Source organism: Frateuria sp. sgz306004 (assembly GCF_057750885.1).
In genome coordinates this window covers 1-230,686 of record NZ_JBYLFE010000004.1, presented here as the reverse complement: position 1 = coordinate 230,686, position 230,686 = coordinate 1, and the positions used below count along the sequence as shown (strand labels likewise).

Genomic DNA, 230,686 nt, shown 5'->3' with positions numbered 1-230,686 from the left:
GCGATTTGCGCGCCGAGGGCGCGCAGACGCTCCACCAGTATCGGGCCGGAAACGTCCTCGTAGTCACCCCGGCTGGCGCGGTCGCTTAAGGTGATAACGGCGGCAGATACCCCATCCAGTCGCGCCGACGAGCGTGGCTGGAAGCACTCGCGCTCGGCATCGGTCATGCCGTCCGGATGCAACCACAACCCTTTCTTGCCGCCCTCCTTGAACAACAGGCGTACGCCGCCCAGCGTCAAAGCGGGCTGCACGGGCTTGGTGAGGTCGTACAGGGTCAGCAGCGCGGCGTTCACGCCCGCCAACGCTTCCATCTCTACGCCGGTTCGCGCATGGGTGGCCACTTCGCAATACACGCGCACTACGTGGCGCGCTGCCACGCACTCACAGCGAATCTGGATGTACTCCAGCGGCAGCGGGTGACAGAGCGGCATCAGCTGCGAAGCATTCTTGGCACCCTGCAGGCCGGCCACTTCGGCCATGGGGATGGCGTCGCCTTTGGGCAGTTTTCCGTTCGCGATCGCGTCGAACGCGTCACCGGCATGCAGTTCGCCTACGGCCACCGCACGGCGGGCCGTGGCGCGCTTGCGGCGTACATCAGCCATGTGGAAAAGGACGCGCGATTCGCGCTCGGGCATGAATCAACCTCCAGTGGATGCCAAGTGCGGCGTGATACCAGTGCGACCTTGGTGCAAGTGATGCGTCTGCTCCTTGCGCACCAATTGGCCGGTGATGGCGCGCAGCAAGTCGTCGGCTTGATCGTCATGCTGCAACCAAGGGCGCAGTGGTATGCCGAAATCGCCAAACAAACACAGCCGCAGGTCGCCCGTGGCGGTAACGCGCAGGCGATTGCAGCCGTTGCAAAAATCGCGCGAGTACGGCGCGATGATGCCAATGCGCCCCGCGTAATCGGCATGCGTGTATTCGCGAGCGGGACCGGCGTCGACGGCGCGCGGCAGCGAGATCCAGCCGCTATCGCGAAGCTGGTTTTCCAGCCCATCGGCGCGCACATGGCGCTCATGAAAGAAGGCCAGGTTGTCGCCGGTCTGCATCAGTTCGATGAAACGCAGGCTCACCGGCCTATCGCGCAAATAATCCAGCCAGGCTGGCAGTTCGTGGTCATTCACGTCACGCAGCAGCACGGCATTGAGCTTGACCGATGGCAGGCCGGCGGCGAGCGCCTGGTCGATGCCCGAGAGTATGTCATCCAGCCGCTCGTGGCCGGTGATCTGGGCGAAACGCGCGCTGTCGAGACTGTCCACGCTCACGTTGATCGCGTTCAGCCCCGCATCCATCCACTCGCCCAGCCGGCGCGACAGCAGGGTGCCGTTGGTGGTCATGGCCAGCTTGCGCAAGCCCGGCGTGGCAGCGGCCACCCTCAATACGTCGACGAGATCGTGCCGCACCGATGGCTCGCCACCCGTAATGCGCAGCTTGTGCATGCCCAACCGGGCAAACCCGCGCAGCAAGCGCGCGATCTCCGGCAGGCTCAGAACGGGCGCGGCACCCGTGGCGGCGTGGTAGCCCTGCGGCAAGCAATACGTGCAACGAAAATTGCAGGCCGGGATAACGGATAAACGCAGGTACGGAAACTGTCGCCCGTAGCGATCGGTCAGTGGAGACACGGCGCTGCCGCCCCGTACCGGGGATGAAGGAGCGAGCACGTTGTCCCGCTCGTGCGGGTCGCTGCCAACCACGGACACTGCACTCCATTCCTTTCGGGCATGACGTCCCGGCTTGGGCGAAGAAAGCCATGACGCCACGTTAACAATCACCCCTTCACCGGGTGGCGAAGAGGTGGCGGCGCACGAGCCGAAGTATGGGCGCAGCAGCGTCTGGACACCATAGTGTTTTCGCTCGCCTCGTCATAAAGCGGGCCTGTGTGAAGACGAAAATCACAAGCCGCCGGAGTGGCGACATGCCTACGTGCATGCACCGCCGGCGACGATGAGCCATGCACGCCGCCCTACCCCGGAACTATGCTAAGTTTTGTTCAACCAACGGGCCCGTCCCGTGGTCTTCAGGGAGTAGCACGAGTCACGTCCACCCTTGGCCGGGTGGCCTGTCCAGCCAGTTTTCCCGGGAGTACAAGCGATGGCACTCACTCGCCGCGAGTTCATCAAGTTCACAGGATTGGGCTTGGCCGCGTCCAGCCTCGGGGTTTTGGGTTTTGGCGCATCCGGTGAGGCCCAGGCCGCCGCCGTGCGACCCTTCAAACTCACCCATGCCACCGAGACGCGCAACACCTGCACCTATTGCTCGGTTGCCTGCGGCATCCTGATCTACAGCATGGGCGACCGCGCCAAGAACGCGCGCTCGAACATCATCCACATCGAGGGCGACCCGGATCATCCGGTCAATCGCGGCACGCTCTGCCCCAAGGGGGCGGCGCTGCTGGACATCGTGCACGCGCCCACCCGCCTTAAGGCGCCGCGCTATCGCCCGCCCGGCGGCACCGAGTTCAAGGAGGTGTCCTGGGACTTCGCCCTCGATCGCATCGCTAGATTGATGAAGGATGATCGCGACAAGAACTTCATCGCCAAGAATGCGACTGGCACCACGGTCAATCGCTGGACCACCACCGGCATGCTCGCCGCGTCGGCCTCGTCCAACGAAACGGCCTACCTCACGTGGAAGGTGGCCCGCTCACTCGGCATGGTGGTGTTCGACAACCAGGCGCGCGTCTGACACGGACCGACGGTGGCCAGTCTGGCCCCATCATTCGGTCGCGGTGCGATGACCAACACCTGGCAGGACATCAAAAATGCGAACGTCGTCGTGGTGATGGGTGGCAATGCCGCCGAAGCGCACCCGTGCGGGTTCAAGTGGGTTATCGAGGCGAAAATCGAAAACGGCGCCAAGCTGGTCGTGGTCGATCCGCGCTTTACGCGCACGGCGTCGGTCGCCGATTACTACGCCCCTATTCGTCCGGGCACGGATATCGCCTTTCTCAATGGCGTGATCCGCTACCTGCTTGAAAAGGACGCGATCCAGCACGAATACGTGCGTGCCTATACCAACGCCGGCCTGATCGTGAAGGATGGCTTTGCGTTCAACGAGGGCCTGTTCAGCGGCTTCAACGAGGAAACGCACAGCTACGACAAATCCAGCTGGGATTACGAGCTGGATGCCGATGGCTTCGCCAAATCCGACGACACCTGGCAAGACCCGCGCTGCGTCATCAACCTGCTCAAGCAGCACGTGTCTCGCTACACGCCGGAGATGGTGTCGCGTATTTGCGGCACGCCGCAGGACAAGTTCCTGCACATCTGCGACCTTTTCGCCAGCACCTCGGCCCCCGATAAGGCGCTTACCAGCCTGTTCGCGCTTGGCTGGACGCAGCACTCGGTGGGTGCGCAGAACATACGCACCATGGCGATGATCCAATTGCTGCTGGGCAACATCGGTGTGGCGGGCGGCGGCATGAATGCGCTGCGCGGGCACTCCAACATCCAGGGCCTGACCGATATCGGTCTGCTTTCCAACCTGATGCCGGGTTACCTCAACCTGCCCCAGGACAAGGAAGCCAGCTTCGACGATTACATGAAGACGAAGCTGTACAAGCCGCTGCGCCCCGGCCAGACCAGCTATTGGCAGAACTACCGCAAGTTCGTGGTGAGCCTGCAGAAGGCCATCTACGGCGACAACGCCACGGCCGACAACAACTGGGCCTACGACTGGCTGCCCAAGCTCGACGTGCCGCTGTACGACATCATCCGGGCGTTCGAGATGATGAACAACGGGCAGATGAACGGCTACATCTGCCAGGGTTTCAACCCGCTGCAGGCCTTCCCGGACCGCGGCAAGATCCGCCGTGGCCTGAGCAAGCTCAAGTTCCTTGTCACCATGGACCCGCTGGACACGGAAACCTCGCGTTTCTGGCAGGACTTTGGCCCGCAGAATCCTGCCAAGTCTGCCGATATCCAGACCGAGGTGTTCCAGCTTCCGACCACCTGCTTCGCCGAGGAGAATGGCTCGCTGGTCAATTCAGCCCGCTGGTTGCAATGGCACTGGAAGGCGGCGGATGGCCCGGGCCAGGCCCAGTCCGATATCTGGATCATGAGCGGCCTCTTTCACCGCCTGCGCGAGCTGTACCGCAAGGAAGGCGGCGCCTTCCCCGATCCCTTGCTCAACCTCACCTGGAAATACACCGACCCCAAGGCCCCCGACCCCGAGGAACTGGCCAAGGAAATGAACGGCCGCGCGCTCTCCGACCTCACCGACGCCACCACAGGCGCGGTGACCAAGGCAGGCGCGCTGCTGGACGGTTTTGCCCAGTTGCGCGACGACGGCAGCACCGCGTCGGGTTGTTGGATCTTCTCCGGCAGCTTTACCGAAAAGGGCAACCAGATGGCGCGGCGAGACGCGACCGATCCGCGCGAACAAGGCATTGCGCCAAATTGGGCGTGGGCGTGGCCAGCGAATCGCCGCATCCTCTACAACCGCGCCAGCGCTGATCCGGACGGCAAGCCGTGGAACCCGGCCAAGCCACTCATTTCCTGGAACGGTACGCGCTGGGTAGGCATCGACGTGCCCGACTATGGCCCCACCGTGAAACCTTCGGATGGCGTTGGCCCCTTCATCATGAATGCGGAGGGCCTGGGTCGCCTGTTCGCCCGCGACCAGATGGCCGATGGCCCCTTCCCCGAGCACTACGAGCCACTGGAGTCGCCGGTAGCCAACGTGCTGCACCCCAAGGTGAGCGCCAACCCGGTGGCACGCGTGTTCAGCGATGACCGCGCCGCTTTCGGTGATGCCAAGTCGTTCCCGTACGTGGCTACCACCTACCGACTCACCGAGCATTTCCACTACTGGACCAAGCACGCCCTGATCAACGCCATTCTCCAGCCGGAGGAGTTCATCGAGATCGGCGAGGTACTCGCCAAGGAGAAAGGCATCGAGCAAGGCGGCTGGGTCAAGGTGAGCTCCAAGCGCGGCGAGGTGGTGTGCAAGGCCTATGTGACCAAGCGCATCAAACCCTTGTCTGTGGATGGCAAGCCCACGCACGTGATTGGCGTGCCCATCCACTGGGGCTTCACCGGCCAGGCAAGAAAGGGTTACGGCGCCAACACGCTGACTCCATCGGTCGGCGACGCAAACACCCAGACGCCGGAATTCAAGGCGTTTCTCGTCAACGTCGAACGTACGAGCGCACCGGTTGCGTGAGGAATAGTCATGTCAGATCTGCAATCGCAAGACTATGTTCGCCGTTCCGCGTCGACCATGACGCCACCGGCCGCGCGCAGCCACGAAGATCAGGTCGCCAAGCTGATCGACGTGAGCCGATGCATCGGCTGCAAGGCCTGCCAGTCGGCCTGCATGGAGTGGAACGATCTGCGCCCGGAGATCGGTCACTTCGAGGGCGATTACCAGAACCCGGCCGACCTCGGACCCAGCGTGTGGACGCTGATGAAGTTCGCCGAGCATGAAAACGAACAGGGCAATCTGGAGTGGCTGATCCGCAAGGACGGCTGCATGCACTGCGAAGACCCCGGCTGCCTCAAGGCCTGCCCGGCGCCGGGTGCCATCGTGCAGTACGCCAACGGCATCGTGGACTTCATCAGCGACAAGTGCATCGGTTGCGGGTACTGCGTCAAGGGCTGCCCCTTCGACATACCGCGCATCAGCAAGACCGATCACAAATCGTACAAATGCACGCTCTGCTCGGACCGCGTGACGGTGGGCCTGGAGCCCGCCTGCGTCAAAGCCTGCCCTACCGGCGCGATCATGTTCGGCACCAAGGCCGACATGAAGCACTGGGCGGGCGAGCGCGTGGAGGAACTCAAGTCCCGCGGCTTCGACAAGGCCGGTGTCTACGACCCTCAGGAAGTCGGCGGCACGCATGTGATGTACGTGCTGCATCACGCGGACAAGCCTTCGTTGTACTCGGGCCTACCGGACAAGCCGCAGATCAGCCCTGCCGTGCGCGCCTGGAAGGGAGTATTGAAGCCGCTCGCGCTGATCGGCATAGGGCTCGCCGCGCTCGCTGGCTTCTTCCATGCAGTCACCATTGGCCCGAATGAGGTAACCGATGAGGACGAGGCTGAAGGCGAACGCGCCCTGCGCAAGGCCGATTCGGAGAAGTCATCATGAGCCGCCCGAAGAATGCGATCACCCGTTACACGGCGGTGAATCGGGTGAACCACTGGATCACCGCGATTTGCTTTGTGCTGCTGGTGTTGTCCGGCCTGGCGATGTTCCATCCCATGATGTTCTTCCTCTCGGGTCTGTTCGGCGGCGGCCAATGGACGCGCGCGGTGCATCCCTGGATCGGCATCGTGCTGCTGGTGAGCTACCTGGGCTTGATCGTGCAGTTCTGGCGGGAGAATCGCTGGGAGCGCGATGATTCGGCATGGCTCAAGTCTGCCCGTCACGTCCTTGTCAACGACGAGGAACACACGCCTCCCGTCGGGCGCAACAATGCCGGCCAGAAGCTGGTGTTCTGGTCGATGACCTTGCTGGTGCCGGTGCTGTTCTTCAGCGGCCTGGTGATCTGGGAGGTCTACTTCGGCGAGGCCACCTCCATACCCGTACAGCGCGCAGCCGTGCTCATTCACAGCCTGGCGGCGATAGCGGCGATCATCGTGTGGATCGTGCACGTCTACGCCGCGATATGGGTGCGCGGTTCGGTGCGCGCCATGACGCAAGGTTATGTCACGCCTGGTTGGGCCTGGCGCCATCATCGCAAGTGGCTGCTGGAATTGGCCTCCGGGCAGCACAAGCATCAGAACAGGAAGGACTCGTGAAGCAGGCAGGCAGCCCGCCTTCGGGCAAATGGACCGGCCCGGCGCATGCTGGCGTCAAGGCACCCGACCCCATCGTATTGCCCGATCCGTCCAGGCGTTTCGCAGCCACCGCCCAGCGCCTGGAGCAACTGGCCGAGGGGCATCCGCTGGAGCCTTGGCTGCGTTTCATGGCGCAATTGGCGTGGGCGCAACACGCGGCCGTCGTCATGGTCGCTCCCGCCGCGACGATGGAACTTGCCACGTTGCGCCAAGCGGTGGAAGCTCGCCTGCCACCGATGGCCGCCGACGGACATCGCCGCGACGCGTCCTGGCGCGAAGGGCTGGTCCTGCTACTCGATCATGTGGATGGTCACGGCCTGCCGCCAGCCGCGCGCGATGCACAGGAATGGTTGCGCAAAAGCGATGCGAGTACCCGGGAAGCCCTGGCAGATCGCTTCCTTCGCGGCGGCCTGACCTCAGCGGAGGTCGCTGCGGCAGTATACGTGGCGGCGGCGCTGCAGGTCTATTTCACCGCGTCGGCGGCCAGCCTGCCGCTCGCGGAGTTGCGCCTGCTGGAAGAACGCAACCTTTGTCCCTGTTGCGGGTCGCCTTCCGTATCCGGCCTCGTTACCGCCAGCGGCGTCACGCCGGGCACGCGTTATTTGTACTGCTCGATGTGCTCTACGGCATGGAACCACGTGCGCGCCATCTGCATCACCTGCGGTGGCACGCGGCGGCTGTCGCTGCAAGGTATCGAGGGCGACACCGGCCTGGTCCAGGCCGAAACCTGCGATGACTGCCACACCTACGCCAAGCTGCTCTATCAGCTCAAAGACATGCAGGTCGATCCGTATGCCGACGATCTCGCCTCGCTGGGGCTGGATATCCTCGTGGCAGAAGCGGGTTTCGCGCGGCATGCACCGAACCCGCTCTTGCTGATGGGCGAGGACGAGGCGGTGGCGGAGTAGCGGCACCCTGATTTGATCGTCACCGCAGCGAAAGCTGAAGGAGCCTTTCGGCGGCGAAAGAGCGGGTCGTCCAGCGTCCGCAACCCTTTGACCGTTAAGGCACCCGATTCCTGCGCTTGCCCCCTTTTTTAGGGCGCACAGGAATGACCTGCGAAATGTCGTTTAGTCAAACCTTGCCCCGGGCCACGCGGCAGGACTCAATGCAGCCCCAGCCACCACGCCAGGAAACCGCCCGCGACGCCAAAGGCAACCACACCCGTAGCCGTCGCCAGCAGCACCCGCCATGAAAAGCTGCGTGAAAGCATGGCCAGCGAAGGCGCACTCACCGGGGGTAAGGTCATCAACAGCGCCGCCGCCGGCCCGGCCCCGAGGCCAAACGCCAGCAGCGCCTGCACGATAGGCACCTCGCCCGCCGTGGGAATGACGAACAACATGCCCGCCACGGCCATGGCGACGATCCACGCCCACTGATTGCCGATCTCCGGACCTGCGTGCGGAAACAGCCAAGCGCGCACGGCGCCAAGCAACAGCACGATTACCACGTACTCGGGCACGAGTCGCAGCGTCATGCGCACGAACAACCGCGCCCAGCGGCGCAACGCTTCCCCCATGGAGCTTGGTTCGGGCGTCACCGGCAGGGGCTGAATGTCCTGTGCCTGCTTCACCCCACTGATTCGATTGGCCAGATAGCCAAGGCCAAACACCATGGGTATACCCAGCGCCAGGCGCAGCAGGCTCCACGACCAACCGAGCACGAAACCCATGAATATGAGGGTGGCCGGGTTGAGCATGGTGTTGCCCAGCCAGAACGCCATGGCCGCCCCAGGAGCTGCCGAATGCTTGCGCAAGCCATCCACCACCGGCGCCGCACAGCACGTACACATCATGCTGGGCACGGCCAGCAAGCCACCCGCGACGACACTGCCAAAGCGATGACGGCCCAGTACGCGCTGCACCCATGTGGCCGGCAGGAGCGCCTGCACGCCGGAGCCGAGCAATAAGCCCAGCACCATGGCCTGCCAGATCGCCTTGCCATAGGCGAGCGCGTAACTGAGCGCGGCATCCCACGAGGGTGCGGGGGCCTGGGTGGCCTCGCCCATCAGGATCGAGTGCCCGATCGAGTGCTGACTGGCGGCAACCAGGGCGCGCCCGTAATACGGATGCCACTTCACATAGAACAGGCCGGCAACGGCCAGCAAGACAAACACGAGCATGCGCGCGTGGCGCGAGGACTGCGAAACGGTGGCCATTCGTCCCCCGGCGTGTCACGGAGAGGTCATGGCCCTACAGGGCACGATCTTGCCCGCGAGTCGCAGGCGGATGCGCTGCGACGGGGCAAGGCATACAAGGCAACCACAGAGGGTCGCGCGGCAAGCATGCTACGACGCCGTCGGAATGTCACCCGCCGCCCGGCGGTCAATGCCTTGACCCTGCCCCGATGCGCGCCGCAGCATACGAACAACCCTGACTGGCGTGGTTCGCCGCGCCCAGTTGGGCGCATCGGCGGTGCAACTGGACGAACCATGAGCGGAACCGAGGCCTCTTCCCTGCGTCACCTCCCTGCGGTCGCCACGGTGTTGGCCACCACGGAGGCGGCATCGTTACTCGACAGACACGGGCGCATCGCCACTACCCAAGCTATCCGCCGGGTGATCGATGACGCGCGCCACGCCCTGCGCGAGGCGCCTGGCCTTGCACCCACCGCCGACGAGCTGGCGTGCCGGGCGAGGCAGCAGTTGGAGTCCTCGCCGCCTGGCCTGCGCCCGTTGTTCAACCTTACCGGCACGGTGCTCCATACCAATCTGGGGCGCGCCGTACTCGCCGAATCCGCGATTGAGGCGGCCGTGCAAGCCATGCGCCATGCGGTGGCGCTGGAGTACGACCTGGACGAAGGTGAGCGTGGCGAGCGTGACGATCATGTGCGCGCCCTGCTTTGCGAATTGACTGGCGCCGAAGACGCCACCGTAGTCAACAACAACGCCGCTGCGGTGCTGTTGTGCCTCAATACGTTGGCGCTGGGTCGCGAGGCGATCGTCTCGCGCGGTGAGCTCATCGAAATCGGCGGCGCATTCCGCATGCCCGACATCATGGCGCGCGCGGGTGCGCGCATGGTCGAGGTGGGCACTACCAATCGCACCCACGTCAGCGACTACCGCCAAGCGATCCACGCGGATACGGGCGTGCTGCTGAAGGTGCACACCTCCAACTACCGCATCCAGGGCTTTACCGCCGACGTCGCTGCCCGCGAGCTAGCCGACATGGCCGCCGCTACCGGCGTCCCGCTGCTCAACGACCTCGGCTCCGGCACCCTGGTGGACCTTTCGCATTACGGCTTGGTCAAGGAGCCGACCGTGCGGGAGGCCGTGGCCGAGGGTGCCTCGTTGGTCACCTTTTCGGGCGACAAGTTGCTGGGTGGCCCCCAGGCGGGCTTTATCGTGGGGCAACGCGCGCTGATCGAGCAGATCAACCGTAACCCGCTCAAGCGCGCGCTGCGCGTGGACAAGCTGCGCCTGGCTGCCATCGAAGCCACGCTCCATCTTTACCGTGACCCGGATCGACTCGCCGAACGACTGCCCACGCTACGTTTTCTCGCGCGCGACCAGGCGAGCATCCGAGCTCAGGCGCAACGCATGCTACCGGATATTGCCCGATATATGGGTGATGCCTTCGAAGTGAGCGTGGGCGATTGCTTCAGCCAGGTGGGGTCCGGCGCGCTGCCACTGGACACCCTGCCGAGTGCGGCTTTGCTCATTCGGTCGCGCGGCAGCCAGCGCGTACTCGATCGCCTGGCAGGAGCGCTGCGCGCACTGGAGCGCCCCATCATCGGTCGCATCGCCGATGGCGCGCTGCGCCTGGATCTTCGCTGCCTGGACGACGCTGACGAAGCTCCGCTCCTGGCATCGCTCGCGTCGCTCGACGCCAACGGGCTGGCCGCGCCGCACGCATGATCATCGGCACGGCGGGCCATATCGATCACGGCAAGACCGCGCTGATCAAAGCGCTTACGGGCGTGGATGCCGATCGCCTGAAGGAAGAGAAAGCGCGCGGCATCACGATCGACCTGGGCTTTGCCTATCTCCCCCTGCCCGATGGCTCGATCCTCGGCTTTGTCGATGTGCCGGGACATGAGCGCTTTGTGCACACCATGGTCGCTGGAGCCAGTGGCATCGACCTGGCGCTACTGGTTGTCGCCGTCGATGACGGGGTCATGCCGCAAACGCGCGAGCACTTGGCCATTCTCGACCTGCTGCGCATTCGCCGTGGCCTGATCGTCATCACCAAGGCGGACCTCGTCGATGACGCGCGACTGCATGAAGTGCGCGCGCAGTTGCGAGAGATCACACAAGGTACTGTGCTAGATGGCGCCGACATCATGGTGGTTTCATCCATCCAGGGGCTCGGCATCGCCGCACTTCGCGAACGACTGGTGGACGAAGCGCGCGCCATGGGCGTGCACGATGCCAGCGGACGCTTTCGGCTCGCCATCGATCGCGTGTTCGTTCTGCCCGGTGTTGGGGTCACCGTAACGGGCACGGTGCTTTCCGGCACCGTGCAGGTGAAGGATCGCCTGCTGGTTAGCCCGTCCGGCCTCGAAGCGCGCGTTCGCTCGATTCACGCGCAGAACCGCGCGGTGGAGCTGGGTCGCGCAGGCGATCGCTGCGCCTTGAACATCGCGGGCGAGCACATTGCCAAGGATGCCCTGCATCGCGGCGACATGCTGATAGACCCGGCACTGCATTCGCCCACCGACCGTATCGACGCGTACCTGCACCTCTTGCCTAGCGAGGCGCGCGCCATGGGTGCGTGGTTTCCAGCCCGCCTTCATCACGAGGCTGCGGAGGTCGGCGTGCGCGTGGTGCCGCTGGATGGCACGCAGGTGCGACCCGGCGAAAGCGCTTACGTTCAATTGGTGCTCGACCGTCCCTTGGCGGCCGCCACGTTCGACCGCTTTGTGTTGCGTGATGTATCGGCGCAACGAACCATCGGCGGCGGCGAGTTCATCGACCTGCGCGCGCCCTCGCGGCAACGACGCACGCAGGATCGCCGCGAGCAGCGTGCCGCCCTGGGCCAACACAACCCGTTGGTGGCGCTGGCCACCTTGTTGGATACACCGCCGTTCGTGTGGGATGTGCAGGCGTTTGCGCGTGATCGCGCGCTTTCCGCCATCGATCTCGAAGCGCTCGAAGCCGCATTATCCCTACAGGTATTTATCAGCGGCGAAGCCCGTGTCGCATTGAGCGAGGCACACTGGCAAGCATTCGTTATCTCACTCGTGTCGCATCTCGACGCCTTTCATGCGGAGCACCCTGATCTGCAAGGCATGGGCCGCGAGCGGCTACGGCTCGCCGTGCAACCTCGCCTGCCTGCCTTTGCGTTTGCGCTGGCGCTGCAGCACCCCGACTTCGCCGGCAAGGTCGTGCGCGATGGTGCGTTCGTGCGACTTGCCAGCCATAGCCTGCAACTGGGCCCCGAACGCGAGGCTGCGTGGCGAGTGGTAGCGCCGCTGCTGGGCGGAGAAGCGCGCTTTCGGCCCCCGCGCGTGCGCGATGTGGCCGGGGCACTGGGGCGGCCGGAGCTGGAGATTCGCCAGCTACTTAAGTTCATGGCGCGGCTGGGGCGGGTCGACGAGGTGGCGCACGATCACTTCTTCTTGCGCACTACCGTGCAGGAGATGGTGCGGATCGCCGCGGATCTGGCCGAGCACGCCGCCGACGGGCGCTTCACCGCGGCACAGTTTCGCGACCGTCTGGACAACGGTCGTAAAGTCGCCATCCAGATACTAGAATTCTTCGACCGGCAAGGCGTCACGCTTAATCGTGGCACCTTGCGCAAGGTACAGGCGCGGTATCTCGACCTGTTCGAATCCGCCCCGCAGTAGCAGTGCAAGCTTAGGAAGAGAATCGTCTCCGGTGGGGCGTCCGGACTTCAAATCCGGGTAAGGCAGCTCGACTGCCTTGGGTGGGTTCGACTCCCATTCTCTTCCGCCATCCTGCGCTTCGATATCGCAGGATGAGCACCCTATGCACATCGCATTAGCCGCTTAAACAACCTCGATGCCCGGCGCCCCCTCCAGCACCGAGCCGATAATGCTGGCGCGCAGATAACCCGCCTGCTCGATCCGGTGGAGGATCGCCTCCGCCTGTTCCGCCTTGCACGACACCAGCAAGCCGCCAGAGGTTTGCGGATCGGTCAACACATCGCGCTGCCAGTCGGCGATGTCTTGGGGCAAGGTCACGCCACTCCCATAGCTCGCCCAGTTCCGCTTGGAGGCACCAGTGATGTAGCCCGCCCGGGCCAGCGCCTCGGTCTGCGCGAACAAGGGCACGCGACGCTGCTCCACACGCAGGCGAACGCCACTCCCCTTCGCCAACTCCATGCCGTGCCCGAGCAGGCCAAAGCCGGTGACGTCGGTGATGGCGTGTACGGCATCGTCCTGCGCCAGCGCGTGCCCGATGCGATTGAGCTGCGTGGTGGAGGCAATCATCTCCGCGTACGCATCGTCAGGCAGCGCCTGCTTCTTGAACGCCGCCGAATAGATGCCCACGCCCACCGCCTTGGTGAGAATCAGGGCATCGCCCACCCGTGCGCCCGAGTTTCGCCGCACCTGCGCCGGCGTGCACAAGCCAATGGCCGCGAGCCCATAGATGGGCTCGGCCGAATCGATGGAGTGACCACCCGCCACCGGAATGCCGGCATCGGCACACACCGCCTCGCCTCCCGCCAGGATGGCGCGTACCGTGTCGATATCCAGCTTGCCCAGCGGCATACCAAGAATGGCCAGCGCCATGATGGGCCTGCCGCCCATCGCGTACACATCCGAGAGCGCGTTGGTGGCGGCGATGCGGCCAAAATCGTAGGGATCGTCCACCACCGGCATGAAGAAATCGGTGGTGGCGATGACACAGGTGTGCTCATCCACCTGCCACACCGCCGCGTCATCACTGGATTCGGTGCCAACCAACAACTGCGCGAACGGCATGGCCGCCGGCTTGTCGGCCAGCAATTGCTGCAACACCGCGGGGGCGAGCTTGCAGCCGCAGCCGCCACCGTGGGCGAGGTCGGTCAAACGTCCAGAGGTCATGGCGATCCTGCGGGGTCCCGATGGCTCGACGGCCGGTGCCGGGCAGCATAGCGAAAAGCCGACACCAACCAAGCGCATCGGTCGCGCCATGCCTAGCCACGGCCATCACGCCCCGCCTTCTACACTGGCAGGGCTGTGGTCTTCTTCACCGTGCGCAGGGCCAGTGTGGATTGCACGCGGACCACCCCCGGCAGCTGGGTCAGGATCTCGGTATGGATGCGTTCGAAATCCGCGGAATCCGCATAGGCCACGCGCACCATGTAATCGGCGGCGCCGGCCAGCAGGCAGCATTCGGTGACCTCCGGGTGACGCTGAATCGCCGCCTCGAAAGCATCCAGGGCCGCGCGCCCTTGCTGATCCAGCGTGACCAACACGAACGCGGTGCCCGGCAACCCGGCCGCCTTCTCGTCCACCAGCATCACGTAACGGGAAATCAGGCCCCGGTCTTCGAGCAATTTGACCCGCCGCAGGCAGGCTGACGGTGAAAGGTTTATCTGACTTGCCAACTCCAGATTCGTCAGCCGCCCGTCCTGCTGGAGCAGCCGGAGGATGGCGCGATCGCGGTCGTCGAGGGCATGTTCAAGAGTTGGCATAAAATTTCACAAATATGGCAAAAAGCTGACCCGTGATTCGACTTTTAGGGTCCGACCCATAATAAATCAGCGACATATTGCTTGAAAGCTCAATCATACTGCTGCGCCAGCGCAGCCCCGTGGCGCCGCGCCCCACCCCTTGAGAGAGAGTCGAACGATGCGTATCGGTGTGCCGAAAGAAATCAAGAACCACGAATATCGTGTGGGCCTTATCCCTTCCTCTGTGCAGGAATTGGTGCACAACGGCCACCAGGTGATGGTTGAGGCGGGCGCAGGCCTTGGCGCGGGCATTACGGATGCCGATTACATCGCCGCCGGTGCGAACATCGTGGAAGGCGCGGACCAGATCTTTGCCGAAGCCGACATGATCGTGAAGGTGAAGGAGCCGCTGGCCGTAGAGCGCAAGAAGCTCCGCAAGGGCCAGATCCTGTTCACCTACCTGCACCTGGCGCCGGACGCCGAGCAGACCAATGACCTGATCGACTCGGGCGCCGTGTGCATTGCCTATGAAACCGTCACCGCCGCCAACGGCTCGCTGCCGCTGCTGACCCCGATGTCCGAGGTCGCCGGTCGCCTGGCGCCGCAGGTCGGCGCCCACTCGCTCGAGAAGGCCCAGGGTGGCCGCGGCGTGCTGCTGGGCGGCGTGCCGGGCGTGCCGGCCGCTGAAGTGGTGATTCTGGGTGGCGGCGTGTCCGGCACCCACGCGGCAACCATCGCCGTGGGCATGGGCGCCAAGGTCACCGTGGTGGACCGCTCGGCCGACGCCCTCAAGCGCCTGGCGACCCAGTTCGGCACCTCCATCTCCACCGTGTTCTCCACCCGCTCGGCCATCGAGGAACTGGTGCGACGCGCCGACCTGCTGATCGGTACCGTGCTGGTGCCGGGCGCCGCCGCACCCAAGCTGGTGACGCGCGATATGGTGCGCACCATGAAGCCGGGCTCGGTGATCGTGGACGTGGCCATCGACCAGGGCGGCTGCGTGGAAACCTCGCACGCCACCACCCACTCCGACCCCACCTACGTGGTCGACGGCGTGGTGCACTACTGCGTGGCCAACATGCCGGGCGCCGTGGCGCGCACCTCCACCTTCGCGCTGAACAACGTCACCCTGCCCTTCACCCTCGCCCTAGCCAACCTCGGCTGGCAGAAGGCGCTGGCGCAGGACCTGCACCTGCGCAACGGCCTGAACGTGGCCGACGGCAAGATCACCTGCGAGCCGGTGGCCCAGGCGCACAACCTGCCGTACGTGCCGGCGGAATCCCTGCTGGCCCACTAAGGCCGCAGAGGGCGATCGCCGCTCTTGCGAGCGGCGGTTGTCCAACCAAAAAAGGCGGACACCGCGAGGTGGCCGCCTTCTTTGTGTTCCATGGCCATGACGGACGTCGATTCCGGCATGCCATGAGAGGCGTGCATCGCCAACCGCTGGCACAAACGGTCGGACATGGCTGTGGTCTAAAAAAGTCCGCCCTCGACCCGAAGTGGACACCACGAGGCCGCAGAACCAGGGACTATCGGGATGACGCCCGAACAAGAAGCAGCACGAATGAAGCAGATGGTTTCCGCCGCCAAGGCCCTCCTGTCGTTGCAGGTTGGCATCGGCGTCGGCTGCGCTCGCATCAACAAGTTACTTCACTGGCTATCGTTGCAAGATGACCTGCGCTACGGGGTCTTTAGAGAGTTCCTCACGGAAACGATAGGCCTGCCCATTGGAAGTGAGCGCTTGCTTTGGGCACATGCGGCGCTACTTGATTGCGATGCCAAGCTCGCCGCTATAGAAGCAGACTTTCGGCCGAAAATCCTACGTGCCTGCATCGATATCATTGACGCCTACGACCAATGAACACAAACAACGTGGTGAGGTCGAAAGATCCAAGCCAGAGGGCGCCATGAATTCGCAGTGGGACGCTTTTGCAGCCTTGTGCCGGCAAGAATTCGGGAAGTGCGGCTTTCAGCCAGAGCTCATTTTGGCGCGCCGCGGAAACAATGATATTGCCTGGACGACCTACTTCCACCTGAGAGGAGATGCCATTGACTGGCTGCACCGCCCTGTTCCCGTGCTATCTGACCGAACTCCCATCTCACTGATAGAGGGTGGGCAAGGCAATGAGGTGAGGCATTGCCTCTGGGGCTTCCCTTTCTAGGATAGGTCTGACCAGACGACATCTTGCTCGTCGTCCCAGCGAAAGCTGGGATCCAGCGTCTGTCAATCGCAGAACGCGAAGTCACTGGATTCCTGCTTTCGCAGGAATGACGATCAAAATCGGAGCATTCCTGACGTTGAATTGATGGCGACGCGTCTTGACGCACCCCCTCAGTTTCGCGAGAGGCGTGCAACAACAAAGTGGGTGATGCCATCAAACCAGCCACGCTGCGCCAAGATGCCATTGACTTAGCGCTACAGCCCGCAACCTCTCCATCGAGCACGCGTTCTATCAGCCCCCAGTGCCCGCCCCACCCCTCTCGTCCGCATCACTCCGCAACAGCAACAAGTAGCTCGCCGCCGACCAGCTGAAGTTGGGCGACTGATAGCCCTTGCCGGTCAGCGGATCGTAGTTTTCGTACATTGGCGCCTGTTCCGTGAGGCCCTTGGCGTGCAGGACGAGGCGGCGCGCCATGTCGTCGGCTTCGGCCTGGTAACCGTAGCGGCGCAGTGAGGTCACGCCGAAATAGGCCTGGTCCATCCACACGGGGCCGCGCCAGTAGCCCTTGATGGGCGAGAAGTGAGGGTCGTCCTTGGCCAGGGTCGGGAACGGCATGTAGGTGGCGAACTTGTTGGGATCAAGCATCACCTGGGTTACCGCCTTGGCCTGCGCCGGTGTGGCGACGCCCGCCCACAGCGGTGCCCAGCCTTCGGAGCCGTACACGCGAATGCGCTCGTCCTGGCCGAGCTTGGCGTCGAAGAAATAGCCGGCCTTGGCATCGAACATGCGCCGCGCGATCAGCGGCTGCATGTCGGCGGCCTCCTTGAGCCACGCATCATGCTCGGCCGTCTTGCCCAGTGCTGCCGCCAGCTCGGCCAGCTGGAGCTTCTCGCGATACAGGTAGGCGTTGAGATCCACCGACTCCTGATCGATCGACCACGCGCCATCGCCATTCTTGAGCATGCGCGCGTGATCGAAGCGCACGGCGTTATCCATGCCACTTTCCCAGGCCGCGGCGATGCGCGTGCCATCGGTGGCGCCATACTCGGCCAGTCCGTTGCGATCATGGTCGCGCGCGGTGAACCACCAGCGGTGATAGCGCACGAGCTTGTCGTACATCTCCGCCACAAAGGCCTTGTCCTGAGTGGCGCGGTAGATCTCCAGCACCGCCCAGCTGGCCAGCGGTGGCTTGGTGTCGCGCCAGTTGTTCTCGGCCTTGTCCAGATAGATGCAATCGGGAACCATGCCATCGGCGCCCTGGTAGTCGAACATCGCGCGCATCTGGTCGCGGGCAAGGTCCGGCGCAAAGTGCGCCAGCGCGACGGCGTGCTTCCACGAGTCCCACGCCCAAAAGCCGTTGAAGTCCGGGTTGGAATAGGAGGGAATCACACCATCGTGATGAATGTCACCGCGCGCCGCGCGCCAGTTGCCCAGCAGGGTTTCCATGGCCTTGATGTCGATGCGTCTCGTCACGGCATCCGGCACGCCTGCAAGGTGACTGCCCGCCGCGGTATTGAGGTATGCGTCCCATCGTGCACGATTGGCTGCCCAGGCCTGGTCATCGCCCGGCGCCTGCGCCACTTCGCCGCCCGGAAAGACCAGCGCCTGCTCCACCACGAACGAGCGCGTTTCACCGGCCTGCAATGCCCATGCGTCATCCACGGCCATGCGATAGCGCGCACCCGCAACCGTGGAGTGCACCGCCTGGCCCGCTCCGGCGCGCACGCGGGTGGTCAACATCATGTCGCCAGCCAAGGCCTGCACGACCGCGCCGTCCACGCTGCTCGTCAGCGACTTGGCAACGGGCAAGGTGTCGCCTTCAATCGCCAGCGCGAGCTCGCGAGCCGTGGCGGAGGTAACCTCCACGCGTACCAGCATGCGCGTTGCGTCGGCGTAGAAAAGGGTTTCGCGCACCTCCAGGCCATCGCCCGCAGTGAAGCGCCGCACCAGGTAACCCGGGCCCGAATGGCTTTCCGCAGGCGTCAACACCAGCGCCCGCGCTTGCCCAAGGTCCTTCAATGAAAGCACGGCGACGCGCGTGCCTGCCCACAGGCCACCTTGCAGACTGTGCACGAAGGGGCCGGTAAAGCCGGTGCCGCGATCACTCGCCGGCGGCAAGCTGTAGCCGTGCCACGCACCCGCGTCGAAGAAGATATTGAAGCTGCGATCCTTGGGGTTCGCCGGCGAACCATGCAGGTCCAGCAGGTCGAGGTCGTCGCCGGCTACGCTCGCCTGCGTTGTCGCGGCATGCGCCACGCTGCCCAAGGGCATAGTCAGCGCTGCGGCAAGCATCAGCGCCAAACGGCGCGTGGAGAAAAAAGACATCGCTACTGCTCCATGTGGGCCTACCCCGCCACCGGCACTGGCCACGCGGAGCATCGATCGCAAACCGGGCCGGCGCGTCGAATGACGCCCGGCCCGGCCATCGGCAGCCTAACCAAATCCGGCAGCCGCCTCCAGCCAGCTCATCAGAACTGGTACTTCACCTGTACGTTGACTTCGCGACCCTCGATGGAGCGCGCCAGGATCACGCCACCGCCGCTGGCAAAGCCGAACAGTCGTGCGTTGCCTTCGGTGATGCCGATCTGGTTGGTTACGTTGGTGCCGCGCAGTGTCACCACCCAGTTCTTGCCGATGTTGGCGATGGCGCCGACCGCGATGTCGTAGTAGCTGCCCAGCGGCTGCTGTTGCAGCTGGTCGCCGTAACGGTTGCCCACGTACTCGTAGGTGAGCCAGAACTTCAGGCTGCCCCAGCTGGTGGGAATGAGGTAGCCCGGCGTCAGGCGATAGGCGATCTTGGGCTGGCGATCCAGGCGCATGCCGCTGATGCTGCTGCACTGGTTGCTGCCATCCTGCGCCACGTACGGCACGCAACCGTCGTAGTCGGAGTAATGACCGTCCATGTAGTTGCCGCTGAGCGCCAAGGAGAAGTTCTCGAACGGCTTCACCGTCACGGCGGCGTTGAGGCCCTTGGTCACCGAGCCATACACCAGGTTGATCTGTCCGGTGTCCAGCGTGATGGAGTACGGCACGCCGTGGAACACGCGACGATAGGCGCTCACGTCGGCGAAGATCCAGGGCGCCTGGTACTTGAAGCCCACTTCCACGTTGTGGATCTTCTCGATCGGCGGGTTTTCAAGATTCACCACGTCATCGAAACTGGGCAGGAACACACCCTGGTTCACGCGCCCGTAGGCGCTCATGTTGTCGTTGATGGTGTAGTTGGCACCCAGCGTCCACGACGATGCCGTGCGCGAGCTGGACGGATGCTGCTTGCTGTCGATCAGGTACTCGGCGTTGTTGTTGTAGACCGTGTACGGGTTGTTATCCAGGTCACCCGAGGCGGTGTTCTGGAACCAGCCGCCGATGTCGTCATGGTGCACACGCACGCCACCATCGAAACGCCACTGGCCCACCTTCCATTCGTCGGCCAGGTAGAACGCCGTGGTGGTGGCGTGCCACTTTTCGTTGAATGCCATCCAGGACTGTGGCTGGTTGTTCCAGAACAGGCCCTGCGAATCGGTGATCTGATAGTTGTGGGTGCCATCAGACAGCGACACTACGATGGGGTTGGGATTGTTCTTGGCCTGCAGCAGCATGTTCAGGCCGTCTTCCTCAAGGTGGCGCTCGGAGTACACCGCCGTGTAGTTGCCCACGGTGAGCGTGTTGCCCTCGAAGATCTCCTTGCTCAGGCGAAACTCGTTACTCGCCGACTGGATCTTCTTGTGGATGTACTCGGGGTTCTGGACGGTGACGTTTTCATTCATATTGGCCGGCTGGCCGTTGCGATACGTCGCCGTGGTGGTGAGGTTGCTCGGCAAGCCAAAGTCCGAGGCCGCGCCGCTGATGAAATTGGACAGCGTGGTCGGGTTGTCGCCCGTGCTGAAGAATGCGGTGGTGTCCATGTTGCCGGCCACCATCAGGAACTTGTCCGACAACGACCAGCCGTTGTCGAAATCCAGGTCCAGGTTGGCGCCGAGCATGTGCACGTCGCCGCCCTGCCCGTTCGCCATGTCGATGTTCTGGCCCGCCGGCGAACAGCCTGCGGTGTAGCACGGGGCCAGCTGCAGGAACTGGTAGCGGTTGGCGTTGCTGCCGAAGGTGCCGGTCAGCGGGCTGAAGCCCGGGTACGCCGAGAAATTGCCCGAGCTGGGATTGAGAATCGGCGTATCGGTAACGAACTGGTTCTTGTCCTTGAGCGAGCGCGCATAGAACATCAGCGAGCCGTGATCCAGGTCGTGGCTCAGCGTGGCGGTGAGCTGGCCGCCCTTGTCCGCCGGGAACTGCGGATCGCGCACGCCGTCGGACTTGCGCCAGAAACCGCCGATGCTGCCGTACCAGCCGCTGTCCTTGCCGATGGGGAAGCCGTAGAACCCATCCAGGCGCACCATGCCTTCGGAACCATAGGTCACGCCGATGTCGCCCGTCGGCGTGCTGCTGCCTTCGCGCAGGATGAAGTTGGCGATCAGGCCGGGCTGGCCATTGCCGTAAAGCACCGAGGTGCCACCCTGCACCGCTTCCAGGCGGTCGATGGTGTCATCCAGGCGCACCATGGCGTCGGTGAAGTAATCCCACTTGGGGAACAGCGGCGAGCCGTTGAGCTGCAGCGTGACGAAGGGCGCGCCGCTGTCGGAGGGGAAGCCGGCCACTTCGATGTTGGCGCCGGTCTGGCCGCCGGAAGACTCCGGGTAAATGCCCGGCGACACCTTCAGCAGATCGGCCACGCTGACCGGGTTGAGTTCCTTGATCTGCTGCAGCGTGGCGCTGGTGATCGAGTAGCTGGCATCGATCTTCTTGATGCCGCCCGAGGTCGCGTTGCCGGTCACCACCACCTGGTCGAGGCTCTGCACCGTCTTGTTGGCCGTGGTCGCGGAGGACTGGCGGTCTTCGCCGTTCGCCGTCGTCTTGCCCTGCGCGCCTTGCGCCTGGGGCGCCGGCGTCGGCGAGGACGCGTCCTGCGCATGAAGCGCACCGGTCATGAGCACGGCGCTGATGGCCGCGGTCAGCACTCGCTTGTCGATCTGCTTCCAACCTTTCATTGCGAAAGTTCCTCCCCGGAACATTTGAACGTGGTGTTCTTGATGTCGTCGCTGTATTCGCGTCGTTGCGCTGGCGATCGCGGTGCAGGGCCCGCGCCGCCTCCCTGATGCGACTGCCGGATGCCGGTTGCCCGGCATGTGGGGTGGCATCCTAGCGCATATTTTTCTATTTGTCCTACCATAGTACGATACGTCAAAAGTAACGGTATTGGCCCGCCACGACGGGCTTGCGACGCGTCATCGATGGCGCGTCGCACCATGCGGCGCCGCTGGGCTTGGCGAGGGATGACGCACGGCACGAGGTTTGCGAAGGGCCGGCATGGATCGTGGCAAGCCGTGCCGGCAAGCGGTTCCGCGACGCTCTGCGCAAACGTCGGGTGGGGCCTTTGTATGATAAATTGCGTCAAGCGTTGCACCGCAGCATGCGGTGGCGTTTGCGCCAAGTGGCAGGGGCTAGGGGAAGCGCAAGGCGCAACCTCGGCGGGCGCCACGCTCTGTGGAGAAGAGTTGAGCATGAAAGCTTCGGATGCACGCAGCTTGCACGGCCAGGTCGTGCGCGAATTGGGCACCAGGATCGTCGGTGGCGACTTGAAGCCAGGCGATGTGCTGCCGCGCGAGGACACCCTCGCCGAAAGCATGCAGGTGAGCCGCAACGCCCTGCGCGAGGCACTGAAGGTGCTTTCCGCCAAGGGCCTGATTGAATCGCGCCCCAAGACAGGCACGCGCGTACGCCCCATGGATGCCTGGAACCAGCTCGACGCCGACGTGCTGTCCTGGCGCTGCGCCTCCATGCCCACCGATGACTTCATCGAGAAGCTGGTGGAAATGCGCGAACTGATCGAGCCCGCCGCCGCCGCTTCGGCCGCACAGCGGCGCAGCACCACTCAGCTGGCGCGAATCGATGCCGCCTACCGCAAGATGGAAGCCGCCAAGGACACCGGCGAGTGGGCCGTGGCCGACCTGGCGTTCCATAACGCGGTACTGCACGCCACCGGCAACGAACTGATGATCTCGCTGTTCGCGGTGATCGAAAGCGTGCTCGGCGTGTTCTTCGTGTTGTCGGCCCAGACGGCCGGCGACTTCAAGTATTCCCTGCCGCATCACCACAAGGTGCTCGACGCCATCCGCAAGAATCAACCGGAGGTGGCGCGCAAGGCCATGCAGGCGATGATTGTGGATTCGCGGGCGAACCTTGAAAAGCGCCGCAAGAAAGGCGCGCGCAAGGCGCGCTGAGCGCGCCCTGCCCGCACCCGCCAGGCTCAGGCCTGGCGCAACACCTCGTCCAGCTTGCCCAGAAACTCCTCGGCATGGGCCTGGCTGAATACGATAGGCGGCTTGATCTTGAGCACGTTGTCGTCCGGCCCATCGGTGGACAGCAGCACATGGCGCACCTTCATGGCCTCCACGATGGCTTTGGCGCGCTTGCTATCCGGCACCTTGCCGCCACGGTCGCTGACACACTCGGCACCAATGAACAGGCCGCGACCGCGTACGTCGCCGATCAGCTCGTGGCGTGCCTGCAGCTCACGCAGGCCCGCCATCATGAACTCGCCCACGCGCTGCGCGTTTTCCTGAAGACGCTCCTCGGCGATCACGTCGAGTACGGCCAGGCCAATGGCACAGGACACCGGGTTGCCGGCGAAGGTATTGAAGTACTCCATGCCGGTGACGAAGCTCGCGGCGATGGCCGCGGTGGTCACCACCGCGCCCATGGGGTGACCGTTGCCGATGGGCTTGCCCAGCGTGACGATGTCCGGCACCACGCCCTGGCATTGGAAGGCCCAGTATTCGTCGCCCGCGCGTCCAAAGCCCACTTGCACCTCATCGGCCAGGCACACACCACCCGCCGCACGCACCGTGGCGTAGACCTCGGCGAGATAGCCCTCGGGCAGCACGACCTGGCCGCCGCAACCCAGCAGCGACTCGCCATAGAACGCCGCCAGGGATTCGCCGCGCGCACGCAGTTCGTCAATCGCGGATGCAACCATGCGACCGTACTGGCGACCGGCCTCCGCGCCGGGGCCAATGGGGCCGCGGTAGGTGTCGGGCATGGGCACCACGCTGACATGCGGGCTTTGGCCCGGCCCGCCCTTGCCGTTGAACTTGTACGGACTCAACTCGATCATCGACGGCGAATGCCCGTGATACGCATGATCGATCACCACCACGCCCTTGGCGCCCGTATGCGCACGCGCCAGACGCAAGGCGAGATCGTTCGCCTCGGTGCCCGAGTTGGTGAGGAACAGCACGGACAGCGGCGCCGGCAACGTCGCGGTGAGGCGCAGCGCGTACTCCGCGAGGTTGTCGTGCAGGTAGCGCGTATTGGTGTTGAGCAAAGCCATCTGCGCCTGCCCCGCGCGCACCACCTGCGGATGACAGTGACCCACGTGGCACACGTTGTTCACCATGTCCAGGTAAGCATCACCACGTTGATCATAGAGCCACGCGCCCTCGCCGCGGACGATCTTCAACGGCTCGCGATAGGACACGCTCAACGTTGGGTTGAGGTGTTCGCGGCGCAAGCGGAGGATCTCCGCGTTGTCGCGCGACGGCACGCGCAGGTCATGGGCGTCAATCATGGCTCGATTCCAGGAAGGGGCGCACGATGGCATCGTGCTGGGTGGCGGCAAGCTGGCGCAACAGGCGACGCACGCCTTGCTGTGACACCAGCACAAAAGGATTGTCCGGCTGCGCGCGGTGCGAGCGCGTGGCCATCAGGATGCTGTGGCAAAGCCGTGCCAGGATAAACGTGTGCAAGCGCTGCAACTCCGCCGGTAGCAGCGGCTGCTCGGCGAGGTAGCCCGCCACGATGCGCTGCGCGCACGCCACCGGGTCCGGCTCGTGCTGCATGGCATAGGTGCAGGCGATGGCGAGATCCGCAAGCCGAAAGCTGGTGCACATATCGCCAAAGTCGATCACGGCCTCCACCCGCATGCCGTCCGCGCCTTCATTGACGATGACATTGAGGTCATTGGCGTCGTTGTGAAGCACGCTGATCGGCAACTCCTCGCGCCACTGCGGCAGCGTGAGGCAGAACGCCCGCGCATGCGCCTGCACGATGTCGCGCAGGCGATCGTCATGGATATGCGCCAGCTCATCGAGCAGGCTCGGCAGGCGCATCAGGTTCCAGTCGTGCTGACGCTCCGCCGCCGGATGATGGAACCCTTGCAGGCCGCGCGTCAGTCGACCCACTGCGCGCCCCAGGCTTTCATGCAGGCCGGCGCGATCGTCTCCCGCCACCTGCGTCACGGCTTCCGCATAGGTATGACCGGGCACATAGCTCAGCATGCGCACCAGTCTCGAACGGCCGGCCATCTGTAAAGAGAGCAAATGCTGGCCATCGGCCGCCAGTTGCACGCGCGGGCAACCCAGCAGCGGCTCGTGCTCGGCCAACGCCATCATAGCGAGGTTTTCCAGCTCGATATCCGGACGCGACCAATCGGGGTGCGCTACCTTCAGCACGTAGTCGCCCTGTGGCGTACGGATGCGGAAGTTCTGGTCTGCATAGGATGGCAGTGCGCCGATCTCGCCGTGGATATGCCAATGACGTTCGGCCAGCGCCGATGCAGCTTCAGGTGAGAGTTTGTCCATCGCGGGGCTCACGGCTCCAAACATTGCAGACGACCCAATAGTAGTATAATTTGACAATTGAATCGGACCAGAGGCTCACGCATGTTTCGGCCCTTGCTCGCCACCGCCCTTGCCACCGTCATGCTGATGACCAGCAGCTGGGCCAGCGCCGCCGACGCCGCGCACCCGCAAGGTGCGGCCCTGCTGCACCAACGCGAGGCGATGAGCTTTGGCGTGTTCTATTACCCGGAGCAGTGGCCGCGCGATCAATGGCAGCGTGACCTCAACGGCATCGCCAAGCTTGGGTTCGGCTTTACCCACATGGCCGAGTTCAGCTGGACCTACCTTGAGCCGGAGGAAGGCCGCTTCGACTTCACCTGGCTCGACCACGCGATCGACCTTGCCGACAAGGCCGGCTTGCGCGTGATACTCGGCACGCCTTCCGCCGCACCCCCGGCATGGATGGGCGAGCACTACCCCGAGGTGTATCGCGTGGATGAACATGGCCAGCGCCATGAGCACGGCATTCGTGCCGAGGTATCGCTGTCCAATCCACGCTATCAGGCCTTCGTCACTCGCCTGGTCACCGCCATGGCGCAGCACTACGGTCACGACAAGCGCGTGTGGGGCTGGCAGGTGGATAACGAGCCGGGCAGTTTCGCTGACTACAGCGACAGTGCACGCCTGGCCTTCCAGCAATGGCTCAAAGACAAGTACGGCAGCGTCGAGGCCATGAATGCCGCCTGGGGCGGCTCCTTCTGGAGCACGCGCTACACGCGTCTGGACCAGGTGCTGCTGCCCAACGCCACGCTGGCCGCCGAAGACAAGTTGAGCCCACACGCCCTGCTCGACCTGGCGCGCTTCCAGGCCGATACCACCGCGCGCTTCCTCGATGGGCAGGCGACCACCATCAAGAAATATGCGGCGCCCGGGCAATGGGTGACCACCAACTACACCAACGTCACCACCGCCACCGATCCGCGCCGCAGTCATGCGCTGGATTTCACCACGTTCACCCTTTATCCGGTGGCGGGCGCCAACGTGCTCGGCAAGGATAGCTACGCCATCGGCAAGCCCGCCAACCTGATGGAAGCCGCCGCGTATTACCGCCCTATCACCGGCACCTTTGGGGTGATGGAGCTGCAACCGGGCCAGGTCAACTGGGGCGAGATCAACCCGCAGCCCATGCCAGGCGCCGTGGGCATGTGGATATGGCACGCATTTGCGTCCGGCGCGTCGCTGCTCAGCACGTATCGCTACCGGCACCCGCTGCGCGGCAGCGAGATGTATCACGAAGGTATCGTAGGTACCGATGGCGTCACGCCCTCGCGCACCGGTCGCGAGTTCGTCGACACCATGCACGAGATCCAGGCGCTGGAGCCGCAGCTCGACGCGACGGCCAGGCTCCCCGCCGCACTCGCCGCGCGCCAGACCGGCTACCTGTGGAGCCACGACGTGTTCTGGGATCTGGAAATCCAGCCTCAGACCAGCCTGTGGAACAGTTGGTCCTACCGCAACGGCTACACGCTGGCGATCAAGAGCACGGGCGCACCGATGGACTTCATCGCGGAAAGCGATAACTTCGATCGCTATCCGTTCATCGTCGCACCGGCTTATCAGATGGTGAGCGACGCGCTGGTGCAAAAGTGGAAGCGCTATGTGGAACAAGGCGGCCACCTCATCCTCACCAGCCGCAGCGGCCAGAAGAACGCGCTGGGCCATTTCCATGAAGGGCCGTGGGCCGCTCCTATACTCGACCTGATCGGCGATGACGTGGAAGGTTTCGACATGCTCCCGGCCAGCGCGCAGGGCACGGTGAACAGCCAGGGCAAGACGCACGCATGGCGCCGCTGGGCGGACATCCTCGCTCCGCGCCCAGGCACCGAAGTGCTCGCCACCTATGCCGACAACTATTACGCGGGCAAGGCCGCGGCTACCACGCGCAAGCTCGGCAAGGGCACGGTCACCATGATCGGCGTGTCCACCGACGACGGCGAGCTGGAGCGCGAGCTGGTGCGCAGCGTGTACCAACGCGCCGGCGTGGCGATCGAAGACCTGCCCACCGGCGTGTTCCACGAATGGCGTGGCGGCTACTCCTTCCTGATGAACTACAACACCGCGCCCTACCAGCCCCGGTTGCCTGCCGGCGCGCGCATCGTGCATGGCCAGACGCCGTTGGCGCCCGCACAGGCACTGGTGTGGAAGGACAGCGCGCCGTGATCCAGCACGACTCCCGCCACCGCGCCCGCAGGCCTCATCCATGAGCGGACTGATCGCCCTGGACTGGGGCACCACGCGCCTTCGCGCTTATCGCTTCGACGCGCAAGGCGCCGTGGTCGATACGCGAAGCCGCAGCTGGGGCGTGCGCCAGTTGCCGCACGGCGGCTTCGAGGCCGCACTGCGGGACATCTGCGAAGGCTGGCCCGATGCGCCGCGCCTGGCCTGCGGCATGGTCGGCAGTCGCAACGGCTGGATGGAGGTGCCCTATGTGGAGCTGCCGGCCGATATCGATCGCCTGAGCTCCGGTGTGCGCACCATTCGCATGGCGCAGGGCGCCGCCCTGCACATCGTGCCGGGCCTGCACGATGGCCAGGCACCGGACGTCATGCGCGGCGAGGAAACCCAGGTGTTCGGGGCGCTTGGCCAGCAGCCCGAGCGCGCGCCCTTTTCCATCTGGATACTGCCTGGCACGCACAGCAAGTGGGTCAGCGTGCAGGATGGACGCATCACCGCGTTTCGCACCGCCATGACGGGCGAGTTGTATGCGCTTCTACGCGAGCACTCGATACTCGGCGCCGGCATCGGCGAGGCCGTGCAAAGCACCGACGCTTTCGAACGCGGCGTCTGTGCCGCGCGGGACAGCGGCTCACAGGGCGCGCTCAGCCGCCTGTTCGCCACGCGCGCACTGATGCTCGATGGCGCCCTGGCCCCCGGTGAAGTACCGGATTACCTCTCGGGCCTGCTGATCGGCGAAGAATTTCGCGCCAACCTCGCGCTGCTGCGCGAACTGCCGGGCGAATCGCTGCAACTGATCGGCGAGACGGCGCTGTGCGAGCGCTATCGCCAGGCCGCGGCCTGTTTCGATCGCCACCTGATGGTGGGTGCACCCGATGCCGCCGCCCAGGGCCTGTGGCAGGTCGCCTGTCGCATCGGCCTCATCCCCCACCTTCAACGCCACGCTTCTGGGAGTACGCCCTCGTGCTGAACACCTGGCTCAGCCCCTTGCCGCTCATCGCGATCCTGCGCGGCATTCGCCCGCATGAAGCGGCCGCGATCGGCAGCGTGCTTGCGCAAGCGGGCTTCCGCCTGATCGAAGTGCCGCTCAATTCCCCTGAGCCCTACGAGAGCATCCGCATGCTCACCGACACCCTCGGCAGCGGTTACCTGGTGGGTGCCGGCACGGTGATGCAACCGGCGCAGGTTGATCAGGTCGCCGCCGCGGGCGGGCGACTGGTCGTGATGCCGCATGCCGATGTGGCGGTGATTCGCGCCGCCAAACAGGCCGGCATGCTCTGCACGCCGGGCGTCGTGACGCCGTCCGAAGCCTTCGCCGCCATCGCCGCGGGCGCCGATGGACTCAAGCTCTTTCCCGCCGACCAGGTGACACCCGCCGGCCTCAAGGCCTGGCGTGCGGTGCTGCCGCCGTCCTTGCCGGTGCTGCCGGTGGGCGGCATCGGCCCTGCCGACATGGCCACCTGGTACGCCGCTGGTGCGCAAGGATTCGGCATCGGCTCCGCCCTCTATGCGCCAGGCCTGGCCGTCGACGAGGTGGCGCATCGCGCCCATGCCTTCGCCGATGCCTGGGCGGCTCTCTCCAAAGATGCCAAGGAACACCGTGCATGAAGATCACCCGTCTCACCACCTATCTGGTGCCGCCGCGCTGGCTGTTCCTGCGCATCGATACCGATGCCGGCATCTGCGGCTGGGGTGAGCCCATCGTGGAAGGCCGCGCACATACCGTGGCCGCCGCCGTGGAGGAGCTCTCCGATTACCTGATCGGCAAGGACCCGCGCCACGTCGAAGACCTGTGGAACGTGATGTATCGCGGCGGGTTCTATCGCGGCGGCCCGATTCTGATGAGCGCCATCGCCGGCATCGACCAGGCGCTGTGGGACATCAAGGGCAAGCATCTGGGCGTGCCCGTGCACGAGCTGCTGGGCGGCCCGGTTCGCCAGCGCATCCGCGTGTACTCCTGGATCGGCGGCGACCGACCGGCCGACACCGCACGCGCCGCCAAGGCCGCCGTGGAACGCGGCTTTACGGCCGTGAAGATGAACGGCACGGAAGAGATGCACTTCGTCGACAGCCATGCCAAGGTCGAGCGCGTGCTGGAAAACGTGCAGGCGGTGCGCGAGGCCGTGGGTCCCGATATTGGCCTCGGCGTGGATTTCCACGGCCGCGTGCACAAGCCCATGGCCAAGGTGCTGATGCGCGAACTCGCGCCGTACAAACTCATGTTCATCGAAGAGCCGGTGCTTTCCGAGCACCTGGATGCCATCCCTGAATTGGCCAGCATCGCCCCTGCCCCGATCGCGCTGGGCGAACGGCTGTATACCCGCTACGACTTCAAGCGCGTGCTGGGCATCGGCGGCGTGGACATCATCCAGCCCGACCCATCGCATGCCGGCGGCATCACCGAAACCCGCAAGATCGCCGCCATGGCCGAAGCCTATGACGTGGCGTTGGCGCTGCATTGCCCGCTGGGGCCCATCGCACTGGCCGCCAACCTGCAGCTGGATGCGGTGTGCCACAACGCCTTTATCCAGGAGCAAGGCCTGGGTATCCACTACAACACCTCCAACGACCTGCTCGATTACGTATCCGAGCGCAGCGTTTTCTCCTACGACGACGGCTACGTCGCCATCCCGGGCGGCCCGGGCCTCGGTATCGAGATCAACGAGGATTACGTGGCCGAACGCGCACGCGTCGGGCATCGTTGGCGCAATCCGCTGTGGCGCCATGACGATGGCAGCGTGGCAGAGTGGTAAGAAGCTAAGTCACGCGTCACGTTTGGGGGGAGAACCACGATGTCCGCATTTGCCACCTATCCGAGCCTGGAAGGCCGCAGCGTATTGATTACCGGCGGCGCCACCGGCATCGGCGCCGCCTTTGTAGCGCAGTTCGCGCGCCAGGGTGCGCGCGTCGCCTTTCTGGATATCGACGATGCCGCCGCGCATGCACTGTGCGGGGCCTTAGCCGATGCACCGCACGCGCCGGCCTTTGTGCACTGCGACGTCACCGATTTGCCGGCGCTGCAGGCCGCCATCGATCAGGCGCGACAGCACATCGGCCCGATCGCCGTGCTGGTGAACAACGCCGCCAACGATGTCCGCCATGCCCTGGCGGATATCGATGCACTGGCGTTCGAGCGCAACGTCGCCGTGAACCTTCGCCACCAGGTATTCGCCACGCAGGCGGTGGTGCCGGACATGCAGCAGCTTGGTGGCGGTTCCGTCATCTGCCTAGGTTCCACCGGCTGGATGAAGAAGAACGGCGGCTATCCGCTGTACGCCATGGCCAAAGCGGCCGTGCATGGCTTCGTCAATGGCATGGCGCGCGAACTCGGGCGGCACCGCATCCGTATCAACAGCCTGGTGCCCGGCTGGGTGATCACCGAAAAGCAGGCGCGACTGTGGCTGGATGAGGAAGGCCGCCGCGAGATCGAGCGCAACCAGTGCCTGCCCGGCTTGTTGAGCGCCGACGAACTCGCGCGCGCCGCGCTGTTTCTGGCGGCAGACGACAGCCGCATGTGCACGGGCCAGGATTTCATCGTCGATGGTGGCTGGGTATGAGCGGCAGCGAATCCCGGCGCATGCAGGTGGCGCTGGAGAACGCCGATGTACTGGGCGAAGGCGTGGTGTGGTGCGACCGCGCGCAAGCGCTCTACTGGACGGATATCCAGCGCGCCACGCTCTATCGCTGGCACCCGGACAGCAACCATCGCCAACAATGGTCACTGCCCGAGCGCCTGACTTCCTTCGCGCTGTGCCAGCGCGACGGCCGGCTGCTGCTGGCCCTTGCGTCGCGCCTGGCGTTCTTCCGTCTCGATGACGGCACGCTGCAAACCCTGCACGAGGTGGAGCCTGGCCTGCCCACGCGCTGCAACGACGGCGCCTGCGACCGGCAGGGGCGCTTTGTATTCGGCACCCTGCACGAGCCGACCAACGGCCCCAAGCAAGCCATAGGCGGCTTCTGGCGCCTGGACGCCACGCTCCGCCTGGAGCGGTTGCCGCTGCCGGCCGTGGCCATCAGCAACAGCATTGCCTTCAGCCCCGACGGCGGCACGATGTATTTCTGCGACTCGCTCGCGCGCCGTATCGACTGCTGCGACTACGGCGATGAACCGCGCAACGTGCGCCCCTTCGCCCTGCTCGATGACGCGCGCGGCGAGCCCGACGGCTCCTGCGTCGACGCCGATGGCGCGCTGTGGAATGCCCAATGGGGCAGCGCGCGCGTGCTGCGCTACGCGCCCGATGGCGCCGTGTTGCAGGTGCTGGACGTGCCCGCCAGCCAACCCACCCGCCCGGCGCTCGGCGGCCCGGGCCTGGACACGCTGTTCGTCACCAGCGCCAGCGAGGGACTGGACCCCACCCAGCTCGCCGGTGATCCACTCGCGGGCGCCCTGTTCCGCGCGCGCGTCGCTGTGCACGGCCTGCCCGAAAGCCGTTTTGCCGGCGAACCCCGCTAACGCCCACCTTCCGTCGCCATCCACCGCTCGTAGGATCCGCCCGATGAATGCAGTTGCGACAACCCCGCTCAACCTGGCCCGCACCGCCGCGGTATTCACCTGCATCCTCGCGGCGCTGGCCGGGCTGATGTTCGGCCTGGATATCGGCGTGATTTCCGGCGCCACGCCGTTTATCCAGAAGGAGTTCCAGGTTTCCGACCAGGTCATCGAGTGGATCGTCAGCGCCATGATGCTGGGCGCCGCCATCGGTGCGCTCGGCGCCTCGCGCATGTCCGCCATGCTCGGACGCAAGCGCTCGCTGATCCTCGGCGCGGTGCTGTTCGTGGCGGGCTCGCTGCTGTGCGGCGGCGCCACCTCGCCGCAGGTGTTGATTGCCGCGCGCTTCGTGCTCGGGCTCGCCATTGGCATCGCCACCTTCACCGCCCCGCTGTACCTGGCCGAAGTGGCGCCGGAAAAGACCCGCGGCGCGATGATTTCGCTCTACCAGCTGATGATCACCATCGGCATCCTGGTGGCGTTCCTCTCCGACACGGCCTTCAGCTACTCCGGCAACTGGCGCTGGATGCTGGGCGTCATCGCCGTTCCGGGCGCCCTGTTCCTGCTCGGCCTGTTCCTGCTGCCCGATAGCCCGCGCTGGCTGATGATGCGCGGCCGCGCGGAGGAGGCCCGCGAGGTGCTGCGCCGCCTGCGTGGCGATGAGGCCCTGGTCGAGCGCGAGATGACCGACATCGCCGAGCAGCTGGGCACGCCGCAGCGCGGCTGGCACCTGTTCCTGGAGAACCGCAACTTCCGCCGCTCGGTGGCGCTTGGCGTGCTGCTGCAGTTGATGCAGCAATTCACCGGCATGAACGTGGTGATGTATTACGCCCCACGCATTTTCGAGAGCATCGGTTACAACCAGCAGGCCCAGCTGTGGTTCACGGCCGTGGTTGGCCTGACCAACGTGCTGGCCACCTTCATCGCCATCGGCCTGGTGGACCGCCTGGGTCGCAAGCCCATCCTGTATATCGGCTTTGCCGTGATGTCGGTGGGCCTGGGCGTGGTGGGCACCATGATGCATCTGGGCATGCCCACGCATACCGAGCAGTTGTTCACCGTGGTGATGCTGCTGGTGTTCATCGTGGGCTTTGCCATGTCGGCCGGCCCGCTGATCTGGACGCTGTGCTCGGAAGTGCAGCCGCTCAAGGGCCGCGACTTCGGCATCGGCTGCTCCACCTTCACCAACTGGATCGCCAACATGGTGGTGGGCGCCACCTTCCTCACCCTGCTCAACGGTATCGGCAACGCCGCCACGTTCTGGCTCTACGCCGGGCTCAACCTGGTGTTCATTGCGCTTACCGTGTGGCTGGTGCCGGAAACCAAGGGCGTGACGCTGGAGCAGATCGAGCGCAATCTGATGGCCGGCCTGCCGCTGCGTCGCATCGGTACGCCGCCAGCGGGGTCCAACGCTCGCCGCTGAGGTCGTGCATGCCGGCGCGTCGCGCGGTTCGCCCGTGACGCGCGCTTTCAACCGCAGGAATCGTCACCACGCCCGGGGAGCCTCGCCGCATGTCGCACAACGAAACGCATGGCTTGCGACGCGTGCTTGGCACCTGGGACCTGGTGCTGTTCAACATCGCCGCCATCGTGGCACTGCGCTGGTTGTCCATCGCCGCACAGATCGGGCCATCCAGCCTGATGCTGTGGGTGCTGGGCTTGATCGGGTTCTTCATACCGCTGGCCCTGGCGGTACTGGATCTCAGCGCGCGCCTGCCCGGCGAAGGCGGGCTGTACTTGTGGACCAAGGCGGCCTTTGGCGAGATGCACGGCTTCATCGCCGGCTGGACGTACTGGGTCTCCAATCTCGCCTATTTCCCCACCGCGCTGCTGTTCAGCGCGGGCATCTTTCTGCACGTGGGCGGCGTCCAGGCGGAGCATCTGTCCGGAGATACGAGCTACAACCTCGCCTATTGCCTGGTCGTGCTATGGACCGCCACGGTGCTGGGCATCCTGGGCCTGGAGCGCGCCAAGTGGCTGCAGAACATCGGCGGCATCGCGACCTGGAGCGCGGCGGCCATCATCCTGCTGGCGGGCGCCCTGGCCGCCTATCGCTACGGCGGCGCCAGTGCGCTGACCGCGCACAGCTGGATGCCGGACTTCGGCCAGCTCTCCACCTACGCCACGCTGGTCACCATCGCACTGGCCTACCAGGGCTTGGAGCTGGGCCCGATCATGGGCGGCGAAATCCGTGATCCGGCGCGGCAGATCCCCCGCGCCACGCTGATCTCCTGCGTGGTGATCGCCGCCATCTACATCATGGGCACGGCGGCCTTGCTGGTGGCGCTGCCTGCTTCCACCATCGATATCATCAGCGGTATTCCGCAGGCGCTCTCAGCCATCGGAGCGCGCATGGGCCTGCCGTGGTTCGGCAGCCTCACGGCGGCGCTCGTCACCATCGGCACCATCGGCGCTATTGCCGCGTGGGTCACTGGCACCGCCCGCCTGCCCTTTGTGGTGGGCGTGGATCGCTTCCTGCCTTCCGCGCTCGGTCGTTTGCATCCGCGCTTTGGCACGCCCTACGTCGCCTTGCTGGTGCAAGGGGTGCTCACCTCGGTGATGCTGGTGGCGGCGCTGTCGGGGGCAAGCATCCATGAGGCGTACATCATCCTGATCGACATGACCGCCGTGATGTCGCTGCTGCCGCTCACGTACATCCTGCTGGCTTATCCGCTGCTGCGCTGGCGCGCGGAGCGCTCCGCGCGTGGCTGGCGCTACTGGCTGGCGTGGGTCGCGGGCCTCAGTGGCTTCTCGGTAGTGGCGGTGGCCATCATCACGTCGATGATTCCCCCGGCCAACACGCAGCCGGGCCTGTTCCTGCTCAAGGTGGCAGGCGGTTCGGCGCTATTGATCAGCATCGGGCTGGGCTTCTTTCTGCGCGCCCGTCGCTTGCCACGTGCCGCGCCAAGCACCGTGCCCTAGGTGTCGCGCATGCGCTTAGGGAAGACCGGATTCAGTGACATGTTGCTCGTCATTCCCACCCCTATGGGAGCAAGAGCAGGAGGCACGTTTCAACAGCCGACGTGCTGGTGATCCAGTGTCTTTACGCGCGAGGATTTGCAGGCGCTGGATCCCAGCCTTCGCTGGGATGACGAGAAAAAATGAGAGCGTCCTTAGCGCGAAAGCCCACGCCACTGCCATTCGGCGATCTCGGGCATGTCCCGCCCATGCGTGTTGATGTATTGCCGATGCTCGATCAGCTTTTCGGCCAGGCGCTGGCGCAGATAAGTGCCGGGCGCGCCCGTCTGTGGCAGATGGTCGATGGCATCCATCGCCAGGTGAAAGCGATCCAGCTCGTTGAGCACGGTCATATCGAAGGGCGTGGTGATGCTGCCCTCCTCCTTGTAGCCGTGCACATGGAAGTTCGCATGATTGGCACGGCGATAGGTGAGCTTATGGATCAGCGAGGGATAGCCGTGGAACGCGAAGATCACCGGCTTGTCCCGCGTGAACATGGTGTCGAACGCCTGGTCGCTCAGCCCGTGGGCGTGGCGATCGTGCGGCTCCAGGCGCGCCAAGTCCACCACGTTCACCACGCGGATGCGCAGGCCCGGCAGGTACTGGCGAAGCAGCTTCACGGCGGCCAGGGTCTCCAGCGTCGGCACGTCACCCGCGCAGGCCATCACCAGGTCCGGGCTGGCGGATTCCTGGTCGTTGCTGGCCCAGGACCAGATACCGATGCCTTCGCTGCAGTGTTTCACGGCCGCATCCATATTCAGCCACTGCGGCGCCGGGTGCTTGCCCGCCACCACCACGTTCACGTAGTGACGGCTGCGCAGGCAGTGATCCATCACCGACAGCAGGCAATTGGCGTCGGGCGGCAGGTAGACGCGCACCACCTCGGCCTTTTTGTTCATCACATGGTCGATGAACCCCGGGTCCTGGTGCGAGAACCCGTTGTGATCCTGGCGCCACACGTGGGACGACAGCAGATAGTTGAGCGAGGCGATCTTGTGCCGCCAGGGTAGCTGCGCGCTCACCTTCAACCACTTGGCGTGCTGGTTGAACATCGAGTCGACGATGTGGATGAACGCCTCGTAGCAATTGAACACGCCGTGGCGGCCCGTAAGCAGGTAGCCCTCCAGCCAGCCCTGGCACTGATGCTCGCTGAGCATTTCCAGCACACGGCCTTGCCGTGCCAGCGATTCGTCATTGGGCAGGCAGGCGGCATCCCATTGGCGCGCCGTCACGTCAAACACTGCTTGCAGCCCGTTAGAGATGGTTTCATCGGGACCGAAGACACGGAAATTGCGCTGCGCGGCGTTTTCCTTGATCACGTCGCGCAGGAAAGGCCCGAGCACGTGGGTGTCGCCCACTCCGGGGCTGCCGGGCGAAGGCACGGCGCAGGCATAGTCACGAAAATCGGGCATGCGCAGATCGCGCAGAAGCGCGCCGCCATTGGCATGCGGGTTGGCGCTCATGCGGCGTTCGCCGCGCGGCGCCATCTCCTGCAGATCGGGTAGCAGGCGGCCTTGCGCGTCGAACAGCTCCTCCGGCTGATAGCTGCGCAGCCATGCCTCCAATTGATGCAGATGCTCCGGTGGCGCACTGGGCGACACGGCCAGCGGCACCTGATGGGCGTGGAAGGTGCCTTCGTTCGGCTTGCCGTCCACCAGGCGCGGCCCTGTCCATCCCTTGGGGCTGCGCAGCACGATCATCGGCCAGCGCGGACGCGCGGTGTCGCCGCCCACGCGGGCGCGTGTCTGGATGGCGGCGATCTGGTCCATCGCCTCATCAAGCGCTGCCGCCATGGCCTGATGCATGAGCATGGGGTCGTCGCCTTCCACGAACAGCGGCGACCAGCCGTAGCCGCGAAACAGCTGCTCCAGCTCCTCGTGACTGATGCGGGCCAGCACCGTGGGGTTGGCGATCTTGTAGCCGTTGAGGTGCAGAATCGGCAGCACCGCGCCATCGCCCACCGGGTCGAGGAACTTGTTCGAGTGCCACGCCGTGGCCAGCGCACCGGTTTCGGCTTCGCCATCACCCACCACGCAAGCCGCGATAAGGTCGGGGTTGTCCAGTACCGCGCCAAAGGCGTGACTCAGCGAATAGCCCAGCTCGCCACCTTCATGGATGGAACCGGGGCACTCCGGCGAGGCATGGCTGGGGATGCCACCCGGAAAGGAGAACTGCACGAACAGCCGGCGCAGGCCTTCCTCGTCCTGCCCGATATTGGGATAGACCTCGCTGTAGGTGCCTTCCAGATAGGCGTGACTCACCACCGCCGGGCCACCGTGACCGGGCCCGGACAGATAGATCATGTCCAGATCGCGCTCGTTGATCACGCGATTGAGGTGCGTGTAAATGAAGTTCTGCCCGGGCGTGGTGCCCCAATGCCCCAGCAGCATTGGCTTGATGTCGCTCAGCGCGAGCGGACGTCGCAGCAGCGGATTGTCGAACAGATATATCTGACCCACGGAAAGGTAATTGGCCGCCCGCCAGTACGCATCCAGCCGCCTGAGCACATCGGGCGCCAACGGACGACGTGTGGCAGGTGCAGTTACCCCTTCGAGCTCGGGCGCCACATCCACATGTATCGAGATCATGCGGAGCGCCCCCCTTCGCTGGGCGCGCCATGCGCGATACATCCACTCATGGGCTCGATGGTGGTGAGTCGGTCCTTGACCGTCTGCACGCCGGGTACATTCTCCACCAGCACGTACAACGCGGCGCGCACCGCATCATCGGTTACCACACCCTGCAGTTCGGCTACGCCATGGCGCACCACCACGTGGGTTGTCGCCAGGGGCGCCCAGGATTGAAGGGCCAACGCCCGCCCAATGCGTTGCTCGATCGCGCTATCCGTTCCCGCGGCGCTGTCATCGACCTGCGGCAACGCGCGCAGAAAGCTGCGCATGAGGTCGGCCCGACTCAGCATGCCCGCCAGACGACCTTGCCGCAGCACCGGCAGGCGCTTGATGTGATGTTTCTCCATGAGAGCGACGGCATCAGCCAGCGGCGTCTCGGCGTCCACCGACACCACCTCGGCCGTCATCAATTCGCGTACCGTGCGGCCATGCGACGCCACGAACTCCTGCGCAACACGGCCAGGCCCCAGCAGGAACGACAACCAGGGCGACCGACGCCGCTCGGTGCCGGTTTCCGCCCGATGCAGCAGATCGCCCTCGGTGATGATGCCCACCAGCGTGCCTTTCTCGTCGACGACCGGGACGCCGCTGAAACCACCCCGAAGCATGACCTCCATGGCGACGGTCACCGCATCCCCCGGGTGCACCACCTGTACGTGACGACTCATGGCTTCGCGGACTTTCATGGAATGGCCCTCTTTGCGTCCCCGCCAGTATCGGCCGCCGCCACGCCATCGAATTGACGCTGGTCAATCGCCTGCGACCGGCCTGTGCGATACGGAAAACCCCGCCCTCGTTGACCCGCGTCAATGGCCCCGGGCAACAGGTGGTGCTTGATGGGCGCTCCCTCGATGGCCCTTGTTCGATGACGGGAGGCAGCATGAGTCGGGTAGCGATCGTCACAGGTGGTACACGCGGCCTGGGCCGCGCCATGGCAACGGCTTTGCATGACGACGGCCTGCGCGTCGCGGCGGTATACCGGGGCAACTGGCAGGCAGCCGATGCCTTCCGTCGCGAAACCGGCATACCGGTATTTGCCTGGGATGTCGCCCATCTGGCCGAGTGCCAGGAGGGTGTCGCCCTGGTGCAGAGAGAGCTGGGTCCGGTGGACGTCCTGATCAACAACGCCGGCATCACGCGCGATGCGATGTTCCATCGCATGACCGAAGCTCAATGGCTGGATGTGTTGCGCACCAATCTCGGCTCCATGTTCAACATGTGCCACTGCGTCATCGCCGGCATGCGCGAACGCGGCTATGGCCGCATCGTGAACATCAGCTCGATCAATGGACGCAAGGGCCAGCTTGGCCAGACCAACTACGCGGCATCCAAGGCCGGCGTACTGGGCTTTACGCGGGCGCTTGCATTAGAGAGTGCGTGTAAGGGCATCACCGTCAATGCCATTGCCCCCGGCTATTGCGAGACGGAGATGGTGGAGGCGATACCTGCCGACACGCTGAAGAACATCGTCGCGGGCATTCCCGTTGGCCGACTGGGGCGACCGGAGGACGTTGCGCAATTGGTGTCGCTGCTGGTCAGTGAGCAGGCGGGCTTCATCACAGGCGCCACGTTCGACGTGAATGGCGGCCAGTGGATGCCGTGAGCTTGATCGGTATCTCAGCGAAAGCTGGACGAGATATTCAACTGCCGCCGGGCAATTCATGCGGCGCCTGCAGCGCTTGAAACTGCGTGAACAGGATGACTAGCCCTCCGGCTACCAACAGCACCTTCTGCGCTCGCATGAATGACGGCCATGTGTCTTCCGAAAAGCCGCTTCCTAACCACGAAAAATATCGAACGGCTCGATCTTCAGCACGCGGCGTACGCCGATGTAGCTGGAGATGGCGGCAATGATTAGCACCATGACAAAGGCCAGCCCCAGATTGCCGAAGGTGATGACGGCCGCGTAATCGGGCAGGCGCAGCTTGGCCAAGGCGATCAGCACCGCACACAGGCCCACCCCCAGACCATAGCCGGCCAGACTGGTGAAAGTGACCTGGAACAGAATCATCATCACCAGCTCGCGCCCCTTGGCGCCGATGGCCTTGAGCGCGCCGAACTTGTCCAGGTTCTCCAGGATGAAGGTGTAGAACGTCTGCGCCGAGATGGAGAGCCCGACGATGAAGCTGATGATGGTCATGAGCATGATGTTGGTGCCCACGCCGGTCTGGTACTTGTAGAAATTGGCGATGCGCTGATCGAACTCGTCGCGGGTCAGGGCGAGATAGCCAAGCTTGGCCACCGCCTGCTTGATCTGCGGCACATGGGCCGCATCGCGAGGCTCTACCAGAATGTAGGAGAGCGTAAAGCGGCTGTTGGGGATGTCCGCCACCGCGCGGCTGTACGTGGTGTACATGGTCGGCACGCCGAACAAGCCGAACGAGGCGACCTTGGCGATGCCCACGATGACGCCGCGGTGATCGTTGATCTCGAACTCCGTCCCCAGCGCCGGACGTTCCAGCTTGGCGTATTCCGCATCGTCCACCACCACGAAGGCATCGTCAGCGAAGATGTCCTCGATGCGGCCTTGCTCCAACGCCGGCCGGCCGACCAGGGTGGCATCGTCCAGGCCCAGCACGGTAACCGATTGGTAAGTGCCGTCGCGCAACTTCACCAGGCCGCCACCGGAGTACAGCGGCGCGGCATAGCTCACCCCTTCCATGCTGCGCACGGCATCGAGCAGGTAATCGGGCATGGGAATGGAGGCCGAGGCGGTCTGCACCGCCGGATCGATCACCCACATGCTCGCGCCGACATTCGCCACCGTGGCGGAGGAGCGAATCAGGATGCCTGCGAACATCGACGTCATCTGCACCATGAGAAACGCAGCGAACGTAATACCCACGAGCAGCGCGGCAAACTTGCCCTTGTCGTTCACCAGCAGCTTGTAGGCCAGCCGGAGGATACCCGCGTAGCTCATCGCGGCGTCTCCCCCGCTGCAGCCGCGGCACCGTTGGCAGGGGCATTCCACCAGCCACCGCCCAACGCGACGTACAAGGCTACGGTGTCCTGGTAGCGCTGCGCCTGGGCCTGCACATAGCCAAGCCGGGCCTGCTGATACTGCGCATCGGCCGCGAGCACATCGAGGTAGCCGGCAAGCCCCGCACCGTAGTTGGCCTGCACCAGGGTGAGAGCCTCATGGGCGGCGCGCGAGGCTTCGTCCTGCGCCGCCAGCGCCTGGGCGTCGTGCTGCAATGCCTTGAGCGTGTCCGCTACCTGGGCGAAAGCCGCCAGTACGGTTTGGCGATACTGAGCGAGTGCACGCTGGTAGTTGTCGATGGCCGACTTGCGCTGGTACCAGCGCGTGCCGCCCTGAAACACCGGCCAATCGGCCGTCGCGCCCGTGCTCCAGAAGCGGTTCTGCGCTTTGTCCAGGCTGCCGAAGGTAGGCGCCTCGCCGCCCACGCTTCCGCTCAGGCTGAAGGTGGGTAGCAACGCGGCGGTCGCCACGCCAATGCCGGCGCTGGCTTGGTGCAGCTGAGCCTCGGCGATGAGAATGTCGGGGCGCTGCCGCACCAGGCTGGAAGGCAGACTCAGGGGCAGTTCGGTCGGCAGGTGCAGATCGTCCAGCGCAAAGCCCGACGCCACGCCTTGGCTGGTCGATTGGCCCAACAACAGCGACAAAGCGTGATCCGCCTGATCGCGGCGCTGCGCCAGATTGGCAAGCGACGCCTCGGTCGTGGCCAGTGCGCTACGCACGGACGCCACGGCGGAGTAAGGCACGGTGCCCGCATCGGCGCGGGTCTGGGTGATGGTCAGCTGCTCTCGCTGCCGTTGCACCAAGCCCTCTGTCACCGCCACTTGCTCGCCATACGCCTCACGCGCGATGGCGGTGTTGATCACGTTGCCGCTCAGGGCCAGGTCGGTCGCCAGCAAGGTGTCGCGTTGCACATCCACCGAGGCGCGCAGCGCCTCCACCTCGCGGCGCGAGCCGCCGAACACGTCCAATGCATAGTTGATCGTGGCACCCAGCGTGAAGAGATTGAAAATGCCGCCGGCACCCGCCAGGCCAAAGCGCGCGGGCGACTGCCGCTGCCGCGCAGCCGATAGCGCGAGATCGGCCTGCGGAAAGAACACGCCATAGCCTGCTCGCAGATCGTCCTGACTCTGGCGCAGTGCGGCTTGCGCCCCCTGTGCGCCGGGGTTGTCTGTCAAAGCCCGTTCAACGAGTGCATCCAGGTTGTGATTGCCGAACACGCGCCACCAGTCCTGCTCGATGGCCTGTCGCTCATTCAGTTGTTGCTGCTGGCCCAAGGCCGTCATGGCGGCCGGCAGTTCAGCCGACGGCAGATAGCCCGCGTCGCTCGGCGGCTTGGGTCGCACAAAGTCGGGGCCGGCGGCGCAGGCAGTGAGCAAGGCGGCGAACACCGCTGGCAGGAATCTATTTTTCGCCCACATAGACGTCCACCAGCTGGCCCGGGTAGATCGATGCCCCACCCGGGTTGCGGAAGCGGAAGATCACCGGCAGAACGCGCAGGTCCACACGCTCCGTGCGCTGATCGGCCAGTTCGATCTTGGGTGTCACGTAGGGTTGCGTTCGCACGAACTCCAGCGGAAGAGTCAACTGCGTGCCACGCACCTGCATCTGCGCGCGAATATGGTCAGGCGGCGGCAGTCGCGCAAGCAGTATCTCGTCGATGTAACAGCGCACGGCCAGGTAGTCCTGGCGCGCCCCCATCACGACGACGGGGTCGTAGCCCTGGGTGTAGCTGTCATACGCGCCCTGTGGGGAGACGTAATTGCCTGCGGTGGTGTTGATCGCCAGCACCACGCCGTCGATCGTGGCGTTGACCGTGTATTTGCCCAACAAGGCACCCGATGCCCTCGCCTGCTCCTGCAGCGCGTTGTATTGCATTTGCTGGTTGTTGATGTCGTAAACCCACGAACCGGCGCGGGTAAGCTCGTACTGCCGCGTTGCCAATTGTAGGTTTGCCTCAGCGGACTTGAGCGCGTTGGCGGCGCTGTCCAGCGCGTCGCGACTGATCGAGCGCGGGTCGGTGTCGTAGGAACGCTGCTGCTTTGCGTAAGAGTCTGCGGCCGTGCGGCGATTGGCCTGGGCCACATCCATTTGCGCCTTGGCGACAGCCAACGTCTCCTTGCGCGGCATCGCCTTCAATTCATCGAGCAACGCCTGGGCCGCCTTGGCTTGCTGCTCCTGCTGCGCCACGGTGGCGCGCTGCACCGTGTCATCGATGCGCAGCAGCGGCGTGCCCGCGCGGACCTTGTCGCCTTCGTGCACCAGTACGGCTGCCACCCGACCCTGCACCTCGGGGTAGATATCGATGTTCTGGCCACTGGGGAGGTAGCTCTCCACGATGCCGTTGGCGTAGATGCCATGTTCGAACGGATTGCTGGCCGGCTTGAAGGCGGGCGCCAGCGGCTTGTGCGGCACGCTGGCAATGATGGCGCTGCCCAGGGCGAGCAGCACGCCCAGCGCGGCCAGGCCGAACAGGTAGCGCGGCTTCATGCGTGCCCCTCCTCGAAGCCGACCACGCGGCCGTCTTCCATATGCATGATCCGGTCGGCGAACTCGAAGATGCGCTGATCGTGGGTGACGATCAGGATGCATCGTTCTGGCGTGAGCACGCTCTCGCGGATGAATTGAAGGATGCGGCGACCCGTATCGCCATCCAGCGACGCGGTGGGCTCGTCCAGAATGAGGAAGTCAGGTTGCCCCGCCAAGGCGCGCGCAATGGCAACGCGCTGCTGCTCACCGCCGCTCAGCTTCACCGGCGGCAGGTCGGCCCGGTCGGCCAGCCCCACCACCTCCAGGTTGCGGCGCCCTTCGGACACCGATTGGTTCCAGTCGCCATGCCGCAGAATGAGCGGAATGGCGACATTCTCGGCCGTGGTGAGCCGGGGAAACAGGTGGTAGTCCTGAAACACGAAGCCGATGGTATGCAGGCGGAACTCAGCCAGCGCATCCGCATTCAGCGACCACAGATCGGTGCCGTCCACCTCCACCGTGCCGCCCGAGGGCCGCAGAATCCCGGAGATCATGCTGAGCAAGGTGGTCTTGCCGCTGCCGGAGGGCCCGACAATAAAGAGCACCTCACCGAACCGCACCTCGAAACTCACCCCGCTCACGGCAACGGTAGCAGCGGCGCCCTCGCCGAAGGTTTTGGTCAGGTCTCGCGCAATCACGGCCGCCGGGTTCATGCCACGACGTTAACGAGTGTCGTTTCGGGCATATTGACGCCCGTCAACGCGACGGGAACGGCGACTCCTACGCCACCCGGGGCCGTGTGCAAGCCCATGCCGGCCGATGTATCTTGACGGGCATCGACCCGACCCGTGGCCGGGTATGGAACGTACCCATCCCACTTTTCCGGTGACTGCCTGCGCCCATGATCGAGCATGCCAAGACGTCACCCGCGGCTACTCCGCATGTATTGGTCGTCGATGACGACATGGAGGTGGCCGCCCTGGTCAAGCGCTACCTCGGCACCCAGGGGTTTACCGTCAGCTCCGCTGGCAACGGCACGCAATTGCGCGAGTCGCTCAAGACCGGGCCAATCGACCTCATCCTGCTGGATCTCGGCCTGCCGGGCGAAGACGGCCTGGAACTCACCCGCTATCTGCACAGCCACTGGAAGGGGCCGGTGATTATCGTCTCCGGCAGGGGGGAGTCGGTGGATCGCGTGGTGGGCTTGGAACTGGGTGCGGATGACTACGTCACCAAGCCGTTCGAACTGCGCGAACTGCTGGCGCGCATCCGTAGCGTGCTGCGCCGAACCGGCCGCAACGGCGAGCCGACGCCCGCACCGGAGCGCCGCACCACCACCCTGGTGTTCCGTGGTTACCGCATGGACACCGCCGCGCATGTGTTGCGTGACGCGGCCGGCATCGAAGTGCCCCTCACCACGGGCGAGTACGAACTGCTCAAGCTGTTCCTCGAACACCCTAACCGCGTGTTGACGCGCAACGACATCATGGCGCGCATTCACGGACGCGACGCGGGCCCGTTCGACCGCGCCATCGACGTGCAGATTGGCCGGCTCCGCCGCAAGATCGAAACCGACCCCTCCCGCCCCAGCCTGCTCAAGGCCATTCGGGGTTCCGGTTACATCCTTACCGAACAGGTGCACAGGGAATGAGCGAGCCGGCCAACCTCGTGGCGGGAGCGGACCTGTTCCGAGCGCTGTTCGACACCGCGCCGGACGCCATGATCGTGGTCAATCGCGAGGGCTGCATCGTGCTGGCCAATCCGCAGGCCGAGGTGATGTTCGGCTATGGGCGGCACGAACTGCAGGGACAGGCCGTGGAAGTGCTGCTGCCCGAGCGCGTGCGGCTGGCACACCAGTCGCATCGGGCCCAATACATGTCCAGCCCCCGTGTGCGCCCCATGGGCGCGGGTTATGAGTTGACCGGCGTTCGCCGCGACGGCCATCCGTTTCCCGTGGAGATCGGCCTCAGCCCCATCCCCATCGACGACGAAGTGCTGTTCGCCGCCTCCATTCGCGACATTTCCGAAACCCAGCGAGCGCGCCAGGCGCTGGTGCGCGCTCGCTACGACGCTGCCGCCGGCCAGGTGAGTCGACTGCTGCTGGAGTCGCCCAGTTATGAAATGGCGGTGGACAACATGCCATCGCTCATCGCCACCGCGTTGGCCGTTGGCGCCGCCGCGATTCTTTTTCGTGACGTGCACGGCGGCAACTGGCATTGCAGAGCCGCCACCGGCTTGTCGCGCACGCTGCAGAAGACCGTTTGCCGCGACCTTTTGGAAAGCGGCTGGGGAGTGGACGCTCGCCATCTCGAATTCGGGAGCACCGGCATCGAGGGCATGCCGCCCGAGTTCACCCGTACCCGTGCAGCGCTGGCGGAAAGCCTGTTCAAGGACGCTGCCCTGGTGCCCCTGCCCGACCGTCACGAGTCGATGGGCCTGCTATTGGTGCTCGCGCGCGAGCAAGGCAGCTTCGACCACGACAAGATGCATTTTCTGCAATCGGTAGCGAATATGCTGGCCGCCGCTGTGCAGCGCAGCCGTAGCGAAGAACAACTGGCCCACGCCCAGCGATTGGATGCCGTGGGTCAGCTCACCGGCGGCATTGCGCACGACTTCAACAACCTGCTCACCGTGATCTCGGGCAATCTCCAGCTGCTCGACGCCACGCTGCCCGAAGATCCGTTCTCCCGCGAGGCACTGGATAGCGCCGCACGTGCCGCCGACCGCTGCGCCGCGCTCACCAGCAAGCTGCTTTCGTTCGCCAGCCGGCGGCGACTGTCGCCACGCGCCATTCGCCCCGCGCAACTGCTGGCCGAACTGCGCGACATGCTCGGCGGCACGCTGGGCGAACGCATCGTCGTGAGCACCAACTGCCCGGATTCGCTGCCGGCCATCGACGTGGACCCATCGGAGTTCGATGCAGCCCTGGTCAACTTGGCGGTGAATGCCCGCGATGCGATGCCGCGCGGCGGCCGACTGGACATTACCGTGCGCCTGGCCGACCCAGAGGGCGATCACCTGAACGCGCCCGCGGGCGATGCGCAAGTGGTGTTCCGCATTCAGGACACCGGCCTGGGCATGACACCCGAGGTGCTCGCTCACGCCCTGGAACCGTTCTTCACCACCAAAGACGTCGGCAAAGGCAGTGGCCTTGGCCTGAGCATGGTCTACGGTTTCATGAAACAGTCTGGCGGCCACCTGAGCATCGATAGCCAGCTTGGCTATGGCACGGCAGTGGAGCTGTATTTCCCCGCGGCCGTCAGCGAGGCCCCGCAGGCAGCCACAGGATCACCGATGCCGCGCAATGGGCACGAAACCGTGCTGGTGGTGGAAGACGAGCCGGAAGTGCGCGGCATCGCCCTGCGCTTTCTGCGCTCGTTCGGTTACGCCACCTGCGAGGCGGCCGGCGCCGAGGAAGCGCTGCATCTGCTGCGCGAGCGCACAGACATCGACCTATTGTTCTCCGACATCGTGCTGGGCAGCGGCATGACCGGCGTGGAACTGGCCGAATCGGCTCGCCGCCTGCACCCGCGTATGCCTGTATTGCTTACCTCGGGCTACGAAAGGCTTTCTCCCGATGTAAACGGCGCGGCGCTCAAGCGCTTCACCGTGCTACCCAAGCCTTACCGCAAGGAAGACCTGGCCAGCGCCGTGCAACGCGCGCTGGACGCGACCCACCCGCAAGGCTAGCGCGTCGACCTCAAGCAGCCTGACCAGCCAGGGCGCGCAGCGCGCCGTCGTCCAGCAGCTGCACTTCGCGGCGGGCCACATCGATCAGGCGCATCTCGTGCAGCTTGGTCATCACGCGACACACCGTTTCGTTGGTCAGCGCGAGGAAGCTGGCGATATCGGCCCTGCGCATGCGCAACATGAAATGCCGGGGGCTGAAACCCATGCGAGCATAGCGACGCGCCTCTTCCAGCAGGAACGTCGCCACCCGCTGCTCAGCGTTCAAGGTGCCGATGGCCAGCATCCAGGCATGGTCGGCGCGAATCTCGCGGGCCAGCGCGGCGGTGAGGCGAGCCTGCAGCTCAGGCAACTCCCGGCCCGCTTCCAGTACCGCGGGATAAGGCAACTCCCAAGCTTCCCCGCTCTCCAGCGAAATCGCGCCGGAGGCGTGCGTGCTCAGGCCGATCGATTCGATCCCGAGGAAATCGCCCTTGCCGCGAAAACCGGTCACCTGGTCGCGACCATCATCGGACAGTTCCACCAGCTTGATGAAGCCCGCATGCACCAGGAACAGCGACTTGAACGGCTGTCCTACGTGGTAAAGCGGTTGCCCGGCGACAAGTTTGTGCCGAAACACCGGCACGTATCGCTTGAGTTGTTCGATATCCGGCATCTTCACCATCTCCTCGCCCTCGTCCCTGCGGCGGGCGACGGTCGACGGGAAAGCCGTGGTGGATTCCAAGCGCATGTTCATGGCGACACCCCTCTGATCGCGACATCTCGCTGGGTGGTGACGTTAGCGCCCGCCTGTCACATGGCGACGTCCTGGCTGCAACAGTTTGTAACAGTGCGTAACAGCACCCGGAAAGCGTGGAGTTGATGCAACTCAACGCACCGGTCTGTCACCTCGCGATACTCAGGCCATGCCAAGGACGTTGATACGACGCACCATGACCAAGGCCTCACCCTTTATCGATGTCGCCGCAGTGGAGGCGTGGGACGCCTGGTTCCGCTGGCGGCAGCGCGATGACCTGCGCGACCTCTCCATCCAGGACACGTGGGCTCGCGTGTCGCGCACGCTAGCGTGCGGTGACGCCGCACCCGACCTGGAACATCGCCTCGCCGAAGCCCAGGAATCCTGGCGCCTCCTGTTCGATGAACGGCTATTGCGGAGCGCCGGCACAGAAACGCCGGACTGGCCCGATCGCGACCTGGTGGCGAGCATCAACCTGGCCGCCCTGATCACGAACCTCGGCACCGATGAGGCCTGGCTGGACATGGCCGCCCTGGAAACCACCAGCGAGCTAGCCGTGCAGGCCTTGGACAACGCCGCGCAATTGGCACAACGCCAAACCGAACACCCGGGCGCCGAACTACGCATTGGCGTCATCGGGCTGGCCGATGCCCTGCTGCTGATCGGCGTGCGCTACGAAAGCGCGCGCGGCCGAGAGCTGGCCCACGCAGCCGCGCGACACCTCGCCGCCGGCTGCCTGCGTGGCAGCTTGCGTCTGGCGGCGGAACGCGGCGCACGCTGGCAACTCTCCGATCTACCCACCCAAGCCTACAAACTGCGCGAGATCTCCCCCGACCTCGCCGCCGAGGCAGAGCGCACCGGGCTGCGACACACCCGACTGACCGCCATCACATCGCAGCCACGCCTCGCCCTGCTCGCCAACAACGTGACCGATGCAGTCGACCCGTTCTCCAACCGGGACCGCCTGCAAACCATTACCGAAGGGCCAACCACACGCACCGTAGGCTCGCCGGGTTACGCCGTGGAAAAGCTGCGGCGCCTAGGCATGCCGGCAATGCAACTCACCGCGCTGACCGCGAACGCCGAAGCCTCGACCGGGGCGCAAATGGATCTACGCGCCGCCATGCAGATGTGGATCGACCAGCCGATTCTCTATCCGCTCTGCGGCACTGACAACGATAGGGCGACGCAATGGAATGAAGTACCGGGATAGAACTTCAGCTTTAAGGAAACGCTGATTTTGATCGTCATCCCAGCGAACCCCAAAAAGGGGGCGAGAGCTGGGATCCAGTGCCTGCAATTCTCCGATTGTGAAGACACTGGATGACCAGCCCTTCGGCTGTTAGAAAGCATCTCCTGCTTTCGCCCCCTTTTTGGGGTCCGCAGGAATGACGGACAAGAGGTCGCTTAATCAGACCTTCCTTAAGAGCAACCAATTTCAAAGCGAAGGTGCGCACTCATGACTGCCGGCCTTCTATCCAAGCAATTCCCTGTTCCAGCGCACGGCGCAAGCTAGGCATATCCGGGTTAGCGACGTCGTCGATACGCCACTCGCCCGCCTCGTGACGGAGCGTCAACTCGACCGTTTGCGGATGGCCTAGGTTACGGAAGGACACAACCACACGCGTTTGGCCGTTGGCTACATCAGCATCCAGGTGATCGACGGCGCGTATATCAAAATCCTGACAAGCGCATAGGGGATCGGTGCCCAGCACGCCAACTTCGCCGTGCAAAAGCTGCACGTCTCGCTTCACCAGCGCCCGTAAGGAGCATGTAATCCGCTCGGACGCAACATCCCCACCCAGATACATGCCTGGGCCGTCGCCCCGGTAGTGGGCGTAGATGTCATCGATGCGCCTTGGGATATCTGCGGGCTTAGCGGCGACGCAGGCGGCAAGTAGGGGCATGCTCGGGCTGGCGTCGCCGTCGACCCATAAGCCCCCGGCCTACTTAACGGTACAGCTTGCGAACGATCGTTTTGCCGGTTCAGTGCCATCTATGACCTGTGATCATGGCGTTGGACACACACGATCAACCTGCACGCCAGACGCGCCTTCCCTAAGGCAGAAGGCTGCACCCACTGTCCTAGTTGTTTGCTTGGGGCGACCCCCCTCTTCTTCGAAGAAGACTTCCAACAGATAGTTGGTTTGAAAGGACAGATCGGTCAACGCAGCGGGCACGACGACTTGCGTGTCCGGATACGACTTCAGCAGCACCAAATGATCGCCTCGCCAGCCGTGAGTGAACGTGATATCCCATACAGTTTCAAGGCACTGACGGCCTTCGCGGCGACAGAGAAACACGCGACGGATACTCCCATGGCTTGTACCCGCAAGAAGTGCTGCCGTCGATGCCGTCACTCGCCCCGAAGCCCAGCTTATCGGTATCTCGGGAGGAAGTTTTGAGACAGTCTGAGCGCTCAAGGCCACAAGACTCAGTGCAGAACCAGCCATCCACAAACCCATCGATTTCATTTTCATGGATCAATAGCCTTTCGGAAAACTGCCAAGCATCGACCGAAACGAGGCAACACTGGATGTGTCGTTGCGCGTGAGAGCCAAGTAGCAATCTTTGATGATGTCGCCCTGCAGCTCGATGATGTAGCACTACATTGTTCCTCCCGACTCGGGCTTGCACAAATACTGATCACAAACGATGAATTGATTTGTGCGTGCCTTGCCTAAGTACGCGCACTGGCAAGAAGCCAGCGAGGGGAAGGATGCTAGCTAAAAGGCGGTGCACGGAACCAGCGACATATATCGTTTCATTGATGAATGGAGCCATCAGCGTGGCGCAATTACTCGTTCAAAGCATCCCTAGGCCAAACAGTCAAAATAGCCTCGAACCCCAATTCGTTACGCCGCCGACGCCCGGCCGTCACCAACGTCACGCCCCTCTGCCCATCATCGCTAGCGCTAGAACGCTTGCAGGAGCCAAGACTCACTCATCGATGCCTTTCAGCTTCACCTCTTCGATGGCGCCATCCAATCCTAGCGACTGATAAACCAGGGCATCTTCGGAAGAAATGCGGGCGTGGCGCGCACCCTTTGTAACTGACGCCCCATTCTCTCGCAGAACGTGAAGCCACTCGACTTGCCCTGGCGCGCAGATGCCCGCCTCATCACCAGACGTGCAGTAGTAAAGCAGGTAGAAGTAGGTCACTCCTTGATCGGACTTGATGCAAGCCCATCCTTCAATGGCTGCATCTAGGACCTTTCGATTGCCTGCAATCGCCTTACGAACGTAACGCCCATCTGTTTTCAGCTCTACAAGGCGATTCGTCGTTGCATTCCGCAGACTGAGTCGCTGGCTTAAAACTTGACGATCCGCATCGGGAATCTCGAGATAGGCAGTTTCATTCATGAGCACGGCGTCGCCGCAAGTGAGCGACCCCGACACATGCCGAATTTGATTCGATGCCTTGACGAGGTATGGCACCCCCGTCAAGCAAAGCATCGCAGAAACGAAAGTACCTACACCTAGCCTCATGATGATTTTAATCCTCTGTCAGATAGCGATTGAATCGCGCACGTGCGTCTTCCATGGACATCCCCGACTGACTCGCTCCCGGTAGCGATGTCCACTCTTTCCGAAGAAATGGAATGGCCTTCTCAATGTTTCCCGCCTGAACATATTGAAGGGCGCCTCGCGTCTTCAGCTTGTACCGCGCGATTATGTCCTGCGACTCGGGTGAGAAGTCGCTAACTAAGCCACTGTCCTTGGCCTCCTCCCATGTCTTAAAGAGAATCTGGTAAGCGCCCGCAGCAGAGGAGGTCTTCCCCCATTTCGTGACAGGTGTTTTTGGATGCTTGGAGTAACCGCTAAAATGTCCACCTCCGTACATTGTGTGATAGACGCTAACGTCGTCGGACTTGTGTTCTGCAAACCTGACCAAGCGCAGAAACGCACGCACATTCTTTTCTTGACGATCGGGTGTTGTCGTGTTCACAGGCCCATTGCCAACTTGCGCCGTCCATTGCGATGGTTCGCCATACGCAGCCTTTGCCATCGCTGTGTCGCTCATGTCATGCAGCTCGATCTTAGCCACATGCATGGCATCCTTCTGCAGCAACTGCGTAACGCCAGCCGCCGTCGTGACGCCCTTGATGATGTCGCCATTGTTCATGGTGATGCTGTACGGCTGATTGGGCACAGGCCGGACGCCATCTGGCATGGTCACAGTAAAGCGCCGCTGGGTATCGCCCACGTTGAACTCGGGCATCGCCATGGTCTGGCTATCGGCGCCTTGAAAGTCGTAGGCGGCCGCCTTGACGCGGTAGGTGCCGGGGCAGCCCATCTCGATGTCGCCGTTCTTGAGCGTGATATAGGCCCCGTCGCACAGAAAAGTGATGTGCTTCTTGGCTACTGCCAGGATGTGGTCTTCCGTGGCGAAGAACTCCAGGCTTTGCTTGCCTTCGATGCGCACGTTACCCATTTGCGATTGCAACCAGGCATCGCCCTGGTGTGCGATCTGGCGAAGGTCGCCGCCCTGGGCGAATAGGCCAAGGCCCTGACCAGCATTCACCGCCACGGCCTGGCCGGCTGTCAGTTGCATGTTCTTTTGCGCCACGCTGTCGACGTGTTCGCCTGCCGCCAGCGTGATGGACTTCGGTGTGCCAGCCGCGATACCTGCCGGGCTGCTGAGCGCGATAACGGGTTGGCCGCCATTCGCTCCGCTTTGGTCGTTAGCCCCATGACCAAGGTCCCGCACGGCGTGCGCGAGTTGCTCCTGAGGCGCTGCATCGTGCGGCACGCCCTGGTGTTGTCCCGCGTAATCGCCCAGTTGCCTGGCGAGATCCAACGCGGCCTCCAGGCACTGGATCAGTTCTGTACGGCTGAGCTGGCCACCCTGCGCATTGGCTTGGCCATCGGTGGAAAGGAACAAGCCTTTGGCCGCGCGCACGGCGCCATATTCATCCGAGCGCAGCTCGAAACCCTCGCCACGCGGTGCGCCACCTTGGGGGCGCGGGTGCGTGAGGTAACCCAGATGGAGCGCGGTGGCGCCGTGATCGCTCATCAGGGCCGCGCTGATCTGTTGGGTCGTGTCGTCGAGCCGCAGTTCGTTGGCCCGTTTGCCCTTGAGTTCTCGGCTGCGAATGGGGCTTAGCGCGTGGAACTTGGGCAACTCGTACGGCGGCGGGTTGACTGCCGGGTGCGTGCGACCCGTGATCAGCAACTGGTCCGGATCGCCATCCAGGAAGCTAACGACCACTTCCTGGCCGATGCGCGGAATGGCCATATGGCCCCAGTTTTGCCCTGCCCAACTCTGCGATACGCGAACGGGGCACGAGCTGTGTTCGTTCTCCTGACCGTCGCGATCCCATGGAAACTGCACGCGGACACGCCCAAATTCATCACAAAAAACGTCCTCCCCGTCCGGGCCGACCACCGTGGCAATCTGGGGGCCATCGATGCGTGGCTTGGGTATAAGGGGCGGTCGCCACTCGATGCGATCAGGGATGATCTCCGCCTCGTACTGGTAGAAGCTTCCCACCAGGGCATCGGCGCTCTCTTCCTCCTGGCTGGTGCTTTGTGTGCCCCGATGCACCATGCACACGGTACGCCAGCCGGCGTTCCACTCCTCGCGCGGATGATCGACGAGGTCAAAAGCAAAGCCAGGCGCGAGCCGAGCGTCGTCGCCAACGATATGGGCCACCTTGGCATCGCGGCGCAAGGAAAGCAGGCGCGCCTCGGTGAACAGCTTCCCCGCCTCGTCGCGCTTGTAGCGCCCGGGATAGTCGTAGCGCTCGTAGTCGGTGGCCTGATGGTCAAGGCCTCGGGATCGATACGTATGCTGTTGGTTGTAGCGCGGATTCTTGAACGTGTAATCGCGCTGGGTCTGAAGCGCGGTGCGTACCTGCTCGGTGTAGGTGAACTCGGTAATGCACGGCATTGCCTGATCGCCACCTGGGGTGGCGTTGTAAGTCACCGAGCCGCCCTGGGTCACCCCTTGTACGTACGTGTGATCCGAATGCATAACACGGTGGCCGTTCGCATCACTAACGATGGCGTAGTAAAGCCCTTCTTCGCTGCTGATACGTTCGAAGAACTGGAGATCGGTCTCTCCCGGCTGGCAGCAATACTCTCGGGTAAGGTGTTCGCGATGCAGTATCTGCTCGACGCCCACCACGCCCGAACGCTTCAGTACCTCCAGCGCAATGGCGGGCACGGTTTTCTGCTGGAAGATTTTCCAATTCGAACGCAGCGCTGCCCGCGCCAGCAATGGCTCTACCCGTACGCTATAGCGCGTTCTGCGAAACCCAGTGGCGCCTTGCGAGGCGCTCGATATGACGCCGTGGATATATCGCACCGGCTCGCCGTTCTGCCAAATCGTGAACCGCGCCTCGTGCTCCAGCAACGCACCGAAATCCAGCGCCGGGTCGGGGCTCGTTAGCTCAACGTCCAGGCAATACGTTTCGGAAAGGCCCTCGGTCAACTGAAAGCTGACCACGTCGGCGAGCTTTGGTGCACGGTTGCTCGACGGATGGACAAGTTCAAACGTAAAACGCACATCCTTTGGCACGGCGCGATCCTCAATGGGCATAGACCTCGCCACGATGGCGAAGTGACCTACGTTGTGCATGTAGGTCGGCCCTGAAAATCGCGTCGCCCTCGCGCGCAATCCATTCGCCTGCGTATTGACGAAGGTGGATTGCGGGCGTGGGCGCAAGCCTGGCTTGATGAAAGCAAGAAGTTGCCCGCCCGACCAGGCCGCGCCGTCGCCCTTGTCTCCGCTTGCCTGGTAGCGGCGCCGTGCCTTGGAAGTTCGGCTGGACAGCTTCTCCATGTGAGCGCATTCAGCGCACCAACGCCCACTGCGAATGCTCGAAATCGGCGCGTACCAAGCATGGCCCCGATGACAGAGCCAGTGCAGCTTGGCTAACGCCGTTACGTATTCCGTGGAGAGGCATCGGCCACCCCGATCGGCCGCCTCCTTATGCGCCACGTCGATACCGAGCCGCCGCCCGTTGGAGAAACACGCGCGACACCAGCCACCCTCCAGAATACTGGTGCCCGTGGCGGACCACTCGTGACCGCCGCCGCAGCGAAATCGATAGCTGGCGTTCGTGCCACCGTAGGTCGCGTTCAGGCACTCGCCGCCACGCTCACGTGCAGCTGCATGAATGCGCTGCAAACCATCCGACAGCAGCTTTTCTTGCGTCGTACGCGCATAGAAACACGGCGGGCACCATGCCCCATGGTGCAGGATCGTGCTGCCCCTGCTCTCCCACTCATGCCCGTGGTCGCAGCGGAAGCGATAGTACTTGTTCACGCCTTGATAGTCGGTGGATAAGCATTGACCGCCACGCGCCTCGGCGGTGCTCTGTAAACGCTGCAGACCATCGGCCAACCACATCCGACGCCGAGTGGCTTGTGCGCTGCATCCCGGGCAACTCAGGGTGGCCGCATGAATAACACAGCCTTTGCGCATCCACGTATGGCCTGCATCGCAACGAAAACGATGCATGGCGCCATAGCCCAACCAAGCCGTCTCCAGGCACACGCCCCCGGCTTCACGTGCCAGCTCATGCAGCCTCGCCGTGTGGTTCTGCGCCACACAATGCGGGCACTTGGGCAGTCGCCCCATCAACAAGCCTTGCAGATTCCTGGTGAAGGCATGGCCATGCTGGCATTGAAAGCCATAATTGGCCGAGCGCCCGCGCCATAACTGGTCAATACATCGAAAGCCGAGCTTGGCGAGCTTGTCGCGCAGGCCCGCATAGCGATCCACGATGGGGTGGGCGGTGCTGTGCGCACTGTCCTTCGGCACGACCGTGTCCACGGGATTAGGGGTTCAAGCTCGATAGCAACTGAGCACCGCAACTCGTGCGATGGCCGTGCATCGCCACGGCCTGCCCCTGCCATCGATATGTGGCATCGCCTTCCACGATCTGCGTCACGCCGCAGGTGGGACAAGACACCAGGTCGCCCACGATCACCACTACACGTCCGTCGATGGTCCATGGCCGCGACACCGGCAGCACCTTACCGCCGTGCGTCGTGTCGTCGCCCACGCGTATGGGGCGTTTACCGGGAAAATTCATGACTTCGCTCGCTCCTTTTGACGGCCTCGGTACTCAACCGCATGCGGCCGTGGTGATGGCGTTGGCGTGGCGCGCCATCACGGTGACTCCTTTCGCCACGCCTCGGGGTCGACACTCGGCTCACTCGCAAGCCAGTCGTCGAAGATCTTCTTTTCGTGATCAATCTTGGCCTGGTCGAGTGGGCGAATGAACACCTCTTGCTGCCGTTGCTCGGCGCGCCACTCGGCCAAGATGCGCTCGGAGGGTTCCTCACTACTGGCTGTTTGCGGCAACAGGTTCACACCGAACGGATTGCTGCTCGGCTTACGGCCGGGCGTGGGCGACGTGAGCGTGATCACGGTGGCCTGGTCGGCGCGGCGCAGCGGCACGACCACGCTGGTGTCTGCTTGCGTATAGGTGGCCATGGTGGCCAGGGCGATGCCCACAAAGGGCGACGCGGCGCCGGTATCGCCCAGGCGCTGCGTGAGGTCGTAACTCTCGTGCGACTCCAGTAGATCCAGCGGGCTGCCGGCGGCCTTGAGCGCGGGTATTAACTCGGCCAGCGCCTGCCCCGGCTTGCCGCTGTCGAAGAACACGCGCGACGGTGCTTGCGCTACGCCTTGCTGACTTTGGGTCCAGCCGCTGGCCAGGGCCTGCGTCAATGCATCGCCTTTCAAGCGCGCATCCGGTTTGGTGGGGTTCGTGAGCGATACCGTTACCGGGCGGTGCAGCTCGGCCAGAACGGGCAGCGCATCCCATTGCGCGAAGGCGCGGCGGTTCCACGGCAGCGGAATAAACGGCGAGGCCTGAAACGTCCACTTGGGTTGCCGCTCCCAGCCCGCGAAGCGGGGCGAGATGGGATTGGGATTGGGCTTGGTGTACGGCGCAAATGCGCGTAGCCACGCCACGCGTTCGGGGCGGGCCACCACTAGCGCCACCATCGCGTTGACCAGTTCACCGGGTTGGCGTGGGCCACTACCGGCCCCCACCAGCTTTGTTCCCCTGCTCGAAAGTGCGTAAGCGATGTTCAGGCCATCCACCACATACACCAGCAAGGCAGGCATATCCGGATTGGCCTCGAACGTCTTGAAGATGCCCTCGATCACATCCTCTGGCGTGTCGCTGCAGATCTTGCCCTGATCGAGCTGCCGGATCTCGTGCCAATGGAGGCCTGCCGGCTGGCGCAAGTCACTGACCATCGCCGTCAACATTTCCTGCACTCCCTCTGGTGGTATACGCAATCGCTCCGCTCTCGGGTTATAGCCACGCACGACGGTGATCGTGGGGATGGGCCAGGCTTCCAAGAAATCCTTCAGGCCCAGCTCCAGCGCATCGGCCTTGCGCTTGTCCCAGGCCTGATCCTTGGCACTAGCGGTTACTGGGTACTTGGTCGGATCCATCGGCAGAATGGACCCCAAATGCAGGCTGGCCGGCTGGCCGGCGTCCTGCTGCTGCAACTGATTCCACACCTGGCCCTGGCGGTAAACATCCACCACCAAGCCCACGCGCAAAATATCCAGCGTATCCAGGTGCGGCGAGGTGATGGGGGCGCTGTAGAGCGGCGAGGTCGTCATCGAAGGCACATCCGTAGCAGGCGGCGTGGCGACCAGGTGCGTCGTACAACCGATAGCCGCCGGCGCAAAGCTCACCAGCATCGCCGCCCACGTGAGCCACGCCGCACGCACGCCTCTGCTCTGGCCATGCCTACTCATTCCTTGAGCCACGCATCCAGATCGATGCCCGGTGCACTGGCCAGCCACTCATCGAAGATCTGCTTATCGCGATCGATCTTGGCTTGGTCGAGTGGGCGAATGAACACCTCTTGCTGCCGTTGCTCGGCACGCCACTCGGCCAGAATGCGTTCGGAAGGTTCCTCACTGCTGGCTGTTTGCGGCAACAGGTTCACACCGAACGGATTGCTGCTCGGCTTACGGCCGGGCGTGGGCGACGTGAGCGTGATCACGGTGGCTTGGTCGGCGCGGCGCAGTGGCACCACCACGCTGGTGTCTGCTTGCGTATAGGTGGCCATGGTGGCCAAGGCGATACCCACAAAGGGCGAAGCGGCGCCGGTGTCGCCCAGACGCTGGGTGAGGTCGTAGCTCTCGTGCGACTCCAGTAGATCCAGCGGGCTGCCGGCGGCCTTGAGCGCGGGTATCAACTCGGCCAGTGCCTGCCCCGGTTTGCCGCTGTCGAAGAACACGCGCGACGGTGCTTGCGCTACGCCTTGCTGACTTTGGGTCCAGCCGCTGGCCAGAGCCTGCGTCAATGCATCGCCTTTCAAGCGCGCATCCGGCTTGACGGGATTGTTGAGCGATACCGTCACCGGGCGGTGCAACTCGGCTAGAACGGGCAACGCATCCCATTGCGCGAAGGCGCGGCGGTTCCACGGCAGCGGAATAAACGGCGAGGCCTGAAACGTCCACTTGGGTTGCCGCTCCCAGCCCGCGAAGCGGGGCGAGATGGGATTGGGATTGGCCTTGGTGTAAGGCGCAAACGCGCGCAGCCACGCCACGCGTTCGGGGCGGGCCACCACCAGTGCCACGATGGAGTCAGTCAACTCACCGGGTTGGCGTGGCCCGGTGCCCACGCCAATCAGTTTGTCGTTGCGGCTGGAGAGCGCACGGGCCATGTTGTAGCCCTCCACCACATACACCAGCATGGCAGGCATATCCGGGCGTGCCTCGAAGGTCTTGAAGATGTCCTCGACCACGTCCTCTGGTGTGTCGCTACAGATCTCACCTTGCGGTAGCTGCCGGATCTCGTGCCAATGCAGGCCCGCGGGCTGGCGCTGGTCATTCACCATCTCATGCAACATCTCCTGCACACCTTGCGGTGACGTACGCAAGCGCTCCGCCTTGGGGTTATAGCCACGCACGACCGTGATCGTGGGAATAGGCCAGGCTTCCAGGAAATCCTTCAAACCTAGCTCCAAGGCATCCGCCATGCGCTTGTCCCAGGCCTGATCCTTGGCGTCGGCCGTCACCGGGTACTTGGTCGGGTCCATCGGCAGGATGGAGCCCAGATGCAGACTGGCCGGCTGGCCGACGTCCTGCTGCTGCAACTGGTTCCACACCTGGCCCTGGCGATACACATCCACCACCAAGCCCACGCGCAAAATATCCAGCGTATCCAGGTGCGGCGAGGTGGTGGGGGCGCTGTAGAGCGGCGAGGTTGTCATCGAAGGCACATCCGTAGCTGGCGGGGTGGCCTGCGCCGCCCCCGAGAAGGAAACCGAACAGCCACCCACGGCGGTGTCGGCGAGAGCAGTGGCGGACAGGCCCGCCCCGACGAAGGCAAGCAGGGCACTAGCGGCACGTCGCCATTTCCCACGCGACTTAGCGCTCGGCACGGGTTTCACTCCGGACCAGCGTGGGCAACCGTGCCTCGAAGTACTCGCGATACTTCTGCGGCTTGCCGTTGGTGTGGTAGTCAGCCGTGGCGTCGATTAGCTTTTTATGCAATTCCGACTCCGCGCGATACAAAGTCAAAGTATCGACATCGGGACTGTCGCCAGGAATTTGTGCTTCCTCGTCTGTACCAGCTCGACCGCCGCCATAGCCTCTTCTTTCACCCCACCCCAACCGCCAATCCGCCACGCGACACAAGTACGTATAGAACGCCTCATCATCAATGCTCTTGGCCTGCCCAATGGCCAGGTCGTAAGCCACCGCATAACGGCTGTGATCCGGGTTGGCGGGAATGGCCGAATGGAAGGAGAGCGCATCGGCCTTGGTCAGTTGCTCGTCGGGCACCTCCATCAGGCGCTTGCGTGCATCGCTGGGCGACTCGGTGCGGATAACGCGCAGCTTGCTCCCCATCGATGGCAGCACGTCCTTCACCTTGGTGTGATCGAACGGCTCTCGCTGCCGATTGATCGCCGCCTGCACTTGCTCGGGGTCCGTGCCCAGGGCGAAGGCGGGGTCAGCGGTGTCCACGTCGTAGGTTTTGTACACGCCGGGCTTCCACGCGCCATTGGTGATGGCGATGGAGGCATCGATGGGGTCCATGCGCGACTTGACCATGTGGATGCCGTCTTTGGCGCCGGCTTGCACCACCACATTGCCCACGCCGTCAAAGTGGGCACGCAGCGGGCGCGGCAGCTTGGGGGCGTTGACGGTCACGGTTTGCCCCTTATCCAGTTCGGTCTTGGGCAAATTGCCAAACCAGCCTTGGCCGTTGCCGTCCCAGGTGCTTTCACCCTCCAGCCGCATGGTGTAATCGTGAGGATCGGTACCCACCTCCTCCGGCTGGCCGTTGCGCGCGCGCAAGGTAAAGATGCGCTGGTAGAGGCGGCCCCCGCAGGCATCCAGTACCGAACGCGGCACGCCCTGCCAACCGATGCCCTGCACGTTGAGCAGGCCGACGGTTTGGTCCTCGGGCGTGAAATACAACGTCACGTTGCCGCGGTTGTCGCGTTCGTCGAACACGGCTTGCGCCTTGCCGAACGTGGTAGTGCATTGGCTACCTGTCCAACGCAGGCCGCCAATGCAGCCGGCATGGCTTGGGTCGGCCATGTCCGCCAGCGAGGGCGTGGCATGCGGTGTTTCGCCAATGAATGCCACGATGTTGGTCAGAGTATCCAGGCGCGCTTGCGTGGTCTGCTGCCGCCCGTGCATCTGGGTGCGGTCCATGCGGGACTCCACCAAGCTATAGGGCGAGTTCATCAGCACGGCGCCGTCGATGGGGCGCTCGCCGGCATCCTTGAGAAAGGCATTGGCCAGTAACGTAAGCATGGTGCCCTGGCTATGCCCCACCACATTGACGGTATCGTCGGGGTGCTTGGCACGAATGATGGACACCAGCATGGCAAGGCGCTGCGCCGCCAGCACCATGTAGTTGCGCCGCGGCGCCGGCAGCAACGGATGCCCCGGCGTGCCCACGATGGGGTTCATGGGAATAAAGCCGAACAGCATGCCGCTGAACCCGCGCTCCCACATATCCGGCACGGTGGTGGTGGCATTGGCAAAGGCGCCGCCCTCTTTGGTGCCGGCCTTGTCCAGACGGTTGCCGTGGCGATCCAGCCATTCGCCGTGGGGCGTGTCTTTTTGAATGTAATCCTTCTTGGTCTTGGGATCGAAGCCGCTCTCCTCGCGAAAACCCCAATAGAACGGAATGATGACGCTGCGCGAGCCGTGGCCCGGCTTGCCGTTGTTGGCTTGGCGACGGAAATAGACGGCATCCGGATCGGGCGCCAGGTGATCGTCTTCACTGGGCAGCGAGTATGTGGCGGGCACCAGCGCGGCGGTGTTGACCTGGCCGCGTGCATTGGTGAGGTGGTCCAGGCGCTCATTGAGCCCTTCGCACAGGCCTTTTTCGATATCGGCGTACACGCCCGAAATAGGTGGCGACCAGCTACCTATCGCCCAGGTGATCGGCATTCACACATGTGATTGAAATGTGAATTCAGCCCTTTATGCAGGCTCACGACGCCCAGGGACATTCCCCCAAAGGGGCGCGACCTGGCCTGACGATGGCATTCAGGGCATTTCTAAGGAAACTCTGATTTTGATCGTCACCGCTGCAAACCCCAAAAAGGGGGCAAGAGGTCGCGTAATCAGGCCATCCCTAGGAACAAGAGCGATATCGCGTGCCATCTCGACAATTTCGGGCGCGCTGAGCTGCTGCAACGGCGCGGCGGTACGCCGATTGGCTGCTGCTGCGAACGGGGTATTGAGCTGCATCAATACCCTCGCCACGCACGGGCGCACCCTGTTTCTTCGCCGCCGTTTCGCTGGGAGACTGCCATGCAAGATCAGACCCACCTACCCGCTTCGCGCAAGGCGACATCGACCGACGAACCGATCTTTCCCGCTAGCACCATCCAGGCGGGGCTGGGGGCTTTCAGCGCATGGACGCAGGACTTTGCACGCGCGCAGGCCGATTGGCTGCGCTTTCTCAACGAACATGCGAGCCGCGACACTGCGCTGTTCTCCCGGCTGACGCAATGTGCCAGCCCGGGTGGTTACCTCGATTGGCAAAACGCCGTATGGGCGGAATGGGCGGCCGACACCATGGAGCTTCAGCAGCGATGGCTGTCGTTGATGGGTGATGTCACGCAGCGGCAGCTCGATCGCGTGGGCTTTACGCCGGTCGCCGGCACCTAGGGAAGGTTTGATTGAACGACATGTTGCTCGTCATTTCTGCGCCCCGAAAAGGGGCAAGAGCAGGAGGCGCTTTTCAACTGCCGAAGGGTTGGTCATCCGGTGCGTTTACCTTCAAGTGTTTACAGGCACTGGGTCCCAGCTCTCGCCCCCTTTTTGGGGCTCGCTGGGATGACGATCAAAGTCAGAGCACCCCTAGCCTGCGCATCCACGATGCGATCCATGAGGGTTACGCCATGTCCATGCTTAGCCCAACGTTGTTGCAGATTCCCCCGGATGGCTGGCCCGTTCGTCTGCGCGATGGTCAAGCCATGCTGGTGCGCCCGGTTCACGACGAGGATGTCGACCTGGAGCAGGAGTTCCTGGGACAGCTTCCACCCGACGTGATGGCGCAATGTTTCATTGGCTTGATCAAACCAGGCCGGCAGCAAGCCGTGGACGAACTCACCCAGCCGGACCTCGGCCACGAGCTGGGCATTCTGGCGTTGGTGAATCATCACGGCCGCGACAAGGTCATTGGCGTGGCGCGCTACCGCGTCAGCGACGATGGCGCCCGTTGCGATTGTGCCGCCGCCGTCGCGCCGGATTGGCGCAAGCGCGGGGTGGGCAGCGTGCTGATGCACCATTTGATCGGCTTGGCGCGCCTGCGTGGTGTTCAGCGCATGTACGCGGTGGACGCGGCTCGTTGCGCCGGTGCGCACGCCTTGGCGAGCTATCTGGGTTTTCAGAGCTGCCCAGATCCAGACGATCCGGCCGCCGTGACCTATCGACTGGATCTGCGCGACTGAAGGCAGGGGTGACTGCCTGTTGACGCCCGTCAACACGCCGCGCCACCGGATCGATAGCGTGCATGGCGGCCCTTGCGCCTGTTTGTCGTCTTCGCGTGGCTCGCATGGCGTGTGGTAGCCGCCAGGGAACACGGCTTGCGGCGGGCGAAGGCAAACATGCTTTTACGCACGGAAACCGCCATGCCCGTTACGCAGGACACCTCCACGCCAAACCGGCACGCACGATTCCAGCTGTTGATCGATCGGTGTCGCTCGCTGCCCCCGATACGTATGGCCGTGGTGCATCCCTGTGACGAACCGTCGCTACGCGGCGCCCTGGCCGCGCATGCGGAGGGATTGATCGAGCCGCTGCTGGTGGGGCCCACTGCGCGTATTCGCCAGGTTGCCGCGCAATGCGGCTGCGATCTCACTGGCGTCGCCATGCTGGACGCGCCACATAGTCACGCCGCTGCCGAACTTGCCGCCGAGCAGGCGCGCCATGGCGACGTGGATGCCTTGATGAAGGGCGCACTGCATACCGATGAATTGCTACGTGCCCTGCTGCGGCGAGAGGCGGGGCTGCGCAGCGAACGGCGCGCCTCCCATGCCTTCGCCATCGACGTGCCGGGTTATGGCCACCCGCTGCTCGTGGCCGATGCGGTACTGAACATCCAGCCCGATCTGGAGACCAAGCGGGATATTTGCCAGAACACCATCCTGCTGGCCCAGGCCTTGGGTATTGTCGATCCTCGCGTGGCCGTACTTGCCGCCGTGGAAACCGTGCACAGTCAGATGCCCGCCACGGTGGACGCCGCGGCGCTGAGCAAGATGGCCGAGCGCGGGCAACTGCTCGGCGCGCAGGTGGACGGCCCCCTCGCGATGGACAACGCCCTGAGCGAGGCCGCCCGCCATACCAAGAGCATCCATTCCGCGGTGGCGGGCCGCGCCAACGTGCTGTTGGTACCCAACCTGGAGGCGGGCAATATCCTGGTCAAGCAGATGGTGCTGCTGGCGGACGCGATTGCGGCCGGTGTGGTACTGGGGCTGCGGGTGCCGGTGGCGTTGACCAGTCGGGCGGACGACACCCGCGCCCGACTTGCCTCCGCGGCCATTGCCGTATTGCTGTCCCAGCGGCCGGCGAGCGAGCAACTCGCCTCGTGGCGGGCGCAAGCCGGCCCGGACCAGGGAGCCTGAGTCGTGCGCGTGTTGACCCTCAATGCTGGATCGTCTTCGCTTAAGTTCGGATTGTTCGACACGCATCGGTCGGGTGATGTGCGCACGATCTGCGAGGGCGGGGCCGACGCGTTCGGCGAGAGTCGTGCGAGGTTCGTGTTGCGGTGGGCCGATGCATCCCAGGGCATCGACGAATCGTCACCACTGGCGGACCACGCTGCCGCCTGCGCACGCCTCGGCGCCCTGTTCGCGGATGGCACGCTGTTAGCGCCGGATGCGGTGGCGCATCGCATCGTGCATGGCGGCGCAGCCATCCAGCGACACGCCGTGATCGACGATGCGAGCCTGCGCCAGATTCGCGCGGCCATACCCTTGGCGCCGCTGCACTTGCCCGCTGCACTGACTGGCGTGCGCTTTGCGCGGCAACACTTTCCCACGCTGCCGCAGGTGGCGTGTCTGGACACGGCCTTCCATGCGGCTATGCCCGCCGTCGCGCAAACCCTGCCCCTCGCGCAGCATTGGCGAGACGCCGGCATCCGCCGCTACGGCTTTCACGGGCTGTCCTGCGCATCCATCGTGCATCAGCTAGCGCCATCCTTGCCCGCGCGCCTGGTCATCGCGCACTTGGGCAACGGGGCCAGCATCACGGCGGTGAGCGAGGGGCGATCGATCGACAACAGCATGGGCTTTACGCCCGGTGGCGGCGTGATGATGGCCACGCGTAGCGGCGACCTTGACCCCGGTGTACTGATCTACCTCGCACGCGAGCACGGCCTTGCTGCCAACCAGTTGGAAGCGGTCACCGACCACCAGGCGGGCTTGCTGGGTGTGTCGGCACTCAGCGGCGACATGCGCGTGCTGCGCGCCGCCCTACCTGACCATGCGGGCGCGCGACTGGCCACGCAGATGTTTACGTACTCGGTATCGCGCCATATCGCTGCCATGGCGACCTCACTGGAGGGACTGGACATGCTGGTGTTCACCGGCGGCATCGGTGAGCACGATGCGTCTTCGCGCGAAGAGATTTGCGCCCGCCTCGCCTGGATGGGCGTGCGTCTCGACCCTGCCTGCAACCGATCGGGCGATCGGCGCATTGGCGCCCACGACGCAGCCTGCGATGTCTGCGTGTTCCCCTCGCAGGAAGACGAGCAGATGGCCCGCCACGCGCGACAATTGCTCGAACGCTCGACCCAGCCCACGCCGGGTTGACGCGGATCAATCCGCACCGGCGCGGCTGATCTACGCTAACGATGCGCTGATTTTGATCGTGATTCCCGCGAGAGCCGGCGGCGCTTTTCAACAGCCGAAGGGCTGGTTATCCAGTGCCTTTACGCGCAGCGATTTACAGGCGCGGGGCCCCAGTTCTTGCCCCCTTTTTTGGGGTTTGCTGGGATGTCGAGCAGCCTGTCGTTTATTCAGACCTTCCTTAAGCGTAACCATCCATCGCCGGGAGTGCGCACCATGTCTCCGGGAATGCTCTACCCCAAGGCCAAGCCACCCAAGCGCTTCGCGTTTTCCATGCTGTCGTCCCTGCTGGTAGTGCTGGCATCGGCCAGTGCATTGGCTCTGGTGCACGACTGGGGCAAGGAAGCCATCGCCACCATCGAATGGCTGTGCGGCATCAGCGCGGTGTTGCTGGTGATCAGCATGATCGTGGACTGGCGACGCTCCTGACCACTCACCCAACCGCGAGGGTCACCCATGTTTCATCACATCATGCTGGCCACGGACGGATCGGAACCCGCCGCGAGCGCCGCGCGGTGCGGCGTTCTACTGGCCAAGAGCCTGGGTGCGCGCGTACTGGGTTTCCACGTGGCGCCGCCCTTCTCTTCGTTGTCCTATCTCGTCGAGGTGCTGGGTACGCCGCAGCGCGACTTTGAAGCGGCCATGGCGGCCCATGCCCAACGCTATCTGGCCGATATCGCGCACATGGCGGAGATGGCGGGCGTGCCCTGCGCCACCGAGTACTGCTTTGCCCCGCACACCCACCAGGCCATCGTAGACGTGGCTTGCGCTCGTGAGTGCGACCTGATCGTGCTGGGCGCACGCGGGCGGCATATCGGGAGCCTGCGTCTGCTCGGCAGTGTCGCTCACCGGGTGCTGCTGCACGCGCCCATGCCCGTACTGGTTTGCCCCTGACGCGCCCACCACGCTCCATGACCCATGCTCATGGCATGCCAGCATCGGACGCCCCTTCATCGGCATGGGCCATGGTCATCGACGCGCCCGGCAGCGCGTTGCGCCGCGTATCGCGCGCTATGCCGGCGCCTGCACCCGGTGAGGTGTTGATTCGCGTCGAAGCATGCGGCGTCTGCCGCACCGACCTGCACCTGCTCGACGGCGAACTGCCGCAAGCGCGCTACCCCATCGTGCCGGGGCACGAAGTGGTCGGCGTGGTGGTGCAACGGGGTGAGTACGTCACCGGGCTGGCCCTCGGCGAGCGTGTCGGCGTGCCATGGCTGGGCGGCAGTTGCGGCGTGTGCGCGTATTGCGCCAGTCAACGCGAGAATCTCTGCGACACCCCTGAATTCACCGGCTGCACGCGCGACGGCGGCTATGCCACCCATATGTTGGCCCGCGCGGATTATTGCCTGCGCTTGCCCCTGGTGGACTACCCCGACCCTGTGGCGGCCGCACCCTTGCTCTGCGCCGGCTTGATCGGCGGTCGTGCGTTGCGCCTGGCCGGCGAGGCGCAGGACATAGGCCTATACGGATTCGGCGCCGCCGCGCATCTGTTGGTGCAACTGTTAACGCACCAGGGGCGCCGCACCTATGCGTTCACGCGTCCAGGCGACCACGCCGCGCAGCGCTTTGCTTACGAACTCGGCGCCACCTGGGCCGGCGACTCCGATGGCATGCCGCCTCGCCCGCTCGATGCGGCCATCATCTTCGCCGCCGTGGGCGAACTGGTACCCCTGGCCTTGCAGGCCGTGCGCAAGGGCGGCAGCGTGGTATGCGGCGGTATTCATATGTCCGACATTCCTCGCTTTCCTTACCGGCTTCTATGGGAAGAGCGGCGCCTGCTGTCCGTGGCCAATCTCACTCGCGCCGATGGCCATGCCTTTCTCGCAGCGGCCGCCAAGGCACGCATCGTTACCCATGTCACGCCCTACCCACTGAGCGAGGCCAATCGCGCGCTCGCCGATCTACGCGACGGCCGCCTCCAAGGCGCTGCCGTACTGGTACCTCAGGATTGACGTCGGTAATGGGCTGGGGTGATCCGACGTTGATCGTCAACCCAGCAAGAGCTGGAAGCGCCCTTCAACAGCCTGAGGAACCGCCATCCGGCGTATGTCGATGCTTGAGCGCAAGAGCACTGGATAGCCAGCCTTTCGACAGTTGAAAAGCGCCTCCTACCTTCGCAGGAATGACGAGCAGAATGCTGCTTATGTTGACTTGGCTCAACGGCTACGTGTGCGCGACGCCTAAGCTGTAGTCATACATCTTCGCAGGAATGCCGCCGTGCGAGCCATCGACATCGCCACTTCGCGGGTCGTCGTGATCGGGCCAGAGCAATCGCTCCGCGCCGCAGCACGACTGATGGATCACCACATGGCCGGCTGCCTCGTGGTGGTGCGCAACAACGAATGCGAGATGCTGCCCATCGGCATGATCACCGATCGCGACATCAGCCGCGTCGCCGTCGCCGATGCCATCGACCCCACGACAACCACGGTGAGCGCGGTGATGTCCTGCCCGCCGGTGCTTTGCGCCCACGACGCCACCTTGGCTGAGATCGTGGACATCATGCATGGCAGTGGTCTTCGCCGATTGCCGGTCGTGGACCCTTCCGGACGACTGGTCGGTATCGTGACCGCCGACGACGCGCTGGTGGCGCTCACGCAATTGCTGCAGCAGCTTACCGAAGTGCTGATGGTGGAGCCGTCGCTCAAGGATCGACTCGTCGCCATGCAAAGTGTCCGCGAAGCCTGTGACAACGGTGCGGCATGAACGCATCCGCACCCGAGACGGTCACGCGTCCATCGGGTGCCGTGATGGGCACCGACGATGGCACCCTATCGAGTTGCCGCCTGCGTCGCCTGGGCATCGATACGGGCGACGAGCGTGTGGTGTTCCTCCCCAGTGACGCCCTGGTGTGTCGTAGCGAGGGTTTCAGCGCGCGCAGCCGCGTGCAACTGCAATTGGGCGAACAGCGCTTGGTGGCCTTGCTCGATGTGGCCCACGGCGAACTGCTCGCGCCCGATGAGGCCGGCCTTTCCGAATCGGCATGGCAGGCGCTGCAACCCGGCCCTGGCGACCGCGCACTGCTGTCGCATCCGCCCACCGTGGAGTCCCTCGCCCTGATGCGGCGAAAAATCTACGGCCAGCCGCTGGACGATGCGCAGTGGCGACAAGTGGTAGCCGATATCGCGGCACGCCGGTATTCGGGCGTGGAGTTGGCGGCGTTCATCGCCGCCTGCGCGGGGCACCGTATGAGCGAGCGGGAAATCGCGGGACTCACCGGCGCCATGGTCGACACCGGCAGCGCCGTGCGCTGGCCCTGCGACGTGGTCATGGACAAACACTGCATCGGCGGCCTGCCCGGCAATCGCACCACGCCCATCGTGGTTTCCATCGTCACGGCGCTGGGCCTGTTGATGCCCAAAACCTCCTCGCGCGCTATCACCTCGCCCGCCGGCACTGCCGACACCATGGAGGTGCTGGCACCGGTCGCGCTGGATCTGCCGACCATGCGTCGCGTGGTCGAGCGCACTGGCGGCTGCATCGTATGGGGCGGCAGCGTGAACTTCGCGCCGGCGGACGATGTGCTGATCCGCATCGAACGCGCGCTGGACGTCGATGGCGAGGGCCAATTAGTTGCCTCCGTGCTGTCCAAAAAGATCGCCGCCGGCGCCAACCGGGTGCTTATCGACATCCCCGTGGGCGCCACCGCCAAGGTGCGCACGCCGGAGGAGGCCACCTCGCTGGCGACACTGATCGAAGAGGTGGGCCGCAGCTTCGGCCTGCAGGTACGCACCCTTCTGACCGATGGCGCCGCCCCCGTAGGGCGCGGCATCGGCCCCGCCCTGGAGGCGCGCGACGTGCTCGCCGTGCTGCGCACGGAGCCGCACGCGCCGAGGGATCTCCGCGATCGGGCCTTGCAGCTGGCCGCGCATCTGTTGTCTCTGGGCGGCTTGGGCACGGATCTGCCGCGCGCCCTCACACTCGCCACGCAGTGCCTGGATAGCGGTGCCGCGTGGCGTCAATTTCAGGCCATTTGCGAGGCCCAAGGCGGCCTGCGCACGCCAGGGGAAGCGCCCTATCGCCACCCGGTGCATGCGCAGCGCGGCGGGCGCATCGGCACCGTCGACAACCGGCGCCTGGCCAAGGCCGCCAAGTTAGCCGGCGCGCCCCGCTCGCCACTGGCGGGCATGACCATCGACGCACGCCCGGGCGATACCGTCGCTACAGGTGACCCCTTGTTCACCCTGCACGCCCAGACGCGCGGCGAGTTGGCCTACGCATTGGCCTATGTCGCGCGACACCCGAACATCATGGAGGTGCGTGCATCATGAGCGCCCTGGTTTATGCCTTGCCTGGCAACGAAGACTTTGCCGATCTGCTCGCCCTTCGTGGCGCCTGGGAGCGGCGACCGCTCACCGTGCATCACTTTCCCGACGGCGAATCCTTGGTGACTGTGGCCGAGCCGAATGCCGGCGCGCAAATTCTGCTGGTGTGCACCCTGGACCATCCCGACGCCAGGCTGGCGCCCTTATTGATGGCGGTGCACACGCTGCGGGAACTCGGCGCTGGCCGCATCATCCTGGTGGCGCCCTATCTGGCCTACATGCGGCAGGATCGTCGGTTTCACCCGGGCGAGGCGGTATCCGCCTGCATCTTCGGCACGCTGCTGGAAGCGCATTTCGACGCTGTTGTTACGGTAGACCCCCACCTGCATCGGCTCGCGTCGCTGGCGGAAGCGGGCCTGCTCCATGGCTGCGCCGTATCCGCCGCGCCGGCCGTGGCCGAATGGCTGCGCACGCACGTGCGCGAGCCGCTGATCGTCGGGCCCGATAGCGAAAGCGAGCAATGGGCGGGCCAGATTGCCCAGCTTGCGGGCGCCCCCCTGGTGGTTGCCCGCAAGACCCGGCACGACGATACGCACGTTACCGTGGAGTTGCCGCAGGATCTCCAGGACGACTATCGCCACCGCACACCCGTGCTGGTCGATGACATCGTCTCCAGCGGCTACACCATGACCGAATGCATTCATCAACTGGCCCGCCAGGGACTGCATCCACCCGTGTGCGTGGCGGTGCACGGCCTGTTCGGGGCGCCGGCCCGCGAGCGCATTCTCGCGGCAGGCGCATCGCGCATCGTCACCACCAACAGCATCGACTGCCCCTACGCGCGCATCGACATCAGTGGCTGCGTGGCCGATGCCATCGCCGGCATGAAGCACGCACCGCTACTGAAAGGCTTCCCCGCACCGGATGCGTCCAACGCAAGGTTGACCCGCATCAATCGGCCCGCCAAGGGATAGGCACACCATACAACGGCACTCCACGGAGTCCGTGCCATGTTCAAGCACATTCTCGTACCCGTCGACGATTCAGACCTGTCCCGCCACGCGGCCCAGGTAGCCATCGACATGGCGCGCGCCTGCAACGCCAGCGTGACCGCGCTGTCGGTCGAACTACCCGAGCGCGCCGAGCCCTATATCTGGTCCAGCCGTGGTCGCCGCGCGGGTGAAGGCAGCGCGAACATCGATCGCTGCCTCACTGGCATTCAGGAGGCCGCCGACGTGGTCGGCGTGCCGTGCACGTGCAGCCGCATGCAAGCTGGCGAGCCATGGGATGCCATCGTGCAGGCGGCGCGCGAGAAGGACTGCGACCTGATCGTGATGGGCTCCCATGGTCGGCGTGGCGTGACGCGCTTGCTGCTGGGCAGCGAAACCCAGGCGGTGCTGTCGCACACCGGCATCCCGGTGCTGGTGTGTCCCGCTTGAGGCCCCGGGCTTGTTGATCGGGGTCAACACGCCAAGGACGGCACGGGAGTGAAATGCCTCGCCAGGGGGCGTTACCGGGATTCAAGAGAGAGGCCGCCATGACCACCCATACTTCCACCACCGCCGCCAGCAAGGCGTTTGCGGCATTCCCCGATGTGCTCGCCGGCGATCACTGGATCGAGCCTTTGCGCGACGGCACGCCGGTACTTATCCGCCCGCTGCACGAAGCCGATCGCGAGCGGGAACTGATTTTCATCAACCGGCTTTCCCGCCGTTCGCGTCGCTATCGCTTCCTGGGCGACTTCAAGCAGGTCAGCCAGGCGCAGATCGATCAGCTGATGAATGTGGATTACCAGCACCGCATGGCCTTTATCGCGCTGGTACACGACAACGGCGAGCTGCGCGAGGTCGGCGTGAGTCGCTACAGTGCCACCACCGACGAGAAGCAATGCGAGTGCGCCGTCACCGTGGCGGACGACTGGCAGAACCGTGGCCTGGGCGTGTTGCTCATGCAGCACCTGATCGACTACGCGCGCCGACAGGGCTTCAAGCGCATGGTGTCGATCGATGCCATGGACAATGAAGGCATGCGTGATCTCGCCAGTTACCTGGGCTTCCACCGTACGCTAGACCCGGCCGACAGCTCCCAGGTTGTCCATACGCTCGACCTCTGATCGGCGGTACGGCCATGAACATCCCCAGCACGGACACCCAGCGCACGTCGACTCCGCGACCTGGCGAACTCCCCCATGAGCGCGTGTTGCCGCCACCACGCATGCACGGCGGCATGGCGCTAACCGAAGCGCTGAGCTTGCGACGCTCCACGCGGGAGTACGCCGCGAGCGCCCTGCCCATTCAGCAACTCTCCAACCTATTGTGGGCCGCGTATGGCATCAACCGCGTCGACAGTGGCGAGCGCACCGCGCCTTACTGGCGTCACATCATGGTGCTGGAGATGTACGTTGCCATGGCAGATGGCGTATGGCGCTATTCGCCGGAGCGCCATCAACTGCTGCCGTATCTACCCGACGATATTCGCGACTGCACCGGCTTGCAGGATTTCGTCGCCACCGCGCCGGTGGAGCTGATTTACGTGGCGCACGGCGACCGCATGCACGAGCTGAACATGACGGACCGTCGCCTGTATGCCTCGGTGGATGCGGCCTTCATCGGACAAAACGTCTACCTCTATTGCGCCGCGAATGGTTTGGGCAGTGTGTTTCGCGGCGCACTGGACTACCCGCGCCTGACCTACGCCTTGCGACTGGCGGCGGAGGATTTCGTGACGTTCGCGCAAACCGTCGGCTATCCACGCAACCCCATCGCGTATTGAACGCGCGGCAACGGGAGCAGGCTCGTGAACGATATTCTTGCCTATGGCGAAAGCTTCAAGCACTGGAGCGCGAGCATCGACTATGCATGCCGCCTCGCCGCTCTTACCGATGCGAAGCTCACTGGTATTTGCGTATGCCCGGCGCCAACGGCGATGTTGGCGCCCTACGAGACGCCCGAGCTAATCATGGAATTGCTCGAAGTGGCCGAGCAGTTGAAGGTCGAGGCCTACCAGGCCGCGCCGGCTTTCGAGGCGTTTGCTCGCGAGCGCGGCGCCACGCATGCCAGCTGGCAGGTCGCTCAAGACGAAGTGCCCAGGGCGCTTGCACTCGCTGGCGACTGGCACGACCTGTTGATTCTGGGTCGCACGGGACACAGTCCTTGGGGCTCCGTATCCGCAGTAGGCAATCTAGTGCTGGGCTCGGGAATGCCCTGCATCGTCACGCCCAAGGAACCCGTCACCACGGTGGACGCGCAACGTTTCGCCATTGCCTGGAACGGTTCGCGCGAAGCGATCCGCGCCGTGCATGCCGCCTTGTCCTTACTCAAGCGCGCGCGGCAGGTCACCATTCTGCATGGCACGCAGCGTCCACCTACTGGGCTCGATACGTGGAAGCCGCCCTTTGACCTTTCCAGCTACCTCTCGCAGCACGGCATCGCCAACGAGACCTTGCTGCTTCCCGATACGGGCAGCGCCGCCGGCCCCATGCTGCTGGATGCCGCGCGCGACGCGCGTGCCGATATGCTGGTGATGGGTGCCTATGGGCATACCCGTTTCAGCGAGTGGGTGCTGGGTGGAGCGACCCGCGGCGTCTTGGAGGCCGCCACGCTGCCGCTCTTCATGCGCCACTGAACGCCCGGCTCGCCAACGCCCGAGATCAAAAAAAACGCCTCCCGGCCGACCGCCGGGAGGCGTCCGTCATGTCTGACCATACTCAACTCACGGTGAGCTTGCGCGCATTGCCAGCCTGCTTCTTGGGCAGGGTGAGATGCAGCACGCCGTTCTCGTAATGCGCCTGCGCCTTATCCCGCTCCACTTCCTCGGGCAAGGTGAATGAACGGTACACCTGTCCATAGGTGCGCTCGGTCACGATCTCCCGCTCGCCCTCTTTCTGCTTGGTCTCGCGCTTGACTTCGGCGCTGATGGAAATCTGACGATCACTGATGGACACGTCGATATCGTCCTTGTTCACGCCGGGGATATCGGCCTTGACCTTATAGGCTCCATCGCTCTCGCTCACGTCGATACGCACGTCGGGCGCCAGATCCAGACCATTCCATGAAGGACGCGCCGCCGTGCCGCGCAGAAAGTCGTCCAGATCGCCAAACGGATCGATCCGGGTCAACGTCTTGAAGGGATTCCAGCGTGTCATGGTGTTCATGATGCACTCTCTCCGTACAGGGGAAGGATGGGTCATCCCGTCTGCGTCGACACTGCATCGAGCGGAGCGAGATGCCACTGGAAACCATAGGCGAACACGCCTGGCGCGCCATTGATCGGCATCAAGAACACAGCGCGTGAGACAGCGCTTCCAGCCCCACCCAAGGGGCATGCGAAAACGCGCGCCATTGACCGCGATCAATGCCGCATTTGCGCATCTTTCTACGCTAGGGCAAAGCGTGACCTCGGCAACTACGCGCCCGTGGAGGTGCTCTCATGACAACCAACTGGATCCTGGTGTGCGACGCTGCGCGTGCGCGGCTCTTCGAGGCAAGCGGCCAGGACAGCGCGCTTACCGAGGTCGCCTGCTACAGCAATCCCGAACTGCGCGGCAGCGCACAACCCAACGGCAACGACGAGGCCCTGCCGCGCACCCACGAAAGCCAAGGTGCGGCACGCCACGCCATCGAACCGCACACCACGCAACGCGAGAAATACGAGCACCAGTTTGCCCATGGCTTGGCCGAGATGCTTGTCGACGCACACGCGCAGCAGCAGTTCGAGCAACTCTTCCTGGTTGCGCCGCCCCGTTTCATGGGCGTGCTGCGCGAAGCCATCGGCACCCCGGAAGCGACTGGCGTAGCCGGCGAGATCGTGCATGACTTCGTGACACTCTCGCCCACCGAGTTGCACGAGCACTTGTATCGCTCGTTCCCCCACACCTTCCACGCCCGCCCGGCCCGGCGCGCCTCTTAACCTGGGCATCCTGTGCTGGTACGCGAGCGCACCGGCAAACCGACCCCGTCAGGAGGCGCGCGCGCCTCGACGGACACGGAACGTACGACTCAACCCCGTGCGCGCCCCGTCGCAAGCCAACAGCAGGCGGCCAGCCTGAGGGCCTTGGCCGCCTGCGACGAAGCTACCGCCCTTGAGCGACTGGGTAGTGCGCTGGAAGGTCTCGATGAGGCCGAGGCACAGCGACGACTTGGCGAGACCGGGCCGAATGCGATCACTCGGGGCCACCGCATCAGCGCGCCGATGCGTGCGCTGCGCAAACTGTGCAACCCCCTGAATGGCCTGCTCCTGCTGATGGCGGGGCTATCCATCCTGGTGGGCAATGCGATCTCTGCCGTCATCATCGCCGTGATGGTCGTGCTGAGCGTCACGCTCTCTTTCGTGCAGGAGCATCGCTCCGCCCGTGCTGCCGAAGCACTGCGCCGCATGGTGCATGTGCAGGTGACCGTCACCCGACGAGATGGCGCCGCCGCTCAGGGCGCGGTGAAGGGCGACACGCTGGCCGGCACGCAGGACATTCCGCTGGAGCAGTTGGTGCCGGGCGACATCGTGCACCTGACCGCCGGCGACATGTTGCCGGCGGATGTACGCCTGCTCTCGGCGCGAGGGCTATTCGTCAACCAGGCGCCGCTCACCGGCGAAGCGATGCCGGTGGAAAAGCACGCAGGCGCTGTTCGCCAACCGGATGACGCACTGACGCAACTGGAGAATATCGGCTTTCTCGGCACCACGGTGGTCAGCGGCACGGCCACAGCCGTGGTCGTGCACACGGGCCCGCGCGCGATTTTCGGCGACATTGTTCGCGCCATGGCCGGCGAGCGCCCGCCGACCAGCTTCGACCGCGGCATCACGCGCTATACGTGGCTCATGGTCACGCTCATCGCGTTGATGGCGCCCACCGTGTTCCTCATCAATGGCTTCACCAAAGGCAACTGGCTGGAGGCGCTGCTGTTCGCCACGGCGGTGGCGGTGGGCCTCACACCGGAGATGCTGCCCAGCGAGGTGACCATCAACCTGGCCAAGGGTGCCATGGCCATGTCGCGCAAGCGGGTGATCGTGAAGAGCCTCGACGCGATCCAGAACTTTGGCGCCATGGACGTGCTCTGCACCGACAAGACGGGCACGCTCACCCAGGATAGGGTGATCCTTGAGCAACATGTCGACCTGGATGGCAACGAGAGCGAAAAAGTGCTCGCGTACGCCTACCTCAACAGCTTCTACCAGTCGGGGTTGAAGAACCTGCTGGACATTGCGGTGCTCAAGTACACCGAGGTGCACCGACAACTGCACGCCGAGGGCGGCTACCGAAAAATCGACGAGATTCCTTTCGATTTCGAGCGGCGCCGCATGTCGGTGGTGGTCGATGGCCCGGAAGGCCGCCTGCTGATCTGCAAGGGCGCAATCGAGGAGGTTTACAGCGTCTGCACGCACGGCGAAACGCAGCAGCAGGTGTTCGAGCTGGACGACAGCCATTGGCACCAACTCCGGGAGCAGAGCCACGCACTGAACGAGGACGGCTTGCGCCTGATTGCCCTTGCGTACGCTCGCGTTGCTCCCGACAAGACCGATTTCGGCACCAACGACGAGCGCGACCTGACCTTGCTCGGTTATATCGCCTTCCTCGACCCGCCCAAGGACAGCGCACGCGATGCGCTCGCCGCACTAACTGCGCACGGCGTGGCAGTGAAGATCCTCACCGGCGACAACGAGGTGGTCGCCCGCAAGATCTGCCGCGAAGTGGGCCTGCCCGTGAGCGGGGTGCTGCTGGGCAGCGATATGGAGCAACTCAACGAGGCGCAACTGGAAGAACGCGCAGGCAGTTGCCAGTTGTTCGCCCGACTCGGCCCCATGCAGAAGTCGGCCTTGATCGCCGCCCTGCGCCGCCGCGGGCACGTGGTGGGCTATCTCGGCGATGGCATCAACGACGGCCCGGCGTTCAAGGCGGCGGATGTGGGCGTGTCGGTGGACTCGGCCGTGGATATTGCGCGCGAATCAGCCGACATCATCCTGCTCGAAAAGAGTTTGTTGATTCTCGATGACGGCGTGATCGAAGGGCGCAAGGTGTTCGCCAACATCCTCAAGTACATCCGCATGGGGGCCAGCTCCAACTTCGGCAACATGTTCAGCGTGCTTGGCGCGAGTGCGTGGCTGCCGTTTCTGCCGATGGCGCCGCTGCAGGTGCTTACCAACAACCTGCTCTACGATTTTTCGCAAACCACCATACCCACCGACAACGTGGACCCGGAGTTCCTCGCTGAGCCGCGCCGCTGGAACATCGACGACATCGCGCGCTACATCGTCTGCATCGGCCCGATCAGCTCGGTCTTCGACTATGCGACTTACGCGATGATGTTCTACCTGTTCGCGGCCAACACACCGGCCCAGGCGGCCTTGTTCCAAAGCGGGTGGTTTGTGGAGTCCCTGCTTTCGCAGACGCTAATCATTTACATCATCCGCACATCGCGCATTCCCTTTCTGCAGAGCCGACCGAGTCTGCCGCTGGTCGTCACCAGCGCTGCCATCTGCCTGATCGGCCTGTGGCTGCCCCAGGCCACCCTGGGCAAATGGCTGGGTTTCGTGCCGCTTCCGGCCATGTACTGGCCGATGCTTGCCGCCCTGCTGGCCACGTACATGGTGCTGACCTTTGGGGTCAAACAGTGGCTACAGCGCCGATTCGGCATTCGTTAGCGGGCGCAGGAAACTGCCGAGACAACAACCGCCTTGCACCGCAGGCACTGAAAGAAATCTGCAACCCCTATCTAAGTTTCGTGAAAGCAATCGCCGCCATACTCCAGCAGCCTGCGGGGGGCCTGATGCCAGCGTTCTTAAGAATGCGTTAGCACGGGGGCGCAGGGTCCATTCGATGCCAGCTCGCTGGCCTTGCGGTGCCTCTTGAACGAAACCATGGTGATACCAGGGCTGGAGCCCGTACCACGAAAGGGAATTTATCGAATCCTCGTATGCCGGCCGAATCATCGGTTGGGCAATACGATTCTGTTGACGCCACTGATCAGTGAGCTGGAACGTCTATTCCGCGGTGCGGAGATCGACATCATTTCCGAAGGCGACATCGCCGAGGAAGTGTTCGAGAGCTTCTTCAGCGTCAAGAATGTCTATTGCCTGCCCAAGCGCGGGTTCAAGCATCCGGTGTCGTTTCTCGGGATGCTGTTCAAGATTCGCAAGACCACTTACGACCTGATTGTCGACCCATGCCTCGGCTCGGGCTTCAGCCGCACGCTCACGCGTTTTCTCAAGGGGCGCTACAAGCTGGGCTTCAGCGACGAGCCGGAGCGTTCGGGGCTGACGCATCCCGCACCCTGCGCCGTGGCGCAGCACCATATGGCCCAGCGGCCGATCAACTTGCTGCGTTGGGCTGTGCGCGCGGGCGCCGCGGGAAACAACGATTATCCCTCGCTCGACATTCGCCTGACCGACAGCGAGTGCGCTCATGGCCGCGCCGCGATCGCCAACCTGCTCTCGGCCTCGCAGCAATCGGTGTCGCCGCCGGTGGTGGGCATCTTCGCCAATGCGACGGGCGCCAAGCGTTACTCGGCCAGTTGGTGGAGCGAGTTCATCGATGCCTTCGCCTCGATGAGCCCGGCGTCGAGTTTGATCGAACTGATTCCCATGCATGGCCATTCGATGCTGGGCGAGGAATGGCCGGGCTACTACTCCTCGGACATCCGCCGCATGGGCGCGGTCATGGCCGGCATGGACCTGGTGATCAGTGCCGATTGCGGCGTGATGCATCTGTCGGTGGCCTCCAAGGTGCCCACGGTGGGCCTGTTCTGCGTCACCGATTCGTCCGTGTACGCCCCTTACGGCAAGGGCAGCCTCGCACTGTCCACCTGCGGGCAATCCCCGGCGGAGGTGGCGGCGGCGGTCGTGCGCAGCTTCCCGGAACTGCTCGGCAAAACCGGCCTTGCACTGAACCCGGTGCCTGTCGCGGCAGCCAACGGTACTATCGCCACTGAGCCGCCACCGGGCGGCATACCCCAGATGAGGTTGTCGTACTGATGGCGATAGCGTGTCGTGACTGAGGCCAGGATGGCGGAAGCTTTATCGAACAACCCCGCGCCGCAACGGCAGGCCCTGGAACGATGGCTGTTGATGCTCGGCGCGCTGCTGTTGCTGGCCGCCGGCATCGGCCTGCGCACGCCCACGCCCTCCGACGAGCCACGCTTTGCCCTGGTGGCCCACCAGATGGTGGCCTCGGGCAACTGGCTCATTCCGCATCGCGGTACGGATTGGTACTCGGACAAGCCGCCCGCCTTCATGGCGATGCAGTCCCTCTCCTATGTGCTCACCGGGCACTGGCAGGTGGCGTTTCTGCTGCCGTCGCTGTTGTTTTCGCTGGGCACGCTGTGGCTGGTCTATGACCTGGGGCGGCGCTTGTGGGGCCATCGCGCGGGCCTGTGGTCCGCGCTGGCGCTGCTGTGCACGGTGCAGTTCGTGTTCCAGGCCAAGCGCGGGCAGATCGACCCGACCGTCACGTTTTTTCTCACCCTGGCGAATGTGGGGCTGCTCCGGCACTTCTTGCTCGGCCCGGATCGCCGCGCCCTGTGGCTCGGCTGCTTTGCGGCGGGCCTTGGCGTCATCACCAAAGGGGTGGGCGTACTCGCCTTTCTGATGCTGCTGCCCTGGCTTGCCGCGCGCCGCTGGCAATGGCAAGGCGTGTCGCGCGATGCCGGTGGCCTGGGCACGTGGATCGGTGCCGGGCTCGCCTTTTTGGCGGCGCTGGCGCTGTGGCTGGTACCGCTGCTGCTGTACGTGCACCAACACGACACGCCGCAGGCGCGCGAGTACCTGAGCGACATTTTCCTCAATCAGACGGTGCACCGTTACGTGCACCCCTGGAACAGCCTGCAGCCGCCGTGGTTCTACCTCGAGGTGATCTTCACCTCCTGGTTGCCGCTGAGCCTCGCCCTGCCCGGCCTGTTGCCGGCATGGCGCGCACGCTGGCGCGAGCGTGATGCCCGCTTTCTGTTGCCGCTGGCTTGGGCGGTGCTGGTGTTGGTGTTCTTCTCCATCACCCGGGCCAAGCGCGACGTCTACATCATGCCCGCGCTTCCACTGCTGGCGCTGTGTGCCGGCCCGTTCCTGCGCGACATCCTCACGCGCCGCTGGGCGCAATGGCTAGGCACCGCGTTCCTGCTGGCACTGGCCTTGCCGACGCTGGGCTTTGGCTTGCTGGGCTGGCTGCATCCCACGCCGGCCATCCAGCGCTTCGTCACGGCGCGCCAACTGGGTGAACTGGCCACGTCGCTGTGGTGGATGTTCATCGTCATGGGCGGCTGGATCCTGCTTTGCGTGGCTGTGTTCCGGTTGCGACGCGCGGGTCTCGCGGTGCTTGCCGCCATGAGCGGCGTGTGGCTGCTGTGGGGCTTGTGGGCTGCGCCCTTGCTGGCGCGCGCCAGTTCGCAACAGCCGCTGGTGCAGCGCGTGGAGCAAACCATTGGCCCGCACGCGGAGCTGGCCCTGGTCGCCTGGAAGGAAGAACTGCCGCTGGCGTTCGATCGCAAGGTGGTGGATTTCGGCTTCGTCGCGCCCTGGCACGAACAACTCGCCGCGTCGATTCGCTGGCAGGAGCAGGCGCCCGAACAGCGCTGGGTGCTCGTGCTGGCCGATGTCATGGCGCCGTGCGTGAATCGCGCGGCCAGCCTGGACATGGGCGTCACCAGCGGCCGCGAATGGCGCCTGTATCGACTGGACGCCGTGGCGGCCGCTTGCGGTGGCGGCAAGGTGCCCGTGGGCGAGGTCGAAGACTGGGGCGGCATCGACCGTGGACGCTGAGCGAACTCATCCAACTGCCATGCCGACAATATCCCCCTCTACTCCCTGGCCCCGCCGACTGACCCAGGCCCTGGCCGACAAGCCATGGCTGTGGTGCTGGCTGGCCGCCGCGCTGTTCGCGATCTTCCAGCACGGGCCCATGCCCATGTATTCCACGCGCACCTTGTCGGTCGCCTGGGAAATGTGGATACGCCACAGCTTCGCCGTGCCCTATCTCAACGGACAGCCTTACAGCGACAAGCCGCCGCTGCTGCTATGGCTGATCCATCTGGGCTGGTTCGTCGGTGGCGTGGGCGATGTATGGCCGCGTCTGCTCGAAGTGATCCTGGGCGCCACGCAACTGCTGCTGGTGGCGCGTCTGGCCGCGCAGCTGTTTCCGGACCAGCCGCGCGTGGCGCGCACGGCCCCCTGGATTGCCGCCGCGCTGAGCTTCGGTTTCCTGTTCGGCTTGCAGGTGATGTACGAGGTGCTGCTCGCCAACTGCGTGCTGGCGGCATTGGTTTGCCTTGCACCCAGCACCAGGCGCGACTCGCCACACTGGGTCGGCTTTGCGCTGGCCCTGGGCCTGGGCCTGCTCAGCAAGGGGCCGGTGATGTGGCTGCATATCGCCTTTCCCTGGTTGCTCGGCCCCTGGTGGAACGCCTGGGCGCGCCGCGAACGTGGCCGCTGGTATGGCGCAGGCGCTGCCGCCATGGTCGCCGGCAGCCTGATGCTGGCTGCCTGGGTGGGCCTGGCCACCTGGGCCGGCGGCGACAGTTACCGCCAGAAGCTGGTGGTGCACCAAACGGCCGGTCGCGTGGTGGATGCGTTCGCGCATGCTGCGCCGTTCTGGTGGTACGTACCGCTGCTGCCGATGCTCCTTCTGCCGTTTGCCCTGTGGCCGCGTGCGTGGGTGGCCGTGGCCGCCTTGCGTCAGCCGCTGGATCAGGGCCTGCGCTTCCTGTGCGCCTGGCTGTTGCCGGTATTTGTCGCGTTTTCGCTGATCAGCGGCAAACAGCCCTATTACCTGCTGCCGGAGTTCGGCGGCTTCGCCGTGTTGATCGCTGCCGCCTTGGCGCGCTTTGAGCCTCACGCCTGGAATCGCCAGCGTTGGCTTGGGCCGTGGCCGTTGGCGCTGGCACTCGCCCTGGGCGGCGTGGCGTTGATTGCGCTGGAGTTCCTTGCGCGCGCCGGCAAGATCGCCGACCGCGAGTTCGCCACGCTCGGCACCTGGGGCGTGCCGTTCGGCATCGGGTTCCTGGTGTTGGCTGGCCTGTCGCAGGTCAGGCGCTGGCCGGAACTGCCGCGCGTCGCGCTCACGGGTCTCGTCGCCACGGTCGCCGCGCATGCGCTGTTCACGGTTACGCTGTGGCCCGCCTACGACTTCACGCCCATCGCTCACCGCTTGGCGCAGGCCGAGGCCGGCGGCAGCCCCATCGCCAACCTCGAATCCAACGACGGCCAATACACCTTCCTCGGTCGTCTGCAGGAACCGGTGACGCAATTGCGCGGACTCACCGCAGTGCGCGAATGGTCCATCGAGCACCCCGACGGTCTGGTGATCACCTACCCGCGTCGACTCTCGCCAGCCGACCAGGCACATGCCGTTTATATCCAGCCGTTCCGCGGCATCTGGGTGGCGATATGGCCGGTGGCGGACTACGTCAAGGCGCGCGATCAACACACTCTGAGTGACTAAGCCTGTACTCAGGGTTCAGCGCGCTTGGTCAGGCGCCGACGGATGCGCGCAATGAAGTCCTCCATCGAATCGGCCTGCTCGATGCCATAGCGCGCCACCGTGGCGTCCACGTTGCCCTTGCGCCAGAAGCCCTCGGGACAGAACACGATGAGCTTGCCCGAGCGCGCGTGCAGGCCCAGCTCCAACAAGCTCACCGGACTCTGTGAGCCCGGCGCCAGGTACATGGCGATCACGTCGGCGCGATCCAGCGCCGCGAGCTCCCAATTCACCTGCTCGGCAAAATGAGCGTCAGTCAGCTCGGGCTTCCATGCGCTGTTCCAGTCGGTGCGACGCGGATTGAGGACCACCACGTCGCTGGACGAGAGCCCCGCGATCACCTGCTGCTGCCAATCGCCGGCCTTACCCATGTCGATGCTACCCGCCAGAAACAAGGTAGGCCGCGCGTCATGCGCGATCGCCTGCGGCGACACCACTACCGTCACCGAAGAAGCCAGCGCGCAAGGGCTGGCGAGGCAGGCGGCCAGCAGTAGCCGGCGGACAAACGTGTGCATGCGAACCGGCCCCCGGGAACAAGCTTTCGATCATGCCATAGCGCCAGCTTCAACCTTGGGTTAAAGATGCTTTTCCCATTCGTACACGCTGCTGTGCCTTGCCTGCCGTCAACATAGACCCATTCAGCTCCTCTCCGACACACATCGAGGTTTTCATGGAATACCGGCATTTGGGCGCATCGGGCTTCAAGGTACCGGTGCTCAGCTTTGGCACGGGCACGTTCGGCGGCAAGGGTGAGTTCTTCGGCGCCTGGGGCAACACCGATGTCGCCGAGGCCAAGCGCCTGGTGGACATCTGCCTTGAGGCAGGGCTCACCATGTTCGACAGCGCCGACATCTACTCCGACGGCGCCGCCGAGTCCGTGCTTGGCGAGGCGATCAAGGGGCGGCGCGACCGCGTGCTCATCTCCACCAAGTCCACCTTCCGCGCCGGCGACGACGCCAATGCCGTGGGCTCTTCGCGCTACCACCTGCTCAACTCGGTGGACGCGGCACTCAAGCGCCTGGGCACCGACTACATCGACCTGTTCCAGTTGCACGGCTTTGACGCCATGACGCCCGTGGAAGAAACGCTTTCCACGCTGGACGACCTGGTGCGCGCAGGCAAGATCCGCTACGTGGGCGTGTCCAACTTCTCCGGCTGGCACTTGATGAAGTCGCTGGCCGCGGCCGATCGCTACGGCTACCCGCGCTATGTCGCCAACCAGACCTATTACTCCCTGATTGGCCGCGACTACGAATGGGAGCTGATGCCGTTGGGCCAGGATCAGGGCGTGGGCGCCGTGGTATGGAGCCCGCTGGGCTGGGGGCGCCTCACCGGCAAACTGCGTCGCGGCGCACCGCTGCCCGCGCAAAGCCGCCTGCACGCCACCGCCGACAAGGGGCCGCCGATCGAGAACGAATACCTCTATCGCGTCGTCGACGCACTCGACGAAGTGGCCGCCGAAACCGGCAAGAGCGTGCCGCAGGTCGCGCTCAACTGGCTGCTGCAACGCCCCACCGTCTCCACCGTGGTGATCGGCGCGCGCAACGAGGAACAACTGCGCCAGAACCTCGGTGCCGTAGGCTGGAACCTCACCAAGGAACACGTCGCCAAGCTCGACGCCGCCAGCGCCCTGCCGCCTGCCTATCCATACTGGCATCAGCGCGGCTTCGCCGAACGCAATCCGCCGCCGGTTTGACGTTCAACGCACCACAAAAAAGGGCTGCCCTGAGGCAGCCCTTTTTTCTTTAGGCACGCCGCGCGAACGCGACGAAATCAGCCCGCGCTGAGCGCGCTATCCACCATCGCTTGCGCTTCCTCCAGCAACTGGCGCAGGTGCGCTTCGTCTTTGAAGCTTTCGGCGTAGATCTTGTAGATGTCTTCGGTACCGGAGGGGCGCGCAGCGAACCATCCGTTGGCCGAGGCCACTTTGATGCCGCCGATGGCGGCGTTATTGCCTGGTGCGCGATCGAGCACGTGCTCGATCTTCTCGCCCGCCAGCTGGGTGCTCTTGACCTGTTCGGGCGAAAGCTTGGAGAGGCGCGCTTTCTGCTCCGCATTGGCCGGTGCGTCCACGCGCTCGGACACCGGGCGGCCCAGTTCGTCGGTCATGCGGCGATACAGCTCGCCCGGGTCGCGGCCGGTGCGCGCGGTGATCTCGGCGGACATCAGCGCGGCGGCGATGCCGTCCTTGTCGGTGCTCCACACGCCGCCATCGCGACGCAGGAACGACGCGCCCGCGCTCTCCTCGCCACCGAAGCCCAGCGAGCCGTCGAACAAGCCATCGACAAACCACTTGAAGCCGACCGGCACTTCGTACAGGCGGCGACCCTGGCGCTTGGCCACGCGGTCGATCAATGCGCTGCTCACCAGGGTTTTGCCCACGGCGGCGTCGCTGCGCCACTGCGGTCGATGACTGAACAGGTAGTCCACCATCACCGACAGATAGTGATTGGGCAGCAACAAACCGCTGCTGCGCGTGACAATGCCGTGGCGGTCGTGATCGGTATCGCAGGCGAAGGCCACGTCGTACTGATCGCGCAGTTCGATCAGGCGCTGCATGGCATGCGCGGAGGAAGGATCCATGCGGATCTTGCCGTCCCAATCCACGCTCATGAAGCCGAAGGTGTGATCCACCTCGTCGCTCACTACGGTGAGGTCGATGCCGTAGCGCTCGGCAATGGGCGCCCAGTAATGCACACCCGACCCACCCAGCGGATCAACGCCCAGGTGCACGCCGCTGCCGCGAATGGCATCGAAGTCGATCACGTTGCCCAGGTCGCCCACGTAGGCGGCGATGAAATCGTGTTCGTGCGTGGTGGACGCGCGCAGCGCCTGCGCGAACGGTACACGACGCACCTCGCGCAAGCCGCCTTCGATCAAGGCGTTGGCGCGCTTCTGGATCCAGCCCGTCACATCGGTGTCGGCCGGGCCGCCATTGGGCGGGTTGTATTTGAAGCCGCCACCATCCGGCGGGTTATGCGACGGCGTCACCACGATGCCGTCGGCAAGGCCCGTGCTGCGCCCACGGTTGTAGGTGAGAATGGCGTGCGAGATCGCGGGCGTGGGCGTGTATTGGCCGCCTTTGGCGATCAGAGTCTGCACACCGTTAGCGGCCAACACCTCCAGCGCGCTTTCGAAGGCCGGTTGCGAGAGTGCATGGGTGTCGATGCCGATATACAACGGGCCATCGATGCCTTGCGCCGCGCGGTACTCGCAGATGGCTTGCGTGATGGCCAGCACGTGCCATTCGTTGAAGCTGCGCTCGAACGAACTGCCGCGATGGCCGGACGTACCGAACGCCACGCGCTGCGACGGCACGGCCGTATCCGGGCGAAGATCCGCATAAGCCGCACGCAGGCTGCCCACGTCCACCCGCATTGAGGCCGGGGCTTGCTTGCCCGCCAAGGGGCTAAGGCGCGCGCTCACTGGAACACCCCGCGACAACGATGGGAACGGAAACGGGTTGCGGTCTTCATGCGCGGGCGAGCTCCACTACGGCGAAAGTCGTCTATTGACCCTCGCGCCTCGTGGCAGTGTCAAGAGCGCACGTTCCAAGCCGATGCACCGCGACAAGCGAGCGTTCACGTGCCCGCGTCAGCGCAACTGGCTGTCCTTGCTGCCACGCCGGTTGTAGCCGCTGAAAGCGGCTTCTTCCTGGTCATGCGCCGTCTGGCATGCGATACACAGGCGCACGCCAGGCACCGCGTCGCGGCGAGCCTGCGGAATGGCCGCGTCGCATTCCTCGCAATGCTCGAGCCCGGGGCCCTTTTGCAGGCGACTGCGCGCCCGCTTCACCGCGTCGTCCACGGTGGCATCGATCTGGTCTTGTACGGCGCCGTCGCCGGCCCAGCCGGTGGCCATGGTTACCTCCCGATCCGCGTTGGCGCGCCCCGAGGGCGTCGCTTTTACTGGGGCGGATGCCGCCCAGCTTGCCAGAGATGGGGGCGGCCTGTCGGGTTTTCACGCCGGCCGGGTGGGCGCGTCACAGCGGCGGTTAGGTGAGCGCTCAGAAGCGCTTGTGCAGGAAATAGCGCGCGCTACCCAGGGGGTGGTCGGTGATTTCGCCAAATACGCGATAACCGAGCTTTTCGTAGAAACCGCGCGCCTGGAACGCGAACGTATCCAGCCAGGCACCCACGCAGCCGCGCGAGCGGGCAATGTCTTCGGCGCGAAACAGCAAGGCGCTACCCACATCCTGCCCGCGCATGGATTCAGGCACGGCGAGCAGGTCGATATGCAGCCAGTCCAGCGCCGTCTCGCCCCACAGGCCGCCCACGGTTTCGCCGGTTTCGTTGCGCAGTGCCAGCACCAGCGGCTGGATATCCAGCGAGGGGACCCGGCTCAGGTCGTAGCTGCGCAAAGGCGCGGCGATGGCCTCGCGATCGGCCCGGGTGGGCTCGGCCACTTCAGCCAAATGGAAGGAGCGGACCCTGCTGTCCATTACTGCGTCCCGTGCTTGTCCGTCGAGGCCTGCTTGTTGTCGTCGGCATGGATTTGCGCGACATCGCTGCTGCCATCGAATCCGCCGCCCAGCGCCTCGACGAGACGCACAGAGATATCGGCCTGCTGACTTTCGAGCAAGGCCAGGCGCTGCTGCGCCGCGAGCAGTGCCTGACGGCTGGTGAGCGGCGTGAGCGGCCCCTTGAGGCCGCCCTTATAGGCCTTCATGGCGTCGTCCCAACTCTTTTGGGCATCGTCCACCGCGCGCTTTTCCAGCGCGATCTGCTCGCGCACGGAGGCCAGCGCGGACACCTGATCCGCCACCTCGTTCAAGGCGCCGATCAGCAGCCCGTTATAGCGCGCCACCAGGGCGTCGTAGTCGGCGTCGGCGATAGCCAGGTGCGCGCGGCGACGACCGCCATCGAAGATCGGCAGGCTCAGCGCCGGGCCGAACGCGTAGGTACGCGCCGGCAGTTGCAGCACGTTGGTGCTGCCACCCACAGCAATCACGCCTGCCATGGCACTCAGGCTGAGATTGGGCAGGAACTCGGTCTTGGCAGCCTTGATGTCCTTGTTGGCGGCTTCGATTTCCCAACGCGCGGCAACCAGGTCGGCACGACGACCGATCAGGCCCACCGACAGTTTGTCGGGCAACACGGCCGGGCCACGGTCCGCCAGATGCGGGCGCTCGATCGAGAGGCCACGATCCGGCCCCTGCCCCAGCAAGACCGACAAGCTGCTGCGCGCAGCATCGATAGCACGATCGGCGGCGACCTTCTGCTGCTCGGCGCTGGCGACCTGCGAGTCGGCCAGGTGCTGCTGCTGAGGCGTGCCCAGGCCACCTTCGACCAGACGACGGGTGACGTCCAGCGACTGCGAGGCGCGCTTGAGCTCGGCCTCGGCCACATCCTGTTGGGCAAAGGCATAGCTCAGGCGTACATAGGCACGCGCCACATTCACCGACAACTCGATGCGGGCGGCGTGGGCATCGATCTGCGCGGCGCGGCTGCGGCCGAGCGCGGCTTCCCACGCATCGCGCTTGCCGCCCCACAGGTCGATATCCCAGGAGAAGCCTGCCGTCAGCGACTTGCTCCAGGCGAAGCTACCGAGCGCGTACTCCGGATAGATGGGGTCCTTGCTGGACAAACGCGCGCCGGTGATCGAGGCATCGAGCTGGGCTACCGGTTGGCGCCCCGCGTTGAGGCTATCCGCCACGGACTGCGCCTGGCGTGCGCGCGCCTGCGCCTGGTCCAGGCTGGGGTTGTTCTTGAGCGCCTCGTCGATCAGCGCGGTGAGCTGCGGGTCGCCGTAACCCACCCACCAATCCTGCGTGGGCCATGCCGTGGGGCTCAGCGCCACATCGGCCAGGCTGCGCTCGGACTTGAGCTGGGCCGCATCGGTCAGCTTGCCCGTGGTGTGCAAGCCACGACTGGTGGCGCAACCAGCCAGGGCGGTACTGAGGGCAACGGCAACGAACAGTGCGGTGGAGCGCATGGCGGGATCATCCGGGCGAAAGCGTCAGGCAACGACGGTAGGCGGCGTGGCGTCGAGGCCGAGTAGTGAGCGCAAGGCGCTGTGCTTGGCGGGGCGTCGTCGCCTGGCCCGGGGCGGCCTGGCTGGGAAACGGGAGATTACAGATATGTATTATAGCCTCGGCAAGTTTTTTTCGCATCGCGGGTAGGCACCCGTCCAGCCGCAGACATCTCAGACCTTGGTCGGATACCGCCTCTCCCGATGCCCTTCCACGTACGGCCCAGCCCCTGCCCCGTGCTTTCGAACGGACGGCGCCCTATCCACGGCGGTTGAAAAATGCGGCCTGCTCACGCGAAATGGGGCGCGTTACCCAGTGCCAGCCGCCCACTTCCAACTCTCGCGCAACGGAGTGTCGATCCATGTCCCGTGTGTCCTTTGCCAGCGTGGTTTCCACCGACGCCAACTTCCTGCACCACATCCACGCCGGGCACTTCCCCATGGATACGGACGAACCGGCCAAGCTCGGCGGGCAAGGCGCCGGACCGGCGCCGTTCGACTATTACCTGGCCTCGCTCGCGGCCTGCACGGCCATCACGCTGCGCATGTATGCCCAGCACAAGGGCTGGGACCTGGGGGAATTCAGGGCCGAGCTGGAACTCACGCGTGACGACGACGGCGCCCTGCACGTGCACCGCACCCTGCATGCCAGCGCGGACCTGAGCGATGAACAGTGGCAGCGCCTGCTGGAAGTCGTGGCCAATACGCCTGTGACCAAGGCCATGCGGGAGGGCGTGGACATTTCCAGCGTTCGCGGCACCCTGGCGCCCACCGGCTGAGTGCCAGGATGGCGCGCTCAGTACGCCGGCACGCCACCCAGCGCGCCCGCAAGGGCGCGATGCCCACGGGAGGCTTCAGCCATTTCGTCCATTTGCCGGCGGGCCTCGCGTATCTGCAATTCGCCGGCCGGATGCCGGCGCAACTGGGCACGAAGCAGTTCGATTTCCTGCTGCAGCAGCGAGTTCTGTTCCAGCAACTCATCGCATGCGCGGGTAAGCAGATCGTTTTCGCGTTCCCATTCCATGACACCGCCGCCTTATCGCCGGTGAAGGGCTATCCAAGCTGCCTTGGGCACCGTTAAGCCACCGTGACCCTTTGGCTAAGGATTTCGCCGCGCATTCATGGAAACGGAACCCGGGGCCACCCGCCTCGGGGAGACATGCGACTCAATGGCACACCAGCACGGGTACATCGCAGCTCAGCATGACCTTATGGGTCACGCTGCCAATCAGTAACCGCTCCATGCCGTGATGCCCCTGCGAGGACATCACGATCAAGTCGCAATGATGCTTGGCGGCCGCGGCCACGATGGCAACATAAGGGCGCAAGTCGAACACGTACTCCGTTTCGCAGGGCACACCGGCGACGCGGGCGCGCTCGGAAACCTCGCCCAGGTAGCTCGCCGCGCGCTCCTTCGCCATGTCGCTATAGCAACCCTTGGCCTGTATCAACTCCGATACAAAGGACACCGCGGGCAGCGGCGGCATGACGTGCACCGCATAAACCCGTGCCTTGAGCTTTTGCGCCAGCTCAATGCCCGTATCGACGGCCCTGAGGGCCTGTTCTGACCCATCAACCGGTAGAAGAATGCGCTCGAACATGGCTTGGCCTCCCATGGCGGAACCCGCCTCCCGTGGTGCTCGCGGCAGCTCGCGCGACGCACCGACATGATGGCGAACGCCATGTCGCGGTTTATTGATCCAAGCCAGTAAACCGCATGCCCCCGGCGCTACCTTGGATGCGAGCGAGGCGTCTCATGACAACCGTTGCACACGGGATGCGCCAGGCTCGGAAACGCGGGCCGTTCGCCCGCGCTGACGACACCCACAAGGAAGCGTATGTACAAGCACATCCTCCTCCCCATCGATGGCTCCGAGCTCTCCATGCGTGCGGCACAGTCGGGCATGGAGCTGGCCAAGCTGAGCCAGGCCAAGGTATCGGCCATCCATGTGATCTCGCCCTTTCACAACATCGCCTACATGGGCTCCATCCTGGCCGCCTCCGAAATCGTCTACAACAAAGAGGCGCAGGAGAACGCCGAACGCTACCTCGCCCAGGTCAAGGCGCTGGCCGAGGCCGCGGGCGTGACCTTCGAAGGCGAGGCCGTGTTCGGCGAACAACCGTTCGAGGTGATCGTGCAGGCCATCAAGGACAAGCAGTGCGACCTGGTGGTGATGGGCTCTCACGGCTGGCGCGGCATGACGCGACTGCTGCTGGGCAGCGAAACGCAAAAGGTGTTGTTGCGCAGCGATGTGCCCGTGCTGGTCTGTCATTGAGAGACATTCACCATGGCCAGCATACCTGCGCACACCAGCCACTCCCCCGGAGCCCCCGCGACCATGAACGCCTCTTCCGGTGCACCATCCGACATACTGGCCCTGGTCACTTCTGTCACGCCCTGGAGCCCGGCGGCGCAGGTGGCGACGTCCTTGGCCGCGACCTTCGGCGCCAACCTTAGCGGCTGCTATGTCGACAGCTCGCTGCGCATGCTGCACGGCGGCGAAGCCGAACCATCGGTGCTTGCCTTGCTACTGGACGTGCCTGAGGAAAACGACGACGACCGCGACGCCTTTGCCGCGTACGGCCGCCAGGCTGGCGTACCGCACGCACACTGGATGGTGACGCGCGCCGGCATCGCCCCCACCCTGCGCCAACTCAGCGCCTGGCACGATTTGGTGGTGGTCGAGCGCGACATGGTGGAGGAGAGCATCCTTTTCGAGGTATTGGGCGAAGCGCTACTGATGTGTCGCGCACCGAGCCTGCTGCTGCCGAGCCACTGGCATGGGGGTGTCGCCTTCAAGCGCGTCGCCATTGCCTGGAACGGTTCGCTGGAATCGGTGCGCGCGATCCATTCCGCACTGCCCTTCCTCCTTCGCGCCGACGATGTGCTGCTGATCGATGGCGAAGCCCCGGCGTACGAGGATGACCAAGAGCGCGCCCCGCATTTCGATCCCGTGATTTACCTTGGCAATCACGGCGTGCATGTGCACACCCACCGCCTGCAGGTGACACCACGCGAGGCCGGTGCCGCACTACTGCGCGACGTCGAGCAGGCCAAGGCGGAACTTTTGGTCATGGGCGCTTACGGTCACTCGCGCGTTCGCGAGCGCGTGCTGGGCGGCGCCACCCGTTACGTGCTTCAGCATGCGCAGTTGCCCATCCTGATGCAGCACTGAACCAAGAACCACGCCAAGGACCGAGCATGCGCCCCAGCATGATGTATAGCGCCCACGGAGCGGCCAAGCAGGTCACCGGATCGTGTCACCTCGTGCAATGCGGCGAGCGACGGGTGCTGATCGATTGCGGCATGTTCCAGGGCCGCCGCGAAGAGGAACAGGCCAACACCGAACCGTTCGGCTTCGACCCCAAGACCGTCGATGCCTTGCTGTTGACCCATGCTCACCTGGATCACTGCGGACGCATTCCACGGCTGGTGCGCGCGGGCTTTCGCGGGCCGATCATCTGCACGTCCGCCACGCGCGAGCTCGCCCGCATCGTGTTGCTGGATGCCGCCCGCCTCCAGGAAGAAGAAGCGATCCGCAACGAGCGCAGCGGTCGGCGACGCGGCGAAGCCGTGCCGGAACCCATCTCCACGCTGGACGATGCCTTTCGCGCACTGGACCAGTTCACCACACCGGTCGATTACGGCAAGACCACCCAGGTAACCACCGGCATCACCGCCGAATTCATCGACGCCGGCCATATCCTCGGCTCGGCCAGCATCCTGTTGCGACTGGACGACGGTAGCCAGCAACGCAGCATCGTGTTCTCCGGCGACCTGGGCAGCTCGGGTCGTCCGATCCTGCGCGATCCCACGCCGGCGCCGCCGGCCGACTATGTGGTGATGGAAACCACTTATGGCGACCGCGATCACCGCACCCTGCCCGACTCCATCGACGAACTCTTCGACGCGGTGAGCCATACGCTCGGTCGCGGCGGCAGCGTGATCATCCCCACCTTTGCGCTGGAACGTGCGCAAGAGGTCTTGTACTACCTGCACCAAGGTTTGCAGCAAGGCCGCATTCCCGCCGGCACGCCGGTATTCCTCGACTCGCCCATGGCCATCTCCGCCACCGAAGTATTCCGCCGGCACCCAGAATGCTTCGACAAGGAGTTCGCCGAGCAATTGCTCAAGGAAGATCCGTTCTCCATGCCGAACCTGCGCTTTTCGCGCGAGACGGGCGACTCCATGGCGATCAATCGCATCGAAGGCGGCGCGATCATCATGGCCGGTTCGGGCATGTGCAATGGCGGACGTGTGCGACACCACCTGCGACACAACCTGTGGCGCGACAAGAGCGGCATCGTGTTCGTCGGCTACGCTGCCGTGGGCACGCTGGCCCGGCGCATCATCGATGGCGCTCGGCGCGTGTCGATCTTCGGTGAAGATATCGCCGTCAACGCACGCATCTGGACCATCAACGGCTTCAGCGCCCACGCCGGTCGCGAGGAACTGCTCGACTGGCTCGGCCCTTACCCGCGCCGCGGCGTGCTGCTGGTGCACGGCGAATACGAGCACGGTATGAAAGCCATGGAGGAATGCCTAGCCGCGCGCGGCGTCACCACGCGCCTGCCAGGCATGCACGAGCCCATCCTGCTGGACTGATCGACCGTCGTCGGCCACAAGATCAATGGAAGTCGCGCGAGCGGCTATCGAGCGAACCCAGCAGCTCGCTCAAGTCCATCAGACGGTGTGCGATCAGATGGCTCACGCCATCCACCTGCTCCCATTTGCCATCCACGGCCAGCAGGCGCGACTCCAGGAAGATGCGACGCTGGCGCTCGGCCACATGACTCCACACCACTACGTTGATGGGGCCGAACTCATCCTCGATGGTGATAAAGGTGACACCGCTGGCTGTTTGCGGACGTTGCCGCTGCGTGACCAGGCCGGCCGCACGCACCAGGCTGGCATGCGGCCTGGCGTTTAGCGTGCGCGAATCCTCGCAGCGCGCGGCGCGCAGGCGAGCACGAATCTGTTGCAGGGGATGCGGCCCCAGCGTGAGGCCCGTGCGCGCGTAATCGGCCAGGGTGTTTTCCGCTTGCGATGGCGGCGGCAAGGCCACCTCTTCCTCCACCGGGCTGGTGTGCCCGAACAAGGGCAGTTGCGGCTCGATGCCGGCAATGGCCCAGCGCGCGCGATGGCGATGCCCCGCCAGGCCACGCAGTGCATCCGCCTCGGCAAGGGCTTCCTGCTGGTGTCGATTCAATTGCGCCCGAGCGCACAGGTCGGCCACGTCGACAAAGGCAAAGCGGGCGCGTTCGGCGGTGATGCGCAACGCCACCTCTTCGCGGCAGCCGCGCACCTGACGAAACCCCAGCCGCAGCGCAAAGCCGCCGCGCGAAGCGGTATCCGGCTCCAGGGTGTTGTCCCAGTGACTATGCCGCACGTCCACCGGGCGCACCTTGATGCCATGGCGCTGCGCGTCCTGCACGATCTGGCTGGGGCCGTAGAAACCCATGGGCTGCGCATTGAGCAAGGCGCACAGAAAGGTGGCGCGGTAGTGGCACTTGAGCCAGCAGCTGGCGTACACCAACAAGGCAAAGCTGGCCGCATGGCTTTCGGGAAACCCATAGGAGCCAAACCCCTTGATCTGCTCGAACAGGCGCGCGGCAAACTCCTGGGTAAAGCCGTTCTTGAGCATGCCGTCCATCAGGCGGCGGCGATGGATTTCCATATCGCCGTTGCGGCGCCATGCCGCCATCGAGCGGCGCAACTGGTCCGCTTCGCCCGGCGTGTAATCGGCCGCCTCGATGGCGAGCTTCATCACCTGCTCCTGGAACAGCGGCACGCCCAGGGTTCGCTCGAACACGCTGCGCAACTTTTCCGAGGGATACGTCACCGCCTCCTCGCCACGCTTGCGGCGCAGATAGGGGTGCACCATGTCGCCCTGGATGGGGCCCGGACGCACGATCGCCACCTGGATCACCAGGTCGTAGAAATTCTCCGGGCGATGCCTCGGCAACATCGCCATCTGCGCGCGCGATTCGATCTGGAACACGCCCACGGTATCGGCGCGCTGGATCAGCTGGTAAGTGGCCAGGTCTTCCGGCGGAATGCTCGCCAACGTCAGGTCGCGACCGTGATGCGTGCGCAACATGTCCAGGCATTTGCGGATGCAGGTGAGCATGCCCAGCGCCAGGCAATCCACCTTGAGCAGGCGCATGGTGTCCAGGTCGTCCTTGTCCCACTGGATGATGGTGCGGTCGGGCATGGCCGCGTTTTCCACCGGCACCAGGTGCGACAGGGGCTGATCGGAGATCACGAAGCCGCCCACGTGCTGGGAGAGATGGCGCGGAAAATTCTGCAGCTCCGCCGTCAGCACCAATACGCGCCGCAGCAGCGGGCTGTCCGGGTCGAAACCGCGCTCGCGCAGGCGCTCTTCCACCGGGTCGTCACCGTCCTGCCAGGCGAACGTGCGCGAGAGCAGGTCGATCTGGTCCGCCGGCAGGCCCAGCGCGCGGGCCACGTCGCGCACGGCGCTGCGACCGCGATAGCAAATGACGGTGGCGGCCAGCGCGGCGCGTTCGCGCCCATATTTTTCGTAGATGTGCTGGATCACCTCCTCGCGCCGCTCGTGCTCGAAATCGATGTCGATATCGGGCGGCTCGTCGCGCTCGGCGGAGATGAAGCGCTCCACCAGCAGGACGGTCTTGTCCGGGTCCACCGCGGTCACGCCCAGGGCGTAGCAGACCGCCGAATTGGCCGCCGAACCGCGCCCCTGGCAGAGAATGCCCCGGCTGCGCGCGAAGTTGACGATCTCCTGCACGGTGAGGAAATACGACTCGTACTTGAGCTGTGCAATCAAAGCCAGCTCGTGCTCCACCTGCGCGCGCACCTTGCTCGGCGTGCCTTGCGGCCAGCGTGTGCGCAGCCCTTCTTCGGTCAGCTGGCGCAGCCACTCGGTGGCGGAGTAGCCCTCGGGCACCAGCTCCGCGGGGTAGCGGTATTGCAGGTCGGTCATGGCGAAGCGGCAGCGCTCGGCTATGCGCACACTCTCGGCCATCAACGCGGGCGGGTAGATCGCCGACAAGGCCTCGCGCGTGCGCAGGTGTCGCTCGCCGTTGGGAAACAGCACGCCGCCGGCCTCCGCCACGGTGCAGTGATGGCGCAGCGCGGTCATCACGTCCTGTAGCGCACGGCGGCGACGCACGTGCATGTGCACATCACCCGCCGCCACCATGGGCAAGGCCAGGGCCTGCGCAAGGGCTTCCAGCGTCGCGAGGCGGCGCGCGTCGTCCGGGCCATGATGCAGCTCCACGGCCAGCCACAGACGCGCTTCGAAACGCTGACGCAGCCAGGCGCCGTGTTCTTCCAGCGGCGCTGCCTCCGGCAGCCACAAGGCCAGCGTGCCCGGCAGGCCATCGGCGAAATCCGCACGCGTCACCCGATAGACGCCCTTCTCCGCACTGCGCCGTCCGCGCGTGATCAGCGCGCACAGCGCGGTGTAGCCGGCCAGGTTTTCGCACAGCAACACCAGCTTGGGCCCCTGCTCCACCTGGAACTCGGCGCCCACGATCAACGCCACGCCGGTATCGCGCGATGCCTCGTAGGCACGCACGATACCGGCCAGGGAGCACTCGTCGGTGATCGCCAGCGCGCGATAGCCGCATGCCTTGGCCCGCTCGAACAATTCCTGCGCGCTGGATGCGCCGCGCTGAAAGGAAAAATTCGACAGGCAATGCAGCTCGGCGTAATCGTTCATGCGAACCACCCGTGCAACATCCAGGCACCGTGTTCGCCCGGCACGCAATACACCCACGCGCACTGGCCATGCGCACTGCGCGCCACGTAGTAATCGCGACGCAGGTCACCGCCATCCCACCAGCCGCTTTCGATGCGCTCGGGGCCCGCCAGCAATTCCGGCGGCGGACCACGCCAGGGGCGCGGCGCATCGAGCAACCAGGTGGGGCGCGGCAGGTTCGGCAGTTGCGATGGCCGCTCGCCCGGCTCGGTGGTCTGCGCGCATTCCGGGCGCGGATCGACCGTGCGCCGCCAATGCTGGATCGCGCCTTCGCCCAGGCGCGCGCGCAGGCGTTCGCGCAATTGCTCCAGCGGCATGGCGTGGGCGGGTCGGGTGTCGAACAGGTCGCGACCGGCGGGCACGAACGGCGGTAGCTCCCTCGCCACCAGGCGCATGGCCAGCACGGGCTGGGTCAGGGTTTGCCGCTCCAGCCGCCCGCGCGCGCAATCGAACAAGAAGGTGGCATCGCGTGCGGCCGCCAGCATGCCCACGCTCACGCAGGTGGGCGGGCCGTGTCGATGCTCCAGTTCCAGCTCGAAACGCTGCACGCCGCCGTCGCGTCCGGCGAGGTAGGTCGCCAGGTCCGAGGTCAGGCGGCGCAAGGGAAACACCAGCGCCTCGACGTGCTCGATCTCGTGCGTCCACTCCATGCGCTGGGCGAAGCTGTCGGGTGGTCGGTAGCTTTCCATCGGGGTGGGCTCGTCGCCGATGAGGCGGTCGAGCAAGGCCAGCAATTCGCCGCCGAAGCGTCGCTGCAAGCCGGCACGCGGCAGGCGCAGCAACTGCCCCAGCGTGCGCACGCCCATCGCCGGCAGCGCCTGCGCCACCTCCACCGGCAAACGCGCCTGCCCGATTGCCACCGGCGCCAGGGCTTCGGGCAAGGCATCGGGCGCGGTCACAGCCAGGCCATCCTGCACGCCGGCCAGCACATAGGCGGCATGCGGCGTGGGCGCCAGCGCGATGCGATGGCGAAAACCCAGCTCCTGCAGATCCGCGCGCAGTTGCGACTCGAAGCGCGGCCACGGGCCGAACAGGTTCAGGCTGCGGCTCACCTCCAGCACCACGGCGTGCGCGAACAGGCCCACTTCGCCGCTGTAGCGGTAAGCCCAGGCGGCCAGCAAGTGATGCCAGCGCCACTCATCCTCGCGCTCGTACTCGACCATGGTGAACTGGCTGAGCAAGGCCTGCGCGGCCACCAGCTTCTGCCCACGATAGATACCCGCCGCGCGCGCCGGCGGATTGGCCGCGTGCACGATGCGAGCCTGCGCGGGCCCGCTTACCAATACCAAGGGTTCGTGCGCACCCTCGCGATGCCGGAGGACACCGTCCAGCGCCAGTTGCGGCAGCAATACACAAGCCCACAGCATGATGCGCGCCTCACGACCAGCCGGCGGCCAACGGCACCGCACTCATGGGCGGGTTGCCGCCACGGCATTTGCGCACGCGCACCTGCAGCGAGGCGCCCGCCTCCAATTCCAGACGCAGCGCGGCCGGCGACGCCTGCACGGCATGGCGACGGTCGCGGAACACGAACGCCAAGGCCTTGCCGGTATCGGCCGCCACCTGCAGGCGACGCAGGGAGCGGTCGTCGGCCTCGTGCGGCCACGCCAGCACCGCCGCGCAACTGCCCGAGCGCAGGCATTGTTCGGCAGCCCACAGCACGTCGCGCTCAGCGGCCTGCACGATATCCACCTGCGCCATGCGCACGCCGCGCGCCTCCCAGCCCGCCACGTAGGGCCGATACGGCGGCGAAATCACCATCACCGGCCGCGATGCGGCCGTGAGCCGCGCCAGCGTGGGCAGCAGCAATTGCAGTTCGCCCACGCCATCGGCCGGCAGCAGGATCTCGGTCAGCGCATGCTCGGGCCAGCCGCCACTGGGCAGCACATCGTCCAACCCCGGCCAGCCGGTGGGCTGGGTGCTGTCCGGCGTGGGCACGGCGCGGCCGTGCCAAACCTGGCGGGCGTGGATCAATGCATCGAGCGCAAGGACCTGGCCCATGCGTCACCACCCTCAGCGCAGGGTGCGCAGGCAACGCGTGACGACACCCCAGATCGACAGGGTTTCGCCGTCACGAAAAACGATCGGCTTGAAGTGCGCGTTCTCCGGCAGCAGCGCCACATGGCCATCCACCTTGCCCAGGCGCTTGATGGTCAATTCGTTGTTGACCACCGCCACCACGATGTCGCCCTGGCGCGGCGCGAGCGCGCGATCCACCAGCACCTCGTCGCGATCGAAAATGCCCGCGCCGATCATCGACCAGCCGGACACGCGAATGATGAAGGTGCTTGGCTCATGCCCCGGCAACACCAGGTGCTCGTTGAGATCGACCACCTCGTCCACGTCGTCCTCGGCCATCGACGGCACGCCGGCCGGCACGCGGCTGAGAAAGGCCGTGAGCCCCACGGTGCTGGGCGTGAGCGACAGCGGACGCGGCGCCTCCAGCGAGGCGCCCGTGCGATAGGCATCCAGATAGGCCAGCACGGTCGGCACCTGGCTCTCCGGCACGCGGATGCGCTGGCTGGGCTCGCCGGCCGGACGACCGGCGCCGGGGCGGCTTCCACCGTGATCTGAGGGAGACATGCGTGGCATCTTGATTACCGGGACAGGAATCAAGATACCACCATCCCCATCTCATGGCGTGAGATACATCGCGCCTTGTCGGCGCACAACGCCAAGCCGTGGTTGACGCTCCCAGCATTTCAAATGAGAATTGTTCTCATTGTTTGCCTGGCATGGCCAAGGCCAAGGAATTCTCCCCTCGTGACCGCCCTTAGTGCCCTCCTGCTGATCATGGCAGGCGCCACCCTGATCTATCTCGCCAGCGCACGACAAGGCCTGCGCCCCCAAGCGCTACCCGCCGCTGCGCGCGTGATTGGCTGGGCCGTCGTCGCCGTGGGCACCGCGCTATGGCTGCACGCGGACGGTACGGGCGCAGGTATCACGGCGGCCTTGAGCACGCTGATGTGCACCTGGGTGCTGCTGCCCTATGCCGCGTGGTGGCGCACGACGCGCAAGGAAACCCCAGCGCCATGATGGCCCGCTGCCTTGCCGGCACCCTGCTTGGCTTTCCCCTTGCCGCCGCCCTGCTGGCGCTCGCCTTGCATTGGCTGCCCGATCACGGGGCGGCGTACGTCATTCCCGCGCTGATCCTGTTCTTTCCACTGTGGACGGCCGTGATGGCCGCCAGCTACCTGTTCCGCAGCGGCGCGCGCGCCTGGCTGTTGCTGGGCCTGGGCAACGCCGCCGTGTATCTCGCGCTGTGGGCCAGCCGAGGCATGGGGGCCTGAGTACAAGGATGTCACGATGAAATCCGCCACCCTCCGCACCTACCAGACGGTGCACACCTGGACGGGCCTGCTGGCCGGGTTCTTTCTCTTCGTGGCGTTCTATGCGGGCGCGCTCACGGTCTTCCACGACGACATCGCTGCCTGGCAGAACCCACCGTGGCGTAGCGCCGTCGATGCCGACGTTCCCGTGGATACGCTGATCACTCGCTTGCTCGAACGGCACCCGGCGGCGCGTGAGGATTTCGGCATCGTCCTGCCCACCGACAGTGCCCATGCCGCCTATGCGTACTGGCAGGAAAATGGCGACGCCCGCTTCGCCACTGCCAGCCAGCTCGATGCACCGCGCAGCGAGGCATCGGCGAACGCGCTGGCCGATTTCGTCTACGCGCTGCACGACTCGCTGGGCTTGCCGGTGGTCGGCCTGTACCTGATGGGCATCGTCAGCGTGCTCTACGGGCTGGCCCTGGTGTCAGGCATCCTGATTCACCTGCCGCAGCTGGTTGGCGACTTTTTTGCCATGCGCCCGGGCCGCAATCTCAAGCGCCTGTGGCAGGACGCCCACAACGCCATTGGCGTGATCAGCCTGCCGTTCCATGTGATCTTTGCGGTAACGGGTGCCATCTTCTGCCTGTTCACCATCACCCTGATGGCACTCAACACCGTGGCCTTCGATGGCAAGCTGTTCGACGCCTTCGCCAAGGCCACCCAGACCACGCCGATGGTGGCCGCCGCAGGCCAGCCCGCGGCCATGCTGCCGGTGGAATCGCTTATCGCGCAGGCGCGCCGCGAAGCCCTCGCCAGCGGCGTCAGCAGCTTCGAGCCCGATTACCTGCACTTTTTGCATTACGGCGACCACAACGCCGTCGCCGAGGTGCGCGGGCTCTCGCAACACACGCTGGGCACCTTCGGCACCGTGGCGATGCAGGCGCGCGATGGCACAGTGCTGGCGCGTCACGTCGGCAACCGCTACAGCCTCAACGGCATCAGCTATGCCGCCCTGTTCGGCCTGCACTTTGGCAGCTTTGGCGGCCGCGCCGTGCAGTGGCTGTATTTCGCGCTGGGGCTGGCGGGCGCCTTCCTGTTCTATTCGGGCAACCTGCTGTGGATCGAATCCCGCCGCAAGCGTCGCCACCTGGATCAGCCTCGCCGCACGCAGGTGATGGCGCGCGCCACGGTGGGCGTTTGTATCGGCTCGTGCCTGGGCATCTCCGCCGCGTTCGCCGCCACCTGGGTGGCTGAGCGCCTGGGCGTGGATGCCGGCCTGCCGCAGCACGTGGCCTGCTATGGCGTGTTCCTCGCCGCCTGCCTCTACGCCTGCGTGCGACCCGTGGCTCGCGCCACGACCGAACTGCTGTGGGCGACGGCGTTGCTCACGGCCTTAGTGGTCTCCGTGGATCTGGTCACCAACTTGGGTGATATCGTGCGCGCGTGGACGCCAGCCAGTCGCGGCATCCTGGGTGTGGACGTGACCGGTCTGGCGCTCGCCGCGGCGTTTGCCCGCCTCGCCATCGCCAGCGCACGACGCGCCCGTCACGGCGATGCCAACAGCGTCTGGGCCATGCGACCTGCCAGCCCTCAGTAAGCCATGCGCACCGAGTTNGCCTCGCCATCGCCAGCGCACGACGCGCCCGTCACGGCGATGCCAACAGCGTCTGGGCCATGCGACCTGCCAGCCCTCAGTAAGCCATGCGCACCGAGTTTTTGCCCGCCTCGCCATCGCCAGCGCACGACGCGCCCGTCACGGCGATGCCAACAGCGTCTGGGCCATGCGACCTGCCAGCCCTCAGTAAGCCATGCGCACCGAGTTCAGGCGCGCCGCCACCGGCGCGTCGCCCATCAGGGCAATCTCGTCCCACACGGCATCTTCTTCGCCATCGGCCAGTAACTGATAGGCAGTGCGGCCGCTGAAGGCGTTCTGGTGCCGGCACATCCAGCGCACCGCGCGCGAGCGGTCGCCCAGGCTTTGCACCAGCATGGCGGCCAGCGTGGGGTGGCGCTGCTCCAGGGCAACGAAGGCCCGCTCCATCAGGTCGTCCCGCAGGGCGTTGATGTTGGCCAATTCCGAGGCGACGTCCTGAAACTTGATCGTCATCTTGCGCATACGTGTGCTCCAAGGTTCGACACGAATCGCTCACTCAGTCCACGACGCCTTCCCCGCCCCGGTCAGGGTGGCGCGCAAAACCCGCCGCGTCCCTGCCTGCGCATCAACGATATTCGTAAAACCGCCAACCCCTGGGCTGCCTGCGCGACTCGATCATGCGCAAGCAAATGCTGATGCCGCGTGAATTCAAGCAGAGTAAAAGCTAAGACTTTTGGAGAGTGACCAAAGGCCATAGCGGCGATGTGCGAACGCGTTACCCAACGCAGCAAGCGCTCGACAGCACGTTGCCGAAAACGTGCATGCTCATGCCGCCATCACGCGTGTGACGGACTGCACCCGAGCACCCACCACTTCGCGATGACCAGGTTCGGCGTCCAGCAAGACCAGGAGATCGCTGCCTCGCTCGGCTCGAACGGCTCGAACGGCAGGCAGGCCATCTGGCTCATCGAGATAGAGATGCTCGGCGTCACCGCAGCCAAGGTGAGTGCATAGCTTCGGATCATTCCGTGCCTGGTGCCTGCCATGTGCCCCGTGCGCGCATGCGGAAGCGCGGTGCGCATGCCGCCAATCTACCGCACGCCGACTACCCTGGCCTCAAAGCAGGCTTTCGATGGGCAGCAGGCCGCCCATGTTCACCTTGAAGCGGCGCCACCAACGGGTTTCCGGCGCATGGTCGTAACGCATCATCCGCCCATCCGAACCCAGGGCCTGCCAATACACCGCGCCCTTGTCGTCCAGAAGCACCTGATAGCTGTGCGTGGGTTTGATGGCATCGGCAAAGATCACCCGCAAGGCGTTTGCCAGCGCAGGCGATTCGACAATCACGCCATCCTCGGTGTTGATGTCGATGGAGCGCGGATCGAGGTTCATCGAACCCACGAAGACATGCGAGTCATCCACCACGATGGCCTTGGCGTGCAAGCTATTGCTGCCCGACGATGAACCGAAAAAGTGGCTGCCGCCGCGACTGTGGCGCGCGTCCGGCTTCAACTCGTAAAGCTGCACGCCCGCCTTGAGCAAAGGCGGGCGATAAGACGCATAGGCCACGTACACATCGCCCGCATCGGTCGACGCCAGCGAGTTGGTAAGCACCTCCACCGCCACGCCGCGTTCACGCATACCCTGCAAATAGGCTACGCCCTTGGTGCCTGGCACGAAGTAAGGCGAGATCAGGGTGAGCCGATGCTGCGCGCTATCGGTCCAGGCACGAATGGCCGGCGCCATGTGCAGGTCTTTGTTGTTCGTCTCCGGGTTGCCCTTGTCCGGATCATCCGCCAGGTACGTGGCCTGGCCCCAGGCCCAGCCACCGGAGGGTACCTCGCGGGATTCGTCGCCCACGCGACTCACCAGGTTCTGCGCGTAGTTGCTTTCGCTGAACTTGCGCGCATGGGCCACCATGGCTTTGCGCAACTCGTCCAACTGCGCCGGTGTGGTGCCATGACGATGAAAAGCGCCAATGGGATACGACTGCTCGCTGTTCCAATAACGATCGAAAGCTTGGCCCACTTCGGCCAGCACCGGCCCCATCACCAGCACGTCGAGGTCGCGGAAATTGAGATCGCTGTTGGCGTCGAAATACTCGTCACCAATATTGCGTCCCCCCACGATGGCCATGGCGCCATCAGCAATGAACGCCTTGTTGTGCATGCGCCGGTTGAGCCGCGAAAAGTCGCCGGCAAACTGCTTGCCCATGCCCCACAGCGAACCGTCGCGCTCCAGGAACGGGTTGAACAGGCGTATTTCGATATTGCGATGGCCATCGAGAATACGCAGCACGTCGTCGTTGCCCGCCACGTGCAAGTCGTCCAGCAGCAGGCGCACGCGCACGCCGCGATCAGCGGCGGCGAGCAGGCGCTGGGCCAGCAGTTCGCCCGTGGCGTCGCTGTGGAACATGTAGTACTGCAGATCCAGCGACTGCTTGGCTCGATCGGCCAGCGCAATACGTGCGAGCAACGCATCGCCGGAGTCGCTGATCAGGCGCACGCCCGAATCGGTGCCGCCATGTTGCGCGGTCATGCGTCGCGCGTAGTCCACCAAGGGGGCGTCGGCACGCACCGGCAACATGGTGCTCGGGGTGCGCGGATAGTCGGGACGCAGGTCCGAGTGGGTGCAGGCAGCGAGCGCCAGCAAGCCCAGACAGGCAAGGCGGCGAAACAATGAGCCAATCATGCGTCCCTCCTTGGAAGCGCACTGTGTCCGAGCCTGCGTTGGCAGGCAAGCCCGGGCCAGTCATGGGACGAGGCGCCCGGCACGGGCGCCCAGGCATCGAGCATCAACGCCCGAAGGTGATTTCCTTGCCTTCGTGGTCGCGATCCCAGCCGCGCAGCTCGTCGCGGATGTGCGCCACACGCTGGCGACCGAGCGCATTGCGCTCTTCGTCCAGCACCTGACCATCCAGCAGCTCGGCCAGTCGCTGTGCGGTGGGCAGCATGGTGTCCCATGCATCCAGGGCGGGAATGGGCGCCGGCAAGGTCATGAAGAAGCTCAGGCCCGGCGTGCGCAGGGCATCCAGTCGGCTCAGGTCGAAATTGCCCGGCTTGAGCATGTTGGCCACGCTGAACACCGGCCCCAGCTCGCGCTTGCCATCCACCAGGCGGTGATAGATGCCCATGTCGCCATATTCCAGGCCGGCCTTTTCCGCCGCCACGATCAGGTCGGCGCCATTGAACACGCTACCCTCGCGGGCCACCACGAACAGGGTGACGATGCGCTCCACCGGCAACTGCTCCGGGCGACGTCCGACTTCCGAGCGCACGGGCGTACGCGGTGTTTCTGATGCGGATGCGGATGCGGGCGCGTGTACGGGCGCCGGCACCGGGGCGGGCTCCACCGGCGCCCGTGCAGTTACGTGTTCGGGCTGGGTGGCCTGCGCCAAGCTCTCTTCGAAACGCTCCGGCGGTGCGCGCAGCGCATCCACGATGGAGGCAGCGATACCCTGCGGCTTGTTCACCGGGGCCGGCTCAACCTTGTCCTTGCCCGAAAGCGTGGCACCCAGGCGTTCCAGCTCTTCGCGCAGGCCCATATCCAGTTCGCCCTGCTGGGGCGCGTGATGGCCCGGCGGGTCCAGCTCGAAATCGTCACGGGCGCTGAAGGAGGGTTCGTCCATCGCCTCGCCCTCGCCTGCACCGCCAAAGGTCGGCTCGCGCCGCTCGCCGCCGGTGTTGGGCACCACGCGCCGCTTGCCCTGCTCTTTCTTGGGCTGACCGAACAGCCAGATCAAGGCGAGCACGATCAGGCCAACGACCAACATCGGAAAACCCACGGAGGGGTTCCAGGCAAAAGCGAGTACGGGTTGCGCGGTCATATCCTATTCCTCAAGCTGCGCCCGCAAGTTTAGCTGCTTCTGCAAGATCCACCTGCACCAGTCGCGACACGCCCGCTTCGCGCATGGTCACGCCGCACAACTGCGAGGCGGCCTCCATGGTGGCCTTGTTGTGGCTCACGAAAATGAACTGCACCTTCTCGCTCATCTCCTTCACCATGTTGGAGAAGCGACCCACGTTGGCCTCGTCCAGCGGCGCGTCCACCTCGTCCAGCAAGCAGAACGGCGCGGGGTTGAGGCCGAAGATGGCGAACACCAGCGACACCGCGGTAAGCGCCTTCTCGCCACCGGAGAGCAGCGTGATGTTGGACACGCGCTTGCCCGGCGGACGCGCCATGATGGCCACGCCGGTATCGAGCAGATCGTCGCCGGTAAGTTCCAGGTAAGCATGGCCGCCACCGAACAGGCGCGGAAACAGCTCCTGCACGCCGGCGTTGACGCGGTCGAAGGTTTCCTTGAAGCGCTGGCGCGTTTCGCGGTCGATCTTCTTGATCGCCGCCTCCAGCGTTTCCATGGCGCTGACCAGATCGGTCAGCTGGTTGTCCAGGTACGTTTTGCGCTCGCTCTGTTCGGCGTGCTCCTGGATGGCCGCCAGATTCACCGGCTCCAGGCGCGTGATCTTCTGACCAATATCGGTGAGCTGACTGCGCCACTGGCTGGCGTCGGCATTCTCGGGCAGCTCGGCCAACAGTGGCTCCAGCTCCAGGCCGGAGGCCACGATGGCTTCGGCCAATTGCTCGGCGCGCAATTGCAGCGCCTGCGCGGCCAATCGCTTCTGCGACAGGCTCTCGCGTAGCGTCTGCAAGCCCTGCTCGATGCGCTGGCGCTCCTGTTCCAGGCGGCGGAACTCGCCGTCGCAATCTTCTACCGCGCGGCGCGCGTCGACCAATTGCTTGTCTACCAGCAGGCGCTGGTCGAGGTAGGTCTGACGCTCGGCCTCCAACTCGGCAATCGGGTCGGAACCCGCCGCCAATTGCTCGGCGATCTCGGTGCGGCGCGCGTCGATCTGGCGAAGCTGGGTTTCCATGCGCGCCAGCGCTTGCTCCAGCGACGTGAGCGCCGAGCGCTTGGACTCCATGGACAGCGCCAGCGCATGCGCCTGGTCGGCTGCCTCGCGGGCGTTCATGCGGGCTTCTTCGCGCGTTTCCAGCAGGGCGCGGCGCTCGTTTTCCAGCTCGCGGCGCAGGTCTTCCAGGTCACCCATGTGACCCACCGACTCGTCCAGGCGCGCACGCGCCTCGCGGGTCTGCGTTTGCAGTTCGTCGAGCTGCTGGATCAGATCGCTAAGTTCGCCGGCCACCTTTTCGGCACGGGCGCGCGCTGTTTCCATCTTGCCGCGCTGGCTCTGCAACTGACCGGCCAATTCGGACTGGCGGCGGTGCGCGTTGTACAACTCGCGCTGCGCGTCGTCGCGCGCGCGCTCGGTTTCGAACTTGCCGGTGCGCAGGTCTTCCAGGGTGTTGGTGGCTTCCTCGATGCGCTCTTCCAGCGCCAAGATCTGCTCAGCCAGCGTGCGCATTTCGCGCTCGCGCGCCAGCACGCCCACCTGGTTGCCCTGCGCCCGGCGCACGCGCGCCCAGCCCGGCCCCAGCCACTCGCCCTGGCGCGTCATCACCGACTGATACGGCGCCAGCGCCGAGAGGCCGGTAACCAACTGGTGCGCGTGCTCGATGGAATCGGCGGTGAGCACATGATTGAGAATGGTCACGGCCGCCGCCGGGCCACGCACATGCGCGGCGAGCGTGCCGGCGGTCTGCGCGCCGCCTTCGGCGCCATCGACCAGCGCCACGTCGGCGTTCTCCAGCGAGGCGAACTCGGCAGCCAGCCCGTGTGCGCCATCCACCAGCACGGCGTCCAGATAGCCGGCCAGCGCGGTTTCCACGGCCGTTTCCCAGCCCGCTTCCACCTGTAGCGATTCGCCCAGGCGACGCGACTTGTCCAGGCCAAGACGCGCCAGCCAAGCACTGGCGGCGCTTTCGTCCTGGCCCAGCGCGGCATGCTGCAAGGCTTCCAGGGAGGCCTGGCGACCGCGCGCCGTCTGCAACTGCTGGCGCGCTTCGTTGAGCGCAGACTGCACCTGTCGCTCTTCGTCCAGCACCTTTTCGTAGGCCAGCTTGTGCTGGTCGAGCAGGCTACCCAACGACTCGACGCGCTCGCGCTGCGTGTCGTGCTCCAGTTCCAGTTGTTCGGCCGCCGCATCCAATGCCGCTACGTCGGTGGCCTTCTGCTCGGCTTCCAGTGTTTCGCGGCGGCGGGCGAGGTCCACGGCCTGGCGGTCGAGGTAATTGAGCTTGGTGCGCTCCACCTCGGCAGCGCGGCTGGATTCGCCGGCGGTGCGAGTGTGCGTGTCCCAGCGTTGCTGCCAGTCGGCCAGCTTGATTTCGCTGTCGCGCAAGGCCTCGCTGGTGTCGTCCTGCATCTGCTGCAGGGCTTCGAGCTTGGGTTCGCCTTCGGCCAGTGCCATGCGCAGGCTTTCCACCTGCGCTCGGTCATTGGCGATGTGCTCGGCCAGCTCGGCGTGTTCGCGCTCGGTATCGATCTGGGCGCGCTGCAAGCGGTCGGCGGTTTCGCGGTTAAAGCGCACCTGCTGTTCCACGCGGGCGATTTCCGCGCCCACCTTGTACACCTCGGCCTGTACCGCGTTGAGGTGCTCGGTGGCGCCCACGTGGCGTTCGCGCACGCTTTCCAGTTGCGCCTCCACATGGCGCTGGCCGGCTACCTGCTTTTCGATTTCGATTTCGGCGGCGCTGAGCCCGGAGCCTTCGTTGTCGTGCTGACCCTTGAGTGCGCGGTATTCCAGGGCGCGCAGCTCGGCCTCCTTGCGTACCTGCTCTTCCTTCAAGGCTTTCCAGCGCTCGGCGGCGCGGGCCTGGCGATTGAGGTGTTCGAGCTGCTTGTCCACCTCGTCGCGCACGTCACGCACGCGGTCGAGGTTTTCGCGGGTGGACTTGATGCGGCTCTCGGTCTCCTTGCGGCGCTCCTTGTACTTGGAGATGCCGGCGGCCTCTTCCAGATGGGTGCGCAGCTCTTCCGGCGCAGCCTCCACGATCTGGCTGATCATGCCCTGCTCGATAATCGAGTAGCTGCGCGGCCCCAGGCCCGTACCGAGGAACAAGTCCGTGATGTCGCGACGGCGGCAACGCGCACCGTTGAGGAAGTAAGCCGACTGACCGTCGCGCGTCACCTGGCGCTTGACCGAGATTTCCGCGTACTGGCCGTACTCGCCCTGGATAGTGCCGTCGGAGTTGTCGAAGATCAGCTCCACCGTCGCCTGGCCCACCGGTTTGCGGGCATTGGAGCCGGAGAAGATCACGTCAGTGAGCGAGTCGCCGCGCAGACGACTGGCCGCGCTTTCGCCCATCACCCAGCGGATGGCGTCGATGATGTTGGACTTGCCGCAACCGTTGGGCCCCACCACGCCGGTCATATTGGTCGGCAGATGCAAGGTGGTGGGGTCCACGAAGGACTTGAAGCCGGCGAGTTTGATCGTGGTCAGGCGCATGCGGGCATCAGCGGCAAAGGAAGGAGGCCCGGCTGCCCGGGCGATGGGTCACTGTGCCAAACGCGGGCCCCAGCCGCAATGCGCATGGCAGATAGGTTTCACTTTAACACTGAAACCCAAGTTGATGTTACAAAAGCATTTATTCTTCGAGGCATCGTGGAGCACCTGGCCGGCGCCATCACATGCCGATCCGGAACGGGCGCGAGGGAACGGGCGCGGGGCGGCGGCCGCTGGCCGGCTGCTGAGCCCCTGCCTTTCTCGCACCCAGGGAATCGCTTGCGGATACGCGGCCCAGGCACCCCTTGGACGGCACCCAGGCGAGCCTCCGGCTATTCGGTAGGCGCCTTGGCGTCGATGGACAGCGCGTGGATACCGTTATCCATCAGCCCTTGCAGCGCCGCATAGATCATCCGGTGCCGCTTGATCGGCAACTGCCCCGCAAAGGCCGCGCTCACGATACGTACGTGGAAATGGCCCTTGCCCGCATTGGCGTGACCGGCGTGCTTGTGACCCTCGTCCAGCACGTCCAGCTCCACCGGGGCAAGCGCCTGCTGCAGGCGCTCGCGAATCTGCTCCACCATGGTCGCGCTCATGCCGGCGGCAGCGCCTTGCGGAACGGCTTGATGCTGACGTTGGCGTACACGCCAGCGGCCACGTACGGGTCGTCCTTGGCCCAGGCTTCCGCCTCGGCCTGCGAGGCGAACTGCGCCAGGATCAGGCTACCCGTAAAGCCCGCCGGGCCCGGATCCTCCGACTCGATCGCCGGGAACGCACCCGCCACCAGCAGGCGGCCTTCGTCCATGAGCTTTTCCAGGCGCGCGATATGCGCGGGGCGCGCGGCCTTGCGCTTTTCCAGCGAGTCCGGCACGTCCGTACCGACGATGGCATACCACATGGGACAACTCCTGATGAGTGAGCTGCGCATTCTAACGCGGTCAGCCCCATCGCCCTATCGGCCACAGGTCAGTGCGCGAGCGCACGATGGCTATTCGATGGGCTGGAAATCGCCGTCGGCCAGGTCCAGCGCATCGGTACTGAGTTGACCGCTGGCGCGATCCAGCTTGAACGAGAACAGACGAGGCGACGTTTCCGGGTCGCCGCCACACCGCGTGTCGTGCTTTTCGTGCACGTCGATGTCGACGGTGGCGCCGTCGGAATCGTCGACCATGTAATCCAGACAGGTATCCGCCAGGGTGGTCAGGTGATGCTTGCGTATCACGGCGTCCACACGCTGGATCACCGCGCTATCGCCATCGCCCTCGGCGGAGGCAGCTTCATCGCTCTTGGCAGGCTCTTGCGCCGCCACCGCCACCGACGACGCCGGGGCCGTCGAGGCGGCTGCCGGCGCCGCAGGAACGGCCTGGCCTGCCGGTGGCGCCGAAGGGGAGCACGCGGCCATCAACAGCAATGCGCAGGCAGCACCCAGCGCACCGCACGCCATCGTCCATGACAGCCTCCAGCGGCGCGTCACGGTATTACGCCTCCGGGCGCATGTACGGGAACAACAGCACGTCGCGGATTGACGAGGCATTGGTCAGCAGCATCACCAGGCGGTCGATGCCGATACCCAGGCCGCCGGTGGGCGGCAGGCCCACTTCCAGCGCACGGATGTAATCGGCGTCGAAGTGCATGGCTTCATCATCGCCGGAGGCCTTGGCGGCCACCTGTGCCTGGAAGCGCGCGGCCTGGTCTTCCGGGTCGTTCAACTCGGAGAAGCCGTTGGCGATTTCCTTACCGTTGACGAACAGTTCGAAGCGATCGGTGATGCCCGGATCGGTATCGCTCTCGCGTGCCAGCGGAGACACCTCCACCGGATGCTGCGTGATGAAGGTCGGCTGGATCAGCGTGTGCTCCACCGTCTTCTCGAAGATCTCCAGCAGCAGGCGACCCCAGCCGAACTCGTTCTTCACCTGGCAACCCAGGCGCTTGGCGTGCGCGGCCATGGCGTCGCGGTTGCGCAGCTCGTCGCGGCGAATCTCGGGGTTATGTTCGAGCACGGCGTCTTCCATGCTCCAGCGGCGGAACGCCGGGCCCACATCGATGGCCGTGCCTTCCCAGCTCAGCTCGGTGGTGCCGATCACGTGTTTGGCCGTATCGCGGATCACCGCCTCGGTGAGGTCCATGATCTCGGTGTACGTGGCGTACGCCTGGTACAGCTCGAGCATGGTGAACTCGGGGTTGTGTCGGGTGGACACGCCCTCGTTACGGAAATTGCGGTTGATCTCGTACACGCGATCAAAGCCACCCACCACCAGGCGCTTGAGGTACAGCTCCGGCGCCACGCGCAGGTAGAGGTCCATGTCCAGCGCGTTGTGGTGCGTAACGAACGGACGCGCCGTGGCGCCGCCCGGGATCACGTGCATCATCGGCGTTTCCACTTCCATGAAGCGGCGCGGCTCGGCCTCCAGCCACTTGCGGATATAGCCGATGATCTTGGAGCGCTGCGCAAACGTACGGCGCGCTTCCTCGGTAACGATCAGGTCCACGTAGCGCTGGCGATAGCGCTGCTCCACGTCGGCCATGCCGTGATGCTTGTCCGGCAGCGGTCGCAGGCTCTTGGTGAGCAGGCGCAGCTTTTCCACCTTCACCGACAGCTCGCCGGTGCGGGTGCGCATAAGCGTGCCCTCGGCGCCGACGATGTCACCCATGTCCCAGCCCTTGAAGGCCTTGTACGTCTCTTCGCCCACCGTGCCCTGATGGATGAACAGCTGGATGCGGCCGTTGAAATCCTGCATCTGCACAAAGGCGACCTTGCCCTGGTCACGCTTGAGCAGGATGCGGCCAGCCACCTTCACCTTGCGAGCCAGCGCCTCGATGGCCTCGGCGGTCCACTTGTCCGCATCGGCGAATTCGGCCTGCAAATCGCCCGCAAAGGCGTCCATCTTGAAGTCGTTCGGAAACGCCACGCCATGCTCGCGCAGCGCTTTCAGTTTCTCGCGGCGCTCGGCGATGAGTTTGTTCTCGTCCTGCGGGACGGACTCGGGAGCGCTGGCGGGAGAAACGTTGTCGCTGGTCATGCGGGGGTTCCGGTGTGTTGTTGTTTTGCCGATCGTGGCGGCGCATGCACGATGCATGCGCCCACGTTGTTAAACGTCGTCCCGGCGCTCGCCGGGACAGTGCCTTTGCCGATCGCCCCGAAAAACGCGGGGCCCTACTTTCGCTGGAATAACCGGCAAAGCACCATCTAAACCAAACGCGCGTGAGCTTTATGCATCCACGCGCTTGGCGCCCGCATCCAGGCCCGACTTGAGGCTGGCTTCGACGAATTCGTCGAGGTCGCCGTCGAGCACCTTCTGCGTGTCCGAACGCTCGATACCGGTACGCAGATCCTTGATGCGGCTCTGGTCCAGCACGTAGTTGCGGATCTGGCTGCCCCAGCCGATATCGGACTTGGACGCTTCCAGCGCGTTCTTTTCCGCGTTGCGCTTCTGGATCTCGATTTCGTACAGCTTGGCGGCCAGCATTTTCATGGCGCGGTCGCGGTTGGCGTGCTGGCTGCGCTCGGTCTGGCAGGCCACCACCACGCCCGAGGGCACGTGCGTAATACGCACCGCCGACTCGGTCTTGTTCACGTGCTGACCACCGGCGCCCGAGGAGCGGTACACGTCGGTACGCAGGTCGGCCGGGTTGATGTCGATGTCGATGTTGTCGTCCACTTCCGGCGACACGAACACCGAGGTGAAGCTGGTGTGGCGGCGGTTGTCCGAATCGAACGGGCTCTTGCGCACCAGGCGGTGCACGCCGATCTCGGTCTTCAGCCAGCCGTAGGCGTAATCGCCTTCCACGCGGAAGGTGGCGGACTTGATGCCGGCCACATCGCCACCGGACACTTCCAGCAGCTCGGTTTTCCAGCCGCGCGACTCGCACCAGCGCAGGTACATGCGCAGCAGGATTTCCGCCCAGTCCTGCGCCTCGGTGCCACCGGCGCCGGCCTGGATGTCCACGAAGGCGTTGTTGGCGTCCATCTTGCCGGAGAACATGCGCTGGAATTCCAGCTTGGCCACCTTGGCTTCCAGGCTGCCCAGATCGTCGATCACCGACTGCAGGGTGCCTTCGTCTTGATCGGCGGCGGCCATCTCCACCAGCTCGCTGGCATCCGCGAGGCCGGCGCTCAGCGTATCGATGCCACTGACCACGGTGTCGAGGCGGGCGCGTTCGCGGCCCAGCTCCTGCGCGCGCGGCGGATCGTCCCACACGGTGGGGCTCTCCAGTTCGCGGCTTACTTCTTCGAGACGCTCACGCTTGGTGGCGTAGTCAAAGATACCCCCTAAGCGACTCGACGCGGCCCTTGAGGTCCGCGATCTGCGCAAGGATCGGATTGATCTCGATCATCGTGGTTTGGTTCCAAAGCTTAAGCCCTCTAGGATACCAGAGGACCCCGCCAGCCTGCCAAAACACCGGGGTGACAACCGTAACGCCGTGTGCGCGTTGATAGGGCGTCGGCGGCCCGCTGAGCGGCCGTCATCGCATCGACACAGGGAACCCAAGGAGCGGCAGGTGCCATTTTGGAGCAAGCAAGGAAATGCATGGGCATGCGCCCTGCTACTGACGACCGGCCTTGGCGCCCTTGGCGGCGCGCAGGCCAGCGAGGACACCCCCGCCAGCCCCGGCCTGGAAAGCCCGGCCACCGAAGGCGCGGACCTCACCGCCATCCTCAAGGCCATGCAGACAGCCGACGAGCCGGCACTGCAGCAGCACTACCAGCAAGCCACCGACCCCATCGTGCACGTGTGGGCCGCTATGGCGCTGGAGCGGGTGCACTTCAACCTGGATGCGGCCAGCGCGGACGCCGAACAGTGCGAACAAGCCCTGTTCGATAACCACCCGGGCATTGCCCTGCTCTGCGGCCAGTTCCGCGTGGGCAACCTGCAGATGGCCGGTCGCGCCGCCGAAGCACGCGAGGCCGAGCGCGCGCTGGTAACGCGCTATGAGAATCACGGCCTGCCCAAGCGGGTGGAGGCCATGCGCGCTTTCCTGGCCCGCCAGGACGGCGTACCACCCATGCGCGTGGATCTGCCCAAGGGCGACGTCACCCTACCCACCAAGCGCAACGTCATCGTGCCCACCGTCACCGCCCAGGCCAATGGCCACGAGGCGGAGTTCATGCTCGACACCGGCGCCTCCAACCTGGTGCTGGGCGAGGAGAACGCTCGCCAGTACGGCGTAACGCCGCTGGACGAGCACGGCAAGATCAGCGGCTGGATCAGCAAGGGCATTACCACCCAGGCCGGCGTGCTCGACACCCTGCAACTGGGCGATATCACCCTGCACCACGTGCCCGTAACCATCGTGCCCCACCCCATCCAACTGCTGGGCGGCAACCTGCTCGCCGCGCTGGGCACCGTGCGCATAAGCAACCAGGCCGTGCAGGTGCTGGGCGCGGAAACCCAGGCCCCCGCCTGCGACACGCCCATGCTGGTGCGCTCGGGCATGTGGGGCGACGAGATGCGCCTGCTGCCTCGCCTGGCGATCAACGGACAGCCGCAATCGGTGCTGCTGGATACCGGCGCCTCCAAATACCTGCTCGGCACCCAGGCCGCGCTGGAAGAGGCCACCGCCCTGCACCGACGCACCACCTCGCTGCGCGACATTGGCGGTAACCACGCCATGGTGCACACGGATGCAGCGAAGGTGCAGCTCACCATCGCCGGTCAGCCCTTCGACATGCTGTTCGAGGTCTACACCGACGCCACCCAGGTAAAGCACCCGATCACCTTGGGTGCGGGCGCGCTGCGCGACATGGATTTCCTGCTGGATTACCGGCACCAGCGGCAGTGCTTCTTGTTGCATCCGAATTTGCGTTGAGGGTTTTCTGCGCTAAGGAAAGTCTGATAAATCGACTTCTTGTCCGTCATTCCTGCGGAACCCGAGAAGGGGGGCAAGAGCCGGCGCCGCTTTCTAACAGCCGAAGGGCTGGTGATCCAGCGCCTTTACATTCAGAGAGTGACAGGCACGGGATCACCAGCCCTTCGGCTGTTGAAAGGCGCTTCCAGCATTCGCTGGGATGACGATCAAAATTAGAGTTTCCCTAAGCCGGCTGGGCGCCGGTGAGTGGTAACAGGGCGATGGATGACCAGCCTTCGACCGTTGAAAAGCACTTCCCGCTTTTGCGGCGATGACGGCACGCTGGGATTAATCGCCAGTCTCGAGCGCGCGGCTCCAGATGTAGCACAGCCAAGCCAAGCCCTTCTAGGCATGCTCTGACTTGACCGTCATTCCTGCGAACGCAGGAATCCAGCGACTTTACGCTCAACGATCTACACGCACTGCATGACCAGCTTGCAGCGGTTGAAAAGCACTTCCCGCTTTCGCGGGGATAACGGCACGTTGGGATCAATCGCCAGTCTCGAGCGCGCGGCTCCAGATGTAGCACAGCCAAGCCGAGCCCTTCTAGGCACGCCCCGATTTGATCGTCATTCCTGCGAACGCAGGAATCCAGCGACTTTACGCTCAACGATCTACAGGCGCTGCATGACCAGCCTTCGTCTGTTGAAAAGCACTTCCCGCTTTCGCGGGGATAACGGCACGTTGGGATTAATCGCCAGTCTCGAGCGCGCGGCTCCAGACGTGGCACAGCCAAGCCGAGCCCTTCTAGGCGCGCCCCGATTTGACCGTCATTCCTGCGAACGCAGGAATCCAGCGACTTTAAGCTCAACGATCTACAGGCGCTGCATGACCAGCCTTCGGCTATTGAAAGGCGCCTCCTGCCTGCATCCGTAGGAATGACGAACAATAAGTCGATTCATCAGACCTTTCATGGATGAACGTTTTGCGCACCTCATGCCTATTTCATGGCTGGCGAAGCACCCCAAGCACCGGCGCCCCGCGAAAGCGGGAGGCGCTTTACAAACAGCCGAAGGGCTTGTCATTCAGCGCCTTTACGATCACACCCGCCCAACGTTTAACCGCCCAAAACCGACCCCACAAACCACACCCACCGAACGCCCACGCCGCGCATCAACCTCACGCCAACGCCTGCTGATGCACCCCCTTCACCGCACGGCCCGACGGATCCGCCGCGCCCGCAAAAGTCGGGTCCCACGCCAAGGCGGCGGGTGACGAGCAGGCGATGGATTTGCCACCCGGCACCGTGGCCGCGCACGCCTGCCCCGGGTAGAACTTCTCGAAGATACGGCGATACAGGTACGCCTCCTTGGTGGCCGGCGGATTATGCGGAAAGCGCGTGGCCGCCGCAGCGAGCTCGCGATCGCTCACCGCCTGCTCGGCATGCGCCTTGAGCCCATCGATCCAGCCATAGCCCACGCCATCGCTGAACTGTTCTTTCTGCCGCCACAGAATCTCATCAGGCAACACGCCCTGAAACGCCTCGCGCAGCACGGCTTTTTCAATGCGCCCCTGCCCGGCCATCTTGTGCCGCGCATCCATGCCCATCGCCACGTCGAGAAAATCCAGGTCGAGAAACGGTACGCGCGCCTCCACGCCCCACGCCATCATCGCCTTGTTCGCGCGCAGGCAGTCGTAGCTATGCAGCGCATCGAGCTTGCGCACGGTTTCTTCGTGGAACGCCTCTGCCGACGGCGCCTTGTGGAAGTACAGGTAACCGCCAAAGATTTCATCGGAACCCTCGCCCGACAGCACCATCTTCACCCCCATCGCCTTGATGCGACGCGCGAGCAGAAACATCGGCGTGGAGGCGCGAATGGTGGTGACATCGTAGGTTTCGATGTGGCGAATCACCTCCGGCAGCGCATCCAAGCCCTCCCAGAACGTGTAGACAAAACCGTGATGCACCGTGCCCAGTGCATCGGCCGCCACTTGTGCCGCCGCGAGATCAGGCGAACCCTCCAGGCCGATGGCAAACGAGTGCAGGCGCGGCCACCAAGCCTCCGTGCGGTCACCCTCTTCCACGCGATGACGCGCGAAGCGCGCCGCACACGCCGCCACCAGCGACGAATCCAGCCCGCCGGAAAGCAGCACACCGTAAGGCACGTCCGTCATCAACTGACGATGCACCGCCTGCTCGAACGCACCGCGCAGCGCAGCGGGCGACACATCGTGCCCCTGCGTATGCGCATAATCGCGCCAGGGCTTGTGGTAATAGCGGCGCAACTCACCATCCGCACTGTCATACACATGCCCCGGTGGGAATGGCGCCACATCGGCGCACACGCCTGCCAGGGCCTTCATTTCCGAAGCCACGCACAAGCGCCCTTCCGCATCGTGCCCCCAATACAGCGGACACACACCGATGGGGTCGCGCGCAATCACGTAGCGCGCGGCGGCGCTGTCCCACAGGGCAAACGCAAAAATGCCGTTGAGCTGGGTGAGCCACTCCAGCGGCGCGGCATGTTCGCGATACAGCGCGTTGATCACCTCGCAATCGGAGCCCGTGGTGAAGTCGTACTGGCTGGCCGCGCGCAACTCGCGGTGGTTATAGATCTCGCCGTTCACTGCCAAGGCCAGCGCACCATCGCGCGAATGCAGCGGCTGGGCGCCGCTGGCCGGGTCCACGATGGCCAGGCGCTCGTGCACCAAGATCACACCGGCATCCACAAACACACCACTCCAATCGGGGCCGCGATGACGCTGGCCTTGCGACAGCTCCAACGCCTGCTGGCGCAACGCAGCCAAATCATCACCGGGCTGCAGGTCGAACATGCCGAAGATCGAACACATGACACAGTTTCCTTGGGTTGTTTTTCATGGCGTGGAAAAACAAAAAGGCCCGCTGGGAGCGGGCCTTTTTGCGTGTGAAATCGAGATTGCTGCTTACACGCTGGCCCACCCGTGGTTGCGGGTATTGTTATTGGCGTTATTGGTATTCAGCGCGCGCATGCACTCGGTCGCCGCCGCGATAGCGGCGTTCATGGCGACAAAGCGGGCGTGAAGAGCAGTCATGGCCCTGACTAAACCACAGCGCGGGCGCACTGGCAAGCGCCGTGAAACGTTTCAAGTGTTCCCATTTTCGCTCGCCGGGCGCGGCTCGCTGATCCAACGGCGGGCCGCCTCGAACTCGTCGTTGCGAAACACGTGAAATTGCGCAGGCACTGCAAAGCCCATCGCCATGGCCCCGGCGCGCAACCAGGGCACATCGGTCACCAGGGCCACTCTGTCCCAGCCACTCAAATGGCGAAAGCCCAGCATCACGTCCTCCCACATGGCGCCCGGCGCAAAGCCTGTGAACTCCGGGCCCACGTGATAGAGCAGGCGCAGCTTGCGGGTAATGGCAAACGCCGCCTCCACATCGGGCACGATCACCCGCTGGTAATCCTCCGCACTCACCTGCCCGCTCGCGCGAAACCCCAGCGCACCCGGCGGCAAACCCTGAATCAGCTCGATCATGGCCACAACCCTCCTTTGCTGCTCGATGTATCGCAAAGGGCGCGTTACCGAGGCGTCATGACGCACCTCGACACATCGCGCACAACCGCGCCACATGTGCCCCGCAGTGACACTTCGCTGCCGGATACGTGCATCCAGCCATGTCACGAGACTGTCAACGTCATAAGTTTTGCGTTCGCTCAAACGCGCCGCACGCTTAACCGGCCGCGAACATCCTCGTCGTTAGCCTGACCCCTCCCGTAACCCACCGAGGATGCATATGGATCCCATGACCCTAGATGCACCGCTTGCCGCTACGGCCACGCAGCCTGACGCCCCGCGGGTGTCGCCCGAACCGCTCGACGGTTACGTATTGAACCCCTGGTCGGGGCTCTATCAGGAATCGCTACAGACCTATCAGGATCGATTGCGCGCCCACCCGGGCCACGCCTGATACAACAAACCCCGCCTGGCGCGGGGTTTGTTTTTTAAGCGGTGACGCAAAGCGCCCCTTTCGGCACGCCACCGTCAAACCCATGCTCGTTACCCAGGCAGCCACACCCCTGCCGCGGTCGCCAGGTCCAACACGCATGAGCCGCCCTGCCTGGCGCGCCATACTGTTTGTCGCGTTAGCCTCAGCCCGTCGCCCTCAATGCTTGGTCCCATCGGGCTGGGCGCGAATGCCATGCAGCATGATTTCAGCCTGGATCTGACCCGGGATGGCCGTTTCTCGAAAGGCCCGCCCCTCCATCGTGTCCAGCAAGGTGGCGTAGCCGTACAGCCAGGCGCGCCAGTACACCGACTCTCCACGATCAAATACCTCGCAGAACACGTCGATGGACTCGCCGTACAGGTCAATGAGCGTGAAGTTCATGTCCATGGAGTCGGCTCCTGGCAAAGGCCTACCCGACGCCGCGCCCTGGGGAGGGGCGACGCTGCGAACCGTGAGGGCGAAATAGCGGGGCGATTTGCTCTCGGTGACAAGAGGCAATCAAGGAGCGTGCCAGCTAACGCCCCCTACAACTGAAAGCCAGCCCCTACACAGCAAACCTATTCAGCCTCGCTCCGCGCAGCGCGTGTCAGCCACTCCTGCACCGCCTTACGCACCACAAACTCCAGCGACTCGCTGGTTTCGGCCGTACCTACAAAGCGCCGCTCGATGCCGCGCTCCGACCACACCAAAGCTCGCCAGTGCACGAGGTGCCCCACCCAATCCCAATCCACTTCCACTTCCAAGGCATCGCCACGTGTATTGCGCACGCTAAAAACGGTAGACACTGCTCACTCCCCCCCATGTGCACAAGCATCCTCGGCGCGAACACGTTGACCCGCAATATGACCTTTGTGCCGCATCGCGGGCCACGTGACGTGACGCATACCGGCATAAGCGCGCAACCGGCGAATACGTTGACACAACGTGACACGTGCACCCTTATGCGCACCGGGCATTCAAAGCCCCGCCCTGCCGCCCGATGCGCCCTGCCCGCGCCGCCCCGCATCAACCTTGGGTGGCCCTCAACGCACATGGCATCGACGGGCGCCCCATTTGTGTTGCCCCAAGCACGGCCGCGAACCGTCGCGCGAGGATCAACGCACCTTGCCACTCGCCTAAACCGCGTCCACCTCACTCAACTCAAACCGCGCCTCCAACACCATCCAATACAACGCCGTGGTGTTGAACGCGCGCGCGAATAAACGGGCGAGATCCAGCGTCATTGGCCTGCCCTCCATCATCCAATCCTTTAACTGTGCGCTGGTGATGCCGATGCGCCGCGCTGTCTGCGCAAAGGTGAGGTCATCCGGCACCATGTAATCGTGCAGCAGCACCTGCGCGGGTGAGCGCACGGGCAGCCCTCGGCTGATGTACATGCGCGGCGAAAGGGGAATCCGACTCATCACTGTCCTTAGTTGATGTGCGCGCACGCTTAAACACGCCGGCGCGAGCGCAGCGATAGATGTAGGCAACTGCCCTGTTTAGTCGTAAGTGATCGCCAAGGTGCGGCACACCGGCAACACGCCCGGTGCGCCGCGGGGGCGATCAACGGACGGGTCAGGTGCTGGCGGCGGGTTTTTGGCCCAACAAGCGCGCGTAGGTGTGCAGGTAATGCACGGCTGTCGATAACCCCGCGGATTCCAACGGGGTTAGGGCTAGCTGGCGTACCGGGCGGGAACCTCGGCGCGGCGGGGCGAGGAAAGCCTCCTCGCTATCCATCAGCAGACCCAGCAAGGCGTCTGCGGAGCGGGCAATACCGATCAGCGTTAACAACCGCTGCTCTGCTTCCTGCGCCTCAGCTGGGGGAGCCAGCGTGTCGGCGGAGGTCGCGTGCGTAGCCTCTGGTGGGAAAGACGGGCGTGCGCGTGCCGTATGATCGTGGGTAGCCATGATCAACTCTTCCTTAGTTGGTGATGGTTAGCGGGTCGTGTGAGCTGCTACTCCCACGGCCCGCGCCTCATGACCCGGAGGGGCCATGGCTGCGCGCGACGAATTTTGAGCCCCCGCGCGCAGCGAAACGAAGGTAGCAGAGCGCCGCCTCCCACCCTGTCAGGCTATCTCCCGCCGCACCATGCGACCGCAGCGCGCGCACTCGGCGGCATGCGCTGTCAGTGAGTCGGGCCATGGAATCCGGCGATGACTTACCATCGCGCTTCCGTAACCACCCGCCAACGCGCAGGTGCTGGTTAACAGACGCAGCACGGCGGCAAGGCCATCGGCGAGAGACGTCCGACCGGAACCGGCCCGAAGCTAACGTTGCTAGCAACGCAACATTCGTGGAAAGCCCGAGTGACGCCCCATCAAAGAGCAAGCCTTCGCAAGGCTTCGGGGGTTGTCCCCGTCCAGTCGTGGAAAGCGCGGAAGAACGAGTTGGGATCTTCGAAGCCGAACAGAAACCCAATCTCGCCGGCAGAAAGCTCGGTTTGCGTCAGGTAGTGCCGGGCGAGCGCCTCGCGAGTGTCGTTGACCAAGGATCGGTAGTTTCCGCCCTCTTCCTCCAGCCGTCGCTGCAGTGTTCGCTTGCTCATCGAAAGGCGTACAGCAACCGCCTCGATGCCCGATTGCCCGCCCGGCAGCAATTCAAGCAAGGCGGAGCGAACGCGCTCCACGGTGCTGGCATGGCCACCGAGTTGGCCCAAGCGCTTGCGGAGGTCGGGCTCGAACACCTGCCACATGGCATCGTTGGCGGTGAGAAACGGCCGCTTCGCGTCGGCAGCCGTGAATGCGATGCTCGCGGCATCGCCTTGTAGCGGGGCCACGCCAAAGAACTTGGCAAAGGCTTTGGCCTGCGCGCCGGCCGGAAGTTGCGACATGGTCACACGCAGTGCCGCCATGGGTTCACGCGTAGCTAGACGCGCAAGCCGCAGCAGGAACGCAAGCTCGCTGGCCACCAGCACGAATGGCGCCTGCGACTGCGCCTCCAGCCAGTGCGGCGCGAGGGTCAACGTGCCATCGCGGGCCACGCTCACCGCAAGGCTCATCGGCGCCATCAGCCTCTTGTACGACGACAGCCGTTGCCCCGCCTGCAGCAGGTTCGCACTGCACAGCGCTGCGAATATCGGCGGGTTGAACGACTCAGCCCGAATCGCCTCCACCAGGTGCAACGGCAGCAATGGATCACCTGCTTCCACCTGCAGGCTCTCCCAGAAGCGGAAATATTCCGCCGTCGTCAGGCCGTTGCCGGGGCGTGCCAGTAATTCCTCCGGCAAGCCGGCGCGGCGCAACAGGGTGTCGCTTCGGATACCCAAGTCCTTCAGTAGCGGACGCCATCCAGGATCGACCGGAAAGGTGCTGTTGCGCGCCATGTCAGCTGAGCTGGCTCATGATCAGGCGATCATAGACGCGATCGCCGAAGAATTTGCGCACGAACATCAAAGGCCTCGCCAAGTTGCCGACCACGTAGCGTGTCTTTGGGCGACGCGCCCGCACGGCGCGGGCAATGGCCTCTGCCACCACGGTTGGCTGCGACATCGGCGCCTTGGCTCCTGCGATGGCGTGCGCCAGCTTGCCGTAGGGGCCATGGCCGGAGCGGTCCAGCATCGGCTGGGTCATCACGTCACCAAACTCCGTGGCGATAATGCCCGGCTCAATCACCACCACGTCAATGCCGAACGGCTTCAGCTCGATCCGCAGCGCATCGCTCCAGCCCTCCAGCGCGTGCTTGGTTGCGTGGTACCAGGCACCCAGCGGGGTGTAGATCTTGCCGCCCATCGACGAGACGTTGACGATGGCGCCACGCCCCCGCTCTCGCATGGCCGGAATCAGCAGTTGGGTCAGGCGGGCCAGGCCGAACGGATTGACCTCAAATTGCGCCCGCGCGTCGTCCAGGACGGTCTCCTCGACCGAACCGTAGATGGCATAGCCGGCGTTATTCACCAGTACGTCCAACGCACCATGCTTCTGTTGGATACGTTCCACCACGGCTGCAATATCGGCCTCCTTGGTGATGTCCATGCGAAGCGGAATAGCACCTAGTGCCTCCAGATCTTGCATGGCCTCCACGCGTCGCGCCGCGACGTAAACCGTATGCCCTTGCATCAGCAGGCTACGCGCAGTGGCTTTGCCAATGCCGGACGACGCACCAGTGACGAGGATGATGCTCATGGTTGAAACCTTGGGCTGCGCCCGTTGGGAATGTGATGCCACTTTGGGCCGCATCACGCGCCACGTAACTAGCGGATGGCGCCAATCCGCTCGCCAAAGGTGCCAGCGCGATCCTGGCATGGGTCACAACATTTCAGCGCCCCACCGCCTGCCTCGGATCTGAACCCGCCCAATTGAGAAGGCTCGACGGACGCTCCTGGCCAATCATGATTGGCTGCACTTTGTGAGTATCAGGGGGAGTGTTCAACGCGAGCGGGGTTTGATGGTTAGCCAGCCTGGGATCTACACCAGGCGGCGCCCGCACCGTCACACGAACAATCTGCGCGCCCAAGGCCACCGGCAACCCGTACCGCACGGCGCGCAAGCCTCAGATCAGTCGACCCAAGCAGCCCCGTAACAAGTGCAGCCGCGCTGCACATTGACGAGATGCGGCTGACCAAAGCACGGCGACAACCAACACGCGTCCAGCCGTAGCTTGGGCCAGCCCCGCGCACTGAGGGCGAATTACCGCAAGCGCCAAACCAACGGGCCATAGACCGTTCGCCCGGGTGCTCCATGAAGATGAAAACCTTTACCAACGCGCCGACCACGTTCGATTTGGGCATCGTCCGATGCTGCTCAAAGCCCGCGATGGTTATGTTGCAACTGCCTCCCGCATCGCAAGAAACCCCCACGAAATACCCCCAAACCACGAGCCACTAACACGGCTCGACACGTTCGCTGACACCGCCGACCGCGCCCTCTCTTCGAGAAGGCGCGAGCGAACACGCAAAGCACCAAAAGCGCCCCGCCCTTCAACTCTCCCCACCAAGGACGAGCCATGAACCGACCCCGCAAGAAGGCATCTGTGCAACAGATATTCGCGTTAATAACAGCCGCCATCGTGCCGGCCATGTGCGGCCTCCATTACGCGATCTACGTTCTTGACGACGGCACGACGAGCCGCGAAACGCTGCTTCTTTCGCTGCTCACATCCTCCATCACGGGCACGCTGTGCGCGCTGATCGCCTCCTATGGGCTTGGCCGTAGACATGGCCGATCAACGTAACGAGAACAAGCGGAAGCGTAGCCATGATCAAGTCCCTTCTCGCAGCGTTCGCCATACTCGCTGCCGCAGGCATCCTCTTTGCGAACCTGCTTTATATACACACCGCTCTCGCCATCGCAGCAAGCTCGATAGGCATCGTCGCCGCCGCTACCACGCTTCGATACATGAGCGTCAAGCAACACGCCGGGCGCCATAGCCGCCGCTCACCGGATCGTTGGTGAGCCAGCGCCTTTCAAAGGCTCCACATTGCCTCGCTATGGAATGCAGTTAACGCAGAGCAAGAGTGGCCGCACATACGCTGGCAACTTGCAACGAGGCCAGCTTAACTATGTCGCGGCATGGCTATAAGGAAATAGGCCATAACCATCATGACGAGCCACGTTAAGGGCATGCCAAGCTCGCGCCCAACGGACACGCCGCTTTTTCTCGACAGACCCATGGCGTGCACTACGCGCGAAAAAATGAAGGTTCCACCGCAGGCATGCAACACGGCGGCATCGCTGCCCCCAAGCTCCAAGGCCAGCAACCCCAAAAGGCCCAGCGGAAGGTATTCGACCGCATTGCCATGAGCGCGAATGCGCTTACGCAACTCCATGTCTTCGCCATCACCAAGGCCGACCCGCACCTTCCAACGCCGAAGCACCACGCGGAACGACAGCACAATGACCAACAGCAGCGCTAAAGCGACGTAGAACCCAGTGATTTGCAACGTTGTTCCTTAATGTCCCCACGAAGCGCGACCCAAGCTTAGTGCCATCGCAAAAGTCACATGGCAATGGCTGAGCAAGTCAGGGCAGCTTCTGGATATCTTCTTGAGTGGAATGCCCGATGCCATCAACAGGCCGACCGGGTCGCCGTGACCACCGCCAAGTATGCTGTACAGAGCATGGAATCTGACACGCCCAAACGTGGGCCGACGCCGCTAACACAACGCCTTGGTACGACCGATCACGCGTCAGCCACACTCCGGCGATTGGTGGGCTCTTCGCATTCCATGCTGTGCAGCGCATTCGCGGCGCGAGTTGATTCGGCCAACCGCAAAGCGGACGTAAGAAAAAGGCCGCTCTTCAGCGGCCTTCTTGTACATGGATACCAAAAACTGACTGTTCCACAGTCGCACCACCGGGGAAACCGCCCTGCTTCGACACCTGCGCTACTGAATGCGGGGGCGTGGGCTACACACCGCCACGCGCACGCACTCCACGTCAACTAGATGCCGAGTCACAACGCGCCACGACAAATCGCAGCTTTCTCCGGAAAGGCCTCGATGCACCACGCTTGCCATTGCTTTCGGTCCGTCTCGCGCTCCGCTGCATCTGAGCCGTTGTACACAAACACAAAGCTGCGCCCGGTGAGCTGATTCAAGATGGCAGATAGCGCATCGTGAACGACTTTGGGGCTGTAATGCCTCACACCCTCGAAAGCATCGGGCGACCTATTGGCAAGGCTAATCTGCCCCACCGGCAAAGGCCGAGCGTCGCCCAAATGACCAATGAGATAAGGAACGGCGGAATCACCCATGGATTCCAGCTCCGTGAAGGCTCGGGCCTCGCTGCCGCTGCGAGTGGTAGCGTCAACCAAACTAGCCACACGTTTTGCGATGGGACCAGGGGCCGCACCACCATGTGTCGCACAGCCCGACAGCAACGCCACCAGAAGAACTAACCTAGCCGACTCAACCATACGTTGCAGTCCATCGCCCATTGGTAACGAACCGCGTTGATGCCACCGAACGCGGTACGCGCGCAGTGCAACCTCAGATAGCAGCAACTCGGCGCACAATCTCACACCTGCCCCGCGCCATCGCAACGGAGTGGCGGCGCGCGGCCAGTTGAAACATGGCATGCCGCTCACAAAAAAGCCGCCTTTCGGCGGCCTTCTTGTGCATGGCGGCGCGCGTCCGGGTGACACGCCCGCAAGGGGCAGCTCACCGAGCGCATTCAACCGAGTGAGCTTGCCATTTGTGCCGGTGTACCGAGCATCCACGCACACCGACTAGGAAAAAGTCTCAACGCCGAAACGGCCCTTTCTCCGCCTTGGGCGCAGCCGGGGCTTGCCCCGTGTGGGCGGGATCGCGGTCGAACTGACTGGTGGACTTGAACTTTTTGTCGTCTCTTACAAAGACTTGCGCCTTCTTGCCTGCATAGAGCGAGTGAATCGCCTCGGCCGACAGCGGCTCGTTCGGACCCTTCATGGAATGGCCTGCTTTGTTTGGGGCGGAAGATCCACCATACGCCCTATTTGGCGCTGTGTCGCATGCCTTGCCCAAACTCCAGCGGCAACCTGCCCGCTAGCGCCTCGGCCTGCCCCAGCCATTGCTGGAGAAAAGCTGAAGCCATTGCCGAAAATTCCACGTCCCTCGCAATCTCCGCTCTCAGCCCCTGCGTCAGGACCTCGCGAAGCGCTTCCGGCGCACGAAAAGCCACTTCGACCTGATCTCGCAGCAACCTAAGCTTTTCTGCGCGACGCTCAACCAAGGCCGCGCGATTGAGCTTCAATATCTCTTCAGTGATCCGTGCGTCGTCGTCACCGGGCAAACCGAACATCAATGGTCCAGCAAACGCAAAATGATTCTGAGGATCGCGATCATAGGGATCGATCAGTCCAACCCCATGTGGGGGCGTTGCCAACCAACTGGCACGAAGGCTTTCGGGATCTCTCGGCGCCAAGGTAAGGCCGGCGCTATTGGCAGAGCGCCCGAGCCTAATGAGCGCATCGTTACCCAATCGCTCTGCGAGTCGACCGATATATACAGCCGGCGTCCTGCGCGCCGTAGGTCTTGAGCATATAAGCGGCCCAGCCTGACGCGTCGGTCAATGGGCGCATATCAAGTTGATGACCACAGCCCGCATACCTTGACCCATCGCCCCACTCGCCTCCGGCTCGCCTCGGAGCCAGCCTTACAACCTCATTTGGCTGCATTCCTTTCATATCGCTGGTCGGACAGGCAAGGCACCCATGCATACGCAAGCGGCCATCAGGATCGGCTTCTATTGCGAACGCCAAAGGGAGCTACTCGATCCCCATCAACTTCAGTTCCCGACGGGCACGATCTCCGAACAAAAACGTCTCCATGATCCATCGAGTCTTGTTCGCGGTGACTTCAGCAACCTCTTGCCTCGCCATCCATGCCTTCGCCACGGCTTCGAAGGTGTCGACCTTAAGGGCCGCTGCAGCAGCCTGGGCTAGCTTGCTCTCCTTGCGCTGCGCACCCGGATCTAGGCCTTGCGACAACAGCCGCTTGGCATCATCCCGGCGCTGCCTTGCATCGGCTAGCGTGACGATTGGGTAGACCCCGAGCGCCAGCGTCTTTCGCTTACCCGCATGCCGATAGCCGAGTCGCCAATAGCAGCTACCGCCCGGCTTCACGAGCACATATGCCACCGGCATCTGTCAGCTTGAAAGGCTTGTCTGCGGGTTTAGCTTTGCGGATGGCTGTGTCGGTCAGCAGTGACGGTATCTTCCCTGGGTATGGCGCAATATCTTACGCACATACCGACAAAAATGCCGCCTGATACCGTCGGCTCTAGGGAGCCATCCTGGGACGCCTAGGAATAGAAAAGACACAAAAAAACCCGCTAAATAGCGGGTTTCTTTGATCTTTTGAATTCCAGTGAGACTCGCTGAAACTCGTTATTGGTGCCAAGGGGAGACCCAATAGAAATTCTAATTCGTTGATAAATAAGACATTCCATTTAGGGATCACTAGCTTCATGCACATATACATGCACAAGCTGGCGCACTTGCCGTTCGCGCCACTCACGTAAAGCAGAGGGCGCGGTGACTATTCGAGTCCCTATGCGGGCATCATATCGAACCGCCCATCTGTGGACGATCCTCATCCGCGCTGCGTCGCCATGCATCTCATGTACTTGGATGCCATCTTCCCGCCGCCAGTCATCAAGCTCCGCAATCGGCATCAAGCGACCCTGGACACGGGCAACCTCATCACCCAATCTCCGCCCTGCTCCGCCGGACAGCCGCCACCAGCTTGCCCAGCGTCTCAAGATCTCCATCAGCCAGGTTCGCCAGGCCAACCTCATCGCCAGCAGCCCACGCCCAGACGGCGAAGTCTGCCCCTTCATGCTCATCGATATGACTGACGCTGATGGACGAGCCTTCGCCCCCGCTTGTCGAATCCAATGTGGCGTCACGAATGGTCACGTGCTGCGATGAGGGATCCAAGCAAGCCAGAACGACTGCCGACCCGACATTGCGGAGAAGCTCGTCATGATCACCGCGCCAATTCCGGAGCTGGTCTTCGTTGATTGAAATCAAGTGATGCACAGCCATTCACACCTCGCAGCAATGAGTTGAAGTTCACTCAAAGCTAAAGCGAGATCGCATCGCTGTCGGCCTGGAAGTTCAGGAAGCCCAGGAAGCGTCCGGATCTCGTACCAAGTGTGTCACGCATGATTCAAGCCCACGCACCGAGAAGCGGCGGTAGAAGGTTGGCATGGGCACGCTTTTCAGCACAGTGAGGTCATAGCGGTAAAGCCATCACGCGAACCTGTTGGATCTGGCCGTTGATGATTTCAATGCCCAGGCGGATGGGGTCATTGTTGTGTTCCAGCATCAGCGTTGCCTGCTCCATTCCGGATTTGACCAGAGACGTGGCATGGGCGACGGCCTTCGATGATTTCTCGGCCACAATCAGAACGGCACCGCGCCGCGCTTCCAAGGTCGATTCCCAGTTGAACCACGACTTGAAGCGGCCCACGTCGGTGTTGGCGGTGGCTTTGATCTTGTCCTGCATGCGCGAGAACGTCGCCATGCTCTCCAGAGTCTGTTCTTTCCACACCTGCGCAGTGATTTCTTCGTCCGGAAACAGGGACAGCACATGCCAGGCCAAGGCTTCGGTCTTGAAGCACGTCACGAGGCTGGCGGTGATCTTGTCGAGCTCGCTGTAACGGCGCACCGTGTCGTTGAGCAAATCCTCGGTGCCAAGGGCTTCCTTGTGCTCGACCACCTGTTCGAGCCTGTGCTCGAACATCTTCATCAACGCTTTTTCGCTTTTCAGCAAATCCCGTCGGCAGGTTTCCAGCTCGATACGTGCAAACTTGGGGACGTCACCTAATTCAAAGGCTCGGGCGACCGCGCGTAAGTAGGTGTGGGTTCCCGCAATGTCACCGTCCAGCGTGTCCTGGAACAGGCCCTTGATGTCTTCGATGCCCTGCTTGATCTCATCGAGCTTGGCGGAGATGTCGGCCAGGTGTTTCTGGGCGACCACCACGGACGCGACCTGCCAGACCGCGGAGGCATTGACCAGCGAGCTCAGACCTTCGGGCTTGAAGAGCTTGGCCTGTTCAATGATCTTGCCATTCGCACCCTGGGCAAACGGCAGGAAGTGATTGCCGTTCGCCGCATTGGCCAAAGGGCTGTTGATAGCGACCTCCATCAGGTGCCGCCCCTGGTGTGCCTGCTGCACCAGGAGGGAAGGCACTGCCTGCAAGCACGCGCTCATGCGGCTCATCAAGCCAAGGCCACCTTGGGTGGGCATTGGCGTCGCCCGCTCGAAGGCCTCGTCGTCCTGGGAAAGGGCCAGCTCGAAGGCGGGCTGGTCGGGACTGACACCCACGATGATGCGGGACGCCATCTCTGGATCCGGCAGCACCACCGCAATGGCTTGGACCTCTCGAGTCGCCTCGGGCTCGATCCGGTTGGCGCCCTTTTGGCGTCGCAACCACCAAATGCCACCAATGAGCGCGACGGCCGCGGCGGGCACCGCGGCTTCAAGAACTGGTTGGATCAACATGCATCCCCCCCTGTGGGATTGACGGTCCATGTGATGTTGCACAGCCATTATCGTCAAGAACGTCGCCGCTTTCACCCACGGTGGGCATCTAAGTCAGGGCCTGGATGGCCTCGGTCAGCCGCCCCTTCCGCTCACTGAGCGGAAACCGGCAGAGATCCACCACGACATAGAAATCCGCCACGAAGTCCAGGTGGGGCTCGATGTCGTAGGGCTTCAACGCCTCGACCACCCGCTTGCCGAAGGGAAGCGCGAGGCTGGTGTCGTGATCGATGGCTGCGAAGCCATGATTCAACACCGCATCCACGGCGGGAAACGGTGTTTCGGTAGTCTTGAAAATCCGGTTGGGCTTCATGCCTGACTGCCTTCGTTCCCCTGGTTCGCCCAACCCCCATCACGCGTTCGAATGGGTGCTTTCCAGGTATTTAGCCAGGCCCAGCAACGCAAAACCGTAAACCACCACCGCACCAATGACCTTGAACATGTCGAGCTCCTGATGATCCGGCGCCCCCTGTGGGCGCCGTTCAATCAGAGGCTACGAAGGCCAGCTCTCAGAGGCTGAGACTTTTCGGCAGGCCATCAGAAGCGCGCCCGGTTCACCGGAGAAACGGTGTCCGGCCCAGGCGCCCATCGCGCTTCCAAGGCCTTGATGAAACGCACCGTGCTGGCAACGTGGCTGAAAATCAGCAGTGCCTCGTCGTAGCCCAGGATGGTGTTGTCGTGGGCCATCGAGTGATTGTTGCGGACGTGATTGAAGGCTTCGAAGTGAGCGATGCTCGATTTCAGGATGCGCTCGGCCATGTCGGAGCCGATCTTGCCCTGCTCTTTCAGGACCTTCACGTAAGCGCCGACCAGGCCATTCAACGGGACGTTGCGATCCAACTTCAAATCATGGTCATCGCACAGCTTCCGGAAGAATTTCACGACGAAGGTGTGCAGGCGATCGAGGCCCGCTTCGGGCTGGTTCTTCTCGATTGCCTCGCGCGCGGCCTTGGCCACGGCTTCGAAATCACGGTCATCGGGTTCGGCCGCGATGGCAGCTAGATCGGCAACGGGCTGATCAGCGGAAAGCCGGGTGAGCACCGTCTGGTATCTCGTGACCATCATTTCGTCGCTCACCGTTGGCCAGCTCTCATCTCTGGCCACTTGGAGCAACCCGGCAAGGCACTTGGCCACCACCCAGTTGTCTTCTTGATCCCAAAAGGCGCGCATCCGCCAAGCCTTGGAACCGCTCTGGATTCGGAAGCGTGGATCGTCAATGTCACGATCCACTTCTTCGGCGAAAAACCGTGCGAAGGTCCGATCGCTGAAATTCAGTACATAACCCCCGCTCATGCCCAGAAAAGCTTCGAGCGCTCTGCGTTCCTTTGCAGTCAGATCGGACATCTCAGCGCCCCTTAGATCGGATTCAGGCTCGCGGTTTGTGGGTCATACACCACCCGGGTGATCGAGCCATCGCGGATCCGCTGGACCGCTTCATCAATGACCGGGAGGGGCACGACGAACCATTCCCTCGGACGAAATGGTTTGCCGAAACGGTCCGGGAGGGTGATGTCGAGCTGGGCCGCGGCGAAGAGTTTGTGGAACAAGTTTTCCATCTTCACGCGGTTGATGTTCGACAACTTGTAGGTGGCCACCACTTCGACCTTGGCCAGGAGGTAAGTGGCATCGTTCACCGCGTTGGCGATGCGCGTTTCGACCTTACCTCCCGTGATGCCGATTTTGTGGATCGTCTTGCGGTGCTCGGCAATGAAGGGATCATCCGACAGGCTCCGCAACACATAAATGGTGCCGCTGGCGTTGTCCTCCGATTCCTCTGCATCGCCAAACAGGGGACCGGCGTCCATGTCCGCATCAGTGATGCGCCGGCCGGTGTTGTCTTTGTAGAGCGCGCGTTGCAGGGAGCGCTGCAACAGGTCACTTTCGGTGCCGTTGGAATAGATCACCCGCATCCGTGCATCGGGGGTTCCGTTGGGCGTGCGGAAACCTTCGTCCATTGCGGCGACATAAACAGTTTGCCCACCCAGGATGAAAAAGTTGCCCACTTCAACGCTGGCGTCCTTGCGGAACCTGATCGTTTTGCGTGCGCCTGATTTCAATTCACGCTCGGCCTGTTCGAAAAGGGGCTGGAACTGATCGAAGTCTTCGCACCGGGTGCGGTTCGCGATGTCCTCGGCGACCTTGCGCTCCTCGAAGGTCCGCACGTTGCGGAGTTGGGTGATGTCATCCCCTCCCCCGATCCCGAGTTCAGCCAGCAATGAGTCATCGTCCAGCGCCTCTACTTGCTCGGGGGCCAATACATGCGGAGCCTCGGAAAGGAGGCCCAGAGTATCGAGGGGCGCCAACAATGCGTGCACCTGGGTCATGGCGCGCAAGCGATCAAGGCGCACGGCATAGAGTCGTTCGAAAATGTCCCGACCCTCGCCATGTTCGGGCGCACGGCCGTGGGTTTCGACAAAACGAAGGATGTCCTCGAAACCCGCCAGGATGCGCTCCTCCTGCGGTGTGTGCGCACTGGCCTTGATCGGCGTGATTTCTAGGCCCAGCTCGGCCAGGAGGTCATCGTCTTCCTGATTAGCCATTCGCCCCTACCTTGGCCTCTGCGGCCTTCTCTTGTGCCTTGTAACGAAGAAAGGCGGCGACGCCCTCTGCCATCTTCCGTTCCCAGGCGTCGGGGGAGTTGATGTCCGGCAGGCGCCCCTTTTCGCTCTTAAACAGCGCGGCGCGCTTTGTCAGGTCACGGGCGTCTTCAAACGAAATGGCCACGCGCTTGCCGGCGATGCTCGCCTGCACCTGACGCAGGATCTTTTCATCCATCGCTTTCGCCAAGACGGCATAGGCGGCATCGAAGGGGTTGATGCGGTCAATGAGGTCGATGTCCAGGTCGCGCACGTTGACGAACTTCCTCACCCCTTCAATCAGCGACGTGTTGCCTTGCTCACCCTTGGCATCCCCTTCGGCCAGCTGCTGCTTCGCCTGCTGGGTGACATTCAGCACCGCGATGGCGTGTTGGCGCACGGCCTCCTGGTCTTCGTCGCTGAGGTTGGGGTAACGATCGCGCACGATCTTCCCCATCGCCACCTGGGTGATCTCTTCCGGCAAGGTGTTTTCCTTGTCGAAAAGGCCGCGTTCCAGGGCGCTCTTGTCCTGAATGAACGTGGTGATCACCTCGTTTAAATCCTCTTTGCAGATGCGCTGCGCTTCGGGGGTCTTAGGGGTGACCAAGCCGTTAATCTCAACGTGGACCTCGCCGGTCCTGTTGTTTACGCCGACGTTGATTTTCCCGTCCTGGTAACCGCCCTCCCCGTATTCAAACCCTTCCTTGGGACCTTGGTTCTTCGGGGTGAATTCGAAGCGCGGCGCCAGGACCTGCTCCATGAGCAAGCTGGCTGCGATGGCTTTGAGGGTGTCGTTCACCGCATCCACCACCGTGGCTTCGTCGGCGGTGGGCTCCGCAATCAAGTTGGTGAAGCGCGAACGCTCCTTGCCTGGCGCATCGCGCGTGGCACGGCCGATGATTTGCACAATCTCGGTGAGGCTGCTGCGATAGCCGATGGTCAGCGCGTGTTCGCACCAAATCCAGTCAAACCCTTCCTTCGCCATGCCCAGCGCAATGATCACGTCCACGTGATCCCGGTTGTCCTTCTGCGTGGGATCTTTCAAGGCGTTGAGGACCTTGGAGCGGTGCCCCGCATCGCTGTCATCCACCAGGTCGGCCACTTTCAGAATGCGACCGTCCTGCAACTGGATGCGGTGGAATCCGGTGACCTCATCCTGCCCAACCCAGGTGCCCATGAGGCCCATGATGTCTTCCACTTCGCGGTGCTTATCTTTCAAACTCTCGCGCGCATTGACGTTGGGGATGTGGATGATGGTTTTGAGGGCCGGATCCAGAACTTTCATCACCGCGTCGATGTAACGACCCGTGTAGAAGAAGTAGCCGATGTCCAGGGATTTCAAATACGTGTAGCCGTTAAGCTGCTCGTAATAGGTGTAGGTGACCGTTTCGAACCGTTCTTCATCAGTGGGCGACAACACCGCAACCGTGTCGCCGCGGAAATAGGAACCGGTCATGGCCACGACATGGGCCAATCCCTTCTCAATCAACTGCGTCAGCTGGCTGCCCAGCTTGTTATCGGGGTTGCTGCTGACGTGATGGAACTCGTCAATGGCGATCAAACGCTGATCGAAGGCTTCAATGCCGTATTCCTCCACGGCGAAGCGGAAGGTGGCATGGGTGCAAACCAGAACTGTGTCTGAGCTCGCGAGGAACTCGCCCACAGCCTTGATCTTGGACTTGGCGACCTTGCCGTTGTCCTCGCCGGGAGCGTTGCACAGATTCCACTGAGGGCGAACCACCCAGTCCGCCCAAAAGCCGAACTTGGTGAGCGGCTCATCCGCGAAGCTGCCGCCAATCGAGCGTTCAGGCACCACGATGATCGCCTGTTTCAGCCCTTGGTTCTGGACCTTGTCCAAGGCAATGAACATCAAAGCGCGAGACTTGCCGGAGGCCGGCGGCGACTTGATCAGGAGGTATTGCTCGCCACGTTTAGCAAAGGCGCGCGCCTGCATAGGGCGCATCCCATAGTGGTCCACTTTGCTCGACGCACCCGTGCGCGCCGTAGTGATGGAAACCGACGGGACCGTGCGCTGGTTGGTCGGATTGCTGTCCGTGCTCATTTGACTTTCGCCCCCTTCTTTTTGGTTTTGTCCTGGTCCGTGGTCAACTTGGTGTAGAGGTCAAAGAGTTTTTCCAGCCGCTCTGTGTCGTTGCGGAACCGGCGGCCGATGTAGATGCGCTCCAAAACCTCGTCATTTTTCTCATGGGCCCGTCTCAGATCCAGAGGCATATCCTCCGGGTCGTAGAGGTCCGCAATCGTCTTGGGGAAGTGCGCCTCGCGCGCCAGGAGGATGTCCTGGGCACACTCGGTCAGATCGGCTTTTTGCTGGTCCGTGAGGGCGGGCACCGGAAAGGTGTTCCAGCCCAGGGTATTCGAGTAGGAGAAGTCGTTCCTCATTCGAACACAAACAGTGCCAATCCAAACCCAGTGCAATCGTGAAGCAATAAGCGCGAGGTTCCACAGGGGAGCATCATAAAGAGCAAAATTTCGATCGCCCACGACGAAATTGGAGGTTAGATAACCCACGGGAAGATAGGGCCTATTTTCTGACGAGACCCGCGGAACCACGATGACTGTTTGTTTCGCCTCACCCGCAATTTGCACGAAACGATGCGGTTGTTTGGCAAATGAGCGCGTTGACTCGGCATCGGATTGCTTCCTGTTTTCCGAAACCAGCTTCAGGCGATGAGCGATAAATTCGCTTTCCTTGGCATGCTCAACTTCATGGTCTTTTATCCAAATGCAATATCGCTGTCTGCCGTTGATAAGTTCATCGGAGCCAACAAAGTGCTTGATGTAGGGTCTAGCCAGCGCATCCTCATTGACAACCCTTGCCGCCAAATCGCTGTCCAAAAAGAGATGACCACCATCACGCGGCATGTTTCCGAACAACATCACGGACTGTTCACCGAGCGGCGCATTTGCCTTCTGCACGTAAGCCAAACTATCTGGAACCAGATAAGGGCCGATCACCGAACATTGTTTTACAAGGTCATTCTGGAACAACATCTTTGGGGCATTGGATTTCCTGCCAAGACCAACGATTACCACTGTCACACCTGCGTTATTGCTCGCGAGGTTTGACCATTCAAAAGAAGTGTGGGCGAAACGAATTTCGCAATTTCGCTCAAAAGCCGCTGGCCATACCTCGGTGGCCTGTTGGCCTTGGCAAACACTGTTCGTCGCCACAAACGCACATACTGCCTCAGGCACTTGATCCACATAGTCGAAAAACCGAGCAAACCAGCCGGTCACGAAGTCTGTGGTCTTTGCCAGCTTGGGGTGCTTCCACCAAGCGTTGGCGAGATCCGCCTTCTGTTCATTGGTTTGCCATTTGCTCCCCTTGTAGGGAGGATTTCCGCAAATGTAGGTCTCTCCACCCTCGTTCTCGAAGTCCACTTCGGCTTGATCCATGGGCGCACTCAGGAGGTCGTCTCCGACGACGCGCACACGCCTTCCAGATGGCTGAAACAAGTTGAGCCAGTCCACCCGCAAAGCATTGCCGCACGTGATCCAACTTTCCGAGTCAAGCGGCAGAACGTCCGCGAGCGCCTCCTTCTGACCTCGATGCAGCACATCACACTGGAACTCCGCGATGACCAGCGCCAGACGGGCAATCTCCGCTGGGAAGTTCCGAAGTTCGATGCCGCGGAAATTAGTGAGAGGGATTTCCGTGCGCAGATCCGGTTCACCACGGCGACGGTTGATCTCCGCCTCGATCGCGCGCATCTGCTTGTAAGCGATCACCAGGAAATTGCCACTGCCACACGCCGGGTCGAACACTCGGATCCGCGACATTCGCTTGCGCAAATTCAGGAGCTTGGCCTTGTTGTCCCCGGCTGCTTCCAACTGCGCGCGCAGGTCATCAAGGAACAGTGGATTCAAGACTTTCAAGATGTTCGGCACGCTGGTGTAGTGCATGCCCAGGGAGCCACGCTCTTCGTCGTCGGCCACGGCCTGGATCATTGACCCGAAGATGTCCGGATTGATCTGGGACCAATTCAGCTCACCGGCCCGCAGCAAATAGGAACGCGCGGTGCGGGTGAAGGTCGGCACCGCGGTGTCCCCGGAAAAGAGGCCACCGTTGACGTAAGGGAACCGCTCCGCCCACGCCGGCAACTTGGCCGCCGTCCGTTCGGAGGCGGGGATGTTCATGGCCTTGAAGATGGTTTCGAGCACCGTGTGGGTGTTCGAGCCATCGGGCTCCGTGACCTGTTCCAGGGTGTGCGTGAAAACGCTGCTGCCGTGGAAAATGTCGGTGTCCTCGGCGAAGTAGCAAAACACCAGGCGCGCCATGTAGTGGTTCATGTCGGGCCGGCGCGCATCCGTCGCCCACTCGGGGTTGTTTTTCAGCAATTCGACATAGAGTTTGTTGAGGCGCCCCGTGGCCTTCACGTCGATGGGGTTTTCCTTGATTTCCTTGACGGTCGAGATGCCCGCCAGACTCAGGAAAAACGCAAAGTGATCGGCAAAACGTGGGTAGTCGCAGGCCAGAACCTCGTCGCTGCCCAGATCTTGGGCTTCGAGTGTCACTCCATCGGTGGCCAAAATGAACTTTGCCTTGGCCTGACCAGTCTTAGCGCTGTTTCGAAGCAAGCGAAGGGTCAGCGGAACGTCACCCTCGGCACAAACCGCCAGATGAATGTTGCTGCGCTGCAACAAGCCACCCGGAACATCCGAAGCGTTGGTATCACCCTTGCGCAGACGTTTAAGGGTCAGCTCCTTGTTGCCCAGGGCCGCTAGAAAGGAAAACGGGAACTCAACCGGATCAAAGGGTTGAGCGGCCAGGTCTGAGAGGGCTTCTTCAATCTCTACCGCGTTCATGCCTTCTCACATCTCTCCATAGGCTGAGACTCGCGAACAGGCGAGCATTTCCCAATTATTGCGATCAACTACCCTCTCGTCGATCCAAAAATACGGCACCGGCCCGGCGATCAGGAGCCCATAGGGAGCGGCCACAGGGATGTCCCGTCTGGGGATCAGCACCAGGGCGAGCCCCACAGCCAGGCCGACGCCCGTCAGTTGCAGCCTGGGCCGGGTTGGCTCAGTTGGGCCGAGGGGGGGGGCCGCAAGGATCTCCAGAAGGAGCGGGCGATGACGCCAGCTAAGAGCCCAGGCTCCAAGCCCAGTGCATTCCGGGACGCAGAGATCATCAAGGCGACCAGCATCGCATAGGCGCCAAGGACGATAGGCAGCGGCAGGACAGAAGCACGGGAACAAGGGATAGGCGGCATCAGGTCTGGACTTCACCTGACCTTAGGACCGCCTCGCCCCGCGTCAACCCTCGACTAGTCTCCCGCGATGCGGCACGCCTTCTTGCCAGCGATCGCTGCGCAAAACGTCGCCAGGATGAACATAACCCCGGCCACGAGCGATACAGTGAACGAGCCTTGCAACTGGGGATGCTCGAACGCCGCATTCCCGAGCTTGGTGGCGGCGTAGCCCAAGCATCCTGCGAGTGAGGAGTTGAGCACGAACGACGGAAGGTCCAGGCATTTATCCCACCAAGGTGTCTTCTTGGTGAAGATGGAAAAGTATTCCGGGGCGCGTTTAATCATGGGTAACTTCTCTGTCAGGGTAGTGGAGCCACATTACGACGCCTCAGACCCCACCCATGTTCACCAAGTAAGAGATAAATCGGGGTCGATAAAAAAAGTTGAGGGTCAACAGTCCAGATCGGCGGTTTGGATGAGCCCCCGCCCTATCCCTTACAGATCAAGCGGCTTCGGGTTGCGGCTCGGGAGCGCGTTTCACGTCCGGCCAGATGTCCAGCATCTTGCCCACTAGGTCAATGCCACGCTTGATGATGGCGTCCTCATCCCACGTGGCCGCCTTCGCATCATCGTGGAAATACTGGGTCAAGTTGAGCTTGCTGAACTTCAAGAGCTCCGGCCGCTTTTCGGACCAGGGGCCATTGCTCAGGGACGGGTTCAGCGAACCAGTGATGAGGGTGAGGTTGCCCAGGGTTTGCAGCACGGCTTCCCGGCGTTCCTTCCATAGTTTCACGACGGCAGGGTCGGTGCCGACCTTGTCCGGTATCGGCCAGTTCTCCTCCCACTCCTGCGGCATCACATGCTCGATCGTGAGCCCACTTGGCAACGGGACAACTTCGGATTTCTTGTTTTGCAAAGAGGCATCCACGGCTTCGAGGATCGCTCGCACCTTCTTCTGGCTGAGGTTCTTGTAGATTGGATAAATAGCAATCGCGCTACCGAAGTCTTCGTTGGTTGGGAACTTCAAGCTGTCCGCCTTGCTCTTGGCCAACCACGCACCCACGCTCTCTGCGGTGAGTACCCCAGACTTGGCCACGCCCTTGATCAGGTCAACAAAGAGCTTGTTGTAGTTCTTGGTCGTCAACTGACACACCATCCGCCGCACCAGGAATGATTCGACCACCGTCAGCACCTTGTCGAACTCATCTTGGTTCTCCGGCATCAAGTAATCGTGCGCCATGAGCAGGAACGGAAAAACGGTGGTGGTGTCCACCGCGTCCAAGCGACGGAGGAACGTAGCCAGACGCGGATGCGCGCCGGTATTGCTCCAACCGCGGTAGATGCGGCCGAAACGCGCCAACATAGCCATATGCTCAGCGGCCGTACTCGCGGCCCCAATGAGCTTGTTCTCCTTCTTGTCCTCATCCTGGACGTAGCCCTTGAACGCATTGAAAAGATGCGTGGATTTCACGTCGTCCTGGGTGACCAGGGCCAGGTAGTGATTGAGAAAAATGTCCACCAGGGGTCGGGTGATGCGGCCTTGCTTCTCCTCAACGCGCCAGGGCTTTTCGTCGAAAAAAGCCCAATGTTGCGCATAGAGCCTTTCAACATCTGCGTCCTCCGCCATCGCGAGGCGGAAGAGGTAGTTTTTAATCAGGTCGGACGGGAGCAGCGGTTCACCCAGGCTGTTCATCGTTTCGAAGATGACTTGGGCTTCGTCCTGTTGATGGAGGTCGATGACCACCAACTGCAACTTGCCACGCATGACGGTCCACAGGGCTTCCAGGCGCGTGGCCACGTCAGGCTGATCAGCCAGCGGGCCGTCCTCGCCTTCAATCTTACTGTCGAACCACTTGGTCAACCGCTTCGAGAAATATTCGTAGGCGCCGACGATGTTGGAGTTGCGCAGGGCCGGCTGGGACTTCAACTGCTTTTCGAGCTCGGTGACGGAGCCGCAGGCCTGGATCAGGCGATAGGCAGGGCGATCGGAGTTCGTCGGCCAAACCTTGAAGGCCTCTTCCTCTCTGTCGATGCGGTTGGCGCGATTGCCTACCAGGTCGCCGAAGCGATCGCCGTATTTTTCACTATCCAAGGCCTGGGCCCGGTCACGGCAGACGGTCATGACGATCTGCAGAGTCGTGAAACGCTGCTGCCCGTCGATGATCTGACGCACTTCCACGGCACCGGTGGCATTCCCCAACTGTTCGAGCACCACCGCACCCATGAAGTGGGGGTGAACTTTGCCCTTCACAATTTCCTTGTTGAGCAGGTCCTCGATGTCCTCCCAGAGCTCCTCCCAACCCTTGTCCTCTGTCCACACGTACGGGCGCTGGAAGAGCGGAATCTGATACTGAATGGCCTTGTCAAAAATCTTTTCGAGGTCTCGCGCGTGTGCTTCCATGTCCGCCCCTGCAAATGATGCCTTGGTCTCATCCTAACAGGCGGCCAGCCATCCGACGTTCGTCAGATCACGCCTAGTCGCCGGAGTAGGCCGGCGCCCGGGGCCGGCGCCTCTATGGAGCTTCGCTCGGACAGTGCTGACTTCGGCGCTCCCCATAAGGCGGGTCGAGGGTTTTCCTAAGACTTCGATGTTTCCGTCCCGGGAAATTCCTGCGCGACATTTAATCTGGCGCAGCAGCACGCGCCGACTACGGGTTCTGCCTTACACATAACCCTCAAGCCCCTCCGAAAGCGGCATGTCGTAAATGCGCTTTCCCGGGGCGGTCGAGGAAATCGCGTTTCCGTATTGCGTTTTCTATGAGCGTTCTGTGAGGTTTCCGCCCGCAAACGCATGGTGCGCCTACGTTCCGGTGTTATCGTCAACAACGTCAACGCGCAGGAGGCGACCGATGACCAAAGAATACAAAGAAGTCACAGAGCACCGCTCGGACAACACCGCCATGTCCAACACCTGCGAGCCCGAGTCCAACATCCTCGACTGCCCTATGTGCCGCGAATTCGGTGCTCGCACGCCCAACGCGAAGACGCTTGCTGCCATTCGCGAACTGGAGGAAGGCGGCGGGAGCGTGCTTCACGGAACCATCGCAGAGCTGATGGCGGAGCTCAACGCGAACGACCCGGACGAATGATGTTTGAGGTGCATATGCACTGGGCAAGCATCAGAACTGACGTTCGTCAGCGACCCACTGGGATACGTCCTGGGCCGCTTCGCACTCTCACAAATACACCCCTAGCACTCGTCACCCCGGGACCAACCACGGGCTCACTGGGCCAGCGAGGGACGCATCCAGACTGTGCAATGAGTACGTGATTGAGAGTCTCGACCGCGCACGAGGCCACCAGGGGATCGGCCAGTGAGTCTCCATAGTTCAAATGACCCGCACCCATGTATTCGTATATTCTTGCGATACGAACAGGAGAGAGATCATGGAAGCGATCATCAGGCGGCTGCTCATCGTCATCACCATCGGCTTCGTGGCGTGGGGTGGCTATGCGTATTTTTCCAATGTTGAGCGGGCACGCAGATCAGAGAGCGAGGCGATGGAGACCGGACGTTCCAGTGCTTTTGCCGACGCGAAGCTCAAAGAATGCGTCGAGCGGACAGGGAGTCGGAACTACTGCTCATCGGAAGTCTCGTTGGCTGTCAATGCGGAGGCTCAAGATCGCCGGGTGCGAGACGAGGCATCCTTCTGGCGAGGGTTGGCAGATGAGGGGGTTACGGCTGTGCGAATAGGACTCGCCCTCTTGCCCATCTTCTTCTTGCTGAGCTGGTTGCTGCGCTGGATCCTCACCGGAAGTGTTCTGCGCAAGCCAGACATTCATAGGGCGAGCGCTTAAGCTGCGAATACCCTCATAGCACTCGATGCCCCGGAGCCAGTCACACGCACGCGGGATCAGAGGGACGGTATGTTCAATCTACACCTACTCACACACAACCCCGACTCATGACAGGAAGAGGACGACCATCATGCGCACCTATGGAGTGATCTGTCTCGGCACCGGGTTCATTGTGTATCTCGACCACGCCAATGACCCGATGGATGCATGTGTGAGGGCTACTAGGGACAGAGCACACTGGGGGGATTTAGGCCCCTTTCATCGCGCCACTAATGGCGCCCCGCTCGACGATGAGCTGTCCTGGTTAGAACTATCGGTCTACGACCTAACCGGCATCATGGAACCAAACCCAGAAGTCGATGTTGAGGACGATGCAGCCCATGCCGCGATGAACGACGACACGTTCGTCGACATGTTCATCGCTAGCCAGTAGCAGCGCACTCGCCCAACTTGCCTGGCACACCCCGACCAATGTTGACATCGGATAGTGCCCAGTTAGTGACTCGCAAATCACACCAGTGGTATGCTCCCGTCGTCCGGAACAAGGGACCTACGAGACTGCGACGAGACCTACGGGTGGCAGACGCAGCAAGGCGAACACGGGAACAGTGTGCCTTCTTAATGTCGGGAACAATCGACTCGTGAGACTGTAGCGAGCCCGTTCAGAGCGGCAGTTACAGCGAACCCCGCTTCGGCGGGGTTTTGTTTTTGAGCCCCGTCAAAGCGTCCAGGGCAACTCCTCAGCGGATCCGGTGATCTGCGAATACCCTCGTAGTGCATGATGCCCCGGAGCCAGCCAGAGACGCAGAGGGGCTGGCAGGAGCCTTTGAGGAACTCGCACATTTCCATCCGGCCACACGCCCATGAGGGCAGCATGCATCGCAGTCACCGCGCACGGATGCGGGAATGCACTGACTCGTAGATCACGATGTAGAGTCGACTTCCGGCATGATCAACGAACTGCGCTTGATAGACAGAACGCTATCAATCGCTTCAGCACGCACGAAACGCTCGCAGAGCGCATCCAACAGCAGACGAACAACCCCCTTGCAGTTTGCATGTTCGTCAGCGTCACAGACTCACACAGAGAGTCTCAGCAGCAACTCGCCCCCTTCCCCGCTCCCGTCAAAATGTCCAGGTTGTGCTACCCGTCCTTCATCCCGGGGCGGGGTTTAGTGAGATGGATGACTATGATCTAGATATATAAATCACAGAGAGTAGTCACACTATGACAACCATGACGGACGTCGCCAAATTCCTCGCCAAGCAGATCCATACCAGTGGGAAAACCCACCGAGAAATCGCTGACGAGGTTGGCTTCGAGACCCCCAACATTGTCAGCATGCTGAAGACCGGAAAGACAAAGATCCCGCTGCTACGCATCCCGGAGCTGGCGAAAGCTATCGACGTAGAACCGAAGCAGCTGCTGGGGATGTGCCTGGAAGCCTACCAACCCGAACTGCACCAGGTCATCACCAAGACCATGGCGCTGAAGTGGTGACGACCTAACGCATGCTGCGCGAGTGGAACCTGAAAATGACGGCCACTCACTGACGTGTCATCCCGGATGTCTTGGATGACATCACGGTGATGGACGATGCACTCTGCTGGCCGTAATACGCGGCCTTACCTCGCCAATCCGGGTTGATCCCCAGCTTCTGCCTCGACAGCGCCTTGAGCTCGCTGATGTGCGCCTTCCCACGCCGCCTTGCCGACTGCGACATATAAATCAGCTCGGCCGACTCATGATCCTGGAGCTTCAACAAATCCTTCGTCATGTAGGCCACCCACGTCACTGAGTTCACAACCGACTTCAATTTCAGCTGGTGGGGTACGAACCTAGGATTGCCCGGCTTTCCACCGACAGGCTTCAGGGCGGCCCGGACATCATCGCGTGCGGCGTTCGTCTGGACGATTCCGTGGATGTGCGGCACGCCCTTCTTATCGCGCTCGACCGTCATCATGGTGGGACCAAGGTCAGTCACTGGACCAAGCTCATTCCGAAGGGTCCGGAAGAGCTTGGACAGATCACCACCCAGGGTGCGCCCTTTCCTTTCATTGAAGCGAAGACTGAAAGCTATCGCGTGCTTGTTATACATAGAACTAGCAACGATCAACGCCTTGTCCAATTCCGCCTTTCCATCCCAACTGGACAGAGTCGAGTGAAGGTATCCCTCGTGGATATCGACACACGAGTAATTGAAGACGACTGGGTCAGGCCTATAGGTATCCCTATGCAAAAGCACCTGCCGAATCGTCTGTTCAACACTACCGGTATCCAGGCGAATCACCCTTGTTTGTGAGCCCTTCGTATCGGGAACTGACATTGGTTCTTCGACGGTTTCACTGCTTATCGACACTAAAGGGAGCGTGCTAGGCGCACCCACTCGGCTGTCACTCAGCCCAATCAGGACAAGGGCTTGCGCCGATTGCCGCGTGCGAACGGATTGACGGTAGAAACTGACAAAAAACGGTTTAGATAAAACACTCGCATTCGCCATCGAGTGCGGTAATGAGACAGAAAGCACTACTGACTCCGTATTGGTTTGCCCTCGCCAACACGCGTCCGCCGCCAACTTCGGACAGCAGAAGTCCGCTGCCGTGCTTAGCGCACGACACTGATTGCGAACACGTGTTGTGGGAGGGGGATTTAGGCGACGATCTGCAGATCGCCGGGATCAGTGGATCCGAGGGGCGTTCGCGCGCTCGTCGATCCAGGAGCGGATATCCGCGTCCTTCCAAGCCTTAGCGGACTTGCCAATCAAAAAATTCTGCGGGAACTGGCCGTCTTTAATCAGCCGGTAGATCGTTGCGCGGGACAACCCGGTGCACTTGGTTACATCCGTCATCCGCATGAGAAAGGGAAAGCGGGTGGCGCTCGGCGGCGCCTCAGTAGTGGTTGCCATAGCAGATCCTGATTGTGTGAGACCCCAGCAGTCAGGCTGAGACCATCTGCGACAGTTGCAGATGGTCTCATTATAGTAAGCAGCCACTTAATTCGACGGAAAAATGCAATCCGCACTCGATACGCTTGTAAGTAGCTCAGCTGGCGCTCGCGACAAACTTCAACCCGGCACGGTTATGACATTGATCAACTGCGTCGCCTGCACCGCTCGCTAATAGTTGGACCTTTTCCAGCACCACACACTTCTCCACCAAGTAGTCATGCTTGCCGTAGTGACGATCCCACCCCACCGACAACCATGACTCTGCAGCTGCGCATGGACATTTTTCAGACACCAAGTCCGGCTGGGTTGAAACATCAGCTCACCTAAGCCGATTTCTTCAACGGCACGACCTCGGCACCATCACGCAGGCGATCGAGATAGTCCGCCCATTCCTGAAGCACTCTGCGTCGCTCATCGAGAAATTTCAGACGCGCGTACGCGGCTTCCGTCTCGCTTTTGGGGGCGTGTGCGAGCTGACATTCCAACACGTCCACTTCAATCTTCAGCCGCTCGCGCCCCAGCGTGCGCCAAGTGGCACGGAAGCCGTGGGGCGAGTGCTCGCCCTTAAACCCCATCTCGCGCACGGCCTTGCTCAAAGCATCCCTCGATAAATGGGATGACTGCTGTCGCGCCTGCGGAGGGAAGACATACTCTGTCCCCGCACTTCGCTGCTGCATTTCCCTCAAGGCTTCAACCGCCTGCCTTGGCAATGGAGTGGTGAAGTCTTGGCCTGTCTTCATTCGGTTCGTGACTCCATCAGACTCCATGCCAGGAACCGCCCACTCCGCCTTTTCAAGATCGACCTCAGACCAGCGCGCACTCGCCACCACGCCTGGCCGCATGACCGTCAATGTCACTAACGTCAATGCAGCACGGACGACACGATTCTCGTACTCGTTAATGGAGCGCATCAACTCTCCGAGCCTGCCCTCCTTCTCCGTGATTGCTGGCATGTGCCCCAATTTTGTCTTGGGCAAAATCCGAGCGAGACGAAGGGTGCTGTCCTCAGAGCGCAAACCCTCGTTGATCGCGTGCTCAACGATCTGCCCCATATACTGCCGTGCCTTTCTTGCAAGCTGCGGCACCTTGCTACTCATCTCCAACAGCAGCGGCCGGACGTCCTTGGTCTGCAATGTGCGCAAATCAGCGTCGCCTAGCTGCGGAATGAAATACGACTCAACGACTAATCGCGCCTTCCGAAATGTCTCGCTTCGCCAGCGACTTCGATTCTCCGCAAGCCACCTAGTCGCGACAGCCTTCAACTGCGCCTCTCGTGCCTGCGCTTCGGCCAACGCCCGCTCATCGTTCTTGGCTATGTCTGCCTCAATGGCTTCCCGCACTACTTTGCGGAGACCAGCCGTAGCCATACCCGCCTTCGCATCACGCACGGCTTCTAGTGCCCTAACCCGCGCTTCCGCGAGAGACATGGCCGGGTAGTGACCAATTGTCGCCGGGGTGGCAGTTTTGCTTCCCGGTAAACGAAAACGTACGACCCAGGACTTGAGCCCTGCCGGGCTTACGGAGAGATACAGGCCCTTGCCGTCAGCGAGCATGTAGGCCTGCTCTCGCGGCTTTGCTTTGCGAACTTCCAGTTCAGTAAGGGGTTTTGCGAGCTTGGGCATTTGCGGGGACCTGTTTGTGCATGAACGCTGAGGAACATGCACAACAGCATACACAAAAACTTGCGATTCCCTGAGACGCCCCGACACTCCGAAAAACAAAAAACCCCGCAGTTACGCGGGGTTCCGTGTGATTCAGAGACTTCCTGAGACGTCCTGAAACTTCGATTGGTGCCCAAGGGGGGACTCGAACCCCCACGCCTCTCGGCGCTACCACCTCAAGGTAGTGCGTCTACCAATTCCGCCACCTGGGCAGGTGTCTTACTTAGTTCTTCTTTGCCGGTTCGGTCGCTGCGGGGACGTCGCCTGCGGGCTTGGCCGGAGCCGTTGCCTTGGGCACTTCACCCTGCTGCGCCGGGGTACTGGCCTGCGGGATTTCCGCGTTGGCCGGTGCGGCGGGCTGCGAATTCTGCGTTGCCGCCGGCTTGTTTGCAAGCCCCGACATCACACCCAGATCGTTGCCGGTATCCGGCGTCGAACCGTGGTTGCCCAGGTAGATACCCATACCAAGGCTGAGCGCGAAGAACAGCGCAGCCAACACCGCCGTGGAGCGAGTGAGGAAGCTGGCCGAACCGCGTGCACCGAACACCGTGGCGGAAGCACCGCCGCCGAAGCCGGAGCCAGCATCCGCGCCTGCACCGCGCTGCATCAGAATCAGCACGATCATCGCCGCGGCGATCAGAATGTAGAAAACGCTGAAGATGACGAACATGGGTTCTCTAATGAGTCCGTAGCGCTCAGTGCGCCGCCGCGCAGATTCCCAGGAAATCGGTGGCCGTTAGCGATGCACCGCCGATCAACCCTCCATCTACGTCCGACTGCGCGAACAAGTCCGCAGCATTCGCCGCTTTGACGCTGCCGCCGTAAAGCAGCCGAGTCAGACGGGCAATCATAGCATCTTCTTTTTCCAGTTGGCTACGGATGAACGCATGAACCTGTTGCGCCTGCTCCGGCGAGGCGGTGTGGCCGGTGCCAATGGCCCACACAGGCTCATAGGCAATCACGGCCGTGTCGAAGCACTGCACGCCGTTGTGCTCGATAACGGCCTTGAGCTGGCGCGCCACGACGGCATCGGTAAGGCCGGCTTCGCGCTCCGCCAAGGTTTCGCCCACGCACAGGATGGGCGTGAGGCCGCCGGCACGTGCGGCGGCAAACTTGCGTGCGACGAGGGCGTTGGTTTCGCCGTGGTACTGACGGCGCTCGGAGTGGCCCACCAATACCCATTGGGCACCCACATCGGCCAACATGGCGGCCGATACTTCGCCCGTATAGGCGCCCTGCCCGACATGCTCGCTCACATCCTGCCCGCCAAAACCCAGGCCGGAACCGGCGTATTGGCTCGCCACCTCGCCCAGGTACGGGAACGGGGGAAACACCGCTACGTCGATGGCGCTGGGCAGCGCTGCCGCAATGTCGCCCACCAGGCCCACCGCCATGCTGCGGCTGCCGTGCATCTTCCAATTGCCGGCGACAAGTTTCTTGCGCATGTCCTCAAATCCGTTGCAAGTAAACCCGAAAGCTTACCGGGCGACCATGCCAGTGGCAACGAGGCAAATCCAAGCTACTGTGATTTCGATAAAAACTGACATAACCACAAGGAGACCAGTTGATGCCAGCCAGCCACCCACTCACCCTGATCACCGGCGCCTCGGCAGGCATTGGCGCAGCTTTTGCGCACGACCTTGCCGCACGAGGGCACGACCTGGTGCTTACCGCGCGCCGCGTGGAGCGCCTGGAGGCGCTGGCGGATGAGCTGCGACAGCGCCATGGCCGCCAGGTGACGGTGCTACCGGCGGACCTGGCGCAGCCGGATGCCGCTGCCCGCCTGTGCGAGGAACTCGCTCAGCGTGGTCTGGCGGTGGACTGGCTGGTGAACAACGCGGGCTACGGCCTGCCCGGCACGTTCGAGGCCAACGATTGGGCAGCGCACCAAGCGTTTATCCAAGTGCTGATGATCGCGCCTACCGAACTGGCGTGGCGTTTGCTGCCTGGCATGCGCCAGCGCGGCCATGGCCGCATCATCAACGTCGCCTCGCTGGCGGGCCATGTGCCGGGCTCGGCAGGCCACACGCTGTATGCGGCGAGCAAGGCGTACCTGATCAAGTTCTCGCAGTCGCTGGCGCTGGAGAACCGCCACCTGGGCGTGAACGTGTGTGCGCTGTGCCCGGGCTTTACGTGGTCGGAGTTCCACGATGTCACCGGCACGCGGCAGATGATGAACAAGCTGCCGGGCTTTATGTGGCAAACCGCCGAGGCCGTGGTGCGCGAGGGTTACGAGGCGGTGGAACGCGGCACGGTGGTGCACGTTACCGGTGGCGTGAATCGCTTTATCAAGGCGCTGACCAAGCTGCTGCCGGATCGCTTGACGCTGTGGTTGTCGGCGCGGGAGTCGAAGCGTTATCGCTCGCTGGAGGCTGGGGTTTGATGTCGCGCGATGTGTTGAGGGTGTGGCTGGGGTTGCGCGGCTGAAGGCTTAAAGGCTTAAAGGCGCTGGATCCCAGCATTCGCTGGGATGACGATGAAAATCAGAGCATCTTTACCCGTCACTCCTGCGAAAGCAGGAGTCCAGTGGCCTCACTTCCAGCACTTCGCAGACACCTGGCGATCAGCACATGGGTTGCTGAAAGACGGCCGCTGCCTTCGCAGGAATAACGAGCGATAGGTCGTTCGATTGAAACTTCTTAGCCCGTCACTCCTGCGCCCCCCAAAAAAGCGGGCAAGCGCAGGAGCCCCGCGACTTCACACGCAACGTTTCACAGACGCCGGGCGGTCAGCCCATGGGCCGCTGAAAGGCACCCCGTCTTCGCGGGGATGACGAGCAGAATCGGAACGCCACAAGGGATGCTCTGATCCTGATCGTCATTCCTGCGAACCCCCAAAAGGGGGCAAGAGCAGGAGGGGCTTTTCAACAGCCGAAGGGCTGGTCATCCAGTGCCTTGTGCTCAACGATCTACAGGCACTGGACTCCAGCTTTTGTCTCGCCCCTTTTGGGTGTTCGCTGGGGTGACGAGCGACGTCAGAACACGCTTAGATCAGCTTGATCTCGCGCAGGCGCTGCAGCAGGTACTCGTGCGAAGTGATGCTGGTGTCGTAGCGGCTCGGGTTGTCGGCCGAGATGGTCTGCGGCAGCGGGTCGAGCACCACGTCCGGGTTGGGGTGCAGGAAGTACGGCACCGAGTAGCGCGGCTTGCGGGCGTTGTCGTTCTGCGGGTTCACCACGCGGTGCGTGGTGGACGGGTACACGTGGTTGGTCAGGCGCTGCAGCATGTCGCCGATGTTCACCACGATGGCGTCGCCCTCGGTGGTAATGGGCAACCACTCGCCTTCGCGCGTGAGCACTTCCAGGCCTTCGGCGCTGGCGCCCACCAACAAGGTGATGAAGTTGATGTCTTCATGCGCACCCGCACGCACGTTGGGGATGTTCTCCTCGGTGATCGGCGGGTAGTGAATGGGGCGCAGGATGGAATTGCCCTGGTCGATTTTGTCTTCGAAGAAGTTCTCCGGCAGCTCGATGTGCAGCGCCAGTGCGCGCAGCACGCGTGCACCGAGCTGGTCGAGTGCTTCGAACAGGCCGTAGCCGTACTGCTTGAAGTCGGCTACTTCGGCCGGCCAGATGTTCGGGGCCATGACGTCGGCGAACTGGGAGTCGCGGGAGATCTCGCGACCGATGTGCCAGAACTCCTTGAGGTCGGCGTGCTTGCTGTCCTTGGCGGTTTCCACCTTGTACGGGGTGTAGCCGCGCGCACCGCCGCTGCCCGGCACGTGGTACTGCATCTTCACGTCGTTGGGCAGCGCAAAGAAGCGCTGGAAGGTGTCGTAGGCGCCGTCGATCAGCTCACGGGGAATGCCGTGGCCGCTGATGCAGCAGAAGCCGAATTCACGGTAAGCGGCACCCAGCTCGGCCACAAAGGCGGCGCGATCGGTGTCGTAACGACGAATGTCGAGGGTCGGAACTTTCTTCATGGCTTGTCCACAGGTTGTGCGTGCGGTCCACTTGTCTGTCCGCCACCGCAGGGGCGGGGCACGTCGGGCCAATCCTTGGCGACCTGGGTGTTACAGGCTCACGAACGTTCAGCGGCAGATTTTACGACATCCGCCAGCCTTGCCGCCAACTGACGAACTTCGTCCTCGTTGGCGGCCTCTACCGTCACGCGCACCAGCGGCTCGGTGCCGGAAGCGCGCAGCACCACGCGGCCACGGCCTTCCAGCGCCTTTTCGGTGTCGGCCAGGGCCTCGCGCACGGCGTCGGTGTGCAGGGCTTCGCGGGCGCCTTCGGCGCGCACGTTGATCATGACCTGCGGCATCTTGTGCAGGCCTTCACGGGCCTGGGCGAGGTCCTTGCCCATGTCCACCAGCGCCTCCAGCACGGCCAGGGCAGACACGATGCCGTCGCCGGTGGTGGCGCGGTCCAGGCACAGGATGTGGCCGGAGGTTTCGCCGCCCAGGTTGCCGTTGTGCGCCTTGAGCTGCTGCAGCACGTAGCGGTCGCCCACGTTGGCGCGGATCAGCGGCACCTGGAACTTGCCCAGCGCCAGCTGCAGGCCGTAGTTGCTCATGAGCGTGCCGATCACGGGTCCGTGCAGCTGCCCGCGTGGGTGCCAGCTGCACGCCAGCACGTAGAGCAAGTCATCGCCGTCGGCGATCTTGCCGTGGCGATCCACCATCTGCAAGCGATCGCCGTCGCCGTCGAAGGCAATGCCGATATCCGCGCCCTGCTCCACCACGGCGCGCTGCAGCGCCTGCGGATGGGTGGAACCCACGTCGCGATTGATGTTGAAGCCGTCGGGCTTGTCGCCCAGCGTGGTCACTTGCGCGCCGAGCTCGCTGAACACCTTGGGGGCCACCTGGTAGGTGGCGCCGTTGGCGCAGTCCAGCACCACTTTCATGCCCCGCAGGCTGAAATCCTCGGCTACGGTGGCCTTGCAGAACTCGGCGTAGCGCGTCACCGCATCGGCCACGCGAATGGCCTTGCCGAGCTGCTCGGAGGGCACCGTGGTGAACTCCAGCTCCAGTTCGTGCTCGATGGCGAGCTCCACCTCGTCGGAGAGTTTTTCACCGTTGGCGGAGAAGAACTTGATGCCGTTGTCGTGGTGCGGGTTGTGCGAGGCGCTGATGACAATGCCAGCCTCCGCGCGCAGCGAACGGGTAAGAAACGCAACGCCCGGCGTGGGCATGGGGCCGAGCAGCGCGACATCCGCGCCCGCTGCCACCAGGCCGGCTTCCAGTGCGGATTCGAACATGTAGCCCGATACGCGCGTGTCCTTGCCGATGAGCACCTTGGGGCGGGCATGGCCATGGCGCGACAGCACCACGCCCACGGCACGACCCAGGCGCAGCATGAAATCCGCACTGATCGGCCACTGGCCTACCAGGCCGCGAATGCCATCGGTGCCGAAGTACTTGCGTTGATTCATTAGGAGCACTCCATGGCGTCGCGACCAGTGCGCGCTGCGCCATTGCAGAAAAGGGTTATTCGTCGTCGGGCCAACGCGGCGCGGCGGGTTTGGTGTCGCGACGCACGGGCGTATCGCCCTGCTGCACGGCGTGCCATACGGCCAGCGCATCCACGGTGGGCGCCACATCGTGCACGCGCACGATGCGCGCGCCACGCTGCACGGCGATCAACGCGGCAGCCACGGAGCCGGACACGCGCTCGGCCGGCACATCGCGCCCGGTGAGCGCGCCGATCATGGATTTGCGGGACATGCCGACATATACGCCACTACCGAGGTTGGCGAAGCGTTCCAGCGCGCGTAGCAAGGCCAGGTTGTGTTCCAGCGTTTTGCCAAAACCAAAGCCGGGATCGACCATGACCTTGCGGCGATCGATGCCGGCCAGCTCGCAGGCAAACAAGCGATCGGTGAGAAAACGATGCACGTCGCCCACCACGTCGTCGTACTGCGGCTCCTGCTGCATGCTGCGCGGCTCGCCCAGCATGTGCATGAGGCACACGGGCACGCCAAGCTCGGCGGCGGTATCCAGTGCGCCTTCGCGGCGCAGGGCGTAGACGTCGTTGATCATGCCGGCGCCGGCGGCAACGGCAGCGCGCATGACCTCCGGCTTGGAGGTGTCGATGGCCAGCGGCACCGAGGTACGCGCGGCGAGCTGTTCCAGCACGGGCACGACGCGGCGCAGTTCGTCTTCGATGGATACATCGTCGGCGCCCGGGCGGGTGGATTCACCGCCGATATCGAGCATGTCAGCGCCCTCTTCCACCAAGCGCAGACCGTGCGCCACCGCCGCTTCGACGGTGTCGTGGCGGCCGCCATCGGAAAAGGAATCCGGTGTGACATTGACGATGCCAACCACACGCGGACGATCCAGGCGCAGGCTTCTACCGGCGCAATCGAGCTCAGGGGCAAACAAGTCGATGGACATGGCGACTCCGAAAAGCGAACTCAGGATTCGCCGCCAAGCGGCCCCATAAAGCGGCGGTAATAGCGCAGCTCATCGATGGAGTCGCGGATATCCGATAGCGCCGTGTGCGCGGATTCCTTGGCGAAGCCCTTGCCGATGGTCGGCGCCCAGCGGCGCGCGAGTTCCTTGAGCGTAGACACGTCCAGGTTGCGGTAATGGAAGAAGCGCTCCAGGCGCGGCATCTGGCGATGCAGAAAGCGGCGATCCTGGCAAATGGAGTTACCGCACATGGGGGATTTGCCAGCCGGCACCCATTGCTTGAGGAAGTCCAGCGTGGCCTGCTCGGCGGCACTGTGATCGTCAGCCGAGGCCACAACCTGGTCCCACAACCCCGACTTGCGGTGCTGGTTGCGGTTCCACGCGTCCATGCCTTCCAGGCGCTCGGTCGCGTGATGAATCGCAAACACCGGGCCTTCGGCGAGGATGTTGAGGTCCTTGTCGGTGACGATGGTGGCGATTTCGAGGATAGAGTCGTTGTCCGTATCGAGCCCGGTCATTTCCAGGTCGATCCAGATCAGGTTGTCTTCGTTGGCTTGGCTCATGCGCCCTCCTGGCGGCAAAGTCTAACAGCAGCCCGGCGGGCTCACGGCTGATTTTCGGCATGCCCTGGCCCTGGCGCCCGTGCGCACGCATGGAGCGCCCCGGCGAGGGCGTGCGATGATCGCCGCATGCAGACCTTTTTCTGGCACGACTACGAAACCTTCGGCGCCGACCCTTGGCGCGACCGCCCGGTGCAGTTTGCGGGCATCCGCACCACGATGGAACTGGAGGTGATCGGCGAGCCGGTGATGTTCTTCGGCAAGCCGCCGCGCGAAATGCCACCCCACCCCGAGGCCTGCCTGATCACCGGCATCACCCCGCAGCAGGCCGAGCGGGAGGGCGTGATCGAGGCGGATTTCGCCGCGCGCGTGCATGAGCAACTGGCCCAGCCCGGCACCTGCGGCGTGGGTTACAACTCGCTGCGCTTCGACGACGAGGTGAGCCGCCAGCTGTTCTACCGCAACATGTACGAGCCCTACGGGCGCGAATGGGAAAACGGCAACTCCCGCTGGGACCTGATCGATCTGGTGCGCATGTGCCAGGCGCTGCGGCCGGAAGGCATCGTATGGCCACAGCGCGAAGATGGCTCGCCCAGCTTCAAGCTGGAGCACCTCGCCACCGCCAACCACCTGCAGCAGGAGCGCGCCCACGACGCGCTTTCCGATGTGTACGCGCTGATCGACTTGGCCCGCCTGATCCGCGTGCGCCAGCCGCGCCTTTGGGACTGGTATTTCAGCCTGCGCCGCAAGCAGCGCGTGTTCGAAATGCTGGACGTGGCCGCGATGACCCCGGTGGTGCATGTGTCTTCGCGCTACCCCTCCAGCCGTCACTGCCTGGCAGTGATTGCACCGCTGGCGGCGCATCCGAGCCGACCGGCCGAGGTGATCGTCTATGACCTGTCCGTAGACCCTTCCACCTGGCTAGCGCTGGACGAGGACGAGATCGCCGACCGCATTTTCACCCCGCGCGCCGACCTGCCCGAGGGCGTGGAGCGCATTCCACTGCGCACCGTGCGCGCCAACCGCGCACCGGCGCTGGCGCCGCTCTCTACCCTTAAAGGTGTGGACTTGGAGCGTCTGCAAGTGGATCTGGACCGCGTTCAGGCACATCGCGACACGCTCGCGGCCACCGAGGGCCTGACCAACAAGCTGCGCAATGTGTTCGCCCGTGCGACGGACCTGCCACCCGCCGCCGACCCGGAGCTTGGCCTGTATGGCGGCTTTTTGCCCGATGCGGACAAGCGACTGCTAGCGGAAGTACGCGCCACCCCGCCGGAGCAACTGGCCCAGCGGAACTTTGCTTTTCGCGACCCGCGCTATGCGGAGCTGTTGTTCCGCTACCGCGCACGTAACTGGCCCGAGACCTTGAACGCCGACGAGCAAGTGCGCTGGGCCACGTTCTGCCGCGATCGCCTGCTCAAGCACACGCCACTCACTAATTTGACGCTGGACGAGTACTTCGCCCGCATCGCCGAGCTACGCCAGGAGCCTGCCCACCAGGGCAAGCTGGGCATCCTCGATCAACTGCAAGCCTGGGGCGAATCGCTCGCCGCCGACCACTCACCGATCACTGCCTGACGCCTTATGACGACTGCCTATTTCACGCCCGCCACGTTCCGTTTTCTGCGCGCCCTCGCCAAGAACAACAACCGCGAGTGGTTTCAGGATCACAAGAGCGACTACGACGCCAACGTACGCGACCCGTTCCTCGCGTTGATTGGCGACATGCAAGCGCCGCTCAGCAAGATCAGCGCGCACTACCGCGCCGATGCACGCAAGAATGGCGGCTCGCTGTTTCGCATCTACCGCGACACGCGCTTCTCCAACGACAAGCAGCCGTACAAGCCATGGCAGGGTGCGCGCTTCTTCCACGAGCGACGTCATGAGATTCCCGCACCCTCGTTCTACGTGCATATTCAGCCGGGCGACTGCTTCGCCGGTGGCGGCATGTGGCACCCGGAGTCGGACGCGCTCAAGCGCATCCGCGCCTTTCTGGTGGACAACCCCGACGCGTGGAAGCGTGCCACGCGCGGCAAGGTGTTCCGCGAGCATTTTCAGTTCTGGGGCGAGTCGCTCAGCCGGCCGCCGCGCGGGTTCGACCCGGAGCATGAGCTGATCGACGATCTCAAGCGCAAGGATTTCGCCTGCGGTGAAGGCTTCGATGAAAAGCTGGCCTGTTCCAGCGAACTGCTGCCGTGGATGGTGGAAACCTATAAGCGCCTGGCGCCGATGATCGATTACCTGTGCGCGTCACAGGAATTGGATTTTTGAGTGACGGTGGCGCGTGATCCTGCACGCCACGGATTCGCTCGGGGTAGAGGCGCTGGATTCCCGCCTGCGCGGGAATGACGGGTGACATTGGGGCACTTTTGGAGCATCACTGCCTTCGTGGGATGACGCGCACTGGGCGAAGCATGCAACGTGGGCAATGCGCGCATAGGTGCCGCACGCCACACGTCCGTCACCCCGGCGCCCCCAAAAAAAGGGGCAAGCGCCGGGGCAGCGACTTTCGTTGGCGTCATAGACAACGCTTCATGAACCTTGCGCCCTTATGAGGCTGCACACTGCTCACCGGCGTCGCCTCAAGCCGCCTCATCCACCAGCCGCAACCCTGGCCGCTGCTTGGCAAGCTTGCGCAGCAGTGTGGCGAAGTTCTGCAGGTCTTCGCGCCACGGCGTCGCCTCGCGCCAGTACAACGCAATCTCACGCCCGGGCACCTGCCCCTTGAGCTTGGACAGCACGATGTCGGGCATGGAAGCCAGGCGATCGTGAGCAAGCGCAGGCACCAGCGCGTAGCCGCCGCGCAGGCCGACCAAGGCGGCGAGGCTTTCCAGGCTCACGTCCTGCACGTGGCCGCCGCCTAGCATGTCTTCGCAGTGGCTTTCGGTCATGACGGTGGCTTCGCTGGCTTCCAGTTGCTCCAGCGACACGTTGCGTTTGCCGGCCAGCGGGTGATCGGCGCGGAACATCACTTCCCACGGCTCGAAGAACAGCGTGCGCATGGCCGTGCCGCTCACCGGCGTGGCGCGCGGCGCGAGCACGGCATCCAGCTCGCCTTCGCTCAGGCGGCGCAGCAGGCCGCGCGGCTTGCCTTCGGAGAGGCTCAGGCGCGTGCCCGGGAAATGCTGGGGAAACGGCCCGATCAGGTGCGGCAGCAGGTACGGCCCCAGCGAGGCCGGCACGCCCAGGCGCAGCTCGCCACCAAAGGCCACCTCACCCGCGCGCGCCACTTGCTGCAGGTGTTCGGCGGCGGCCAGCACCGCATCGATCTGCTCCAGCAGGCGCTCACCGCCCGCCGTGGGTACCACGCGACGGCCACCGCGCTCGAACAGCGGCGCACCAAGCGCTTGCTCCACCTTCTGTACCTGATGCGACAAGCCCGATGGGCTGATATGCATGGCGCGCGCGGCGCTGTTGAAGCTGCCGTGGCGGCGCACTGCTTGCACTAGCATGAGGTCGCGCAGCGAGACTACCGATAGATGGGAAGAGATCATCCGCGCCCTGAAACGTGCCGTGTGTCGGGGCGAGAGCATAAACGACTGGGCGGGGAACTGCCCTATACGGGCTTGTGTGGGTGCACCGTGTCGGGAGTTGCCACTGCGGGATGGATTGGGCGACTCGACGGGAAGCCCGCGAACTTGGCACGTGTCGGCATGTAGCCTGTTGGGCGCGGTCATGTCGGCAAAGGCTTGAGGTGCCCGGAAGCGCCAGGGATGGCCGGCACTGCTGATACTTAGATTGATGCGGTGTCGTCAAGCATGGGCAAGGTCGCTAGATGATCAGCCTTCAGCTGCCCTAACAAAGGTCAGAGCGAGCGATATTTTGCTCGTCATTCCTGCGAAAGCAGGAATCCAGCGCCTTTACGTTCATGGATTTGCAGGCGCTGGATCCCAGCATTCGCTGGGATGACGATCAAAATCCGAGCATCCTTTGTAGGCGCGGGATCCCTGCATTTGCTGGGATGACGATCAAAATCCGAGCATCCTTTGCAGGCGCTGTATCCCTGCATTCGCTGGGATGACGATCAAAATCAGAGCATCCCTGGCGTGCCTCCGCGCTTTCGCCAGCAGATGTCGCACACGTCCATGGGGCAGCGGCGAGGACGATGGTTTGCACTCTCGCTGCGCGTCGGTGAGCGTGATGGTGGATAGACCTTCGCGAGTCGAGCCAACCGCCCTCGCCGATGCTCGTCATAGGTCGCCGACGGCGCAAAAAGAAAGGGCGGCTTGCGCCGCCCTTCCCTGATCCGTTTTAGGCGGTGACCGTGTCGGCCACTTCCTTGTAATCCTGGATCTGATCGAAGTTCATGTACTTGTAGATCTTGTCGCCATTGGCGTTGATCACGCCGATGTCCGCCATGTACTCCTGCTTGGTCGGGATGCGACCCAGACGCGAGCAGATCGCGGCCAGCTCAGCCGAACCCAGGTACACGTTGGTGTTCTTGCCAAGGCGGTTGGGGAAGTTACGGGTGCTGGTGGACATCACCGTGGCGCCTTCGCGCACCTGTGCCTGGTTGCCCATGCACAGCGAGCAACCCGGCATTTCCATGCGAGCGCCAGCGGTGCCGAGCACGCCGTAGTGGCCTTCCTCGGTGAGCTGCTGCTGGTCCATCTTGGTCGGCGGAGCCACCCACAGGCGGGTCGGGATGTCGCGCTTGCCTTCCAGCAGCTTGGAGGCTGCACGGAAGTGGCCGATGTTGGTCATGCACGAACCGATGAACACTTCGTCGATCTGGGCGCCAGCCACGTCGGACAGGGTCTTCACGTCGTCCGGATCGTTCGGGCAGGCCACGATGGGCTCGTGCACGTCGGCCAGGTCGATCTCGATGACGGCGGCGTATTCGGCGTCGGCATCGCGATCCAGCAGCTGCGGGTTGGCCAGCCATGCTTCCATGGCCTTGATGCGGCGCTGCAGGCTGCGCGGGTCCTTGTAACCCTGGGCGATCATCACCTTGAGCAGCGTGATGTTGCTGTTCATGTATTCGATGATCGGGGCCTTGTCCAGGTGCACCGTGCAACCGGCGGCGGAGCGCTCGGCCGAGGCGTCGGACAGCTCGAACGCCTGCTCCACCTTGAGGTTCGGCAGACCTTCGATTTCCAGGATGCGGCCGGAGAAGATGTTCTTCTTGCCCTGCTTGGCGACCGTGAGCAGACCCTGCTTGATGGCGTACAGCGGGATGGCGTTGACCAGGTCACGCAGGGTCACACCCGGCTGCAGTTCGCCCTTGAAGCGCACCAGCACCGACTCGGGCATGTCCAGCGGCATCACGCCGGTGGCGGCCGCGAAGGCCACCAGGCCGGAGCCGGCCGGGAACGAAATGCCGATGGGGAAACGGGTGTGGCTGTCGCCGCCGGTGCCGACGGTGTCGGGCAGCAGCATGCGGTTGAGCCAGGAGTGGATCACGCCGTCGCCCGGACGCAGCGAGATGCCGCCACGCGTGCTGATGAATTCCGGCAGCGTGTGGTGGGTCTTCACGTCCACCGGCTTCGGATAGGCCGCGGTGTGGCAGAACGACTGCATCACCAGGTCGGCGGAGAAGCCCAGGCAGGCCAGGTCCTTCAGCTCGTCGCGGGTCATCGGGCCGGTGGTGTCCTGCGAACCCACCGAGGTCATCTTGGGCTCGCAGTAGGTGCCCGGGCGCACGCCCTGGCCTTCCGGCAGGCCGCAGGCGCGACCGACCATCTTCTGCGCCAGCGTGAAGCCCTTGCCGGTATCGGTCGGCTGCTGCGGCAGGCGGAACAGGGTGGACACCGGCAGGCCCAGCGCTTCACGCGCCTTGGCGGTGAGGCCACGGCCGATGATGAGCGGAATGCGGCCACCGGCGCGCACTTCGTCGAACAGCACATCGGACTTCACCTTGAACTCGGCGATGACCTGGCCGTTCTTGAGCGCCTTGCCTTCGTACGGACGCAGTTCGATGACGTCGCCCATCTCCATCTGCGACACGTCCAGTTCGATCGGCAGCGCGCCGGCGTCTTCCATGGTGTTGTAGAAGATCGGGGCGATCTTGCTGCCCAGGCACACGCCGCCGAAGCGCTTGTTCGGGATGAACGGGATATCTTCGCCCGTCCACCACAGCACGGAGTTGGTGGCGGACTTGCGGCTGGAGCCGGTGCCGACCACGTCACCCACGTAGGCCACCAGGTGGCCCTGCTTGGCGAGATCCTGGATCAGCTGGATGGGGCCGCGCTTGCCGTCTTCTTCCGGCTGGAACGGGGCGCCATCGCGCTTGTTCTTGAGCATGGCCAGCGCGTGCATCGGGATATCCGGACGCGTGGTGGCATCGGGGGCCGGCGAGAGGTCGTCGGTGTTGGTTTCGCCCGGCACCTTGAACACGGTGATGGTGAGGCTCTCGGGCACTTCCGGACGGCTGGTGAACCACTCGGCGTCGGCCCAGCTCTGCAGTACCGACTTGGCGTTGGCGTTGCCCTGGTCGGCCTTTTCCTTCACGTCGTGGAAGGCGTCGAACATGAGCAGCGTGTTCTTGAGCGCATTGGCGGCGATGGCACCGACCTGGGCGTCATCGAGCAGCTCGATCAGCGGATGGATGTTGTAACCGCCCAGCATGGTGCCGAGCAGTTCGGTGGCCTTCTCGCGCGAGATCAGCGCGCACTTCTCGGTGCCGAACGCCACGGCCGCCAGGTACGACGCCTTGACCTTGGCCGCATCGTCCACGCCCGCGGGCACGCGGTGGGTGATCAGCTCGACCAGGAACGCTTCCTCGCCAGCCGGCGGATTCTTCAGGAGCTCGATCAAGTCGGCGGTCTGCTGGGCCGACAGCGGCAGCGGCGGAATACCCAGCGCGGCGCGCTCGGCGACATGTTGGCGGTAAGCGTTAAGCATGTGATCTCGTCCGGTGAACAACGAAAGGGGCAGCGAGCGACTGTGGGAACAGCCGCGGCGGAGGTCGCCCGCAAGGGAGAACCGCGTGGCCGCTACCGGCGTTCGACAAGGCGCAAAGCCTCATCGTCATGCCGTTCTAAGGCGGCCTGACAGCCCGATATTTTGCCAGCCGCGCCCCAATGGCCGCAACGCAAGACAACGCTTCCGCCTGCGTTCGAAATCTTGCAATGCGACGGTGGCGCAATCCCCAATCGGGTCTCTTGCAGGACCGGTCTTTTGGCCCAAACTGGGGAATAGTCCCCTGACGGAGAGCGTTGCAGTGAAGCGGCATAACCCTGCCCCGCGTATCGGGCTGGGGCCCTCCGCCCCTTGCAATTCCCCTCACGTTCGGTGCCTTAGGATCCCCTAGCTGCGCCCCGTGCGCTCGCCAGACTCAAGCAACAGGAGTTAGCCCCATGCTGGATTCATTCGCCACCCGCGACACCCTTACCGTCAACGGCAGCCCCTATCAGATCGCCAGCCTGACCAAGCTCGGACAGCGTTTTGACCTCAAAACCCTGCCCTATTCGCTGAAGATCCTGCTGGAAAACCTGCTGCGCCACGAGGATGGCGTGAACGTGACGGCCAAGGAGATCGAGGCCGTGGCCAACTGGAACGCCAAGGCCGAACCGGACACCGAAATCGCCTTTATGCCTGCGCGCGTGGTGCTGCAGGATTTCACCGGCGTGCCTTGCGTGGTGGACCTGGCCGCGATGCGCGACGCCGTGGTGAAGCTCGGTGGCGATGCCAAGCAGATCAATCCGTTGGCGCCGGCGGAACTGGTGATCGACCACTCGGTGCAGGTCGATGCATACGGCTCTGAATCCGCATTGGAAAAGAACGTGGAGATCGAGTTTCAGCGCAACCAGGAGCGTTACGCGTTCCTGCGCTGGGGCCAGAAGGCGTTCGACAATTTCAAGGTCGTGCCGCCGCGCACGGGCATCGTCCATCAGGTGAACCTGGAGCACTTGGCGCGCGTGGTGTTCACCGCCGACAAGGATGGCCAGCGCTGGGCCTACCCCGACACCGTGTTCGGCACCGACTCGCACACCACCATGATCAACGGCATCGGCGTGCTGGGCTGGGGCGTGGGCGGCATCGAGGCCGAGGCGGCCATGCTGGGCCAGCCCTCCTCCATGCTGATTCCGCAGGTGGTGGGCTTCAAGCTCAAGGGCAAGCTGCCCGAGGGCGTCACCGCCACCGACCTGGTGCTCACCGTCACGCAGATGCTGCGCAAGCTGGGGGTGGTGGGCAAGTTCGTAGAGTTCTTCGGCGATGGCCTCAAGCACCTGCCACTGGCCGACCGCGCCACCATCGCCAACATGGCCCCGGAATATGGCGCCACCTGCGGCATCTTTCCGGTTGACCAAGAAGCGCTGAACTATCTGCGCCTGTCCGGCCGCGACGAAGCGCAGATCACCCTGGTGGAGAGCTACGCCAAGGCCCAGGGTTTGTGGCATGACGAGAATGCGGTGGAGCCGCGCTTCACCACCACGCTGGAGCTGGACCTGGCCGACGTGAAGCCCTCGCTGGCCGGCCCCAAGCGTCCGCAGGACCGCGTGCTGCTGGAAGGCGTGCAGAAGAGCTTCCACGATGCCGTGGGCCCGCTCACCGCCAACCGCAAGCCGCGCAACGAGGAAACCGCCGCCTTTATCGCCGAGGGTGGCTCGGCCGCCATCGGCAACCCGGCCAACGACATCACCGATAGCGGCGTGCGCGTGGAAAAGGATGGCGCGAGCTTCAAGCTCGGCGATGGCGCGGTGGTCATTGCCGCCATTACCTCCTGCACCAACACGTCCAACCCAGCGGTGATGCTAGGCGCGGGCCTGCTGGCCAAGAAGGCCGCCGCCAAGGGCCTCAAGGCGCAGCCGTGGGTGAAGACCTCGATCGGCCCGGGCTCCAAGGTGGTCACCGACTACCTGGAAAAAACCGGCCTGCTCAAGGAGCTGGAGAAGGTGGGCTTCTTCATCGTGGGCTACGGCTGCACCACCTGCATCGGCAACTCCGGCCCGCTGCCACCGGAAATCAGCAAGGGCATCGCAGAAGGCGACCTTGCCGTGGCCTCGGTGCTTTCGGGCAACCGCAACTTCGAAGGCCGCGTGCACCCCGAGGTGAAGATGAACTACCTCGCCTCGCCGCCGCTGGTGGTTGCCTACGCGCTCGCCGGCACGCTGGACATTGACCTGAGCAAGGACGCGCTCGGCACCGGCAGTGATGGCAAGCCGGTGTATCTGAAGGACATCTGGCCGAGCAACAAGGAAATTTCCGACACCATCGCCGGCGCAATCAATCCGGCCATGTTCGAAAAGAACTACGCCGACGTGTTCAAGGGCGACAACCGCTGGAACACCATCGCCTCGCCCGATGGCGCCGTCTACCGCTGGGATGACTCCACATACATCAAGAACCCGCCGTATTTCGAGGGTATGAGCAAGGAGCCCGGCAGCATCGAGGACGTCCACGGCGCACGCGTGCTCGGTCTGTTCGGCGACTCCATCACCACCGACCACATTTCGCCCGCCGGCTCGATCAAGAAGGACAGCCCAGCGGGCCGCTTCCTGATCGCCAAGGGCGTGGACCCGAAGGACTTCAACTCTTACGGCTCGCGTCGCGGCAATGACGATGTGATGGTGCGCGGCACCTTCGCCAACATCCGCATCAAGAACCTGATGCTCAACGGCGTGGAAGGCGGCTACACCTTGTACGTGCCCAGCGGCGAGCAGATGGCGATCTACGACGCCGCGATGAAGTACAAGGCGGACAAGACTCCGCTGGTGGTACTGGCCGGCAAGGAATATGGCACCGGCTCCTCCCGCGACTGGGCCGCCAAGGGCACCCTGTTGCTGGGCGTGAAGGCGGTGATCGCCGAGAGCTTCGAGCGCATCCACCGCTCCAACCTGGTGGGCATGGGCGTGCTGCCGCTGCAGTTCCAGGACGGCCAGAACGCGCAGTCGCTGGGCCTTACGGGCAAGGAGAGCTTCGACATCGTGGGGCTGGAAGGTGGTGAGTCGAAGACCGCCAAGGTCACCGCCACGGGCGCCGACGGCAGCAAGAAGGAGTTCACCGTCAAGGTGTTGCTGCTCACGCCCAAGGAGCGGGAGTTCTTCCGCCACGGCGGCATCCTGCAGTACGTGCTGCGCCAGTTGGCCAGCAAGAAAGCCGCCTAAGCGTTTCCTGCATAACCTGTAGGTCGAAAACGCCGCCATCGCGCGGCGTTTTCTTTACCCCGCATCACGCACCCACCGATTCCCAAGTGGCCGCATAGCAATGCCAGGTGCGGCCATCCTTGCGCCAGGCGGTTTCCACTTGATAGATGCCCATGTGCTCGGGTAGCAGCTTGCCGCCGCTGGTGAGGGTCACCGTAAATCGGGCCACGTAGCGATCGCCACGCGTCTCCACCGTCACCGGCCCGGTGACGGCATGGATACGTTCACCACGAAAGGACGCCGCCCGCAGCAGGCCGACCAGTTGACGGCGCTCCAGCTCACCATGGTTGGCGTCGAAATCGTCACTGAGCAGATCATCGAGGGCGGAAGCGTCGGCCTGCTCGGCGGCGCGGGCCGCCGTGGCGATGCCCTCGCGCACCCGACTTTCGTCGGGCGTGCGGTGGCAGCCTTGCAGGCTGAGCATCGCCACCAACGCAAACACCAGCATCCACAGCATTTTTTTCATTATCGATCCCCCAGAATCACGCTGCAGCGCGGCTTGCCGCTATACGCGAGCGTATGCTCCAATGCCGCGTCATCATCTTGCCCTACCCGTGCCAACGTCACTACGGGCCGATCAACAAAGGAGCTTTGGATACAACATGAGTAACGAGCGTCCGTGGCTGGCCCATTACCCGCAAGGTGTTCCTGCACAGATCGACGTGAACCAGTACGCCTCCGTGGCGGCGGTGATCGAGGAAGCCTTTGAGCGCTTTCGCCAGCGCCCGGCCTTCGCCAGCTTCGGCAAGAAGCTCAGTTACGCCGACATCGACACGCTGAGCCGCCAGTTCGCCGGCTACCTCACCGGTGTGCTCAAGCTCGGCAAGGGCGATCGCATCGCGATCATGATGCCCAACGTATTGCAGTACCCCATTGCCCTGTTCGGCGCACTGCGCGCCGGCCTGGTGGTGGTGAACACCAACCCGATGTACACCGGGCGCGAACTCAAGCACCAGTTGGAAGACTCCGGCGCCAAGGCCATCGTGGTGCTCGACAATTTCGCCTCGACGCTGCAGCAGGTGGTGGCCGAGACCGAGGTCAAGCACATCATCACCACCGGCATCGGCGACCTGCTGGGCGCCAAGGGCGCGGTGATCAATTTCGTGCTCAAGAACATCAAGAAGATGGTGCCGCCCTACGAGCTGCCGCATGCCGTGCGCTTCCGCGCCGCGCTGTCGCAGGGCGCATCGCATCCGCTGCCAGCCGTGCAGCTGAGCCATGACGACATCGCCTTCCTGCAGTACACCGGCGGCACCACGGGCGTGGCCAAGGGCGCCATGCTCACGCATGGCAACATGGTCGCCAACATGATGCAGGCCGGCGCCTGGATCGGCCAGAACGCCAAGCCCGGCGAGGAAGTGATCATCACGGCGCTGCCGCTTTATCACATCTTTTCGCTCACCGCGAACGGCCTGGTGTTCATGCGCCTGGGCGGCCTGAACTGGCTGATCACCAATCCGCGCGACATGCCTGGCTTCGTCAAGGAACTGGCCAAGTCCAATTTCACCGCAATCACCGGCGTCAACACGCTGTTCAATGGCCTGCTCAACACGCCGGGTTTCGCGCAGCTCGATTTCTCGCGCCTGCACCTGACGCTGGGTGGCGGCATGGCGGTGCAGCGTCCGGTAGCCGAACGCTGGCAGAAGGTAACCGGCTGCACGCTGGTGGAAGCCTATGGCCTCACCGAAACCTCGCCGGCCGCGTGCATCAACCCGCTCGACAACAAGGAATACAACGCCTCCATCGGCTTGCCGATCCCGTCGACTGACGTGGCAATTTGGTCCGAGGAAGGCGACCCGCTGCCGCTGGGCGAGGTGGGCGAACTGATGGTTCGCGGCCCGCAGGTGATGAAGGGCTACTGGCAACGTCCGGACGAAACGGCCAAGGTGCTTACGCCCGATCGCTGGCTGCATACCGGCGACGTGGCGCGCATGGATCAGAACGGCTTCGTCTACATCGTGGATCGCAAGAAGGACATGATCCTGGTGTCCGGCTTCAACGTGTATCCCAACGAAGTGGAAGACGTGGTGATGCAGCACCCCGGCGTAGCCGAGGTGGCCGCCGTGGGTATTCCTGATGAGCACTCCGGCGAAGTGGTCAAGCTGTTCGTGGTGCGCAAGGACCCGAACCTCACCGCCGACGAACTCAAGAAGTTCTGCCACGACAACTTGACCGGCTATAAGCGCCCCAAGTTGATCGAGTTCCGCGATTCCCTGCCCAAGACCAACGTGGGCAAGATTCTGCGCCGCGAACTACGCGACGAAAAGAAAGTGGCGGCGAGCTGACCTTCCGCAGGAAGCCCACGAAAAAGCCCGGCATTGCGCCGGGCTTTTTGTTTGTGACGGAGTCGCGCGCCCTGCGGGCGCCGCGCCTCAGTCGTGCCACATTTCCAGAATGTCGGCGTAGCCGCCCAGCAGGTTCCACAACGGGGCCTGCTTGTCCTCCGGAATGCGCGTATAGGCAAAGCCCAGGTGCCGCTCGGAGACGCGCGCCACCTGTGCCTCCAGGTGAATGTGCAGGTCGTGACCAAAGATCATGTCCAAGATCCAGCTTTCCCCGGGCTCGCCTTTCCAGCCCAGCGGTCGCCGCAACAACACGCCCGTAGCGGAGATGTCCACCAGTTCTGTCGGGTGCGACTCGTCGCCACGACTCATCAACACCGTGGTTTCGATGCGCATGCGCGCAGGCCGCAACTGTTCGGGTTGCGTACCTCGCCCGGTGTTGTCTTCCGCTTTGCTCATGCTGCCTTTCCTCCCCGCGCCGGATGCCTCCGGCGCCCATGGCCTCATCCTGAAAACGCCGCGCCTGAAAATCAGGTGGAGCGCTTCCGCCAAACTTCAATCCAGCTCCCGCGTGCGCAATACCCCGGCACGCACCAGACTCCCCGAGCCGAACCGCCCGTTGATCTTGTCCTGCAGTGCGTCAGTCTCTCCCGGGGCCTGCGCATCGAACATATCCTGCTGCCGCTGCTCCCTAAACCCTGACAGACTTACGCCCAGCAGACGTAGTCGTGGATGCCGCTGACCCTTCCACCACAATCTAAGCAAGCTGCGTGCCACCTCATAGATGGATGCGACCGATGCGTTGGGCACACCCATCTGTGCCTGCCGCGTGTGCGTGATAAAGGGCGGCTCTCGCAACTTCACGGTCACCGTGCGCCCACTCAGGCCACGCTCGCGCGCCCTCGCCGCTATGCGCTCGCAATGGCGCAGCAGCCAGGATTCGGCCAGCCCCAGCTCGGCCAGATCCTGGTCAAAGGTATGCTCGGCACCGATGGATTGCTCGGCTTGCTCCGACTCCACCGCGCGCTCGTCTTCACCGCGCGCAAGCGCCTGCAGGAAGGGTGCTTGACGCCCCAGCGCACCGGTGAGACGCGCCGTGTCACAAGCTGCCAATTCACCCATCGTATGAATGCCCAGACGGTGCAGCGCCTGCTCGGTCACCTGCCCAACCGTCCACAGGCGCCCTACCGGCAGGGGCGCAAGTTCCCGCGCCGCCGAGGCGGCGGCGATCGCGCGAAAGCCATCAGGCTTGGACAGTTCACTGGCGAGCTTGGCCAGCAGCTTGTTAGGCCCCATGCCCACAGAAGCCACCAGGCCGGTGCGCTCCTTAATGCCTGCCTTGATGCGCCGCCCAATGGCCTCCACGGTGCCCAGCAGGCGAAGGCTGGCGGTCACATCCAGAAAGGCCTCGTCGAGGGAGAGCCCCTCCACCAGCGGGGTCATTTCGTGGAACACCTCGAACACCTGGTCCGAGACCTCCTGATAGCGAGCCATGCGTGGCCACAGGTACACCCCGTCCGGGCACAGACGGCGCGCCTGGGCCGTGGGCATGGCCGAGCGCACGCCGAAACGGCGCGCTTCATAGCTACAGGTGGATACCACCCCGCGCGGCCCCAGGCCACCGACAATCACCGGCACGCCGCGCAGCTCGGGCTGGTCGCGCTGCTCCACGGACGCATAGAAAGCGTCCATGTCGACATGAATGATCGAGCGTTCAGAAGGTGACATGAGCCGCCATTTTGCCGCTGAATCGCTCGCTGTGCGTACTGGACTTGCCGACGCGCAACGGCTAATCTTGGTCCTGCGTGGGTTCCAGGGTGCGCGCACGATCGGCCAAGATCGACCGCTACGGCACCCGTCCCGATGCATTCAGCCGACCAATTGCTCAGCCCAGTGACACGGGATATGTCGCTTTGTGGCTTGCGCCCCTGCCGTGGCGATTCGCCCGCCAGGAGCGCTCAAGGGTCGCTCACGGCCAGCCTGATCGAAACGCCAAGAGAGCGCTTTCGTCTTGCATGCCCGCGACGGTGCCACATGGCGCACCGGCTTAGCATCGCGCAAGTCAGCTTCAACGGATCACCCACCAGTGATCGCGATCCGAACGGGGACATTCGTTGATCGAGCACCGGTGGCACAGAACCTTTCCTAATTGTGTTGAACGCAACGCACGCCGTCGTGGACGGCCCAATGACATGCATTGATGAGTACTGAGCCAGTCGAGCCTCAGGCGGTCGCCACACCGCAGGACGCATTTGCGTCGGTACCACAACAGCAGGAAATGCCGCTGGCCATCGTGCGCGGCGAACCCATGCTGCAGATGCCGCAAGATTTGTACATCCCGCCGGACGCGCTGGAGGTCATCCTTGAGGCATTCGAAGGACCGCTGGATCTGCTGCTGTACCTGATCCGCCGGCAAAACCTGGACATTCTGGACATCCCTGTCGCCGAGATCACCCGGCAGTACATGGATTACATCGAGATGATGCGCGATGTGATGCGCCTGGAGCTGGCGGCCGAATATCTGCTGATGGCTGCCATCCTCGGCGAAATCAAATCGCGCCTGCTGCTTCCCCGGCCGCCCGCCGAGGAAGGCGTGGAAGAAGACCCCCGCGCCGAGCTGGTTCGCCGGCTGCAGGAGTACGAACGCTTCAAGCGTGCGGCGGAGGATATTGACGCCCTGCCCCGCATGGAGCGTGACTTTGCACCCGCCCACGCCGACGTGGGCGAGCGTAATGTGGTGAAGCTGCCGCCGCCGCTCGAACTGAAAGAGCTGCTGCTGGCGCTGAAGGACGTGCTGCATCGTGCCGAATTGTTCGGCCACCATGCCATCAAGCGTGAAGCGCTCAGCGTGCGCCAGCGCATGGGCGAACTGCTGAGCCGGCTGGACGGACGCACCTTCCATCGCTTCGAAACGCTGTTCGACGTGACGGAAGGCCGCCTCGGCGTGGTGGTGACCTTCCTGGCCATGCTGGAGCTGGCCAAGGAAATGCTGGTGGAGATCGTGCAAGAGGAACCGCTCGCGGCGATCTACGTGCGTGCCAAGACCCAGCACGCCGAAGAATCGATCACCGACGAGCCGGCCGCTGCCGCCGAATGACGGCAGCACCCATGAATCCGCATCCGACCTGAGACCATGCAGATCGAGCAACTCAAACCCATCATCGAGGCCGCGCTGCTGGCAGCCACGCAGCCCATGACCATCGCCCAACTGCTGGAGCTGTTCGGCGAAGAGGACGAGGTCGGGCGCGAAGAAGTGTCCAGCACGCTGGCCGCGCTAGCAGAGGATTGCACCGGGCGCGGCGTGGAACTGCGCGAAGTGGGCTCGGGCTGGCGCTATCAGGTAAGGCAGGAGGTCCACCCGTGGGTCTCCCGCATGTGGTCCGAAAAGCCCAGCCGTTATTCCCGCGCCCTGCTGGAAACGCTGGCGCTGATCGCCTACCGCCAGCCGATCACCCGCCCGGAAATCGAACAGATCCGCGGCGTGGTAGTGTCCTCCAACATCATCAAGACCATGGAAGAGCGCGAGTGGATCCGCGTGGTCGGTTACCGCGACGTACCGGGCAAACCCGCGCTGTTCGGCACCACCCGCGCCTTTCTCGATTACTTCAACCTCAAGTCGCTGGACGAATTGCCGCCGTTGTCGGAAATCCGCGACATGGAAGATCCGCAGATGAGCATTGCGCCCGAGCCGTTGCCGGTTCGCGTGGCGCGCGATCTGCCGATCGACCCGGAAGCCGAAGCCGACGCCCTCGAACACGGCGACGAGCCCGTATCCGAGGAGGCACAACTCGACGCTTCCGAGACCACTGATCAAGAACCCCCGCAGGCGACGAATGTCGCCGCGAACCACGAACCCGGCGCTGCACCGCACGCCGATACCACGAACAACACTGCCGATGAGGCAGCGACCCATGCGGACGTCGACGAAGACGCCGCCACGCAAGATACCGAGGAGTACCGCGCATGACTGCGCCCCAGAAATCCGTATTGACCCTTAAGCGCGCCCCGCGCGACGAAAACACCCCCGCCCTGGAAGAGCGCCTGCACAAAGTGCTGGCCAACGCGGGCCTTGGCTCGCGCCGCATGCTGGAACAGCGCATCCAGGCCGGCGAAGTCGAACTCAATGGCACCCCTGCCACCATCGGCGCCAGCGTGCACGCAGGCGATCGCGTGGTGCTGGACGGCAAGCAATTCGTCGTCTCCACCGACAATCGCGACGAAACCGAAGTGCTGGTCTACCACAAGCCCGAAGGCGTGGTGACCACCCGCGAAGACCCCGAGGGTCGCCCCACCGTCTTCGAACAGCTGCCGAGCCTGAAAGGCGCGCGCTGGGTCGCGGTGGGCCGCCTGGACATCAACACCACCGGCCTGTTGCTGCTCACCACCGATGGCGAGCTGGCCAACGCGCTGATGCACCCCAAGAGCGGCCTCGAGCGCGAATACCTGTGCCGCGTGCACGGTGAAGTGCCCGACGAGGTCATCGAAAAGCTCAAGGCCGGCGTGGAACTGGAAGACGGCCCCGCCCGCTTCGACGAAATCGGCATCATCAGCCGCGGCGGCAGCCACAGCTGGTTCCGCGTGGTTATCTGCGAAGGCCGCAACCGCGAAGTGCGTCGCCTGTGGGATTCCCAGGGCTTCCTGGTGAGCCGCCTCAAGCGCATCCGCTACGGCAAGGTCGAACTGCCGCGCAACCTGCGTCGTGGCGACTGCGAAGCCCTCGGCGAGGAAGCCGTGAAGGCGCTGCGCAAGGTCACCGGCCTCGGTGCACCGCAGCCGGTGCTGACGCTGAGCCCGGTGCTGCATCAGCGCCGTGCCCCGCGCAACGTCACCGAGTATCGCCCCGAACGCGGCAGCTCCAACGCCTGGAGCGGCGGCTATCAGGACGAAGCGCGCGAGCTGCGCGCCTACGATCGCATTCGCGAAGAACCCGCACGCGGCACCAAGCGCCGCAAGCCGGGCAAGGAAGTGAACGGCAACGTCGCTCGCCCCGAGCGCGCGGGTGGCGGCATGCAGCGCAAGAACAAGCGCGGCGTGGCGCCCGGCCAGGAATTGCCGTCGGTGCGTACCTGGTTCGCCGGTGACTCGCGTGAGGGCGGCCGTAGCGGCGGCCCTGGCGCCGGTGCTGGCGCAGGCAACCGTCGTGGCGGCAAGCCTTTCGGTAATCGCAGCGCCGGTGGCGGCGAAGGCCGTGGCGGCAACCAGCCCTACGGCGGCTTCGGCGGAGGCAAGCCCGGCGGCCGCACCGGCGGTGGCAGTGCCGGCGGCGGCCAGGGTGGTCGTCCGCAGGCCCGTGGCGGCAATCGCCCGCAGGGCGGCGGTGGTCGTCCGCAAGGTGGCGGCGGCCGTCCGCAGGGTGGCGGTGGTCGTCCCCAGGGTGGCGGTGGTCGTCCCCAGGGTGGCGGTGGCCGCCCGCAAGGCGGCGGCAATCGTCCGCAGGGTGGCCGCGGCGGCAACCGTCACGGTAATCGCTGATCGCAGCGACGCCCATGACGGTGCGCATCTACCACAACAACCGCTGCTCCAAATCGCGCGCCACGCTCGCGCTACTGGAAGAGCGCGGGCTGGCGTTCGAGGTGATTCATTACCTCGACACGCCACCCAGCCCCGACGAGCTTGCCGACCTGCTCGGCAAGCTCGGCATGACGCCGCGCGAACTCATCCGCACGGGTGAGGCGGAATACGCCGAGTTGGGCCTGGACGATCCTTCGCTGGACGACACGGCCTTGCTGCACGCCATGGCCCAACATCCACGCCTGATTGAACGCCCCATCGTGGTCGCCAACGGCAAGGCGGCCATTGGCCGTCCGCCCGAGGCGGTGCTGCAAATACTCTGAGCGCAACTCAAGCGCGGCGAGCCGCGCTCGAGTGCCGTCGCCCCAGGCTTACGGATTCAACGTAAAAACGTCGGCATCCATCCACGCCGGAAAACGCTCGCGATGGGCAAGCAGCGGCGTCGGGTCCAGCGTCACGGTCACCACCTGCTCCTGCGGCCCCAGCTCCACCAGCGGCTCGCCGATGGGGTCGAGCACGGCGCTGTCGCCCGCATAAGGCAGGTCGTTGCCGTCTACGCCCACGCGATTGAGGCCCACCACGTAGCTGAGGTTTTCGATAGCGCGGGCGCGCAGCAGCGTGCGCCACGGCTGACGACGCGGCGCCGGCCAGTTCGCCACGAACAGGGCCAGGTCGTAATCCATACCGCCAGCAGCGGATTCGAGGCGACCGTTGCGCAACCACACCGGGAAACGCAGGTCGTAGCAGACCTGCGGAAGGATGCGCCAACCCTTGAGCTCCACGATGAGGCGCTCGTTGCCACCGCCGTAACGCGTGTGCTCACCGGCCATGCGGAACAAGTGTCGCTTGTCGTACTGCGCGTAGCTGCCATCCGGGCGAGCCCAGATCAGGCGATTGAACACCGTGTCGCCTTCGCGAATGGCCAGGCTGCCGCACAGTACGGCGCCCACTTCTTCGGCCAGTGCACGCATCCAGGCTACGCCTTCGCCGTCCATGGTTTCAGCGCTTACGCGCGTGTCGTTGCTGAAACCGGACAGGAAGGTTTCCGGCAGCACCACCAGGTCGGTCTGGCCGGCCACGCGACGCACCAGTTCGCCGTAGTACTCGCGATTGGCGGGGGCGTCGTGCCAGCGCGTGGCACCCTGCACCAGGCTTATTTTTAGAGTTTGCATAGACGCTCCGCCGCGGCTTCCATGGTGGCATCGCTCTTGGCGAAACACAGGCGCAATAGATGCGTGCCCGGGGCTTTCTCATAGAACGGAGTGAGCGGAATGGCCGCCACGCCGCCCTCCTTCACCATCCACTCGCAGAACGACACGTCGTCCTTGTCGCTGATCGCGGAGTAGTCCACCAGTTGGAAGTAACCGCCCGGCACGTCCAGCAGCTTGAAGCGCGAAGGTGCGATCAGCTCGCGGAAGCGATCGCGCTTGGCCTGGTAGAACGCCGGCAGCTCAAGGTAATGCTCCGGCGTGCTCGCCATGAACTCGGCAAAGGCCACCTGGGCCGGATGGAAGGTGCAGAAGGTGAGGTATTGATGCACCTTGCGGAACTCCGCCGACAGCGCCTTGGGCGCCACGGCGTAACCGAGCTTCCAGCCGGTGCAGTGATAGGTCTTGCCGAACGAGGACACCACAATGCTGCGTTCGGCCAGCTCCGGGTGGCGCAACACGCTCTGGTGCTGCTGCCCGTCGTACACGATGTGCTCGTAGACCTCATCGGAGAGCACCACGATTTCCGTGTCGCGCACGATGGCGGCCAGCTCGTCCAGGTCGGCGGCCGACAACACGGCACCGGTCGGGTTGTGCGGGCTGTTGATCAGGATCATGCGCGTGCGGAGGGTTATCGCATCGCGCACGCGTTGCCAATCCACCGCAAAGCTCGGTGCTTGCAGCGGAATGTGCACGGCACGCGCGCCCTGCAGCTCGATCGCCGGCTCGTAACTGTCATAGGCCGGATCGAACACGATCACTTCCTCGCCCGCGCGCACCACGGCGGCAATGGCGGCAAACAACGCCTCGGTGGCGCCCGAGGTCACGGTGACATCGGTATCGGCACTCAGGCGATGGCCGTACATGCGCTCGGTCTTGAGCGCGATCTGCTCGCGCAGACCCGGCAGGCCGATGCCCGGCGCGTACTGGTTGCGGCCCTCGGCCATGGCGCGCGTGATGGCGTCGCGCAGCGGCTGCGGCGGCTCGAAGTCCGGAAAACCCTGGCCGAGGTTCACGGCCTTGTGCTCCAGCGCCAACTGGCTCATGACGCTGAAGATGGTGGTGCCCACTTTCGGAAGCTTGGTATCGATCTGCATGATCCGGATGTCTAAAAGGCCAAACGGGGATGCTAGCACGGGGATCGCCCCCGCCCAGGGATGCTCTGATGTTGATCGCCATCCCAGCCAAAGCCGGAAGCGCCTTTCAACAGCCGAAGGGCTGGTCATCCAGCGTTGAAGGCAAAGGCACTGGATGACCAGCCCTTCGGCTGTTGAAAAGCGCCTCTCGCCCCCTTTTGGGGCTCGCAGGAATGACGAGCTAAATGTGCTTTAGTCACACCTCCCCTGGGGAACCTAAACGTACTTGCTGCACTCGGCGTGTTTTTCGCGCACGGTATCTGGCAGGCGCTCGGCGAGGAAGTCCACGAACGCGCGCACGCCCGGCAGCAGCCCGCGCCGGCTCGGGTAGACGAAATGCATCGTGCCCTGCGGCACGCTCCATTCGGGCAGCACCACCTCCAGCTCGCCCCGGCCGACGGCGGGGCCACATACGAACTCCGGCAGCATCGTTACGCCAATGCCGCGCTTGGCGCACTCCAGCAGCGCGGCGAAGTCACCACAAATGAGGCGCGGCTGGATATCCACCACCACGCGCTCACCCTGCGCATCCAGCAACTCCCAGCTCTGCGCGCCCTCGTGCTCGTTCATGGTGAGCGCCGGCAAGCCGGACAGGTCGGCGGGCTGCTTGGGGTGGCCGTAGCGCTTGAGCAGCTCGGGGCTGGCCACGGGCAACACGCGCGACTGGCCAAAGGTGCGCATGACCAGGGTGGCGTCGGTATCGAGCTTGCTGCGCACGCGAATGGCCACATCGAAACCCTCGCCGATCACGTCGACGCGGCGATCCGTGGCCTGCAGGCGCACCTGCATCTTGGGATGCTGCGCCAGGAAATCGGGCAGCACATGCCCCACCACCGTCTGCACCAGCGACACGGGGCAGCTCACCCTAACCACGCCACGCGGCTCCGAGCGCACTTCTTCCACCGCCTCCTGGGCGGCGCGCGCCTCTTCCAGCACGGCGCGGCAATGACCGTAGAAGCGCTCACCCACCTCGGTCACCACGAAGCGCCGGGTGGTTCGCTGCAGCAGGCGCACGCCCAGGCGCTCTTCCAACTGCGCGATGCGCTTGCTCAGGCGCGACTTGGGGATGCCCAGTGCGCGGCCCGCCGACGAAAAGCCGCCGTGCTCGACCACTGCGGCGAAGAAATACAGGTCGTTGAGATCCTGCAGGGCGCCTTCCAATACCGTCATCGCCGTTTCCCTATTGGAACAATACGTTCGATTTTAGCCGACTTATCAGGCGATTGTCCGAAGAATACCTTATCTCCGTCGCCGGACGACCGGCCCGTTACCTGAGGAAATACCATGAAACTGCTGCATCTCGACGCCAGCGCCCTGGGTGGCCACTCGGTTTCGCGTGGGCTGACCGCTGCCATTGTCGCCGAACTTGTCCGTACCCAGCCCGGCACTGAGGTGATTTACCACGATCTGGTCGCCAACCCGATCCCCCATTGGACGCCAGTAGCCGATGCCAGCGACCCGGCCGCCGTGCTCGGCAGCCAGATGCTGGAGGAGTTCATGGCCGCTGACGTGGTGGTGATCGGTGCGCCGATGTACAACTTCTCGATCCCGAGCCAGCTCAAGGCCTGGATTGATCGCATCGCCGTGGCGGGCAAGTCGTTCCGCTACACCGCCAACGGCCCCGAGGGCCTGGCCGGCGGCAAGCGCGTAATCATCGCCTCGTCGCGTGGCGGCGTTTACAGCGAAGGCAGCCTCGGCGCCCCGATGGACTTCCAGGAAACCTATCTGCGCGCCGTGTTCAGCTTCCTGGGCGTCACCGACCTGGAATTCGTGCGCGCCGAAGGCGTGGCGCTGAGCGAGGACAACAAGGCCGAATCGCTCAAGACCGCACACAGCGCCATCGGCGTATTGACCCGCAAGGCCGCCTGAGTACCGCTCCACCGTCCCCAGCAGACGCCACGCCTTAGGGCGTGGCGTTTGTCTTTGCACTGCTTGGCTGCTCGGCGCGATACACCGCCTGGCCGTCCACCCAGGTGCTCAAGGGCTTGAGGTGCGCAATGCCGAGCGGCGGCACCGTCATCGGATCGCCGTCCAGCAGCACGAAGTCCGCGCGCATGCCCGCCTTGAGCATGCCCACCTCGCCTTCCATGAAGGATGCATAGGCCGCGCCGCGCGTAAAGCCAGCCAGCGCCTGCAGGCGGCTGACCCGCTGATCCGGCAACCAACCGCCCGGCGGCTGCCCCTTCAGGTCCTGACGGGTTACCGCGGCGTAAATGCCGAGCATCGGATTGACCTGCTCCACCGGGAAATCCGAGCCGAACGCCAGCGGCACCTGCTCATGAATGAAGCGCTGCCATGCGTAGGCACCCCTGAGTCGTTCCGCACCGAGGCGCTGCTCGGCCCAGGGCATGTCCGAAGTGGCGTGCGTGGGCTGCATGGAGGCAATGAGGTGCAACTTGGCGAAGCGAGGAATGTCCTCCAGCGCCAGGATCTGCGCGTGCTCCACACGCCAACGGTGATCACTGTTCGCCTGCTCGCCAAGCACGGCCTGGTACGTGTCCAGCACCATGCGATTGCCGCGATCGCCAATGGCATGCGTAGCCACCTGCACATGGCAGCGATAAGCCTTCTCCACGGCGGTGCGATAGGCCTCGGGTGAGGTGACGAAAATGCCCTTGTTGCCGTGGTCGTCGTTGTAGTCGGCCAGCAACGCCGCGCCGCGACTGCCCAGCGCGCCGTCCATGTACAGTTTCACGGCGCGCATCTGCAGTCGACCACTGGCATCAGCCCAACGGCCGCCTTGTGCGCAGAGCCAATCCAGCGCCTCGTGGTTACCGTCCGCCATTTCATACAGGCGCAGCGGAATTTCCTTGTTCGCCGCCATCTCCTGCAACACCTTGAAGTCACCAAGGCTCACGCCTGGATCGTGCACGCCGGTCAGGCCAGCTGCCACGGCATCCTGAAAGGCGGCCTTGTAGGCCTCGCGGGTTTGCTCATGGGTCAGCGGCGGAATGGCGTCGGCCACCAGCGCCATGGCGCCGTCGATCAGCACACCACTGGCCTTGCTACCCACGCGCACGATGCGGCCGCCCTCGGGCTGCCAGTCGCCATCGAGCGCGCGCGTGGCATGTTTCATGGCTGCCGAATTCATCCAGGAGGCATGGCCGTCGATGCGTTCCAGATACACCGGACGATCCGAAAAGGCGGCATCCAGGTCGGACGCGGACGGAAACTGCTTGCCAGCCCAGCGGTTCTGGTCCCAGCCACGGCCGATCAACCAGGCTCCCTTGGGTAGCCTCGCGGCGCCCGCCTTGAGCCTGGCCAGCACCTCAGCCTTGGAGGCGGCACCCACCAGATCCACCTGTATATGCGTCATGCCCAAGCCGAGCATGTGGCCATGGGCGTCGATCAAGCCGGGGATGACCGTGGCGCCTTGCGCGTCCACCTTGGCGGCGCCGGGGTAGCGCTTGGCCAATTCGGCGACGCTGCCTACCGCCAGCAGACGGCCATCATCGTTCCACGCGAGCGCCGTCGCCTCGGGGCGTTCCGGGTCCATGGTGTGGACATGGGCGTTGACCAGCAAGGTCGTCGCCTGCAGCGGAAAAGCCGCGAGCGCGAACAGAGCAAGAGCGGTGCGGCGAAATGGCAAACGCATGGGCAAGTCCTGACCGGAAAGTCATGCGACTTTGCCTAGCTGGCGAACTTCGCACAAGCGGCGACATCAGGCGGCCTGCTCCAATTCGACCCTGGCGTAACGGGCGAGGCGAATGCACGACGCTGGGCCGGGCATTTCCACGCAAACGGCGCGACCCGCGCGGAAATGCTCGTCCCGCGCCACCTCCCTGGCCAGACGGATCGCGGCCGACAACTTGAGCCCATGGAACAACGAGGCATCCGCACGGCACACACTCCAAAGACCGTCCGCGGACTGCTTGAGCGAATAGGTGACCATGTTGCAAACCCTGTTCGAGAAGAGAGCCCTGCCACCACTTGATCGTGTGAGCGAATAACTCGTCACGCCGTCCTCACAGGACCGAACAAGGGTGCACTCGTCTGCATGAGGAACATATCAGCCCCTCACTGCGTAATGCGTAGGATTTCGACTACATTGGTCATCGTCGTGACAATACAGGCTCTTTCGGGCTCACCCCTGTTACACACCTGATACACATCGCCTTGCTCTCCGTGAACGAGGCGGATTGCGTAGGCTGAACTCTACCCCGCTTAGGTCGCAACCTCACCATCGATTAATCGATCACGTCGCAGTGTCGAGTCACCCCACGCCTGATGAGGTGGCTGATGACGGCAATCGAAGCGAATGACCCGATGGAACGCATGCTGCGCGCGTTCGACGACCTATTGGAGCTATATCGCCTGCTGGAACAAGAGAACGAGCTATTGCGCGGACAGCTTCGACGCCACACCGCCGGCGAACTGCAGATACGCGAAGCCGAACGCCACTTGCTCGATACCGGCGGCTTCAACCGCCAGGAGCGCCGCGAACGATTCGGCAGCCTGCTGGCCGAGCGTGCCAGGCCCTTGTGATGAAAGGACGGGTCGGCGAATGTCCCGCAACGAGTGCGGGCTCAATCGGTCAACGCAACACCCCAATACCGGGCCGGCGGAACGCCAGCTACCACAAGCCCTGGAACCCAATCACGCTGCCCGGCGGCCACAACGCTGGAAGTGCCTTGATTCCAGGAAAAGCCAACGTAATGGACGAACAAGATCGTTTGGCGGGCAGATAAAGAAGGCTAGACCTTTGAAATACCGATGAATTGCGATTTGATCAAAGTGTTGCGTTGACCGGTTGAAACGGCAAGCGATGCGGGGCATTCGCGGGCCTGCCTCACGGCTCGATGATGTGTCGCAACAACAGCCGCGCGCTCTCGCGCCCTTGCCAGTCATTGATGACCAACTCGTACACGCCACGAAACACCAGTGGCGGCGGCGTGCCATCGTAGGCGTTGAACATCACCGCATCGTGCACCGAGCCATCCCGAGGGTCGCGCAGGCTCAAGCGCAAATGACGCTCGCCCATCACGCGCCAGCTCGCGCATTCGAACAGGTTGTCGAACACGGGCTCAGGAAACGCCTGCCCCCAGGGCCCGGCGGCGCGTAGTTGATACGCCAGGTCCAGCGTGAACGCGCCCGGCGGCAACTCGCCATCGGTGAGCTGCACCGCCTGCAAGGCATCCTGATCCAGCCATTCGCGCGCGATGGCGTCGAAGGCAGCGGCGAAGCGCTCGTAGTCGTCGCTGCGCAGGCTCAGGCCGGCGGCCATCGCGTGACCGCCAAAGCGCTGAATCAGACCGGGTTGGCGCGCATCGATCATGGCCAGCGCATCGCGAATATGGAAACCGGCGATGGAACGCGCGGAGCCGCGCAATTCGTCGGGCGCGTCCTCGCTCGCCGGCGCAAAGGCAATCACGGGGCGGTGCAGACGCTCCTTCAACTTGGAGGCCACCAAGCCCACCACGCCCGCGTGCCACGTCGGCTCGAACAACGCCACGCCTACCGCATCGGTCGTCGCGGCGCGGGCCACCATCACCTCTGCCTCGGCGACCATCGTGTCCTGCAACTCGCGGCGCTCCTTGTTGATGGAGCTGAGCAACTCGGCATAGCGCTGGGCCTGCGCGGGGTCGTCGGTAAGCAGGCACTCCACGCCGATGCGCATGTCTTCAAGGCGACCGGCAGCGTTCAAGCGCGGCCCCACGGCATAACCCAGGTCACTCGCGCACAACGTGGCGAGGCTGCGCTGGCTGGCCTGCACGAGTGCGCTCACGCCGGCACAACCCTGCCCCTGGCGCAGGCGACGCAAGCCGGCTTCCACCAAGACGCGATTGTTGAAATCCAGTGGCACCAGGTCCGCCACCGTTCCGACGGCGACGAGATCGAGCAGCGAAGAAAGATCCGGCTCCGCACCGGCCTCAAACAGACCCCGCTTGCGCATGGCGGCACGCAAGGCGAGCAACAGATAGAACATCACGCCCACGCCTGCCAACGCCTTGCTCAGAAACGCGTCGCCGGACAGGTTGGGGTTCACCATGGCATCGGCAGCAGGCAACTGTTCGCCAGGCAAATGGTGATCGGTAACGATGACTCGAATGCCCCGCTCGCGTGCGGCCGCCACGCCGGCCACGCTGGCCACGCCGTTGTCGACGGTGACGATGAGTTGTGGCACCGGCGAGAGCGATTCCACCAGGGCCGGACTCAGACCGTAGCCGTGCACGAAGCGGTTGGGCACGGCGTAGTCGACATGGCGCGCACCGAGCATGCGCAACCCGCGCACGGCCACCGCGGTACCCGTGGCGCCATCGCAGTCGTAGTCGCCTGCAATAACGATGGACCAATCGCCACGGATCGCTTCGATCAACAAATCGACCGCGCCGTCCATGCCACCCAGGGCATGCGGTGAAAGCAGACGCGCGAGGCGATACTCCGCCTCATCCGGCGACGTGACGCCACGCGCGGCATACACCTGTTGCAGCACGGGGTGCACCGAGGCACCCCAGCCGGCCGGGGCACCTTGCAGCGAACGCCTGCGCAATTGCACCCGCTTCATCGCGGTGCGCCTCGCCAGAAACGCCAGCGGTTAGACGGATGACTCGCCCAGCGTTCGCCGCTGGCGAAACTCCAGCGTACCGGCTGCTGCCGCGCCAAGGCCTGCAAGGTCGGCCACCACTGTGCGGTGAAATCCTCCACGGGGAGATCCTGCATATCGACCAGCCAGCCGGCTTGTGCCGTCGCCAGCGCAGCGGCATCGCGCGCCTGCACCGGCAGGCTTGCGCGGCGCGCCAGCGCGCCCAGCAAGACATCGTCACCGATGACGCCGCGCAGCTCGGTCTTCACACGATCCGGCAGGGGCCCACCGCCCCACAGCCACAGGCTGTTGATCGGCGGCAAGCCCTGTTCGCGTCGTTCGGCATTGAGCGGATGCTGGTGCAGCAGCACCTGCACCTCGTTGAGCAGCACGCGCCAGCGACGGCCGTCGGCACCCTGCGGCAAATGCTCGTAGAGGTCTTCGCCCATCGCCTGCTCGGGCGAAGCAAAGTCCGGCACCGGCGAATCGTGCGGCAAGCGGATGTGCCAATGATCGGGCGAGGACACTTCGAGAATCATGCCCGCATCGCCGAACACAGGCTTCAGCGGTTTGGCCAGTGCGTGCGCCGCTTCCGCACTCAACTGCATCTGTCCGCACGCCAGCAGACGGGCGCCATTGAGGTCGGGCTGCACCCACGCCGGGTCTGCGCACAACCATTGCGCACCGGCCGCATCGCCCGCCATCAGTTCGCGCGTGAGCGCAGCGGCGGGCAAACCACCCGGCACGATGAAGCGTTCGGCGAGCCCACCCAAATACCCTTTGGCGCCGCCGGACAAGGCATCGGCCTTGTGCAGCAGGGCGCGCAAGGGATGGTCGGGCGCGAAGCGTGGCAAGTCAGGCAGCCACACGTCCAGGATCGGGGTTGGCTGCGCTTGCATCGTTTGCCTCATGCTTCGAGCTGTTCGTAGAGTTCCAGCCACTCGCCTTCCAGCGTTTCCTTCTCCTTGCGCAGTTCCGTCTGCCGCTGGCCCAGGCGCATCATCTCGGCGGTGGGGCCGTTGTAGGTGGCGGGGTCGGACAGCTTGGCCTCGATCTGCCCCAGCTCGCCTTCGATGGTGGCGACCCGGGTTTCGATCTTCTTGACGCGCTGCCGCGCGGCCTTGCCTTCCTCGCGCTGCGCGGCCATGCGGCGGCGGCGATCCTGCGCCGACTCGTTGCGCTGCTCGGCCTTGGATTCGTCCGCGTCCTTGTCGGCTTTGTCCTTGTCGGCCTTCTTGTTGGTGGAGCCACGACTGCGCAGCCAGCGCGCATAGTCGTCCAGGTCGCCATCGAAACCTTCGGCCACGCCATCGGCCACGCGCCAGAAGCTGTCGCACACCAGGCCCAGCAAGTGGCGATCGTGCGACACCAGCACCAGCGCGCCGTCGAAGTCGGCCAACGCGTCGGCCAGGGCCTCGCGCATGTCCAGGTCAAGATGGTTGGTGGGCTCGTCGAGCAGCAGCAGGTTCGGCTTGTCCCAGGCGATCAGCGCCAATGCCAGACGCGCGCGCTCGCCGCCGGAGAAACCGTCCACCGATTCGAAGGCGCGGTCGCCCGCGAAGTTCCAGTTGCCCAGAAAATCACGCAGTGCCTGGGCACTGACGCCCGGCGCCTTGTCCTGCAGATGATCGAAGGGCGAGGCGCCCTCGCGCAGGCTCTCCACCGTGTGCTGGGCGAAGTAGCCGATCTTGAGGTCCTTATGCGCCTTGCGCTCGCCGGACAACGGCGCCAATTCACCCACCAGCGTTTTCACCAGGGTGGATTTACCCGCGCCATTGGGGCCGAGCAAGCCGATGCGCTCGCCCGCTTCCAGACGAAAACGTACGTCGTGCAGGATGCTGACGGGTGCCTCGCCCTGCTCGCCCGGATAGCCGGCCACCACCTCCTCCAACTGCAGCATGGAGTCGGGCAGACGGTCGGGCTCGGCGAACTGGAAGCGGAACGGGCGCTCCAGGCGCACCGCCTCGGTTCCCGCCAGCTTCTCCAGGCGCTTGACGCGCGACTGCGCCTGCTTGGCCTTGCTGGCCTTGGCCTTGAAGCGATCCACGAAGGACTGCAAGTGCGCGCGCTCGGCCTGCTCGCGTTCGTGCGCGATCTGCTGCTGACGCAACTGCTCGGCGCGCAGGCGCTCGAAGGCGCTGTAGTTGCCGGTGTAGAGCTTGGCGCCGCCTTCATTGAGATGCAGCGTGTGGCTGATCACACCGTCGAGGAACTCACGGTCATGCGAGATCACCAGCAAGGTGCCCTGGTAACGGCGCAGCCATTCTTCCAGCCACAGCACGGCATCCAGGTCCAAGTGGTTGGTGGGTTCGTCGAGCAGCAGCAACTCCGACGGTGCCATCAGCGCTCGCGCCAGGTTCAGGCGCACACGCCAGCCGCCCGAAAACTCCTTGACCGGCGTGTCGTGCGTCTCCGGTGCAAAGCCCAGGCCGTGCAGCAGGCGGCCGGCGCGCGCGCGCGCGTCGTAGCCGTGCAACTCCTCGATGCGGTGATGCGCCTTGGCCATGGCTTCGGTGTCGCCGCGCGCCTGGGCGTCCAGCTCGTCACGCAGCGCGGCGGCCAGCTCCTCGTCGCCACCCATCACGTACTCGATGGCGGGATCGGGCAAGGCCGGGGTCTCCTGCGCCACGGAGGCGAGGCGAAGCTTGCTGGGCAGATCCAGGTCGCCCGAGTCGGCCTCCACGTGGCCCTGCAAGGCGGCGAACAGGCTGGACTTGCCGCAACCGTTGCGGCCCACCACACCCAGGCGCCAGCCGCTCTGGATCACCAGATCCACATCGGAAAGCAGCAACCGGCTGCCACGGCGTAGCGCGAAATGACGGAAGGAAATCATGGGGAAAGCTTATCCGTACCGGGCGTCCTGCCGCCCGCAGCCGCCCATCATACCGGGCCGGGCGGCCAGCATGCGGCGGCCTCGACCCGGCCGGGCGGCCCAGCGCACGCTCAGGGCCACGGGCACCAGCCGCGCGCGCGAGCACACCCCGAATGCTTAGCCCATCGCATTGCCTGCATATTCGCGTGGAACAGACCCCGCAGTTCTGCTACAACGACGCGGCAACGCCTTGCGCGGAGAGGGGACCCGTGAATACCTACGGCATCAGCAAGTACAGCATTGGCCTGACCATCATCGTGGCACTGGCCGCTATGGGCGCGCCTTCGGCAGCCAACGCAGACAACCTGCTCGTCAATCGTGTGCAGCAGGAAAAGGGCATGGACCTGCCCGCCCGCGGCATGAGCATGGAGCAGGTGGAAAAGAAGTACGGCGCCCCGCAGCGCAAGCTCAGTCCGCGCGGCGGCGATAGCGCCAAGCACCCGGTGATCAACCGCTGGGATTACGCCAACTTCATCGTGTACTTCGAGAAGAGCCACGTGATCCACGCCGTGCTCAATACGCCGGCCGGCAACAATACCAATCCGGCCGCGGTCAACTGAGCCGCTGAACCCAGCATTGGCGCGGCTCGTGGCGACACGGGCCGCGCTTGCGTTTTGGGCGCGCTGGCGCCACTTGGACTACACTTCGCCTCCCTCGCGGCCTTGCCACCGGCAAGCGGCCGCTCTCCCCGTTTGCCAGAGAAAGACCCGCCATGACTGACGCTAGCCTGCGCCTGCCGGCCGAATGGGAGCCGCAATCGGCCGTCCTGATCGCCTGGCCCCACGCCGACACCGACTGGGCTGACCGCCTGGCCGAAGTGGAGACCACTTACGTAGCGCTCGCCGCCGCCGTCACGCGCTTCCAGCCGCTAATCATCGTGGTGGCCGACAACACCTTGCGCCTGCGCGTGCAGGCCCTGCTCACCGGTGAAGGCGTGGACCTCTCCAAGGTGCGCTTCGTCGAACGGCCGTACGACGACACCTGGTTGCGCGACTCGGGCCCGATCACGCTCAAGGCCGGCGACGGCACGTTCCAGCTCACCGACTTCCGCTTCACCGGCTGGGGCGGCAAGTTCGGCGCCGAGCAGGACGACGCCCTGATCGCTGGCCTGGTCGAGGACGGCGTGTTCGGCAAGGCGGCGCACCAGCGCGTGGACTGGGCCCTGGAAGGCGGCGGCATCGAAAGCGATGGCGTGGGCACCGTGCTCACCACCTGGCGCTGCCTCACCCAGCGTCACCCCGAGCAGTCACGCGAGGACATGAGCGCGATCCTGCGCGACAGCCTGCATGCCAAGCGCGTGCTGTGGCTGGATTACGGCTACCTGGAAGGCGACGACACCGACGCCCACATCGATACGCTGGCGCGCTTTGCACCGGGCGACCGCATCGTTTACCAGGCTTGCGACGACCAGAACGACCCGCACTACGACGAACTCAAGCGCATGGGCGATGAACTCGCCGCGCTGCGCACGCCCGACGGCCGCCCCTATCAGCTCTACCCGCTGCCCTGGGCGCGCCCCATCCTGGACGAAGGCCGCCGCCTGGCGGCTTCGTATGCCAATTACCTGATCGTCAACGGCGCCGTGCTCGTGCCGGCGTATGGCGACGTGGCCGATGACGAGGCCGCGCGCATCATTCGCGAGGCGCATCCGGGTCGCGAGGTGGTGCAGGTGCCGTGTCGACCGCTGATCTGGCAGAACGGCAGCCTGCACTGCATCACCATGCAATTGCCCGCCGGCCTGATCGACTGAGTTCCACGTGACCATCGCCCGGCTGGAGATCTATGCAAGGCGCCGGCAGCGCATCGCGGCCGCGCCTTTCACGGAGTTCTCGATCTTCCAGGTGCGTGCCGGCAGCAAGCGCATGGGCGATGGACAGCGACAGGACGAGATCGTCGCCGGTGGCTTTGCCGCCGTCGCGCCAGGGCAATTGCTGCACGTTGAAAACCTGCCGCCGGACGATGGTGCGTATCGCGCAGTGTGCCTGTGCATACCGCAAGCCATGCTCGAACAGATCGAGCCGGCGCCTGCCGATGCACCGCCCTGGGCCAGCCTGCCCACCAGCCGCGCACTGGAACAAGCCTTTGCGCACGCCGAACAAGGCGTGACCGAACATTTGCCGGACAACCTGCTGCGCCACCGTGTCGCGGAGCTGGTGTCCGCCGTCGCGATGGCTGGATTTCGACCGCCATTGGAGCGCAAGCGCCGACTCGGCGAGCGCATTCGCTTGCTGCTGAACACTCAGCCCGCGCATGAGTGGCGCGCGCAGGACGTCGCCGGCCAACTCGCGCTGAGCGCCGCCACCTTGCGCCGACGCCTTGCCGAGGAAGCCACCGGCTTTCGCGAGATCCTGGAAGAAGTGCGCCTGGTCCACGGCCTGGCCTTGGTGCAAGGCACCGACAAACCCCTCAAGCAGGTGGCGGTGGAATGCGGCTACGCTTCGCCGTCACGCTTCACGGCACGCTTTCGCGAACGCTTCGGCACGCTGCCTTCCGACTTGCGCGATTGAGCGAATCGGGCGAGTCATTGCGCGTTTGAGGCCACCGCGACGGCGCCCCGCCTCGCAAGATGGACACACCCCATCTCACGAGGCCACTCATGCGTCGCTTGCTTGCCACACTGCTTACTTCCGCCGTTGCTCTGGCCGCCCACGCTACCGATTTCCAGATACGGGTGGATGGCGATCATGATCGCCTGCCACCGAGCAGCAGCTTCCAGGGCTTTGGTTGCACCGGCGACAACCGCGCGCCCGCCGTGCACTGGCAGGGCGCGCCGGCGGGCACACGCAGCTTTGCGCTGACGGTGTTCGATCCGGATGCCCCCACCGGCAGCGGCTGGTGGCATTGGGTGGTGGTGAACCTGCCGGCCCACAACCAGGGCCTGCCTGTGGGCGGCGCACTGCCCGCCGGTGCCGACGCCGTGCGCAACGATTACGGCCAGGCAGCCTGGGGTGGCCCGTGCCCGCCCAAGGGCGATGCACCGCACCGCTATGTCTTCACCGTCTATGCGCTCGACGTGCCCAACCTGGGGCTGCCCGAAGGCGCCTCGCCGGCCCTGGCCGGCTTCATGATCCACAGCCATACGGTCGGCAAGGCGCAGACCACCCTTACCTACGGCCGCTGAACGCTCAGGTGGCGCGGTTGTCGATCACCGCGCCACCTGAGCCGCGCCAGGCATCACGGGGCGCGCGGTTCGCTACACTATGCGTTTTCGCGCTATCGGCGAGGCCGCATTCATGACCCGCAAAACCCTCAAAGTCGCGCTGCTGCAGGAAACCGACCGCGGCAGCCGCGATGCCAATCTCGACGCCATTGAGGCAGGCCTGCGCGAAGCGGCCGCCAAGGGTGTCGAACTGGTGCTGCTGCAGGAGCTGCACAACGGCCCGTATTTCTGCCAGCGCGAATCCGTGGACGAATTCGACCTGGCCGAAACCATCCCCGGCCATAGCACCGCACGCATCGGCAAGCTCGCCGAAGAGCTGAAACTGGTAGTGGTCGCTTCGCTGTTCGAAAAGCGCGCCACCGGCCTGTACCACAACACCGCCGTGGTGTTCGATCGCTCGGCCGCCATCGCCGGCAAGTACCGCAAGATGCACATTCCCGACGATCCGGCGTTCTACGAGAAGTTCTACTTCACGCCGGGCGACCTGGGCTTCGATCCCATCGAAACCTCGGTGGGCCGCCTCGGCGTGCTGGTGTGCTGGGACCAGTGGTATCCGGAAGCCGCCCGCCTGATGGCATTGGCCGGCGCGGACCTCCTGCTCTACCCGACCGCCATTGGCTGGGACCCGCAGGACGACCAGGCCGAGAAGGATCGCCAGCGCGAAGCCTGGGTGACCGTACAGCGCGGCCACGCCGTCGCCAACGGCCTGCCCCTGCTCTCCTGCAATCGCACCGGCTACGAGGCGGACCAGGCCGGCGTGGGCAACGGTATCCAGTTCTGGGGCACCAGCTTTGTGGCGGGCCCGCAGGGCGAGTTTCTCGCGCAGGCCGGCACGGATGCGCGTGAGTTGTTGATCGTGGAGGTGGACATGGCGCGCAGCGAACACGTGCGCCGCATCTGGCCGTTCCTGCGCGATCGCCGCATCGACGCCTACGACGACCTGCTCAAGCGTTTCCGCGACTGAGCCATGCGCGTGCCGGTGGTCACGGCTTGAGCCCGTGCCCCGGCATCCCCATGGAATGATGCACCTGACTTGCCCAGAGCCCGCATGAGCCAGACCGACCTCGACACCACCCTGCCCGCGGTATTGCGTGACCAACCCATCGAGCGCGTCGTGCGTGACGGGGTGGAGTACGTGGTGCTTGGCACCGCCCACGTGTCGCGCACCAGTGTCGAGGCCGTGGAGGCGCTGCTGGCGCATGAGCGCTTCAACGCTGTGGCGGTGGAGCTGTGCGACAGCCGCGCCCAAGGCATGCGCGATCCGGAAGCCTTCAAGCAGATGGATCTGTTCCAGGTAATCCGCCAGGGTAAGACCGGCATGGTCGCGGCCAGCCTGGTGCTGTCCTCGTTCCAGAAGCGCCTCGCCGAGCAGTACGGCATCCAGCCCGGCGCGGAAATGAAGGCCGGCATGGATGGCGCCGAGCAGCGCGGCGTGCCCGTGTGGCTGGTGGACCGCGAGGTGGGCACCACCTTGCGACGCGCCTGGCACAGCGTGGGCTTCTGGCAGCGCTTTGGCCTGCTGGGCGGATTGATCGCCAGCGTGTTCGAACGCCAGGACATCGAAGAAACCGAGATCGAGAAACTCAAGCAAGGTGACATGCTGGAGAGCGCTTTCAGCGAATTCGCCACGAACTCCGCTCCGCTCTATCGCAGCCTGATCGCCGAGCGCGACACCTATATGGCCGCGCGCCTGCGTGAACAAGCCGCACAGGCCGGGTACGGCGAAGGCCGCCGCGTGCTGGTGGTAATCGGCGCGGGCCACTTGAAAGGCTTGTGCGAGCAATTGCGCACGCAACAAAGCGACCCCCGCACGGAGGCTGACGCCCTTGCCGCCGTGCCGCCCAAGGCGCGCTGGCCAAAATGGATTGCGCTGGGCCTGGTCATCGCCGTGTTCGCCGCCATCGCCTTTGCCTTCCATCGCAACACGTCGCTAGGCACGGCGGCGCTGCGCGACTGGATTCTGTTCACCGGCGGCTTTTCTGCATTGGGTGCGCTCATTGCCGGCGGACATCCGCTGAGCATCCTCGCTGCCTTCGTCGCCGGCCCCATCAAGCCCTTCCGGCCGGGCGTTCCTTCCGGCGGCATCAGCGCCATGGTGGAAGCGTGGGCGCGCCGCCCGCGCGTGGCGGATTTCGAATCCCTGCGCGATGACATCGGCCACTGGAGCGGCTGGTGGAAGAATCGCGTGGCACGCACCCTGCTCAACTTCTTCCTGGTGTGCATGGGCACCATCATCGGCGAGTACACCGCCGGCATCCATATCTTCAAGAGTCTGCTCTGACGCTTCGGGCAGCTAAGCGAAACCAGCCTTCGCGCCTGTAGCGAACGCCCAGACAGGCCAGCGCACCCATCATGACGAAACGGGTGCGCCGCCATCGCCTTGCCTCGGCGCAAAACCTCAGTGATTGAGCGCTTTCACCAGCACATCCAGCAGCTCTTCGTTGCGATCCAGGCTGTGCTCCCAATACATCACGCCACCCAGGCCCTTCGCCTTGACGAACGCCGCCTTGGCGCGCAGTGACTGCGGGTCCTCGTAAGTGACGAAGGTGCGCGTGGCGGGGTTCCACAGATAAGGCGCCTGAGCCTTCTCGTCCCAGTGGCGCTGGTAGCCGTTCTTGTCGATGTAATCGTCCACCAGCTCACGCCATGACGGACTACCCGCGTACTTGCCGTAGTGCTGCTGCAGGCCATCATGGGCCGGGTCCACGTCCGCGAAGGCGCGCCCATAGAACGCCACGCCGAGATTGAGCTTGCTGGCCGGCACGCCAGCCGCGAGGAACTGCGCCACAGCCTTGTCCCCGGCGCGATCGTTCGCCGGCGCCAGGGCCGACAGATGCAGACCTGCGTGGTGACCCGTCGTGGGCGTGAGGCTGTTGTGGAAGTCGTAGGTCATTAAGTTGATCCAGTCGAGCGAACGCGCCGCGCGCTCCAGCTCGATGCCGGCGACGAACTCGCTGTCTGCCGCGGCGATGGTCAGCAGATAGTGGCGGTCGCCCTGCGTCTTGCCGAGCGCATCGAGCCTCGCGCGGATGGCTTCAAGCAGCAGGCTGAAATTGCGTTTGTCTTCGGGACGATGCGAAATCCCCGGTCCGGCCAGCGTGGGGTATTCCCAATCCAGGTCCACGCCATCCACGTCGTGCTTTTGCACCAGCGCGGCCGCGCTGTCGGCCATGCGTTGGCGACCCTGCTCGGTGGCAGCTACGTCGGAGAAGTAATCCGCACCCCAGCCGCCAATCGACACGATCACCTTGAGCGACGGATTTTCTTTGCGCAAGCCAGTGAAGGTGGCTAGCGTGCGATCAGCAACGGGACTTGGAAATACGATCTCGCCGGTCGGCTCCAGCCGCGCGAACGCGTAGTTGATCACGTCGAGCTTGCTCGCACTCACATGCGGCAAGGTTGCACTGTCTCCGACATAACCAATGATGCGCGCATGTCCGGGTGCATCGCTCGCCCATGCCAGCCCCACACTCGCCAGCATCCACACGCACGCGCCCAGCGCGCGCCACCACATCGGTGCACGTCCAACCCTCTGCATGGCATCTCCCATTGGCATTCCCCACCGGTGCACGATCGGGGTGCACCACCCACTCCACGGAGTCGACTGATATAAATCAGCGACTTGCGGCAAGTTGTCCGTTTGTGAAAGCTACGACTATACTTCCTGAACTTTCACCGAGTACCAGCCAGCATCGTGGGGACGATCTTGATGACTCGATTGCAACTGCTTGGCCTGACCGTGGCCGCAGCTCTTCTCGCTACTGCCACCGCGCACGCCGAGGGCGACAAGGCTGCCGGACGAAAGTTGATCTACACCTGCAATGGCTGCCACGGTATTCCGGGCTACGCCAACGCCTATCCGAATTACCCGGTGCCGCGCATCGCGGGCCAGAACGAGCAGTACATCGTCAACGCCCTGCACGAGTACAAGAGCGGCGGGCGCAGCCATCCGACCATGATGGCCCAGGCGCAGAGCCTGTCCGACAAGGACATCGACGATATCGCCGCCTACCTCTCCAGCCTCGCCAAGTAAGCCAAGGACTCCCATCGCATGAATCGTGCGCTCACCCTGCTTTCGCTCGGCGCCGTGCTGGCGTGTGCCTCTACCTCGCTGCTGGCCAACGGTAGCATCGAGAACGGCAAGCAAAAGGCCGCCACCTGCTTTGCCTGCCACGGTGCCGACGGCAACGCCGTGGACCCGCAGTATCCGCGCCTTGCCGGTCAGTACGACCTGTACATCCAGCAAGCCCTGCATGAGTACAAGAGTGGCAAGCGCGACAACGCCATCATGAAGGGCTTCGTCGCCACCCTGTCCGACCAGGATATCCAGGACGTGGCTGCCTATTTCTCCAGCCTGCCGACCAAGCTCGACACGCTGCACGGGCACATCCAGGGCGACAGCAAGTAACCGCCGCCTGCTGGCGTCATGAAAAAGGCCCGCCAATGGCGGGCCTTTTTTGTGACGCCTGGCAACCCGGATCAACCGATCGCCGACTCGCCTTCGCGACGCTTGTAGTACGGGTCGCTGCCCGTGGCGTGGTCGGTGGCATCGCGCACGGCGGTAATTTCCGGCACGCGTTCGCGCAGCGTCTTTTCCACGCCGTGCTTGAGCGTCACGTCCACCATGCCGCAACCATGGCAGCCGCCGCCAAACTGCAGCAGCACCACGCCGTTGGCATCGACCTCGAGCAAGGTGACCCGGCCACCGTGCGAGGCGACCTTGGGGTTGATTTCCGCCTCCAGCACGTAACGAACGCGCTCGATCACACCGGCTGCCTCGCCGGGGATCTCGCCCTTGATACGCGGCGCACGGATGTTGAGCTGGCCGCCCGTGGCGTTGGGCTCGAAATCGATGGACGCACCTTCCAACCAGGGCGCACTCTCGCCGTCCACATGGAATTCGAAGCCATCGCACACGATGGTCCATTCCTGCCCGCTCAATTCATTGGGCTCGGCAAACTCCAGCTCGCAATTGGCGGCCGCCGTGCCCGGCGCGGTCACGCGCAGGCGAATACCCAGCCCATCGATGCCTTGCTGCGAGAGCAACCGCAGGAAATGCCGTTGCGCGCGCTCTGAAATCTCGATCATGTCCACTCCAGCGCAAACCCGGACGCGGCCGGGCGAAACAGCACCATTTTAGTCCTGTTTTGCCTCCCCTGCCCATTTTTGACTTTTGCCGGCCAAGCCTCGACGCTTCGCAGCCTTCACCCTGCACGGAACGATTGCCATGAGTCTCAGCCCGCTCGCCACCCAGCACTGCACGCCTCTCAAGGGCAAGGAACATGAGCTGAGTGCTGCCAAGGTCGCCGAGCTGCTGGCGGCGCTGCCCGGCTGGCAGACCACCGCCGACGGCAAGGCCATCGTGAAGGATTTCAAGTTCGGCGACTTCCATCGCACGCTGGGCTTCATCAATGCGGTGGGTTTCATGGCCAACCAGGAAGACCACCACCCGGATCTGGAAGCGGGCTATGGCCACTGCCATATCCTGTGGTCCACCCATGACGTGGGCGGCCTCTCGATGAACGACTTCATTTGCGCCGCGCGCGTCGAGGCCCTGCTCGATCGTTGAGCGCCATGCGTAGCCGTCGCGCCCTTGTCTGGGTCGGGTTTCTGCTGACCGTCGCCGCGACCCTCTGGGGCATGGCGGCGCTGTCGGCGTGGTTGACGCGCGAGCATTTGTCGGCGCGCGCGGCCAACACCTGGAGCGCGCTTCGCGAAGGCCGGCCTTTGTGGCAATGGCCACTTCAACGACCAGAGGATCTGGTGGCCCGTCGTGTGTTCGGTGCAGTCGAGCTGGCTCGCACGCCACTGGGGTTGCGCATCACCAGCCTGGACGGCTCGCCCTTTGAACTAGGCCTGCCGTTACCCGAACCCGTGGATCTGGCTCACTGGCCGCTTCTGCAACTGCGCGCGCATAGCACCGCGCCGGGCACCCTCCACGTGCGCTATCAGGCCAGCGAGTCCGCGCCAGCTTGCGAAACCGATCAACCACTACCCTTGCTCGCCGGCGCGCAGCCAGCGCCGCTGAACCTGGGGGAGCTCACCTGGCATAGCACGCAAGGCGCTGCCTGTCAGCCGCCAGCCAACGTGGCGTACATGTTGCGGCTGCAGATACAGGTGCCCGCTCACACGACCCTGGCCGTCTCGCAGGCCGACTTACTGGCGCAACAACCCCAGCGCCTCGACAAAGCCACCACCGAGATCCAGTTGCCGCTGGCGGCGGACGCCCAAGTGCCCACGTCACAGCGCGCGCCGATGGTGCGCCTACCGGCCGACGCCTCGTCCGAATCCATGCTGCTGCTAAGGGACTACGCACGGCAAACGTGGCCGGGAGCGCCCATCCTGCCGGCCGGGCAACTCGTGACCACGACCATTCGGGCCGCCCTGCCTCCATGGGTCGACTGGGCCACTCTGGTTCTCTATCTGATCTTTCTCGTAACGCTGAGTTGGCGTCATACCCGCGAAGTTCAGCGACCGTGGTTGGAAGTGGCCGCCATTGCCTTTGGCCCGCTATGGCTGATCGCCGGCCTGCGCTGGGACGCCGAACCGTCCATACCGGGCGCGATGGCTTTCGTTGCGGCCCTGGCCTATGGCGGGCTGGGTGAATGGCGTCGCCGGCCTGTCGCGTGGTCCTGGTCTGCGCGGCGACCTTCCGACTGGCTTTGGCCCCTGGTGCCCTTGCCAGTGGCCGCCGCCTTGATTGCCTTGGACGGCCACGCCCTGACTCGCCTGCCCGCGCTGCACGTAGCCGCCTATTTTGCCTGGGCGCTGTTGCAGCAATGGGCCATGCTTGCGCTGGTGATGGGGCGCCTGCGGCAAACGCAGCTCCCGATGCTCGCCGTCATGTTGATCACAGCCACCCTGTTCGGGTTACTGCATACCCCCAATGGGGCACTGATGCAGCTGTGTTTCCTGGCCGAGCTCTGGTGGGCCTGGTGCTTCTTCCGCGCTCCGCGCCTTCTGCCCATCGCCGTGGCGCATGCGCTAGCCGCCCTCCTGGTGGAGAGCGGGCTCACCGGCCATTGGCTGCGCTCACTCGAAGTCAGTGCGCGATTTTTCTTGTAGTCGCTCTTGCAGGTAGCGAATCTTTTTTCCTTTTATTGCAAGCACATCCAGGAAATCCTTCAAGTCATCCGGGAGGTTCGCCGAGAAGCTGTAGGCGCGACCATCCAGCTCGAAGCTCATATGAGAGGCGTGCAGGAACAACCGATTGAGGCCCAGTTCCTTGTACTTCTTGTTCATTTCCTTATCGCCGTACTTGGGATCGCCGGCCAGCGGATGCCCCACGTGCGCCGCATGCACGCGAATCTGATGGGTGCGCCCGGTACCCAGGGTCGCCTGCATCAGGCGAGCGCTCGGGTACTGCTCGGCCTCCTGGAAAAAAGTGAGTGATGGCTTGCCGTTGTCCGACACTCTTACCATCCGCTCCCCGCCCTGGAGCACCGACTTCAGCAAAGGCGCATTGACGCTGAACTTGGCTTTACGGGGGTGGCCCACCATCAGGCAGAGGTACTGCTTGACCACCGTACCCTCGCGAATGGCCGCCTGCAGGCCCGTTAGCCCGGCGCGCGTCTTGGCAAACACCAGCACGCCGCTGGTGTCGCGATCAAGGCGATGCACGAGTTCCAGGTGCTCGTTGGGTCGAGCCGCACGCAACAGTTCGATGGCACCATGACTCACGCCGCTGCCGCCGTGGCTGGCGATGCCGGTCGGCTTGTCGATGGCAAGGAAATGCTTGTCTTCGAAAATGATCGACTCAGTGATAGCTGAGACGAGACCAGGCGCCGGCCCCTTGTCGGGAGCCTTCTCCGCGGTGCGGACCGGCGGAATGCGCAGCATATCGCCGGCGGCGAGACGCGTGTCGGGCTTGGCCCGTTTACCGTTCACGCGCACCTGCCCGGTGCGCAAAATACGGTAGATCATGCTCTTGGGAACCCCCTTGAGCAGCGTCATCAACGCGTTGTCGATGCGCTGACCGTCCCGCTCGGGGCCGATCTCTACTTGACGCACACCGTGAGGTGCGTCTGGGGAAGTTGCCGTCTGCATTGAAAAAAACCTGGCGAAATAGGATACTCGGCCGGCGCTTCAATCCCCCCCCCTGCCGAAGTTGGGAGGGTGTAGGGAAGCCCGCTCGTGACGTCGGCGAGGATAGCGCCGGTGGCCATCTTAGGCAGCCGGTCGCTGCTCCCTTTCATCGTAACGTTTCGGGTTGTCGTTTGTCCGGTTCCGATGGGTTCCGGGGCGACGGGCGCATTGCCACGAATCATCCCGGCACCGGAAACGATGCCGACATGTTGCCGCTTAACCGCAGCGGCGCGATCCCCGGCAGGCCGCCGACGTTACGGCGCCACCGTGGCACGCGACGCGCGGCAAGCCGAGGAAAAATTACAATGAAACGTATGTTGATCAACGCAACTCAGCGTGAAGAGTTGCGCGTGGCCATTGTCGATGGCCAAACCCTTTACGATCTCGACATCGAAATTCCCTCCCGCGAACAGAAAAAGGCCAATATTTACAAGGGCCGCATCACCCGCGTGGAGCAATCCCTGGAAGCCTGCTTCGTCGACTACGGCGCCGAGCGTCACGGCTTTCTCCCCCTGAAAGAAATCGCCCGCGAGTACTTCACGCCGGGCCTGGACCCCAACAAGTCCAACATCCGCGACCTGCTGAAGGAAGGCCAGGAACTGGTCGTGCAGGTAGAAAAGGAAGAGCGCGGCAACAAGGGCGCGGCACTCACCACCTTCATCAGCCTTGCCGGCCGCTACATGGTGCTGATGCCTAACAACCCGAAGGCCGGCGGCGTGTCGCGCCGCATCGAGGGTGAAGATCGTCAGGCACTGAAGGAAGCGCTGGAGCACCTTACCGTGCCCGACGACGTGGGCCTGATCGTGCGCACCGCCGGCCTCGGCCGCGACGCCGAAGAGCTCCAGTGGGACCTCGATTACCTCCTGCAACTGTGGAAGGCCATTTCCGGCGCCGCCCAGGCACAGAAGGCCCCGTTCCTGATCTACCAGGAATCGAAGCTGTTCATCCGCGCCTTGCGCGACTACCTGCGCAATGACATCGGCGAAATCCTCATCGACGAAGAATCGCTCTACAACGATGCGCGCGAGTTCATGCAGCAGGTGATGCCCACCGCCCTGCGCAAGCTCAAGCTGTATCGCGACGACACGCCGCTGTTCTCGCGCTACCAGATCGAAACCCAGATCGAGAGCGCGTTCGACCGTCAGGTCCGCCTGCCCTCCGGCGGCTCGATCGTGATCGACCAGACCGAGGCGCTCACCGCCATCGATATCAACTCCTCGAAGGCCACCAAGGGCAGCGACATCGAGGAGACGGCGTTCAACACCAACCTCGAAGCGGCCACCGAGATCGCCCGCCAGCTGCGCATCCGCGATGCCGGCGGCCTGATCGTGATCGACTTTATCGACATGGACAGCCCCAAGCACCAGCGCGAGGTGGAAGAACGCCTCAAGGAAGCGCTGAAGCTGGATCGCGCCCGCGTTCAAATCGGCCGCATCAGCCGTTTCGGGCTGCTTGAAATGTCCCGTCAGCGCCTGCGCCCCAGCCTGGGTGAAGCGACCCAGATCGTCTGCCCGCGTTGCGACGGCCACGGCCATGTCCGCAGCGTGGAGTCGCTGTCGCTTTCGACCCTGCGACTCATTGAAGAGCACGCCATGAAGGACAACACCGGCCAGGTGCTGGTGCAGGCCCCGCCGAGCGTGGCCAACTTCATGCTTAACGAAAAGCGCGCGAGCGTGGTGGAGATCGAGCTGCGTAACAAGGTCCACGTGGTCATCGTGGCCGACGACAAGCTCGAAACCCCGCACATCGAGATCCAGCGCATCCGCGAAGCGGACATGGGTGAGCACAGCAAGCCCAGTTACGAGCGCCTCACTGCGGTGGAAGCATCGCCGATCCCCAAGATGGGCCAGGCCCTCGGCAGCAACGAGCAGCCCGCCGTGAGCGGTATCGTGCCCGCCACCCCGGCCCCGGTGCGCGAAGATGCCGCCAATGCCGTCGCCGCGACCCAGCCGGTCGCGCGCCAGGCCGCACCGGCACCTGCCCCGTCCGGCGGCGTCATCGCTCGCCTGTTCGGCTGGTTCCGCGGCACCAGCGCCCCGGCAACGCCGGCTCCGGCCGCACCTGCTGAAACCACGCAGCCACAGGCTCGCGGCAACCGTCGTGACGAGCGCGGTCGCCAGCAAAGCCAGGGCAACCGCGGCCAGCAACAGCAAGCTCGCCGCGAGTCCTCGCAGCCCCAGAAGGGTCAGCCGCAGGGCCAGGGCAAGGGCAACCGCCAGGAGCAGCAGCGCAACGCGGACCAGGTCAACAAGCAGCAGCGTCAGCAGCAAGCCCAGGGTGGCAAGCCTCAGGAGCCGCGCCAGCAGCAGCAACAGGGCAAGGCCACCGAGGGTGGTCAGCCGCAGGGTGAGCGCAAGCAGCAGCGCCAGGAACAGCAGCGCCAACCGCGCCCGGCCCAGCCGCAGGCACCGGCTCAACAGCCGACTCAGCCGCCAGCGAACAGCCAGCCCGCCACAGCGTCGCAGCCAGCGCCGGTAAGCGAACGTCCGCAGACTATCGCACCGGCCGCGACCCAGGCCGACGCTGCCAAGGACGCCGTCGCCATCGCGCAGCCCATCACCGATGGCGCCCCCGGCACGGAGAACCCCGCCGCGACCGCCGAAGGTGAAGGCGCGCAGACGCGCCGCCGTCGCGGTCGTCGCGGTGGTCGCCGCCGTCGTCGCCACGAGGACGCTACCCAGCAGGCCAACGACATCCAAGCAGAAGGCGCTGATGGCCTTGATCTGGATGACGAGGACCGCGACGAAGAGTCGACTGCCGGAGAGCACACTGCGCCGATGAACACCCCGACAGGGACCGCTGGCGTCGCCGTTGCCGCAGTTGCCACGGCCGTCATCGCTGCCGAAGCGTCGTCGCACGCCGCCAAGGCTGAGCCGATGCCAGCCAAGGACGTACTGAGCGCCGTTTCGCCCGCATCGTTCAATCTGCCCAGCCTGCCCCCGATCCCGGATCAGCCGGCAGAGGAAGTCGTCGCCGCACCGACGGCCATCGATGCCGTCCATATCGAAAGCGCTCCGCCGGAGGCATCCCCCGTCGAAGTGGTGGCCACCCCTCAAACAGCGGTTGAACCGCCCCCGGTGATCACCGTCGCCACGGTGGAGCCCATCGTCGAGTCCATCGCCGAGCCGGTCTTCAAGCACGAAGCTCCGCTGACCGCCGACGTGCATGCCAGCACCACGCATGCACCAGAGGCACCGGCTGCACCCGTCGACACCGTGCCCGAATCGGTCGACGTCTCGCTGGATCTGCAGCCGCCGGTTGAGACGGTTGCGCATGCCGCACCGGCCGCCATCGAGCCATCGCTCGATAACGTGAAGGTGGAAGCCGAACACGTTCCGACGACCGAGCCGGTGAGCGCGCCCGTGATGCCACACCAGGGTGACCTGCTGGCCCATGCTGACGTCGCCATTGTGCCGGCACATGCACCGACGATCGAAAGCGACGCCGAAGAGCCCAAGAAGGACGCCTCGCACGGTTAACCCGCGAGGCTTTCTCTCAGGCATAAAAAAGCCGGACATCAGTCCGGCTTTTTTATGCGATGACAACAGGCAACAAGTTCAGGTGCCTACCTGGTTATTGTGCGTATCCAGCAACCCGTGGATGGTCATCAGATGCGCCAGGCTGATCACGTGATCCACCTGCAGCTTCTCCATCAGCCGCTGCTTATACGTCGACACGGTCTTCGGGCTCAGGTTCAACTGTTCGCCGATCATGGTGAGCGGCTTGCCGCGCACCAACATCATGGCCACTTCCAACTCGCGACTGGACAGCGCATCGAACGGCGAACCCTCGCCATCGAGTGTGGCCAGCGCCAACTGCTGTGCGACTGCGGGAGCAAGGTAACGGCGGCCCGTGGCCACCTGTCGCACAGCCTCCAACAACTCCTCGGACGTGCAACCCTTGGTGAGATAGCCCAACGCACCCGCGTCGAGCAAGCGCTTCGGGAAGCGCGCATCGTCCACCACAGTAACAATGATGATGTGGGTGGACATCTTGGAGCGCGCGACGCGCTCAGTCAGTTCGATACCGCTCATGCCGGGCATATGTACGTCTACTAGCGCGATGTCCGGCGCGCGCGCGCGGATAAGGCGAAGGCCTTCTTCGGCAGTCCCTGCCTCACCACTGATGTAGATATCTGGCTGCTGCTGCAGGATCATCCTGAAGCCTGTGCGAACCAGCTCGTGATCGTCGACCAGCACTACTTTGATCACAGGCGCCCTCCGTGGAAAGATTCATCGACCTTAGGACGCACAAAGGTGCTATGCAAGCCGAGATAACGCCCCGATAGCACCACCTTACAGGATGATCAGTGCGACACCTACAGGATCACTCTCGAAGCTTTTAGGTCACTTACTCGACGCCTGTCGACCAATTGCGCAGGCCTGCTTCGTCGAGATCAATCTCTTCGATATGCACTGTCATCACGCGGCCTTCATCATCAACCCAATGCTGCGTTCCCGTGCGTCGCTCCACGCCAGTCACGAGCGCACCATGGGTGAGCGCGACGTCGCCGGCATGCGTGCCCACCACGTAACCCTCAGGCAACGCGGCAGCCACGCGATCATCGTAAGGACCCAGAAATCTCACCGCACTCATGCGTGCTCCTGGTGAATTTCGAAGAAGAAGAACAACGCCGTCCCTTGGTGCCCGGAGCGGGGATCGAACCCGCATAGCCTTTCGGCTGAGGGATTTTAAGTCCCTTGCGTCTACCAGTTTCGCCATCCGGGCGCACATGGAAGGGATGCGCATCCTAGCATGCACCTGATCGCTCGCCGTGTGGGCGCGGCGGCGCCGGCACATATAAAGAAAAACCCGCCAGGCGGCGGGTCTTCACTTGCGCAATGGAGGCCAGGGTCGGAATCGAACCGGCGTACACGGCTTTGCAGGCCGCTGCATGACCACTCTGCCACCTGGCCATTGCGCGCGAATCGTAACGCGAAACGTTACGCATCGCTCTAAAAAAACAAAACCTCGGCGTTCCGAGGTTTTGTCAAAAACTGGAGCGGGAAACGAGACTCGAACTCGCGACCCCGACCTTGGCAAGGTCGTGCTCTACCAACTGAGCTATTCCCGCATCGGAGTCGCGCATTTTAATGGGTTATGGCGGCCCGTCAAGCACCTGTGATGAAAATATTTCAGTCGTCGCCACGCGGCAGCATGCCCGGCTGTCCATCGCCCTTGAGACTGGGCCACGCGGCGCGCAAGTAATAGAGGCCCGACCAGATGGTGAGCACGCCGGCAATCACCAGCAACGCCTCACCGATGTGATATAGACGAAGCGCCTCGGCGCTCTTCTCGTGCTGCACGATCAGCACCACCAGGGCCACCATCTGCATGGCGGTCTTGAGCTTGCCGATAAAGGCGACCTTGACCGTGGCGCGCATGCCGATTTCGGCCATCCACTCGCGCAACGCGGAAACACTGATCTCGCGCCCCACGATGATGGCTGCGGTCACAGCCATGAGGATGCCCGGCCAACCTCCACGGTGCGTCTCCACCAGCAGAAACAGCGTGACCGCCACCATCAACTTGTCGGCCACCGGGTCAAGGAAAGCACCGAAGGCGGAGGTGAGATTGAGGCGGCGCGCCAGGTAGCCATCCAGCCAATCGGTCAGCGCGGCAAGCATGAATACGATGGCTGCCGTGATGTTGTGGCCAGGAAACTGCCAATAGAACACCACCACCATCACGGGCAATAGCAGAACACGGAACAGGGTGAGCCAAGTGGGCAGGTTGATGCGCATAGATAAATCCGAATGAGTTCTGCCAGGAGCGCGATCGCGTCACTGCAACCTAGCCATGAAGTACAGCATAAATGCGTTCGGCCAGCCCGCGATCAATGCCTTTGACTTGCATCAATTCCTCCACACCTGCCGCCTCCACACCAGCCAGGCCGCCGAAGGCCTTCAACAGCGCCGAGCGGCGGCGCGCGCCCACGCCGGGCACTTCCTCCAGCACGCTGCGTTCGCGGGCCTTCTCGCGGCGCTTGCGGTGCCCACTGATGGCGAAGCGATGTGCCTCGTCGCGTACGGCGGCCACCAGGTGCAGCGCCGGTGACGAGGACCCTGGGTGCAGGTGACGCCCCGAGTCCGCCAATACAAGGGTTTCCTCGCCAGCACGCCGCCCCGGCCCTTTGGCCACGCCCACCACGTGGATGCCGGCAACGCCTAGCTCCTGGAGCACGTCCAGCGCTTGTCGTACTTGTCCGCTACCACCGTCGATCAGCAGCACATCCGGCCTGGCACCCTCGCCTTCAGCCACCTTGCGGAAGCGCCGCACCAGCGCCTGATGCATGGCCGCGTAATCGTCGCCCGGCGTGATGCCATTGATGTTGAAGCGGCGGTAATGCGATTTCTCGGGCCCTTCCGGCCCGAATACAACGCATGAGGCCACCGTCAACTCGCCCAGGGTATGGCTGATATCGAAGCATTCGATACGACGCGGCGGCTCGTCCAGCTCCAGCACGCGCTGCAAATCGTCGAAGCGTGCCCCGAGGTTCTGCCGACTGGCGAGACGCGCGGTCAGTGAGGCCTGCGCATTGCGCTCGGCCATCTGCAGGAAGCGCGCGCGCTCGCCGCGCACGCTGGACTTGAGCTCCACCGCATGACCCGACTGCTCGGCCAGCATCTCGGCAAGGATGTCCTGACTCGGTAGGGTCTCACCAAGAATCAACTCGCGCGGCACTGGGCGATCCAGGTAGTACTGGGCGATGAACTGCTCCAGCACGTCCGCCGGCTCGGCATCCAGCGGCAACCGCGGAAAGAAGTCGCGCGTGCCCAGACTAATACCGTTACGGAAGAACAATACGCTGACGCAGGCCATGTCGGCCTCGATTCGGCAGGCCAGCACGTCCATGTCCGCACTCGCGCCTTGCACGTGGTGCTCAGCCTGCAGCTTTCGCAACGCGGCCACCTGGTCGCGCAAGGCGGCCGCGCGTTCGAATTCCAGTGCCTTGCTGGCCTGCTCCATCTGCCCCGCAAGCTCATCGATCACCGCGCTACTGCGCCCCTCCAGGAACATCTCCGCGTGGCGCACATCGTTACGGTAATCCGCCACGGTGATGAGCTGCACGCACGGCGCCGTGCAGCGCCCTATCTGATGCTGCAAACAGGGCCGCGAACGGTTCTTGAAGTAGCTATCCTCGCACTGGCGCACCTTGAATAGCTTCTGCATCAAGTTGAGGCTTTCGCGCACGGCGAAGGTGCTGGGATACGGGCCGAAATAGCGTCCAGGCAGATTGCGCGCACCGCGATGAAAGGCCAGGCGCGGGTAATCCTCACCGCCCGACAAATAGATGTACGGGTAGCTTTTGTCGTCGCGCAGCAGAATGTTGTAACGCGGCTTGAGCGACTTGATCAGCTGCGATTCCAGCAGCAAGGCCTCGCCCTCGGTGCGTGTCACCGTGATCTCGGCACGCGCGATCTGCGACACCATGGCCGCGATACGCGGCTCCATGCGGGGCTTGAGGAAGTAGCTACCTACGCGCTTCTTTAAGCTCCCGGCCTTGCCCACGTACAGCAGGTCGCCTTGCGCATCGAAATAACGATAGACGCCGGGGGAAGTCGTGAGGGTCTTGACGAAGGCCTTACCGTCGAAGGCTTGCGGCGTATCGGGCTGCATTCATGGATTCTAGCGGTTTTCAGGTCCGCCGAAGGCGCTCGATCAGGCCATCCACACCCAGTTCGGCCAGCGCGACAGCGTCGCGAAACCCCTGCATGTCACCAAAGTAGGGATCAGGGAACTCCATGGGTGTACGCAGGCCCGACCACGGCAGGAAAAGCTCGGCCGGCGCCCCGCGCCCACCCCGCAAGGACACCAGCGTCTCCAGGTTGTCGCAATCCATCGCCAGCACCCAGTCGTAACTCGCGAAATCCCCGGCCTGCACCTGGCGCGCGCGATGCGGAGCAAGGTCATACCCTGCCGCTGCCGCGGCGCGCACCATACGCGGATCGGCCCCTTTCCCGATGTGCCAGCTCCCCGTCCCACAAGAAGCAACATCGACCTGCAGCCCGGCCTGCGCGCAGCGCTGGCGCGCCACCGCCTCCACCAGAGGGGAGCGGCAAATGTTTCCCAAGCACACGAAGAGCATGGACACGGGCGATTTTTGCGAGGGCATGGGGGCTATCCTGACAGACCGGGGCGTACCACGAAGCGCTCACGCCACGCCATAACGGCCAACAACCCGCCACCTTAGCGACCGGGACTTTCCATGGGCTGTCTACCGCTCCCTATTTTGCTTGTGCTTGGCTTCCTGATTGGCCGTACGCTGGGTGGAGACCATGGGGCGCTATGGGGCGCCGGCACAGGTCTGCTCGTCGGCATCGTGCTCGCGGCTTTGTTCATTGGGCTGGTGCGGCGCAGGCACTGACGATCAGCCCTGCGCCAGCCAACGCTCGGCGCGCTCCAGGTCAGCCTCGGTGTCGATGCCCGGCGGGAAAGGCTCCGGCGTAAGACGCACGGCAATGGGATGACCGTGCTCCATCACGCGCAGCTGCTCCAGCGACTCCGCTTGCTCCAACGGCGTGCGCGTCAGTGTGGTGTAGCGTTTAAGAAAGCCCGCTCGATAGGCATAGATGCCGATGTGGCGCAGGAACGGCGCCTCGTCCGGCAGGGATTCGCGATGCTGGGCGAATGCATCGCGCGCCCAGGGTATCGGTGCGCGACTGAAGTACAAAGCCCGCCCTTGTGCGTTGCACACCAGCTTCACCACATTGGGATCGAACAATTCGTGCGCCTCGGTCACGGGAGTCGCCAGCGTGGCAACCGGCGCATCGTCCTCGGCTAGCGCGCGAGCCACCTCGCGGATGCCGGCAGCGGGCGCGAAAGGCTCATCGCCCTGAAGGTTCACCACGATTTGATCGTCGGCCCAACCGTAGTGCTGTGCGCACTCAGCCAAACGGTCGCTACCGGAGGCGTGATCCACCCTTGTCATACACACATCCACGCCCTGCCCGGCCAATACGTCGGCAATGCGCGGATCATCCACGGCCACCACCACCTGCGATGCTCCGGCCTGCAAGGCGCGCTGAGCCACGCGCACCACCATGGGCACACCGCCGATCTCACGCAACGGCTTGGCCGGGAGACGCGTGGAGCCATAGCGGGCAGGAACGGCGACGATGAACGGCGGATGGGCTTGGGACATGACAACCTCACTGACAGGTCGCCAAGCCTACCCGCAAAAGGGCCATGCCCGCATGCTCAGGTCAGATGGAAGCCGCAGCCGTTGGCCAGAGACACGAACCCGGGGAAGGATGTCGCCACGTTGGCGCAGTCCTGGATAACCACCGGCGCCTGTGCGACCAGCCCAGCCACGGCAAAGCTCATGGCGATGCGATGGTCGCCGTGGCTCTCGATGCTGCCGCCAGCTAGCGCGCCACCATCGATCACCGCGCCATCCGGTGTTTCCTGTATCGCGACACCCAGGGCCAGCAGCCCCTTCGCCATGCTGGCGATGCGATCGGACTCCTTCACCCGCAACTCGGCAGCGCCGCGCACCACCGTGCGCCCCTCAGCGGCGGCGGCAGCGATGAACAGCGCGGGAAACTCGTCGATCATGTCCGGCACCAGCGATTCCGGCAGTTCGGTGCCATGCAGAGGCGCATGCGTCACCACCAGATCGCCCACAGGCTCACCACCACTCTCGTGCTCGTTCTCCACGCGAATGTCTGCGCCCATCAGGCGCAGCGCCTGCAGCAGCCCGGTGCGACGCGGGTTGAGGCCCACGGACTTCAGGCGCAACTGCGAGCCCGGCACGATACTCGCTGCCACAAGAAAGAAAGCCGCGGAAGAGAAATCGGCCGGAACGTCCACATCCGTCGCACGCAACGCGTGACCACCACTCAGCCGAGCCCGCCCAGGCGAGAACTCGATCGGCCAGCCGAAAGCCGCCAGCATGCGCTCCGTGTAGTCGCGCGTGGGGTGCGGCTCGATGACCTCGGTCTCGCCCTGCGCGTACAGGCCCGCCAACAGCAACGCGGATTTCACCTGGGCACTGGCCACCGGCAAGGTGTAGTGGATGCCGCGCAGCGCGCGACCGCCACGCACCTGCAATGGCGGCAAACCTTCCTGCGTGTCGATCTGCGCACCCATCCGCGCCAGCGGCTCGGTGACACGCCGCATCGGGCGGCGAGACAGGGACTCATCGCCCACCAGAGTGCTGTCGAAGGCCTGGCCCGCGAGCAGGCCGGCCAGCAGCCGCATGCCCGTGCCGGCGTTGCCGCAATCGAGCGCCTGCGACGTGCCACGCAGGCCATGCAGGCCCACGCCATGCACTACGCGCTCGCCGTCACCCAGCGTTTCGATGCGTACGCCCAATTGCTGCAATACGGCGGCGGTGGCGCGGGTATCTTCGCCTTCGAGGAATCCGCGTATGTGCGAGGTACCATCCGCCAGCGCGCCCAGCATGAGCGCGCGATGCGAGACCGATTTGTCACCGGGCACGCGTACGTCGCCGTGCAGCGCCTGGCCGGCATGACTGGTCCAATCAAGTCGTGTCACGAACATCTCCATGGGCGATCGCGCGACCGCCGCAAATATCAGGGCAGCGCCACAGGATAGGAACCAAGCACACGCACCTTGGCGGCCGCCTCGCCCATTTCCTTCATGGCTGCCTGCATCGGCTCATCGTTGACGTGGCCGGATACGTCGATGAAGAACGCGTACTGCCACTTGCCCGAGTGTGCCGGACGCGACTCGATGCGGTTGAGGCTGAGACCGTGCTCGGCAAAGGGCTTGAGCACGTGATAGAGCGCGCCCGGCTTGTCGTTCACGGTAATCAACAACGACGTGCGATCGTTGCCCGAAGGCGGAAACAGCGAGCGACCGATTACCAGGAAGCGTGTGGTGTTGTCGGCGCGATCCTCGATGGCCTGCGCGACCGTCTTGAGGCCATAGACGCGGCCGGCCGTTTCACCAGCAATCGCACCTGCATCGTCCGCATGGCGTGCAAGGCGCGCCGCTTCGGCATTGCTGCTGACGGCGATGCACTCCACGCCGGGGAGGTTGATACGAAGCCAGGTCTTGCACTGCTGCAGCGACTGCGCATGTGCATAAACGCGCTTGATGCCTTCGAGGCTGCCGTGCAACGAATGCAGGCATTGGTGCACGCGAAGTTCGACTTCACCGCAAATGGTGGCCTCGGAGGTGAGGAACATGTCCAGGGTCACCTGGATCATGCCCTGCCCCGAATTCTCTACCGGCACCACGCCGAAGTCGGCATGGCCGGCGGCCACTTCCTGGAACACCTCTTCGATGCTGCCCAGCGGCAGGCCGTAGGCGGCGTGGCCGAAATGCTTGCGCACAGCCTGCTCGCTGAAAGTGCCTTCCGGCCCCAGGAAACCCACCTTGAGGGGGTCTTCCTGAGCAAGGCAGGAGGACATGATCTCGCGAAACAGCCGCACCATCTCCGTGTCGGTGAGCGGGCCGTTGTTGCGATCCACCACCATGCGCAGTACATGCGCCTCGCGCTCGGGGCGGTAATAGTCGATAGCCGACAGTCCCTCACCCTTGACGCGGGCCACTTCCTGCGCCCAACCGGCGCGCTCGGAAATCAGTTGCTGGATCTGCCGATCGATGCTGTCGATGTGCTCGCGCACCTCGGAGAGCGAGGATTTCTTGTCGGTCATGTCGATGGTTCTGGAGGGAAAGCAGTCTAAACGGGGAACCAGGGATAGTCGGCCATAGCCGCCCCTGGCCGCAACGGTTTCATCCGTGACGTTTTGCGAAATCGGCCATGAAGGACACCAGCGCCTGCACCGCTTCCAGCGGCACCGCGTTGTAGATGGATGCCCGCATGCCACCCAAGGCCTTGTGTCCCTTCAGCGCAAGCAGCCCAGCCGCCTCGGATTCCTTGAGGAATTCGGCATCCAGTGCACTGTTGTGGAGGGTGAACGGCACATTCATGAGCGAACGCGCCGAACGCTCCACCGGGCTGCGGTAATAGCCGTCGGAACCGTCGATAGCTCCGTACAACAGGCCCGCTTTCGCTTCGTTGCGCTGGCGCATCGCGGACAATCCGCCCTGCTCCTTGAGCCACTGAAAGGTGAGCCCCGCCAGATACCAGCCCCATGTATTGGGTGTATTGAGCATGGAGTCATTCGCTGCATGGTCCGCATACCGGAAAATGCGCGCCATCGGTCGTGTGGGACGCTCCAGCAAGTCGCGACGCACGATCATCACCACCAGGCCTGAAGGGCCGATGTTCTTCTGCGCGCCGGCGTAGATGAGCCCGAACTTGGTCACATCCACCGGTCGCGACAGAATGTCCGACGACATATCCGCCACCAGCGGCACATCACCGACGTTAGGCACATCGTGAAACTCCACGCCGTGGATGGTTTCGTTGCTCACGTAATGCACGTACGACGCGTGCGGATCGAGCTGCCAGGTATCGCGCGGCGGCAGTCGCAGGTAGTGCTCGCCCTTGCTGCTGGCGGCCACGTTCACCTTCACGTAGGGGCCCGCTTCGCTGGCGGCCTTTTCGCCCCAGTGGCCGGTCACGATGTAGTCGGCATGACCGCCCTCGGGTGCGAGGTTCATCGGGATCTGAGCAAAGTGCTGAGTTGCACCGCCCTGAAGAAACAGCACCGCGTAATTCTCGGGAATCGCCAGCAGTTCGCGCAGATCGGCTTCGGCTTGCTGGGCAAGCCCCATGAAAAGCTTGCCTCGATGCGACAACTCCATCACCGATGCACCGCAGCCTTGCCAATCGAGCAACTCGCGCTGGGCGCGCTCGAGTACGGCTTGCGGGAGCGCGGCCGGGCCTGCGCTGAAATTCCAGAGTCTGCTCACTGACGACGCCTTTGCGGGTGGAATCACCGCATTATGCCGCGTCGCAGCAAGGCAAGGTCAACCGATAGGGCAAAGCCCTCGAAAAGCCCGATTGGCCGCTTAAAAACGCACCAACAGCGCCACGGCAATACCCAACGCAAGCACGGCGGCCGTGGCAATGAGCCACCACACCTCGCCACGGGGGCCGGCGTCTTCCTCCGGCAAATGCTCGGTGACGGGCTCGGGTCGGGCCAGCTCCGGCTCCGGCTCCAGGCCAGGGGCATCCACGACGAAACGATGCATGCCTAGACCGATCTGATCGCCGGGCCGCAGCGTGGCCTGGGTTACCGGCACGCCATTGACCCGCAAGGGATAACGCGCGGAAACCTGGCCGGCTTCCAGCACCAACTGCCCTTGGTGCCACACAATGAGCAATGAGGCGGTTTCGCCCTGGGGCAACTCCAGCGGCATACGACCGAGCGGCCCCAGTTCCAGTCGCTCCTGGAGCGACAGCACTCGCCCGGAAAGCGGTCCAGCCACAGCGCGCAAGGCTACCGTGCAGCGCCCCTCGGTCGGCACCGTCACTGGAAGGCTGTGAGCGGGCTCCTCTTCAGCACGCAGGAGCATGCGACAGTCGCCCACGCTCAGAATGTCTCCCGGACGCAGCATGGCCTTCTCGCGAACCGGCCGTGCATTCACGTAGACGCGCCCGCCATCGGGAAGCACCTGCATGACCCAGCCGCGGCGATCCACCTGGATGCGCAAATGGTGCGGGCTGGCCTGGCCAACAGCCAGGACCAAGTCGTTGTCCGGCGCACTACCGATACGCAACGCAGGAGCATCCCAGTGGAAATCCTCTCGGGCCGAATTGGGAAACTCGATGCGCATCAGGTAACCAGTCGTCAGACGGCCGGGACTCTAACAGATGCGCGCGTTCTCTCCGAGCGCATCTGGCATACCATGTGCGTTTACCCCGCTTGAGGAAGCCCCATGCCCAAGATCGACATTACCCGCCCCCACCAGCTCTCCATTGACGAGGCGCGCGCCGTGGTGGACCAGGTCGCCGCCCGCATGCGGGAAAAGTTCGGCATGGATGGTCAGTGGCAGGGCGATACCCTCACCTTTTCCCGCCCCGGCGTGAACGGGAGCATTGCCGTGGCCGGTGACGCCATTCGTGTCTCGGCCGAGCTTGGGATGATGCTGGCGCCCCTCAAAGGCATGGTGGAGCAGGAGATCCGTCGCAAGCTGGATGAGCACTTCGGCTGATGTTTCTTTAACCAGTCCGATTTTCGTGGCATAATCGACGGCTTACGCGGCCATGACGGCCGCCATATCCCACACCGGAACGCATGGCCAAAGACGACGTCATCGAAATGGAAGGCACGGTCCAGGAGACCCTGCCCAACACCATGTTCCGCGTGCAGCTGGAAAACGGCCATGTCATCACGGCCCATATTTCCGGGCGCATGCGCAAGCATTACATCCGCATCCTCACCGGCGACAAGGTGAAGGTGGAGATGACCCCGTACGACCTGACCAAGGGTCGTATCACCTACCGCATGAAGTAAGCCGCCCGGCGTTACGCCGAGGACGGTTTTCGCGCCCCGCCCGGGGCGCAATAAAAAGGCCGCGCTGTGCGCGGCCTTTTGTTGTGGCCGGAACTCCGGGGTCAGGTCACCGTCGCCGGCAGGGTTTCGGCGGCCTCGGCGGTCACGACCAATTCGCCGTCGCGTACCGTCAGGTGCACCTTGCCGCCATCGGCCAGCTTGCCGAACAGCAACTCGTCGGCCAGCGGACGCTTCACCTTCTCCTGGATCACGCGAGCCATCGGTCGCGCGCCCATCTGCGGGTCGAAGCCATGCTCGGCGAGCCAGCGACGAGCATCGGCATCCACGTCCAGCGAGACATGCTTCTCGCTGAGCTGCGATTCCAATTCGATGATGAACTTGTCGACCACACGCAGGATGTGGTCAAAGTCCAGCGCATTGAACTGGATGATCGCATCCAGGCGGTTGCGGAACTCCGGCGTGAAGGTACGGCGGATCACTTCCATCGCGTCCATCGAATGGTTCTGCTTGACGAAGCCGATGCCGCGGCGCGACGCCTGCTGCGCGCCCGCATTGGTGGTCATTACCACGATCACGTTCTTGAAGTTGGCCTCGCGACCATTGGTGTCGGTCAGCACGCCGCGATCCATTACCTGCAACAGAATGTTGTAGACATCCGGATGCGCCTTCTCGATTTCGTCCAGCAGCAGCACCGCATGCGGATGCTTGGTCACCGCCTCGGTCAGCAGGCCGCCCTGGTCGAAGCCCACGTAACCCGGAGGGGCACCGACCAGGCGCGACACCGAGTGCGCCTCCATGTACTCGGACATGTCGAAGCGGATCATCTCGATGCCCAGCTGCATGCCAAGCTGGCGAGTCACCTCGGTCTTGCCTACACCCGTTGGGCCAGCCAGCAGGAAGCAGCCGATCGGCTTGGCGGGGTCAGCCAGACCCGAACGAGCCATCTTGATCGAGGCAGCCAAGGCTTCGATGGCCTGATCCTGACCAAACACAACCATTTTCAGGTTGCGCTCGAGGTTCTTGAGCACGTCGCGATCCGACGCCGATACCTGCTTGGCGGGGATGCGCGCCATCTTGGCGACGATGTACTCCACCTCGGGCACGTCCACCTTGCCTGTTCGCTGATCGGCCGGCAGCAGGCGCTGACGGGCGCCAGCCTCGTCGATCACGTCGATGGCCTTGTCAGGCAGCAGGCGGTCGGGAATGTGCTTCACCGATAGGTCCACCGCGGCCTTCAGGGCCTCGTTAGTGTAGGCCACGTTGTGGTGCTCTTCGAAGCGGGAACGCAGGCCCTTGAGGATCTCGAAGCTGTCAGCCACGGTGGGCTCGACCACGTCGATCTTCTGGAAGCGACGAGCCAGAGCGCGATCCTTCTCGAAGATGCCCCGGAACTCCTGGAACGTGGTGGAACCGATGCAACGCAGCTCACCCGAGGCCAGCATGGGCTTGATCAGGTTGCTGGCATCCATCGTGCCGCCCGACGCCGAACCCGCACCGATGATGGTGTGGATCTCGTCGATGAACAGGATCGCGCCAGGCTGCTTCTTGAGCTGCCCGATCACCGCCTTGAGGCGCTTCTCGAAGTCGCCACGGTACTTGGTGCCAGCCACCAGCGCACCCAGATCCAGCGACCAGATGGTGGCGTTTTCCAACACCTCCGGCACGTCGCCGTCCACGATGCGCTTGGCCAGGCCCTCGGCCAGGGCTGTCTTGCCCACGCCGGCCTCGCCCACGTAGAGCGGGTTGTTCTTGCGGCGGCGACAAAGTACCTGGATGGTGCGCTCGATCTCGTCCTGACGGCCGATGAGCGGGTCGATCTTGCCTTCCAGCGCCAGTTCATTGAGGTTGCTGGCGTACTCGCTCAGCGGGTTGCCCTTGGGCTCACCGTCTTCGCTCTCACGCTCGCTGCCGGGCATGCTGGACGAAGGCTCGTCGCCGATCTTGGCGATGCCATGAGAAATGTAGTTGACCACGTCTAGGCGGGTGATTTCCTGCTGGTGCAGGAAATACACCGCATGCGAATCCTTCTCGCCGAAGATCGCCACCAGTACGTTGGCGCCGGTGACCTCCTTACGGCCGGAGGACTGCACGTGGTACACCGCTCGCTGCAGTACGCGCTGGAAGCCCAGCGTGGGCTGGGTATCGCGCTCGTCCCCGTGCGGCAGTACCGGCACGGTTTCGGCGATGATTTTTTCCAGCTCCCGCGAGAGGCGCGGCAGATCGACGCCGCAGGCACGCAACGCGCCTAACGCCGATTGATTTTCGGTGAGCGCGAGCAACAAGTGCTCTACCGTCATGAATTCATGACGCTGCTCACGGGCCTGTTTGTAGCACTGGCCGATGGTGACTTCGAGATCCTTGCTGAACATCCGGACCTACTCCGCTTGAGTGGCAGGCGGCAATGCCGCGATGGCTACAAAATGGGGGCGTTTAGAGCTTTTCCATAGTGCACAACAAAGGGTGTTGATGAGCACGTGAATATTCGTTCACCTGGGTTACCTTTGTTTCGGCAACTTCCCGGGTAAATACACCGCAGACGCCCTTTCCCCGGGTATGGACATGGAGCATGACCTGCACCGCCCTCTCCTGGTCCAGATTGAAGAAGCTGCGTAACACCTCGACCACGAAATCCATCGGGGTGAAATCGTCGTTCAGCAGCACCACCTGGAAGAGCGGTGGTCGAGCCACTTCCGGGCGGGAGGTTTCCAGCGCCAGACCTTGGCCGCTGCCTTGTTCGTGTTCGGGTTCGTGAGCCATGGATTCGACGTGAGATTTCCTGGGAAAAAGTATACCTCCGCAGCCCCCGCCAAGCCGGAGCCAACGGACGCACTAGCGCGAAAAGGCAGCTTGCCTTCAGGTAATGGCACAATGCGCCCTTTTCCAGTGCCATTGACGGCGCCATATACCCCCAAATGGCCGATTTCATTACTACCTCCGTACGTACCGTCTGGTGCCCCCATGTGACCGTGGCGTGCGTGGTCGCCGACGGCGACCGCTTCCTCATGGTCGAAGAGGAGGTAAACGGCCGCCTTGCCTACAACCAACCGGCGGGCCATTTGGATGACAAAGAGAGCCTCGTATCGGCCGCAGCGCGTGAAACCCTTGAGGAAACCGGCTGGACGGTGGAGCCGGAGCACCTCATCGGCGTGCATCAGTGGCAGAGCACGGAGCACGGCGACGGAGTGGTGCGCTTCAGCTTCGCCGCCCGCGCGCTCGGCCACGACCCGCTGCGCCCGCTGGATGCCGGCATCCGCCGCGCTCTGTGGCTGACCCGCGACGAAATCGCGGCGCTCGGGGATCGCCTGCGCAGCCCCCTCGTGCTCATGAGCATCGATGCCTGGCTGGCCGGGCGGCGTTACCCGCTGGACATGCTGGGCAGCCTGCTGGCCGAGGATCGCTACCCGTGAAGGTGATGCTGGGCATTTCGGGCGGGGTCGACTCATCGGTCGCCGCGCTGCTGCTGCAACAGGCTGGCCACGAGGTCGAAGGCCTGTTCATGCAGAACTGGGAGGAGGACGACCGCGACGGCCCCTGCACCACCGATGCCGATCGCAAGGACGCGGTGGCAGTATGCGGCCGCCTGGGCATCCCCTTCCACGCCCGCAATTTCGCCGCTGAATACTGGGATGGGGTGTTCGAGCACTTTCTGGCCGAATACCGCGCCGGGCGTACACCCAACCCCGACGTGCTGTGCAATCGCGAGATCAAGTTCAAGACCTTCCTGGATGAAGCCCGGGCCCTGGGTGCCGACAAGATCGCCACCGGTCACTACGCGCGCGTGGACTTCAAGGACGGCAAGTACCGCCTGCTGCGCGCCGTGGATGCGGCCAAGGACCAGACCTATTTCCTGCATGCGCTTGGCCAGGCCCAGCTGGCTGCCACCCTGTTCCCGGTAGGCGAGATCGAAAAATCGCAGGTGCGCCAGATGGCGCAGGAAGCGGCTCTGCCCACGCATGCCAAGAAGGATTCCACCGGCATCTGCTTTATCGGCGAGCGCGATTTTCGCAGCTTTCTGGCGCAGTACATCCCTGCCCAGCCCGGCCCCATGCGCACGCCAGAAGGCCTGCAGGTGGGCGAACACCAAGGCGTGATGTATCACACACTGGGGCAACGCAACGGCTTGGGTATCGGCGGGCGCCATGGCGCCAGCGGCGAGGCTTGGTACGTGGTGGGCAAAGATGTCCCCCGTAACGTGCTGTATGTGGCCCAGGGCGGCGAGAACCACTGGCTCTACTCGCGCCGCCTGCACACCGAACTGCCCAGCTGGGTGGCTGGCGAAGCACCTGCCGCACGCTTTCGCTGCACCGCCAAGACGCGCTACCGCCAGGCTGACCAAACCTGCGAAGTGATCGTGCGCGACACCGGCCTGGATGTGATCTTCGATGAACCCCAACGCGCCGTGACCCCTGGTCAATCGGTCGTGTTCTATGACGGCGAGGCCTGCCTGGGCGGCGCTGTGATTGAGCGCACCGACGCACCATACGGCGGCTGGAATGATGCCCCTATGCCCGACGAGTCCCTTTCCCGTGCTTGATGCCTTTTCCATGACTGAAGAGCGCGTGCTCGCCCTGGCCGGATTGTTCCAGGCGGCCACGCTTGCCCAGCAACTGGCCAACGATGGCCGCTGCGACGAACTGGCCATGTCCGCCAGCATGGCCAGCGTGTTCCGCATTGACGCGCCCTCAGTGGTTGGCGTGTACGGTGACGTTTCAGCGGTGCGCCTTGGCCTGCGTCAACTCATTGCCTTGCTGGACGAGAGCAATCGCGATGTCGCCGTGACCCGCATGGCGTTCACCGTCATGCGCCTGGAACGCAGCCTGTCTCGCCGCAGCGACCTGCTCGAGCGCCTTCAACAAGGCATTGTCGCCGCGCAACGCCAGGTGGAGCACTTCGGCCCCGATTCCTCGCAAGTGGTGAAGCGTTTGGCCGAGCTGTACGCCAGCACGCTTTCCACCCTCAAGCCCCGCGTCATGGTGACGGGCAACCCGCAGCAGCTACAGCAGCCCGCGGTGGTGGAAAAGGTGCGCACCAGCCTGCTCGCCGCTGTGCGATCGGCCGTACTGTGGCGCCAAATGGGTGGCCGTCAGTGGCAGTTGCTGCTGCATCGCAAGCAATGCAGCATGCTCGCGCGCGGCCTTCTCACCGGCTCCACCCTCAACAACAGCTGATCAGGCGATCTCGCCGTCTTCGGCCATGCGAGCCGGCGGACGTGTCAGGAGCCAGAGGGCAACCAACACGCTGACCACGGCGGTCAACGCCACGTAGTGCGCCGGCGCCATGTGCCCGGCGCGCTCGGCCAGGTAGCCAATCAACGTCGCCGTGCTGGCACCAAAGACCGCGTAGGCCACGTTGTAGGCGAAGGATAGCCCCGAGTAACGGATGGATGCCGGGAACGCCATGACCATCACCGTGGGTATCACACCCACCGTGCCCACCAGAAAGCCCACCAAGGCATACAGCGGCAGGAAGTGGGCGGCACCGGCGGCAAGATCAGCAAACAACGCATAGGTGCCCGCCATTAGCGCCACCGACCCCAGCAACAGGGCACGGGCCGCGCCGATACGGTCGGTGATCCATCCAAAGGCAATGCAACCCAGCCCCAAACAGAAGGCTGCGATGCTGTTACCCGTAAAGGCGACATCCGGCGCGATGCCGAAGGACTTCTGCACCAGGCTGGGCAGCATCAGGATCAGCACCAAAATGGCTGCCGTGAGCATCCATGTCACCGCCATGGACAGCAGCACGCTACCGCCATGGCCTGCCAGCACGGTACGCAGCGGCAACTCGCGACTAAGCTCCTTGCGCTCGCGTAGTTGCGCAAATACGGGGGTCTCGCTGAGCCAACGGCGCAGCCACACCGCAAAGAACCCGAACACGCCGCCGAGCAGGAACGGCAAGCGCCAGCCCCAGCTCAGGAGTTGATCGGGGCTCAGATGATGATTGATCCAGGCAGCCGACAGCGAGCCGATCAAGATGCCGACCGTGAGGCCGGAGGTAAGGCAGGCGCAGGCAAAACCCACCCGGCCAGCCGGTGCATGTTCGGCCACGAACACCCAGGCACCAGGCACTTCACCACCAATAGCCACGCCCTGCACCACACGCATCAATAGCAGCAGCAGCGGCGCCATCACGCCCACCGTGGCGTAGACCGGCAACAGGCCAATCGCCAGCGTGGGCAATGCCATGAGAAATACGCTTAGCGTGAACATGCGTTTTCGACCCTGGCGATCGCCAAAGTGCGCCATCACGATGCCACCCAGCGGACGGGCCAGATAGCCGGCGGCAAAAATGCCGTAGACCTGCAATTGGGCGAGCCACGGCGCCGTGTTCGGCGGAAAGAACAAGTGGCTGAGTGGCAGTGCAAAGAACACGAAGACCACGAAATCGTAGAACTCCAACGCCCCACCCAACGAGGCCAGCAACAGGGTGCGTATGTCCTGGCGGCCCAACGGGACGCTGGCAGCCGAAGACGGCGCGGAGGCAACGACTTGCGTCATGGACTACCCTGCTCACGAAATGAAGACGCGACAGCATACACAAACGTGTCAGGGGCCTAGTCGAATCTCATCCTTTTCTCATGGCGAGTTTTGCTACCCTCTGCCCGTTCGCGGCATGTCCTACTCGTCGCACCGTATCGGGGACGTTGTGAAAGTCAGGCTTGGATGCCTCGTGCTTTTCCCTTCAAACAACAGGCAAGGAGTGTCTCAATGAGTATCGGCAAAAGGTTGGGAGCGGAGTTCTTCGGTACGTTCTGGTTGGTATTTGGCGGCTGCGGCAGCGCCATTTTCGCGGCGGGCTTTCCCGAGCTGGGCATCGGCTTCGCCGGCGTCGCACTGGCTTTCGGCTTGACCGTGGTCACCATGGCCTATGCCGTGGGCCACATTTCGGGCGGTCACTTCAACCCCGCGGTTACCGTTGGCCTGTGTGCCGGCGGGCGTTTTCCTGCCAAAGATGTCGTGCCCTACATCGTCGCGCAGGTGATCGGCGGCCTGGTGGCGGGCGCGGTGCTCTACTGCATCGCCTCCGGCAAGGCGGGCTTCGACGCCAGCGCGGGTTTCGCATCCAATGGTTATGGTGAGCACTCGCCGGGCGGCTATTCGCTCCAGGCCTGCATCATCGCGGAACTGGTGCTTACCGCGTTTTTCCTGATCGTGATCCATGGCGCCACCGACAAGCGCGCGCCGGCCGGCTTTGGCCCGCTGGCCATCGGCCTAACGCTCACCCTCATCCACCTGATCTCCATCCCGATCACCAACACCTCGGTCAATCCGGCACGCAGCACCGGCGTGGCGGTGTTCCAGGGTAGCTGGGCGATTTCCGAACTGTGGATGTTCTGGCTTGTGCCAGTGATCGGCGGCGCCATTGGTGGCCTGATCTATCGCCACCTGCTGGAAGCACGCAACGGATAGAGCCCTAAGTAAGGCCTGATTAAAGGACATTTTGCTCGTCATTCCTGCGAAAGCAGGAATCCAGCGCATTTGCCTTCAAGTGTTTACAGACGCCGGATCCCAGCTCTCGCCCCCTTTTTGGGGTTCGCTGGGATGACGATCAAAATCAGAGCATCCCCAATCGTGTCGGGCCAGTGCGTTCTGCTGAAGCGAACGCACTGGCCCTGTCACTGGATCCATGGTGAGAAAGCACGGATCCCGCGCGTTTCGTGCCTGCAGACCTAGACTTCGTAGAGTTCGATGGGCAGATCGTCTGGATCCGCGAAGAAGGTAAAGCGACGCCCGGTGTACTCGTCCACCCGCACCGGCTCGCAGACCACACCGCGCGCCGTGAGCGTACCCATCACCGCATCGATATCCGGCACGGCGAACGCGAGATGTCGCAAGCCCTGAGCCTCTGGCCGCGACGGCCGCTTGGGCGGCAAGGGAAACGAAAACAGCTCCAGGCTCACGCCAGGCCCTACGGCCAGGTCGAGCTTCCACGAATCGCGCTCGGCGCGATAGACCTCGTGAATGACCCTAAAGCCCAGCACCTCGGTGTAAAACGCCTTGGAACGCGCATAGTCCGAACAAATGAGCGCCACGTGGTGGATGGCTGGCAACAAGGGCTGCGTCATGCGCTCAAGCCTCCGAGAAGGGGAAACTGAGCACGTCGGCGATGGCGTCGGTTCCCACCAGGCACATCAGCAAGCGCTCGATACCCAGCGCTACACCGGCGCAGTCGGGCATGGCGTCCAGCACGGCCAGCAGATGTTCGTCCATCGGCACCTCGCGCTGGCCGCGTCCGCAGCGTACCGCGTTGTCTCGCTCGAAACGCCGACGCTGCTCGGCGGCATCGTTGAGCTCGTGATATCCGTTGGCCAATTCGTAGCGTCCCAGATACAACTCAAAACGCTCGGCCAGCGGCGGATCGCCCGGGCGAACTTTGGCCAGCGCGCACTGCGAGGCCGGATAGTCGTGAATCACGGTAATACGGTTCGCTGGAAAACCGGGCTGCAAGCGATGGGTGATCAGCAGATCCAACCAATCGTCGCGCGTCAGTCCTTCAGGGTCGATGTAATGACCCGTGAGCGCGGCACGCAGTTGTTCGACAGGGGCATGCGCAGGGTCGATACCCAACTCATCGATGAAGAGCTGGCGATAACCCTCCACGCATACTTCGGCCCGTCGTCCGACCGTCGCCAACGCGGCTTCGACCAACGCGATGGTTTCCTCCATCAATTGGTGATGGTCCCAGCCCACCCGATACCACTCCAGCATGGTGAACTCGGGATTGTGGCGGCCACCGGCCTCGCCGTTGCGGAACACCCTGCCAAGCTCATAGCAGTCACCTACGCCGGCGGCGAGCAGGCGCTTGAGCGGGTACTCCGGTGACGTGCGCATCCAGCGTTCGCGGGCTCCGGCGTCCACATGACCATGAAAGCGCGTACTGAAGCTCTCGATGTTGGGCTCGGTATTACCCGCCGCCGAAAGCATCGGGGTTTCCACCTCCAACACGCCGCGCGCGGCAAAGAAATCGCGAATGAGCGCATACAGGCGCGCCCGCAAGTGCAGTCGACCAGCTAGATGCAGGCTCATGCGCCACCTTCGTGCTTGGCGAGCAAGGCGAGCAATTGATCTTCGTCCCACACCGGCACCCCTAGCTCATGCGCCTTGTCGAGCTTGGAGCCAGCCGCATCGCCGGCCACGACCACACTGGTTTTCTTGGAGACGGAGCCAGCGACCTTGGCGCCCAGGGCCTCCAGCCGATCCTTAGCGTCATCGCGATTAAGCGAGGCCAGTGTTCCGGTGAGTACGAACGTTTGCCCATCCAGCGGCGACGACGCGGCAGCCGAACTGGCGGGAATGGTTGCAAGTAGTTCATTCATGGCTGCATCGGCCTCGCGCAGCGGACGAAGATGCCGCTCGTGCGAGAGATACTCCTCCAGGCTACCCGCGGCAGCCGAGGAAACGCCGGCCGTGATCCAATGCGAGGCTCCGGCCGCCAACAGGCGCTCCAGGGTGGGGAAATGCTGGGCGAGCAGTTTGGTGCTCTTGGGCCCCAGCTTGCTCACACCGGTCATATCCAGCAACACCGACAGGTCGAGCAGCTGACGTAGCTTGGGCGAGGGATGCGTTTCGTCACTGAAGGTGATGCCCGACGCCAGCAGTTCATCCACCACCTTCTGGTTGCCCTTCTGCGCAAAAAACCCGGCAATGGACGCAGCCACTTCGTTACCGATATCCGGCAACACACGAAGCACCGGCGCGGGCATGCGACGGATCACTGCCAGGCTGCCCAACCAGCCGGCCAGCGTCTTGGCCGTGCTTTCGCCAATATGCATGATGCCCAGCGCAAACAGGAACCGCGGCAAGGTGGTGCGCTTGCTCGCCTCGATCGCCTCGATCAGGTTCTCCGCCCACTTCGTGGCCACCTTACCCTGCTTGACGGTCTCGGGCGTGGTGCCATCGCGCTCATCCGCGCAGCGCTTCATTTCCAGGAGATCGTCCAGCGTGAGCTTGTAGAGGTCCGCTGGCGTGTGCACGTAGCCAAAGTCCACCAGCGCATCCACGAAACGCTCGCCGATACCCTCGATGTCCATGGCGCGACGCGCCGCGAAATGGATCAACGCCTCCTTACGCTGGGCCGCGCATACCAGGCCGCCGGAGCACCGCCAGGCCGCCTCGCCTTCTTCACGCAGCAGTGCCGAACCGCAGACCGGACAATGCGTCGGCATATGCCAGGCGTGCGTGTGCGCCGGCCGCAGCTCGGGCATTACGCGCACGACCTCTGGGATGACGTCGCCTGCGCGTCGCACGATCACCGTGTCGCCCACACGCACATCCAGCCGCGCCACTTGGTCGGCGTTGTGCAAGGTGGCATTGGTCACTGTCACGCCCGCCACCTGCACGGGCTGTAGCCGCGCCACGGGCGTGGCCGCACCCGTGCGTCCAATCTGAATCTCGATCGCTTCCACGACCGTGGTCTGTTCCTGCGCCGGGAATTTATGCGCAATCGCCCAACGCGGCGCACGGGACACAAAACCCATCAGACGCTGGCCTTCGTAATCGTCCAGCTTGTAGACCACGCCATCGATGTCGTAGGGCAAGGTGTCGCGCTTTTCGGCAATGCGGCGGTAATAAGCGATAAGCCCATCAAGCCCCTTAGCTGTGCCCACTTCGCGTGACACAGGGAAGCCCCAATCACGCAGTTTTGACAGCGTCTGCGAATGCGTGGCGGGCAGTTCCCCCCCCTGCACGTCGCCCACCGCATACGCAAAAAAGCTCAACTTGCGCCTGGCCGTGATGGCGGGGTCAAGCTGGCGCAGCGAACCCGCAGCGCCGTTGCGCGGGTTCGCCAGGGTTTTCTCGCCAGCGGCGCGCGCGCGCGCGTTGAAGGCCTCGAAATCCTTGTGCAGCATGATCACTTCGCCACGCACCTCCAGCACCCGCGGCCAGCCCTGGCCGCGAAGACGAAGCGGAATGGCGCGAACGGTGCGCAAATTGGCCGTGACGTCTTCGCCGGTTTCACCGTCGCCACGCGTGGCGCCCTGCACGAACACACCATCTTCATAGCGCAGGCTGATGGCCAGGCCATCGAGCTTGGGTTCCACGGAGAACACCGGCTGCCGGCGATCCAGCGTCTGCTCGATGCGCCGCTCGAACTCGGCCACTTCACGGAATCGTTCGCGATCACTTTCGCCGTCCTGCTCGAAAGCGTTGTTGAGCGACAGCATGGGAATGACATGGCGCACTTCGGCAAACCCGCCTTGCGCCCGCCCGCCCACGCGGCGCGATGGCGAATCCGGCGTGGCCAGCTCGGGGTGCTGATCCTCCAGCGCCTCCAGCTCCCGCATGGCGCGGTCGTACTCGGCGTCCGTAATTTCCGGGTCATCGAGCACGTGGTAGCGGTAATTGGCGCGCTCGATCTTCTCGCGCAACTCGGCGGCGCGGGCCTGCGCGCCAGAAGGATGGCCTTGGCTCATGCGGGTGTCCTCATGCGCCAAAGTTTAACGTCTATGAGAGGCATTTCGCGCATACGTAAGCCGGAAGAAAGTGGGCCGGCGTAGCGTGCTGTGCGCGAGATTGGCGTCAATTCACCTGGGGAGGTGACCCATGCGCATGCGATCTGTGGCGACACTCGCCTTGCTCCTGGCGGCCAGCCCCGCCTGGGCTGGCGGCGGCATCCTGGGCATGGACCACCCAGTGGCCTACGACAACAGCGGCATCTGGAAGCGCAGCAACCAGCAGGTGCTGCTCTACGGCAGCATCGTGGCAGTGGCCGGCGGCGCTATTTGGCTGGGTGACAATGACCCGCTCGGCGACACGTTCTGGCGCTCGGTGGATTCCATGGCCATCACCGCCGTGGGTACGCAAGCGCTCAAATGGACCTTCCAGCGCGAACGCCCCTCACAGACCAACGACCCCAACAAGTGGTTCCAGGGCTGGCATGCCCAGAGCTTTCCCAGCGGGGAAGTGGCCTCGGTAACGGCGGCGGTAACGCCCTTCATCGTCCGCTACGGCAGTGAGCACCCGGCGGTCTACCTGCTCGCCCTTCTGCCGGCCTACGACGCTGTGGCGCGCGTGAAAACTCACGGCCACTGGCAAAGCGACGTTGTGTTCGGCGCAGCCATCGGCGCCGGCGTCGGCCTATGGGCCGCCCATCGGGACTCGCCCTGGATCGTGTCGATGCTGCCGGGCGGCTTCCAGGTGGGCTTCGTGCATCACTTCAAATGACCGGTGCCGGCCTACCGGCCGGCACCTTGAGGACGGCTCAGCGATGCAGGTCGCCGGCCGACTCCGGTTGATATTCGATCTCCAGCACCCGAAAGTGGCGCTTGCGGCCGTCAGGCGTGGGCCAATCGATGTCCTGCCCCACCCGCAAGCCCAATAGGGCGCTGCCCACCGGGGCGAGGATGGAGACGGCCCCGGGCACCCCTGCGCCGCTGGGATAAACCAGGGTAACGGTCATTTCATCGCCACTGGCCTCGTCCTTGAAGGTCACCACCGAATTCATGGTCACCACGTCGGCGGGCACCTGGCCGGGCTCGACCACCTGCGCGCGATCCAACTCGGCGCGAAGCCCCTCGTACTGGGTCGCCTGAACCGGCGACATGCGCTCCAACAACGCATCGATGCGTTCTACATCGAGACGGGACATGATGATGGAAGACTTGGTGCTCATGATGACTCCTGTCCACTCGACGCGCGGGGCGTCTCTCTATTCTGTACCAACCACAAAAAGACGGCGCGCCGGAACGAAACCATTCCGGCGCGCCTGACTGACAACCTATTCGAACGGATGCGACCCCCGCGTGCACACCGTCAAGCTCATCGCAGCGGTGGTCACCTGACGAGTACGGCACGCTCGGATCGTAAGATTAAACGGCGCTGACTCTGAATGCGATCCCGTCCAAAATCAAGCTGTCATAGCAGGTATCATAGAAGACCATGCCCGATCACCTCGCCGCCCCGGAGGCTCCGCTCACCGTCCCGCCCCCGGGCGAACCGACGGTAGCGCCGCCGCCTGCCTCGCCCAGCTCTCGCGAACGCTTTCGCGGGCTGATCTGGCTGGTTGCCGCGGCCTTCTTCATGCAGGCGCTGGATTCCACCATCGTCAACACCGCCGTGCCGGCGATGGCCGAAGCACTGGGCGTGACCCCGCTGGGCATGCGCACCGCGCTCACCAGCTATGTACTGACCCTGGCGATTTTCATTCCTGCCAGCCCTTGGCTATGCGACCGCTTCGGTACGCGACGCATCTTTGCCGCGGCCATTGCCACCTTCACGCTGGGCTCACTGTTGTGCGGCATAGCGCAGACCCTGCCCCAGTTGGTGGCAGCGCGTGTGCTGCAAGGCCTGGGCGGCGCGGCACTGATGCCCGTGGGCCGCTACGTACTCGTGCGCAGCATCGACAAGCGCGACTTCGTGCGCGCCATGAGCACGGTCGCCACGGTAGGCCTGATGGGTTCGGTGCTCGGCCCCATGTTGGGTGGCGCGCTGGCGCAGTTCACGAGCTGGCGCCTGATCTTTCTGATCAACGTACCGGTTGGTCTGGCGGGCCTTTGGATGAATCGCCGCAACATGCCCGATTACCGCCTCGACAACGTGCACGCCTTCGACTTGCTCGGCTTTCTATTGTTTGCCGCCGCCTCGGCCATGCTGCTCACGGCATCGGAAGTCGCGAGCGGTGGCGGCGGTGAATGGGTGCGCATTGCCGTCTATGGTGTGCTGGCCGTGATGTTTGGCTGCGTCTACGTATGGCACAGCCGGCGCACCGATCATCCAGTCGCCGATCTCAACCTGCTGCGCGTGCGCAGCGTATGGGTGTCGCTGGCGGGCAACCTGTTCACGCGATTGGGCGTGTCAGGCATGTTCCTGCTGCTGGTGCTGTTCCTGCAGGTGGGTTGCGGCTGGTCGCCATTGATGGCTGGCTTGATGATGGTGCCGCAGGCGCTGGGCTCGATCACCGCCAAGTGGCTCATCAACCGACTGCTCAATCGCCTGGGATACCGACGCCTGTTGTTCGGCAATACCTTGATCGTGGCGGTGCTGCTGGCCGCCTTCGCCTTGCTCGGCAAGGGTTCTCCGATGTGGCTGATCGCGGTGATGGTGTATATCTACGGTGGCTTCATGGGCATGCAGTACACCGCCATGAACACGTTGATCTACAACGACCTGGACGTGAAGTACGCCTCGCAGGCATCGTCCATGGCCTCTACCGCACAATACCTGTCCATGAGCTTTGGTATCGCGCTGGCAAGCCTCCTTATGGAGGCGCTGCTGCAGGGTCATGCCGCCGAAGATTACATTCCCGCCTTCCGCTGGACGGTATTGCTGCTGGGTGTGGTCACCGCCACCGCCAGCTGGGTCTTCAGCCGGCTTCAGCCGGACAAACCAGACACCGCCGGCACGACAGGATCGCCTGCAAGCATGTAGCATGCGGGCATTCCCCGCTGACTGTTACTTCGCATGCACCACGCCAGCGATATCCTGCTTACCCTATTCATCGTGTTCGTTGCCGCACAGATCGGCAGCGAAATTGCGCAACGCCTGAAGCTCCCCGGCGTGGTCGGCGAAATTGCCGCTGGCTGCGTGGTGGGCCCGTCTCTGCTGGGCTGGATCACCCCGGAACAAGTGGCCTCCGGCACGCCATTGGATGTGTTGGCCGAGATAGGTGTGGTGCTGCTGCTGTTCTCGGTGGGCCTGGAAACACGCCTGGAAGATCTCAAACGCGTGGGCAAGGTCGCCTTCCTCGTGGGTGTGCTCGGTGTACTGGTGCCCTTCGGCATGGGCGGCGTGTGGGCGCATAGCGAGGGCTTCGACTTGAGTCGCTCGCTGTTCATCGCGGCGGCCTTTGTCGCCACCTCCGCCGGCATTACCGCGCGCGTGCTGCAGGAGTTGGGTGCGCTGCAACGCAAGGAGAGCAAGGTCATCCTGGGTGCGGCGGTGATCGACGACATTCTCGCCATGCTGCTGCTTGGCGTGGTCGTGTCGCTGCAGGGTGGCCAGGGCGTAGACCTGGTTCACCTGGGTGCTGTGCTGCTCAGCGCCATCGGATTCATTGCGATTATCGGCGTGGGCGGCGCACGCGTGATGCGCTGGAACTCCAGCTGGCTTGACCGACCGCAGAACCCGCAGTCGGCGTTGGCGATCGTGCTGGCGCTATGCCTGGGCCTGGCCTATGTCTCCACCCTGTTTGGCTTGGCGGCCATCATCGGCGCCTTCCTCGCCGGCATGATCGCGTCCGAGACACGCCAGCAACACACGTTGGAAAAGCAGACGCAGCCCCTGCTCTCCCTGCTCACGCCCTTCTTCTTCGTCATCACGGGCAGCAAGATCGACCTGCAGCAACTGGCCAACTGGGATGCGGGCCTGATGCTATTGATCGTCACCAGCATCGCCATCGTCTCCAAGCTGATCGGCGGTTTTCTTGGCGCGTTGTCGCTGGGCCGTCGTGGCGCCACCATCGTGGGCTTCGGCATGGTGCCGCGCGGCGAGGTGGGTGTGGTTATCGCCAGCCTGGGGCTTACCGCAGGCGTGTTCACCGACCAGATCTACGCCATCATCGTGGCGATGTCCCTGCTCACGGCCATGGTGACCCCGCCCGTACTGGCGTGGCTGCTGCGTCGCACTGACAACACGCCCCAGGCACCCGACGAGCCAGCTGCGCCCTGAATGTAGCTCTATGCGGCATTACTCTGCGCGCATCGCCTTGTAAGCATCCAGGGCCTGTAGACGCGATTCACCCAGATCGACCATGGGCGCGGGGTAGCCACTGCGCTTGATCAGGCTGGGGTCTTTCCAGGGTTCATGCAGCAAGGGCAGCGATGCGCCGGCCAGCTCCGGCAACCAGCGCCGCAAGTAGTGCCCTTCTGCATCGAACTTCAGCGCTTGCGTTACCGGGTTGAACACACGGAAGTAAGGCGCGGCATCCGCGCCGCTACCCGCCACCCACTGCCATCCCAAGGTGTTGTTGGCGAGGTCGGCATCCACCAGTGTGTCCCAGAACCAGCGCGCGCCGTGATGCCAGTGCAGGCGGAGATTCTTGGTGAGGAAACTCGCCACAATCATGCGCACCCGGTTGTGCATCCACCCGGTGTGCCACAGCTCGCGCATGCCAGCATCCACCAGCGGAATGCCCGTGCGGCCGCGCTGCCAGCGTTCCAGCCAGGCATCCTTCGTCTTGGCCCAAACAAAGCCGTTGAACTGCGGATTGAAGTTATCGATGGGCGTTTCGGGAAAGTGATAAAGCAGATGGTGTGCAAACTCGCGCCAACCCAATTCGCGCAGATACGGCTCGATGTCGGGCCGGCGACGACGATCCACCGCCTCCGCCCGATCGATCAGGTAGCGCTGAACCTGGCGTGGGGAGACCTCGCCAAAATGCAGGTGGGGCGACAAGCGTGACGTGCCATGACGCGATGGAATGTCGCGCGCCTGACCGTAATCAGCCACGGCATCGTCGGCAAAAATCTCCAGTTGCTCCCACGCCCCCGACTCACCCGGTTGCCAGCATTCCGCCATGCCGGTATCCCACCGAATGATGGGCAACAACGCCAGCGCTGACAAAGGCACGCCACCATCGACGGCCATTGCGGCGCGCAGATCCGGCACCGGCAACGGCTGCGGATCACTCAGTTGCGGACGCAGGCAACGCCAGAACGGCGTAAACACACGATATGGCGCCTGCTGCTTTGTCTCCACCTGCCAAGGTTCCCGCCACAGTGCGGCATTGAAGCTGTGCGCCTCAATGCCGTCCTCCCGCAGCGCAGCCTTGATGCCGCTGTCGCGCTCGATGAGGGCAGGCTCGTAAAGCCGATTCCAATACACCGCACTGGCACCCGTGCTGGCGATCACCGCCCGCAGGCTCGTCAAGCTATCGCCCTGTCGAATATGCAGCGGCGCCCCTAGCGCGGAGGCCGTTGTATTCAGTGAGGCCAGCGCGTGATGCAGCCACCAGCGACTGGCCGCGCCAGGCGCCCATTCGCCTTCTTCGTGCGGTGCATGGACATAAACCAGAAGGACGCGTTCGTGCGCGGCACAAGCGGCACTGAGCGCCGCGTTATCGGCAAGGCGAAGGTCGCGGCGAAACCAGACAATGGCAGTGGACATGCGCGCAGCTTATGCCAGCATCGCGCGGCTTGTATGCACCGTCTTTGGGCCATAGCGGCTCAGTGAACGAACCTAGCAGGCCATCTCCGCGAACACGGGGATACATGGATTTCGTTTACCCGCCAGTTCAGTGGCGCTGGATAACGCACCCTTCGGCGGCTGGAAAGCGCCTCCCTCGCCCGCAGAAGTGACGAGCCAGGTGCTACTTGCAGAAGCGAGCCGCAGACGTCATTCGGCCGAATAACGTCTGCGGAAGCGCGATCAGAGTTCGACCACGTCGAAGCGGCGATCGGAGTTCACGTCTTCCTCGTAGTTCACGTCGGCACGGCCAAAGCCGAACAGCTGCAGGAAGTCGTGCTTGTAGCCCGCGTAGTCGGTGAGCTGGTTGAGGGTCTCGGTGGTCACCGTCGGCCACAGTGCCTTGCATTCTGCCTGCACGTCTTCGCGCAGTTCCCAATCATCCAGGCGCAGGCGGCCTTCCGCATCCACCTCGGCCGGCTTACCGTCCTTGCGGTACATGCGATCGCGGAACAAACGGTTGATCTGCTCGATGGTGCCCTCGTGGACGCCCTTCTCCTTCATCACACGGAAGGAAATGGCGATGTACAGCGGCAGCACCGGAATGGCCGCGCTCGCCTGGGTCACCACCGACTTCATCACGCCCACATAAGCGTCGAGATGCTCGGCCTTGTGCTCGGCCACCAGCTGCTTGGCCGTGTTGTCCAGGTGCTGCTTGGCCTGGCCCAGCGTGCCATGCCAGTACATCGGCCAGGTGATTTCGGTGCCGATATAGCTGTAGGCCACCGTCTTGGCATGGTCGGCCAGTACGCCCGCGCGGCTCAGCGCATCGATCCAGAGCTTCCAATCCTCGCCACCCATCACGGTGACGGTGTCCTTGATCTCCTGCTCGGTCGCCGGCTCCACCGACGCCTGCACCACCGTGTCGCGGTTGGTATCGATGGAGTTGGCTGTAAAGGTTTCGCCAATGGTCTTGAGGGAGGAGCGCACCACTTCACCGGTATCCGGCAGCTTGCGCACCGGCGAGGCCAGCGAATAGACCACCAGGTCGATCTTGCCGCCCATCTCGTTCTTGATCATCTCGATTGCGCGCTCGCGCGTCTCGTTGGAGAACGCATCGCCATTGATCGAGCGGCTGTACAGACCGGCATCCTTGGCAAACTTGTCGAAAGCTGCCGAGTTGTACCAGCCTGCCGTGCCGGTCTTAGTCTCGCTGCTGGGCTTTTCGAAGAACACGCCAAGGGTGGCCGCACCGTAACCAAAGGCGGCAGTAATGCGCGAAGCCAGGCCGTAGCCGGTGGAGGCGCCGATCACCAGCACGCGCTTGGGGCCCGGCCCCAGATCGCCCTGGGCCTTGGTGATGTTGATCTGGTCGAGCACGTTGCGCTCGCATCCGACCGGATGGGCCGAAACGCAGATGAAACCACGCACCTTGGGGTTGATGATCACGCGAAGACTCCTGGGGAATGACGCAAACCCGTATGGTAACTCGCGGGCGCAGCCATGCGCTTCCGTAGGGATTCATCGACCTTCGCTACCCTGGGCGTTGAGGCGGCATTGACGCCCAGGCCCGCAAGATGGCCCTACACGCCCGGCCCATGGCCGACGACTGCAACGAATGGAGGCAACCCCATGAAATACCGCCTGCTCTGGCTCCCCTTGGCCCTCGCCGCTTGTTCGCAAAGCCCGCAAGGCAGCGGACCAGCCCCGGCCGCCTCGGCCGGCCCAACGCCTGCCCCCGCTGCCACCGCACCAGCCACCGCTGCAGGCGTGGACGCCAATCAGCTCGGCCAATACCACTGGCAGCTCAGCGACGCCACCGACAGCGCCGGCAAGCGCATCGATGCGCTGTTCGTACGCGCCGACAGGCCCGTGCAGATCGACTTCCGGGCTGGTCGCTTCAGCATCACCAATGCCTGCAACGCCATGGGCGGCAGCTACGCCCTCAAGGGAGACCAGCTACAGGTCAGCCCCATGATGAGCACCATGATGGCCTGCAGCGACCCAGCCCTCGCCGCGCTCGACGGCGCCATCAGCCAGCGCCTCCAGGGAAACCTCAAGCTGAGCCAGAAATCCGATGCGGCCGGCCCGCAACTCCAGTTGGTCACGGCGAGCGGCGACACCCTGCGCTTCACCGGCCAGCCCACGGCGGAAACCCGCTATGGCGGCCCGGGCGAAACCGTGTTCCTGGAAGTTTCCGCGCAAACCGTGCCCTGCAATCACCCGCTCATTCCCAACAAGCAGTGCCTGCAGGTGCGCGAACGCCATTACGACGACCAGGGCATCCAGACCGGCACACCGGGTGACTGGCAGCCGCTCAATCAGGACATTGAGGGCTATACGCACGAAGCCGGCACGCGCAACGTGTTGCGCCTGAAGCGCTACGCCATCAAGAACCCGCCAGCCGACGCGCCCAACACCGCTTACGTGCTCGACATGGTGGTGGAAACGGAGAAAGTGTCGCAGTAACCCCGCCGGGGCGGCCATCCACAACGATGGTCGCCCCGATTCGACACAACGCCTTTCAACCGAAGGAAGGCGCCGCATCCAGGCGCACCGCCGGGTGCGCCAGGGTGACGAATAAGGAATAGGACAGGCGCAAGGAACCTGGCTCGCCCAACGCGGCCACGTCGGCCTCCAGCATGATCGCGTGATCCGCCTGGCGAGCCCGCGTGCGCTCCACCGCCCAACTGGCCGAGGGCCAAGAGCACGACGCGCCGCTACCGCCGATCACCGAGACGCTCCCCGTTTCCGGGGCATTTTCCACGTCGCCGACTACCGTTATGCGGCCCACCGTCGGCACCGTTGGGCCGTGATCGCCATGCGAGCCGTGAAGGTCCGGCAACCAGCGGCCTGGCACATGTAACGAACGCAAGTCGAGCACCGCGTAGAGCAACGGCGCACGACGCCAGCCTCCACGCCCGTCCTGCGCGACATCAAACACCACCACGCCACTTTGCATCACCAGTGTCTGCCCGCGCATACCCAGCCCAGGCAATACCAACGGCGCCTCATGCGCGTGATGGATCACGGTGATTCCCATGGCACGGCTCCCTGAAGGTCACATCGAGGCGACGGACCACCCGAGGCCACCATACGCACGCCGCCAAAACCCGCCAATGCAACATTAAGGCTAGCCAGTCCGCACTAGCCGGAAAGTTCAGCCCTTGCACACTCCCGATGCGGCGCCGACTCGCAACACCCTCCTGACACACGCTGTCAGCAGCGCCACGCCCTGCGCACACAGGGCGGGCCATTGCGGGCATCATGCCTTCTCCACTGCCTTGTCCCTCTCACCTATGTCTCCACGCGTGTCGACCGCTCCAGTGATGTTTGCGCTGGGAGCCCTGCTTATCGCCATGGCCTCGTACCAATGTGGTGCCGCCACCGCCAAGCAACTGTTCCCCTTGGTGGGCGCTCAGGGCGCGACCGCATTTCGCTTGGGGCTGGGCGCCCTGATCATGCTCGCGGTGCGCCGCCCATGGCGCTCGGTGCGCAAGCAAAGCGATTGGCGCGTGCTATGGGGCTATGGCCTGTCGCTGGGCCTGATGAACCTTGTGTTCTACATGGCCTTGCGCACCATTCCCCTAGGAATCGCAGTAGCGCTGGAATTCACCGGCCCTCTCGCCATCGCCATTTTTCATTCTCGCCGCGCCATCGATTTTCTATGGATCGCCCTGGCCGTGATCGGCCTACTGCTGTTGCTGCCGCTACGTGGACAAACCAACGGCCTGGACCCTGTGGGGGTTGGCTACGCACTCGCCGCAGGCGCAGGTTGGGCCGCGTATATCCTAATCGGCCAAAAGGCCGGTGCCGTCTACGGCGGCGACGCAGTGACGCTCGGCATCCTCATCGGCGCACTCGTCGCCGTACCGGCCGGCATTGCTCACGCCGGCACCGCCCTCTTCTCCCCATCGCTGCTTCCACTCGGCCTGGGCGTCGCCATCCTCAGCTCCGCGCTACCGTACTCGTTGGAAATGATTGCACTCACCCGCCTACCAGCCCGCATCTTCAGCGTGCTACTGAGCCTAGAGCCTGCCGTTGCCGCGTTGATGGGTGCATTTTTTCTGGGCGAGCGGCTGGATGGCATCCAGTGGTTGGCGGTTGCCGCCATCATCGCCGCATCCGGCGGCGTCGCCATGGGCGCGAGGCGATCGAATCAAACGGCCAACCAGCCTCCGATGCCGTAGCACCCTCTTTGACGATCGCCTAGGCCAGCGCAGACTGGAAGTGTCCTCGAACTTTGCAGTCTTCAAGAACTAAAAGCAGCTCAGGTTGACATGGCATAGCCAAGCGGCAACGAACCATCGATAGAGCGGCCCCGCCGATCATGTTTGTGACAGCGCTGTCAGTTCTCGCTCACGCGCTGGACGTCGGCAAGCATGGTAGCAGCGTAGCGACTCCAATTCCGTCAGGCACCAATCGACGCGGACGCTCCATGAGCACTCCGCTGAAAAGGCGAGGAACATCGCAGACTCGTCTTTCCGCCTTCTCGGCTGAAGGAACTGGAAGCGGAGAATGCACGTCTGCGCAAGATGTACGTCGAGGAAAAGATCAAGGCGGAGATCGTCACGGAGGCACTGGCAAAAGAAAGACTGAGGCCATCTTCTCGCCGCGAGATGGCCAGGGGCGCAGTGGCACGCCGAGGGGTTTCGATCCGTCTTGCATGCAAGGCATTTGGCGTGAGCCGGACGTGCTACCGCTATGAGCGACAGCGCAACGCAGAGAACGATCAGATCGCTGACTGGTTGTTGCGGCTGACCGACAACCATCGCAACTGGGGATTTGGGCTTTGCTTTCTGTACCTTCGCAACGCCAAGGGTTTTGGGTGGAACCATAAGCGCGTTTATCGGATCTACCGCGAGCTCGAATTGAACCTGCGCATCAAGCCGCGTAAGCGCCTTGTCCGTCAGGCACCGCAACCATTGATCGTGCCCGTGTCGGTGAATGCAGTGTGGTCGATGGATTTTATGCACGACCAGTTGAAGGATGGCCGCAGCATCCGGCTGTTTAACGTGATCGACGATTTCAACCGAGAAGCCCTGGGCATCGAGATCGACTTCTCGCTGCCCTCGACGCGAGTCGTACGCGCTCTGGAACAGATCATCGACTGTCGGGGAAAGCCGGCGGCGATACGTTGTGATAACGGCCCGGAATACCTGAGTGACGCGATCACCCAATGGGCGAGGACACAAGGCATCGCATTGAACTACATCCAGCCTGGCAAGCCGCAGCAGAACGCCTACGTGGAGCGCTTCAATCGGACAGTGCGCTACGAGTGGCTATCGCAGTACTACTGGGATGACCTGGCGCATGTGCAGCACTTCGCGACGAAATGGATGTGGCAATACAATCACGAGCGCCCAAACATGGGTCTTGGCGGCATAACACCGAAACAGCGGCTGCTGGCCGCAGCATAGTCTCTACTTCCGCCTCTCGTTAAAAGCGGGGGGGATTACCTGATCACCAAGGCGTAACCGCAGGCCTCCATGACACGATGGGCGTTATCGGGCGTGATGTTCTTCTTACCCGCTTCACACTCGAAGAATACGGGGCACGAGTACGAACGCGACGAACCAAGTTCGCCTGGATCAGTTGGGCCGCCGTTAGTCCTGTCGGCATGAGCATGCTATTCGCCTCGCTTTTCCAGGTATTCGGACATTTTCGATAGATAGATGCGGAGTGCCACCTCGTCCTCATGATGGTCCGCGATTGACACCACCGCTCCCTTTTTACTGACCACAATGGCGGTATCTGACCACGCTGCACACGTCTCATCTTTGAATTTCAAGCCATGCGTCTTCAGGAATAGCCAACAGTTCTTATCTTCCATCTTGAATCGCCCCGGGTTTTGAGGAGGCTCCAACTCTTGAGAAGATGGAGCCATGAACAAGTCGAACAAGTTCTCACCTGAGGTCCGCGAGCGCGCCGTACGCATGGTGCAGGAACACCGCGGGGACTACCCGTCGCTGTGGGCAGCGGTCGAATCAAGTGCCCCGAAGATCGGCTGCGTGCCGCAGACGCTGCTGGAATGGGTCAAGCGCGAAGAGATTGATGGCGGCACGCGACCGGGTGTGACCAGCGCCGAAGCCCAGCGCATCAAGGATCTTGAGCGTGAGAACAAGGAACTGCGCCGAGCCAATGAAATCTTGAAGTTAGCCAGCGCGTTTTTCGCCCAGGCGGAGCTCGACCGCCGACTCAAATCCTGAGGGATTTCGTCGACCAGCATCGAGCCGCCTTCGGGATCGAGCCGATCTGCAAGGTTCTGCAGATCGCCCCGTCGGCGTATTGGCGGTACGCGGCACTTCGACGCGAACCGCAACGCCGGTGCGCCAGGGCTCAACGCGATGATGTGCTGATGCCGCAGATCGAACGCGTCTGGCGAGCCAATTTGCAGGTCTACGGTGCGGACAAGGTTTGGCGGCAGTTGGGGCGCGAAGGCACGACGGCGGCGCGCTGCACGGTCGAGCGGCTGATGCGCCGGCTTGGCTTGCGAGGCGTGATGCGCGGCAAGGTCATACGTACGACGATCAGCGACAGCAAGGCACCGTGTCCGCTGGATAAGGTCAATCGGCAATTCCGGGCCGAGCGCCCGAACCAGCTCTGGGTCTCGGATTTCACCTATGTATCGACCTGGCAGGGCTGGCTTTATGTGGCCTTCGTCATCGATGTGTTCGCCCGCCGGATCGTAGGCTGGCGGGTCAGCACGTCGATGCGAACTGACTTCGTGCTGGATGCTCTGGAACAGGCGCTCTACGCGCGTCAGCCCGAGCGCGACAGCAGACTGATCCATCATTCGGACAGGGGCTCGCAATACGTCAGTATTCGATACAGCGAACGCCTGGCCGAGGCTGGCATCGAGCCATCCGTGGGCAGCAAGGGCGACAGCTATGACAATGCCCCGCTGGCCGTGAGATAGGACGCCCTCGCATCCTGATTCGCCACCACCCACGCACTGGTCGCCTTATTCGCCGCATACGCCTCATACGCCAACGGCGATAACTGCGTGGCGCCATAGACTAGTTCCGCGTTGTTTGGCGACAACCCTAGGTACTGGAACGCCTGTCCGCCCCAGGTGGGCGTGTACTGACCGTTGCTCATGGCGTACGCGCCTGCGTAGGCGTTGTCCCAGCCACTGGCCCACAAATAGCCTGCGGCTCCGCAGCCAACGCCCGTCGCACAAAGTGCCGGCGCGGCAACCACGGCGCCCATCGCCTGCAAACCACTGTAATGACCCAGCAGTTCCTGCGCAGGTCAGGCCGCTAAAGCATAAGCCTCAGCGGGTGTCTTCATCCCCAGCGCTTGGTGCGGACGCCGGTGGTTGTAGAACGCG

At 63.8% G+C, this 230,686-nt stretch carries 204 protein-coding genes, 5 tRNA genes, 2 pseudogenes and 1 other annotated feature (1 of these 212 cut by a window edge); of the genes and pseudogenes, 94 read left to right on the top strand and 117 right to left on the bottom strand.

Translation table 11 applies throughout. From position 1 onward, the window contains the following. Both moaCB and moaA read right to left on the bottom strand, forming a co-directional pair. On the bottom strand, positions 1-635 hold the 5' portion of the coding sequence (gene moaCB / locus AC3G2C_RS09990) for a bifunctional molybdenum cofactor biosynthesis protein MoaC/MoaB (RefSeq protein ID WP_488384487.1). 364 nt of this gene lie to the left of the window's left edge; 635 of the gene's 999 nt are visible here — the first part of the coding sequence; its start codon is at positions 633-635; the stop codon falls past the left edge of the window. Between the two features lie 3 nt (positions 636-638). Beyond that, the gene (gene moaA / locus AC3G2C_RS09985) at positions 639-1,622 is read right to left on the bottom strand and encodes a GTP 3',8-cyclase MoaA (protein ID WP_488384723.1); all 984 of its coding nucleotides are present in this window, start codon (positions 1,620-1,622) and stop codon (positions 639-641) included. Positions 1,623-2,091: 469 nt separating this feature from the next. Between moaA and AC3G2C_RS09980 the strand changes: the two genes are divergently transcribed. Genes AC3G2C_RS09980 through fdhE form a run of 5 tightly spaced genes read left to right on the top strand, consistent with a single transcriptional unit; the run spans position 2,092 to position 7,690 of the window. Next, positions 2,092-2,685 (top strand): twin-arginine translocation signal domain-containing protein, encoded by a 594-nt coding sequence (locus tag AC3G2C_RS09980; RefSeq protein WP_488384486.1) that lies wholly within the window; start codon positions 2,092-2,094, stop codon positions 2,683-2,685. Between the two features lie 12 nt (positions 2,686-2,697). Then, the gene (gene fdnG, locus AC3G2C_RS09975) at positions 2,698-5,163 is read left to right on the top strand and encodes a formate dehydrogenase-N subunit alpha (RefSeq protein ID WP_488384485.1); all 2,466 of its coding nucleotides are present in this window, start codon (positions 2,698-2,700) and stop codon (positions 5,161-5,163) included. Between the two features lie 9 nt (positions 5,164-5,172). Beyond that, positions 5,173-6,090 carry a formate dehydrogenase subunit beta gene (gene fdxH, locus AC3G2C_RS09970; RefSeq protein ID WP_488384484.1) on the top strand — a complete coding sequence of 306 codons (918 nt, stop codon included), beginning with the start codon at positions 5,173-5,175 and terminating at the stop codon, positions 6,088-6,090. Continuing rightward, positions 6,087-6,743, top strand: coding sequence for a formate dehydrogenase subunit gamma (locus tag AC3G2C_RS09965; RefSeq protein ID WP_488384483.1), 657 nt, complete (start codon positions 6,087-6,089; stop codon positions 6,741-6,743). The genes fdxH and AC3G2C_RS09965 overlap by 4 nt, the downstream gene beginning before the upstream one ends. Continuing rightward, positions 6,740-7,690 carry a formate dehydrogenase accessory protein FdhE gene (gene fdhE / locus AC3G2C_RS09960; RefSeq protein WP_488384482.1) on the top strand — a complete coding sequence of 317 codons (951 nt, stop codon included), beginning with the start codon at positions 6,740-6,742 and terminating at the stop codon, positions 7,688-7,690. The genes AC3G2C_RS09965 and fdhE overlap by 4 nt, the downstream gene beginning before the upstream one ends. Positions 7,691-7,887: 197 nt before the next feature. Here the strand turns inward: fdhE and AC3G2C_RS09955 are convergent, their stop codons facing one another. Next, positions 7,888-8,940 (bottom strand): permease, encoded by a 1,053-nt coding sequence (locus AC3G2C_RS09955; RefSeq protein WP_488384481.1) that lies wholly within the window; start codon positions 8,938-8,940, stop codon positions 7,888-7,890. Positions 8,941-9,213: 273 nt separating this feature from the next. On the opposite strand from AC3G2C_RS09955, the gene selA reads away from it, so the two are divergent. The 3 genes from selA (at position 9,214) to AC3G2C_RS09940 (ending at position 12,678) form a co-directional block, all read left to right on the top strand. Then, positions 9,214-10,638, top strand: a complete 1,425-nt coding sequence (gene selA, locus AC3G2C_RS09950; RefSeq protein ID WP_488384480.1) for an L-seryl-tRNA(Sec) selenium transferase — start codon at positions 9,214-9,216, stop codon at positions 10,636-10,638. After that, on the top strand, positions 10,635-12,569 hold the full coding sequence (gene selB, locus AC3G2C_RS09945) for a selenocysteine-specific translation elongation factor (protein WP_488384479.1): 1,935 nt from the start codon (positions 10,635-10,637) through the stop codon (positions 12,567-12,569). The genes selA and selB overlap by 4 nt, the downstream gene beginning before the upstream one ends. A 13-nt stretch (positions 12,570-12,582) precedes the next feature. Continuing rightward, positions 12,583-12,678: transfer RNA gene (locus AC3G2C_RS09940), tRNA-Sec, on the top strand. 53 nt (positions 12,679-12,731) lie between these two features. Here AC3G2C_RS09940 and selD read toward each other — a convergent pair. Next, a complete protein-coding gene (selD, locus tag AC3G2C_RS09935) occupies positions 12,732-13,772 on the bottom strand; it encodes a selenide, water dikinase SelD (protein WP_488384478.1) in 1,041 nt (346 codons plus the stop codon). A 119-nt stretch (positions 13,773-13,891) separates the two neighbouring features. Then, on the bottom strand, positions 13,892-14,365 hold the full coding sequence (locus AC3G2C_RS09930; RefSeq protein ID WP_488384477.1) for an Lrp/AsnC family transcriptional regulator: 474 nt from the start codon (positions 14,363-14,365) through the stop codon (positions 13,892-13,894). A 157-nt stretch (positions 14,366-14,522) separates the two neighbouring features. Here AC3G2C_RS09930 and ald point away from each other — a divergent pair, with 157 nt between their 5' ends. Together ald and AC3G2C_RS09920 are read left to right on the top strand one after the other, a co-directional pair. Then, positions 14,523-15,641, top strand: coding sequence for an alanine dehydrogenase (gene ald, locus AC3G2C_RS09925; protein WP_488384476.1), 1,119 nt, complete (start codon positions 14,523-14,525; stop codon positions 15,639-15,641). Between the two features lie 240 nt (positions 15,642-15,881). Next, positions 15,882-16,205, top strand: coding sequence for a DUF2489 domain-containing protein (locus tag AC3G2C_RS09920; protein ID WP_488384475.1), 324 nt, complete (start codon positions 15,882-15,884; stop codon positions 16,203-16,205). A gap of 592 nt (positions 16,206-16,797) precedes the next feature. Here the strand turns inward: AC3G2C_RS09920 and AC3G2C_RS09915 are convergent. Both AC3G2C_RS09915 and AC3G2C_RS09910 read right to left on the bottom strand, forming a co-directional pair. Further along, on the bottom strand, positions 16,798-18,831 hold the full coding sequence (locus AC3G2C_RS09915) for an MGH1-like glycoside hydrolase domain-containing protein (protein WP_488384474.1): 2,034 nt from the start codon (positions 18,829-18,831) through the stop codon (positions 16,798-16,800). A gap of 143 nt (positions 18,832-18,974) precedes the next feature. Further along, complete coding sequence (locus AC3G2C_RS09910; protein WP_488384473.1) at positions 18,975-21,545, bottom strand: TonB-dependent receptor; 2,571 nt, start codon at positions 21,543-21,545, stop codon at positions 18,975-18,977. A gap of 513 nt (positions 21,546-22,058) precedes the next feature. Here AC3G2C_RS09910 and AC3G2C_RS09905 point away from each other — a divergent pair. Next, positions 22,059-22,778, top strand: coding sequence for a FadR/GntR family transcriptional regulator (locus AC3G2C_RS09905; RefSeq protein WP_488384472.1), 720 nt, complete (start codon positions 22,059-22,061; stop codon positions 22,776-22,778). A gap of 26 nt (positions 22,779-22,804) precedes the next feature. Here AC3G2C_RS09905 and AC3G2C_RS09900 read toward each other — a convergent pair whose 3' ends face one another. Beyond that, entirely contained in the window at positions 22,805-24,124 is a 1,320-nt protein-coding gene (locus tag AC3G2C_RS09900) for an aminotransferase class III-fold pyridoxal phosphate-dependent enzyme (protein WP_488384471.1), read from the bottom strand. Next, positions 24,117-25,136: a phosphotransferase gene (locus tag AC3G2C_RS09895; RefSeq protein WP_488384470.1), complete on the bottom strand. Its 1,020-nt coding sequence runs from the start codon at positions 25,134-25,136 to the stop codon at positions 24,117-24,119. Before AC3G2C_RS09895 ends, AC3G2C_RS09900 begins: the two co-directional genes overlap by 8 nt. 81 nt (positions 25,137-25,217) lie before the next feature. On the opposite strand from AC3G2C_RS09895, the gene AC3G2C_RS09890 reads away from it, so the two are divergent. The 8 genes from AC3G2C_RS09890 to AC3G2C_RS09855 all read left to right on the top strand — a co-directional run bounded on the left by AC3G2C_RS09890 (position 25,218) and on the right by AC3G2C_RS09855 (position 34,761). After that, positions 25,218-27,335, top strand: a complete 2,118-nt coding sequence (locus AC3G2C_RS09890) for a beta-galactosidase (RefSeq protein WP_488384469.1) — start codon at positions 25,218-25,220, stop codon at positions 27,333-27,335. A 40-nt stretch (positions 27,336-27,375) separates the two neighbouring features. Beyond that, a complete protein-coding gene (locus tag AC3G2C_RS09885; protein ID WP_488384468.1) occupies positions 27,376-28,320 on the top strand; it encodes a 2-dehydro-3-deoxygalactonokinase in 945 nt (314 codons plus the stop codon). Continuing rightward, complete coding sequence (locus tag AC3G2C_RS09880; RefSeq protein WP_488384467.1) at positions 28,314-28,958, top strand: 2-dehydro-3-deoxy-6-phosphogalactonate aldolase; 645 nt, start codon at positions 28,314-28,316, stop codon at positions 28,956-28,958. The genes AC3G2C_RS09885 and AC3G2C_RS09880 overlap by 7 nt, the downstream gene beginning before the upstream one ends. Then, a complete protein-coding gene (dgoD, locus tag AC3G2C_RS09875; RefSeq protein WP_488384466.1) occupies positions 28,955-30,103 on the top strand; it encodes a galactonate dehydratase in 1,149 nt (382 codons plus the stop codon). The genes AC3G2C_RS09880 and dgoD overlap by 4 nt, the downstream gene beginning before the upstream one ends. 39 nt (positions 30,104-30,142) lie before the next feature. Beyond that, on the top strand, positions 30,143-30,907 hold the full coding sequence (locus AC3G2C_RS09870; protein ID WP_488384465.1) for an SDR family NAD(P)-dependent oxidoreductase: 765 nt from the start codon (positions 30,143-30,145) through the stop codon (positions 30,905-30,907). Beyond that, positions 30,904-31,803: an SMP-30/gluconolactonase/LRE family protein gene (locus AC3G2C_RS09865; protein ID WP_488384464.1), complete on the top strand. Its 900-nt coding sequence runs from the start codon at positions 30,904-30,906 to the stop codon at positions 31,801-31,803. The genes AC3G2C_RS09870 and AC3G2C_RS09865 overlap by 4 nt, the downstream gene beginning before the upstream one ends. Before the next feature lie 43 nt (positions 31,804-31,846). After that, complete coding sequence (locus tag AC3G2C_RS09860; RefSeq protein WP_488384463.1) at positions 31,847-33,262, top strand: sugar porter family MFS transporter; 1,416 nt, start codon at positions 31,847-31,849, stop codon at positions 33,260-33,262. A gap of 89 nt (positions 33,263-33,351) precedes the next feature. Further along, positions 33,352-34,761 carry an APC family permease gene (locus tag AC3G2C_RS09855; RefSeq protein ID WP_488384462.1) on the top strand — a complete coding sequence of 470 codons (1,410 nt, stop codon included), beginning with the start codon at positions 33,352-33,354 and terminating at the stop codon, positions 34,759-34,761. A gap of 191 nt (positions 34,762-34,952) precedes the next feature. Here the strand turns inward: AC3G2C_RS09855 and AC3G2C_RS09850 are convergent, their stop codons facing one another. Together AC3G2C_RS09850 and AC3G2C_RS09845 are read right to left on the bottom strand one after the other, a co-directional pair. Further along, positions 34,953-37,385 (bottom strand): phosphoketolase family protein, encoded by a 2,433-nt coding sequence (locus AC3G2C_RS09850; protein ID WP_488384461.1) that lies wholly within the window; start codon positions 37,383-37,385, stop codon positions 34,953-34,955. Beyond that, a complete protein-coding gene (locus tag AC3G2C_RS09845) occupies positions 37,382-38,113 on the bottom strand; it encodes a CBS domain-containing protein (RefSeq protein WP_488384460.1) in 732 nt (243 codons plus the stop codon). Before AC3G2C_RS09845 ends, AC3G2C_RS09850 begins: the two co-directional genes overlap by 4 nt. Positions 38,114-38,307: 194 nt before the next feature. Between AC3G2C_RS09845 and phbB the strand changes: the two genes are divergently transcribed. Beyond that, positions 38,308-39,030 (top strand): acetoacetyl-CoA reductase, encoded by a 723-nt coding sequence (phbB, locus tag AC3G2C_RS09840; protein ID WP_488384459.1) that lies wholly within the window; start codon positions 38,308-38,310, stop codon positions 39,028-39,030. 174 nt (positions 39,031-39,204) lie between these two features. On the opposite strand, the gene AC3G2C_RS09835 is transcribed toward phbB, so the two are convergent. Genes AC3G2C_RS09835 through AC3G2C_RS09820 form a run of 4 tightly spaced genes read right to left on the bottom strand, consistent with a single transcriptional unit; the run spans position 39,205 to position 43,586 of the window. Next, a complete protein-coding gene (locus tag AC3G2C_RS09835) occupies positions 39,205-40,347 on the bottom strand; it encodes an ABC transporter permease (protein ID WP_488384458.1) in 1,143 nt (380 codons plus the stop codon). Further along, positions 40,344-41,825 (bottom strand): efflux transporter outer membrane subunit, encoded by a 1,482-nt coding sequence (locus tag AC3G2C_RS09830; RefSeq protein WP_488384457.1) that lies wholly within the window; start codon positions 41,823-41,825, stop codon positions 40,344-40,346. The genes AC3G2C_RS09835 and AC3G2C_RS09830 overlap by 4 nt, the downstream gene beginning before the upstream one ends. Continuing rightward, positions 41,809-42,894, bottom strand: coding sequence for an HlyD family secretion protein (locus AC3G2C_RS09825; RefSeq protein ID WP_488384456.1), 1,086 nt, complete (start codon positions 42,892-42,894; stop codon positions 41,809-41,811). Before AC3G2C_RS09825 ends, AC3G2C_RS09830 begins: the two co-directional genes overlap by 17 nt. Beyond that, positions 42,891-43,586, bottom strand: coding sequence for an ABC transporter ATP-binding protein (locus AC3G2C_RS09820; RefSeq protein ID WP_488384455.1), 696 nt, complete (start codon positions 43,584-43,586; stop codon positions 42,891-42,893). Before AC3G2C_RS09820 ends, AC3G2C_RS09825 begins: the two co-directional genes overlap by 4 nt. A 188-nt stretch (positions 43,587-43,774) precedes the next feature. Between AC3G2C_RS09820 and AC3G2C_RS09815 the strand changes: the two genes are divergently transcribed. Both AC3G2C_RS09815 and AC3G2C_RS09810 read left to right on the top strand, forming a co-directional pair. Then, complete coding sequence (locus AC3G2C_RS09815; protein ID WP_488384454.1) at positions 43,775-44,524, top strand: response regulator; 750 nt, start codon at positions 43,775-43,777, stop codon at positions 44,522-44,524. Further along, complete coding sequence (locus tag AC3G2C_RS09810) at positions 44,521-46,563, top strand: PAS domain S-box protein (RefSeq protein ID WP_488384453.1); 2,043 nt, start codon at positions 44,521-44,523, stop codon at positions 46,561-46,563. Before AC3G2C_RS09815 ends, AC3G2C_RS09810 begins: the two co-directional genes overlap by 4 nt. Before the next feature lie 10 nt (positions 46,564-46,573). Here the strand turns inward: AC3G2C_RS09810 and AC3G2C_RS09805 are convergent, their stop codons facing one another. Next, positions 46,574-47,296, bottom strand: coding sequence for a Crp/Fnr family transcriptional regulator (locus AC3G2C_RS09805; RefSeq protein WP_488384452.1), 723 nt, complete (start codon positions 47,294-47,296; stop codon positions 46,574-46,576). Between the two features lie 196 nt (positions 47,297-47,492). On the opposite strand from AC3G2C_RS09805, the gene AC3G2C_RS09800 reads away from it, so the two are divergent. Next, a complete protein-coding gene (locus AC3G2C_RS09800; RefSeq protein ID WP_488384451.1) occupies positions 47,493-48,509 on the top strand; it encodes a hypothetical protein in 1,017 nt (338 codons plus the stop codon). Positions 48,510-48,753: 244 nt separating this feature from the next. On the opposite strand, the gene AC3G2C_RS09795 is transcribed toward AC3G2C_RS09800, so the two are convergent. The 8 genes from AC3G2C_RS09795 to AC3G2C_RS09760 all read right to left on the bottom strand — a co-directional run bounded on the left by AC3G2C_RS09795 (position 48,754) and on the right by AC3G2C_RS09760 (position 61,001). Continuing rightward, the gene (locus AC3G2C_RS09795) at positions 48,754-49,203 is read right to left on the bottom strand and encodes a DUF3828 domain-containing protein (RefSeq protein ID WP_488384450.1); all 450 of its coding nucleotides are present in this window, start codon (positions 49,201-49,203) and stop codon (positions 48,754-48,756) included. Positions 49,204-50,236: 1,033 nt separating this feature from the next. Next, complete coding sequence (locus tag AC3G2C_RS09790; protein ID WP_488384449.1) at positions 50,237-50,659, bottom strand: hypothetical protein; 423 nt, start codon at positions 50,657-50,659, stop codon at positions 50,237-50,239. Between the two features lie 133 nt (positions 50,660-50,792). Further along, positions 50,793-55,067 carry a type VI secretion system tip protein TssI/VgrG gene (gene tssI, locus AC3G2C_RS09785; protein ID WP_488384448.1) on the bottom strand — a complete coding sequence of 1,425 codons (4,275 nt, stop codon included), beginning with the start codon at positions 55,065-55,067 and terminating at the stop codon, positions 50,793-50,795. A 16-nt stretch (positions 55,068-55,083) separates the two neighbouring features. After that, complete coding sequence (locus tag AC3G2C_RS09780; RefSeq protein ID WP_488384447.1) at positions 55,084-55,341, bottom strand: PAAR domain-containing protein; 258 nt, start codon at positions 55,339-55,341, stop codon at positions 55,084-55,086. A gap of 77 nt (positions 55,342-55,418) precedes the next feature. Beyond that, positions 55,419-57,005, bottom strand: coding sequence for a type VI lipase adapter Tla3 domain-containing protein (locus AC3G2C_RS09775; protein ID WP_488384446.1), 1,587 nt, complete (start codon positions 57,003-57,005; stop codon positions 55,419-55,421). Between the two features lie 23 nt (positions 57,006-57,028). Continuing rightward, a complete protein-coding gene (locus tag AC3G2C_RS09770; protein WP_488384445.1) occupies positions 57,029-58,498 on the bottom strand; it encodes a type VI lipase adapter Tla3 domain-containing protein in 1,470 nt (489 codons plus the stop codon). Between the two features lie 157 nt (positions 58,499-58,655). Then, positions 58,656-60,698, bottom strand: coding sequence for a T6SS effector phospholipase Tle3 domain-containing protein (locus AC3G2C_RS09765; protein ID WP_488384444.1), 2,043 nt, complete (start codon positions 60,696-60,698; stop codon positions 58,656-58,658). A gap of 99 nt (positions 60,699-60,797) precedes the next feature. Continuing rightward, positions 60,798-61,001 (bottom strand): hypothetical protein, encoded by a 204-nt coding sequence (locus tag AC3G2C_RS09760; protein ID WP_488384443.1) that lies wholly within the window; start codon positions 60,999-61,001, stop codon positions 60,798-60,800. Positions 61,002-61,064: 63 nt separating this feature from the next. Here AC3G2C_RS09760 and AC3G2C_RS09755 point away from each other — a divergent pair, with 63 nt between their 5' ends. From AC3G2C_RS09755 to AC3G2C_RS09690, 14 genes are all read left to right on the top strand, one after another. After that, complete coding sequence (locus AC3G2C_RS09755) at positions 61,065-61,424, top strand: hypothetical protein (RefSeq protein ID WP_488384442.1); 360 nt, start codon at positions 61,065-61,067, stop codon at positions 61,422-61,424. 233 nt (positions 61,425-61,657) lie between these two features. Beyond that, positions 61,658-62,209 carry a GNAT family N-acetyltransferase gene (locus AC3G2C_RS09750; RefSeq protein WP_488384441.1) on the top strand — a complete coding sequence of 184 codons (552 nt, stop codon included), beginning with the start codon at positions 61,658-61,660 and terminating at the stop codon, positions 62,207-62,209. Positions 62,210-62,365: 156 nt separating this feature from the next. Further along, complete coding sequence (locus AC3G2C_RS09745) at positions 62,366-63,382, top strand: bifunctional enoyl-CoA hydratase/phosphate acetyltransferase (protein WP_488384440.1); 1,017 nt, start codon at positions 62,366-62,368, stop codon at positions 63,380-63,382. Between the two features lie 3 nt (positions 63,383-63,385). Then, entirely contained in the window at positions 63,386-64,570 is a 1,185-nt protein-coding gene (locus AC3G2C_RS09740) for an acetate/propionate family kinase (RefSeq protein WP_488384439.1), read from the top strand. A 252-nt stretch (positions 64,571-64,822) separates the two neighbouring features. Further along, positions 64,823-65,035 (top strand): hypothetical protein, encoded by a 213-nt coding sequence (locus AC3G2C_RS09735; RefSeq protein ID WP_488384438.1) that lies wholly within the window; start codon positions 64,823-64,825, stop codon positions 65,033-65,035. A gap of 27 nt (positions 65,036-65,062) precedes the next feature. Next, complete coding sequence (locus AC3G2C_RS09730) at positions 65,063-65,500, top strand: universal stress protein (RefSeq protein ID WP_488384437.1); 438 nt, start codon at positions 65,063-65,065, stop codon at positions 65,498-65,500. 71 nt (positions 65,501-65,571) lie between these two features. After that, positions 65,572-66,558 carry a zinc-dependent alcohol dehydrogenase family protein gene (locus tag AC3G2C_RS09725; protein ID WP_488384436.1) on the top strand — a complete coding sequence of 329 codons (987 nt, stop codon included), beginning with the start codon at positions 65,572-65,574 and terminating at the stop codon, positions 66,556-66,558. 265 nt (positions 66,559-66,823) lie between these two features. Beyond that, complete coding sequence (locus AC3G2C_RS09720) at positions 66,824-67,312, top strand: CBS domain-containing protein (RefSeq protein WP_488384435.1); 489 nt, start codon at positions 66,824-66,826, stop codon at positions 67,310-67,312. Beyond that, positions 67,309-68,877 (top strand): thymidine phosphorylase family protein, encoded by a 1,569-nt coding sequence (locus tag AC3G2C_RS09715; protein WP_488384434.1) that lies wholly within the window; start codon positions 67,309-67,311, stop codon positions 68,875-68,877. Before AC3G2C_RS09720 ends, AC3G2C_RS09715 begins: the two co-directional genes overlap by 4 nt. Beyond that, entirely contained in the window at positions 68,874-69,845 is a 972-nt protein-coding gene (locus AC3G2C_RS09710; RefSeq protein WP_488384433.1) for a ribose-phosphate diphosphokinase, read from the top strand. Before AC3G2C_RS09715 ends, AC3G2C_RS09710 begins: the two co-directional genes overlap by 4 nt. Before the next feature lie 36 nt (positions 69,846-69,881). After that, a complete protein-coding gene (locus tag AC3G2C_RS09705) occupies positions 69,882-70,310 on the top strand; it encodes a universal stress protein (RefSeq protein ID WP_488384432.1) in 429 nt (142 codons plus the stop codon). A gap of 98 nt (positions 70,311-70,408) precedes the next feature. After that, positions 70,409-70,984, top strand: coding sequence for a GNAT family N-acetyltransferase (locus AC3G2C_RS09700; RefSeq protein ID WP_488384431.1), 576 nt, complete (start codon positions 70,409-70,411; stop codon positions 70,982-70,984). Positions 70,985-70,998: 14 nt separating this feature from the next. Then, positions 70,999-71,643 carry a nitroreductase family protein gene (locus AC3G2C_RS09695; protein WP_488384430.1) on the top strand — a complete coding sequence of 215 codons (645 nt, stop codon included), beginning with the start codon at positions 70,999-71,001 and terminating at the stop codon, positions 71,641-71,643. Between the two features lie 24 nt (positions 71,644-71,667). Then, the gene (locus AC3G2C_RS09690) at positions 71,668-72,495 is read left to right on the top strand and encodes a universal stress protein (protein ID WP_488384429.1); all 828 of its coding nucleotides are present in this window, start codon (positions 71,668-71,670) and stop codon (positions 72,493-72,495) included. 82 nt (positions 72,496-72,577) lie between these two features. Here the strand turns inward: AC3G2C_RS09690 and AC3G2C_RS09685 are convergent, their stop codons facing one another. After that, positions 72,578-73,024, bottom strand: a complete 447-nt coding sequence (locus AC3G2C_RS09685) for an Hsp20/alpha crystallin family protein (protein ID WP_488384428.1) — start codon at positions 73,022-73,024, stop codon at positions 72,578-72,580. A gap of 275 nt (positions 73,025-73,299) precedes the next feature. On the opposite strand from AC3G2C_RS09685, the gene AC3G2C_RS09680 reads away from it, so the two are divergent. The 5 genes from AC3G2C_RS09680 to AC3G2C_RS09660 all read left to right on the top strand — a co-directional run bounded on the left by AC3G2C_RS09680 (position 73,300) and on the right by AC3G2C_RS09660 (position 81,289). Then, entirely contained in the window at positions 73,300-73,779 is a 480-nt protein-coding gene (locus AC3G2C_RS09680) for a host attachment protein (RefSeq protein ID WP_488384427.1), read from the top strand. A gap of 12 nt (positions 73,780-73,791) precedes the next feature. Further along, on the top strand, positions 73,792-76,506 hold the full coding sequence (gene mgtA / locus AC3G2C_RS09675) for a magnesium-translocating P-type ATPase (RefSeq protein ID WP_488384426.1): 2,715 nt from the start codon (positions 73,792-73,794) through the stop codon (positions 76,504-76,506). A gap of 291 nt (positions 76,507-76,797) precedes the next feature. Then, positions 76,798-77,835 (top strand): glycosyltransferase family 9 protein, encoded by a 1,038-nt coding sequence (locus AC3G2C_RS09670; protein WP_488384425.1) that lies wholly within the window; start codon positions 76,798-76,800, stop codon positions 77,833-77,835. A gap of 15 nt (positions 77,836-77,850) precedes the next feature. After that, positions 77,851-79,611, top strand: a complete 1,761-nt coding sequence (locus AC3G2C_RS09665; protein WP_488384424.1) for a glycosyltransferase family 39 protein — start codon at positions 77,851-77,853, stop codon at positions 79,609-79,611. A gap of 19 nt (positions 79,612-79,630) precedes the next feature. Further along, entirely contained in the window at positions 79,631-81,289 is a 1,659-nt protein-coding gene (locus AC3G2C_RS09660) for an ArnT family glycosyltransferase (RefSeq protein WP_488384423.1), read from the top strand. A gap of 8 nt (positions 81,290-81,297) precedes the next feature. On the opposite strand, the gene AC3G2C_RS09655 is transcribed toward AC3G2C_RS09660, so the two are convergent. Then, the gene (locus AC3G2C_RS09655) at positions 81,298-81,840 is read right to left on the bottom strand and encodes a nucleoside 2-deoxyribosyltransferase domain-containing protein (RefSeq protein WP_488384422.1); all 543 of its coding nucleotides are present in this window, start codon (positions 81,838-81,840) and stop codon (positions 81,298-81,300) included. A gap of 155 nt (positions 81,841-81,995) precedes the next feature. Between AC3G2C_RS09655 and AC3G2C_RS09650 the strand changes: the two genes are divergently transcribed. Further along, positions 81,996-83,021, top strand: coding sequence for an aldo/keto reductase (locus AC3G2C_RS09650; RefSeq protein WP_488384421.1), 1,026 nt, complete (start codon positions 81,996-81,998; stop codon positions 83,019-83,021). A 77-nt stretch (positions 83,022-83,098) separates the two neighbouring features. Here AC3G2C_RS09650 and pgm read toward each other — a convergent pair whose 3' ends face one another. From pgm to AC3G2C_RS09630, 4 genes are all read right to left on the bottom strand, one after another. After that, a complete protein-coding gene (pgm, locus tag AC3G2C_RS09645; RefSeq protein ID WP_488384420.1) occupies positions 83,099-84,751 on the bottom strand; it encodes a phosphoglucomutase (alpha-D-glucose-1,6-bisphosphate-dependent) in 1,653 nt (550 codons plus the stop codon). A gap of 168 nt (positions 84,752-84,919) precedes the next feature. Then, positions 84,920-85,186 (bottom strand): DksA/TraR family C4-type zinc finger protein, encoded by a 267-nt coding sequence (locus tag AC3G2C_RS09640; protein ID WP_488384419.1) that lies wholly within the window; start codon positions 85,184-85,186, stop codon positions 84,920-84,922. Positions 85,187-85,331: 145 nt separating this feature from the next. Then, positions 85,332-85,766 (bottom strand): GNAT family N-acetyltransferase, encoded by a 435-nt coding sequence (locus tag AC3G2C_RS09635; RefSeq protein ID WP_488384418.1) that lies wholly within the window; start codon positions 85,764-85,766, stop codon positions 85,332-85,334. Further along, complete coding sequence (locus tag AC3G2C_RS09630) at positions 85,766-87,259, bottom strand: efflux transporter outer membrane subunit (protein ID WP_488384417.1); 1,494 nt, start codon at positions 87,257-87,259, stop codon at positions 85,766-85,768. Before AC3G2C_RS09630 ends, AC3G2C_RS09635 begins: the two co-directional genes overlap by 1 nt. Positions 87,260-87,657: 398 nt before the next feature. Here AC3G2C_RS09630 and AC3G2C_RS09625 point away from each other — a divergent pair, with 398 nt between their 5' ends. Further along, the gene (locus tag AC3G2C_RS09625) at positions 87,658-88,074 is read left to right on the top strand and encodes an OsmC family protein (RefSeq protein WP_488384416.1); all 417 of its coding nucleotides are present in this window, start codon (positions 87,658-87,660) and stop codon (positions 88,072-88,074) included. Between the two features lie 17 nt (positions 88,075-88,091). Here the strand turns inward: AC3G2C_RS09625 and AC3G2C_RS09620 are convergent, their stop codons facing one another. Both AC3G2C_RS09620 and AC3G2C_RS09615 read right to left on the bottom strand, forming a co-directional pair. Further along, positions 88,092-88,319 (bottom strand): hypothetical protein, encoded by a 228-nt coding sequence (locus AC3G2C_RS09620; RefSeq protein WP_488384415.1) that lies wholly within the window; start codon positions 88,317-88,319, stop codon positions 88,092-88,094. A gap of 142 nt (positions 88,320-88,461) precedes the next feature. After that, the gene (locus tag AC3G2C_RS09615; RefSeq protein ID WP_488384414.1) at positions 88,462-88,896 is read right to left on the bottom strand and encodes a universal stress protein; all 435 of its coding nucleotides are present in this window, start codon (positions 88,894-88,896) and stop codon (positions 88,462-88,464) included. A gap of 237 nt (positions 88,897-89,133) precedes the next feature. Here AC3G2C_RS09615 and AC3G2C_RS09610 point away from each other — a divergent pair, with 237 nt between their 5' ends. The 3 genes from AC3G2C_RS09610 to AC3G2C_RS09600 all read left to right on the top strand — a co-directional run bounded on the left by AC3G2C_RS09610 (position 89,134) and on the right by AC3G2C_RS09600 (position 91,901). Beyond that, the gene (locus tag AC3G2C_RS09610; protein ID WP_488384413.1) at positions 89,134-89,571 is read left to right on the top strand and encodes a universal stress protein; all 438 of its coding nucleotides are present in this window, start codon (positions 89,134-89,136) and stop codon (positions 89,569-89,571) included. A gap of 63 nt (positions 89,572-89,634) precedes the next feature. Then, positions 89,635-90,471: a universal stress protein gene (locus tag AC3G2C_RS09605; RefSeq protein ID WP_488384412.1), complete on the top strand. Its 837-nt coding sequence runs from the start codon at positions 89,635-89,637 to the stop codon at positions 90,469-90,471. A gap of 26 nt (positions 90,472-90,497) precedes the next feature. After that, positions 90,498-91,901 carry an MBL fold metallo-hydrolase gene (locus AC3G2C_RS09600; protein ID WP_488384411.1) on the top strand — a complete coding sequence of 468 codons (1,404 nt, stop codon included), beginning with the start codon at positions 90,498-90,500 and terminating at the stop codon, positions 91,899-91,901. 22 nt (positions 91,902-91,923) lie between these two features. On the opposite strand, the gene AC3G2C_RS09595 is transcribed toward AC3G2C_RS09600, so the two are convergent. The 4 genes from AC3G2C_RS09595 to AC3G2C_RS09580 are packed head-to-tail and all read right to left on the bottom strand — an operon-like array spanning position 91,924 to position 97,623. After that, on the bottom strand, positions 91,924-95,001 hold the full coding sequence (locus AC3G2C_RS09595; RefSeq protein ID WP_488384410.1) for an error-prone DNA polymerase: 3,078 nt from the start codon (positions 94,999-95,001) through the stop codon (positions 91,924-91,926). Next, positions 94,998-96,407, bottom strand: a complete 1,410-nt coding sequence (locus AC3G2C_RS09590; RefSeq protein WP_488384409.1) for a Y-family DNA polymerase — start codon at positions 96,405-96,407, stop codon at positions 94,998-95,000. Before AC3G2C_RS09590 ends, AC3G2C_RS09595 begins: the two co-directional genes overlap by 4 nt. Before the next feature lie 10 nt (positions 96,408-96,417). Continuing rightward, a complete protein-coding gene (imuA, locus tag AC3G2C_RS09585; RefSeq protein ID WP_488384408.1) occupies positions 96,418-97,041 on the bottom strand; it encodes a translesion DNA synthesis-associated protein ImuA in 624 nt (207 codons plus the stop codon). 12 nt (positions 97,042-97,053) lie between these two features. Continuing rightward, a complete protein-coding gene (locus tag AC3G2C_RS09580; RefSeq protein ID WP_488384407.1) occupies positions 97,054-97,623 on the bottom strand; it encodes a LexA family protein in 570 nt (189 codons plus the stop codon). Between the two features lie 180 nt (positions 97,624-97,803). On the opposite strand from AC3G2C_RS09580, the gene AC3G2C_RS09575 reads away from it, so the two are divergent. The 3 genes from AC3G2C_RS09575 to AC3G2C_RS09565 are packed head-to-tail and all read left to right on the top strand — an operon-like array spanning position 97,804 to position 99,912. Further along, positions 97,804-98,076 carry a hypothetical protein gene (locus AC3G2C_RS09575; RefSeq protein ID WP_488384406.1) on the top strand — a complete coding sequence of 91 codons (273 nt, stop codon included), beginning with the start codon at positions 97,804-97,806 and terminating at the stop codon, positions 98,074-98,076. Next, a complete protein-coding gene (locus AC3G2C_RS09570; RefSeq protein ID WP_488384405.1) occupies positions 98,073-98,330 on the top strand; it encodes a hypothetical protein in 258 nt (85 codons plus the stop codon). Before AC3G2C_RS09575 ends, AC3G2C_RS09570 begins: the two co-directional genes overlap by 4 nt. Positions 98,331-98,346: 16 nt before the next feature. After that, entirely contained in the window at positions 98,347-99,912 is a 1,566-nt protein-coding gene (locus AC3G2C_RS09565; RefSeq protein WP_488384404.1) for a PepSY-associated TM helix domain-containing protein, read from the top strand. Between the two features lie 201 nt (positions 99,913-100,113). On the opposite strand, the gene AC3G2C_RS09560 is transcribed toward AC3G2C_RS09565, so the two are convergent. From AC3G2C_RS09560 to prfB, 10 genes are all read right to left on the bottom strand, one after another. After that, positions 100,114-100,431 (bottom strand): DUF2384 domain-containing protein, encoded by a 318-nt coding sequence (locus tag AC3G2C_RS09560; RefSeq protein WP_488384403.1) that lies wholly within the window; start codon positions 100,429-100,431, stop codon positions 100,114-100,116. 314 nt (positions 100,432-100,745) lie between these two features. Continuing rightward, positions 100,746-100,991 carry a DUF2306 domain-containing protein gene (locus AC3G2C_RS09555; RefSeq protein WP_488384402.1) on the bottom strand — a complete coding sequence of 82 codons (246 nt, stop codon included), beginning with the start codon at positions 100,989-100,991 and terminating at the stop codon, positions 100,746-100,748. Between the two features lie 34 nt (positions 100,992-101,025). Beyond that, positions 101,026-102,600: a phospholipase D-like domain-containing protein gene (locus AC3G2C_RS09550; protein ID WP_488384401.1), complete on the bottom strand. Its 1,575-nt coding sequence runs from the start codon at positions 102,598-102,600 to the stop codon at positions 101,026-101,028. A gap of 103 nt (positions 102,601-102,703) precedes the next feature. Further along, complete coding sequence (zipA, locus tag AC3G2C_RS09545) at positions 102,704-103,735, bottom strand: cell division protein ZipA (protein ID WP_488384400.1); 1,032 nt, start codon at positions 103,733-103,735, stop codon at positions 102,704-102,706. 10 nt (positions 103,736-103,745) lie between these two features. Next, on the bottom strand, positions 103,746-107,255 hold the full coding sequence (smc, locus tag AC3G2C_RS09540; protein ID WP_488384399.1) for a chromosome segregation protein SMC: 3,510 nt from the start codon (positions 107,253-107,255) through the stop codon (positions 103,746-103,748). A gap of 329 nt (positions 107,256-107,584) precedes the next feature. Continuing rightward, positions 107,585-107,848 carry a BolA family protein gene (locus AC3G2C_RS09535; RefSeq protein ID WP_488384398.1) on the bottom strand — a complete coding sequence of 88 codons (264 nt, stop codon included), beginning with the start codon at positions 107,846-107,848 and terminating at the stop codon, positions 107,585-107,587. Beyond that, positions 107,845-108,150, bottom strand: a complete 306-nt coding sequence (locus AC3G2C_RS09530; RefSeq protein ID WP_488384397.1) for a YciI family protein — start codon at positions 108,148-108,150, stop codon at positions 107,845-107,847. The genes AC3G2C_RS09535 and AC3G2C_RS09530 overlap by 4 nt, the downstream gene beginning before the upstream one ends. 90 nt (positions 108,151-108,240) lie before the next feature. Further along, positions 108,241-108,726 (bottom strand): hypothetical protein, encoded by a 486-nt coding sequence (locus AC3G2C_RS09525; RefSeq protein WP_488384396.1) that lies wholly within the window; start codon positions 108,724-108,726, stop codon positions 108,241-108,243. A gap of 4 nt (positions 108,727-108,730) precedes the next feature. Then, on the bottom strand, positions 108,731-110,272 hold the full coding sequence (gene lysS / locus AC3G2C_RS09520; RefSeq protein ID WP_488384395.1) for a lysine--tRNA ligase: 1,542 nt from the start codon (positions 110,270-110,272) through the stop codon (positions 108,731-108,733). Between the two features lie 189 nt (positions 110,273-110,461). Next, a protein-coding gene (prfB, locus tag AC3G2C_RS09515) for a peptide chain release factor 2 (RefSeq protein ID WP_488384394.1) occupies positions 110,462-111,587 on the bottom strand; the annotation gives its coding sequence in 2 pieces (ribosomal slippage) (positions 110,462-111,511 and positions 111,513-111,587; 1,125 coding nt in all). Positions 111,588-111,752: 165 nt separating this feature from the next. Between prfB and AC3G2C_RS09510 the strand changes: the two genes are divergently transcribed. After that, positions 111,753-113,060, top strand: a complete 1,308-nt coding sequence (locus AC3G2C_RS09510; protein ID WP_488384393.1) for an aspartyl protease family protein — start codon at positions 111,753-111,755, stop codon at positions 113,058-113,060. A gap of 1,158 nt (positions 113,061-114,218) precedes the next feature. Here the strand turns inward: AC3G2C_RS09510 and asnB are convergent. Further along, on the bottom strand, positions 114,219-115,892 hold the full coding sequence (gene asnB, locus AC3G2C_RS09505) for an asparagine synthase B (RefSeq protein WP_488384392.1): 1,674 nt from the start codon (positions 115,890-115,892) through the stop codon (positions 114,219-114,221). Here asnB and AC3G2C_RS09500 point away from each other — a divergent pair. Beyond that, entirely contained in the window at positions 115,873-116,103 is a 231-nt protein-coding gene (locus AC3G2C_RS09500) for a hypothetical protein (protein WP_488384391.1), read from the top strand. The two genes, asnB and AC3G2C_RS09500, sit on opposite strands and share 20 nt — an antisense overlap. Before the next feature lie 62 nt (positions 116,104-116,165). Here the strand turns inward: AC3G2C_RS09500 and AC3G2C_RS09495 are convergent, their stop codons facing one another. Then, positions 116,166-116,558: a SpoIIAA family protein gene (locus AC3G2C_RS09495; RefSeq protein WP_488384390.1), complete on the bottom strand. Its 393-nt coding sequence runs from the start codon at positions 116,556-116,558 to the stop codon at positions 116,166-116,168. Between the two features lie 259 nt (positions 116,559-116,817). Here AC3G2C_RS09495 and AC3G2C_RS09490 point away from each other — a divergent pair, with 259 nt between their 5' ends. Continuing rightward, complete coding sequence (locus tag AC3G2C_RS09490) at positions 116,818-116,991, top strand: hypothetical protein (protein ID WP_488384389.1); 174 nt, start codon at positions 116,818-116,820, stop codon at positions 116,989-116,991. 195 nt (positions 116,992-117,186) lie between these two features. On the opposite strand, the gene AC3G2C_RS09485 is transcribed toward AC3G2C_RS09490, so the two are convergent. The 6 genes from AC3G2C_RS09485 to AC3G2C_RS09460 all read right to left on the bottom strand — a co-directional run bounded on the left by AC3G2C_RS09485 (position 117,187) and on the right by AC3G2C_RS09460 (position 121,134). Next, complete coding sequence (locus AC3G2C_RS09485; RefSeq protein ID WP_488384388.1) at positions 117,187-117,417, bottom strand: hypothetical protein; 231 nt, start codon at positions 117,415-117,417, stop codon at positions 117,187-117,189. Between the two features lie 170 nt (positions 117,418-117,587). After that, positions 117,588-117,815, bottom strand: a complete 228-nt coding sequence (locus AC3G2C_RS09480) for a hypothetical protein (protein WP_488384387.1) — start codon at positions 117,813-117,815, stop codon at positions 117,588-117,590. A 330-nt stretch (positions 117,816-118,145) separates the two neighbouring features. Next, positions 118,146-118,433 carry a helix-turn-helix transcriptional regulator gene (locus tag AC3G2C_RS09475; RefSeq protein WP_488384386.1) on the bottom strand — a complete coding sequence of 96 codons (288 nt, stop codon included), beginning with the start codon at positions 118,431-118,433 and terminating at the stop codon, positions 118,146-118,148. Between the two features lie 154 nt (positions 118,434-118,587). Continuing rightward, positions 118,588-118,920, bottom strand: coding sequence for a hypothetical protein (locus AC3G2C_RS09470; RefSeq protein WP_488384385.1), 333 nt, complete (start codon positions 118,918-118,920; stop codon positions 118,588-118,590). Positions 118,921-119,330: 410 nt separating this feature from the next. Next, positions 119,331-120,335, bottom strand: a complete 1,005-nt coding sequence (locus AC3G2C_RS09465) for an AraC family transcriptional regulator (RefSeq protein ID WP_488384384.1) — start codon at positions 120,333-120,335, stop codon at positions 119,331-119,333. 1 nt (position 120,336) lies between these two features. Then, positions 120,337-121,134 (bottom strand): oxidoreductase, encoded by a 798-nt coding sequence (locus AC3G2C_RS09460; RefSeq protein ID WP_488384383.1) that lies wholly within the window; start codon positions 121,132-121,134, stop codon positions 120,337-120,339. Between the two features lie 820 nt (positions 121,135-121,954). On the opposite strand from AC3G2C_RS09460, the gene AC3G2C_RS09455 reads away from it, so the two are divergent. After that, on the top strand, positions 121,955-122,182 hold the full coding sequence (locus AC3G2C_RS09455; protein WP_488384382.1) for a hypothetical protein: 228 nt from the start codon (positions 121,955-121,957) through the stop codon (positions 122,180-122,182). Between the two features lie 23 nt (positions 122,183-122,205). Beyond that, a complete protein-coding gene (locus tag AC3G2C_RS09450) occupies positions 122,206-122,403 on the top strand; it encodes a hypothetical protein (RefSeq protein WP_488384381.1) in 198 nt (65 codons plus the stop codon). A 101-nt stretch (positions 122,404-122,504) separates the two neighbouring features. On the opposite strand, the gene AC3G2C_RS09445 is transcribed toward AC3G2C_RS09450, so the two are convergent. From AC3G2C_RS09445 to AC3G2C_RS09380, 14 genes are all read right to left on the bottom strand, one after another. Further along, a complete protein-coding gene (locus tag AC3G2C_RS09445) occupies positions 122,505-122,891 on the bottom strand; it encodes an MAPEG family protein (RefSeq protein ID WP_488384380.1) in 387 nt (128 codons plus the stop codon). 512 nt (positions 122,892-123,403) lie between these two features. Beyond that, a complete protein-coding gene (locus AC3G2C_RS09440) occupies positions 123,404-123,703 on the bottom strand; it encodes a hypothetical protein (RefSeq protein ID WP_488384379.1) in 300 nt (99 codons plus the stop codon). A 487-nt stretch (positions 123,704-124,190) separates the two neighbouring features. After that, a complete protein-coding gene (locus AC3G2C_RS09435; protein ID WP_488384378.1) occupies positions 124,191-124,376 on the bottom strand; it encodes a hypothetical protein in 186 nt (61 codons plus the stop codon). A 43-nt stretch (positions 124,377-124,419) separates the two neighbouring features. Beyond that, the gene (locus tag AC3G2C_RS09430; protein WP_488384377.1) at positions 124,420-124,728 is read right to left on the bottom strand and encodes a hypothetical protein; all 309 of its coding nucleotides are present in this window, start codon (positions 124,726-124,728) and stop codon (positions 124,420-124,422) included. Between the two features lie 466 nt (positions 124,729-125,194). Next, positions 125,195-125,566 carry an integrase arm-type DNA-binding domain-containing protein gene (locus AC3G2C_RS09425; RefSeq protein WP_488384376.1) on the bottom strand — a complete coding sequence of 124 codons (372 nt, stop codon included), beginning with the start codon at positions 125,564-125,566 and terminating at the stop codon, positions 125,195-125,197. 564 nt (positions 125,567-126,130) lie between these two features. After that, complete coding sequence (locus AC3G2C_RS09420) at positions 126,131-126,475, bottom strand: hypothetical protein (protein ID WP_488384375.1); 345 nt, start codon at positions 126,473-126,475, stop codon at positions 126,131-126,133. Between the two features lie 190 nt (positions 126,476-126,665). Further along, complete coding sequence (locus AC3G2C_RS09415; protein WP_488384374.1) at positions 126,666-127,937, bottom strand: hypothetical protein; 1,272 nt, start codon at positions 127,935-127,937, stop codon at positions 126,666-126,668. 88 nt (positions 127,938-128,025) lie between these two features. Beyond that, on the bottom strand, positions 128,026-128,289 hold the full coding sequence (locus tag AC3G2C_RS09410) for a hypothetical protein (protein ID WP_488384373.1): 264 nt from the start codon (positions 128,287-128,289) through the stop codon (positions 128,026-128,028). Positions 128,290-128,513: 224 nt separating this feature from the next. Continuing rightward, positions 128,514-129,320: an abortive infection family protein gene (locus tag AC3G2C_RS09405; protein ID WP_488384372.1), complete on the bottom strand. Its 807-nt coding sequence runs from the start codon at positions 129,318-129,320 to the stop codon at positions 128,514-128,516. Between the two features lie 11 nt (positions 129,321-129,331). After that, positions 129,332-130,516 carry a GIY-YIG nuclease family protein gene (locus AC3G2C_RS09400; protein ID WP_488384371.1) on the bottom strand — a complete coding sequence of 395 codons (1,185 nt, stop codon included), beginning with the start codon at positions 130,514-130,516 and terminating at the stop codon, positions 129,332-129,334. After that, the gene (locus AC3G2C_RS09395) at positions 130,509-132,614 is read right to left on the bottom strand and encodes a DEAD/DEAH box helicase (protein WP_488384370.1); all 2,106 of its coding nucleotides are present in this window, start codon (positions 132,612-132,614) and stop codon (positions 130,509-130,511) included. Before AC3G2C_RS09395 ends, AC3G2C_RS09400 begins: the two co-directional genes overlap by 8 nt. After that, positions 132,611-135,379 carry a class I SAM-dependent DNA methyltransferase gene (locus AC3G2C_RS09390; RefSeq protein WP_488384369.1) on the bottom strand — a complete coding sequence of 923 codons (2,769 nt, stop codon included), beginning with the start codon at positions 135,377-135,379 and terminating at the stop codon, positions 132,611-132,613. Before AC3G2C_RS09390 ends, AC3G2C_RS09395 begins: the two co-directional genes overlap by 4 nt. Positions 135,380-135,843: 464 nt before the next feature. Next, complete coding sequence (locus AC3G2C_RS09385) at positions 135,844-136,113, bottom strand: hypothetical protein (RefSeq protein ID WP_488384368.1); 270 nt, start codon at positions 136,111-136,113, stop codon at positions 135,844-135,846. 157 nt (positions 136,114-136,270) lie between these two features. Further along, on the bottom strand, positions 136,271-138,169 hold the full coding sequence (locus AC3G2C_RS09380) for a DUF262 domain-containing protein (RefSeq protein WP_488384367.1): 1,899 nt from the start codon (positions 138,167-138,169) through the stop codon (positions 136,271-136,273). 448 nt (positions 138,170-138,617) lie between these two features. Here AC3G2C_RS09380 and AC3G2C_RS09375 point away from each other — a divergent pair, with 448 nt between their 5' ends. The 4 genes from AC3G2C_RS09375 (at position 138,618) to AC3G2C_RS09360 (ending at position 141,067) form a co-directional block, all read left to right on the top strand. Beyond that, on the top strand, positions 138,618-138,857 hold the full coding sequence (locus AC3G2C_RS09375; protein ID WP_488384366.1) for a hypothetical protein: 240 nt from the start codon (positions 138,618-138,620) through the stop codon (positions 138,855-138,857). 298 nt (positions 138,858-139,155) lie between these two features. Further along, positions 139,156-139,566, top strand: coding sequence for a hypothetical protein (locus tag AC3G2C_RS09370; RefSeq protein WP_488384365.1), 411 nt, complete (start codon positions 139,156-139,158; stop codon positions 139,564-139,566). Between the two features lie 130 nt (positions 139,567-139,696). Beyond that, positions 139,697-139,999, top strand: coding sequence for a hypothetical protein (locus AC3G2C_RS09365; RefSeq protein ID WP_488384364.1), 303 nt, complete (start codon positions 139,697-139,699; stop codon positions 139,997-139,999). A gap of 795 nt (positions 140,000-140,794) precedes the next feature. Beyond that, complete coding sequence (locus AC3G2C_RS09360; RefSeq protein WP_488384363.1) at positions 140,795-141,067, top strand: hypothetical protein; 273 nt, start codon at positions 140,795-140,797, stop codon at positions 141,065-141,067. Between the two features lie 46 nt (positions 141,068-141,113). Here the strand turns inward: AC3G2C_RS09360 and AC3G2C_RS09355 are convergent, their stop codons facing one another. The 6 genes from AC3G2C_RS09355 to tpiA all read right to left on the bottom strand — a co-directional run bounded on the left by AC3G2C_RS09355 (position 141,114) and on the right by tpiA (position 145,620). Further along, a complete protein-coding gene (locus AC3G2C_RS09355; protein ID WP_488384362.1) occupies positions 141,114-141,695 on the bottom strand; it encodes a hypothetical protein in 582 nt (193 codons plus the stop codon). A gap of 549 nt (positions 141,696-142,244) precedes the next feature. Continuing rightward, positions 142,245-142,472, bottom strand: coding sequence for a helix-turn-helix transcriptional regulator (locus tag AC3G2C_RS09350; RefSeq protein WP_488384361.1), 228 nt, complete (start codon positions 142,470-142,472; stop codon positions 142,245-142,247). A gap of 365 nt (positions 142,473-142,837) precedes the next feature. Beyond that, a complete protein-coding gene (locus AC3G2C_RS09345) occupies positions 142,838-144,136 on the bottom strand; it encodes a tyrosine-type recombinase/integrase (RefSeq protein ID WP_488384360.1) in 1,299 nt (432 codons plus the stop codon). A 166-nt stretch (positions 144,137-144,302) separates the two neighbouring features. Then, a tRNA-Leu gene (locus AC3G2C_RS09340) sits at positions 144,303-144,387 on the bottom strand. Between the two features lie 11 nt (positions 144,388-144,398). Beyond that, a complete protein-coding gene (gene secG / locus AC3G2C_RS09335) occupies positions 144,399-144,845 on the bottom strand; it encodes a preprotein translocase subunit SecG (protein ID WP_488384359.1) in 447 nt (148 codons plus the stop codon). Positions 144,846-144,870: 25 nt separating this feature from the next. Next, entirely contained in the window at positions 144,871-145,620 is a 750-nt protein-coding gene (gene tpiA / locus AC3G2C_RS09330) for a triose-phosphate isomerase (protein ID WP_488384358.1), read from the bottom strand. 122 nt (positions 145,621-145,742) lie between these two features. Between tpiA and AC3G2C_RS09325 the strand changes: the two genes are divergently transcribed. Beyond that, positions 145,743-146,558 carry an SDR family NAD(P)-dependent oxidoreductase gene (locus AC3G2C_RS09325; protein ID WP_488384357.1) on the top strand — a complete coding sequence of 272 codons (816 nt, stop codon included), beginning with the start codon at positions 145,743-145,745 and terminating at the stop codon, positions 146,556-146,558. A gap of 602 nt (positions 146,559-147,160) precedes the next feature. Here AC3G2C_RS09325 and AC3G2C_RS09320 read toward each other — a convergent pair. The 4 genes from AC3G2C_RS09320 to orn all read right to left on the bottom strand — a co-directional run bounded on the left by AC3G2C_RS09320 (position 147,161) and on the right by orn (position 151,092). Then, positions 147,161-148,096 carry an isopenicillin N synthase family dioxygenase gene (locus tag AC3G2C_RS09320; protein ID WP_488384356.1) on the bottom strand — a complete coding sequence of 312 codons (936 nt, stop codon included), beginning with the start codon at positions 148,094-148,096 and terminating at the stop codon, positions 147,161-147,163. 98 nt (positions 148,097-148,194) lie between these two features. Beyond that, positions 148,195-149,547 (bottom strand): phosphoglucosamine mutase, encoded by a 1,353-nt coding sequence (gene glmM, locus AC3G2C_RS09315; protein ID WP_488384355.1) that lies wholly within the window; start codon positions 149,545-149,547, stop codon positions 148,195-148,197. A 55-nt stretch (positions 149,548-149,602) separates the two neighbouring features. Further along, positions 149,603-150,511: a dihydropteroate synthase gene (folP, locus tag AC3G2C_RS09310; protein ID WP_488384354.1), complete on the bottom strand. Its 909-nt coding sequence runs from the start codon at positions 150,509-150,511 to the stop codon at positions 149,603-149,605. Between the two features lie 20 nt (positions 150,512-150,531). Then, the gene (gene orn, locus AC3G2C_RS09305) at positions 150,532-151,092 is read right to left on the bottom strand and encodes an oligoribonuclease (protein ID WP_488384353.1); all 561 of its coding nucleotides are present in this window, start codon (positions 151,090-151,092) and stop codon (positions 150,532-150,534) included. A gap of 126 nt (positions 151,093-151,218) precedes the next feature. Here orn and sbcB point away from each other — a divergent pair, with 126 nt between their 5' ends. Beyond that, positions 151,219-152,667 (top strand): exodeoxyribonuclease I, encoded by a 1,449-nt coding sequence (sbcB, locus tag AC3G2C_RS09300; RefSeq protein ID WP_488384352.1) that lies wholly within the window; start codon positions 151,219-151,221, stop codon positions 152,665-152,667. Between the two features lie 6 nt (positions 152,668-152,673). After that, positions 152,674-153,360, top strand: coding sequence for a DUF2461 domain-containing protein (locus tag AC3G2C_RS09295; protein ID WP_488384351.1), 687 nt, complete (start codon positions 152,674-152,676; stop codon positions 153,358-153,360). Positions 153,361-153,671: 311 nt separating this feature from the next. Here AC3G2C_RS09295 and AC3G2C_RS09290 read toward each other — a convergent pair whose 3' ends face one another. Both AC3G2C_RS09290 and AC3G2C_RS09285 read right to left on the bottom strand, forming a co-directional pair. Continuing rightward, on the bottom strand, positions 153,672-154,583 hold the full coding sequence (locus AC3G2C_RS09290) for a LysR family transcriptional regulator (RefSeq protein WP_488384350.1): 912 nt from the start codon (positions 154,581-154,583) through the stop codon (positions 153,672-153,674). A 757-nt stretch (positions 154,584-155,340) separates the two neighbouring features. Then, the gene (locus AC3G2C_RS09285; RefSeq protein ID WP_488384349.1) at positions 155,341-157,932 is read right to left on the bottom strand and encodes a bifunctional aconitate hydratase 2/2-methylisocitrate dehydratase; all 2,592 of its coding nucleotides are present in this window, start codon (positions 157,930-157,932) and stop codon (positions 155,341-155,343) included. Between the two features lie 455 nt (positions 157,933-158,387). On the opposite strand from AC3G2C_RS09285, the gene acnA reads away from it, so the two are divergent. Further along, positions 158,388-161,138: an aconitate hydratase AcnA gene (acnA, locus tag AC3G2C_RS09280; protein ID WP_488384348.1), complete on the top strand. Its 2,751-nt coding sequence runs from the start codon at positions 158,388-158,390 to the stop codon at positions 161,136-161,138. Between the two features lie 64 nt (positions 161,139-161,202). Here acnA and AC3G2C_RS09275 read toward each other — a convergent pair whose 3' ends face one another. Further along, positions 161,203-161,643 carry a hypothetical protein gene (locus tag AC3G2C_RS09275; protein ID WP_488384347.1) on the bottom strand — a complete coding sequence of 147 codons (441 nt, stop codon included), beginning with the start codon at positions 161,641-161,643 and terminating at the stop codon, positions 161,203-161,205. A gap of 136 nt (positions 161,644-161,779) precedes the next feature. On the opposite strand from AC3G2C_RS09275, the gene AC3G2C_RS09270 reads away from it, so the two are divergent. After that, complete coding sequence (locus AC3G2C_RS09270; RefSeq protein WP_488384346.1) at positions 161,780-163,462, top strand: long-chain-fatty-acid--CoA ligase; 1,683 nt, start codon at positions 161,780-161,782, stop codon at positions 163,460-163,462. 87 nt (positions 163,463-163,549) lie between these two features. Here the strand turns inward: AC3G2C_RS09270 and AC3G2C_RS09265 are convergent, their stop codons facing one another. Next, positions 163,550-163,918: a PilZ domain-containing protein gene (locus AC3G2C_RS09265; RefSeq protein WP_488384345.1), complete on the bottom strand. Its 369-nt coding sequence runs from the start codon at positions 163,916-163,918 to the stop codon at positions 163,550-163,552. A gap of 96 nt (positions 163,919-164,014) precedes the next feature. After that, positions 164,015-165,187 (bottom strand): DNA polymerase IV, encoded by a 1,173-nt coding sequence (locus tag AC3G2C_RS09260; RefSeq protein WP_488384344.1) that lies wholly within the window; start codon positions 165,185-165,187, stop codon positions 164,015-164,017. A 472-nt stretch (positions 165,188-165,659) separates the two neighbouring features. On the opposite strand from AC3G2C_RS09260, the gene AC3G2C_RS09255 reads away from it, so the two are divergent. From AC3G2C_RS09255 to arsC, 4 genes are read left to right on the top strand one after another with little or no spacing between them, the layout of a single operon-like run. Next, entirely contained in the window at positions 165,660-166,556 is an 897-nt protein-coding gene (locus AC3G2C_RS09255) for a segregation and condensation protein A (protein WP_488384343.1), read from the top strand. Positions 166,557-166,592: 36 nt separating this feature from the next. Next, a complete protein-coding gene (gene scpB, locus AC3G2C_RS09250) occupies positions 166,593-167,426 on the top strand; it encodes an SMC-Scp complex subunit ScpB (RefSeq protein ID WP_488384342.1) in 834 nt (277 codons plus the stop codon). Continuing rightward, positions 167,423-168,931 (top strand): pseudouridine synthase, encoded by a 1,509-nt coding sequence (locus AC3G2C_RS09245; RefSeq protein WP_488384341.1) that lies wholly within the window; start codon positions 167,423-167,425, stop codon positions 168,929-168,931. Before scpB ends, AC3G2C_RS09245 begins: the two co-directional genes overlap by 4 nt. 14 nt (positions 168,932-168,945) lie before the next feature. After that, entirely contained in the window at positions 168,946-169,293 is a 348-nt protein-coding gene (arsC, locus tag AC3G2C_RS09240; RefSeq protein WP_488384340.1) for an arsenate reductase (glutaredoxin), read from the top strand. A gap of 48 nt (positions 169,294-169,341) precedes the next feature. Here arsC and AC3G2C_RS09235 read toward each other — a convergent pair whose 3' ends face one another. The 3 genes from AC3G2C_RS09235 to AC3G2C_RS09225 form a co-directional block, all read right to left on the bottom strand. Next, on the bottom strand, positions 169,342-170,142 hold the full coding sequence (locus AC3G2C_RS09235; protein WP_488384339.1) for an amidohydrolase: 801 nt from the start codon (positions 170,140-170,142) through the stop codon (positions 169,342-169,344). Further along, entirely contained in the window at positions 170,130-171,275 is a 1,146-nt protein-coding gene (locus AC3G2C_RS09230) for a pyridoxal phosphate-dependent aminotransferase (protein WP_488384338.1), read from the bottom strand. Before AC3G2C_RS09230 ends, AC3G2C_RS09235 begins: the two co-directional genes overlap by 13 nt. Positions 171,276-171,530: 255 nt before the next feature. Continuing rightward, positions 171,531-172,484, bottom strand: a complete 954-nt coding sequence (locus tag AC3G2C_RS09225; RefSeq protein WP_488384337.1) for a LysR substrate-binding domain-containing protein — start codon at positions 172,482-172,484, stop codon at positions 171,531-171,533. Positions 172,485-172,598: 114 nt separating this feature from the next. Between AC3G2C_RS09225 and AC3G2C_RS09220 the strand changes: the two genes are divergently transcribed. Next, positions 172,599-173,183: an FMN-dependent NADH-azoreductase gene (locus AC3G2C_RS09220; protein WP_488384336.1), complete on the top strand. Its 585-nt coding sequence runs from the start codon at positions 172,599-172,601 to the stop codon at positions 173,181-173,183. A gap of 34 nt (positions 173,184-173,217) precedes the next feature. On the opposite strand, the gene AC3G2C_RS09215 is transcribed toward AC3G2C_RS09220, so the two are convergent. Further along, positions 173,218-174,909, bottom strand: a complete 1,692-nt coding sequence (locus AC3G2C_RS09215; RefSeq protein ID WP_488384335.1) for an amidohydrolase — start codon at positions 174,907-174,909, stop codon at positions 173,218-173,220. A gap of 66 nt (positions 174,910-174,975) precedes the next feature. Continuing rightward, positions 174,976-175,206, bottom strand: coding sequence for a hypothetical protein (locus tag AC3G2C_RS09210; protein WP_488384334.1), 231 nt, complete (start codon positions 175,204-175,206; stop codon positions 174,976-174,978). A gap of 347 nt (positions 175,207-175,553) precedes the next feature. Here AC3G2C_RS09210 and AC3G2C_RS09205 point away from each other — a divergent pair, with 347 nt between their 5' ends. After that, complete coding sequence (locus AC3G2C_RS09205) at positions 175,554-175,799, top strand: hypothetical protein (protein WP_488384333.1); 246 nt, start codon at positions 175,554-175,556, stop codon at positions 175,797-175,799. 304 nt (positions 175,800-176,103) lie between these two features. Here the strand turns inward: AC3G2C_RS09205 and recJ are convergent, their stop codons facing one another. Genes recJ through AC3G2C_RS09190 form a run of 3 tightly spaced genes read right to left on the bottom strand, consistent with a single transcriptional unit; the run spans position 176,104 to position 180,670 of the window. Further along, positions 176,104-177,819 carry a single-stranded-DNA-specific exonuclease RecJ gene (gene recJ / locus AC3G2C_RS09200; protein ID WP_488384332.1) on the bottom strand — a complete coding sequence of 572 codons (1,716 nt, stop codon included), beginning with the start codon at positions 177,817-177,819 and terminating at the stop codon, positions 176,104-176,106. Beyond that, positions 177,816-178,736 carry a phosphoglycerate mutase gene (locus AC3G2C_RS09195; RefSeq protein WP_488384331.1) on the bottom strand — a complete coding sequence of 307 codons (921 nt, stop codon included), beginning with the start codon at positions 178,734-178,736 and terminating at the stop codon, positions 177,816-177,818. Before AC3G2C_RS09195 ends, recJ begins: the two co-directional genes overlap by 4 nt. Positions 178,737-178,744: 8 nt before the next feature. Beyond that, positions 178,745-180,670, bottom strand: coding sequence for an ABC-F family ATP-binding cassette domain-containing protein (locus AC3G2C_RS09190; RefSeq protein ID WP_488384330.1), 1,926 nt, complete (start codon positions 180,668-180,670; stop codon positions 178,745-178,747). Positions 180,671-180,933: 263 nt separating this feature from the next. On the opposite strand from AC3G2C_RS09190, the gene AC3G2C_RS09185 reads away from it, so the two are divergent. The 6 genes from AC3G2C_RS09185 to AC3G2C_RS09160 all read left to right on the top strand — a co-directional run bounded on the left by AC3G2C_RS09185 (position 180,934) and on the right by AC3G2C_RS09160 (position 186,150). Continuing rightward, a complete protein-coding gene (locus AC3G2C_RS09185; RefSeq protein ID WP_488384722.1) occupies positions 180,934-181,269 on the top strand; it encodes a hypothetical protein in 336 nt (111 codons plus the stop codon). A gap of 152 nt (positions 181,270-181,421) precedes the next feature. Further along, complete coding sequence (locus tag AC3G2C_RS09180) at positions 181,422-182,459, top strand: agmatine deiminase family protein (RefSeq protein ID WP_488384329.1); 1,038 nt, start codon at positions 181,422-181,424, stop codon at positions 182,457-182,459. Between the two features lie 7 nt (positions 182,460-182,466). After that, positions 182,467-183,216, top strand: coding sequence for a helix-turn-helix transcriptional regulator (locus AC3G2C_RS09175; RefSeq protein WP_488384328.1), 750 nt, complete (start codon positions 182,467-182,469; stop codon positions 183,214-183,216). Positions 183,217-183,305: 89 nt separating this feature from the next. Next, positions 183,306-183,830, top strand: a complete 525-nt coding sequence (locus tag AC3G2C_RS09170) for a YbhB/YbcL family Raf kinase inhibitor-like protein (protein ID WP_488384327.1) — start codon at positions 183,306-183,308, stop codon at positions 183,828-183,830. 112 nt (positions 183,831-183,942) lie between these two features. Then, the gene (locus tag AC3G2C_RS09165; protein WP_488384326.1) at positions 183,943-184,833 is read left to right on the top strand and encodes a carbon-nitrogen hydrolase; all 891 of its coding nucleotides are present in this window, start codon (positions 183,943-183,945) and stop codon (positions 184,831-184,833) included. Between the two features lie 84 nt (positions 184,834-184,917). Continuing rightward, a complete protein-coding gene (locus AC3G2C_RS09160) occupies positions 184,918-186,150 on the top strand; it encodes a TraB/GumN family protein (RefSeq protein ID WP_488384325.1) in 1,233 nt (410 codons plus the stop codon). A 117-nt stretch (positions 186,151-186,267) separates the two neighbouring features. Here AC3G2C_RS09160 and AC3G2C_RS09155 read toward each other — a convergent pair whose 3' ends face one another. Further along, on the bottom strand, positions 186,268-187,407 hold the full coding sequence (locus tag AC3G2C_RS09155) for a glycoside hydrolase family 18 protein (protein ID WP_488384324.1): 1,140 nt from the start codon (positions 187,405-187,407) through the stop codon (positions 186,268-186,270). A 171-nt stretch (positions 187,408-187,578) separates the two neighbouring features. On the opposite strand from AC3G2C_RS09155, the gene AC3G2C_RS09150 reads away from it, so the two are divergent. Further along, positions 187,579-187,902 (top strand): c-type cytochrome, encoded by a 324-nt coding sequence (locus AC3G2C_RS09150; RefSeq protein WP_488384323.1) that lies wholly within the window; start codon positions 187,579-187,581, stop codon positions 187,900-187,902. An 18-nt stretch (positions 187,903-187,920) separates the two neighbouring features. Beyond that, positions 187,921-188,277: a c-type cytochrome gene (locus AC3G2C_RS09145; RefSeq protein WP_488384322.1), complete on the top strand. Its 357-nt coding sequence runs from the start codon at positions 187,921-187,923 to the stop codon at positions 188,275-188,277. A 71-nt stretch (positions 188,278-188,348) separates the two neighbouring features. Here AC3G2C_RS09145 and AC3G2C_RS09140 read toward each other — a convergent pair whose 3' ends face one another. Continuing rightward, positions 188,349-188,957 carry an NfuA family Fe-S biogenesis protein gene (locus tag AC3G2C_RS09140; RefSeq protein WP_488384321.1) on the bottom strand — a complete coding sequence of 203 codons (609 nt, stop codon included), beginning with the start codon at positions 188,955-188,957 and terminating at the stop codon, positions 188,349-188,351. Positions 188,958-189,096: 139 nt separating this feature from the next. Here AC3G2C_RS09140 and AC3G2C_RS09135 point away from each other — a divergent pair, with 139 nt between their 5' ends. Both AC3G2C_RS09135 and AC3G2C_RS09130 read left to right on the top strand, forming a co-directional pair. Beyond that, the gene (locus AC3G2C_RS09135) at positions 189,097-189,438 is read left to right on the top strand and encodes a 4a-hydroxytetrahydrobiopterin dehydratase (RefSeq protein WP_488384320.1); all 342 of its coding nucleotides are present in this window, start codon (positions 189,097-189,099) and stop codon (positions 189,436-189,438) included. A 5-nt stretch (positions 189,439-189,443) separates the two neighbouring features. After that, positions 189,444-190,934 carry a CPBP family glutamic-type intramembrane protease gene (locus tag AC3G2C_RS09130; protein ID WP_488384319.1) on the top strand — a complete coding sequence of 497 codons (1,491 nt, stop codon included), beginning with the start codon at positions 189,444-189,446 and terminating at the stop codon, positions 190,932-190,934. Here the strand turns inward: AC3G2C_RS09130 and AC3G2C_RS09125 are convergent. Further along, positions 190,902-191,915: an RluA family pseudouridine synthase gene (locus AC3G2C_RS09125; protein WP_488384318.1), complete on the bottom strand. Its 1,014-nt coding sequence runs from the start codon at positions 191,913-191,915 to the stop codon at positions 190,902-190,904. The genes AC3G2C_RS09130 and AC3G2C_RS09125 overlap by 33 nt on opposite strands. A gap of 344 nt (positions 191,916-192,259) precedes the next feature. On the opposite strand from AC3G2C_RS09125, the gene AC3G2C_RS09120 reads away from it, so the two are divergent. After that, the gene (locus AC3G2C_RS09120; protein WP_488384317.1) at positions 192,260-195,433 is read left to right on the top strand and encodes an Rne/Rng family ribonuclease; all 3,174 of its coding nucleotides are present in this window, start codon (positions 192,260-192,262) and stop codon (positions 195,431-195,433) included. A 78-nt stretch (positions 195,434-195,511) separates the two neighbouring features. Here the strand turns inward: AC3G2C_RS09120 and AC3G2C_RS09115 are convergent, their stop codons facing one another. The 13 genes from AC3G2C_RS09115 to AC3G2C_RS09055 form a co-directional block, all read right to left on the bottom strand. After that, positions 195,512-196,165, bottom strand: coding sequence for a response regulator (locus tag AC3G2C_RS09115; protein ID WP_488384316.1), 654 nt, complete (start codon positions 196,163-196,165; stop codon positions 195,512-195,514). A 139-nt stretch (positions 196,166-196,304) separates the two neighbouring features. Continuing rightward, a complete protein-coding gene (locus AC3G2C_RS09110) occupies positions 196,305-196,550 on the bottom strand; it encodes a hypothetical protein (protein ID WP_488384315.1) in 246 nt (81 codons plus the stop codon). Between the two features lie 45 nt (positions 196,551-196,595). Then, positions 196,596-196,682: transfer RNA gene (locus AC3G2C_RS09105), tRNA-Leu, on the bottom strand. A gap of 114 nt (positions 196,683-196,796) precedes the next feature. Continuing rightward, positions 196,797-196,870 (bottom strand) — tRNA-Cys (locus AC3G2C_RS09100). Positions 196,871-196,952: 82 nt separating this feature from the next. Then, positions 196,953-197,028: transfer RNA gene (locus tag AC3G2C_RS09095), tRNA-Gly, on the bottom strand. Positions 197,029-197,089: 61 nt separating this feature from the next. Then, positions 197,090-197,698 carry a CDP-diacylglycerol--glycerol-3-phosphate 3-phosphatidyltransferase gene (gene pgsA / locus AC3G2C_RS09090; protein WP_488384314.1) on the bottom strand — a complete coding sequence of 203 codons (609 nt, stop codon included), beginning with the start codon at positions 197,696-197,698 and terminating at the stop codon, positions 197,090-197,092. Positions 197,699-197,747: 49 nt separating this feature from the next. Beyond that, positions 197,748-199,574, bottom strand: a complete 1,827-nt coding sequence (gene uvrC / locus AC3G2C_RS09085) for an excinuclease ABC subunit UvrC (protein ID WP_488384313.1) — start codon at positions 199,572-199,574, stop codon at positions 197,748-197,750. A gap of 19 nt (positions 199,575-199,593) precedes the next feature. Then, positions 199,594-200,043 carry a low molecular weight protein-tyrosine-phosphatase gene (locus AC3G2C_RS09080; RefSeq protein WP_488384721.1) on the bottom strand — a complete coding sequence of 150 codons (450 nt, stop codon included), beginning with the start codon at positions 200,041-200,043 and terminating at the stop codon, positions 199,594-199,596. Between the two features lie 282 nt (positions 200,044-200,325). Continuing rightward, on the bottom strand, positions 200,326-201,099 hold the full coding sequence (kdsB, locus tag AC3G2C_RS09075; RefSeq protein ID WP_488384312.1) for a 3-deoxy-manno-octulosonate cytidylyltransferase: 774 nt from the start codon (positions 201,097-201,099) through the stop codon (positions 200,326-200,328). 56 nt (positions 201,100-201,155) lie between these two features. Then, positions 201,156-202,460, bottom strand: a complete 1,305-nt coding sequence (gene aroA, locus AC3G2C_RS09070) for a 3-phosphoshikimate 1-carboxyvinyltransferase (protein WP_488384720.1) — start codon at positions 202,458-202,460, stop codon at positions 201,156-201,158. Positions 202,461-202,492: 32 nt separating this feature from the next. Beyond that, complete coding sequence (pheA, locus tag AC3G2C_RS09065) at positions 202,493-203,581, bottom strand: prephenate dehydratase (protein ID WP_488384311.1); 1,089 nt, start codon at positions 203,579-203,581, stop codon at positions 202,493-202,495. 79 nt (positions 203,582-203,660) lie between these two features. Next, a complete protein-coding gene (gene serC, locus AC3G2C_RS09060; RefSeq protein WP_488384310.1) occupies positions 203,661-204,746 on the bottom strand; it encodes a 3-phosphoserine/phosphohydroxythreonine transaminase in 1,086 nt (361 codons plus the stop codon). A gap of 99 nt (positions 204,747-204,845) precedes the next feature. After that, a complete protein-coding gene (locus tag AC3G2C_RS09055) occupies positions 204,846-205,613 on the bottom strand; it encodes an FHA domain-containing protein (protein ID WP_488384309.1) in 768 nt (255 codons plus the stop codon). A 102-nt stretch (positions 205,614-205,715) separates the two neighbouring features. On the opposite strand from AC3G2C_RS09055, the gene AC3G2C_RS09050 reads away from it, so the two are divergent. Both AC3G2C_RS09050 and infA read left to right on the top strand, forming a co-directional pair. Further along, positions 205,716-205,991 (top strand): polyhydroxyalkanoic acid system family protein, encoded by a 276-nt coding sequence (locus AC3G2C_RS09050; protein WP_488384308.1) that lies wholly within the window; start codon positions 205,716-205,718, stop codon positions 205,989-205,991. 83 nt (positions 205,992-206,074) lie between these two features. Then, positions 206,075-206,293 carry a translation initiation factor IF-1 gene (gene infA, locus AC3G2C_RS09045; RefSeq protein WP_019466733.1) on the top strand — a complete coding sequence of 73 codons (219 nt, stop codon included), beginning with the start codon at positions 206,075-206,077 and terminating at the stop codon, positions 206,291-206,293. Positions 206,294-206,394: 101 nt separating this feature from the next. Here infA and clpA read toward each other — a convergent pair whose 3' ends face one another. Together clpA and clpS are read right to left on the bottom strand one after the other, a co-directional pair. After that, the gene (gene clpA, locus AC3G2C_RS09040; RefSeq protein ID WP_488384307.1) at positions 206,395-208,662 is read right to left on the bottom strand and encodes an ATP-dependent Clp protease ATP-binding subunit ClpA; all 2,268 of its coding nucleotides are present in this window, start codon (positions 208,660-208,662) and stop codon (positions 206,395-206,397) included. Positions 208,663-208,723: 61 nt separating this feature from the next. Continuing rightward, positions 208,724-209,050 carry an ATP-dependent Clp protease adapter ClpS gene (gene clpS, locus AC3G2C_RS09035; protein WP_488384306.1) on the bottom strand — a complete coding sequence of 109 codons (327 nt, stop codon included), beginning with the start codon at positions 209,048-209,050 and terminating at the stop codon, positions 208,724-208,726. A 155-nt stretch (positions 209,051-209,205) separates the two neighbouring features. Between clpS and AC3G2C_RS09030 the strand changes: the two genes are divergently transcribed. The 3 genes from AC3G2C_RS09030 to hflD are packed head-to-tail and all read left to right on the top strand — an operon-like array spanning position 209,206 to position 211,461. Continuing rightward, complete coding sequence (locus tag AC3G2C_RS09030; RefSeq protein ID WP_488384305.1) at positions 209,206-209,700, top strand: NUDIX hydrolase; 495 nt, start codon at positions 209,206-209,208, stop codon at positions 209,698-209,700. Further along, positions 209,697-210,827, top strand: a complete 1,131-nt coding sequence (gene mnmA, locus AC3G2C_RS09025) for a tRNA 2-thiouridine(34) synthase MnmA (RefSeq protein WP_488384304.1) — start codon at positions 209,697-209,699, stop codon at positions 210,825-210,827. The genes AC3G2C_RS09030 and mnmA overlap by 4 nt, the downstream gene beginning before the upstream one ends. Positions 210,828-210,837: 10 nt before the next feature. Continuing rightward, complete coding sequence (hflD, locus tag AC3G2C_RS09020) at positions 210,838-211,461, top strand: high frequency lysogenization protein HflD (RefSeq protein WP_488384303.1); 624 nt, start codon at positions 210,838-210,840, stop codon at positions 211,459-211,461. On the opposite strand, the gene AC3G2C_RS09015 is transcribed toward hflD, so the two are convergent. Further along, positions 211,462-212,790 carry an MFS transporter gene (locus AC3G2C_RS09015; protein ID WP_488384302.1) on the bottom strand — a complete coding sequence of 443 codons (1,329 nt, stop codon included), beginning with the start codon at positions 212,788-212,790 and terminating at the stop codon, positions 211,462-211,464. Positions 212,791-213,000: 210 nt separating this feature from the next. Between AC3G2C_RS09015 and aqpZ the strand changes: the two genes are divergently transcribed. Then, positions 213,001-213,702: an aquaporin Z gene (aqpZ, locus tag AC3G2C_RS09010; RefSeq protein WP_488384301.1), complete on the top strand. Its 702-nt coding sequence runs from the start codon at positions 213,001-213,003 to the stop codon at positions 213,700-213,702. 260 nt (positions 213,703-213,962) lie between these two features. Here the strand turns inward: aqpZ and gloA2 are convergent, their stop codons facing one another. From gloA2 to ligA, 3 genes are read right to left on the bottom strand one after another with little or no spacing between them, the layout of a single operon-like run. Then, positions 213,963-214,358: an SMU1112c/YaeR family gloxylase I-like metalloprotein gene (gloA2, locus tag AC3G2C_RS09005; protein ID WP_488384300.1), complete on the bottom strand. Its 396-nt coding sequence runs from the start codon at positions 214,356-214,358 to the stop codon at positions 213,963-213,965. Positions 214,359-214,362: 4 nt separating this feature from the next. Further along, positions 214,363-215,319, bottom strand: coding sequence for an EF-P lysine aminoacylase EpmA (gene epmA, locus AC3G2C_RS09000; protein WP_488384299.1), 957 nt, complete (start codon positions 215,317-215,319; stop codon positions 214,363-214,365). After that, the gene (ligA, locus tag AC3G2C_RS08995; RefSeq protein ID WP_488384298.1) at positions 215,316-217,706 is read right to left on the bottom strand and encodes an NAD-dependent DNA ligase LigA; all 2,391 of its coding nucleotides are present in this window, start codon (positions 217,704-217,706) and stop codon (positions 215,316-215,318) included. Before ligA ends, epmA begins: the two co-directional genes overlap by 4 nt. A gap of 130 nt (positions 217,707-217,836) precedes the next feature. Here ligA and AC3G2C_RS08990 point away from each other — a divergent pair, with 130 nt between their 5' ends. Beyond that, positions 217,837-218,457 (top strand): phosphatase PAP2 family protein, encoded by a 621-nt coding sequence (locus AC3G2C_RS08990; protein WP_488384297.1) that lies wholly within the window; start codon positions 217,837-217,839, stop codon positions 218,455-218,457. 37 nt (positions 218,458-218,494) lie between these two features. Here the strand turns inward: AC3G2C_RS08990 and rnk are convergent, their stop codons facing one another. Further along, on the bottom strand, positions 218,495-218,905 hold the full coding sequence (gene rnk / locus AC3G2C_RS08985; RefSeq protein WP_488384296.1) for a nucleoside diphosphate kinase regulator: 411 nt from the start codon (positions 218,903-218,905) through the stop codon (positions 218,495-218,497). A gap of 266 nt (positions 218,906-219,171) precedes the next feature. Here rnk and AC3G2C_RS08980 point away from each other — a divergent pair, with 266 nt between their 5' ends. Beyond that, positions 219,172-220,659 carry an MFS transporter gene (locus AC3G2C_RS08980; protein WP_488384295.1) on the top strand — a complete coding sequence of 496 codons (1,488 nt, stop codon included), beginning with the start codon at positions 219,172-219,174 and terminating at the stop codon, positions 220,657-220,659. A 33-nt stretch (positions 220,660-220,692) separates the two neighbouring features. Then, entirely contained in the window at positions 220,693-221,898 is a 1,206-nt protein-coding gene (locus AC3G2C_RS08975) for a cation:proton antiporter (protein ID WP_488384294.1), read from the top strand. A gap of 18 nt (positions 221,899-221,916) precedes the next feature. Here the strand turns inward: AC3G2C_RS08975 and AC3G2C_RS08970 are convergent, their stop codons facing one another. Then, complete coding sequence (locus AC3G2C_RS08970) at positions 221,917-223,335, bottom strand: cryptochrome/photolyase family protein (protein ID WP_488384293.1); 1,419 nt, start codon at positions 223,333-223,335, stop codon at positions 221,917-221,919. 261 nt (positions 223,336-223,596) lie between these two features. Further along, the gene (gene fabV / locus AC3G2C_RS08965) at positions 223,597-224,802 is read right to left on the bottom strand and encodes an enoyl-ACP reductase FabV (RefSeq protein ID WP_488384292.1); all 1,206 of its coding nucleotides are present in this window, start codon (positions 224,800-224,802) and stop codon (positions 223,597-223,599) included. A 183-nt stretch (positions 224,803-224,985) separates the two neighbouring features. Between fabV and AC3G2C_RS08960 the strand changes: the two genes are divergently transcribed. Next, a complete protein-coding gene (locus AC3G2C_RS08960) occupies positions 224,986-225,822 on the top strand; it encodes a DUF4377 domain-containing protein (protein ID WP_488384291.1) in 837 nt (278 codons plus the stop codon). Positions 225,823-225,877: 55 nt separating this feature from the next. Here the strand turns inward: AC3G2C_RS08960 and AC3G2C_RS08955 are convergent, their stop codons facing one another. Then, the gene (locus AC3G2C_RS08955; RefSeq protein WP_488384290.1) at positions 225,878-226,396 is read right to left on the bottom strand and encodes a hypothetical protein; all 519 of its coding nucleotides are present in this window, start codon (positions 226,394-226,396) and stop codon (positions 225,878-225,880) included. Between the two features lie 256 nt (positions 226,397-226,652). Between AC3G2C_RS08955 and rhtA the strand changes: the two genes are divergently transcribed. From rhtA to AC3G2C_RS08940, 3 genes and pseudogenes are all read left to right on the top strand, one after another. Beyond that, the gene (gene rhtA / locus AC3G2C_RS08950; RefSeq protein WP_488384289.1) at positions 226,653-227,543 is read left to right on the top strand and encodes a threonine/homoserine exporter RhtA; all 891 of its coding nucleotides are present in this window, start codon (positions 226,653-226,655) and stop codon (positions 227,541-227,543) included. A gap of 300 nt (positions 227,544-227,843) precedes the next feature. Then, positions 227,844-228,773 (top strand): annotated as a pseudogene (locus AC3G2C_RS08945) (IS3 family transposase); the annotation flags it as partial. Between the two features lie 465 nt (positions 228,774-229,238). Further along, positions 229,239-230,254: pseudogene (locus AC3G2C_RS08940) on the top strand (IS3 family transposase); the annotation flags it as partial. Beyond that, positions 229,517-229,633 (top strand) — a sequence feature (AL1L pseudoknot). (Overlaps the previous pseudogene by 117 nt.) Positions 230,255-230,686 lie beyond the last annotated feature (432 nt).

Coding starts and splice junctions, on each gene's coding strand:
- AC3G2C_RS09885 (WP_488384468.1), top strand. CDS start 27,376: ATGAGCGGACTGATCGCCCTGGACTGGGGCACCACGCGCCTTCGCGCT.
- AC3G2C_RS09320 (WP_488384356.1), bottom strand. CDS start 148,096: ATGAAGAAAGTTCCGACCCTCGACATTCGTCGTTACGACACCGATCGC.
- AC3G2C_RS09235 (WP_488384339.1), bottom strand. CDS start 170,142: ATGCAAACTCTAAAAATAAGCCTGGTGCAGGGTGCCACGCGCTGGCAC.
- AC3G2C_RS09560 (WP_488384403.1), bottom strand. CDS start 100,431: ATGCGCAAGATGACGATCAAGTTTCAGGACGTCGCCTCGGAATTGGCC.
- AC3G2C_RS09295 (WP_488384351.1), top strand. CDS start 152,674: ATGACGACTGCCTATTTCACGCCCGCCACGTTCCGTTTTCTGCGCGCC.
- AC3G2C_RS09140 (WP_488384321.1), bottom strand. CDS start 188,957: ATGATCGAGATTTCAGAGCGCGCGCAACGGCATTTCCTGCGGTTGCTC.
- AC3G2C_RS09620 (WP_488384415.1), bottom strand. CDS start 88,319: ATGGAATGGGAACGCGAAAACGATCTGCTTACCCGCGCATGCGATGAG.
- AC3G2C_RS09230 (WP_488384338.1), bottom strand. CDS start 171,275: ATGCAGATCGATACCAAGCTTCCGAAAGTGGGCACCACCATCTTCAGC.
- AC3G2C_RS09725 (WP_488384436.1), top strand. CDS start 65,572: ATGGTCATCGACGCGCCCGGCAGCGCGTTGCGCCGCGTATCGCGCGCT.
- AC3G2C_RS09265 (WP_488384345.1), bottom strand. CDS start 163,918: ATGAGCAAAGCGGAAGACAACACCGGGCGAGGTACGCAACCCGAACAG.
- AC3G2C_RS09410 (WP_488384373.1), bottom strand. CDS start 128,289: ATGAAGCCCAACCGGATTTTCAAGACTACCGAAACACCGTTTCCCGCC.
- AC3G2C_RS09890 (WP_488384469.1), top strand. CDS start 25,218: ATGTTTCGGCCCTTGCTCGCCACCGCCCTTGCCACCGTCATGCTGATG.
- hflD (WP_488384303.1), top strand. CDS start 210,838: ATGACTGAAGAGCGCGTGCTCGCCCTGGCCGGATTGTTCCAGGCGGCC.
- AC3G2C_RS09050 (WP_488384308.1), top strand. CDS start 205,716: ATGCCCAAGATCGACATTACCCGCCCCCACCAGCTCTCCATTGACGAG.
- AC3G2C_RS09660 (WP_488384423.1), top strand. CDS start 79,631: ATGCCGACAATATCCCCCTCTACTCCCTGGCCCCGCCGACTGACCCAG.
- recJ (WP_488384332.1), bottom strand. CDS start 177,819: ATGAAGCGGGTGCAATTGCGCAGGCGTTCGCTGCAAGGTGCCCCGGCC.
- AC3G2C_RS09780 (WP_488384447.1), bottom strand. CDS start 55,341: ATGAATTTTCCCGGTAAACGCCCCATACGCGTGGGCGACGACACGACG.
- AC3G2C_RS09730 (WP_488384437.1), top strand. CDS start 65,063: ATGTTTCATCACATCATGCTGGCCACGGACGGATCGGAACCCGCCGCG.
- AC3G2C_RS09255 (WP_488384343.1), top strand. CDS start 165,660: ATGAGTACTGAGCCAGTCGAGCCTCAGGCGGTCGCCACACCGCAGGAC.
- AC3G2C_RS08970 (WP_488384293.1), bottom strand. CDS start 223,335: ATGTCCACTGCCATTGTCTGGTTTCGCCGCGACCTTCGCCTTGCCGAT.
- AC3G2C_RS09655 (WP_488384422.1), bottom strand. CDS start 81,840: ATGCACACGTTTGTCCGCCGGCTACTGCTGGCCGCCTGCCTCGCCAGC.
- ligA (WP_488384298.1), bottom strand. CDS start 217,706: ATGAGCCAAGGCCATCCTTCTGGCGCGCAGGCCCGCGCCGCCGAGTTG.
- arsC (WP_488384340.1), top strand. CDS start 168,946: ATGACGGTGCGCATCTACCACAACAACCGCTGCTCCAAATCGCGCGCC.
- AC3G2C_RS09455 (WP_488384382.1), top strand. CDS start 121,955: ATGAACCGACCCCGCAAGAAGGCATCTGTGCAACAGATATTCGCGTTA.
- pheA (WP_488384311.1), bottom strand. CDS start 203,581: ATGACCGACAAGAAATCCTCGCTCTCCGAGGTGCGCGAGCACATCGAC.
- AC3G2C_RS09565 (WP_488384404.1), top strand. CDS start 98,347: ATGAAATCCGCCACCCTCCGCACCTACCAGACGGTGCACACCTGGACG.
- AC3G2C_RS09155 (WP_488384324.1), bottom strand. CDS start 187,407: ATGCAGAGGGTTGGACGTGCACCGATGTGGTGGCGCGCGCTGGGCGCG.
- AC3G2C_RS09405 (WP_488384372.1), bottom strand. CDS start 129,320: ATGTCCGATCTGACTGCAAAGGAACGCAGAGCGCTCGAAGCTTTTCTG.
- AC3G2C_RS09710 (WP_488384433.1), top strand. CDS start 68,874: ATGAGCGCCCTGGTTTATGCCTTGCCTGGCAACGAAGACTTTGCCGAT.
- AC3G2C_RS09205 (WP_488384333.1), top strand. CDS start 175,554: ATGACGGCAATCGAAGCGAATGACCCGATGGAACGCATGCTGCGCGCG.
- AC3G2C_RS09825 (WP_488384456.1), bottom strand. CDS start 42,894: ATGAAGCCGCGCTACCTGTTCGGCCTGGCCGCGCTGGGCGTGCTGCTC.
- selD (WP_488384478.1), bottom strand. CDS start 13,772: ATGACCTCTGGACGTTTGACCGACCTCGCCCACGGTGGCGGCTGCGGC.
- AC3G2C_RS09530 (WP_488384397.1), bottom strand. CDS start 108,150: ATGTGGTATGCCATCGTCGGTACGGACGTGCCGGACTCGCTGGAAAAG.
- AC3G2C_RS09120 (WP_488384317.1), top strand. CDS start 192,260: ATGAAACGTATGTTGATCAACGCAACTCAGCGTGAAGAGTTGCGCGTG.
- clpA (WP_488384307.1), bottom strand. CDS start 208,662: ATGTTCAGCAAGGATCTCGAAGTCACCATCGGCCAGTGCTACAAACAG.
- AC3G2C_RS09165 (WP_488384326.1), top strand. CDS start 183,943: ATGACCCGCAAAACCCTCAAAGTCGCGCTGCTGCAGGAAACCGACCGC.
- AC3G2C_RS09135 (WP_488384320.1), top strand. CDS start 189,097: ATGAGTCTCAGCCCGCTCGCCACCCAGCACTGCACGCCTCTCAAGGGC.
- asnB (WP_488384392.1), bottom strand. CDS start 115,892: ATGTGTTCGATCTTCGGCATGTTCGACCTGCAGCCCGGTGATGATTTG.
- ald (WP_488384476.1), top strand. CDS start 14,523: ATGCGTATCGGTGTGCCGAAAGAAATCAAGAACCACGAATATCGTGTG.
- AC3G2C_RS09180 (WP_488384329.1), top strand. CDS start 181,422: ATGACTGACGCTAGCCTGCGCCTGCCGGCCGAATGGGAGCCGCAATCG.
- AC3G2C_RS09150 (WP_488384323.1), top strand. CDS start 187,579: ATGACTCGATTGCAACTGCTTGGCCTGACCGTGGCCGCAGCTCTTCTC.
- AC3G2C_RS09905 (WP_488384472.1), top strand. CDS start 22,059: ATGAAAGCTTCGGATGCACGCAGCTTGCACGGCCAGGTCGTGCGCGAA.
- AC3G2C_RS08955 (WP_488384290.1), bottom strand. CDS start 226,396: ATGGGAATCACCGTGATCCATCACGCGCATGAGGCGCCGTTGGTATTG.
- AC3G2C_RS09610 (WP_488384413.1), top strand. CDS start 89,134: ATGTACAAGCACATCCTCCTCCCCATCGATGGCTCCGAGCTCTCCATG.
- AC3G2C_RS09765 (WP_488384444.1), bottom strand. CDS start 60,698: ATGCCGATCACCTGGGCGATAGGTAGCTGGTCGCCACCTATTTCGGGC.
- AC3G2C_RS09735 (WP_488384438.1), top strand. CDS start 64,823: ATGTCTCCGGGAATGCTCTACCCCAAGGCCAAGCCACCCAAGCGCTTC.
- AC3G2C_RS09290 (WP_488384350.1), bottom strand. CDS start 154,583: ATGATCTCTTCCCATCTATCGGTAGTCTCGCTGCGCGACCTCATGCTA.
- AC3G2C_RS09810 (WP_488384453.1), top strand. CDS start 44,521: ATGAGCGAGCCGGCCAACCTCGTGGCGGGAGCGGACCTGTTCCGAGCG.
- AC3G2C_RS09015 (WP_488384302.1), bottom strand. CDS start 212,790: ATGACGCAAGTCGTTGCCTCCGCGCCGTCTTCGGCTGCCAGCGTCCCG.
- scpB (WP_488384342.1), top strand. CDS start 166,593: ATGCAGATCGAGCAACTCAAACCCATCATCGAGGCCGCGCTGCTGGCA.
- acnA (WP_488384348.1), top strand. CDS start 158,388: ATGCTGGATTCATTCGCCACCCGCGACACCCTTACCGTCAACGGCAGC.
- AC3G2C_RS09220 (WP_488384336.1), top strand. CDS start 172,599: ATGAAACTGCTGCATCTCGACGCCAGCGCCCTGGGTGGCCACTCGGTT.
- AC3G2C_RS08975 (WP_488384294.1), top strand. CDS start 220,693: ATGCACCACGCCAGCGATATCCTGCTTACCCTATTCATCGTGTTCGTT.
- AC3G2C_RS09470 (WP_488384385.1), bottom strand. CDS start 118,920: ATGGCTACCCACGATCATACGGCACGCGCACGCCCGTCTTTCCCACCA.
- AC3G2C_RS09915 (WP_488384474.1), bottom strand. CDS start 18,831: ATGTCTTTTTTCTCCACGCGCCGTTTGGCGCTGATGCTTGCCGCAGCG.
- rhtA (WP_488384289.1), top strand. CDS start 226,653: ATGTCTCCACGCGTGTCGACCGCTCCAGTGATGTTTGCGCTGGGAGCC.
- zipA (WP_488384400.1), bottom strand. CDS start 103,735: ATGACCGCGCAACCCGTACTCGCTTTTGCCTGGAACCCCTCCGTGGGT.
- secG (WP_488384359.1), bottom strand. CDS start 144,845: ATGTTCGTCATCTTCAGCGTTTTCTACATTCTGATCGCCGCGGCGATG.
- AC3G2C_RS09460 (WP_488384383.1), bottom strand. CDS start 121,134: ATGAGCATCATCCTCGTCACTGGTGCGTCGTCCGGCATTGGCAAAGCC.
- AC3G2C_RS08980 (WP_488384295.1), top strand. CDS start 219,172: ATGCCCGATCACCTCGCCGCCCCGGAGGCTCCGCTCACCGTCCCGCCC.
- AC3G2C_RS09555 (WP_488384402.1), bottom strand. CDS start 100,991: ATGCGCACCGCGCTTCCGCATGCGCGCACGGGGCACATGGCAGGCACC.
- AC3G2C_RS09535 (WP_488384398.1), bottom strand. CDS start 107,848: ATGAGCGCGACCATGGTGGAGCAGATTCGCGAGCGCCTGCAGCAGGCG.
- AC3G2C_RS09980 (WP_488384486.1), top strand. CDS start 2,092: ATGGCACTCACTCGCCGCGAGTTCATCAAGTTCACAGGATTGGGCTTG.
- AC3G2C_RS09745 (WP_488384440.1), top strand. CDS start 62,366: ATGCTTTTACGCACGGAAACCGCCATGCCCGTTACGCAGGACACCTCC.
- AC3G2C_RS09145 (WP_488384322.1), top strand. CDS start 187,921: ATGAATCGTGCGCTCACCCTGCTTTCGCTCGGCGCCGTGCTGGCGTGT.
- selB (WP_488384479.1), top strand. CDS start 10,635: ATGATCATCGGCACGGCGGGCCATATCGATCACGGCAAGACCGCGCTG.
- AC3G2C_RS09615 (WP_488384414.1), bottom strand. CDS start 88,896: ATGTTCGAGCGCATTCTTCTACCGGTTGATGGGTCAGAACAGGCCCTC.
- AC3G2C_RS09835 (WP_488384458.1), bottom strand. CDS start 40,347: ATGAGCTACGCGGGTATCCTCCGGCTGGCCTACAAGCTGCTGGTGAAC.
- AC3G2C_RS09625 (WP_488384416.1), top strand. CDS start 87,658: ATGTCCCGTGTGTCCTTTGCCAGCGTGGTTTCCACCGACGCCAACTTC.
- AC3G2C_RS09210 (WP_488384334.1), bottom strand. CDS start 175,206: ATGGTCACCTATTCGCTCAAGCAGTCCGCGGACGGTCTTTGGAGTGTG.
- AC3G2C_RS09955 (WP_488384481.1), bottom strand. CDS start 8,940: ATGGCCACCGTTTCGCAGTCCTCGCGCCACGCGCGCATGCTCGTGTTT.
- AC3G2C_RS09570 (WP_488384405.1), top strand. CDS start 98,073: ATGATGGCCCGCTGCCTTGCCGGCACCCTGCTTGGCTTTCCCCTTGCC.
- AC3G2C_RS09580 (WP_488384407.1), bottom strand. CDS start 97,623: ATGTCTCCCTCAGATCACGGTGGAAGCCGCCCCGGCGCCGGTCGTCCG.
- epmA (WP_488384299.1), bottom strand. CDS start 215,319: ATGAGCCTGCATCTAGCTGGTCGACTGCACTTGCGGGCGCGCCTGTAT.
- AC3G2C_RS09910 (WP_488384473.1), bottom strand. CDS start 21,545: ATGAAAGGTTGGAAGCAGATCGACAAGCGAGTGCTGACCGCGGCCATC.
- AC3G2C_RS09605 (WP_488384412.1), top strand. CDS start 89,635: ATGAACGCCTCTTCCGGTGCACCATCCGACATACTGGCCCTGGTCACT.
- AC3G2C_RS09640 (WP_488384419.1), bottom strand. CDS start 85,186: ATGGCCACCGGCTGGGCCGGCGACGGCGCCGTACAAGACCAGATCGAT.
- AC3G2C_RS09225 (WP_488384337.1), bottom strand. CDS start 172,484: ATGACGGTATTGGAAGGCGCCCTGCAGGATCTCAACGACCTGTATTTC.
- AC3G2C_RS09245 (WP_488384341.1), top strand. CDS start 167,423: ATGACTGCGCCCCAGAAATCCGTATTGACCCTTAAGCGCGCCCCGCGC.
- AC3G2C_RS09855 (WP_488384462.1), top strand. CDS start 33,352: ATGTCGCACAACGAAACGCATGGCTTGCGACGCGTGCTTGGCACCTGG.
- AC3G2C_RS09750 (WP_488384441.1), top strand. CDS start 61,658: ATGTCCATGCTTAGCCCAACGTTGTTGCAGATTCCCCCGGATGGCTGG.
- AC3G2C_RS08960 (WP_488384291.1), top strand. CDS start 224,986: ATGAAATACCGCCTGCTCTGGCTCCCCTTGGCCCTCGCCGCTTGTTCG.
- pgsA (WP_488384314.1), bottom strand. CDS start 197,698: ATGCGCATCAACCTGCCCACTTGGCTCACCCTGTTCCGTGTTCTGCTA.
- dgoD (WP_488384466.1), top strand. CDS start 28,955: ATGAAGATCACCCGTCTCACCACCTATCTGGTGCCGCCGCGCTGGCTG.
- infA (WP_019466733.1), top strand. CDS start 206,075: ATGGCCAAAGACGACGTCATCGAAATGGAAGGCACGGTCCAGGAGACC.
- AC3G2C_RS09030 (WP_488384305.1), top strand. CDS start 209,206: ATGGCCGATTTCATTACTACCTCCGTACGTACCGTCTGGTGCCCCCAT.
- AC3G2C_RS09830 (WP_488384457.1), bottom strand. CDS start 41,825: ATGTGGGCGAAAAATAGATTCCTGCCAGCGGTGTTCGCCGCCTTGCTC.
- AC3G2C_RS09635 (WP_488384418.1), bottom strand. CDS start 85,766: ATGGACAGCAGGGTCCGCTCCTTCCATTTGGCTGAAGTGGCCGAGCCC.
- AC3G2C_RS09755 (WP_488384442.1), top strand. CDS start 61,065: ATGCAAGATCAGACCCACCTACCCGCTTCGCGCAAGGCGACATCGACC.
- AC3G2C_RS09400 (WP_488384371.1), bottom strand. CDS start 130,516: ATGGCTAATCAGGAAGACGATGACCTCCTGGCCGAGCTGGGCCTAGAA.
- AC3G2C_RS09395 (WP_488384370.1), bottom strand. CDS start 132,614: ATGAGCACGGACAGCAATCCGACCAACCAGCGCACGGTCCCGTCGGTT.
- AC3G2C_RS09080 (WP_488384721.1), bottom strand. CDS start 200,043: ATGCTCTTCGTGTGCTTGGGAAACATTTGCCGCTCCCCTCTGGTGGAG.
- AC3G2C_RS09815 (WP_488384454.1), top strand. CDS start 43,775: ATGATCGAGCATGCCAAGACGTCACCCGCGGCTACTCCGCATGTATTG.
- AC3G2C_RS09790 (WP_488384449.1), bottom strand. CDS start 50,659: ATGAATGAAACTGCCTATCTCGAGATTCCCGATGCGGATCGTCAAGTT.
- AC3G2C_RS09415 (WP_488384374.1), bottom strand. CDS start 127,937: ATGTTGATCCAACCAGTTCTTGAAGCCGCGGTGCCCGCCGCGGCCGTC.
- uvrC (WP_488384313.1), bottom strand. CDS start 199,574: ATGCAGCCCGATACGCCGCAAGCCTTCGACGGTAAGGCCTTCGTCAAG.
- sbcB (WP_488384352.1), top strand. CDS start 151,219: ATGCAGACCTTTTTCTGGCACGACTACGAAACCTTCGGCGCCGACCCT.
- AC3G2C_RS09130 (WP_488384319.1), top strand. CDS start 189,444: ATGCGTAGCCGTCGCGCCCTTGTCTGGGTCGGGTTTCTGCTGACCGTC.
- AC3G2C_RS09195 (WP_488384331.1), bottom strand. CDS start 178,736: ATGCAAGCGCAGCCAACCCCGATCCTGGACGTGTGGCTGCCTGACTTG.
- AC3G2C_RS09965 (WP_488384483.1), top strand. CDS start 6,087: ATGAGCCGCCCGAAGAATGCGATCACCCGTTACACGGCGGTGAATCGG.
- smc (WP_488384399.1), bottom strand. CDS start 107,255: ATGCGCCTGACCACGATCAAACTCGCCGGCTTCAAGTCCTTCGTGGAC.
- AC3G2C_RS09845 (WP_488384460.1), bottom strand. CDS start 38,113: ATGAAAGTCCGCGAAGCCATGAGTCGTCACGTACAGGTGGTGCACCCG.
- AC3G2C_RS09055 (WP_488384309.1), bottom strand. CDS start 205,613: ATGCGCATCGAGTTTCCCAATTCGGCCCGAGAGGATTTCCACTGGGAT.
- fdxH (WP_488384484.1), top strand. CDS start 5,173: ATGTCAGATCTGCAATCGCAAGACTATGTTCGCCGTTCCGCGTCGACC.
- gloA2 (WP_488384300.1), bottom strand. CDS start 214,358: ATGACGCAGCCCTTGTTGCCAGCCATCCACCACGTGGCGCTCATTTGT.
- AC3G2C_RS09375 (WP_488384366.1), top strand. CDS start 138,618: ATGACCAAAGAATACAAAGAAGTCACAGAGCACCGCTCGGACAACACC.
- AC3G2C_RS09820 (WP_488384455.1), bottom strand. CDS start 43,586: ATGAACCCGGCGGCCGTGATTGCGCGAGACCTGACCAAAACCTTCGGC.
- selA (WP_488384480.1), top strand. CDS start 9,214: ATGAGCGGAACCGAGGCCTCTTCCCTGCGTCACCTCCCTGCGGTCGCC.
- AC3G2C_RS09430 (WP_488384377.1), bottom strand. CDS start 124,728: ATGTTCGGTTTGCCCGGTGACGACGACGCACGGATCACTGAAGAGATA.
- kdsB (WP_488384312.1), bottom strand. CDS start 201,099: ATGTCCCAAGCCCATCCGCCGTTCATCGTCGCCGTTCCTGCCCGCTAT.
- AC3G2C_RS09475 (WP_488384386.1), bottom strand. CDS start 118,433: ATGAGTCGGATTCCCCTTTCGCCGCGCATGTACATCAGCCGAGGGCTG.
- AC3G2C_RS09160 (WP_488384325.1), top strand. CDS start 184,918: ATGAGCCAGACCGACCTCGACACCACCCTGCCCGCGGTATTGCGTGAC.
- AC3G2C_RS09440 (WP_488384379.1), bottom strand. CDS start 123,703: ATGGGTGATTCCGCCGTTCCTTATCTCATTGGTCATTTGGGCGACGCT.
- AC3G2C_RS09285 (WP_488384349.1), bottom strand. CDS start 157,932: ATGCTTAACGCTTACCGCCAACATGTCGCCGAGCGCGCCGCGCTGGGT.
- AC3G2C_RS09860 (WP_488384463.1), top strand. CDS start 31,847: ATGAATGCAGTTGCGACAACCCCGCTCAACCTGGCCCGCACCGCCGCG.
- AC3G2C_RS09450 (WP_488384381.1), top strand. CDS start 122,206: ATGATCAAGTCCCTTCTCGCAGCGTTCGCCATACTCGCTGCCGCAGGC.
- AC3G2C_RS09595 (WP_488384410.1), bottom strand. CDS start 95,001: ATGAACGATTACGCCGAGCTGCATTGCCTGTCGAATTTTTCCTTTCAG.
- orn (WP_488384353.1), bottom strand. CDS start 151,092: ATGAGCCAAGCCAACGAAGACAACCTGATCTGGATCGACCTGGAAATG.
- AC3G2C_RS09125 (WP_488384318.1), bottom strand. CDS start 191,915: ATGCAGACGGCAACTTCCCCAGACGCACCTCACGGTGTGCGTCAAGTA.
- AC3G2C_RS09770 (WP_488384445.1), bottom strand. CDS start 58,498: ATGACAACCTCGCCGCTCTACAGCGCCCCCACCACCTCGCCGCACCTG.
- AC3G2C_RS09920 (WP_488384475.1), top strand. CDS start 15,882: ATGACGCCCGAACAAGAAGCAGCACGAATGAAGCAGATGGTTTCCGCC.
- AC3G2C_RS09435 (WP_488384378.1), bottom strand. CDS start 124,376: ATGAAGGGTCCGAACGAGCCGCTGTCGGCCGAGGCGATTCACTCGCTC.
- AC3G2C_RS09865 (WP_488384464.1), top strand. CDS start 30,904: ATGAGCGGCAGCGAATCCCGGCGCATGCAGGTGGCGCTGGAGAACGCC.
- AC3G2C_RS09345 (WP_488384360.1), bottom strand. CDS start 144,136: ATGCCCAAGCTCGCAAAACCCCTTACTGAACTGGAAGTTCGCAAAGCA.
- AC3G2C_RS09895 (WP_488384470.1), bottom strand. CDS start 25,136: ATGGACAAACTCTCACCTGAAGCTGCATCGGCGCTGGCCGAACGTCAT.
- aqpZ (WP_488384301.1), top strand. CDS start 213,001: ATGAGTATCGGCAAAAGGTTGGGAGCGGAGTTCTTCGGTACGTTCTGG.
- AC3G2C_RS09325 (WP_488384357.1), top strand. CDS start 145,743: ATGCCAGCCAGCCACCCACTCACCCTGATCACCGGCGCCTCGGCAGGC.
- AC3G2C_RS09260 (WP_488384344.1), bottom strand. CDS start 165,187: ATGTCACCTTCTGAACGCTCGATCATTCATGTCGACATGGACGCTTTC.
- AC3G2C_RS09930 (WP_488384477.1), bottom strand. CDS start 14,365: ATGCCAACTCTTGAACATGCCCTCGACGACCGCGATCGCGCCATCCTC.
- AC3G2C_RS09270 (WP_488384346.1), top strand. CDS start 161,780: ATGAGTAACGAGCGTCCGTGGCTGGCCCATTACCCGCAAGGTGTTCCT.
- AC3G2C_RS09485 (WP_488384388.1), bottom strand. CDS start 117,417: ATGGACATGAACTTCACGCTCATTGACCTGTACGGCGAGTCCATCGAC.
- AC3G2C_RS09685 (WP_488384428.1), bottom strand. CDS start 73,024: ATGAACACCATGACACGCTGGAATCCCTTCAAGACGTTGACCCGGATC.
- AC3G2C_RS09170 (WP_488384327.1), top strand. CDS start 183,306: ATGCGTCGCTTGCTTGCCACACTGCTTACTTCCGCCGTTGCTCTGGCC.
- AC3G2C_RS09215 (WP_488384335.1), bottom strand. CDS start 174,909: ATGCGTTTGCCATTTCGCCGCACCGCTCTTGCTCTGTTCGCGCTCGCG.
- aroA (WP_488384720.1), bottom strand. CDS start 202,460: ATGTTCGTGACACGACTTGATTGGACCAGTCATGCCGGCCAGGCGCTG.
- AC3G2C_RS09190 (WP_488384330.1), bottom strand. CDS start 180,670: ATGATTTCCTTCCGTCATTTCGCGCTACGCCGTGGCAGCCGGTTGCTG.
- imuA (WP_488384408.1), bottom strand. CDS start 97,041: ATGGGCCAGGTCCTTGCGCTCGATGCATTGATCCACGCCCGCCAGGTT.
- AC3G2C_RS09590 (WP_488384409.1), bottom strand. CDS start 96,407: ATGCTGTGGGCTTGTGTATTGCTGCCGCAACTGGCGCTGGACGGTGTC.
- AC3G2C_RS09600 (WP_488384411.1), top strand. CDS start 90,498: ATGCGCCCCAGCATGATGTATAGCGCCCACGGAGCGGCCAAGCAGGTC.
- AC3G2C_RS09705 (WP_488384432.1), top strand. CDS start 69,882: ATGTTCAAGCACATTCTCGTACCCGTCGACGATTCAGACCTGTCCCGC.
- AC3G2C_RS09870 (WP_488384465.1), top strand. CDS start 30,143: ATGTCCGCATTTGCCACCTATCCGAGCCTGGAAGGCCGCAGCGTATTG.
- AC3G2C_RS09465 (WP_488384384.1), bottom strand. CDS start 120,335: ATGGCGCGCAACAGCACCTTTCCGGTCGATCCTGGATGGCGTCCGCTA.
- rnk (WP_488384296.1), bottom strand. CDS start 218,905: ATGAGCACCAAGTCTTCCATCATCATGTCCCGTCTCGATGTAGAACGC.
- AC3G2C_RS09360 (WP_488384363.1), top strand. CDS start 140,795: ATGACAACCATGACGGACGTCGCCAAATTCCTCGCCAAGCAGATCCAT.
- phbB (WP_488384459.1), top strand. CDS start 38,308: ATGAGTCGGGTAGCGATCGTCACAGGTGGTACACGCGGCCTGGGCCGC.
- AC3G2C_RS09390 (WP_488384369.1), bottom strand. CDS start 135,379: ATGAACGCGGTAGAGATTGAAGAAGCCCTCTCAGACCTGGCCGCTCAA.
- AC3G2C_RS09850 (WP_488384461.1), bottom strand. CDS start 37,385: ATGATCTCGATACATGTGGATGTGGCGCCCGAGCTCGAAGGGGTAACT.
- AC3G2C_RS09700 (WP_488384431.1), top strand. CDS start 70,409: ATGACCACCCATACTTCCACCACCGCCGCCAGCAAGGCGTTTGCGGCA.
- AC3G2C_RS09805 (WP_488384452.1), bottom strand. CDS start 47,296: ATGAACATGCGCTTGGAATCCACCACGGCTTTCCCGTCGACCGTCGCC.
- AC3G2C_RS09630 (WP_488384417.1), bottom strand. CDS start 87,259: ATGCGCTCCACCGCACTGTTCGTTGCCGTTGCCCTCAGTACCGCCCTG.
- AC3G2C_RS09370 (WP_488384365.1), top strand. CDS start 139,156: ATGGAAGCGATCATCAGGCGGCTGCTCATCGTCATCACCATCGGCTTC.
- AC3G2C_RS09500 (WP_488384391.1), top strand. CDS start 115,873: ATGCCGAAGATCGAACACATGACACAGTTTCCTTGGGTTGTTTTTCAT.
- AC3G2C_RS09365 (WP_488384364.1), top strand. CDS start 139,697: ATGCGCACCTATGGAGTGATCTGTCTCGGCACCGGGTTCATTGTGTAT.
- folP (WP_488384354.1), bottom strand. CDS start 150,511: ATGTCCATCGACTTGTTTGCCCCTGAGCTCGATTGCGCCGGTAGAAGC.
- AC3G2C_RS09800 (WP_488384451.1), top strand. CDS start 47,493: ATGACCAAGGCCTCACCCTTTATCGATGTCGCCGCAGTGGAGGCGTGG.
- glmM (WP_488384355.1), bottom strand. CDS start 149,547: ATGAATCAACGCAAGTACTTCGGCACCGATGGCATTCGCGGCCTGGTA.
- tpiA (WP_488384358.1), bottom strand. CDS start 145,620: ATGCGCAAGAAACTTGTCGCCGGCAATTGGAAGATGCACGGCAGCCGC.
- AC3G2C_RS09680 (WP_488384427.1), top strand. CDS start 73,300: ATGACAACCAACTGGATCCTGGTGTGCGACGCTGCGCGTGCGCGGCTC.
- AC3G2C_RS09495 (WP_488384390.1), bottom strand. CDS start 116,558: ATGATCGAGCTGATTCAGGGTTTGCCGCCGGGTGCGCTGGGGTTTCGC.
- AC3G2C_RS09490 (WP_488384389.1), top strand. CDS start 116,818: ATGGATCCCATGACCCTAGATGCACCGCTTGCCGCTACGGCCACGCAG.
- lysS (WP_488384395.1), bottom strand. CDS start 110,272: ATGACCAGCGACAACGTTTCTCCCGCCAGCGCTCCCGAGTCCGTCCCG.
- AC3G2C_RS09550 (WP_488384401.1), bottom strand. CDS start 102,600: ATGATTGGCTCATTGTTTCGCCGCCTTGCCTGTCTGGGCTTGCTGGCG.
- AC3G2C_RS09420 (WP_488384375.1), bottom strand. CDS start 126,475: ATGGCTGTGCATCACTTGATTTCAATCAACGAAGACCAGCTCCGGAAT.
- AC3G2C_RS09385 (WP_488384368.1), bottom strand. CDS start 136,113: ATGATTAAACGCGCCCCGGAATACTTTTCCATCTTCACCAAGAAGACA.
- AC3G2C_RS08990 (WP_488384297.1), top strand. CDS start 217,837: ATGCGCATGCGATCTGTGGCGACACTCGCCTTGCTCCTGGCGGCCAGC.
- AC3G2C_RS09110 (WP_488384315.1), bottom strand. CDS start 196,550: ATGAGTGCGGTGAGATTTCTGGGTCCTTACGATGATCGCGTGGCTGCC.
- clpS (WP_488384306.1), bottom strand. CDS start 209,050: ATGGCTCACGAACCCGAACACGAACAAGGCAGCGGCCAAGGTCTGGCG.
- AC3G2C_RS09275 (WP_488384347.1), bottom strand. CDS start 161,643: ATGAAAAAAATGCTGTGGATGCTGGTGTTTGCGTTGGTGGCGATGCTC.
- AC3G2C_RS09350 (WP_488384361.1), bottom strand. CDS start 142,472: ATGGCAACCACTACTGAGGCGCCGCCGAGCGCCACCCGCTTTCCCTTT.
- AC3G2C_RS09380 (WP_488384367.1), bottom strand. CDS start 138,169: ATGGAAGCACACGCGCGAGACCTCGAAAAGATTTTTGACAAGGCCATT.
- AC3G2C_RS09795 (WP_488384450.1), bottom strand. CDS start 49,203: ATGCCCCTACTTGCCGCCTGCGTCGCCGCTAAGCCCGCAGATATCCCA.
- AC3G2C_RS09715 (WP_488384434.1), top strand. CDS start 67,309: ATGAACGCATCCGCACCCGAGACGGTCACGCGTCCATCGGGTGCCGTG.
- AC3G2C_RS09760 (WP_488384443.1), bottom strand. CDS start 61,001: ATGCAGCTCAATACCCCGTTCGCAGCAGCAGCCAATCGGCGTACCGCC.
- AC3G2C_RS09695 (WP_488384430.1), top strand. CDS start 70,999: ATGAACATCCCCAGCACGGACACCCAGCGCACGTCGACTCCGCGACCT.
- AC3G2C_RS09900 (WP_488384471.1), bottom strand. CDS start 24,124: ATGATTGACGCCCATGACCTGCGCGTGCCGTCGCGCGACAACGCGGAG.
- AC3G2C_RS09650 (WP_488384421.1), top strand. CDS start 81,996: ATGGAATACCGGCATTTGGGCGCATCGGGCTTCAAGGTACCGGTGCTC.